Genomic DNA, 228,596 nt, shown 5'->3' with positions numbered 1-228,596 from the left:
TGTCAAGAACAGGAGATTGCGACCCGGCACAAAGGTAGACGGCAAACCCGCCTCAGTCATCTCGATGCTGACCTCGTGCGTCATCGCGGTTTCACCGAGCGACTTCAGGACAGTCGCATCCAGCATGTGGTCCGCCCCCAGACGGGCACCCCAATCGGTATTGAGGGCGGCCAGCCCAGAGCGAACAGTCTCGCGACATTCCAGCTCGATCCGGTGGCGCTGACCATAGTCGAATCCCACGGTTTCGACTCGCTCATACCGCGAAAGCGCCCAGGCGAGGCAGGTCGTGGAATCCTGTCCTCCGGAAAACAGAACGAGAGCAGCTGGAAGCAATTGTGACATGTCTGCGCCTGTAACAGGCATGGGGAAGCGGGCCAAGCGGAGGCGTTACATTTTTAACACCCCGATTTTTATTGCATCCATTACCCCTGCGTCATGTTGACAGACCCGTCACGAATGCATTCTGATGACACTTGAAGCAGGCCCAAAAGAGGCCGGCTCGGCAAAAATTGCTCGAGGTCAGCACAAAAGCGGCCCGAGGGGAGGAAACAAAACATGCGAAATAACAGACACTCGAAGTGCGTCTGGTTGGCTGGGGCATCCGCCCTGGTTTTCGGACTCGCAGCACCTGCAGCCATGGCTCAGGACGATTCCGACGAAAGCCCGCGCACGCTTTCCACCGTCACGGTGACAACCCAGAAAACCGAAGAATCCATTCAGGATGTTCCGATTGCGGTTTCGGCCTTTGACGAAGACGCGCTGAACCGCTTGCAGCTTGCAGGCGGCCCGGACCTTGTGAAGTCCATACCGAACGTCAGCTTCACGAAGGGCAACTTCACCAGTTTCAACTTCAAGATCCGCGGCATCGGTGCAGATGTTGTGGCACAGTCTGGTGACGCCGGCGTGGGTATTCACCAGAATGACATTCCGCTCACGGCCAACCGCCTCTTCGAAGCCGAGTTTTATGATGTTGAGCGTGTTGAGGTACTGCGTGGACCTCAGGGAACGCTCTATGGCCGGAACGCCACCGGTGGTTGTGTTCAACCTGATTACCGCCAAGCCGGTGCTCGGAGAGTTCCAGGCCGATGCCGAGCTGACCTATGGCAACTACAACACCTTCAAGGGTAAGGGCATGGTCAACCTGCCCATCGGAGATGCGGCTGCCCTGCGCGTTGCTGGTTCCTATCTCAGCCGTGATGGCTATGTGGACAATCTGACCACGGGCAATGACGTCGATGATCGCGACCTCTACAGCATCAGGGCGACCCTGGCCGTCGAGCCAACTGACTGGGCCCGCGGCTGGATTTCCGTCGAACACTTCGAGGAAGACGATTCCCGTCTCCGCTCGGGCAAGCAGCTCTGCGCCAAGGACCCGGGCTTCGACACGTTCATGGGTGTTCCGGTCACAGCTTTTGACCAGCTGGCAACATCTCTCGGCTGTGTGGATGCGCCGCTTGATCAATCCCGCGACCGTGTGAACTCTCAAGCAACCCTCGCTGGCGGCCTCGGTATTCTCGCCGGCCTCTTGAATGGTGACGTGAACACGGATCCGGCCATTGCAGACCTTCGCAAGATCGAGTCGGCATTCGACCCGATGTATCAGGCAGAGCAGACCCTCTATTCCTGGAAAGCGGAAGCAGACATTAGCGACAATCTGTTGCTGACGTATCTCGGCAGCTACAGTGAAAGTTCCGTTGTTTCCCGTGAGGACTACAACAAGGCATCCGCCGCATTGAACTTCAATGAAACAGCGGGCCCCTTCATCAACCCTGCGCTTGCGCCACTTTATGGCCTGCTCTTCCCCGGCGGTGTTGTGACCGACCCGGAACTGGGCGCAGCGAATTCGTTCCGCACGTTTGACCTCTCAGGTGCAAACAGCGAACAGACCACTCACGAACTTCGTCTGCAGTCTGACTTTGATGGTCCGTTCAACTTCAACCTTGGTGCCATCAAGGTTGATTTCGAGTCCATTGACCCACGCAATCCGGAAGACGGCTACTATGTTCTGTCCAACGCTCTGACAGCGCTGACGCAGATCAACAACGCTGCTGGCGGTGCACTCTTTGGCGGAAACGTTCCGCTCGACACAGGGTCAACGGCCACCACGACCGCGTCTCTCTTCGACCTCAGCCTGAATGGCGACGGCGGCAACTATTTCCGTTCGCTGTCTCCATATGAGCTGGAATCGTTCGCCGTCTTCGGCGAAGGCTACTACGATGTGTCTGACGATTTACAGTTGACGCTCGGTCTTCGCTATACGGACGACCAGAAAGAGCAGGATATCGTCAATACCTTCCTGTTCACACCGCAAGCTGCTGGCGCTGACCCATTGGCGTCACAAGGCAAGCTGAAGGCGGACTTCCAGGAAGTGACTGGCCGTGTCGGTTTCGACTGGACGCCTGATCTCAGCTTCACTGACGACTCGCTGATCTATGGCTTCTACTCCAAGGGCTACAAGGGCGGCGGTATCAACCCACCACAGCCCGCTGGCGCAAACCTGTTCCCGCAAACCTTCGATCCAGAGTTCATCAACTCTTATGAAATCGGTACGAAGAACACATTCGCGGACGGCACAGCCCAGCTGAACCTGACCGGCTTCATGTATGACTATGAAGGCTACCAGATCACGCAGATCATCAACCGGTCTTCCGTGAACATCAACGTAGATGCAGAACTTCAAGGTATCGAACTGGAAGGTCTCTGGACCCCAGCCGATAACTGGCTGCTGACGGCAAATTTGGGCCTGCTGAACGCCGAAGTCATCGATACCTACGGTATTGATGTGCTGGATCGGACCAACGGTCGGGCGGATATGGTTGCACTGAAGAACTCCAGTTCCTATTCGAACTGTGTGATCTCGGCGCAAGGTTATGCAACCGTATTGGGCGCCATTCAGGCCAATCCGGCACTGACCGGCGCAACCCTGCAGCTCTGTACTGGCGCGTTTGGAACGTCCTTCTACGACGCGGTAAACGGCACGACTGGCGGGTCCGGCAGCGCAGCCACAGACCGCGCCTTCACGGAAGCAGCGCTCGGTCTTGGTGGTGTGACAGTGACGTACACCGACTCAAATGGTGACACACAGACCGCAACGGCCCTGCAGGCGATTGAAGGCGATGCGAAAAATCTGGACGGCAATTCCATGCCGGGTGCTCCGGAAATGACGCTGAACCTTGCAGCGGAATACACATTCCAATCCCTCGGCAATTCTGATTGGGATATGACGATCCGCGGCGACTACTACATGCAGTCCGACAGCTATAGCCGGATCTGGAACACTCCACGTGACGAGCTGGAGTCCTGGTCCAACGTCAACCTGTCGATCCTGTTCAACAATGAACAGAGCGGCTGGGGCGTAGAAGTGTTCGCCAAGAACCTGACCGATGAAGAAGTCATCACCGGTACGTACCTCACCGATGATTCCTCCGGCCTGTTCACCAACGCCTTCCTGACCGAGCCAGCCCTGTATGGCGTCACAGTCAAGAAGTCCTGGTAACACACCTAGCTGATCCATGAATTGAGGGTGGCCCTTGCCGGGGCCACCCTTTTTGTTTGGTCATTTGATAGCGCCACCCTATTATCTGCCCCGACTGCCCTGCCCCATATTGGAGGATCCCTCATGCGCCACCTCACCCCCATCATCCCGCTCACCCTGCTTGCTGCCGCATGTGGTGGTCCGGCTGAAACCACCCCTGCCGCCACCAGCGATTTCGAAGTCGCGCTGACTCCGATTGTCGAGGAGGCTGAATGGCCGTGGGGCATGACGTTTCTGCCGAATGGCGATTTGCTGTTCACCGAGAAAGAAGGCGGCCTGAAATTCGTTGCCGGGGGCGAAGGCGCCCCGAGTGCGGTCAGCGGCCTGCCGGAGGCCTATGTCGAGGGACAGGCCGGGTATCTCGGCATTACGCTCGATCCGGACTTCGAATCGAATCGGCTCGTCTATATCGCCTATTCAAAGGGTGATGACGCTGCCAACGCCACTGCCGTCATCAAGGGCCGGTTGAGCGACGACGCCAGCGCGCTGGAGAATGTCGAGGAAATCTTCTGGGCTGATGCCCGCGATACCGCTTATCATTACGGCGCGCGCCTGCAATTCGCGAATGACGGCACGCTGTTCGTCTCTCTGGGCGAAGGCTTCAAATACATGAAGGATTCCCAGGACCCGACCAACACGCACGGCAAGATCGTCCGCATCAACGCAGATGGCTCCATTCCAGCGGATAATCCATTCGCCGATGGCGAAAATGGCAAACCATCGGTGTACTCCTATGGTCACCGGAATGTGCAAGGCCTCTACTACGACCCGGAAACAGACACGCTGTACGAAACCGAACACGGTCCGAAAGGCGGCGACGAGCTGAACCTCGTGACGCCGGGAACAAATTATGGCTGGCCGAAAATCACCTATGGCGTGAACTATGACGGCACCATCATCACCAACGAAACCGAAGCCGAAGGCATGGCCCAGCCCATGACCTATTGGGTGCCCTCCATCGCGCCGTCCGGACTCGTCATGCTGACCAGCGATGTTTATCCTGGCTGGAAAGGGGATCTCTTCACGGGCGGCATGAATGGCCCGGCCGGGCTGGAACTGACCCGGATCGACATGGAGAATGGCGAAGTTGTTGGACGGGAATCGCTGTTTGACGGCGAGTATGCGATCCGCGATGTCGTGCAGGGCCCGGACGGGCACCTATATGTGGCCACCAAGGATTTCGACGGCATCTTCCGCGTCGATCCGGTCGAGGCCGAATAGACTGATCTAGATATCCCGGCGTGACCGCAGCGCGGCGGCGAGCGTGCCATCATCAAGATGGTCGAGTTCGCCGCCCACTGGCACGCCATGGGCGAGCCGCGTGACGCTAACGTCCTTCCCTTCCAGAAGCTCGGCGACATAGTGCGCCGTCGTCTGGCCATCTACCGTCGCGTTGAGGGCCAGGATCACTTCGCGAACACCGCCCGCCTCAACCCGCGTGACGAGGGATGGAATGTTCAGATCTTCCGGCGTGATGCCATCAATCGCGGACAATACACCCCCCAAAACGTGATACCGTCCCCGGAAGGCGCCGCCTCGCTCCAGCGCCCAGAGATCGGGCACATCCTCGACGACACACACAAGGCCATCATCACGGCCATCCGCCTGACAGACCGCGCAGGGCTGGACCGTATCAAAATTCCCGCACGTCTTGCAGCGCTCGATCTTTTCGCCGGCTTCCGCCAGCGCGTCTGCGAGCGGCTTCAACAAGGTGTCGCGCCGCTTCAACAGGAACAATGCCACCCTCCGCGCAGACCGGGGCCCAAGGCCCGGAAGGCGCGAGATAAGCTCAATCAGACGAAGAATTTCAGGACCGGCAGAATTCTGGGACATGCGCCCAATGTCATCTGTTTGTACGGCAAGGCAAGCCAATACGTGCAAATGAAATCATAGCCGGGGTCAGGGAACGATATTCAGTAGAGGTAAGATATCACCCAAAACAAAAAAACCCCAGCCTGGGGCCGGGGTTCGATGAATTTGGATTAAAGGCGAGTGGCCTTATGCGGCTTCTTCGATATCCGCTGTCTTCGAGCTCGGGCGTGGGTCGCGCAGCACATAGCCGCGGCCCCAGACGGTCTCGATGTAATGGTTTCCGCCGGTCGCATTCTGCAGCTTCTTGCGCAGCTTACAGATGAACACGTCGATGATCTTCAATTCCGGCTCGTCCATACCGCCATACAGGTGGTTCAGGAACATTTCCTTGGTCAGCGTCGTGCCCTTCCGCAGGGAGAGCAACTCGAACATCTGGTATTCCTTGCCGGTCAGGTGGACGCGCTCATCGTCAACTTCCACGGTCTTGGCATCGAGGTTCACAACGATTTCGCCAGTGCGGATAACGCTCTCGGCATGGCCTTTGGAGCGGCGCACAATGGCCGTGATACGGGCGATCAGCTCGTCCTTGTTGAATGGCTTGGTGAGGTAGTCGTCTGCGCCATAGCCCAGAGTTTTCACCTTGGCTTCGATGTCCGGATTGCCGGAAAGAATCATGACCGGGGTGTTCACACGGCCCATGCGAAGCTGCTTGAGCACTTCGTATCCGGAGATGTCCGGCAGGGACAGGTCGAGAACGATCATGTCGTACTCGTACACTTTTCCGAGGTCCACGCCCTCTTCACCGAGGTCGGTTGTGTAGATGTTGAAGCCTGCAGCCTTCAGCATCAACTCGATGGAACGCGCCACCGCACTATCATCTTCAATCAGCAGGACGCGCATCTCTCGTCTCCCGAATCATCATTACGACCAAGTTAGCCGCATTTCCTGTCAATGTGAATCCTACGGGCTGATCCTTTAACGAAGGTTAACAAGCCGTGCGATTCACCCCCCAAACTTCCGCTTTCTTCACACAAATTAATAGCCAAGATCCGCGCCCTGACGGCCACCGATCAGCATCTGCGAAATTGCGATGGCATCCTGGATCGGCTGGGCCTGCTGGTCGGTCGAGATCAGCGTCTTCTGGCAACGGATGGCATCCCGCACTTTCGGGTCCCGCATGACCGTACCGGCCAGATGGGGCCGGAAGCCCAGGAAAGTCTGACAGGCCCGCGCAATGGCTTCGTAAGTGCGCTGCCCCGCGGCGCGCGACTCTGCCTGGTTGATACAGATGACCGGCTCGACATTCGGCGCATAGCCACGCAGCACCTTGATGAAGGCGTAGGCGTCCGTCATCGATGTAGGCTCATCGGTGATCACCATGAGCGCCTTGTCAGCCGCACGCGCCAAGCGCATGCAATTGGCCTCAATGCCGGCGCCCAGATCGACGACGACCTGATCATATTGAAGCGCCAGCGCGGAAAGTCCGGCCGCCAGGCGCGCAACTTCTTCTGGCGGCAATTCTGCCAGCGCGCCCGAGCCAGACCGGCCCGGCAGCACATCAAAGCCGCCATCTGCTGCGCCGCCATCGACCGGCGTAACCGCATCATCCAGTTCGACCCAGCCAGCAATAACTGCGGCGAGATCCGTTTCCGGAGCAATGCCCAGCTGAACATCAACATTGGCAAGGCCGAGGTCACCGTCGACCAACAAGGTCCGCTTTCCTGCCTGCGCAAAGGCCGATGCCAGGGTGATGGCCATGAAGGTCTTGCCCACACCGCCCTTGCCGCTGGCAACAGCGATAATGGAGGCCGGGGCAACACGAGGCGTCGGGCGCTGGGCCGGACGTTCCTGAGATTTTCGAAGCATGAAGCTCATAGGACTACGCAGCTCCTTTCAGGGCGATAACATCGCCCGGCGCATCTTCCATCAACAGCGCAGCGAGCCGGGAGGGTGCAGCCGGGACAAGTCCGCCGCCGATGAATGGCGTTACAGCTAGGTGTGAGAAGGCTATGCCGGCAGAGGAAAGTGCGGAAATCGCCCCTCCCCGCCGCCGGGCAATATCCAGCTTGGTCAGAATGGCGCGGCGAACACCGGCCCGTGCAAAGATCTTTGCGGCATCCGTCTGGTCTTCGGGGTGACCTTCTGCCGACATGACGAGGATAGGCTCGGCGCGCACGACCTGGATCAGGTCCTGCAGGCTGGCCATGTCATCCTGATCGAATGGATTAATGCTTGGCAGGTCAATCACACAGCGCTGACCTGCAGCCCGGGCGGCGCGCAGCGCGTCGAACAGGGCATCTGGCGTCTCCGCAATGCGGATCTGGTCGCGTTCATTCTCAAGATAGGCCGCAAGCTGTTCGCCGCCAGCCGTTCCGTCGAGATCTGCAGCAACAGGCAGGATGGCCGTGCGCGCCACAGCGGCGCGGCGTGTGAGCTTGGCAGCGGTCGCCGTGCGGCCATGTCCGGGTGGACCAACCAGAATGATGTCTTTCTCCAGACGCGCCGGGATTGGATCGCAGGTGACGATGCGCTCAAGACCAGCAGCAATCGAATCCTCTGGCGAATCTCCGGGGATCGCATTCTGGTCTGCACCCTCATGGGCCACACGGTCCGCAAACCGTTGCGGCGCACCATGCCAGAGCAGCGCATCCCGCACCCGGCTATAGAGTGGATTCTCAGCGCCGCGGCCATGCCCTCCCCGAGCGTCCCTCAGGAAGAGTGGCTCACTCGGCACAACGCCGCCACCCAGCTTGTCTGTGGCCGCGCGGACTTCCACACCGCCTTCAATCTCCCGCTCGGACAGGATGACGGCGTCGGCGCCCATTTCGGCAAAAATCATCGCTTTGGCGGCCTCAAGGGTCTCCGCGGCGAACATCTTCATGCGCATGTCTGCATGTTCCCTTGTGTTAATCACCCCGCCGAGTGCCACCCCAATAGTCCGGCAGGACATGCTGTCATTGGAAACAGTTAACACCGCGAAAGGTTAACAACTTCCTTTCTTCCGTTAGGAATTGCGGCGTGTTGCAAGGATTTAATGATAATTTGGGCGCGGCTCAGGCCGCGGCACGCTCGTCGACAATTTCCGACAAGGTGACACCAAGCTGACCATCTGCGATGACCAGTTTGCCGCGCGCCATGAGGCGATCTGACAGGTAAATGTCGATCGGTTCATTGGTATGGCGCTCAAGGGCAACGATATCGCCTTCCGCCATCGCCATCAGATCCTCAATGGGCATGCGCATTTCACCCAACACCACGTCCACACGGACGGGCACATCCATCAGGCTTTTCTTCAGCGCGGGATTTGCAGGTTGAGTCATGATGATCCTTCGGCGTTGTCGCTCTTCAGGGAAGTCCGGGCTGCAAACAAGTCACCCTGCCCGTCCAGTATTGTGCGGGCCGTCGCCCTTATTAACGCATGGGCACGCTCGCTGAAAGCCTCGTCATACGCACACGCCTCCAGATGTCCGGTCAGCGCAACCAGATTGGCCAAGGCTTCGTTGAGAGCATTCGTCACGTCTTGCAAGCGGGCTGATTCGTCAGTCTGGTGTTCGAGCCGGGCGGTTGCCGCACCCTCTGCGCGTGCCTCGGCCAGCATGTCCAGCAATTCCGGCGTCGTCAGCTTCACCGGCGGGTCGACCTCAACCGGCTTCATCGTATCGGCAGTGAAATCGCTGCGAAACTCAAACGGTGTAACGGATTTGACGGCGCGGTGGATCATTCGACGAGTTCATCCTCGTCTTGCGGGCGTCCTGCGCGAATGTCGCCGCGTTCGATCAGAGTGCGCGCCAGATCGACCAGCTCCATACGAGCGGTCTCGACTTCACTGCGGCGAACCGAGCCGAGCATGACAATCTCTTCGCGCAGCAGCTCGCCCGCGCGCTGGGTCATGTTGCGGAAGAAAGCCGCCTGCGTCTCTTCTCGCGCACCTTTCAGCGCAAAGGTCAGCCGCGTACGGTCTGCCGCTGCCAGCAAGGTTTGCAGACCGCCGGCATCCAGAGCGGCAAGATCATCAAACGTAAACATCAGGGAACGCACACGCTCACCTGACCCTGGCTCCGCCGTTTCAAGTGCAGACAGCAAATCTGTCTCTGCGCGGCTATCCATCCGGTCGAAGATACGGGCCACGCCCTCATGACCGCCGCTGCGCGCAGATGGCGCAGCATTGTTCATCCAGCCACCGACAGCCGCTTCAAGGGCCGTGATCGCCGCGGGATGTGCAGGCCCGATATGCAGCAAGCGTTGCATGACATCGACGGCGAGCGGTCTTTCCAGCGATTTCAGCAAACGGGCCGAGGCCGCCCCGTCCAGTTTCGACACCATGAGCGCCAGTGTCTGAGGATGCTGGCCTTCAGCAAGGTTCAGCAGATCGCGGGTCTCGAGTTCCGATGCGCTGGCCCAGACCGAGTTCTGATTAAATATGTCAGCTTCTGGCGTCTGGTGCGCCTGTTTGTAGGTCTCCAGCGTACTGGCATCTTCGCGCTGATTGTCATCCAGCGCGTCCATTGCGGCAGACAAAGCGCGCGCTTCCTGAGCGCTCAATTCATTCCAGACAGGTGCAGCTTCCGGGCCGAGCGCGCGCATCAGGCGTGCCGACCGGGCCAATCCGGTTTCCTTGCGCGGACGGGCAATGGCGAGCGCGGTCATGCGGCGCCCCCTTCTCCGCGCATCCAGCTGCGCAGGATGGAAGCTGTCCGGGCTGGATCCTTGCGCACCAGCGCCGCCGCATCAGGATCGGCTTGGCGAACGGTGCGTGGTGTGGTCGGCGCAGGAATGATCTCGGCTGTGTCACGGCGCGCTGTCTTCGTTTCAGCGGCGGGCGTATCTTGGGAAACGCTGACAGCCTCATCGGCGGGCGCACGAAAACCGACCCAGGCCAGCAGGCTGCAAAGCAACGCATAGAGGCCGAGTTCCGTCCAACCGGCCGCATCCGGACGCCCGGCAACGCCGCGCGCGAATTCTGCCTGCTCGATGACGAGTTGGTCGCCGGCTTCCGGCGACAGAAGCAACGCAGATGTCGCCAGGCGTTGCAGGGTCGGCGCGGTTTCTGCGGCCGTGCTTTCCAGCAGGATGAGGACAGATCGGCCAGACCCGCCATCGCCTGTAACGGACAGGCGAATATTCCCATTTCCGGCGACTGGCTCCAGAATCCCCATGAGCGAGGCTTCAATGGTGGAGCCCGGTACCCAGGCCTCGACGGGATGGGTAAACAGGTCTGCGCCGCGCCAGGAGCTGAGCACAACTGCAATCACAAGCGCAAACAGCGCGACCGCTCGTGTGGAGAGCATCGCGCTGTTTCTAAGTCTGACAAGCCTGTTTTCCATCAGAAACTCCCCATACCGGCGTGGTTTTCCGGCATTCGGGGACCAGTGATAGGCGCTGGCTTGTAAATTTGAGTTTAACGAAAAAACTTTCCGTTAAACATGATCGCAGTCTAGCGGCGGTATTGTTGCAAGCGTGTTGTACGCAGGCCCTTGGTGCCGTGACGGGAGTAAAGCTTTTCCCACGTCTCGAATTCTTCATCGCTCAGGCTGTAGCGATCGCAGGCTGCCTTGCGGCTCAGGAGCCCCCCTGAGACTGCAGCAACGACTTCAGCTTTGCGACGGGTAACCCAGCGGGAAATATTCGGCGACGGAAGATCCGCCAGGGTCAGCATCTGGCCATCCGGGCCGGGGACGCTGAGATTGCGAGTGTTTTGCTGTTCCATGTCCACACCATTCTAGTTGTCGTGACAGGACTGCCCGGTTTCTCCGGGCGCCATGAAGCAGACCATACAGGAGCAGTTTTAAGCCGAGGCATAAGCAACCTCGTCAGTTTCACGGCACCGGTTAGAGGAATGTTTGGAAACCTGTACCGGGCCGGGACACTCGCCGGGAATCCGGCGGAAACATTACACAACTGATAAGTTTCACGTCGGGTTTGGCAGCAAATTCAACGCATCATTCTCGCGCGCCTGAGCCGCGTGACGGCGCAGCATGGTCAGGAACATCTCGTCGCCGCGCACGGTCTGTTTCACCAGCATGGCAGCCCCGAATGCGACCGACATGCCGTAAAAGCTGAACCAGCGATAATGATCGTACAGCGCCTCGAACGGATAATCCCGGATGCCCGCCTCTTCCAATCGCGCATGATAGAAGCGCAGCAGCGCCAGCTCATGCTGTGGCCGGTCTTCCCGGGTCAGGCCCGCGCCGATGAAATACGCCACATCGCCAGCGGGCGCGCCTTTGCCGGCTGTTTGCCAATCGACAACGGCCAGCGGCTTGGGGGCCGTGTCCGCGCCGAACAGCATATTGTCGAGCCGGAAATCATTATGCGTCAGCGCATGCGGACCTTCATAACTCTCGCTCCAGGCAGGCAAGACAGCTGAATACGCATCCCCGACCAGAATATCATCCGCCTCCAGACGGTCTCCATACCGCTCCTTGAAGCCATGCCACAGCCCCTGCACCGCCTCCGGTGCCAACGCAGGCGGCGGCGCCAGCTCACTCCCCTGCAACCAGGCATAGGTGTCCAGTGCAGGATCATTCCAATGGGCAGCATGCATGACCGCCGCGGCGGACAGCGCGCGTTCGGCTTCGGCCACGCTGCAGCCCTGCAACTGGTCGCCCTGCTCTGATGGCGCCATGTCTTCCATGATCAGGGCGAAGCGGTTCGTCTCTGCATCATAATCCGTGTAGAATGCTTTCGGCGTGATGACACCGGCCACTTTCGGGAAGGTGCGATAGAAATTCACCTCACGCTCGTAATGGCCAAGCATCTTCGCCGTCATCAGGCTTTCGGGACTGTCAGATGGAAATTTCCCGACAAGCGTTTCCGGCGCATTCGGGCCTTTGCGCGCGTAATCGAAAACGAAACGGACATTCTCGCCAATCTGGCCGGTGCCAATGGATTTTGCGGTCAGGCCTTTGACTTCGGCATCAATGCCGATCTCATCAAAAAGCGCGTTGAACCACCCCGCTTCAAGTGTCAGCGGGTTCGCGTCGAGGCCTGGTCGGCTCATTCATGTTTCCTCCGGTTTCGTTTCCTCAGTGGCAGTGTTTTCCTGCCTTTGTCTTGTCTTGCCCCAGCCGGTGAAGCGCTGCAGCCGCTCCATTCGCTCTTCAGCTTCGCGCAGCCCCTTGTCGAGCGCGGCCATCGTCCGCGCGAAATCGGCGCTGGTTTCCTTTCGCCAGGCACGTTCGGCCTTTTCGATCACGTATCCGATGGCAACAGATTTCAGCCCGGCAGGCGCGCCTGAACGATTGTCCAGTCCGGCCGAAACCAGCGCCCAGTCGGCACTCCGCTTTCGGGCGATTGGCAATGAGAGCAAAAGAGACGGCGTACGATCCCGAAACTTCATCAGCGAGACCAGACCCGCCCGGTATTCTTCCATCGCTTCGAAGCGCAGCATGATGACATCGAACAATCGCTCGCGCGGGCTGTCATCCGCCGAAATGCCCTCCTCCGACATGGCCTTGTCGAAATAGGAGTCCGCATGCGCGGCCAGTGCGTCCTTGTCAGCAACGCCATGAAAGTCCGAGAGCTTTAGGTCAGCCGCTTTTGCAATCTCTGAAAGGGTGAGGTCTGCCCATTGCGTATCGGCGGCCAGTTCCAGTGCGGCGAGCAGGCCTTTTTCCAATATGCCTGCCTGATCCGTCATCCGGTTTCGCGTCCTCTAGTCGGGTTCCCTCGAAAGCTCCCGATCACGCGTAACCGCCGCGCGCAGGGCCTTTCTCAACAAGATAGGCATCCCACCGTCATCCATGAGGATGTCAAGGGCTGCCTGGGTGATGCCGCCGGGTGAAGTCACCATTTTCCTGAGCTCGTTCGGCGTCTGCCCGGACTCTTCCATCAGAGCCGCGGCGCCGATGATCGTCTCGACAGCCAGCCGCGCCGCCATCTCCTTCGGCACGCCCTCCGCCTCACCAGCTTCGGCCATCACTTCCGCCAGAAGGAAGACATAGGCTGGCCCGCAGCCGGAAATACCCGTTGCAGCGACCATGGTCTTTTCGTCCATCGGCCCTTCGACCAGTCCAAGCGGCGTCAGCAATTTGCGGGCGGCCTCGATATCGTCCTGCCCCAGCGAGGAAGCTGCGGCCAGCAAGGTGACACCCTTGCCGACACTTCCCGGTGTATTGGGCATGGCGCGAATGACGTGAGATGTCCCGAGGCCGTCCTCAAGCTGGCCCAGCTTGATCCCGCCCATGACCGAAACAACCAGCGTTTTTTCGCCGATGAAGGGCTTCATACCCTCCGCCGCACGCGCAAATTGCTGTGGCTTCACACCCAGGACGACAATATCCGCTGGCGCAGGTTCAGGGTTGAGAGAGACCAGCCCCTCCTCGGCCCAGGCCTGAACCTGTGGCGTGGGTCTCGGCGCAATGATGGCAAGGTTTGGCTTTGACCGTCCAGCCAGCCATCCGGCCGCCAAAGCGCCGCCCATGCGCCCGGCCCCGATCAGGACAATCGATTTTCCCCGTGCCATAGGGCCCTGCTCAGGCTTCGCCCTGGGTTTCGAACATGACCGCGTCGATGGCCTCGCGCGGGCTCTTTCCGGCCCAGATCAGGAAGTTGAATGCCGGCACGAACCGGTCGACCGCGCTAACGGCTGCCGCGATCGTCGAACGGATTTCGCCCAGCGAGGCTTCATCCCGATCCATCATGGAGAAGGTGTAGCGAAAGATCACCACGCCCTCATCGGCCCAATAGTCGAAGTGACCAAGCCAGAGGCGCTCATTCGCCATGATGATGAGTTCAGACAGCTGGCTGCGCTTGGCGGCAACCGGCTTCACGTCCAGAGTTACAGAAAAATGGATTGCAGCCGGCTCAGGACGGAACGCGAACAGCGCGCCCATATCGCCCCAACGGGTCTCGGCGACCGCCTGAATGGTTCCTTCTTCATCGCGTTCGTGTTGCCACCCTGCGATTTCGAGGGCCTCTTCAACACGGTCGAGCGGATCCACTCCGGCAAATTCTTCGCGCGAAAGATCAAGGCTCATGAAAGTCTCCCCTGCTCTCTGGAGTCATGGACACAGGATTCGTGTCCAATGGCCATCCCTGTTGAAACGCGGCAGCGAACCCGCGTCCACCCCTGGTCAACAGGCAGGCAGTGATTGGTTGTGGGTTGGGCTATTCGGATTTGGCCACCGATTCGAGCTCAGCCACCCGCGCCTCAAGGGCTTCCACCCGCTCCAGCGCGGTTGCCGCGAGGGTTTTGAGGGCCTCGACTTCGTCCCGCCCCGCAAGGTCCATATCCGCAATCAGGCCCTTCACACGCGCCTGCGCGGCTGTTTTCGCCTCCTCGCTGGCGGCCCGTGCAGCGCCCATCGCGCCCGTCATCAGGCCAGCAATGTCATCTAGCAGTGGATTTGTTGTGGCCATGCGGCTACTCCTTCGCGGCATCGGGCGGACAAGGTTTGGTTCCCCTATCAGATAGGTCCTCATCCATACAGGGAAAAGACGCTGCATGCTGGATATGATGAGCTTCGCTGCCACCCTCCTGCCCGCCGCGGCGCTGACCTTTCCGGATGTCAGCCCGGCACTTGTCTCCCTGGACCTCGGCTTTCTCGGCCTCGGCACGTTCCATCTGCGTTGGTACGCCCTCGGCTACATGGCCGGTATCGGCCTCGCCTGGTGGTATTGCGCGGCCATGATCCGCCGACCGCACCTGTTCGGTGGCACCAGTCCGCTGACCAAGGACCAGCTCGATGACATCATGCTCTGGATCATCCTGGGCATCATTCTGGGCGGGCGCTTTGGCTATGTCCTGTTCTATATGGTGCCGTACCAGTTTGACGTGATCGCGCAGAACCCGCTGACCATCTTCAAGATCTGGGATGGCGGCATGGCATTTCATGGCGGTATTCTGGGCGTGACCATTGCGCTGATCCTGTTTGCAAAACGCCGGAAAGTATCCCTCCTCTCCATCGGAGACATGGCGGGCGTTGTGGCGCCCATTGGCATTGCGCTTGTCCGTCTTGCCAATTTCGTCAACGCAGAACTCTATGGCCGCCACACCGACGCGCCCATCGGCATGGTGTTTCCGGAGGGCTATGTTCCGGGCTCAACCCCTCCCTCCTATAATTGGGAGACAGGCGACTGGGTCTATAATGGCAGCGAAATGGCGCGACATCCGAGCCAGCTTTATGAAAGCGTCCTCGAAGGCTGGCTGCCCCTGATCCTGTTGTCGGTGCTGATCTGGCGGTTCGGCGCACTGAAACGCCCCGGCCTCGTCGCCGGCCTGTTCCTGCTCATCTACGCGACGGGACGCACAATCGTGGAGAATTTCCGCATGCCCGACAGTTTCGTCGACGGCCTGCCGCAATGGATCACGATGGGCCAGCTGCTTTCCATCCCGATGTGGATCGGTGGCGCATGGCTCGTCTGGAACGCGCTCAAGAAAAAGCCCTCTGCCCAGAACTGACCTGCCATGACCCTGAAAGACCGCATCATCCGCCTGATCGAGACCGGCGGCCCCATTCCGGTTTCAACGTTCATGCAACTAGCCCTGCACGATCCGCAGGAAGGCTATTACGCCACGCGGCCCGGTCTCGGCACGGATTTCATCACCGCACCGGAAGTCAGCCAGGTGTTTGGTGAGCTGATTGGCCTCTGGGTCGTGCATGAATGGCGCGCCATGGGCACGCCGAACCCATTCCATCTGGTCGAGATCGGCCCCGGCCGCGGCACGCTGATGGCAGATGCGCTGCGCCTTGCTTACGTCGCCGGCGGTCGCGGATTCGCCGATGCCGCCCAGCTGACCCTGGTGGAGCCGAGCCCTGAGCTGCGCAGCCAGCAGGGCGAAAAACTGAAGGATTACGACCCGGTCTTCGTCGACACGCTGGCCAAGGTGTCTGCCGGACCAATGATTCTCGTCGCGAACGAATATCTGGACTGCCTACCCGTCCGCCAGTTCCGCAAGGCGGATGGCCAGTGGCGCGAATGCGTGGTCGGGCTGGATGATCAGGGCGAGCTGACATTCGGCCTGGCGGCAGACGAACAAAGTGCACCCGAAGGGGCGGCCGAAACCTCAGAGGCGGTCGAGGTGCAGATCGGGTTTGATTTGCTGGTGGCTGATCTCGTTTCGCGCGCGGCACCAATGCGCGCCCTTTTTGTCGACTATGGGCCCGCCGACGCGACACCTGGCGACAGCCTGCGTGCCTTCAGCAATGGCGAACAGGTCTCCCCCCTCGCCCGTCCCGGCGAGACAGACCTGACAGTCGATGTCGATTTCGGTCGCCTGAAACGTCTGGCCACAAAGATCGGCCTCGACGTGGCAGGCCCGACCCCGCAAGGCATGTTTCTCATGGGGCTCGGCGCACAAGCGCGCCTGAACCAGCTGGTCGAAGCCAATCCGGACCATGCCGAGGCGATTTTCAACAACGCCCAGCGCCTGATTGATCCAAAGGATATGGGCAGCCGCTTCAAGGCAATCTGCCTCTCCACCACGGGCCTGCCCAAGCCTGTCGGGTTTTAAGGCGCCTAGTTGGCAATTGCCCCTATGTGCTGATCGACAAACCCGGCCATCGCACGCAGCGTTTCGATCCGTGTATCGCCATCAGAGAGCCAGTGATCCTCACCTTTCAACTCGACGAGAGTCACATCCTTGCCAGCTTTCTCGAGCGCCCGCTTCATGATCTCGCTCTGCTTAATTGGCACAACTGTATCATCCTTGCCGTGGATCAACAGGACTGGCGCCTGAAAGCGATCTGCGGACCGCGCAGGAGAAATTGAGTTCAACTTCTCGCGCTCGTCATCCAGATGGCCGACATTTTCCTGCCAGTAATCGATCACCCAATGGTCGCGCCCATAGTCCCATTTCACATCCCTCAGGAAAGGGCGCAGATCGGTCACAGGCGCAATCGCCACGACGCAGCTGTAGAGTTCCGGCGTGAATGCCCCGCCTGCCAGCGCCGCATATCCTCCATAACTGGCTCCCACGATGCAGACACGGTCCGGATCAGCCAATCCCTGCTCTACCAGCGCATTCAGGCCATCGGTGATATCATCCTGCATCTTGCCGCCCCATTCGCCTTTTCCAAGGTCTTCATGCTCCGAAGAATACCCGGTCGATCCACGGAAATTGGGTTGCAGGACGAGATAGCCGCGATTGGCAAAGTACTGCGCCATCCAGTCAAACGTCACCCGGTCATGGGATGCCGGACCGCCATGCGGCATAACAATGAGCGGCAGCGTATTGGCGGTGTGAAGGTCGGCGCCGGCGGGCCAGGTCAAGATCGCCGGTATGTTGAGATCGTCCCGGGCTTGGTAATTCACCGCGACCACCTGACCGATCGCTTCGGGGGGAATGTCGGCGCGCTCATCGGCAATCAGCGTCATCTGACCGGTCTCCAGATCCTGCAGGACATAACTACCCGGCGTATCGCTTCCATAAATCAGATAAAGCAATTTCGACCAATCATCTGTCCACGAAACAAGATGTACTGCAGCCGTTGAGAACTGGTTCACCAGTCCCGAAACGGCTGCATCCACATCTGGATCAAAAAACGTGTAGGATGGAACCGCTCCGGAATATTTGACACCCACAACGAACCTGTTCCCATCACGGATGACCCGCTCGATCATACCGCCTCTTCCGCCGAGAGTAATCGGCGTCTTGTTGCCGTCGAAATCCAGTTCGTAGACGTTTCCGGATTCCTCGTGTGTTTCGCCGTCGGAAAAGATCAGTGCAGACTTGTCGGACTTGATGCCGGTTACACCCGGCGGCGGCTGCGACGTTTCAAGCTCATAGATCAGCTCCCGGTTTCCGTTCAGGTACGTATAGACCCTGTAAGTGTCGGAACCGTTGTCGTAATCCTCGCGCGCGAGCACGGTGCCGTCCGTATCCACAAACCAGTCGACTGTATCTCCCGTCCCGCTTTTGAAGAGGCGACCTTTGCCCGTCTTCATGTTGACGCGCACGAGGCTGTAGTTCGGGTCAGAGTAGCGGTCTCCCATCCACGCCGGCATGAAGATGTAGCCGGGGTCTGCGTCGTCGCCGACAATCTTTCCAAGCCCACCCTGCGCTGGATAGATATTGTCCGTACCCCGCAACAGAAACTTCAGTTTCTTGGTTTTGAGGTTGTATGAGAAGGCACCGGAATAGTCGAACTCCCCGCGGAATCCGATCACGAATTTCGTTTCGGATGCCCGAATGATGATATTGTCTTCGTCCGCAAACCAAATGCCACGCGTGGCCACATCATCAATCTTGACGTGATACGATTTCTTACGCGTATGAAAATCAAAGGTCACCAGATAATCTGACCCATCGCGTCGCTCGGCATAGGCGACACGGTCTCCGCTCGGCGACAAATCCATGTAGCGGACAGACGGCAACTCACCATAAGATTCAAGCGGCGGGTGGCTCACATCAGCACTGGCAAAAATCTGTCCAAAACCCAGCCAAGCCGACAGAACGGCCAGAATCAAAACCCGCATACAAAACCCCCACAAGTGACACATCACACTATTTATGATGGAGCCGAATGGCAACGCTGGACGCGCCTCTCCCTGAACACACCCCCTTCCGCTGCGCGAGGCGGGCTTGGCATCGGGCGTGCGGCCCCCATGTCTTGGCTGAGCAAGACAAAGGGCCTTGATGTGGCTGAACTCTCCATTCTCGAACTTGGCCGTGTGCGCCAGGGCTTTACCCGCGCGGACGCCCTGAATGATGCCAGACGCGTCGCCCAACATGCGGAGCAATATGGCTACAAGCGTTTCTGGGTGGCCGAGCACCATAACATGGCGGCAGTCACCACGGCGGCGACCTCCCTCGTCGTGTCGCATATTGCGGCGGGCACGAAAACGATCCGCGTCGGCGCGGGCGGCATCATGCTGCCCAACCATGCGCCCTACATCATCGCCGAACAGTTCGGCACGCTGGAGGCGCTGTATCCGGGTCGGATCGATCTCGGCCTTGGCCGCGCGCCCGGCACCGACCAGATGACGCTGCGCGCCTTGCGGCGGGACGTGAACAGCGCCGACCGCTTCCCGCAGGACGTGCTGGAATTGCAAGCCTGGCTCGGCCCGGTCGAAGACGGCCAGAAGATCGAAGCCGTGCCGGGCTCGAACTCCAATGTGCCACTCTGGATTCTGGGCTCCAGCCTGTTCGGGGCCCAGGTCGCAGCCGCCTATGGCATGCCTTACGGGTTTGCATCGCATTTTGCACCGCAGGCATTGGATGACGCGCTCGCCACTTATCGCGCCAATTTCCAGCCCTCAGCTCAGCTTGAAAAGCCTTATACGCTGATCGGCGTGAACATCATCGCCGCGGAAACGACTGAGGAGGCAAGGTATCTCGCTACATCTCAGCAGATGTCATTTGCCAATTTGGTGCGCGGCGAGCGGAAGCTTACCCAGCCACCGATTGACGACATCGACACCTATTGGACACCGGAAGAGAAACTGCGCGCCCAGCATATGCTGAATTTCAGCATCATAGGGGACCGTGATGAGATCAAACGCGGTGTCGACGCGCTGCTCGAACGCACGAATGCCGACGAGTTGATGATCGTCTCGGACATGTATGATGTCGACAAGCGCCTGCGCTCATTCGAGATTATCGCGGATGTCGTTAAAAACTGATCCGTCAGCCTGTCCGGCTTGGATCAGGATGGGCGCTTGATCACATTATGGTCGTCCAGCAGCACGACATTCGGCGCATGCTGGCGGGCCTTGTCAGCATCAACGCCGGCAAATGCCGCGATGATGACCTTGTCGCCCACAGCGAAATGACGGGCCGCTGCGCCGTTCACACCAATCGTCTTGGAGCCGCGCGGCGCTTCGAGTGCGTAGGTCTGAATGCGGGCGCCATTGGTCACGTTCCAGATATCCACACGCTCATTCGGCAGAATGCCGGATGCATCCAGCAGATCCTGGTCGATCGAGACCGAACCTTCATAGTGAAGGTCACACTGCGTAACGGTTGCAGAATGAAGCTTGGCTTTCAGCATATTGAGCAGCAAGGACGTACCCTCCGGAATTATGATGAGCGCTGTTTTTGCTCATATTGAGCATATAGGTGGGCCTGCCCCCTCGCGCAAGGGCGCTTATTGCATTGCAGCAAATATGAGTAAAGACGGATTGGCCGCTACAGGCTTCACCTTTGCGCGAGGTCAATCATGTGCCCGCTCACATTCCCCTATCGCTGGATTTTACCTGTAAACCGCTCGCCTTCCACGAAACCCTCTGTTAACTATCGGTAAGGCCGGGGAGAGCTTTTAAGGGGACCAACACCATGAAACAGACGTCAGCAGCAGTCCTGGCCGCATCGCTCATCGTGGCCGGGTGCGCCTCCAGTCCGACGTCCGGCTCCTCTTCGCCGCCATCGACCTCGCCCACCAGCCCGTCCGGACCCGTTCGCGGAATCCCGAACCCGAATGACAATGATTTCCTCGGCGACCCGACCCCGACCGTTAATCGGCATACCGGTCGCGCAAGCAGCGGCGCTGTACCGGCCAAGGACTACCTGCCCTATATCGACGTCGCGATTGATGAGGCGGCCGTCTATTCCGAGTTCGGGGACATGCTGCAGGACAGGTACACTCGAATACAGATCGTGACGCTGAAACCGGACGCCTACGACATGGATGGTGTGACATCCGGCGTGCGCAGCCAGGAAACCGAAAGCCGCAATTACGACAAGGAAAGCCGCAACTGGATTTCCCGCATGATGTCCTCGCGCAGTATCACCCGCACACTGATCGCTGAGTTTGACGTGGCGAAGCCGGATATCACCGCAACCAATGCGCTCTTCTCGTCCACATTCTCTTCCAACAATCGCGAGGGGGAAAGTTGGACAACGAATGAAAGCCTCTCGGTCTATGCAACCCCCTATTTCAAGGTTGGTCCGAACACGACGATTGAAGCCCGCTTTCGTCTCCAACTGTCGGACGAGAAGGAATCGTCTGCCAGTGCCAATGTCATGGGCGCATTGACGACGGCCGCGAACCTGATCGCACCGACATCCACGCTGGTGACCTATTTCAACGCGCCACTGATGCAGGAGGCCTCGACCTTCCTGAACACCTCCACCAGCACATTGTTCGGCCAATCCATTACCGAGCAATCCGTCAGCGCCTTCTCCGTAAAGTCGTGGACGGACAAACCCATCCTTGTCGTGTCCGCCCAGATGCCAGATGCGAACGATATCAAGGATACGCGCAAGAAGGGCGCCATCGGCCAATGGGCCGTCTATCTCGACCAGCCCATCCCGTCGATCTTTACAGCTGGCGTGTCCGATGCCGGGTATCCGGATTATACTGGCGTGACGTCAGGCGACATTCTCGCCTTTGATGTGGGAGAGGATCTGACGGTGTATGATTACATTTTCTCCCGGCTCGATCTCGCTGACCGCATCTCCTATCTGAATGATACGGCAGACCCTGATGTTGCCGGATTGATCTGCAACCGGATTGAGCGCGGCCTGTCCGAAATCGGTTTCACGTCCTATGACGCGGCCGCTGCTGTGTGGGCCGCATCCGTCTCAGACCAATTCAATGGCAGCGCAAAGGCAGCCTTCCAGGGCGAAAACACCTGCGAAGCGATGATCCGCTGGCACGCGCTCGGCGGCTGAACCGGAACAAATCGGCCCGGGCCACGTCAATAGAGGCGAATATCCCTTCAGGAGCGCCTCATGCCAACATCCGTCAAAATTCTGCACACCGAACCCGTCACGCACGATGTGCGTCGCTACCGTGTTGAGAAACCCGACGGATTTGAGTTCGAGCCCGGTCAGGCAACCGAAATTGCCTTGGACAAGGATGGCTGGCGGGACGAAACGCGCCCCTTCACATTCACCGCCCTGCCCGATGCAGACACGCTCGAATTCACCATCAAATCCTATCACGATCATGACGGTGTCACGCACGAGCTATGGTCGATGCAAGCAGGAGACGCCCTCCTGCTGGACGAAGCGTGGGGCACGATCACTTACAAGGGCCCCGGTGTCTTCATTGCAGGTGGCGCGGGCGTCACACCCTTTATCGCCATCTTGCGAAAGCTCGCCGCCGACGGAAAACTGAACGGGCACACCCTGATCGCCTCTCACAAGACCGAGAAGGACATTATCCTGCGTGAAGAATTCGAGGCGATGGAAGGGCTCGACTGCATCTGGACAGTCACGGACCAGGACGGCTCGCCGCTTGATCGCGGGAAGATCGACAAGGGCTTCCTGCAGCACCATGTCCGAGACTTTGACCAGCAATTCTATGTCTGCGGCCCTGACAAGATGATCGACGACACCAAGAGCACGCTGAAAGACCTGGGCGCGGACGCAGACGGCATTACATTCGAGGAATAGGACCTCGCTTAGCGATACTGACAAGGCCGTGAAGTTGAGACCCGTCTTCCGGAATGCCAGAACCTCTTCATGCACCACGTCCTGATCATCAATGGGCACCAGCCCTTTCCAACGTCTTCCGGATCACTCAACGCGGCATTTGTCGAGCGCGCGAAAAGGCTGTTCGAGGACTCAGGCTGGCTTGTTCGGTCCAGGCGTGTTGCTGATGGATGGGACACGGAAGAAGAAGTCCGAAACCAGCTTTGGGCCGATGCCATCCTGTTCCAGTTTCCCTTGAATTCCATGGGCCTTCCCTGGCCCCTGAAGCGCTATCTTGATGAAGTGTACACGGCCGGCATGGACGGACGCCTGTCGAAGGGCGACGGACGAAGCCGAAAAGACCCCTCCCGTCAGTATGGCAGTGGCGGACGGATGACCGAGACACGCTACATGCTGTCACTGACCCTGAATGCGCCCGGGTCTGCCTTCAGTAATCCTGAACAGGTCTTCTTCGAAGGTCGGTCAGTCGAAGACCTGCTCTGGCCAATCCATTTGAATTTCCGCTTTTTCGGGATGCAAGCCCGTCCAAGCTTTGCTGCGCACGACGTGTCAAAGGCACCCAACATCGAAGCCGATTTCGAACGGTTCGATGATCATTTGAAACAAGCGTTCTCGCTGGGCGGATCAGCCGCGTGAGGACAGGAAGTGCGCCACCACACGCCGTTTATGCGGCGCGTCCCTGTGTTCGAACAGGTAAATCCCCTGCCAGGTGCCAAGGGCCATGTGTCCGCGCGTCACCGGAATCGAGAGCGACGTTTGTGTCAGGGCTGCCTTGATATGGGCGGGCATGTCGTCCGGCCCCTCGGTGCGGTGCACAAGGTAACTCATCGACGGATCATTCGCATGCGGCACGAGCCGCCGGAAGAATGCCTGCAAATCACGCTGCACATCGGGATCTGCGTTTTCCTGAATGACAAGCGAGCACGATGTGTGCTGGCAGAACAGGGTCAGCAAGCCGTCGCCCGCCCCTGCCAAAAACTCGGCCGCATCGCGTGTGAATTCGTAAAGACCGGAACCCCGGCTCTGTATTGTGAGTTGGGTCTGCATACGCTTCGCTTACAGGCTTGCCCGGCACCCGGCAATCACAGCCTGCCATTGCGGGGTGACGGTACTGGCACGAGCCTGTATTTCAGGATGAGCTTAAATCAATCGGCATGACGGAGGTGGGACATGCGCTGGAAAGGTGGACGCAGGGGCGGCAACGTCGAAGACAGGCGAGGCATGAGCGGCGGCAAGCTGGCCGGTGGCGGCATCGGTTTCGTGCTCATCGCGCTGGTCGTGTCCTATTTCCTCGGAATTGACCCGCAGCCTCTCCTCGAAGCCGGAAGCGGCATGTCCAACCAGCAGCAAACCGGCGATGTTGGCACACCGGAAGATGAGGCCGGCCAGTTCGTGGATGTTGTCGGCACCAATGTGAACGATGTCTGGGCTGGCCTCTATGATGGCTACAAGAAGCCAAATGTCGTGGTCTATTCCCAGGGCACCAGCACGGGCTGCGGCTATGGTCAGGCCGCGATGGGCCCCTTCTACTGCCCCGCTGACCAGACCATCTATCTGGACCTGTCCTTCTGGCAGCAGATGGAAACCCAGCTTGGTGCATCCGGCGCTGACTTCGCCCGTGCCTATGTCATCGCCCATGAATTCGGCCACCACGTGCAAACCCTCACCGGCGCATCACAGCAGGTCCGTCAGGCGCAACAGCGCGCCAGCAGCAAAGCCGAAGCCAACAAATATTCCGTTGCTCTGGAGCTGCAGGCCGACTGCTATGCCGGTGTCTGGGCCGCTCATGCCGCAACGGCATCGAACGGAAAGGTTGCACTTGAGCGCGGCGACATGGAAGAAGGTTTGAAAACGGCCAATGCCATTGGCGACGACATGCTGCAGAAGCGCTCCCAGGGTCGCGTCACCCCGGAAGCCTTCACTCACGGCTCTGCCGAACAGCGCATGGAGTGGCTGAGCCGCGGCTATCAGACCGGCGATCCACGCCAGTGTGACACGTTCAACTGAGCCCACCCGTTTCGGCGGAGGGCCGAGACAGGAAGGGAGACGCCGCGATGACCGACGGCAAGCCAATGGGGTTTGACACCCAGCAAATTCACGCCGGTGCAAACCCGGATCCGGCCACCGGTGCCCGTCAAGTGCCGATCTACCAGACGACCGCCTATGTGTTCCGCGACGCGGACCATGCCGCTGCGCTCTTCGGCCTTCAGGAAGTTGGCTATATCTATTCCCGTCTGACCAACCCGACCGTTGGCGCGCTGGGCGACCGGATCGCCGCGCTCGAAGGCGGCGCGGGCGCAGTCTGCTGCTCCTCTGGCCACGCGGCCCAGATCATGGCGCTGTTCCCGTTGATGGCGCCGGGCCGCAACATTGTCGCCTCCACGCGCCTCTATGGCGGCACGATCACCCAGTTCAGCCAGACCTTCAAACGCTTCGGCTGGTCGGCCACCTTTGTGGACTTTGACGATCTCGACGCCGTGAAGGCCGCGATCAATGACGATACGCGGGCGATCTTCTGTGAGACCATCGCCAATCCCGGTGGCTACATCACTGATCTGGACGCGATTGCCGAAATCGCCGACGGCGCAGGCATCCCCCTGATTGTCGACAACACGACGGCGACGCCCTATCTCTGCCGCCCAATCGAACATGGCGCGACGCTGGTTGTTCACTCGCTGACGAAATACATGACCGGCAACGGCACGGTGACCGGCGGGGCAATTGTCGATTCCGGTAAATTCGACTGGTCGGCCTCTGACAAGTTCCCGTCCCTCTCCCAGCCCGAGCCGGCCTATCACGGCCTGAATTTCCACGAGACGTTCGGCCCGGCGGCCTTCACCTTCCACGGCATCGCCATCGGCCTGCGCGACCTTGGCATGACGCTGAACCCGCAAGCCGCGCACTACACGCTGATGGGCATCGAAACGCTCTCCATGCGGATGGAAAAGCATGTCGCAAATGCGAAGAAGATTGCCGCCTGGCTGGAAGGCCATGACGCTGTGGCAGGCGTCACCTATGCCGGCCTGGATTCCTCACCCTACAAGGACCGTGTTCCGAAGATCTGCCCGAAAGGCGCAGGGGCCCTGTTCACCGTCCAGCTGAAGGACGGTTATGAGGGCTGCACGAAATTTGTCGGCAATCTTCAGCTGTTCAGCCATGTGGCGAACCTTGGCGACGCGCGCAGCCTGGTCATCCACCCGGCCTCGACCACGCACCGCCAGCTGACACAGGCCCAGCAGATCGCCGCGGGCGCCGCCCCTGACACGGTCCGCCTCTCCATTGGCATCGAAGACGCCGACGATCTGATCGCAGATCTGGATCAGGCGCTGCGGGCTTAGTCACCTTACAAAGCACAAAAAAGGCGGCCTCGACGGGCCGCCTTTTTCAAACTTGGATCGGCGCGCGCGCCTCACGTATCCAGGAAACTCCGCAGTTTGCGGCTGCGGCTCGGATGCTTCAGTTTGCGGAGCGCTTTCGCCTCAATCTGGCGAATACGTTCGCGGGTCACACTGAATTGCTGACCGACTTCTTCCAGCGTGTGATCCGTATTCATACCAATACCGAAGCGCATGCGCAGCACGCGTTCCTCACGCGGGGTGAGCGAGGCGAGCACGCGCGTCGTCGTTTCGCGAAGGTTTGACTGGATCGCGGCGTCGACAGGCAGAAGCGCCATCTTGTCTTCGATGAAGTCGCCGAGGTTTGAGTCCTCGTCATCGCCAATTGGCGTCTCCAGAGAGATCGGCTCTTTCGCGATCTTCAGGACCTTGCGGATCTTCTCCAGCGGCAGGCCCAGCTTCTCGGCCAGTTCCTCCGGGGTCGGCTCGCGGCCGATCTCGTGCAGCATCTGGCGCTGGGTGCGGATGATCTTGTTGATCGTCTCTATCATGTGCACCGGGATACGGATCGTGCGCGCCTGGTCCGCAATGGACCGGGTGATCGCCTGACGGATCCACCAGGTTGCGTAGGTCGAGAATTTGTAACCGCGGCGATATTCGAACTTATCCACCGCCTTCATCAGGCCGATATTGCCTTCCTGAATCAGGTCGAGGAATTGCAGGCCGCGATTGGTGTATTTCTTCGCGATGGAAATCACGAGGCGGAGGTTAGCCTCGACCATTTCCTTCTTGGCGATGCGCGCTTCGCGTTCGCCCTTCTGCACCGTCTGGACGATGCGGCGGAAATCATCGATCGGGATGCCGATTTCCTGAGCAATCTCGGAGATATTTTCCCGGCTCTCGGTGATCTCGGCTTCCTTGCCCTCGGCGAAGCGTTTCCACTTGGCCGACAGGCCTTTGACCTGATCCAGCCAATCCGGCTCAAGCTCGCGGCCGAAATAGTTCTGGAGGAATTCCTTGCGCGGCACGCCATAGGCATCGCCCATGCGCATCAACTTGCCTTCCATGCCCATCAGCTTCTTGTTGATGGCATAGAGCTGTTCGACCAGCGCCTCGATCCGGGCATTGTTGATGTGGATCGTTTTCAGGTTTTCGACAATGGAGTTGGAAAGCTCGTCATACTCTTCCTGAGCCTTCGGCGTCAGGTCCTTGCCTTCGAGGCGGCGGTTGACGAGCTTGTCCTGCAGCTTGCGGTACTTCGCAAAATCGTCGGCGATCTCGTCCAGCTTGGCGAGCACACCGTCGCGCAGTTCGGCTTCCATGGCAGACATGGACATTGCCGCAGCATCATCCTCGTCCTCATCGTCATCATCGTCTGAAGATTCTTCGCCGTCGGCTTTCGCCTCGTCGGCCTCGTCTTCCTCTTCCTTGGGCTTGGGCTCAGGCGGCGGGTTTTCCGCGCCATAGGTCGCCTCAAGGTCAATCAGGTCACGCAGCAGAATCCGTTCATTCACGAGCTCGTCGCGCCACACCATCATGGCTTCGAAGGTCAGCGGGCTTTCGCACAAGCCGCGGATCATCGCGTCACGGCCAGCCTCGATGCGCTTGGCAATGGCGATCTCGCCTTCGCGAGACAGCAGTTCCACCGCGCCCATCTCGCGCAGATACATGCGCACCGGGTCATCGGTCCGGTCAGAACCGCGGGCGTTGCCTTTCTTGGCCACGACCTTCTTGTCTTCGATCTTGGTGAGCGCCTTGCCCTCGGCTTCGGCCTCTTCCTCGTTCTCGACCACGGCGATGCCCATTTCGGAAATCTGGGACATCACGTCCTCGATCTGGTCCGAGGTCATCTCGTCATTGGGGAGAAGGGCATTGATTTCATCATGCGTGATGAAGCCGCGCTTCTGAGCGCGTTTCAGGACCTTCTTGACGTCTGTCGCACTGAAGTCGACCAGGCCGTTTTCATTGTCCTTGTCGTCTTCACGGTCGCCGTCACCTGAGACGTTCTTTTTCTTGGTGGCTGTTGCCATTCAATTCTCTCCTGTGAGGAACCGGCTGCGCCTGCCGGAACCCTCCCGAAATATTGCCTGCCCTGTTAGCTTTCGCTGACTGATCCTGCTGCCTTGTTCATGCGGCCCCGTGGGGCCGTTCGGTTCTCAACGGGCCTGAGACGCCTGTGCCATACCGGTGACAACAGGGTCGATCCATCGCACGCAGCATCTTTCATGCCACGGTCAGAACCAGCCGCGTGTGAACGTCCGTCTACCATGTGGTGCTCGGTGGCCTTGGGCCAGTCCTTTGCCTCGGGTTCTTTGACCGCGTTCAGAGGCGTCTTTGGATCGTCGTTGAGCAATTTGGCAGCGCGCATGTTCCCAAGTTACGATAAATGGGCACGGAATGCGTTGCGGTCAATAGGTTTTCCTGCGTTTCGGTCCGGATTGCCTACTCGTTGGACCCATCCTGCTTGAACCAGGGGTTTTTCTCTTCGAACTGTTTCCAGAAATCGCCGATATTGGCCTTGCCCATCGCCTTTTCCTGCTGGTCCACCAGAACCCGCTCCTCATGCGCCTTGCGCCGCTCTGCCACCAGTCGCCGCTTCAGTTTCAGGCGGCGCACCTCGTCGTCCGCAGATGGGGCCGTGTCGACGGGAATGAAGACCTCGATGGCAGCCTTCCAGGACTTGTAGGCTGGCTCGTCTGTCCGAATGCGAGAAATGCGGGTCATGTCGATCTGCGACAGCTCATGCTCATGCCCCTCGCGCACCAGCAGGTCACACACGGCCTGCAGGCTGAGCTCCTCATCCTCGATCAGGAAGTCGACAATCACGTCGCGCAGCCGGTTCGACATCGGATTGCGGAAATCGGCTGCAATCAGGATCTCCTCCATGCCCGACAGGATGGCAGGGCTCATCACCGCCTGCATCAGCAGAAGCACGCCGGGGTTTTGGCGGCCGCCCTTATTTGCCTGAATGCCAGGCTGCGATCCAAAGGCCGGCGCGCCGCCCTGCCCCCGGCCACCGGGCTTGCCCTTGGTAAATCCATTCTGCCGCTTGGCTTGGCGGAGCTGCCAGAAATGGTCTCGCATCCGCGATTTCAGATCGCGCTCATAGGCCGCCTTCACGCCAGGATGCTTGATCTGTGCCGCCGCCTGCATCAGGCGCGCCTCCAGTCCCGCCTGACGCTCCGGCGTGTCCAGCGGCTCCGCATCGCGCTCGCGCAGCCAGAGCAGTTCTGACAATGGAATGCGCGCTTCCAGCGCTTCGCCCATCGCCACGGGCCCGCGTTCACGGATCAGGTCGTCCGGATCCATGCCATCCGGCAGCAGCACGAAAAACAATGACCGCCCCGGCTCGACATGCGGCAGCGCCCGGTCCACCGCGCGATAGGCTGCGCCAAGCCCTGCCCGGTCGCCATCAAAACACAGGACGGGCTCCGGGCCAGCGCGCCACAGCAGGCTGATCTGCTCCTCGGTCAGCGCCGTGCCGAGCGGGGCAACGGCCTGTCCGAAACCGGCTTCGGTCAGTGCGATGGCGTCCATATAACCTTCGCAGACAATCAGGCCGCCGCCCTCGCCATGCCCCAGTGCTTCACGGGCCGACTTGTAGCGGTAGAGCACGCGGGATTTGTGGAATAGCGGCGTATCGCCAGAATTCAGGTATTTCGGCTTCGCATCCGGCGTCAGCGCACGGCCACCAAAGGCGATGATCCCGCCCCGGCTATCCGGAATGGGGAACATCAGGCGCCCCCGGAATGCGTCATAGGGCTCGCCGCCGCGATCACTTTCCTTGGTCAGGCCCGCTTCAAGAATCTCGGCCTGTGTGAAGCCTTCGGCCTTCAAGTGTGCGCTTGTCTTGCGCCAATCATCCGGCGCATAGCCCAGCCGGTGACGCTTCCAGGCGGCAGGCTTCAACCCGCGCCCTTCAAGATATTCCCGCGCGCCGGCACCTTCAGAGGATTGCAGCCTCTCTTCGAAATAGGCCGCCGCCGCCTCGCAGACCTCCTGCAGGCGCTTGCGATGATCATAGGCTTCGGCAGCGCGCGGATCTGCCCTGGGCAGTTCCATGCCGGCTTCCTCGGCCAGCTTCTCGACCGCCTCCATGAAGGACAGGCGCTCGGTTTCCATCACGAAGCTGATAACGTCGCCGCCCATGCCGGACGAGAAGCATTTGAAGATGCGCTTCTGGTCGTTGACGTAAAAGCTTGGCGTCTTCTCCGCGGTGAATGGCGACAGGCCGACCCATTCCTTGCCCTTTTTTGTCAGCTTCACCTTGCGGCCGATCACGTCCGAAGGCCGGATACGGGCCTTCAGCTCATCAACAAAACCATCAGGGATGCGGACAGTTGAACTCATAGTTCGGCAGTTTACCTTCATTGGCGCGGCGGGGAAACGCTGTCGCCCAGATGTGTCGGTGGAAAAACAGAAAAAGGGCCCCGCGCCAGCAGGGCCCCCTTCTTTGATCAAATGTCAGATCAATTAGTCGATGTCAGCGGTAAAGCTCATCGCGTTGGTAAATTCTTCCTCAGACAGGTCGATCATCATTTCACCATCGCTGTCGCCTTGCGACACGACGATCTTCGCCGGGTTGATCAGGAAGCGCTCATCCGTGACAGCATCGACGATGCCGTTCGAAACCACGGCGTACTTGGCCGTACCATCCGTCTTCATGATCATGTCCGTCACGCGAACATCCTTGTCATTGAAGCCGAGGCGGACATTCGTACCGGTCAGCTCGGAGGCGAGGCGATAATCGTTCAGACCTTCCTGTTCGAACTCCTGCAGATCGTCCAGCATGTCCTCCGTCAGGTCCATGCGGGCTTCAGGCTCGCCTTCCTCGTCAAACCAGATCTCGGCCTGATCGAAGGAAACCGTGTGGAGATCGCCGGCAAATCCATCGCGGATGACCAGCATTGGCTGCATGTTGCCTGACGCCAGAAGCACGTCTTCAACTTCGCCAACTTCCTCGCCATTGGCATCGGTGACATCTTCACCGATCAGTTCAGATGTCAGGAATTCGTCGGAGGCGAGCACGTAATCGTCACGCTCGATCTCAGCCTGGTCTGCATCGCCCATAGCGACCCGCGTATCGACATCGAAATCGTCCTCGGTTGCGTCGCCGCTCGCATATTCAGCATCATAAGCCGCTGTTTCGGTCATCACAGCCGAGTCATTGTCAGCGGTTTTCGTGTGGGTTTCAGCACCGGAACACGCTGCAGCACCCAGCATCAGGGCAGCAGCACTCGTAGTCAGAAAAAGCCGTTTCATTTCAAAGTCCTTTCGTTGTCTATCAACACACAACAAACGGACCGCTCCCGGCCTTAGTTCCAACCTTTCGCAGAATTAACCAGCTCTGTACGGCTTATTTCGCCGCTTCCTTGTTTGCCGTGAGCGCCTTGCGCATCACCTTTCCGGCGGGGCCGGATTCGATCTTGCCGGGATAACGCTCTTTCAGCGCAGACATGCAGCGGCCAATGTCCTTCAGCTTGGTCGCGCCAAGATCCTCGACCACTTCTTCCACGGCGGCTTCCAGCGCCTTGGTGCACAATGGCTCCGGCAGGAATTTCCGGATGATCTCGATTTCTTCGCGCTCGCGCATCGCATCTTCAATACGACAGGCTTCATCATGCTCGCGCGCGGCTGTTTCACGCTGGGCAATCATGGTTTCCAGCACGTTGCGCACATCGGCGTCCGGGCAGCCCTCGGTGTCGCCGCGCCCACGCGCGCAGACATCCCTGTCCCGAATGGCGGCGTCGATGAGACGAAGCGTGGACAAACGGGTCGTGCACCCTTCGTCTTTCTCACGTTCCGCATTCAGCGCCTGCGCAACACGAGCCTTCAAGGTCATCATGTCAGATTTGTCTTCGTGGCCCATTCGAAATACGCCTTTCACACCAACAACGTCTTACTATGCTTGACGTTGCGGGGACTCAGTCCCATTACCCGGAAAATATGTCGTCAGAAGGTATTAACCGTCTGACAATGATCCCGGAAGGCAAGCCAAATATGTCCGAACAGAGCAAAAAGCAAGCCAGCACAACCGCCACGGGAGCCATCGCCTTGTCTGATGGCACTATTTTCCTGGGGACAGGCGCAGGCGCCGAAGGTGTTCATGTGGGTGAACTCTGCTTCAACACCGCGATCACAGGCTATCAGGAGATCCTGACAGACCCCTCCTACTCCTCCCAGATCGTGCTGTTCACCTTCCCGCACATCGGCAATGTGGGCTCAAACCCTGACGATCATGAGGAATCCTCGGCGCCGGGCGCAAATGGCGCTTGCGGCACGATCTTCCGCGAACCCATCACACCGGCTTCCAATTGGCGTTCCGGCGAGGAATTTGGCGACTGGCTGGCCCGCCGCAACATCGTGGCCCTGTCCGGCGTCGACACGCGCGCCATCACTCGCCTCGTACGCGAGCAAGGCATGCAGAAGGCAGCGATCTGCAACAAGCCAGACGGCAATATCGATCTTGATGCTCTGGTTGAAGCCGCGCGCGGCTGGCAAGGGCTGGAGACAGCCGATCTGGCGGCCGATGTCGACACCGACACACCTTTTGAAAACGCTCAGCGCCTCTGGCAAGTAGCCGGCGGTTTCAGCGACATGGAAAACGCCGACCATCACGTCGTGGTCGTGGATTTCGGCGTGAAGAAGAACATCCTGCGCAACCTCGCCCAGGTCGGCATCCGCACCAGCGTCGTGAATGGCGATGCCACCGCCGAAGAGATCTTCGCCCTGAACCCTGATGGCGTGGTCTTCTCGAACGGCCCCGGCGATCCGGCGGCCACCATCGCGCGTTCCGGCGACATGATCCGCGCCGTCATCGACAAGGGCCTGCCGATCCTCGGCATCTGCCTCGGCCACCAATTGCTGGCCCTGTCGCTGGGCGCGAAGACCATGAAAATGGCGCAAGGCCATCATGGCGCGAACCACCCGGTAAAAGACCTGGCGACCGGCAAGGTCGAGATCGTGTCCATGAATCACGGCTTTACAGTTGATCCGTCGACGCTTCCGGCAGGCGTGGAAGAAAGCCATCGCTCGCTGTTCGACGGCACGAATTCCGGCCTCGCCGTGAAAGACCGCCCGATCATCTCCGTGCAGCATCACCCGGAGGCGAGCCCCGGCCCGCAGGACAGCTTCTACCTGTTCCAGCGCTTTGCGGACCTGATGGCGGCGCACAAGGCCTGATCCGGCCAACGCGCTCCCGACAATTGACCCACCGATGATCGCCCCTCCTCCCCTCCCGGGTGACAACCGTATCGGCTGCGTGGTGGATGACCTCGCCGACAAAGGCTGGTCATGGCAGCCCGGACTGCTGCCGGACACCTTGTTGCGGGCCCTGCGCGAAGAGATCGAGACGCTGGATGCGGAGGCCGCGCTGGCGCCTGCCGGTATTGGCCGCGACGATGCCTTTCAGGTCGACCGCTCCATTCGCAAGACCCGCATTACCTGGCTGGACGATTCAAGCGATGCGCAGCGCGCCTTCTCGGCCTGGGCCGAAACCTGGCGACAGGCGCTCAATCGCCATCTGATGCTGGGCCTGTTCGAATTCGAGGCCTGTTTTGCCGTCTATCCGGAAGGCGGCTTCTATGATCGCCATCTCGACAGTTTTGAAGGCGCGCGAAACCGTATCGTGTCGCTGGTTGTCTATCTCAATGACACATGGGACGCAGCCGATGGCGGCGCCCTGCTCGTCTGGCCGGAAGGGGCAAGCGAAGACGCGCCGTATGTCGCCACGCTCGTACCGGAAGGCGGCGGGGTCGTAATGATGCTCTCAGAGACAATCCCTCACGCCGTGCAGCGCACCGAGCGCCTGCGCTACGCGATTGCGGGCTGGTGGCGCGTCAATCCCGCGACCGATGGCATACCGATCCCGATATCGTGAGCGGCAGACTATTTCATCTGGCGCAGCATGCTATCCAGCGCGCAGCAAATCGAATCCACGGTAACGCCGTCTATGTTGCGGGCAAGCGCCAGGCCTGCCCCGTGCAATGCCCCCTGGACAATAACGGAAAGCGTTGAAGCGCGGTCGTCGGCGATCAACCCGCGCTGAACGAGATACCCGATCGCCGAACGCACGACTTCTCGTCCGACATCTCTCTCATTCGACATCCACTCCGTCATGCCGAGCACACCCCGCCCTTCAATCAGGACAATGCGCTGGAAATCCGGCCGCGTGGTCCATTCCAGATAGCGACGGCACCCTGCGAGGATCGCCTGGTAGGGATCCTCCGGAGACCGGTTGGCAAGCGCAGCTTTCTGCGTATCCCTCGCCATGTCGGTCTGCAGATTGGTCCAGACTTCAAGATACAGGGCCTGCTTGTTCTCGAAATGGTGGAACAGCGCCCCTTTGGTGATACCAGCATCAGCGACGATGCTGGACAGGCTCGCGTCGAATCCCTCCGAGGCAAAGCGCTGCCGGGCCGCTTCCAGGATGGCGGCGCGCGTTTCGGGAGCATTTCTCGTTCTTGATCTGGGCATATTAGCTTTGCGGTTGTCGAGCTAACATACCAGTGGTATGTAAAAACACCAATGTGGAGGTTCAGAAGCACTGAGTTTCTGGATCGGTACCACCATCAAGACACCAGGCTGGGTGGCATACCGATACTGCATTGCCAAAGTGGGACGCGGGACGATTGTGGAGGCAGACACCCTGTCTGGCTCCATGATCGTCTTTTCCATTTCAGGCTTTCTTGCACACAAACATGGCCATTTGGACAAAAGGGCCCACCGTGATGGCAGGCCCTTTCCGAATTGAATCAGGTGTCGCCTATTCGGCGGATGTGAACGTCACTTCAGCTGTCAGGGCATCTTCATCGCTCACGAAGCCAGGCTGGCCGGCACCAATTGAGAGAATTGCCGTGCTGCCTTCTGGCGTCACCGGATTGCCGTCGGTGTCGTAATAGCCGATCCGGTCTGGCGAGAGATCGAACTGAATCTCCGCGCTCTCGCCCGGTGCCAGCTCCACCACGTCAAAGGCGACCAGTTCAATGCGCGGTACGCCCTCATGCGCGCGGTCCTGATGCTGGATGTAGGCCTGCACCACTTCCTTGCCCGCCATGTCGCCGGAATTCGTCACCGTTACGCTGAGCGTCAACGGCTCAGACGCATCATGCGTCTCCGGCACCGACAAGCCACCATAGGTGAAGTCGGTGTAGGACAGGCCATGCCCGAACGCGTAAAGCGGCTCACCCTCAAAGTATTTGTAGGTCCGGTTCGCCATCGAATAATCGAGGAAGTCCGGCAAATCGTCGACTGACTTGTAGAACGTTACCGGCAAACGGCCAGACGGCGAGAAATCGCCCCAGAGCAATTCGGCGATTGCCTTGCCAGCCTGCTCCCCCGGATAGAAGGCCTGCACGATGGCCGGCAGGTTCTCATCTTCCCAGTTCAGCGCTATGGCGGAGCCCGAGAAGTTCACCATCACGACCGGCTTGCCCGTGGCGTGCAGTTTCTTCAGCAGCTTTTCCTGGCTTTCCGGCAGCTTGATGTGCGTACGGTCACCACCAAGGAAGCCGTCCAGCTCCACGCCCATCTCCTCGCCTTCCAGATTGGCATCGATGCCGCCGAAGAACAGGATCACATCCGCGCCTTCGGTTGCCGCCAGGGCTTCGGCTTCAAGATCGCGCGAAACATCCGTCCAGTTGAGATAGGCATACTTGTCCAGCTGATCGCGCGGCCAGCCACTGTCGAACTTCAGCACCATGCGGACAGCGTAGGATTCGCCGGCCTGCATCTCGACATTGTCCATCTCGCCGACGGTTTCGCCATTGATGGTCACCTCGGTCCAGCGTGAGGGCTGGAAGCGATAGACACCATCCGTCTCCGGAACGATCACACCTTCCCAGGTTGCGCTGAACTCATCATTCAGACCGCCCGTGCTGGGCGTACGATCCCAGTAGAAATCGATGTTCGATTCGACCTGCTCCAGCGTCGGTGCGCCTTCGAGCTCCTTGTTGTCGTAATAGGCCGCCTTCACGCCGGACACGAGATTGCCATCCGCATCTTCGTGGAAGAGGACTGATGCCGGCACAGGCTTGTAGTCCGAGTAGTTGTCGCCTGCGATCGTAGATCCCACCGCATAGGTGACATTCTCTTCGCCGATCTTTGCCTTGATGCCCTCCAGCGCCGTGACGGGCTGCGTCGGGCGACCATAATAATTGGCAACCAGCGTCCACCAATTGTCGGCATTCGGACCAATCACGGCAACTTTCGTATCCGCCGCCAGGGGCAGAATGCCATCATTCTTCAGCAGGACGAGGGACTGACGCGCAGCATCTGCAGACAAGTTGATGTGCGGCTCACTGGCCACGATCTCGTGCGGTGTCTGCGCCCAGTGCACATCGGCAGGGTCATCATACATGCCAAGGCGGAACAGGGCGGTGTAAAGCCGCTCAACCGACTGGTCGATGGTCGCTTCATCGATCAGGCCTTGCGCCACGGCGTCTGGCAGGGCGTCCATCTTGTTGCCTTCGCCATCACCGCAATTGAGGTCCGTGCCCATCTTCACGGCGAGCGCGGCCGCTTCGGCGCGCGTGTTCACATAATCATGTGCCGCATACGGCGCTTCACCCGCCGCATGCTTTTCCTCATCATAGTAGAAGTCACCAATCGCGCCGCAATCAGAGACGACATAGCCGTCAAACTTCAGTTCATCGCGCAACAGGTCGACCATCAGGCGTTCACTGCCACAGGCGGGTGCGCCCCAGACAGCATTGTACGCGCACATGACAGAGCCGACATCGGTCTCATCGAACGCCATCTTGAAGGCCGGCAGATAGGTTTCCCAAAGGTCTGCATCAGATGCGTGATAGTCATCGCGGTGGCGCGACGGCTCCGGCCCGGAATGCACAGCGTAATGCTTCACGGTCGCGATCGCCTTCAGGTATTTCTCGTCATCGCCCTGAATGCCGCTGATGAAATTCACGGCCATGCGGCCTGTCAGGAACGGATCTTCCCCATAGGTCTCCTGCCCCCTGCCCCAGCGCGGATCGCGGAATATGTTGATGTTCGGAGACCAGAAGGTCAGGCCGCCATACATGGCGTAGACATTCTCAGAGGCGTAATAGTGATGCTTGGCGCGGCCCTCATCAGAGATGACCGTGGCCACATCCAGCATCAGGTCTTCATCCCAGGTGGCTGCCATGCCGATGGCCTGTGGGAAAACCGTGGCGTGGCCTGCGCGCGCGACGCCGTGCAGCGCCTCGTTCCACCAATTGTACTCATGTATGCCAAGGCGCGGAATGGCAGCGGCCTTGTCATACATCTGGCTGGCTTTTTCCTCCAGCGTCATGCGGCTGACGAGGTCTTTCGCCCGCGCTTCCGGGCTGAGGGAGGCGTCCATATAGGGCGGAATCTGTGGCGTCGCCTCGACCGGCGCTTCAACGAGGTCTGCCTGGGCTTGCTCGGCCGGGGCCGTCGCGCAGCCCGCAAGCAAAGCGACAGAGGCCGCAGCGCCTAATAAGTTGAATTTATTGAGTATTCCATGTCGACGCATAGCCATGCCGTTCTCCCTGTGACGTTTCTCACGGGGCGAAATGGATCAATACGCCCCCTTATCGAGGCGTATTGTTGCACGCTAACATTTTTTTCGCCAGACGCTTTTTCGAGCTTTTTTCAAGCGGCCTCAAACGGGCTTCAGCGTCTTGGGGTCCAGACCGCCCATGCGGCAGACCTCTTTCCACTCATTCGCCTTCACCGGCTGCACCGACAGGCGGAACGAGGTCACAAGGCTCATATCTTCCAGCTTCGGATTGGCCTTCACATCCTTCAGCTTCACAGGCTTGGGCATGTCGGCCAGCGCCTTGACGTGCACGCAGTCCCAGCGCGGGTCATCGGTCGTGGAATCTGGCGCGCTTTCGGCGCAGATCTCCACCACGCCAACCACTTCCAGCCCCTTGTTTGAATGATAGAAGAAAGCGCGGTCGCCGATCTTCATGTCGCGCATGAAATTGCGGGCCTGGTAATTGCGGATGCCGTTCCACTCTTCGCCCTCATCGCCCTTGGCCTTTTGCTCGTCCCAGCTCCAGGCGTCGGGTTCGGATTTGAACAGCCAGTATTTCATCGGTCCTGCCTCGTCTTTTCTGTCACATCAGGAACTAACGGGATTCCGGGCAGCGTCCAGTGCTGCGCCGATCAGCCGGTCATACAGCTGCCAGCCCTTGTAGCGATACATGCCAGGATCAACCCGCGCCCACGCATCGGCAAAGGCGTCGATATGGCCCGGCGTGGCCAGCGCGGCCCGCAGCGGATCATTCACCACGCGAATGGTGAACAGCACCGCGCCTGTCTCCGGCATCTTGCGGATCGTCTGGCGCTCCACCCGAAGATGAAGCTGGTCCAGCGCATCCGCCTCGGCCATCTCCGCCGCCATTTCCTTCAGGGGCGCAGAGCTGGGCGTGAACCGCGCATTGCCTGGCTGGACCGACCAATTGCACCGCTCAAGGATGAAATCCGGGCGCAGGCCGTCAAAGATGCGGGAGATGCGCTTTGCCAGTCCGGGATCGCCGCCGGGCACCGGGCTGTGCAGGCCGCCGAGCGGCTGCTCGAACTTTTCAGACAAGCGCCAATAGGTCGGCGCGCACAGGCTGGCGGCTCTCAATCGCCACAGCCCGTCTTCGCTGCGGATCATCACGCAGAGATCATCTGACACGGTTGAAGACGCCGCCTCCAGCGCCGTGGGCCAGTCACCGCGCGCAGGGCCCGCCACGGCCAGCACGGCCTCCGCCACTTCTGCCATCTCCGCATCCGCATCGCGCGCCGCGAACACGGCATCGCGCTGCTCTCGCATCAGGGCGCGTTTGTCGGTGAGCCATGACCCGGCCTCTGTATCCGGCAGCAACCAGGCCTCCGGCGCGATTGGCTTCAGCCCCGGCGCAATGCCGGGTGGACCATCCAGGAAAGGCAGATAGGGAGGCTGTCGCACGCCCGTGTTCTACACCGCGACGGCGCTGCCCCAGCTGACAAAGCCAGCAATCTTGGGCGTCGATGGCAGATACATGGTTTCAGCTTCGTCCAGTCGGAACCCCGCCGTCGCCAGCATGGCCTCAGTATCGCGCGTCAGATGGCAGCCGCCCGCCAGGGGCTTCCAGATCGGCTCGATCCGGCGCTGCCATTTCGCGACGCCTTCATCTGGCGCGAGACCGTGTTCAGAGAACAGGATCTTCCCGCCGGGCTTCAGCACACGGCGGACTTCCTTCAGCGCCGCTTCCCAATCCGGGATGGTGCAGAGCACAAAGGTGATCACGACTGTGTCGATCGAATTGTCTTCGAGCGGAATGGATTCCGCGCCGGTCTGTAGAAAGTCAATATGGTGTCCAATGCCAAGGCTGCCAGCGGCTCGCCGCGCCTTGTCCAGCATCACTTCGGATGGCTCCAACGCGTAAAGATGGTCAATCTTGCTGGCATCATACAGCGCGAAATTCGTGCCGGACCCTGACCCGATCTCCAGAACGCGGCCGCTCGCCTGCGGCACCACCTTCTCACGCTGCTTCATGATCGGCTTCGTCTGGCAAGCGCACGAGACCAAGTGCGGGACAACGTAACGGTCCCACGGGTTCACTGGGAAGACTCCCGCGTCGAGCTGTAACCCGGATAGCGCTGTTTCTGGATCAACACCTTCGTCGCTTCGCTGGGGCGCGCAATCAATGCGTCCTGAGAGATGTTCACCACATACTCGAACCCGTCGCCCATCGGCTGATAGGTGGCTGAGCCGTATTGCGCATCAATGCCAAACCGCCCTCCCTGCTCCTGCGCCATGCGGTGCACGTCAAAGCCGGGATTGGCGGCCAGCGCGATTCCATTCGTCGTCGCCTCGGTCACCGCTTCCGGCGTGAACCGGCGCGACAGGCGACCTTCGATGAAGTCGAGGCGGTAGATCGAGTCATAGCCAAGCATATTGGCCATGGGTTTGAACTTGATCACCTGCGCGCCGATTTCGAATTCATTGCCACGCAGGATCGGCTGGGCGCCATTCTCTTCCAGCAGCTTGCGGCCATCCGAGAAGGTCAGGTCCAGCACATAGGCGTTCTCTTCGCCTTCAACGGCTTCGAACTTGATGTTCGCTGCATAGCGTTCCTTGGTCAGGCGCTGATAAGTCTGCAGATTCAAGCCCGCAAAGGCCACGACGCCCGCCAGCGCCAGAAATGCGACCCCGAAGGTCAGCCGGAACGCCCCGGAACCCGCTTTCAGTTTTGCCAGTTTTCCGAAGCCCGCAAACAGCAGCATCAGGCCAATCACGGCCGCGATTGCTGGCAATATCCACCAGATCAGTCCCATTCAACCACACCTCCTGATAACAGGTCCGGATCGGCCCCGCCTTCCACCTGCCAATGACTATAACAGCTTCTTAACGTTTGTTTAGCGCATCGCGCAGCCTTCCGTTCCCTCGCAGTCCCCACCTGACTGAAAGCTGAACATGGTCATTTTTGAAGCAGTCGAAAACGACGCAAAGGAAAGTTCTATTTCCCCTGCCCAGTCCGGATAAATCCTGCTAACGCCCAGAATATGTCATTTCGCGATTTCGTCCTTCTCTTTGCCGTCTGCCTCGTCTGGGGCCTAAATATCGTCTTCACACGCTGGGTCGTCGCCGATGTCGGCGTGCCGCCCATCTTCTTTGCGGCCACGCGTTTTGCAGGCGTCGCCGCGCTTCTGGTCATGTTCCTGAGGCCAAAGCCTGAAGACCTGAAAATGCTGTTCCTCATCGCCATGTTCATTGGCGCGGTACATTTCTCCCTGTTGTTTATCGGCCTGCAGAGCGCAGAGGCGTCCGCGGCGTCCATCACAGGACAGCTCGGCGCGCCCTTCTCGACCCTGATGAGCATGGCATTCCTTGGCGAAAAGATTGGTTGGCGCAGGGGGCTCGGCATCATGCTGTCCTTTGCGGGCGTCGTGCTGATCGCCTTTGATCCGTCCAGTTTCTCAATCTCGATCGGCCTCATCTACATTGTCGTTGCGGCCTTTGTGGGCTCGGTGGGCGGAATCCTGATGAAGCGGCTCCCCCCGATCAAGGCGCTTCGCCTGCAGGCCTGGGTTGGCCTGTTCAGCTTTGCACCGCTCTTCATCACGTCCGGCCTGCTGGAGACTGGTCAGCTGGAATCCGTTATGCGCGGCGGCTGGCAATTCGGGCTTGCCTGGCTGTTCGCTGTGGTCGGCGTGTCGATCTTCGGGCATGGCGGGTTCTATTCCCTCATCAAGAAGTACGACATTTCCCTCCTGACCCCATTGACCCTGATGACGCCAATCTGGGGTGTGGTCTTCGGCATCATCCTGCTGAACGAGCCGATTTCCGCCCGGCTGGTGCTCGGATCGGTCATTTCGCTGAGCGGTGTGCTCGTCATCGCAGTCCGCCAGAACAAGACCCTGCCGGACGCGGCCATTATCAAGAAGCTCGGCTCCGGAGGCAGCTGATGCAGATCGAACACGTCGCCAGCCCGAACTTCAACGAGCGCAAGCACCCGCTCGACATGCTGGTGCTGCACTATACCGGCATGGCGACGGGGGAAGACGCGCTGGAGCGCATGTGCGATTCGAAGGCAGAAGTCTCTGCGCACTACATGGTCTGGGAAGATGGCCGCATCACGCAGCTCGTCGAAGAGGACAAGCGCGCCTGGCATGCAGGCGTCGCCAGCTGGCAGGGACAGCAGGATCTGAACTCCCGCTCCATCGGCATAGAGATCGTCAATGGCGGGCATGATTTCCGCGCGCCGGATGGCAGCCTGCCGCCCTATCCCCGACCGCAGATCCATGCCGCGCTGGATCTCGTCCACGACATTCTGGGCCGCCACGCCATCCCCGCCACGCGCATCCTCGGCCATTCCGACATCGCCCCCCTGCGCAAGCAGGATCCCGGCGAACACTTCCCGTGGGAGCGCCTCGCCCGCGCCGGCATCGGCCTCTGGCCGGATTTCGACGGCACGACGAAGGAGGTCATCGGCAAGGGGCTCGAACGCGGCGCGTCCGGCTCCAGCGTCTGGCGTCTGCAGACCATGCTGTCAGAGATCGGCTATGGTTTCGACGTGACAGACATCTATGGCGAGACCTGCGAGAACGTGGTCACCGCCTTCCAGCGCCGCTGGCTGCCAGAGCAAGTCACCGGTCAGGCGGATTTGACCACGCTGCGCCGCATCGGCGTCATTCACGCGCTGTTTGCGGCCTGATCGGCTGGCGCATCGAGGTCTTCCTCGTCTGGCTCCGCAATCACCTCTTCCCGTTGCATGCGCGCAGCCCACTCAACCGCTAATGCCGCGCCGAACAAGAGCGATGACACCGAAACCGACAGCCAGATAAAGCCGAGGATGACCGAGGCCAGCGCGCCATAGAATGTGTCCAGCGAACTGAACTTCAGATAGAGGTGATACCCCCAGGTCGCGATCAGCCAGGCCAGAGCGCCTGCCGCCGCGCCCATCGCCTTGGCCCGGTTGCCGGAGATACGCCCATGCAGGGACAGGGCGATGATCAGGTAGAAGACCGCGAAACAGGCGAGCCCCTTCCCCAGCCACAGCGTTGAGGCAATGTCAGAAATCGTCTGCGCCACATCATAGGCAATGTAACCATCGCGCTCGGTGATCAGGGACAGGATCAGCTGCAACGCGCCCAGGATCCAGACGGACAGGATGAGCAGAGCGGTCATCAGGATCGAAACGCCCTGAAAGCGGATAATCCGTGTCCGTCGCTCACTGCCCGCCACCATGCGGATACCGGTGATGGCCGCCTTCGCCCCGGAGCTGGCCGTGTAGAACACGACGATCACTGCCAGCAACGCCCGGAAGGTGACGCCCTGCGGCGTGGACTCATGGATCACGTCGAGATCAGCCTTGCTCAGCGGCGCAACCGCCGACACCAGAACCTGGTCCACCGTATCGCCCAACTGGCGGCTGAGATCCGCCGGCAACAGCGCGAACAGCAAGGTCAGCGTCAGATAGACAATCGGAAAGATGGAGAACAGCGCGTAAAAGCTGATGCCCCCGGTCACGATCCGCACTTCCGGCTTGGACAGGCGGACAATGGCGCACCAGAGCGGCGCAAACACCCAATGCCGGATCGGCGCGGGCACTGGCAGGGATTTGATCCAGTTCAGCATGCGGCCTCCTTCGCGACGCTTTCTATATGGGGCAATTCGCTGGCCGCTCCCAGCCTGCATGGGTGATTTCGCCTCCCCATCTTGCCGAAATGCCCTGTTCCGGGCTATGACGCGCCTATTCCTCGTATTGCCGCGGCTGCTGATCCGCACAATCGAGGACAAGCAAATGACACACCCCGAAAACCGGGCTGCGCGACGCGTGGCCGCTCGCAAGCATGGCGACCGCAAGCGCGCGCCGACCCATCGTGGCTTTGAGGAAAAGAACTGGAAACTGCTGTATCTGCGGCATAACAAGCTGCACCGTGCGCGCCAGCTCGGGAAAATCTGGCCGCCAAAGGAATGGAAGAAACTGATGGCAGACATCGAACCGGTCAACGTGCTCTTCATCTGCTCGAAGAACCAATGGCGCAGCCCTACGGGCGAAGCCGTTTTCGCGCGAGTGGACGGCGTGGCCACCCGGTCTGCCGGCACGGCGAAATCCGCCCGTCGGCAGGTTTCAGTGGGCGATATCCGCTGGGCTGACGTGATCCTTGTCATGGAAGACAAACATGCCAACCGCCTGCGCGCAGACTTCCGCCAGGAAGTCGCCTACAAGCGGCTGCACGTGCTCGATATTCCGGACGATTATCAGTATATGGATGAAGACCTCATCGCCCTGATCCGTGAAAAAGCAGAGCGGCTGATCTTCCCGAATGGCTGAGGGCGCGCGCCGTCACACCATTCCGGCTTCGGTCGGCAGGTCCAGCAGCAAACGGCCGGTCAGCTCCCATGTCGCAGGCGCAGTCACAATGTGCTGCGTCATGGCGTGGGAGTCCCGGAACCGGCGCTGAAGGTCAGAGGCTTCAAACAGGGCCGCGCCGCCGCCAAGGTCATACAGCGCGCGGCAGATATCCGCGCCGGTGCGCGTCATGTGCGTACACGCCATGCGCAGTGCCGCGCGCCGCTCTACCGGAATGCCCTCGCCGGGCTTCACGTCACGCGCCACACTCCAGGTCTCGTCCAGCTCCGCCATCATGTAGGCGCGGGCGGCCCGCCATTTCGCTTCGGCCTCCGCAAACGCGGCCTGAATGGTCTGGCGCTCGGCCAGCGTCTTCTTGCTGCCCTGGCTTTTCTTTCCGGCGGCCAGCGCCTTGAACGCATCAAGGCTGGCTCGCGCATTGCCCATCGCCACCGCAGACACGCCCAGCGACAACAAACCAAAGGGCGGGAACGTATAAAGCGGCCCGGTCTCGTGCGGCGTATCCGTGATAAGGGACACTGAGCGCGCCTTCGGCACAAAAATACCGTCTACGGACAGGTCGCCGCTGCCCGTCCCCTTCAGGCCCATGACATGCCAGGTATCGTGCAGCGTCGCATCGCTCGCCGGGAAGACCATCATCCGCTGGTCCGGCGCGCCGGAGGGCAGCCGCTTCATCTCACCATTCTCGAACACCATGCAGCCCCCGGCCAGCCAGCTGCAATTGGCCGATCCGGAGCCCCACTGCCAACGGCCGGTGACGCGATAGCCATCGCCCTCCACCTCGGCCCGGCCCATCGGCGCGAACACGCCGCCTGTGATCGTCATGGGCGAGGCATAGATCTCCGCCGCCATGTCCGGCGCCATGTAGGCCGCATTCATGGATGTCGTGCAGGCAATCATGGAACACCATCCCGCGCTCGCATTGGCCCGCGCGATCCGCTCCACGCCCTCAACGAATTCCCGCGCCGACAGCTCCAGCCCGCCATAGGTTTTTGGCGTCATCATGCGGAACGCCCCGGCCCGCGCCATCTTTTCCGCAAGGTCTGCCGGCAGGCGGCGCACCTCTTCCATCTCGGCGGCCCGCTCGGCCAATTCCGGTGCCAGCGCGTCCAGCGCTGCCATCATCGAGTCGTAACTTTCAATATCGAACATAGGGACAGCTATACCAGCCGCCCTTGTTCTGCACAGCCCTGACGTTGGGCGATGGGACCCTAGAATTGCTCCAGCGAAACCTTCCGGCTCGCATCATTGGCGGCTTTCACCGACTCCAGCAGCCCGTCCAGCGCGGCGCGGTCCAGACGGCGGCCATCCAACACGACCATGTCGATGCCCTGCGTCGCAGCAATGTCCTCAAGGGGATTGTCGCGCAGCAGAACAAGATCTGCCTCTCGCCCGGCTTCGATACGCCCGGCATTCGTGCCCATATAGTCAGACGGCACGGACGTGGCCGACGCCAGGATTTGCGCCGGGCTCATCCCGGCCTCCTGCAGTGCGACGAATTCCTCATGCAAGGAAAAGCCCGGCACACGCACCGGCACATTGGCATCCGTCCCCGCCATGATCGGCACACCCGCCTCAAGGAATGTGTCGAACAGGATGTGCTGCGCTTCGGCATAGGCCTGCCAATAGATCCGGCTGCGGGCCTTGCGATCATCATCCCACTGGTCAGGCCAGCGATAGATGTTGACCTCCGGCATCCACCCCATCCCGCGCGAGGTAATCACCGTGCCCTCGGCAATGCCGGGATTCTCGTACGCCAGCTCCGCGGCATCAAGCTCCGTGTGCAAGTCCAGCTTCTGGCGCTGCAAACTGTCGATCAGTTCCATCGTGGAGGTCACGGAGATGCCATGTTCGATCATGCGGTCTGCCACCTCGTCGCTCCGCTCCCGGACATATTCGAGGAACGCCTCCGCCTCATCAGGCCCGTATCCGCCAAATTCCCGGTCCAGAGCCTTCACGAACTCTTCAACATGCGCCACTTCGCTCTGGTTCGACGCCCAGAGGTCATGCAGACCGACGGCAACCGGCAAATGCCCGACCAGTTTGATGCCCTGCGCGCGGGTCGCCTCGCTCATCGCCTCATAGCCGGCCTTGTCGAGAAAGCTGCTCGCCTTCAGCGCGTCATATCCCTTGGCCGCGAAATCCTTCACGGCGTCGTGCACTTGGTCGTCCGTACGCACGATGGTTTTGCGCTGGGTCCAGCCGACAAAGGCGCCCTCCATTGGGCCGAAGGTCGCAAATTGCGGCGCGACAGCGAAGATGTCCGGCCCTATCCGGCCGTCTTCAATCTCCGCCCGCCAGCGCAGATTGACGGGCACCGTGTTCATGTCGCGCACCTGTGTCACGCCATTGGCGACATATACCAGAAGGTCATTCTCGCTTTGCCAGAGATGGATATGGGAATCCGTCAGGCCGGGGATCAGATAGCGCTCCTGCCCGTCGACCGTCTCCAGCCCCGCCGGCACGGAGTCTGCGGGCATGACAGACCGGATCAGGCCTGCATCCACCACGACCGCCTGCCCCGGCAAGAAGGCATCCCCCTCCGGCGACAGCACGTTCACATCCACCAGCGCATAGGCATCCGGCCCCGGTGGCGGCAGGTCCGGCTCGGCCACTTTGACAAAGGCCCCATACATCCGGTTCAGCTCGCGATCGATGAAGACATAGGTCGACACCATGCCCACGAGAGCAATCGCGCAGAGCGCCAGACCAATTCGAACAATCCATTTCAACATCACAGACCCATCTATCTTGTCACTGTCTAGATTTTCCTTTAGTCAAAATATCTAGACAGTGTCAAGTTATGAATTATGGTACGCACATGACCGCATCAAAGACCGCTTCGCGCCGCGCCTCGAAAGACCGCTACCATCATGGCGACCTGAAAATGGCGCTCTTGCGCGCTGCTGAGGCAGAGTTGGCGGAGAATGGCATCGAATCCTTCTCCCTGCGGGCCGTTGCCAAACGGGCCGGCGTCAGCCACGGCGCGCCCGCGCACCATTTCAAGGATGCGAAAGGCCTGCTCACCGCCCTGGCCGCCTCCGGATTCCGGCGACTGGTCGAAGCGCAGGAGAGCCGCCAGGCTGAGGCAGGCAACGACGCGCATGCACAGCAGATCGCGGCGGGCCTCGGCTATATCGACTTCGCGCTGGAAAACCCGGCCCTGTTCCGATTGATGTTCACGTCGGAGAAACCTGACCGCACCGTACCGGATCTGGGAGACGCCTCCATCGCCGCTTACGAAAAACTGCAATCCGGTGTGCGCAGCGTTGTCGGAGAGAACCCGCCGGATGATCCGGGCGCGATGAAACTCATCATGGCGTCCTGGGCGACGGCGCACGGGCTGGCCGATCTCATCGTTTCTGGCCGGGCCGAACGCCCCCTGAATTTCAGCAATCTCTCCAAGAAAGAGCGCGATGCCCTGTTGTCAGAAATGATGGGCCGGCAGCTGCTCTCCTGACGCATGGTTGACTTCACGCCGCTCGCCGCCTGATCCTGCCTCCAACTAGACACCGGACGGGAGGGAACATGCCGGACTCACCAATTACAGAACGCTTCAGCGACTTCATCACGCTGGAGCGCGCAGGCCGCCTCGTCACCGTCACTTATGATCGCGGCGACGGGCTGAACGCGCTCTCCGTTCAGGGCATGACCGAACTTCGCGATGTTGCCCGCGCGCTGGCCGATGACGATACGAGCTCTGCCATTGTGCTGACCGGCGCGGCCGTCTTTTCCGCCGGCGCAGACCTGAAAGACCCTGACCGCAAGGACCGGGGCGAGATGACCCTGCTGGAACAACGCAGCGCCCTGAAGCTCGGCCCGGACATGTGCCAGGCCTGGGCTGATCTTGAACAGGTGACCGTGGCCGCCATTGAAGGCTTCTGCATTGGCGGTGGCCTTGCCCTTGTCGCCGCCTGCGACCATCGCATCTGTGCGGATACGGCCTATTTTCGCCTGCCGGAAGTGCCGCTCGGCATGAATATGAGCTGGCGGTCCGTGCCGCGCCTTGTTGCCTTGATGGGGCCGTCGCGCGCGAAACAGCTGATCCTGCTGGGCCGCAAGCTGACCGCGCAGACTGCGCTGGACTGGGGCCTTGTGGACGAAATAACGCCGCCCGGCAAAGCGCTCAGCACCGCGACAGACCTTGCCCGCGATTATGCCGCCCTGCCCCCGATCGCGCTGCGCATGACGAAACAGGCCATCGACACAGCCGCCCAGCCACTGGCCCACGCGACCAGCTATATGGACCGCGACCAGTTCCTGCTGACCAGCCAGTCCCATGACCAGGCCGAAGCCATCCGCGCCTTCCTCGAAAAACGCACCCCCGATTTCGCCGGCGACTGACGCATCACTGGCGCGCGGGTGTCAGGCTGCGATCGGCGCAAGCGCCTGTTTGAGTGCTGCAATGAACAAATGTACCTTGGGCGGAACAAGGCGATTGGTCGGATAGACTGCCCAGATATCAAGCGGCACGGGATGGGCTGTTTCGCACGCCATCGCTATCAGGCGTCCTGCGTCGAGATCATCGCGAATGTTCCAACCCGACAGAACTGCTACGCCCATCCCGTCAAGACAGGCCTGATGAAGGGCCTCCAGCGTGTTTGAAGTCAGCCGCCCCGATACGCGCTGCCGGAAACGGCCCTCCAGCCCGACGAAGTCCCAGTACGACGTACCGGTCAGGACGAGACAATCGTGCCCGGCGAGGTCCGCGATCGTCCCCACCCGGCCTTTTCGGGCGATGTAGTCCGGCGAGGCGCACAGGATGCGTGGACTGTCGGCCAGCCTGCGCGCCACCAGCGTACTGTCATGCAAGTTCGCAATCCGGATCGCGAGGTCCAGACCGTTCGCGACAATATCGATCAGACTGTCGGTCAACAGCAGGTCCACACGCAGCTCGGGATGCGCCTCCAGGAATCCCGGCAGCATGGGCGAAATGACTTTGCGCCCGAAGGGGGCCGACGTGGTCACCCGCAGCAATCCCGTGGCTGTGACCGAAGCTGGGGCGACCGCAGCACGGGCATGCGCCTCACCCTCAAGCATCGCTTGTGCGTGAGGCAGAAAAGCCTCTCCTTCCGGCGTGAGGGATAGAGCCCGCGTCGTCCGATGGATCAGCCGCACATTCAGTTCCTCTTCCAGAGAGGACAGGCGTCGAGAGGCAATCATAGGCGAAACGCCGAGATGCCGCGCAGCCGAGGCCAGACTGCCCCGGTCATGCGCGAGAACGAAGACAGCAACATCTCCCAGATGCATTGTATCGGATTCCTATATGCCGGCCTATCACTTCATCAGACTACAGCAGGATGCCTTTGCAAACTAGACTCTGGCCCGGCTCGAGACTTTCCCGCGAGGTGACTGAACATGACCCGTCCAAAACATCCGCCTGCCGGAATTTCGCGCCGGGACGCCCTGTCGGGCAGCGTGGCCCTCACCGGCGCCACCCTCCTGTCGCCGCTCGTCATGACGTCCGGCTGCCAGACCCTGCCCGCAGCCCTTTCCCACCCATCCGGAGACCCCACAATGACCTCTGACTCTTTCGCCATCGCCAAGGACGGCACACGGATATTCTTCAAGGACTGGGGCCCGCGCGACGCCCAGCCGATCATGTTCCATCATGGTTGGCCCCTGTCATCCGACGATTGGGACGCCCAGATGCTCTATTTCGTCGACAAGGGCTACCGCGTTGTCGCGCATGATCGCCGGGGCCACGGCCGGTCGGATCAAGTCAGCAGCGGCCACGACATGGACCATTATGCCAGCGACGCCTTTGCCGTGGTCGAGCATCTCGACCTGAACAATGTCGTCCATATCGGCCACTCCACCGGCGGCGGCGAAGTGGCCCGCTATGTCGCACGACACGGCCTGCCCAGTGGGCGCGTAGCCAAAGCCGTGCTCGTGGCGGCCGTACCGCCCCTGATGCTGAAAACCCCGGCCAATCCGGATGGCTTGCCTCTTGAAGTGTTTGACGGCTTCCGGGCCGCGCTGGCCGCCAATCGCGCGCAATTCTTCCGAGATGTGCCCTCCGGTCCCTTCTATGGATTCAACCGGGACGGCACAGCCCCGCAGGAGGGCGTGATCCAGAATTGGTGGCGCCAGGGCATGACGGGCAGCGCCAAGGCGCACTATGACGGCATCAAGGCCTTTTCCGAGACCGACCAGACCGAGGATCTCAAGGCGATGACCGTGCCAACGCTCGTCCTGCATGGCGATGACGACCAGATCGTTCCCATTGCCAACTCGGCCCTGAAGGCGGTCGAACTACTGCCCAATGGCACACTCAAGGTCTATCCCGGCCTGTCCCATGGCATGCTGACGGTCAACGCCGACACCCTCAATCCGGACCTCCTGGCCTTTATCAAGGCCTAGTCAGTCGGCCCGGCGCAGCTTCCCCGACTGGCGCCGGGCCGCATTTCCGCCTATACACCGCGTCTTGACCAGACGGCCGGGCAGCCGCTGGCAGGTTGGTAACGGCCTGTTGGAGGAAAGTCCGGGCTCCAGGGAAACAGGGCGACGGCTAATGGCCGCCCGGCGCGAGCCGAGGGAAAGTGCCACAGAAAGCAAACCGCCGCGGCTCATCCTGAGCTTGTCGAAGGACGCCGCGGTAAGGGTGAAAGGGTGGGGTAAGAGCCCACCGCGGGACTGGCGACAGGACCGGCATGGTAAACCCCGCCCGGAGCAAGACCGAATAGGGGGCGCGCATGGGCCGTTTTCCGCCCGCGCCCCGGGTGTGTCGCGTGAGGTGCCTGGCAACAGGCATCCCAGAGGAATGGCTGCCAGATCCCTGCGAAGGCAGGGACGAACAGAACCCGGCTTACAGGCCGTCTGGTCTTTTTCCCCGGTCGCGCAAAGCGCGACAATTCGATCGAGGATCGAATTGAGGGGAAACAGGCCCGCAGCGTAAGCAAGGGCTACACCCCGATGACGCTTCGCGTCATCATTCGATCGAGGATCGAATGAAGGAAGAAAAGGCCCGAAGCGCAAGCGAAGGCTGCTCCCGGCGCCGCCACACGGCGCTCGATACGATTTCAAACCGCCGCGGCCCCTAAGCCTCCAGCATCGCCTCGAACCCGCCATGAATCAGCCGCGAGCCATCAAACGGCATGGACATGCCCTGCATGCGTTCGTCTGCTTCCATCTTCGCCCAGGCCGCATCCCGCAACTCTTTCGAGGGCCAGGTCACGAAGGACAGGACAATGCCCTCCCCCTCCTCGCGCGCGACGGCCAGATGCATGGACGTCTTCTTGCCCTCCGGCACATCGACGCCCCAGCATTCCATCACGCTCAGCGCGCCAAGCTCTTTCATCATGCCCGACATCATCTTCGCCTGTTCCAGATAGGCCGCCTTGTTCGCCTCTGGCACCGCCGCCAGAAACCCATCGACAAATGTCATCTCATTTCCTCCTCAAGGCGCACCCCGGCACCACGGCCGACACCATAGCGCAACATCTGGCGACAGGCGACGATTGTGTCGTCCACCGGTCCATACACGCCTTGTCCCCCTGAATTCCGGTCGCATCCTGCAGCGCGCATTGATCCGGACGGGAACTTTATCCCCCTCCTGGAAATCCGGTGTATCATGACCGCATGACTGGCCTGCTTGCCCCTCCTGCGCAATTGCCACCACACCTCCAGCGCTTTCGCGTCTGGATCTGGCTGCAGCTGGTCATGCTGCGCCTTTATGTGTGCGCTGTGAAAGGGGCGCGGGCATCTTTCCTGACCGGAATTGACAGGAACGGAAATGTCCACATCGTCGCGATTGGCGATACCCTGGCAGAGCGCCGCGCTGCGCCGTGGCGCTTCACGCCGTCAAAAGCGTTTCGCATGGCCATGTCCGAAGATGAGGATGTGGCAGTGGGGATCTGCTCGCCCCGTCCAAAGACGAAGCCCGGGATTGACTTCATGGTCCCCTCAATCCCGAATCCCGGGCTAAGCCGGAATGAGCAGAACACGGCAAATCTGCCCCTGCCAGAGACGTGACAGAAACGCGTGTTCTGAAATTCGGTTCCCGGAAAAGCGCCTTGATTGGCGTCAAACGTGCAGCTTGTTACACGGTTCCTGCCTGCATCTCCGCGATGAAGGCATCCGCCTCGGCAATCGAGCGCTCCATTTCTGCAATCAGGGCCGCCACATCGGTTTCAATGTCGCGCGTCTCATCCCCCAACGCCGCAATCGCCCGGGCGTTCAGATTGTGCTTCAGGAACAGGACGCGATCCTTGAACACGGCCAGGACCGGATCCATCGAAGCCGCCGCCCGGTCCATCTTGTCGACCAGTACGGAATAGCGCTCTCGCGTGGCTTCCAGCTGGTCCGCCGAGGCGCGGCGCAGGCCGGGATCGGAATATTCTTCCAGCTCCTTGCGCCATTCCACGAACAGGTCGCGGGAGACGGCTTTCATGTCCTTGATCCGGTCACGCACCCGATCGGCCTTCGCTTCAGACCGTTCATAGGCCCGGTTCAGGGAGTCATAGGAGGCTTCGAGTTCGCCGCCATCGAAATTCACAACATCGCGGAACGCTGCCAGCGCATTGGTGAATTCCTGCTTGGCCTCCGCCTGCGCGTCCGATGCTTCGTTCACGCGCGACACCAGCAGATCCCGCTTCTGGTATCCGAACTGCTCCATCGCGCCATAATAGGCCGTCGAACAGGCAGAGAGTGTCGTGGTGGCGAAAACAGCGGCGAGCATGGCCGCGCGGATGCGATTGGACATGATGGACAAAAACCCCTTCCCGAAGATTCCAGCCGGCCCTCTTTGCCGTGCGTCGCCCCATCCGTCCAGTCCGGACAGGAAAAGCGGGGGTCAGGCGTCCAGAACGCTCAGGAAACGCTCGATCTCTGTGTCCTCGGTGGCCCAGGAACAGACGAAGCGCTGGCTGCCACCCATCCAGGGATAGAACACCGCGCCCGCCGCGCGCAGCGCCGTGACCTGATCGTCGGGCAGCATGGCGAAGACTTCATTGCCCTGCGGCTCGAACGCCAGGGATACACCGCGCGCCACCAGGCCATCGGCCAGCTTCCGGGCCATGCCGTTTGCCTGCGCCGCCAGATCCAGCCACAGGCCGCCCTCCAGCATCGCCTCGGCCTGCGCGGAAAGGTACCGCATCTTGGGCGGCATGTGGCCGGACCGCTTCGCCCGCGCCTCCAACTCGCGTGTCTTTTCCCGCGCCTTGCCGAACAGCAGGATGATCTCGCACCCCATCGCCCCGGTCTTGGTCAGGCCGAAGGTCAGCACGTCCACGCCAGCTTGCCAGCTCATCTCCGCCGCGCTCGCTCCGGTCGAGACCAGCGCATTGCCCAGACGCGCCCCATCCAGATGCACGATCAAATCCGACGCATGCGCCCTGGCCGCATAATCCGTCACCTCTCCCACGCTATAGGCCGTGCCGTTCTCGGTGAGGTTCGTCAGGGACAGGACATGCGCTGGGGTTTCATGCACGAAGTCATGATTGATGCGCGCCAGGGCCTCATCAAGTTGCGCAGAGCCGATCTTTCCATCCGGCCCTGGAAGCAGGTGCAGCTTGCCTCCGCCGGAAAAGAATTCCGGCGCGCCGCGCTCATCCACGGCGATATGGGCCCCGGCATGACACAGCACTGCGCCGGTCGGCGGGCAGAAGCAGGACAAGGCCAGCGCATTCGACGCCGTGCCGGACGCCGTCAGCCAATAGTCGAAATCGTCTGTACCGAACACAGTCGCCAACTGGCCCCGCAAACGTCTTGTCACCCGGTCATTGCCATAGCTCGACTCGAGGCCGGAATTTGCGGCGAGCACCGCTTCCAGCACTTTCGGATGCGCGGGCGCAGACGTGTCGGACGAGAAATTCATCAGATCTGCGTGTCCGGCGTTTGCCACATCAGGTGCTGGCCGCCATCACTGGCGATCATCTGTCCGGTAACGCTGCTGGCTGAGACCAGGTATCGCAGCGCATTGACGATCTCGTCCGGGCTGGAGCCCTGCCCTGTCAGCGTGGCCGCGGTCTCGGCTGCAAACTCGTCTTCACTCTGATGTTTCGACTTCAGCGTCGGTCCCGGCCCGATGGCGTTGACGCGGATGTTTGGCGCCAGGGCCTGCGCCATGGTTTTCGTCGCCTGCCAGAGCGCGGCCTTGGACAGCGTGTAGGTGAAGAAATTCGGGGTCAGCTTCCAGACCCGCTGATCGATCAGATTGACGATCAGGCCCGGCGCACCTTTCGGCAGGGCATCCGCAAAGGTCTGGGCCAGATGGATCGGCGCGCGGAGGTTCGCGTTCATGTGCTTGTCCCAGTTCTCCCGCGTATGGCTGGAGACCGTGTCCTCATCGAAGACCGAGGCCGAATTCACAAGCAGGGACACGGGCTGTCCGACCTTCTCCGCAGCGTGCAGGATCAGCTCAGCGGTGGCCACCTCATCCGACAGGTCAGCCCGCATTGTGACGGCGTCCCCGCCGGCCGAACGAATGGCCTGAGCGGTTTCCTCTGCGCCGTCAGCGGAGGAATTGTAGTGGACGATTACCTGCCAGCCATCGGCGCCCAGCGCTTCGGCCATGGCCCGGCCCAGCCGCGCCCCGGCGCCCGTGACCAGCGCCGCGCCCGGCTTCATGCCGGCGCGCTCTGGAACAGGCCGAGCAGGTTCACCCCGTGAATCAGGCCGTAGATATAGGCGGCATAGATCAGCAGCATCAACACTCCCATCAGGCGGCCAAGGCGCGCGCGCGTCAGGATGAACCCGCCGATCAGCAGCGCCGCAAAGGCCATGACCCAATGATCATATTGCGTGAAAGTCGGCGCAATCTCAATCGGCCCGAAGAGAGAGATGATACCACCCGCCCCGAGAATGTTGAACACGTTGGAACCAAGCACGTTGCCGATGGCCACTTCGCCATGCCGGCGCAGCGCCGCCGCGATGGCCGCGCCGATTTCAGGCAGGGAGGTTCCGAACGCCAGCAGGGTCAGGCCGATCCATTCCTGAGGCACGTGATAGAATTCAGCGATGCCCACACCGCCCGCGATGATCAGATGCGCGCCGAGGACGAGCCCCCCAATGCCGAGCACGATATAGGCCAGCGACCGGCCAAGGCTGAGCGGGTCGTGTTCCTCAATCTCGATGCCGGGATCTTCGCCCGACGCCACGGCCTTGCGCGCCATGTAGAAGGTGATCACGCAATACGCCACGAGAATGGTCAGGAACAGGACACCACCGAGGAAGGTCAGCGGTCCCATCGCCGTCAGCAACATCCAGACAACCGTCGCCACCAGCATGGCCGTCAGCGCGCGTCCCTGCCCGTGCCCGCCAGCCACGAACGGCATGATCAGCGCCGGGATGCCCAGCACCAGGAAGATGTTTGCAATGTTGGAGCCGACAATATTGCCCAGCGCGAGACCGGCCCGGTCTTCCAGCGCAGCATTCAGGGACACAACCATTTCCGGGGCCGATGTGCCGAAGCCGACAATGAAGATACCCGCGATCAGCTTGGAGACGCCAAACCGTTCGGCCACGGCGACAGCGCCGCTTACCAGGAAATCCCCCGCAAACGCCAATATGACGAGCCCCCCGATCAGGGCGGCGATCAGGGAAAAATCAGGCATGCGCCGGGCTCGCTCCTAGTCGAGACGCTTGTATTCAATGAAGTTCAGGATGCCGAATACGATTACAATTGCGGCAATGGCAATCAGAGAGGGATGGATGATCATGGCGCCGTCTCGCTGTTGTTTTCTTGAGCATTTCCATGCTTTCGCACCGCTCTTAGCGTGCGTTGCCGGGCTTGGCGAGCCCGAATTCTCAGGAAGTTTGCATTCCCTTTGCGAGTTTTTTCACATTAGCCCTGTAATTCCCACGGCGTAAGGAGACCTCATGTCCTGGCTCAGAACCCGGCTTTTTCATGCCTATGCCCGCCTGCGCCGCCCCATGACGATGGGTGTGCGGGGACTGGTCGAGAATGAGGACGGGCATATCCTTCTGGTGCGCCATACCTACATTTCCGGCTGGCACATGCCTGGCGGCGGGGTCGAGCGGAACGAGCCCTGTGTCGAGGCGTTGCGGCGCGAAATCGAGGAAGAAGCGGGAATCCTGATGACTGGCGTGCCGGTGCTGGCAGGCGTTTATTCCAACCACGCCTCATTCCCGAATGACCACGTCATGCTGTATCACGTGCCCCCAGGTATCTGGACACAAGGCAAGGCAACGGCGCTGGCCGAGATTGCGGAAATCCGCTGGTGCCCGCCTGATGACGTCCCTGACGGCACGACCAATGGCACACGGCTGAGGCTGGCAGAATTCTATCAGGGGCAGGCCCGGTCACCTTATTGGTCGGGCAAGGCCCCTTAGCCGTCACGCCCCCGCCATTGCCAACAGCGCCGGCAGGCACAGGAAAGCCAGCGCGGCCAGCGCAACAATGACCAGGCGGGTCGTGGGGGAGAGCCGTGATCTCATACGCACCTTGTCGGCGCGGATTGAGTCTCAATGCAGGCAGATTGTCGGAAACTTCGTGGAATTGCAGTTCAGCGGAAAGATTCGCAGATTGAGGGAACCTTTGCTCGCGTCGCCTATTGCTTGATCGTGGTGGGATGGGAACGCAGAGCATTCCACTACAAGACGAGCCCCGTGTCGGAGCAGGGTCCCCCCTCTTCCCGCTCCGGACCGAGTGTGGAACGCTGGCTTTCTCCCCCTTGAGTCAGCGTTCCTTTTCTTTGGGTCTAGTCAGGTGAGCCCGATCCGGCAGCTTTCATGTATTGCCCAGCCGTCCACCAGGACAGCGCCGCTGCAACCCAGAGCAGGCCAACCACGGTCACAATCGCCACGATCGCCAGCACATCGGACCCCGTCGCCACGTCGCCATCAAGGCTTGGGCGAAGCGTGGCCAGTGGCAGCATCAGGCCGATGATCGCCGCGAACTCGAATCCGGTTTTCCACTTTGCCAGATTGGACGGGACAATCGCGGAGCGCCCGCGCGGCGTTGCCCGGAACCATGTCATGAACACATCCCGCGCGATGATCATCGCTGCAGGCACATAAATCAGCCAGGATCTGAATTCGAGCGCGAGCCCGAACAGCGCTGCGGCAATCAGCAATTTGTCGGCAATCGGGTCCAGCCACACACCGAACCGGCTGTGCGCCTCCAGTTTCCGGGCCAGCCAGCCATCCAGGAAGTCGGTGATGGCTCCCGCGAGGAATGCCAGGAACGCAAACTGGTACCAGAGCTGTTGCAGGGTTGCCCGCCGAGACAATTCCTCTGGCGACAAGCCGGTCAGCGTCAGGTCCAGGCTGCCCGCCTGCCAGAAGCCGACCAGAACGAAACCGGCAAAGACGCAGCGGGCAATGGTCAGCGCATTGGGGAGCCATTTGAAAGTCATGGCTGCCACCTCTGCCAGTGCCCGCGCGCCTTCGCAATCACGAAACTGTGGAGGTTGCCCTCCCAGCCTAATTCGTATTGCCGGTCACATCCTCAATCGCGATGTCGTAGTGCCGGTTGCAGAACTGGCAATCGATGCCCAGCGTGCCATCCGCTTCGGTCATCTCTCGCAGGGAGTCATCCGGCATCTGTTTCAGCGTCTCGACCAGCCGTTCCTGATTGCAGGTACAACGGTCATCCAGCGCCTGCGGCGTTTCCATCGTGACGCCCTGTTCGTGGAACAAACGGTAGAGCAGCTGCTCCATCGGCAGGTCCGCATCGGCCAGCTCACCATCGGTCAGCGTTGCAAACAGGGCTTCGGCTTCGCGCCACGCCTCTTCGGTTTCACCGCGCGTTTCATCTGCTGCGATCCGCTGCACCATCATGCCGCCGGATACCCAGACCGGATTTCCATCCTTGCGGTCCAGCTCGGCGACGGACAGTTTCAGGCGCGTCGGAACTTGTTCTGACATGGCAAAATAGTCTTCCGCGCACTCGCTCAGCGTGCCCTTCGACAGCGGCACGATGCCCTGATAGGGCTGGATCGCCGGATTGTCCTGAATGATGATCAGGCCAAGCCGTCCGTTCGGGCCGAACAGCTGGGGCATGTGCGGGGCATCGCCCTTGTTCACCTTGTCCAGATGGGCCCAGGCCTCGGCATCGAATTTGGCATAGCCGCGCACACCGCCATCAGAGCGATACTCGCCGACCAGCATGGACACCGGGCCATCGCCTTCGGCCTGCACCAGAAGGCGCCCCTCGAATTTCAGGGACGCGCCGACCAGCGTCGCAAGCGTCACGGCTTCGCCAAGTATGCGGGCCAAATTCTTCGGATAGTCATGCCGATGCAGGATGCCCGACAGGCTGCCCTCGCCCATGCGAACGGCGCGCCCGCGAATGGGACGGTCTACAATCTGGAAGTTCGTGACGAAATCGGTGACGGCGTAGGTTGCGTCAGTCATGGGAGGACACCTCGAATTGGCGTCCCCATGTGGCAGCGCCCCGCCCCTATCGCAAGAGGCACGCCTGCGCGAGCCCGATCAGGCCGAACAACTGCCGCCGCCCAGCACGCAGAAACTGGCGCACCAGGGATGGTTCAGCTTGACCGGATCAGCCGTCGCATCCGACAGCGTATCGCCAAGCTCGAACGCAGGGTCGTCCACCAAGAGTGTACAGGCGGTCACCGTGGCCTTGCCCGCGCCCTTGCGGCGGATCACCATGCGCTGGTTGGCGCACATGATGTCGTCTGGTGACTTGTTCAGGATGCCCCAGCAATCTGTCGTGATCTCGGGCGGATCATCGCGCGCGATCATCTCCGGGAACAGGACAAGCTGTTTGGTGTCGGACGGGTCGAGGCTCAGTCCCAGAGATTGGGCCAGCGCGCCATAGGCGGCGCGGGCGGTCGCATCATCCTCTGTCAGGGCCTGGCGTCCGGCAATCGCCACCTGTACGCCGCGTTCACCAAGCCATCGGAGGCCTTTGCACGCCTCTTCAAAAGCTCCCGACCCGCGCTCCTCATCATGAACAACCGCCTCGTGGGAATCGAGGGACGCGCGCAGGATCATTCTGGAGCCATAGGTCTCGGCCAAACGCTCCAGGCCCTGCTGGATGCGAGGGCGCATCATCGGACGCATCGCATTGGTCAACAGCAGTAGGCTGTGCCCGTCTGCCAGCACGTCTTCCATGATGCCCAATATCTCCGGGCACATGAAGGGCTCACCGCCCGTGATGCCGATTTCTATGGGCTTGTCGATTTCATCCAGAAACGGCCGTACATCCGCGCGGGTGAGATAGACGAGCCGGTCGTTGCGCGGTGAACTCTCGATGTAGCAATTCACGCATTCGATGTTGCAGAGCGTGCCCGTGTTCAGCCACAGCGTTTTCAAACCTGTCCAGCCGACGCTGGCGCGCGTCTCGCCCTTGGCGGTGACATCGGGATCAGAGAATTTGGCGGGGTGAAATTCGCTATCGGCCATGCTTCCATGTGTAGCGTGATCTGCGCGCCCTTCCAGCAGTTTTGTCTGAACACACTCAATCGTGAATGTTGCCACCTGACAGGGCCGCGCTATTTTGCGCTTCATGGCTGAAAACACTCAGGAACTTGTCTTTGAAATGCTCACCTCTGGAGATGAGGGGCGTGTTTGCAAGGACATCCCTGACAGTGCCTGCAAGGAAGAAGCGGGCAATTTCTTCACGCATGTCACCAGCCTGTCGACCAGCAAGATCTCCGACGGCCTGATAGATCCCAAGCTCGTGCTCAGCTGGCTGCTGACCACAATTGGCGCCCCAACCTGGCTGATCGGCCTGCTCGTGCCGGTCAGGGAGGCTGGCGCGCTGTTGCCGCAATTGTTCACCGCCGCCGCCCTGCGCGAGCTGCCTCAGCGCAAATGGGCCTGGGCTGCGGGCTCTGCGGTACAGGGACTCTCGGCGGCCAGTATGGGCCTCGCCGCCTTCTTTCTCGATGGGGCAGCTGCAGGCTATGTCATCCTGATCGCTCTGGCCGTGCTGGCGCTCGCGCGCTCGGTCTGTTCGGTGACCTACAAGGATGTGCTTGGAAAGACCGTCTCGAAATCGCGTCGGGGTACGGCCACGGGAACGGCCAGCACGGTCGGCGCCGCAGCTGTGCTGGTCTATGGCGGCTTGCTCACCGTCGGCTGGATCGACCGGATGAGCCTCGTCATTGGCGGCTTGCTGCTCGCCGGTGGCCTCTGGATGACGGGCGCGGCCCTGTTCACGACGCTGAAAGAGGAGCCGGGCTCCACCGAAGGCGGCGGCAACCCGATCAAATCCTTCCGGGACAATTTCCAGCTGCTCGCCGAGGACAAGCAGCTGCGCCGGTTCATCCTGACGCGCGGCCTGCTGATCTCCACGGCGCTGGCCCCGCCCTTCATGGTGGCGCTCGGCACGGACACTGAAGAGGCCAGCCAGATGTTTGGGGGTCTGGGACTGCTCGTCATCGCCTCAGCCGGGGCGGGCCTGCTCAGCTCCTATGTCTGGGGACGGCTGGCAGACCGGTCGAGCCGGAAAGTGCTGATCCTGACGGCTGCGGCGGCCACGCTCGCCTTGCTCGCAACACTCGGCCTCAACGCGGCAGGATTGCTGCAGGATATCTGGGCGCTGCCGCTGGTCCTGTTCGTTCTGATGATCGCCTATCAGGGCGTGCGCCTGGGCCGTTCGACCCATCTGGTCGACATGGCCAGCCAGGACAACCGCGCGGCCTATACGGCGCTGTCGAACACGATCATCGGAACGCTGCTGATACTTGGCAGCGGCTTCAGTGTTGTGGCGCACATGGCGGGAGAGGCGGTCGTAATCGGTTTGCTCGCCCTGATGAGCGCGCTGGCCATTCCGGTCGCCTTCGGTCTCGAAGAAGTGCAGGACAGCTAGGCTATTTGCCGAGGCACCAGCGCAGCACGGCCTTCTGGGCATGCATACGGTTTTCGGCTTCGTCAAAGACAAGGCTTTGCGGCCCGTCAATGACTTCGGCGTCGACCTCCTCACCGCGGTGAGCCGGCAGGCAGTGCAGGAATTTCGCACCGCCAGCAGCCAGCTCCATCAGCTCCTCGGTCACGGCATATGGCTCGAGGATTTCCAGACGGCGTTCGGCATCTGCGTCACCCATCGACACGAATGTGTCCGCAATCACCACATCCGCGCCAGCGACAGCCTCTTCCGCCGTGTCGTACAAATCGATGCGCCCCTGCAGGTCGCGGGCGATCTCGATATCCTCGTCATCCGGCGCAAAGCGTGGCGGCGTGCCAACGGCCAGTGAGAACCCGAACTTCGCCGCCGCATGAATGAAGCTGGCGCAAACATTGTTGCCGTCACCAACCCATGCGAGGCGCGCGCCATTGAGGGTCAGACCATGCTCTTCCAGCGTCTGCAGGTCCGCCATGATCTGGCAGGGGTGAGACCGGTCCGTCAGGCCGTTGATCACGGGTACGCTGGCATTCTCGGCAAAGGCCTCAACGTCTGAATGATCATTGGCGCGGATCATCACCGCGTCGACAAAACGCGACAGAACGCGCGCTGTGTCCTCAACGGTTTCGCCGCGGCCAAGCTGCATGTCGTTGGATGTCGCCGTGATGGACGACCCGCCAAGCTGACGCATGGCCATGTCGAAGGAAAAGCGAGTCCGCGTCGATGATTTCTCGAAAATCATCGCCAGCGTGTACCCTTCCAGCGGGGCGCCCGTGTCGACCCGTCCCTTCGGCCAGCCTTGTCGCGCCTTCTTCATCGCATGGGCCATGTCCAGGATTTCGCGCAATTCTGCGGATTCCAGATGCCAGAGGTCAATGAAATGGCGCGGGGTGGCGGATGAGGTCATTCAGAGAAACTCCTGAAACGGGAAAGCGGGCCAGATACTCCGTTTTGAACAATTATTCCAGTGACGGCGGGGGATTTCACCCTGAATCCTCAAACATGGACGAAATCTAATTGAGAATGACTTGCAAGAGGCCGCAAGGTGTGAAACAAGAGTTTTGAGAACGACTCGCAAATAACTGATGGAGCGTCCCATGTGCCTGCCGATCGATGATGCCGCCATGCTGTGCTGGCTGAAAAGCCAGAAGAGCGTGCTGGAAGCGTGGCGGAACGAGTTAACGGAGCGACCTGACACAACCGACACGATGATCAATCGCGTTGAGCAGCACTATACCTGGCTCAGCGAGGAAATCTCTCGCCTCGACGTTCACAGGCAAGCCGCCTGATCCTGCTTTGCCGCAGCGCGGGGCGAGGTTTGCCCACCTCGTTTCCTCCCCCTTCGCTCTCCTGCGCTGCGGCATTCCCCTCCCCCGGCTCCCCGCAGATCTGTACTGGCGAACACACGCTGTTTGCCCTATGTGACGGGCAGATCAGTGCCCATCCAGACAGGGAGTCTCATCACTCATGGACAATGTTCTCATCATCGGTGCCGGTGCCGCCGGATCCGTCGTCGCCCAGAAATGCGCGATGGACCGCGACACGTTCAAACACATCCATCTTGCCTCGCGCCGTATCGAGAGCTGCGAGAAAGTGGCCAAGCTCTGCCAGACACCGATCGAGATCAGCCAGGTTGATGCCGACAATGTTGAAGAGGTTGTCGCGCTCATCAACAAGGTGAAGCCGGACCTGCTGATCAACATGGCCCTGCCATACCAGGACCTGCCGATCATGGATGCCTGTCTCGAAGCCGGCTGCAATTACATGGACACCGCGAACTATGAGCCGCGCGATGTCGCCAAATTCGAATACTCCTGGCAGTGGGCCTATCAGGACCGTTTCAAGGATGCCGGCCTGACCGCCATCCTCGGCTGCGGGTTCGATCCGGGCGTGACCAATATCTATTGTGCCTATGCCCAGCAGGAAGGCCTGTTCGACGAGATCGAATTCATCGACATTGTGGACTGCAACGCCGGCGACCACGGCAAGACGTTTGCGACCAACTTCAATCCGGAGATCAATCTCCGCGAAGTGACGCAGGACGGCAAATACTGGAAAGATGGCGAGTGGATCGAGATCCCCGCCCTGTCGATCAAGACGATGATCGACTATCCGGAAGTTGGCCCGAAAGCCTCTTACCTGATCTATCACGAGGAAGAGGAAAGCCTGGTCAAGCACATCAAGGGCCTGAAGCAGATCCGCTTCTGGATGACCTTTGGCGAGGCCTACATCAAGCACCTTGAAGTGTTCAAATCCATCGGCCTGATCGGTCTGGAGCCGATCAAGCACAAGGGCATGGACATCATCCCGATGGAATTCCTGAAGGACTTGCTGCCGCCGCCTTCCTCGCTGGCCGAGAACTATACCGGCAAGACGTCGATCGGCGTCATCCTGCGGGGCACGAAAGACGGCCAGCCGGTCTCCAAGATGATCTACAATGTCTCCGACCACGCCAAGACCAATGATGAGGTCTCAGCGCAGGCGGTGTCATACACGACGGGCGTGCCGCCGGTTTCCGGCGCGGCCATGTTCTTCCGTGGCGAATGGAGCGGTCACGGCGTGTTCAACGTTGAACAGTTCCCGGCCAAGCCCTTCCTGGAAGATGTCGCCCAGCGCGGCCTGCCCTGGCACGTCATTGATGTGGACGGCGGCGACCAGGAAGACCTGTTCGCAGTCGAGACTTAGCCACAGCACGCCCATTACCGGGCCGAAATTGATTACGCATACGCGCCCGCATTCTCGCAACGCGCGTATGCATAATCATGTGTTTTTGCATGCCTTTGGGCGTCCTATCTGTCCCGGCAGCAAAACGCCGACACAAGGACACCCTCATGGAATCGCATACACCGCCCGGCATGGAACTGACCCTGCGCACACTCGCCATGCCCGCCGACGCCAATGCCGCGGGTGACATCTTCGGCGGCTGGGTGATGTCACAGATGGATTTGGCAGCCGCCGTGCGCGCCAATGAGCGTTGCAATGGGCGCACCGTCACGATTGCGGCGAATGAAATCATCTTCAAGAAACCGGTCCAGATCGGCGATACACTCTGCGTCTACACAGAAGTGGAAAAAGTCGGGCGAACCTCTATGGTCATCCGCATCGAAACATGGGCGCGTCGTGCCTTGACGGCCGTCCGAGAAAAGGTGACTGAAGCGCGCTTCACCATGGTGGCTGTCGATGAGGATGGCCGCCCCCGGCCGGTGAACCCGCCAACGGTCTGATCGGCATTTCAAGGCGCGACATCTGAAGGATTACCCTCATGAGCCTGCCCCTTCTGCCTGGCAATATCTCCACGCTCTGTATCGCGCGATGTATTGCGCGTCTGCAGGCAGCTCGGGGCACGGAATGATCGAATATCAAAGGCACGAACCTGCAATATTCATACATGTGCCGAAAACGGCAGGAACATCCGTCCGGCAAATCTTCAATTCATGGTTTGGCGACGGGTTATTGCCGCACTACGCCAATGCCTCCACCGGCGCATTGCCGGAAGTCACCGAACTAACTCATCCGCGGGAGAGCGGACGGCCGGTCTGTCTTTTCGGCCACTTCAACCAACTTCGAGGGTTTGGAATTCCCGGCCGGTACGATTTCGTTAGACAGTATCTGACGATTGTCCGCGAACCAATTGAACAGGCAATCTCAGAATACTTCTACATACGCAAAGTGGGCCAAAACTGGAAAGACCAAAGCCGAGTTCCAAAAGTCCCCTTGGAAAGCCACCTTGCTTCCGCGAGCCCCAATTTTCTCAACCACTTTCCAGCGGTTGTTACGCAGGACAACTATCGAGATCTGATTGAGGAGAAATTCATCTCCGTAGGCACCACTGAGCACTTGGAAGCGACCATTAAAGTATTTGCGGCCCGCTTAGGCTTCAAGCCAATGACCATTCCAAGAGAAAATGAGACTCCGCGTGATCAGCAAATCTCGCAAGCCACACGGGAATCTTTCATTGAGCGGCACCAGCTAGAGTATCTGGTGTACGACTACTGTCGCAGACGCCTCAATGACCAGTCCCTAGAACTGCGCACATCTGGGAGCGGTTCGGCCTGACCCAAATGCATTCACCTATCGATACCACACACCAAAATAGACCAAGGGAACGCGAGTCATGACACAGAGTACGGATATTCAGACGCCCGTTTTCGTGCTGGACGCGGCGCGCCTGCGCGCGAACCTGGAAACGGCGAAACGTGTGCGCGAGGAAGCCGGGTGCAAGATCCTGCTGGCAACGAAAGCGTTCTCCCTGCCCGCCGCTTTCCCGATGATGACCGACTATCTGGACGGCACCACGGCGAGCGGAGAGCAGGAAGCCATCATGGGGCATGAGAGCTTCGGCAAGGAAGTGCATGTCTACGCGCCCGCCTATACAAAGGCCGAGGTGGAACGCCTGACCGAAGTGGCCGAGCACATCTATTTCAACTCCCTCGAACAGCTGGACCGGTTCGCCGACATTGCCCGCAATGCGGGGGCCAAGGTCGGCCTACGCGTCAATCCCGGCTATTCCAATGCGACGCTGGGCGGCGACCTGTACAATCCTTGTGCGCCCGGAAGCCGGTTCGGCGAAGTGCCGTCAAAGCTGGATCAGGTTGACTGGTCCGGCATCGACATTTTCCATGTGCACGCCTTGTGCGAAAGCCTGCACGAAGGCTCTGTCGGACTGATCGAATTCGTGGCCGACAATTTCGGGCAATACATTGAACAGGTCAGTACCGTGAATTTCGGCGGAGGACACTTCCTCAACAAAGATGGCTATGATGTTGACGCCCTGATTGCGGCCATCAAGGCGTTCAAGGCGCGCTTTGGCGTCGAGGTTGTTCTGGAGCCGGGCGCCGGCCTTGTCGTCAATACGGGTGAACTTTACGCCACCGTCCTCGCCCTGCACTGGAACGAAGTCGATCTGGCGATCCTCGACGCGTCCGCCTCGACCCATATGCCGGACGTGCTGGAAGTGCCCTACCGGCCAGACGTGATCGGCGCAGGCCAGCCCGGCCAGAAGGCACACACATACCGGTTCGGCGGCAAGACCTGCATGACGGGTGACGTGATCGGAGACTATTCCTTCGACGCCCCACTCAAGCCAGGCGACACGATCATCTTCACCGACCAGATGCATTATTCCTTCGTCAAGACGAACACGTTTAACGGCACCCCGCTGGCAAACCTCGCGGTGCGCTGGGAGGACGGCATCATCGAGAGTCTGTCAGATTTCGGCTATGAGGAATTCCGGCGGCGGTTGGGGCGCTAACCCGCACCAAAAATTTGCGGTTCACTTTTAACCGATGATTGCGCACGATGAGGTATTCTCCGTTTTCGGAGGAATAGACTGATGCGTAGATTGTTACCTGCAATTCTGTTGATGCTACTGCCAACCACGGGAGAGGCCCTTGCTCATGGTGGCGGGCTCAATGCGCAAGGATGTCACACAAATCGCAAAACAGGTGACTACCATTGTCATGGCAAAACATCCTCATCCTCAGCCACCCCAGCGCCCAGACCTCAACGCGCGACCACGAATACTTTGCCGCCCGCCCCACAGGTTAGGGCCTTCCGCAATTGCTCGGAAGCACGCGCCGCAGGTGCGGCCCCCGTACGTCGGAGTGATCCTGGCTATGGCCCTCACCTTGACCGAGACAATGATGGAATTGGCTGCGAGTAATATACTCTTCAGTAGTAAGGTGTGATGCCGTCAGAGTTTCCGATCATTCCCGAGCGAAGGGATGCGCGCCCGCGCTTTCGCCACGGCATCCAGATCAATGTCCGCCACGATCACACCCGGTTCATCGTCTGCCTTCTCCGCCAGCACGTCGCCCCAAGGGGAGACGATCAGGGAATGACCGAAGGTCTCACGGCCATCTTCGTGCTTCCCGCCTTGCGCCGGGGCGAGGACGAAGCTGCCGGTCTCGATGGCGCGGGCCCGAACCAGCGTGTGCCAGTGCGCCTCGCCCGTCACGCGCGTGAATGCGGCCGGGATGGTGAGGATTTCCGCGCCCGCCTGCGCAAGCTTGCGATAGAGATGTGGGAAGCGGACGTCATAGCAGATTGTCATGCCAAGCTTGCCGAACTCTGTCTCCGCCAGCACGGCGCGCTCGCCCGGACGATAGGACCGGCTTTCGCGATAGCTCTGCCCGTCGCCCACTTCGACATCGAACATGTGGATCTTGTCGTAACGCGCGCGGACGCTGCCATCAGGCGCGATCAGGAATGACCGGTTGGCCAGCCGTTCTTCGCCCTCCACCGTCACGGCGATGGACCCGATCAAAAGCCAAATGCCCAATTCATCCGCCAGCGCACGGAGCGCTGCCAGCGTCTTGTCATCTGACTCGGCAACGATCTTGGGCCGCGCCTTGCCGGGGCGAATATCCAGCAGATTGGTCATCTCCGGCGTTGCGATGAAACGCGCACCCTTCCCCGCCGCCTCACGGATCAGGGCCGAGGCGTGATCAATGTTCGCCTCAATCTCAACGCCCGTCCGAAGCTGGGCGCACCCTATGCGGAGCTTTGTCATTCGGCTGGCCTCCGGCAGTTTACTCCGGCACCCACTCAGACAGCGCTGCATCCATGATCTGGGTGGCTTCGCGGACATGTTCATCCGCAATGACAAGCGGCGGAGCCAGACGCAGCACGTTGTTACCCGCGACGCCGACCAGAAGATTCTTGTCGCGACACACGCCTTGCAGGCTTTTCGGGTTCGCCTTCATCTTCAGGCCGGTGAGCAGGCCCTTGCCGGTTACGGCCTCGACCTTGTCCGGATGGCTGTCGGCCAGGCTCTTCAGCCCCTGGGTCAACGTAGCCGAAACACGGCGTACTTCGGCGAGGAAATCTTCATCAGAAATAATATCCCAAACGACATTGCCAACCGCCATCGCCAGCGGGTTGCCGCCATAGGTGGAGCCGTGGCTGCCCGGTTGCATGTGTTCGCCGACGGTTTCCGTTGTCAGGCAGGCGCCGAACGGGAAGCCGCCGCCGATGCCCTTGGCCGAGCAGAGAATGTCGGGCGCGGCGCCGTCTACCCATTCGTGGGCGAACAGTTTTCCGGTCCGCCCCATGCCGCATTGCACTTCATCATAAATCAGCAGGATGCCATGTTCGTCGCACAGTTCACGAAGGCCCTTCAGGCAGGCATCCGGCATGGCGCGGACACCGCCCTCACCCTGTACCGGTTCGACGAACACCGCCGCTGTCGTCGGCTGCGCCGCTGCGGCTTTCAGCGCGTCATGGTCACCCCATTCCAAATGCACAAAGCCCGGCAGCTTCGGACCAAAGCCCTGAAGGTAATTCGGGTTACCACCAGCATTGATGGCGCCGAGTGAACGACCGTGGAATGCACCGGTGAAGGTGATGATGTCGATGCGCTCTTCATTGCCATTCGCCCAATGATATTTCCGGGCAGACTTGATGGCGCACTCAACCGCTTCAGTGCCGGAATTGGTGAAAAAGACCCGGTCTGCGAACGTGTCCCGGCAAATCTTGTCGGCCAGTTCTTCGGCCCCCCGCACGCGGAACATGTTGGAGGTGTGCCACAGCTTTTCCGCCTGGCCTTTCAGCGCGTCGACCATGGCCGGATGCGAATGACCAAGGGCGTTGACAGCAATGCCTGCAATGAAGTCGAGATATCGCGTACCGCTTTCGGTGAAGAGGTATGGACCCTCTCCCTTCTCGAAAACTTCTTCCGGTGGCCGGTAGACAGGCATGATGTGCTGGCGCGGATCGCTCATGATAACTCCCATGCGTTCGCAAAATCTGATTTGGCCAACGCTTGGCCGCGCCGCCTGGCGAAGTCAACACACGGGCTGGCAGCAGCCCCCTTTCCGAAACGGACTTGAGTGAAGCTATCTTGAACCATGAAAATTATTTAATCGAAAAACGATAATTTTGATTGACGTTTTTCGATAAATGCATATTGTTATTCAAGAAGCCGAGGCGGCCCGGGGTCAATGTCTAAAACGCCCCCTACCTCACCTGAGCCGTTGCTCTGGGTCGCCTCGGTGGACTCTCTTGATTACCGGAAATGAAAAAAGGCGCGGAGAGCTTCCACCAGCTTCCGCGCCTTCCACCGTTTGCAGCGTTTCCTCCCAGAAACTTGCCGTGTCATAAGGCCGCGCTTTTGGGCGTGTGTCAAGAATGTGAATTCAAATTTTTCAATGTGAGCAGTTTTTCAATTTTTGCTGCACCGCGCAATAACGACAGGGACTTCAGCGCCGCCGGGCTCCAGGAGGCATTCGCAGACACTGCCAAAACGGCCTCGCTTTTCAAAATTATTCCATCTGAAACAATTTTGAGCCCGTTCGCCTTCAACGTGGCCCCTGTGGAGGTGATGTCCACGATGACGTCTGCGGCCCCGGTGGCCGGTGCGGCTTCGGTGGCGCCAGCACTTTCAACGAGTCGGTATTCGCCCACCGATTTCGCCGCGAAGAAGCGCCGCGTTAGCCGCATATACTTGGTCGCAACGCGCAAACGCCGATGATGGGCCTTCCGGAAGGCCGCGCCCGCAGCCTCCAGGTCCGACATCGTGTCCACATCAATCCAGGCCTGTGGCACGGCCACAATGACATCCGCCCCGCCAAAGCCGAGCCGCTCTGCCACGTGAAAATCTTCCGGCCCGGTCGGCGCGAGATCGTGTAGCAGGTCTTCCCCGGTCACGCCCGCATGGATCGTGCCGTCGATGATACCCTGCGCAATTTCTCGCGCTGACAGGAGCCGCATGTCGACTTCGCCGAGGCCGGTGATCTCTGCCTGATACCCCCGTTCGCCGCCGATCTGGCGCACTTCGAAGCCCTGCTCCATCAGGAACGCTTCGGACTTTTCCTTCAGCCGCCCCTTGGACGGAATCGCCAGTGACAGGACGCTCATGCCGTCTCTCCTTTTGCGCGCAGGATGCGGTCCGGGCGGACGACTCCGCCAATGCCGGATGCAGCGGCCCTGGACCGGGACAAGCCTTCGATCAGCCCGTCATACCGGCCACCCGAGGCAATGGGCTGTCGGGATGTCAAATTCTGCCCGAACGTCTCGAAGACGAAGCCATCATAATAGGTGAACCGACGCCCGAAGCCTGACCGGAACCGCGCCTCTGTCGCGACACCCGGCACGGCAGCGAGAATGGCATCCATGCGCTTTGCAACGCGCTCGATTGCGCTGCTCATCGTGTCGAGCCCATGTTTGCCCGCTATTACGCCAAGCACATCTGCTGCCTCCCCTGCCGGGCAGTTTACGCCGGCAAGATCAGACAACGCCGCGCGCGCAGCCTCGGGAACACCGCCAGCAGCATGAACCGCCGCCTTGCCCCGCAAACCCGCCACGATTTCATCGACACTGCGTGTACCGATCATGGGAATGCCGCGTTCGGACAAGACGTTCAGGAAGGCGGCCTCGGCCTCTTTCGAGCCGGGAGCCTCCAACACAGGTTGCAAGTCATCAGCGGGAGCCTCAGGCGCGGCAGCCAGCAAATCGCTCACCCCGCCCTCCTGCCGGAATGCCCGCTTCAAGAGGTCGGTTGTGATCCGGGCCAAACCAAGCGCATCCACAAAAGCAGGGAAGATCGACAGGTCCCCCATCTCGGTCGCGGTTGGCGTGACGTCACACGCGGCAACGGCCTCACGGACAAGCGCGAATGCCTCGGCATCTGAATCAGCGCTACTGTCCTTACCGAACCATTCAAAGCCGACCTGTGTGAACTCCATCGGGTCGTTTTCAGCGGCGGGCAGTCGGAATGCTCGGGCCGCATAAGTATAGGCTTTCGCGCCATCACCACCTGCGGCCCGGCGTTCAGCCTCCTGCCCGGCGACAGGCAGGGTCAGGTCCGGCCGCATGACCATCTCATTCCCGCGATGATCGGAGAATACGCACAGACGTGCGCGCACGGCTTCACCCGACAGTTCCAGCGGAATATCAGACGGCAGAATATAGGCCGGATCTACGCGCTCTGCCCCGGTCGCTTCGAACACGCCGCGCGCTGCCGCGACGAGTGCATCATGTGTCATTTCTGGGCCTCGACAATCTTGCGAATGGCCTCGACCATTTCAGCACGCGGGACCTCAAACTGTCCGGGGCGCGCTTCACGGTACTCTTCATTGGACTTGATGGCCTTCGCCTTCAAAGCGCCCATCTCAAGATCCTTGATCGTGACCGTGCCCTTGGCGAGTTCATCTTCGCCCACCATGATGGCGGCCGGCGATGATCTGCGGTCAGCATATTTCATCTGCGGCCGCATGCCGGAGGCCCCCATATAGGCCTCCGCCCGGATACCGGCGCGGCGCAGCTCTGTTGCGATCTGCAGCGCGACGGACGGGTCTTCCTTGTCGAAATTCAGAACAACCACCGGCCCGTCCAGCTTCTCGGTCTCGCCCATGATCTGCATCGCGGCAGCAAGCCGGGAGATTCCGATGGAGAAACCAGTCGCCGGAACCGTCTCGCCAGTGAAGCGGGCGACCAAATCATCATAGCGGCCGCCCCCACCAATGGAGCCGATGCGGTACGTCTTACCATCTTCTCCCGTCACTTCACGGAGCAGCTCGGCCTCATAGACAGGGCCGGTATAATATTCGAGGCCGCGGACCACGGACGGGTCGATCACGACATCGCCCTCAGGTGCGCCAAGCGCTTCGAGCGCCTTTGCAATGGCTTCCAGTTCGGCAAGGCCGGTTTTGCCTTCCTCTGTGTCGCCGGTGGCCTTCGCCAAGTTCTCGAGCGTTTCGGCACGTGTGTCTGCGCCCGCCTGCGCGAAGGCGAGCACGCGCTTCACTTCAGCTGCGCCGAGGCCCGCGCCTTTTGTATAGTCACCGCTTTCATCCATACGGCCTTCGCCGAGCAGATCGGCAACGCCTTCGACGCCCAGTCGGTCCAGCTTGTCCAGGGCGCGCAGGATGGCGAGACGGGTTTCGCCCTGTGTCGCACCCACGCCGTCCAGCACACCGTTCAGGAGGCGGCGCGTATTCACGCGGATCACGAACTCGCCCGTCTCCATCCCGACCGCGCGCAGCGCCTCAGCGCCCATCGCGATCATTTCCGCATCAGCGTGAAAGCCCGGCGCGCCAATCGTGTCGGCATCGCATTGCCAGAACTCACGGAAGCGGCCCGGTCCCGGCTTCTCATTGCGCCAGACCGGCCCGGCGGCATAGCGACGGAACGGCTTGCCCAGTGACTGGCCCGCCTCCGCCACGAACCGCGCGAGCGGGGCCGTCAGATCGTAGCGCAGCGCCATCCATTGCTCATCGTCATCCTGAATGGCGAAGACGCCTGCATTCGGGCGATCATCATCTGGCAGGAATTTGCCGAGCGCATCGGCATATTCAAACGCGCCAGTCTCCAGCGCCTCGAACCCCCATTGGCGGTAGACGCCCGTGATGGTCTCGACCAGTCCGGCCTGCGCATGGATGAGGCTTTCGCGCTTGTCCGGGAAGCCGCGCGGCTTGCGGGCGAGATCCTTGCCTGTGAGGGGCGGTGTGTCCTTGTCGCTCATGGTCGTCTCTGGTCCTGGTTGCCGACGCGCCCCGCATAGACGGAGACGCCAGAATTGGAAAGGCAACACGTCAACGCAGCGCGGACCGGAGGTCGGCCTGCCTCATCTGATCTGGTTCGGAAGATTGAACACTTGCAGGAGGCGCAGCCGGACCGGTTCGCGCCTCGTCGGCGCGTCACGAATGATGGTGATGGTGGTGCAGTGCAATGTTCATCGCGTTGGCGGATACTGAGACGCCCTGACAGAGTCAACCTTTCAGGCGGGCGTCAGGCTTTTTCCGTCGGGCGCGTGAAAGGCTTCTGTGCGCCATCGCGGCGCTCGATCACCTTGAAGATGCCGGTACCGCGCATCAGCAATTTGTCGCCCGTCCAGATGCGCCCCTCAACGGTGAAGACATCATCCTGACGGCCGACGACTTCGCCTTTGCCCTCGACAAAGCTGCCCATCGGTGCGCCGGAGAGAAAGTCACACAGAAGACGAACGGTGACCCACCAGGTGTCCTCATCCTTCTCGACGGCCGCGCCCCAGGCCATGTCGGCAAAGGTCATGACCATGCCGCCATGCGCGTTCATCATGCCATTGGTGTGGTATTCTTCCACCCGGAACGCGCGGTAAACGCCGGTTTCGTCCCGCTTTTCGAACAGCGGGCCAATCTGGCGCCCAAAGCCGCGATGCCAGGGGAGAATGGAATAGCCTTTCGGCGTCTCGAAAGTCTGGTTTCTGGTAAGGTCGTCGCTCATGCAGTGCGGATTAGCGCCAAGTTTGCGCGAGGGCCAGAACTAACCACGCGTCAGTCGAGACCGACCGCCGTCTTGGCGCTCGCCTGGCGCGCGGCCACCGCATCCACCTCAAACCCTTCAAGGCTTTCATTGAACAATCGGTAGAAATTGAGCTCTGCCCCCAGCCGGAGGTACGCCGCGCCGAGGCCAATGGCCGCGCGGTCCATGAAGACAAACTCCCGCGGGATCTTCACCGGCCCTTTCTCCTTCAGCAGCCTGCGCACCTGAAAGGCTTCCTTGCGGCCATATTCGCCGGGACTAACTCCATCGGCAACAGAGCGCACGCGGTCATCCAGCAATGGACCATAAATGAAGCGCGCCCAGATATTGAGCACCTCGACCAATTCCTTCGACAGGCCGCTGAAGCCCCATTTTTCATAGGCGGCATAGGCTGCGTCGAAATCATCCGCGAGGATGGCGCGATAGAGGTCCACGACACCGCTGACGAATTGCGGCGGGAAGATGCGGATGCAGCCAAAGTCCAGAAGGTTGAGGCCGGTGCCCTCCCCCGTCACCTGATAATTGCCCAGATGCGGGTCGCCATGAATGACGGCATAGGCGTTAAACGGCCCCCACCATGTCCAGAACAGCATTTCCGCAATCCGGTTGCGCACCTCTTGTGGCGCATCCTCAAACGCATCGAGCCGCTGCCCCGATACCCAGCTCATGGTGAGCAGCCGATCAGTCGAAAGGTCAGGGACCGGGTCCGGCACTGTCACAAAGTCCCGATCTGCCAGCATATGAGCATAAAGCGCCATGTGCTTCGCCTCGCGGGCATAGTCGAGTTCTTCGCGAAGCCGGTCTGTGATCTCGTCGACCATGGCGCTTGGGTCGATCGATCCGTCCATCCGCTTGAACAGGCCGAGCATGGTCTTGAGCTGCCCGACATCCGACTCCACGGCGCTCGCCATGTCAGGATATTGCAGCTTGCAGGCGACCTGGCGACCATCATGCAGTGTGGCCCGATGAACCTGGCCGAGCGAGGCAGCATGGGCGGCCTCCTTCTCGAACTCGGCAAACTTCTCCAGCCATCCCGCACCAAGCTCAGCCCGCATGCGCCGCTTGACGAATGGCCAGCCCATGGCCGGGGCCTCGGCCTGCAGCTGGCTGAGTTCGTTGGCATATTCCGGCGGCAGGAAATCCGGAATGGTCGACACCATCTGCGCCACTTTCATGAGTGGCCCCTTGGATTTGCCAAGCGCCGCCGCCAGCGCGCGTGCGATTTTCTCATCGCCCTGATCCCCGCCAAACAGGCTCTGCGTGGCAAAGGTCAGGCCTGCGCCGGACAAATTGGCCCCGACCCTGGCGGTTCGTGCAAGACGACCCGACAGGCGGTTGCGTTCCGGGTCTCGCGATGTTTGGCTGCCATCTGTCATGGGCAAGATATAGGTCTCTGCCTTGAAAACAGCCAATCCGCACTTGTCGCAGGTGTCAGCCCGATATGACTCGCAATGGATGACAAATGCGTCATGATTGATGTATAGGCCCGCCTTCGCGAGATATCCGCGACGAAAAAGGAACAACGCCCGGAGGTTTCCCGGTCATGGGCACGGGGTGTAGAGTGTCCTTGTTATTACAGGCTGCGGCAACAGAAATGCCAGCGCCGAACCGCGACCAGCAGGAATTTTTTTGAATGTCTTACAATACGCTGCTCACCGAGATTGATGCCGAGGCTGGCTTTGCCATCATCACGCTCAATCGTGCGGAGAGCCTGAACGCCCTCTGCGAAGAGATGATGAACGAGTTGACCGACGCCCTCGACCGGTTCGAGAGTGACACGGATATTGGCTGCATCGTCCTGACCGGCAGCAAGAAGGCTTTCTCCGGAGGGGCCGATATCAAGGAGATTCAGGAGAAGACCTATCCTGAATCCTACTATGAAGACTTCATCAGCCGGAATTGGGAACGCGCCGCGCGGGCGCGGAAGCCCATTGTGGCGGCCGTCTCAGGCTATGCAATTGGTGGCGGCTGTGAGCTGGCCCTGATGTGCGACATTATCCTGGCGGCTGATACAGCCCGGTTCGGCCAGCCTGAAGTGCGCCTTGGCGTGATGCCCGGTGCAGGCGGCACGCAGCGCCTTGCCCGCGTTATCGGCAAGTCAAAGACGATGGAATTGTGCCTGACGGGCCGGATGATGGACGCCGAAGAAGCCGAACGTTGCGGACTGGTCAGCCGCGTCGTGCCCGCAGACGACCTGCTGGACGCCGCGCGGGAACTGGCGCGCACCATCGCCTCCATGCCTCTGGCCGCTGCAATGCTGACCAAGGAAGCAGTGAAGATCGCCTACGAGACCCCCCTTTCCCAGGGCATCCAGTTCGAACGCCGCATGTTCCAGTCGCTGTTTTCGACAGACGACCAGAAGGAAGGCATGGCGGCCTATGTCGAGAAACGCTCGGCCCACTTCAAAGACAAGTGATGCAGGACACCCGATCATACCTGCATTTTCCTGCGCCGGGGCCCATCTGGGCTGTTGACGCCCCCGCGCCGTTTATGTATTCCCCCGCCTTCAGCCTGAAGGGAGCCCTTCGGGCCACAGGAGTTTAATATGGCTAATACTCGTTCTGCCAAGAAAATGGTCCGCAAGATTGCGCGCCGCACCGAAGTGAACAAAGCTCGCCGCTCACGCGTGCGCACCTTTGTCCGCAAGGTTGAGGAAGCAATCGCGGCTGGCGACAAGTCTGCTGCTCAGGAAGCGCTGCGCTCTGCTCAGCCGGAACTGATGCGCGCGGTTACCAAGGGCGTGATGCACAAGAACACATCTGCCCGGAAAGTTTCCCGCCTGTCAGCCCGCGTCAAGGCAATGGGCTAAGCGACACTTTCTTGCGTAAAAATTTGAAACCCGCCTGACTGCTCAGGCGGGTTTTTTCATGTCAACTACTCAATACAACAAAATGTAGCCCGCCAAACAACAAGTTCATTGCACTTGGAGGTTTCTCGTAAGGATTGCGAAATTGACCTGACTGTGAGGGTCCGAGTTGCAGTAATGTTAGGGCTTGTCAGAGGAAGAAAAAAACTCGCACTTATTCAGAGGAATTTCACAGGCTTATGCCCCGCCCCCTGTTGACAGAACAGGCGTGAACAAAAGTGTGGAGCGACTCACTCACAAAAAAAGATCAGTTCTCAAACGCCTGATTTGATTGCGATTTGAGGAAGAGGATTAAGAGTCAAGCGAGCAAAACCTGTTGTCGCATAAAAGTTGCACTTGTCAGCAAAACCCCCTTTGAGTAATTTGAATTCACCAACAGAAAAGTTCTCCCGACACGGAGTATTTATGTGTAACCGGACTACGGTTCGGGCGGGGACTGCGTGCCAGTTGGTCAGGGTGAAATATAACTAGAAAATGGGGCTCGGCATGGACGGGAACAGACTCTTTGATTCAGAAACTGGCGTAGACTTCACTAAAAAACAGGGCGGCAAGAATGCTCCGGGCAAGGAGATCTGGCTGACCGTAAAGGCGCATCTCGCGACCATCCTCAACACGGCTGACTATGATCGCTGGATCGATGGTCTGCGCCTGGTTGCCGAGTACAACAATGAGATGATCATTGCGGCGCGGGATCCGCTGTCATTCGACCGCGTCTATGGGGCCCACCGCCATGCCATCCAGCGCATCTGGCGCGAGCATGACCCGGCCCGCCGCGCGATCAAGCTGGTCTGCTGGCGCACTGCGCCTGCCGAACTGCTGGAGATCGTCGACGATCCTTGGGCAACGACTGAGGCGGCCACCGATACAGCGCCGAAGGCAGAGGCCGAGACATCCACCGCCAGTACTGGCGCCCCTGTCATGTCGTTTGGCACCCTCGTCACGGGTGAGGCAAACGAACTGGCCGTCGAGATGGCGAAGCGTATTGCGGCCGGCCTGCCAGTCGGCACGCTGACAACCTTGTTCTATGGCCTGCAGGGCACCGGCAAGACGCACATCCTTCACGCGCTGAAATCTGCCGCTGAAGCGCGGGATGGCGAGTGCAATGTCGTCTACCTCACTGCGGAAGAATTTCTCTCCTCTTACACAGACGGCGTGAAGGTGAAGGACACCAGCGCCCTGAAGAAGCGTCTGCGTGCCGCCACCATCCTGATGATCGACGACCTGCACCGCATCAGCGGCAAGCCGGGCACAGAGACGGAGCTGTTCCAGAACATCCGCGAGGTCACCGCGAATGGCGGCCATGTCGTTCTGGCGGGTGACAAGGCCCCTGGTGACGTCACCGGGTTCAGCCCCCGCATGATCAGTGAGCTGAAAGGCGCGACCACCGTCGAGGTTGGCGAGCCGGACGCCAACATGCGCTACCAGATCATGCGCGACCTTGCTGACCATATTCAGTCAGGCCATCCGAACTTTGTTGTCACAGATGAGATGATCGCCGAGTTCAATGCCGGCATCCGCGGTCAGGCCCGTGAAATGACCGGCGCGATCTGGAACCTCTACACAGAGGCGGCCTTCGGTATCCGCACGCCTACGCTGGACATGGTTCGCAAGATCGTGCGCCGGACAGAAGGCGACGTGCGCCAGCCATCTATCGAGTTGGTCAAGAAGGCGACAATGAAAGTCTTCGACGTGACAAAGACTGACATGGAGAGCCCGAGCAAGGCGCGCGCTGTGGTGTACCCACGCCAGATCGCCATGTACCTGTGCCGCGAGATGACCGGGAAATCCTTCCCGCAGATCGGTTACAGCTTCGGCAAGCGCGATCACACAACCATCCTTTATGCGCACCGCAAGGTGACCAAGGCCCTGAAGGACAATGTCGAGCTCAAGGCCCACATCAAAGCCGTCAGCGAAGCGATCCTGGAGCTGCAAGCAGCGGGTATGAATTAGGCAGGTGAGGGCAATCGCGCTGAAAACATCATCAGCGCTTGGCTTTTTCGATCGTTTGAGTAAGTGTGCTCGGCCCGCTCTCCCTGCAGAGCGGGCCGATTCCGTTCCGGATGGCTGTTCCGGGCGGAGCCGGGAGCATGTATGAAGAATTCAGGGCCACCTCTGGCGGCCTGCCACGAACGGAACGGACGATGAAACTGACGATTGAACGCGGCGACCTGCTGAACGCACTCTCCCATGTGCAGAATGTGGTGGAGCGCCGCAACACGATCCCGATCCTCTCAAACGTGCTGCTCCAGGCAGGCAATGGAGAGTTGAAGCTCACCGCGACCGATCTCGATATCGAAGCCGTCGACAGCGCAGATGCAAGCGTGTCGCGCGAAGGCGCCGTGACCGCCCCGGCCGGAACGCTGTTCGATGTGGTGCGCAAGCTTCCCGCGGGGTCAGAGGTCGAGCTGGAAGTCCAGCCTGAAGGCCAGCGCCTCGCCATCACGGCGGGCCGGTCTCACTTCGAATTGCCAACCCTGCCCGCCTCAGACTTTCAGACAATGAGCTCTGACGACACGCCGACGAAATTCTCGATCGGCGCCAAGGAGTTTGCGCGTCTGATCGACAAGACACGTTTCGCGATCTCCACCGAAGAGACCCGCTACTATCTGAATGGCGTGTACCTGCATGGCGCCAAAACCGATGATGGCAGCGCCGTGCTGCGAACCGTTGCCACAGATGGTCACCGCCTCGCGCTGGCTGAGCTGCCTGCCCCGGCCGGATCTGAAAACCTTGAAGGCATCATCGTGCCCCGCAAGGCGATCGCGGAAGCGCGCCGCCTGGTGGATGGGGTCGAGGACGACATCGATGTGGAAGTGTCCGACACGAAGATCGTCGTGCGCGCCGGTCGCGCGGTGCTGACCTCAAAACTCATCGATGGCTCCTTCCCTGACTACAGCCGCGTGATCCCGAAAGGGAACGACAAGAAGCTGACCATCGACAACAAGGCCTTCGAAGCGGCTGTGGACCGCGTGTCCACCGTATCGGCAGAGCGCTCGCGGTCCGTGAAGATGTCTCTGTCTGATGGCAAGCTGGTCCTCGCGGTGAACCATGCCGAAACCGGCGTCGGCAATGAAGAGCTCGAAGCAGAATATGGTTCGGACGCAATGGAGATCGGCTTCAACGCGAAGTACCTGCTCGATATTGCGGGTCAGATCGAAGCGGTCGAAGCGGAATTCATGTTCAGCGATCCGGCATCGCCTGCCCTCGTGCTTGACCCGTCCGATGACAGCGCGCGCTACGTTCTGATGCCGCTGCGCGTCTAAAGGAACAACGGCGTTTCCGGCGGCACGACGGTCTCGACTCCTGACACCCGGCCACGCCATACAGCCTGAATGACCGCCCTCACCCGCCTGACCCTGACTGACTTTCGCAATTATGCGTCGCTCAGCCTGCCGCTGGATGGGCGTCATGTCTGCCTGTATGGCGCGAACGGCGCAGGCAAGACCAATCTGCTTGAAGCGGTGAGCCAGCTCGGCCCCGGTCGCGGCCTGCGCTCGGCTACCCTGCAGGACATGGTCCGCAAGGATGCGCCAGCAGGATGGACCGTTTCGGCGATGCTGGCAGACGAGCAGCGCATCGGCGTTGGCCTTGAGCTCAGCCCAAGTACGAAGCGTACTGTTCGTATCGACGGCGCATCCGCCACGGCTTCAGATCTCGCAGAACTTGTCCGCATCGTCTGGCTGACCCCGGCGATGGACGGAGTGTTCCGGGGTAGCACGTCAGACCGACGCCGCTTCTTTGATCGGCAGGTCATGGCGCATATGCCGACACATGGCACCGCCGCCAGCCGGTATGAAAAGGCGATGCGTGAGCGCAACGCCCTGCTCGAACGGGGCCATGTGGACCCGGCCTGGGCTGATGCCATCGAGGCGCGTATGGCCGAAGCCGGCGCCGAAATGGCTATCAACCGGGCGCACGTTCTCGAAGCGCTGCAAGACGCCATCAATGCTCGGCCTGAAGGCTATTTCCCGAAGGCTGACCTCGCCCTTGAGGGCAAGACTGAAGAAGCGGCCCTGCGCGGCAAGGATTTCAAATCCATTTTCGAAGCGCTGATCGATACATTCCGCACAACCCGTCGCCGCGACATCGCCGCCGGCAGAACAATCGATGGCCCACACCGGTCCGACCTGACCGTGATCCACCGTCCGACAGGTGCGCCCGCGAAGGATGCGTCGACCGGGCAACAAAAGGCGTTGCTGATCGGCCTGATCCTCGCCTCGGCCTCAGCGCTTCGCGCGGATGGTACCGGGCCATCTCCCCTGCTCCTGCTCGACGAAGCAGCGGCGCATCTCGATGCAGACCGGCGGGCGGCGCTGTTTGATGAATTGTCCGCTCTTGGCGGTCAGGCCTGGCTGACTGGCACGGAAGCCTTCCTCTTCGAAGCCTTTGGCGACCGCGCGCAGAAGGTGCGCGTCGAGGACGGCCAGGCGGTGAGTGACGCCTAGTTCTTGATCCGGAGATCGGAGATCGACTGAGCAATTTCCCGATACACATCCTTCAGCTCCTCCCCGTTCGAGGCATCAAAGGCGAAGGATGGGCTGGTCGCGCAATACTCCATGATCGTGCGCCCATCGGATGTCTTCTGGACATAGGACGGCACCTGAAACCCAACCGTGTATACCTGCACATTTGCGGGCTCCGCTTTCATCGCATCACAGAGGTCCATCGCCTGGCGGAACGAATTCTTGCTGGCAGTCGGATGGTTCACGTTGAAGTCACCATCCGTCATCAGGATGACCGCCTTGGTGACATTCACTTCGTCATAATCCCACGGTTTTGAAACTTCCGGCCACACGCTTTGCCAATTCGGCGACAACAGATACCAGCCCCAGGCCACACCCAGATGACCCGCCGTGCCGCCATTTGCTGTCATGGCCTGAACATGTGCCTTCAACGCGTCCTTGTCTTCCGTGAGAGGAACGGGTCCGGACTCCCGGCACGTGGCGTAGTAGAAATCCAGCGCGCCGGTCGAGCTGTTCGCACCGCCATTCTCGATCTCGTTTTCGCCGCGATACTTGTCGCGGTCGCTATCATAGAAGTTCCAGCGTGGATTGCCCGCCCCAATCCAGGCGAAACTGCCCGGAGCCGCGTCGCTGTCTGCATAGGTTCCGGTGCGCTCGTAAACGCAGGTGTCTCTCGCTGTTGAATCTTCCCAGAACCAGCGCGCCACATCCCAATCATAGTCGCCATGCTGGTCACACTCGTCAGGATCGGACTCTGTGCAGGTTCCGTCCTGATAATACATGAAACGCTTGCCCGTCGCCTGATCGTACATTCGGGCACTGTTATAGGAATTGTAGTTGCTGATGCCCCCGCTGTTCGTGGCGTCGGCCGGAATGGTTACGCCGCGGGTGACCTTGTCAAAATAGGCCCCCGCATTGACTGCATTGTTATAGGTGACGATGCCGAGACGAACCGTTCCGTCTCTCACCTGATCATCGGGCAGCAATTCGTCGAACGCCGTGATCGCGGCGGTCTTTAGAGATGACAGCCGATTGTTGCTGTTCATCGACCCTGACACGTCGAACACGAAAGACACGTCGATCCGCCCTACCGAGAAAGTCGAGGTTGAGCTGACGGTGAAGCTCATATCGTCATTCCCGATCAGGTTCGACAGGAAGGTCGGCTGAGTACACCTCATGCGGCCGAGAATGTCTTCGCTGTCATCGCTGAATGTGACTGAAACGGTCGTACAACTCATGCCACCGCCTGCCGAGTCGATCAGGGGCGACATATATTGCCGGATATCGGCGACGACTTCTGCATTTGTTGCGCCCGCCTGACGAGAAAGAGCGCCTGCGAGGACGGCAGAATCCATCGCATATTGCACGCGGGCTTTCTGGCGAAAGATGAACTCCAGGTCGACTGCCAGTCCGACAAGCACCATCAACGACGTCAGGATAAACGCCGTCAGCATGGTCAGATTGCCATGCACATCGCGCGCGAAGCGATTGAAGAATGTCCCGAAACGCCCGGTTTTCACTGCCCCAGCCTCATGGTCACCAGCCCGGTGTGGCCTTTTGCTGATAGTGGGCAGAACTGATTTCCGGTGCCTTCAGGTTCAGACGTTAAATGCTCCCTGCAGAACAAGACTGCGTTTACCATGAACATGCCCGCGAACCCGGGCAATCAAGCTGCGCCGACTTGCCTGTCGGGGATCATTTCGTGATACGATGGACGCCGAAGACCGATTCCCGACAGAGGCTGACATGCAGCAATATCTCGATCTCCTTCAGGACATTCTGGACAATGGCCATGAGCGCGCCGACCGAACGGGCACAGGCACACGCGCCGTGTTTGGTCGCCAGATGCGGTTCGATCTGTCCGACGGGTTCCCGATGGTCACCACGAAAAAGCTGCACCTGCGCTCGATCATCATCGAACTGCTCTGGTTCCTGAAGGGCGATACCAACATCAAATACCTGAAAGACAACAAGGTCTCGATCTGGGATGAGTGGGCCGACGAGAATGGCGACCTTGGTCCGGTCTATGGCAAGCAATGGCGCAGCTGGGCCGCGCCAGACGGCCGCGTGATCGACCAGATCCAATGGGTGCTGGACGAGATCCGCACCAATCCGAATTCCCGCCGCCTGATCGTGTCGGCCTGGAACCCGGCCGATGTGAATGAGATGGCGCTGCCGCCCTGCCACTGCCTGTTCCAGTTCAACGTGATGGACGGCAAACTGAACTGCCAGCTCTACCAGCGCTCTGCAGACGTGTTCCTTGGCGTGCCGTTCAACATCGCTTCCTATGCGTTGCTGACCATGATGATGGCGCGCGCAACCGGACTGGAGCCGGGCGAGTTCGTGCATACATTCGGCGACGCGCACCTGTACCTGAACCATATGGAACAGGCACAGCTGCAGCTCTCGCGCGCCCCTCGCGCCCTGCCCCGCATTGTCCTCAACCCAGACAAAACTGATTTGTTTGGCTGGGAATATTCAGACTTCACGATCGAGGGCTATGAGCCGCACGCCCATATCAAGGCGCCGGTCGCGGTCTAGGCGTCTTTCAGCGCCTCCCAGGCTGTCCACGCATCGCCTGCATACATGAGGCTTGGGCCACCGCCCATGTAAACCGTCATGCCGAGCGTTTCGGCGACTTCCTCATCGGTTGCGCCAAGCCGTTTCAGCGCCTTGGTGTGAAAGCCGATACAGCCGTCACACTGTTTCGCGATACCAATGGCCAAGGCAATCAGTTCCTTGGTCTTGGTATCCAGCGCGCCATCCGCCAAGGCGGCCTTGGACATGGCGCTGAACTGATTGAGCGTTTCCTTCGCGCCTGTATTGCGAAGCCCGGTAATGCCCGAATTGATCGCGCCCGTTATCGCGCCATAGTCCTTTTTGCCGTCTGCCATGCTTGACTCCTTATTTGCATACTTGCGCAAATATGCGAACTCTATCGGCTCATGCAATATGGAGATTACCGGATAGCGCAGTCAGGCTGCCGCCGGATCGACTTTTCCGAGATCTTCCCGCCGCCGGATGATTGCCGAGACGATCACCGCGCCAACCATCTTCCCGATCACGAACACGACCCAGTTCCAGACGTGCAGCGAGTTTCCGGGGTCCATGCCCAGCTCCATCTGCTTGGCGAGGTCCGCACCGTACAGAAACACCGTCGTATCCACAGGCGCCGCAAGCGCGCTGGACAGGAGGATACGCGTGGAGAGGCGATACTTGGTGAAAGTGAAGAGCAGCCAATCCACGCCTTCAGAAATCGCAAAGGCGATCCCGCTGGCCAGCGCAATGACCGGCCAAGCATAATAGAACGACCAGGCAATCGCCATCGCCATCACGATCAGCACGCGGTGGCCCATTTCCCTCTGTACGAAATCCCGGATCACGAACACCATGCCGGTCACCATCGTCATCGGGTGCAGCGATATACCCTGCGCCGTCAGGCCGCTACCCGTGGGCTCGATGATCTGGAACTCCGGAATGATGCCGAACGACCAGTTCAAAAAGGGAATCAAGGCAACGTAGATCAGCGCCCAGCCGCGCCCTCTCAGCATCCAAATCCCCAATAGTGACAACAGGATGGCGGGCAACGCCCACCCGATCTGACCAGGATTTCCGTTGGTTAAAATTTCTACAAACGTTTGCATCCAAACCATCCCCAACGGAACTGTCATTCACCGCCTGAAAACTGAAGAAATAAGGTTGCATTCACCCTACAAACTCGGCTCTGCATGTAGTCACAAAGACGTATGGGGTCACAAGAGCTGGCCGCCAAATTACATGCAAGTAGATTGGAACCGATCAGTATGTCGGCAGATGTAAAACTGTGCCTGATTGCCGCTCGAGCCCGCAATAATGTGATCGGCTCCGGAGGTGATCTGCCGTGGAAGCTGAAGAGCGACCTGTCGTTCTTCAAGACGGCGACGCTGGGTTGTCCGATCATCATGGGCCGCAAGACATGGGAAAGCCTGCCTGTGCGTCCGCTGAAAGGCCGCGAGAATATCGTGATGACGCGCGATTGGGCCTACAATGCCGACGGCGCCCGCGTGTATTCCAGCTTTGCCGCCGCCACCAATTCCGCGCGCGCAGTCGCTGCCCGTACAGATGCCGACAAGGTCTTCGTGATTGGCGGGGAAGCCATCTACAAGCTCGCCCTGCCGTTGGCCGACCGCATCTACCTGACCGAAGTCGATGCAGAACCAGACGGCGATGCCTATTTCCCGGAACTCGATGCCAATGACTGGCGGGAGACCAGCGCCGAGCAGTATGACGCCGGCAATGGCAATGATTTCGCCTTCAAGATCCGCCAGCTCGACCGGGTAAGCGTTTTCACTTCCCGCTAGGACAATCATTGTTCTTCGAAAATCAGACGCCTAACCTTCTCCCAAAAAATGGCGAGGAGGAAACAGCCAATGGAATTCGAGATCATCACCACCGGCCTGCGCTTTCCGGAAGGTCCGGTTGTCATGGCGGATGGCAGCGTCATCGTCGTTGAAATCGAGAAGAAATGCGTCACCCGCTGCTGGGGAGACGGCAGGACAGAGATCATCGCGCACACCGGGGGCGGCCCGAACGGGCTGGCCATCGGGCCGGATGGTGCGCTTTGGGTCTGTAACAATGGCGGCTTCATCTACACCGAGATGGACGGGCTTCTCATCCCCGGCAATTGCCCGAATGATTATGATGGCGGTCGGATCGAGCGGATCGATCTGTCCACCGGCAAGGTCGAGCGCGTGCTCGACACGGTCGATGGCCACAAGCTGAAGGGCCCGAACGATCTTGTCTTCGACAAGGCTGGGAACCTCTACTTCACCGATCACGGCAAGACCTATTCCCGGCACCGGGATTTTGGCGGCCTGTTCTTCCTCGCCAGGGGGGCAAGCGAAGCAAAGGAACTCGACTTTCACTATACAAGCCCGAACGGTGTCGGCCTCTCCCCTGACGAACAGACGGTCTACATGGCCGACACGCTAACTGGTCGCATGTGGGCTTTCGATCTGGAAAGTCCTGGTGTGATCAAGCCTGCTTCGCCTTTCAATGGCGGCCGTGTCGTGGCCACGATGCCCGGCCTGCAATACTTCGACAGCCTTGCCATGACCGCGGCAGGAAATGTCTGTGTCGCAACCATCCTGAATGGCGGCATCACCACCATCACGCCCGGCGGAGACTTTCACCACACGGCCTTTCCAGACCTGATCGTCACCAATATCGCGTTTGGCGGCGATGATATGCAGGATGCCTATGTCACATTCTCCAGCACCGGGCAGCTCGCGAAATGTCGCTGGCCAGAGCCCGGTCTGAAGCTGAATTTCAACGCCTGATATGACGCACGAAGAGGAAAAGTCATGAAAATCGTGAAGTACATCCTGATCGGCACAGGCATTCTGATCGCCTTGCTGCTCGGTGCGCGCGCCTTGTTCAGCGTGCAGATCGGCGAAGCCCTGTTCCGTTCAGCCGTAAAGGCCAATCTCGGGCAGAGCGCGCTGGCCGATGCACCTGATGGATTGAGCGCCATTCTGGTCGGCACCGGCTCTCCCCTGCCGGATCCGGGACGCGTTGGCCCGATGACCGTAGTTGCCGCCGGAGATCGCATCTTCATCATAGATGCTGGCTCCGGCTCGGCCCGGCGGTTTGGAGAGCTGCGTCTGCCATGGGGCAATGTGGAGGCCGTCTTCCTGACGCATTTCCATTCCGACCATATCGACGGACTGGGTGAAGTGATGCTGCAGCATTGGGCAGCAGGCGGCGCCAAGACACCGTTGGCGCTGCATGGCCCGAACGGGGTCGAGCGGATCGCCGCTGGATTCACGGACGCCTATGCTCAGGATACAGTCTACCGAATCGCGCATCATGGCGCCGACGTGATCTCGCCCTCTGGTCAGGGCGCTGAAGCCGTCGCCTTCACGCCTTCAGGACGACCGGAAATCGTCTACGAAAGAGATGGGCTGACCGTCTCGGCTGTCTCGGTGGATCACAGTCCAATTGAGCCTGCGGTTGCCTACCGCTTTGATTATCGAGGTCGATCCGTCACGATTTCAGGCGATACAGTGAAAGATGACCGGCTGGTGACGCTGGCAAACGGCACGGACCTCCTGATCCACGAAGCCCTGAACGCCGACATGGTCCGTGTGGTTCGCGACGAACTCACGGCCAATGGCGAGACGCGGCTGGCCGCGATCATGAACGACATTCTGGATTATCACACAACGCCAGTTGAAGCCGCAGAAGTCGCTCACGCCGCCAATGTTCGCATGCTGGCACTCAGCCATATCGTGCCGGCGCAGCCGAGCCGTCTACTTTATCCCGCCTATCTGAAAGGCACGTCCAAAGCCTATGACGGGCCGATCATCATGGGCGAAGACGGAATGATGTTCACGCTGCCAGCGGGATCTGACAAGATTGAACGCAGGCGATTGAATTGAACGCCACCGGGACGCGCTCATCCTTTGCGACGTCTCAATTTCACAAGCGCCAGACTAGCTTGTTTCCAACAAGGCTTCCGTGATCTCGGTCTGGTGCGCTTCGCCCCACTCGCACAAAGAAACGAACGCCGCACTGAGACCTCTTCCAAAATCGGTCAGGGCATAATCTACGCGCGGCGGCACTTCGCCATGGTCCGTGCGGCTGACAATGCCATGGCGTTCCATCTCCTTGAGTTGCTGGATCAGCATCTTGTCACTGACCCCGTCGATACTGCGTTTCAGTTCGCCATACCGCATGGGCTGGCGCGCAAGAAAAAACAGGATCAGCGGTTTCCATTTGCCGCCAATCAGACGGAGTGCAGCGTCCAGTCCGCAAATAAAGGGTCTCATCGAGTACTGCCTCCCAAAGTTTCTTTGATACTTACCAAATAGTGCATACTTGTCCAAAAGTAAGCTGCTCCCCAGCTAGCCATCTCCAACGCGGAAAAGGAGATTGGACATGGGAAAGCTTGAAGGAAAAGTCGCAGTCATTACGGGCGGAGGGTCCGGCATCGGACTCGCCACGGCAAAGCGCTTCATAGATGACGGCGCAATCGTTTACCTTTTCGGACGTCGGATAGACGTGCTTGAGAACGCAGTTCAGCAATTGGGGCCCAATGCACGTGCCATCCCCGGCGACGTTACCCGGCAGGAGGATCTCGATCATCTTTATGCTCAGGTCGAGAAGGAGCACGACCAGATTGATATTCTGTTTGCGAATGCCGGGCTGGGCGATCTGGCGGCGCTGGGCGATATCACGCCGGAACAGTTCGACCTCACCTTCGGCGTCAATGTGAAAGGAACGCTGTTCACGGTTCAGAAAGCGCTACCGCTCTTGAAAGCTGGCAGCTCAATCATCCTGACAGGGTCGACCACCGGCGTGATGGGAACCCCAGCCTTCAGTGTCTACAGTGCGTCGAAAGCCGCTATTCGGAATTTCGCTCGCAGTTGGGCACAGGATCTTCGGGGATCCGGCATTCGCGTCAACGTCCTCGTGCCCGGCGGAACCGAAACCGAAACTGTCATGCGTGACATCGGGGCCGATGCCATGAACCAGATTGGTGCCTCCAGCCCCCTTGGCCGGCTGGGCTATCCGACAGAAACGGCTGCTGTTGCCGCCTTCCTGGCGTCGGAGGACAGCAGCTACATGACGGGCGGCGAAGTCTTCGTGGATGGCGGCCTCGCACAAGTTTAAGCCGCCCCAGGGGCCGGTTCTCAAATGTGGTTAGGTGCTCCATATCCGAGGATCGGCCCCCGGCCCTCAATGCCCCCACCGGCAAACAGCGGCAATCCGAACGCCAGGGGCTGGACTAGGCCGCGAGCATTCCCTAGTTGCAACCGTCATGAAACACAGACTGATCGCGACAATCGCCGCAGCCCTGCTGGCGTCCGGCTGCACCGCCGAACTCCCTGCGCCAGACACGCACGCCACTACGCACGGCGTCGAGTTTGCCGACTCGAGCGAACTCTCCACGCTATTGGAGGAGCTCTCCTTCTCTGGCACGCTCTTCGTCAGCAAGGGTGACGACACCCTGCTGCGTGAAGCTGTAAATACGTCTTCGATAGAAGACACCACAGATATCACTTTGGAAACCCGTTTTCCCATCGCCTCCATGACAAAGAGCTTCACGGCGGCGCTGGTTCTGACGCTGGTTGACGAGGGCAAGCTCGGTTTAGATCAGACGCTGGCTGAATTGCTGCCGGACTTTGACGCACCCTACGCTGACAAGGTCACGGTCCGCCACCTGCTGCAAAACCGGTCTGGCATTCCACACTACATCGACATACCCGGCTGGTTCGACAATGATGTGAAGCGCGCCTTCACAGACAAGTCCTTCATGAAAGCAGTCGAAGGGCTGGATCTGAAGTTCACACCCGGCAGCGATTATCTGTACTCGAACGTCAATTACTTCTTGTTGGCGCTCATCATTGATCGCCATTCGGGCATGGACTACGAGGCCAGTCTGCAGAAGCAGATCCTGGATCCGCTCGGCATGACGGCAACCGGTCAACTCTATCAGGATCCAGACGGACTTGCCGTAAACTACCTCAAGCATAGTGACGGCACTTACGAAACTATCCCCGTCGTGAACCCGGTTCTATTCCGCGGCACTGCCTCCATGGTATCCACTGCGGACGACCTGAACACATGGGGACACGCCGTCATCGATGGCAAGATCTATTCGGATGCGGCGGAAGCAGAAGCGTTCCATACCGACACGCCAATGGCCTGGATCGTTGCTGAGCTCCCCGTCTCTGAAGAACAGAGCGTTAGTGTCACCTATTATAATGGACGTCTGATCGGATATCTCAGCTTGATCATGCTGGTCCCGGATGAGGATGGCGTAATCGTCATCCTGAACAACAACACAGTCGGCTACGAGAACATGATGGGTCTGGCTGCGACATTGGCTACAAATTATTTCGGCAACGAGAACTAGTCCTCGAACACAATGTCGGGTGTCGGCTTGGTCGCCAGTCCGTCCAGTTCGATGGCGACCTTGCGGGCCAGTTCGTGAAACAGCTGGCCCGCTGTCTCGTCGGTCAACGCTGCTGGCTGGCCGGAATCGCCGCCTTCGCGGATCGCTTGAAGCATCGGCAGTTCGGCCAGCAGAGGCAGGCCGAGGGCGTTGGCCGTGGCCGAGCCGCCGCCCTGCCCCATCAGGTAATGCCGGTTGCCGGAGGGATCTTCGAACCAGCTCATGGTCTCGACAATGCCCAGCACCGGCACTTCGGTCTTCGCGAACATGGCAGCGCCGCGCCGGACATCAGCCAGGGCAACTTCCTGCGGTGTCGTGACGATCAGCGCCGCGGTCACCGGAATGCGTTGGGCTATGGTCAACTGTGCATCGCCCGTGCCCGGCGGGGTGTCGATGATGAGTATGTCCAGCGGGTCTTCCGGAGTGCCCCATTCGGCATCGTTCAGCATCTGCGTGATCGCTGACATGACAATCGGTCCGCGCCAGATCATCGGTGCGTCCGGGTCGGACAAATAGCCGATCGACAGGGTTTTCAGGCCCGCCGCCTCGACGGGCAGCAGTTTTCCGCTCTCCTGAGACGTGGTTGGCTCGCTCGAAACCGTGCCCAGCATGGTGGGAATGGACGGCCCATAAATGTCGGCATCCATCAGCCCGACCTTCATGCCCGCCTTTGCCATGGCCACGGCCAGATTGACCGAGACTGTGGACTTGCCCACACCGCCCTTGGCACTGGCGACGACCAGAATGCGGGAAATGCCGGGAATGGAAGATTTTGGCGCGGCAGACGGCACCTTGCCCTGCTGCAGGGCGTCGTCAGACAGCCGGGCGCCTTTCCGCACGCGTTTCGAGGCGGGTGTGTGAGACAGGTGAACTTCCTTTGCAGGGGCGCTAGCGGCGCGCTCAGCCGTCAGGACGCTGCTGACAGAGCTCACGCCCGAGATCAGTTCAACCTTGCCCTCGGCTTCGATCCGGCGCGCCTCGGCGGCCTCTGGCTGAGCCGGATCGGCCTTGATCACCAACACCACCCGGCCGTCCTCACCAATGGTCACCGATTCCAGCCAATCGGGCTGCCCGAGGGTCTGGATGATCTTTTCCTCGAGTTTCCGGCGTGATTTATCCTTTGATCCGAACAAAATCTGCGACTCCGCTGCTCTTGATGCCTGCAAACAGGCATGCACTTATCATCAAAGCGCCTATATAGAACCCATGCACAGCAATACAGGGAGGGCACATGCCCTGGGATGACAAGACTAAATCCAGCGGCCCTTGGGGCGGCGAGGGTGGAAACAATGGAGGTGGCAAGGATGGCGACTCTCCATGGAACCGGCCTGGCGGCTCTGGCGGCAGCGGGGGCAATGACCTCGAAGAACAGATGCGGCGTATGCAGGAACGCTTTCGCCAGCGCGGCGGCGGCGGTGGAAATCGCCGCGGCGGCGGAGGCGGTGGCGGGACCAATTTCGGTCCACTAGGCTTTCTCGTCATTGCCGGTATCGCCCTGCTCGCATGGCTGTCCACCAGCGTCGTGATGGTGGATCCGGGCCAGCAAGCCTCTGTCTTCCGCTTTGGCAAATGGCAAACGAATTTCGGGCCCGGGCTGCACTTCCACCTGCCCGCTCCGTTCGAACAGCACGAACTGGTAGAAGTTGAGGCGCGCCGGAAAACCGAAATCGGCCAGACCATCGACGAAAGCCTGATGCTGACCGAAGACGAGAACATCGTCGACCTGCAATTCTCCGTCTTCTGGCGCGTGCGCCCGGATGCGCCTCAGGACTACATTCTGAACGTGCGCCAACCGGACATTGCCGTCGAAATGGTCGCGGAATCGGTGATGCGCGAAGTCGTCGGCAAGACGAAACTGCAAAGCGTGATCACCACAGAGCGGGACGTTGTTCAGAACGAGGTCGCCCAACAGGTTCAAACCTTGCTGGATGACTATCGCGCCGGGATTCGCATCCTGAGTATCCAGATCGACAAGGCTGACCCGCCCCAGCAGGTCATCGAGGCCTTCAACGATGTGAACGTCGCCGAACAGGACGCTGAGACCAACATCAACCAGGCCACGCAGTACGCCAACCAGATCGTGCCCCAGGCGCGGGGTACGGCCCAGCGCCTGCTCCAGGAAGCTGAAGGCTATCGTGACCAGATCGTCGCAGACGCCCAGGGTGAAGCGTCTCGCTTCGAACAGATCTATGAGGAGTACCGCAAGGCGCCACGCGTCACGCGGGAGCGGATGTATCTCGAAACCATGGAACGCGTGCTTGAGCGCACTGAAAAGACCATTCTCGACAGCCAGTCCGGCGCAGTGCCCTACCTGCCGCTGGACCGGGTGCAGTCCGGTAACCGCGGAGGACAGAACTGATGCGTAACCTTAGCTGGCTGGCACTTGCCCTGATCGCGATTGTCGTGGTCGCCATCGTGAACTCTTTCTATGTCGTGCGCCAGGATGAGCAGGCCCTGATCCTTCAGGTCGGTGAACCGCGCGCTGTCATCAACCCACCCGGCACGGATGAAGCCGGTCTCTACTTCAAGATCCCGGTCATCCAGACCGTCGAGAAGCTGGACCGCAAGAATCTCGGCCTCGACATCGAGAACATCGAAGTCCTGGCGTCGGACCAGCGCCGTCTGGATGTTGACGCTTTCGTCCGGTGGCGCATCAGCGATCCGCTGAAATTCTATCAGAGCCTTCGCGACATTCGCCGCGCCTCGACCCAGCTGAATGATGTGACCAAAGCATCTATCCGTGAAGTCATGGGTGACGTGCCGGTGCCGGAAATCATCTCCGGTCAGCGTGCCGAACTGATGGACAATATCCGCTCGAAAGTGGCCGCTGAACTCGCCGATGATGGTATTTCCATCGTAGACGTACGAATTCGTCAGGCAGACTTGCCGCGCGAAGTGGCAAACGGTGTCTACAGCCGGATGCAGACAGCGCGTAAGCAGGAAGCCGAACGTATCCGGGCCGAGGGCGAAGAACGTGCCCGCCTGATCCGCGCCCAGGCTGAACGGGAAAAGACCGTGATTGAAGCCCAGGCCCGCGAACAGTCGGAAATCATCCGGGGTGAAGGCGACGCCCTCTCCACCGAGATTTACGCCAACGCCTATGGCAAGGACCCGGAATTCTTCCGGTTCCAGAGAGCCCTCATTGCCTGCGAGAAGTCTCTCCGTGAAGGCACACGCATCGTGGTTGGCCCGGATTCTCTCGGCCTGTGCGACGAGTTCATCAATCGGGCCCGTGCAAATGGCGGCTCCCGTTAGGGCCCGGCGAAGATGAGCCTGAAACTGATCCTGCTCGGGATCGGCATGTGGTTGTTTTTGGAGGGGGTGGCATATGCGGCCGCCCCCGACTTCATGCGGCGTCTGGCAGAATATCTCTCCCGCATGCCCCCGCGGGAGATCGCTTTGGCCGGCATCGGATCGGCCGCTGTGGGCGCGATCCTCATTGTCATTGCAGTCCGCGTCCTCTGAACCTGTTGCAACACGCCCGCAAAGCGCCATAGTTTAAAAATATTGCTGTAGATTGTGCTTCGAAAGGAGGCTCAGCGGCCTATGCGCATTTCGGCCCTTGCTGCCTTGATCCTGATGAGTTCGGCGTCCGCCGCCCTGCCTGCCCATGCACAGGCGAGCCTGTCTGAACGCGTTGATGGAATTGACCAGAAGGTCCAGCCGCAAAGTTTCCGGGATCTGTCGAAACGACTGATGCCCGCCGTGGTGAACATCTCCACCTCGCAAACCATTGCGCCTGACGGCATGCCGACCTTCCCGGAAGGGTCGCCAATGGAGCGCTTCAATGAGTTCTTTGGGCGCGACGAAGAAGGGTTCCGCCGTGAGGGCTCGCTCGGGTCCGGCTTTGTCATTTCGCCAGACGGCATCATCATCACGAACAATCATGTGATCGAGAACGCCGACGAGATCGACATCAATTTCTCGAATGGCCGCGTGCTGAAGGCTGAACTGATCGGCCGCGACAGCGATACAGACCTTGCGGTTCTCAAGGTCGAGTCATCGACCCCCCTTCCCTTTGTGGACCTTGCAGACAGCGACAAGGCCGAAGTTGGCGACTGGGTGATCGCAATCGGCAATCCGTTCGGCTTTGGCGGATCGGTTTCTGCCGGCATTATCTCCGCGCGCAACCGTGATCTCAACGCAGGTCGCTCAGACGACTTCATTCAGACCGACGCAGCCATCAACCGCGGGAATTCCGGCGGTCCATTGTTCAATCTTGGTGGCGAAGTTGTTGGCGTGAACACGGCCATCATCTCGCCGACAGGTGGTTCTGTCGGTATCGGCTTCTCGGTGCCAGCCAATCTGGTGAAGCGCATCTCCGACCAGCTGATCAAGGAAGGCCGCGTCCGCCGCGCCTGGCTGGGCGTGAATGTGCAGGACGCAGATGAAACGCTGGTCCGCGCTTACAAGGCCACTGGCAAGGGCGGCGTGATCATCACAAGGATCACTGATGACGGCCCCGCTGCAAACTCCGATATGGAAGTTGGGGATCTCGTGCTGCGCTTCGACGGCCAGACCGTCACCAGCGTGCGCGAACTTACCCGCCTCATCTCTGACACCGAGATTGGCCGAACCGTGCCAATCGCGCTCGTCCGCGATGGCAAGGCGCGAACCGTCAATGTCACGCTCGGAGAGCTGGAAGATGATGACACGGCGGAAGAACTGAATGCGGCGCTCGACGCCCCGGCCAGCTCAAACGATCTCGGCGCAGAGCTTACCAGCCTCGATGATGATGTCCGACGGCGCTACGGCATTCCGAATGATGTCGATGGCGTTGCGGTGACCACTGTGTCTGCACGTGGCCGTTCCTTCGGCAAACTGCGCCGCGGCGATGTTGTGATGGAAGTGAACTTTGAGCGCGTCTCGACTGTATCCGACACGATCAGCAAGGTCGAAACAGCCATGACCACACCGCACCAGCCCTTGTTGCTGCGTGTGAAGCGTCGCGGCGAGGCCGGCTGGTTCGATCAGTTCATCTCTATCGACCTGACCAATTCCTGATCAGCCGGTTACGAACTCATCAACATGATAGCCCTGGAAGAACAGGGCCGTGTGCAAATCTGTGTGCGTGATGGCGGCGTGCGCCTCCGCCGCAACAATGGGCTTGGCCTTGTAGGCAATGCCCAGTCCCGCTGCCTTGATCATGGCAAGATCATTGGCGCCATCGCCCAACGCAATCGCATCCGCTCGGCCAAGCCCGTTCTCGGCTGACACTTCGTCCAGCGCCGACAGCTTCGCCTCACGGCCGAGGATTGGCATGCCAACCTCCCCTGTCAGGGCGGCGCCGTCATCAATCAGCGTGTTGCCGCGATGGGCGACAAAGCCCGCCTCTTCCGCCACGCGGCCAGTGAAGAAAGTGAACCCACCAGACACCAGCACCGTGACAGCGCCGTTCGCCTTCATCGTCTCAACCAGCGTCTTCGCGCCCGTATTCAGCGTGATGCGCGCATCATAAGCATCCTGCAGCGCTTTGAGGTCCAGCCCCTTGAGCATCGCGACGCGGGTCGTCAGAGCGCCTTCGAAGTCCAGCTCTCCACGCATCGCGCGCTCGGTGATCGCCGACACTTCGGCTTTCAGACCGGCGAAGTCTGCCAGTTCGTCCAGGCATTCCTGGCCAATGATCGTGGAATCCATGTCCGAAATCAGCAGGCGCTTGCGCCGGTTTTCGCCAGGCAAGAACGCTGCGTCCATCTCGGCTTCATGCAATGCTGAGAGCACAGGCTGAAGCATTTCTGAGGGCAGAGTGGGTATAATGGCCTCGACGGCCGCAACATCTCCCATCTGGCCAAGACTTGTGATCGCCTCCACGCGGGTTGCGGGTGCAATGTCGCGCAAGATCATGCTGAGACGCGAGGCGATATTGTCCTCAGGGGCATTTGCGGCGGCAACAAGGATCATCGAATTCACTGCTTTCTCGTTCATTCCCGCCTCATCACGGGTTTCCTAGCCGCTGACAAGCCCTTACCGTTATGAAGATGACACCAGCCATCCTTATTCACGGGCCAACAGCCAGCGGAAAAACCGCGCTCGCCATAGATGTTGCACGTCGCCTGGGCGGCGAAGTGGTCAACGCAGACTCGATGCAGGTCTACCGGGACCTGCAAGTGATCTCGGCCCGCCCAACCGAGGAAGAGATGGACGGCGTGCCGCACCATTTGTTCGGTCACGTCGATGCAGCGCATCGTTATTCCACCGGCGACTGGCTGGAAGAAGTGCGCGCCACAATCCGCAACCTGGAACTGAGGGGCAAGCGCGCCATCCTTGTCGGCGGCACTGGACTCTACCTGCTGGCCATGACGCAGGGCCTGTCCAACATTCCGCCCGTGCCGGAAGATGTGCGCGCGGATGTCCGGTCTATCGCAGATGCCGAGGGGGCAGAAGGCCTGCGCGACCGCCTCACCCCCGTGGACCCGGAAACAGCTGCGCGGCTCGGCACGGGAGACCGCCAGCGGCTTGCCCGCGCCTATGAGGTCTATCTGGCCACCGGCAAGCCGATCACCGATTTCCAGAAGAACCGCCAGCCGCCGGTCCTGAAGGATGGCGAATGGATCGGCTTTGCGCTCACCCCACCTCGGGCAAAACTCTATCAGAAGATCGATCGCCGCTTTGAAGGCATGCTGATGCAAGGGGCGATGGAAGAGGCCCGCCAGCTCATAAAACGCGATCTCGATCCTGAACTTCCTGCAATGAAAGCACATGGAATGCCGTGGCTGGCTGCCTTTGCGCGCGGAGAGATAACGGCAGAATTTGCCGCAGAAAACGCCAAACGCGACACAAGACGCTACGCAAAGCGACAATTCACGTGGATTGGTCGCCAATTTCCCTTCTGGCCGCGCATACCTTCACCCGAACCGGAAGACCGTCTGAGGGTTATTCTTGCCTTGTATAGGGAGATTGACAGCCCGGTAGAGGCAGATTATTCCTGATCCCCGACGTTGGAGGAAACGCACCGTGCGCACGAATGTGGTACTCGTTATTAAGCACCCGTGATTGGCTTTGAGTAAGCCAATTGCGGGTGCGCGCACATCAAGGGGCTCCATCGGGGCCCTTTTTCTTTTCCGATACAGTCCAGACCCAGCCCGACCAGAGACATTCCCATGACAACCGAAACCAAGACCAAGCCCACCGCTGAAACCTTGACCATGACTGGCGCCGAGATCGTCATCACGGCCCTCAAGGAGCAAGGCGTGGAAGTCATGTTCGGGTATCCGGGCGGCGCGGTGCTACCCATCTATGATGCGCTCTACAGCACTGAAGGGCTCAGCCACATTCTGGTGCGCCACGAACAGGGCGCAGGCCATGCCGCTGAGGGCTATGCCCGCTCGACCGGCCGGCCTGGCGTTTGCCTCGTTACTTCCGGCCCCGGCGCGACAAACATGGTCACGCCTATCGCCGATGCGATGATGGACTCCATTCCGATGGTTGTCCTGACAGGTCAGGTGCCGACACATCTGATCGGCACGGACGCGTTCCAGGAGTGCGACACGACTGGCATTACCCGCACCTGCGCCAAGCACAATTACCTCGTCACCGATGTGAACGATCTGGCGCGCACGATCCACGAGGCTTTTCTGATTGCGAAGTCCGGTCGTCCCGGTCCGGTCGTGGTCGACATTCCGAAAGATATCCAGTTCGCCACCGGCACCTATATCGGCAAGGATGGCGTCCACAAGCCGACCTACCACCCGAACACCACGCCCCAGCCAGAAGCCATCTCCGCAATCGTGGATTTGATGCTCCATGCGCGGCGGCCGGTCTTCTATACGGGTGGCGGCGTCATCAATTCCGGGCCGGAAGCCTCCCGCCTGCTGCGCGAATTGCAGAAGGCCACCGGGTATCCGGTGACCTCCACCCTGATGGGGCTGGGCGCCTTCCCGGCCTCTCATAAGGACTGGTTGGGCATGGTCGGCATGCATGGCAGTTTCGAGGCCAATAATGCCATGCACGACTGCGACCTGATGATCTGCGTCGGCGCGCGCTTTGACGACCGGGTGACCGGCCGCATTGATGCCTTCTCTCCGAACTCTAAGAAGGTCCACATCGACATCGACCCGTCTTCGATCAACAAGATCGTCCGCGTCGACATTCCGGTGATCGCAGACTGCGCCGAGGCGCTGGCCGCACTCTTGAAGGAGTTCAAATCCCGCAAGGAGAAGAAGCCGGACCTGAAGCCCTGGAAACAGGAAATCGACATCTGGCGCGCGCGAAATTGCTTCGCCTACACAAATTCCGACGAGGTGATCAAACCGCAATATGCGCTGGAACGCCTGCACGCGCTGACCCGCGACCGGGAAACCTATTTCACCACCGAAGTTGGCCAGCACCAGATGTGGGCCGCGCAATTCCTGCACTTCGAGGAACCGAACCGCTGGATGACATCGGGCGGGCTTGGAACGATGGGCTATGGCCTGCCCGCCGCCGTTGGCGTTCAGGCCGCGCACCCGAATGGTCTCGTGATTGACGTTGCCGGCGAAGCCTCCATCCAGATGATGATGCAGGAATTCTCCACCGCGCTGCAGCACCGCCTGCCGGTGAAGGTCTTCATCCTGAACAATGAATGGATGGGCATGGTGCGCCAGTGGCAGGAATTGCTTCATGGCGAGCGTTATTCCCACACCTATTCGGAAAGCCTGCCGGACTTCGTGAAACTTGCTGAAGCAATGGGCGGACATGGCATCCGATGCGACAATCCGGCTGAGCTGGACGACAAGATCCGCGAAATGATTGACCATCCCGGCCCTGTCCTGTTCGACTGCCGTGTCGAGAAGGCAGAGAATTGCCTGCCGATGATCCCGTCGGGTTCTGCCCACAATGAGATGATCCTCGGCGAGATCACAGGTGACGAAATCGGAGAGGCCGGCAAGACGCTGGTCTGACGGTCAGGGGAATGGGGCCCGTCGAATACGGGGTTTGATCATGAGCCATGCAGCAAAACATCTTTTGCACGGGTCCATTCTGCCTTTAAAAGGCGGCATGATCGGTGTTAATCGGACGGAGACACAGGCATGAGCGACGGATCGACAGGCACACCGCCCAGCGGCGGCAATCCGAAATCGGCCTATTTCCTGTCCCACGAGGATCAGGAAGTCGAACGCCGTACGCTGGCCGTCATGGTGGACAACGAACCCGGCGTGCTCGCGCGGGTCGTAGGCCTGTTCTCGGGCCGTGGCTACAACATCGACAGCCTCACCGTGGCCGAGGTGGATGCAAACGAACACCGCTCACGCATCACGATCGTGACCCAGGGCACGCCTCACATCCTCGAACAGATCGAAGCCCAGCTTCTGCGCATTGTGCCCGTTGATCAGGTGATCGATATCACCAAGTCGAAACGCGGCATTGAGCGCGAACTCGCCTTGGTAAAAGTCGCCGGAATCGGAGAGGCCCGCGTCGAAGCGCTGCGCATCTCTCAGATTTTCCGGGCAAATGTGATAGACACGACCAATGAGAGCTTCATTTTCGAGCTGACGGGTGCCTCCGACAAGATCTCGCAATTTGTCGACCTCATGCGGCCTCTGGGCCTTGTCGAAGTCAGCCGGACAGGTGTCCTGTCGATCAAGCGCGGAAAGGTGAAAGGATGAGAAAAGCAAGCCTGCTTGCCATCGCCGCCTTCTGTCTTGGTGGCACTGCCATCGCGCAGGAGAACCTGCCGGAAACGTGCCGCGGGAATGTTTCGTCGGCGGCCTATATGGCACCTGACGAAGCCGCCAAGGCCGACCTTCAGTGCGACATAGACCGTGCTGAGCGTCTGATTGCACGCGCCAGCACCATCTTCGATGCCGATCCGGCTCCCCTGCTTCGGATCGTGGATACCGCTGCGCCGAGCGGCGCGGCCTACATCTATGACATTGTTGACTGGTTCGGAACAATGATGCTGGACGCTCGCACCGTTCCGGTTGCAGAAAATGTCCGCATCCCGATGTGCCGTGTGCAAACTCAACTGCCAGCCAATGTCGCCAATCAGGTTGCGTTGTCATTGCTCACCGCCAGCGATGCAGATTTGCCAGCCTATGGCGCCCGCGAAAAGATGATCACGAACGCAGATGGTTCGCGCAGTTTTGAACTGCTGCTGTCCTCGCACGACATCGTTACAAGCATCGAGACAACCAGCGGCCTGCGCCAGTTCTCCCGCCATGCCGAAGCCACAGATCCCATTGCCGAACTGAACCGCAGCGTCATCGGCGTCGCCAATTTTTCAGATGACTGGGTATGCCAATCCAATTGATCTGAAGTCTTATCCCCCACAATCAATCTTCCAGCGGAGCAAGTAGAGGCCCATGAAAATCTATTACGAGCAGGATGCGGACATCGCCCTCATCCAGAGCAAGAAAGTCGCCGTCATTGGCTATGGCAGCCAGGGCCACGCCCACATTCTCAACATGCGCGACAGCGGCGTGAAGAACGTCAAGGTCGGCCTCTATGAAGGCTCCCCAAGCCGCAAGAAGGCAGAAGCTGAAGGCCTCGAAGTCGTCACGCCAGCAGAGGCTGCGCAATGGGCCGACGTGATCATGATCCTGATCCCGGACGAGAAGCAGTCCGTTCTGTACGCAAACGAAATCGAGCCACACCTGCGCGCAGGCCAGCACCTGATGTTCGGCCACGGCTTCAACGTTCACTACAACCTGATCCGTCCGCGTCCGGACGTTGACGTTTCCCTGTCTGCGCCGAAGGGCCCAGGCCACACGCTGCGCGCCCAATACCAGATGGGCTTTGGCCTGCCGGGTCTCGTTGCGATCCATCAGGACGCAACCGGCACCGCGAAAGACGTTGCCCTGTCTTATTCGAAAGCCATCGGCAACACGCGCGCTGGCGTGATCGAAACTTCTTTCCGCGAAGAGACCGAGACCGACCTGTTCGGTGAACAGGCTGTGCTTTGCGGCGGCATCGTCGAACTGATCAAGGCGGGTTACGAAACGCTGGTCGAGGCCGGTTACGCGCCTGAAATGGCATATTTCGAATGCCTGCACGAAACCAAGCTGATCGTGGACCTGATTTATGAAGGCGGCATCGCCAACATGAACTACTCGATCTCCAACACGGCCGAATATGGCGAATACGTTTCCGGCCCACGCGTCGTGAATTCCGAAGCCAAGGCAAACATGAAGAAGGTTCTGGAAGACATCCAGAACGGCACCTTCGCGCGCAACTGGGTTCTGGAAAACCAGGCCGGCGCACCGGGCTTCAACGCCATGCGCCAGCGCATGAACAGCCACGAGATCGAGGAAGTCGGCGAAAAGCTGCGCGGCATGATGCACTGGGCGCAGAACGACCGCCTGGTCGACAAGGCCCGCAACTAGGTCCTATTCGGGTGGACGGTCCGGCACGCGGTTCATGTCCACCCGGCTTTCAATTCCCGGCACGCGGCCGGACATCGTATATTGCCAGATGTCCGGTGCGCGGCCGTCCCGGGTTCGGGGCATGACCTCGCCCAGCCCCCTCAGCCAGAGCGGATAATCGGCATAGCCGTCTGACAGCCAGTCGCGATGAAACTCCGGCGTGGTATAGATCACCGGGCGCTGACCATACTCGGCTTCCACCCTCTCCAGAAACACATCCAGCTCCGCCAGCGTCTCCGACATACTGCCGCGCGGTTCGCAATTGTGCGCATATTCCAGATCGACAGCCGGCGGCAGGCCCCCTGCCCGCACCTCGACGGACTGAATGAAATTCCCGGCCTGCGCCTCGCCGGCTCGGCACAGGCGATAGAAATGATACGCCCCGACCAGCCAGCCCCGCGCCTTGGCCTCGCGCCAATGATCCTGGAATCGCGGATCCTTCCAGTCAGTCCCCTCGGTTGCTTTCAGATAGAGGAAGTCGACCGGCGCCGCCTCGAAGGCCTCCCAGTCGATCCGGCCATTATGGTGCGACAGGTCGAGACCGGTGAATCCGGGTTGCAACATGGCGCGGTTTCCAGCGACAGATGGCGACACATCGCGACATGCGGCGACAAGGAACAACAAGGTGACGACAGTCAGAAACGGGCGCATACATTGTTTCAACACATGAATAAGGCACCGAGGCGAGCAAAACTTGCCCACTTCTTGCATGGCTTTCTTCGCCCAGCGTCTGTGAGATACAACAAATTGAAGCTATAAGGGCAATAAATTCAACACTCTGGCCGTGGTAGAGTTAACACGACCGGAAACTGGGAAAGAGTGGGCGATGGCCAGAACCGAGACCGACAGCAAGGGCCGCTCCGGCCAGGGCAGCTACATCGCCGCCGACTGCGCCCTGGAAGGCACTTTCACCTTCTCCGGCCCCCTCACCATCGCCGGGCACATGAAAGGCCCCGTCAAATCTGATGCAATGGTGCTGATTGAGGCCACAGGCGAGCTGGAAGGCTCTCTGGAGGCACCTGTGATCATTGTGCACGGCAAACTGAGCGGAACCATCACAGCCCATGAGAGCGTGGAAATCTGGACGGATGCGAAAGTAACCGGAAAAGTGACCACGCGCAGCATCCGAGTCGATGCTGGATCCTTGCTGACAGCAGACCTTGTCGTGGCCACCGAGGGCAACTTGCCTGCGCATGAAGGCGCTGAAGTGCCGGACCCGACAAAGGCCTCAGACTCATTGACTGGCGAACAGGAGAGAGACCCGTCTCAACCTGCACGACCGCTGCCCGGATCAAACCTTGCGCGCAAACTGGCCGCAATGAACGAAAATCAGTAGCGGCGTTTTACGTCCTCAAGACGCTCCCACGTATAATCATCCGGCTGATACGCACCTAGTATCGACAGGCGTTCACAGGCCCATTCATATTCGCGATCACAGGATTCCTGCAGTAGGCGCGTCCCTTCAGGCACATTCTTGCGTCCGCCTTGACCCGTATAAACCATGTTGCCCAGAGCCGCGCAGCCGCTGACGTCGCCAAGGTCGCATGCCTTGTCATAGAGCCCCCGCGCCTGAACGTGGTCCACGTCCATTCCGCGCCCTTGCAGCGTCAAATAAGCAAGCCCGGAACAGGCTTCAGCGTGGCTGCCATTGCACGCCTTGCGATAGTTCTCAGCGGCCTTTTCATAATCCTGTAGTCCGCCCAGACCGCGCCGGTACATATCTCCAAGCTCGAAACAGGCCTGATAGTCGTTTGTCCCGCACGCCCGAATGGCTTCAGTACGCTTGGCACGGTTCTCTTTCAGATTTGCGCTGGCCTCCTCAAGCGCAATCTCCGCCTGAGTTCGTTCTACCTGACCATATTGGGCAATGGCGGGGAGCGCCGCAACAGACACGGCGACGGCGGACAGTGCGATGGCAAGAGTTCGCATTCGGTTTCTCCCTTTGCTTGATTAAGGATATAAGTGTCGTCACGTAGTGCGTCCACGCAATTGGCTGCTTACAGATTCGTAACGACGCGCGGCTGGGCTTGCCGAAGGAAAGGCTTGCTCATCATCAATGAGAAGAGACATTCAAAGGGGAACCACATGGCCGCATCAGACCAGCAACCAATCGGGTCAGGATTTCACGCCAAATCCACCGCACAGGAAGTCGTCGCAGACATAGATCTGACCGGTCGCAATGCAATTGTCACCGGCGGCTATTCCGGTATCGGCCTTGAAACCGTTCGGGCGCTTGCGGGCGCAGGGGCGCGTGTCACAGTTCCGGCCCGGCGCGTGGATGCTGCCGAGGAAGCGCTGGCCAATGTGCCCGGCGAGATCGAGATCGCCGCCATGGACCTCGAAGACATTTCCAGCGTGAAGAAATTCACCTCTGACTATGAAGACACCGGCCGCGCTCTGGACATGTTGATCAACAATGCCGGCATCATGGCCTGCCCCGAAACACGTGTCGGACCAGGATGGGAGCGCCAGCTTGGCGTAAACCATCTGGCCCATATGGCGATGAGCCTGGCTCTTGCTCCGGCCCTTGAGCGTGCAGACGGTGCCCGCCTTTTGGCCCTGTCTTCCACCGCGCACGTTCGGTCAGATGTGATCTGGGACGATCCGAATTATGACAGCCACCCCTATGACAAATGGGAAGCCTACGGTCAGTCCAAGTCGGCCTGCGCCCTGTTTGCGCTCGGCGTGGATCATCGCGGCAAGGACATTGGCGTCCGGGCATTCTCAGTCCACCCAGGGGGAATCTTCACGCCTCTGCAGCGTCACCTGACAGATGAAGAAATGGCCGAACTCGGCTGGAAGAATCCAGACGGCACGATCCCGCCAATGGTGCAGGCCATGTTCAAGACCCCGGAACAGGGCGCATCCACAAGCGTCTGGGCAGCAACTGCCCCCGCCCTCGCCGACAAGGGCGGCGTTTACTGCGAAGATTGTGATATTGCAAAACTCGCCACCGAAGACAGCCAGCGTTGGGAACATGCCCGGCCCTGGATCTGTGATGACGAAAAAGCCGAACGGCTTTGGGAAATCAGTGAGGCCATGCTCAGCAAGGCCTGAGTTCGGAAAGGACTCCTCGCATGAAACACGCATTTCTGATCATGACTGCAGCGGCGCTCCTGGTCACAGCCTGCACACCGGAATATGGCGATACGCCCCCGGTCGCTTTGATGGCTGAGGAGTCCTTCGACTACGACTCGGTTTTCGTTCAAGACAGTCGGCCTGAAAGCGATTTCGAACAGTACGAGTTGCGTCACTCTAGGGAGATTCTCGCATTTACCGGCGTCGAGCCCGGCATGACGGTGTTGGACATGGAGGCTGGCGACGGCATCTATACGGAACTGTTCTCACTCGTCGTGGGCGAAGAAGGTAAGGTCTATCTGCAGAACCCGCCCGAATTCGAAGTATTCCTGGGCGACGCCGTGGAACGCCGGATGGATGGCCGCCTTCGGAATGTCACGCATATCCAGACATCGTTCGATGATTTCGAGCCGATAGGCGATCAGGAAGTCGACCTCGTTACCTGGTTCCTTGGACCACACGAGCTCTGGTACACACCGGAGGGGTCTGAGCCCGGAGCGCTTGGTGATCCGGAAGTCTGCTTTTCAGAGATTTCGAGAGTCCTCGCACAAGGCGGTCACTTCGTCGTGATAGATCATCGCGCACCTGAAGGCGCACCGCCCACGACAGGCGGAGACACGCATCGGCTCGCACAGGATGTTCTGATGGAGATGATGGAAGATGTCGGGCTGAAACTGGTGGAAGAAAGTGACCTGCTCTCCAATCCTGACGATGACGGCACCGTCAACGTGTTCGATCCGTCCATCCGAAGACAGACGGATCGCTACGTTCTCAAATTCGAGAAGCTCTAACGCTCACCGAAAGTGCTAGTTGGAGCTTTCCGGCTCCAGCTTGTCCTGCGTCCGCGTTTCAAAATCGCTGGCATCGTGACGTTCGCGCAGCTGTGAGGCCGGATCACCGAATGTCCGGTTCACCATGCGGCCGCGCTTGACCGGCTCGCGCTGAGCAAGCTGGTCCGTCCAGCGAATGACGTTCTTGTACTCATGTACCTGCAGGAACTCGCCCGCCTCATAGACCAGACCTTTCACCAGCGCACCATACCACGGCCAGATCGCCATATCGGCAATAGAATACTCGTCCCCGGCCATATATTCGCGATCGGCAAGATTGCGGTCCAGCACGTCCAGCTGGCGCTTCACCTCCATGGCGAAGCGATTAATCGGATACTCGAACTTCTCTGGCGCGTAGGCATAAAAATGGCCGAAACCGCCGCCGAGATACGGCGCTGAGCCCATTTGCCAGAACAGCCAGTTCAACGCCTCAGTGCGCTTGTTGTGATCGGTCGGCAGGAAGGCGCCAAATTTCTCGGCGAGATACAACAGGATCGAGCCACTCTCGAACACCCGCGTCTTCGTGGTCGTGTCGAACATGACCGGAATTTTCGAGTTCGGATTCAGATCGACATAGCCGGAGCCGAACTGGTCCCCTTCTCCGATATTGATCAGCCAGGCGTCATACTCTGCACCCTCATGCCCAGCCGCGAGCAGTTCCTCCAGCATGATGGTGACCTTCACACCATTGGGCGTCCCCAGCGAATAGAGCTGGATCGGATGCTTGCCGACTGGCAATTCCTTGTCATGCGTCGGCCCGGCAATCGGACGGTTGATGTTCGCAAATCGCCCGCCGCTGGCCTTGTCCCAGGTCCAGACCTTTGGAGGCGTGTAAGTATTGTCGGCCATGTTTCGCGTCCTTCCTTCAACGTGTCTTGCAAACATGTAGGAAGGGAGCCGGGATTGTCAGCAAACTTCTTTGTGAGAATTCCTAAACGGCATGACGGTCAGCCTGTGTAGCCACAGTCAGGCTGGTACGCTTTCGGTTAGGAGAAGCTCCTGGTTCTGAGCCGATTTGGTCACTTTCACAGGCAACCAGCACGTCACTTCCAGGCCGCCGCCATCAACCGGCTTCATGCCGACTGTACCACCATGCAGGTCAACAAAGTGCTTCACCAGAGCCAGGCCCAGGCCTGCGCCGCGCTGGTCTCCGGATACAAAACTGTCGAAACTGGTCGCGCGTTTATCAGCCTCAAGACCCCGGCCATTGTCGCGAACGGACAAGGTCACCATGTCGCCCACACGCTGTGACGCAACGACGATTTCGCCGCCAGATTCGGTAAAGCGCAGAGAGTTCGAGATCAGATTGAACAGGATCTGCTTGATGCGGCGTTCGTCTGCGCGGATCACGCCAAGGTCGCCCATAATATCAGCGCGTACATTGATCTGCGTATCTTCCGCTTTCGACACGACCATTTCGACGCTCTCGTCAATGACATGGGCCAGGTCGACATCCTTGACGTCGAGATCCATTCGGCCCGCCTCGATCATGGCGAGATCGAGAATATTCTCGATCAATTTGGACAGATGGTCAGACGCTGAAAGGATTGCACTGACATAATCAGACTGGCGTTCTGTCAGGTCTCCATTGCGCTTGGTTTCCAGCAGCTCGGCATACCCGAAGATGACGGTGAGCGGCGAGCGCAATTGATAAGACACGTTGCGCACGAACTCTGTCTTCAACCGGTCCGCGGCTTCGAAGGCCTCGGCGCGATCGCGAAGGGCAGACTCAACGCGGCGTGTCGCCGTCACGTCCGCGAAAGCGATCAGTGTGTTCCCGTCCGGCAGCGGATGGGTCAGATATGTCAGGATCGACCCGTCAGACCGGCGCATCTCGCCCGTCGTGGACTGACGCGCCCGCGCAGAGGGGTCAGTGATATGACGCTTGATGGCATCCCACACATCGAGGTCGTGGAACAGCGGCACACAGTCTTCGATCACGGCGCTGTAGTCCGGGTGATCCTTCAACGTGTCATGATCAAGCGACCAAAGGTGCTCAAATGCCTTGTTGAACAGTTTAAGCCGCCCGTCGCCGCCGAACACAACGACTGCCTCATGCAGATTGTCCAGCGTTGATGCTTGCGTCTTCACGATGGCGTTGAATTTCGTCTTCAGATCAAGCTCGCCAGTAATGTCCTTGAACAGCAACAACAGACCGCCCATCGGGTGGCGTTGACGCGTAACAGACAGTGTCCGGTCATCCGGCAAGGACCAAGTGTCCTCTTTCACGCCATCGATATCGAGATAGTAAGACAGTTCTTCTGCGCGCCACTCGGCATAATTGGTCCGCGCGGGCAGCTTGCGGCGCTCGCGCAGGCGGTCCAGCAACTGGCCGTGGTTCGGACGATCCAGCAGGAAGCTCTCGTCCAGATCCCACATGTCGCGGAAGGCCTTGTTGTAGAAGGTCAACTTTCGGTCTGCACCAAAGATCGCCACGGCATCCGCAACGTGGTTGAGGGTCTCGTCATGCGCGCGAACATGGCGGTTCAGTTCCTCGCGGGCATTCTCCTGCGCAGTAACATCGAATGCCATCGCCCCTGCGCCACCGGAAAGCGGGAAGGTCAGCACACGCATCGCCCGGCGCTCACCGTTGATAATCATATGCCGCGTTTCATCGATATCGGCGCCATCTGAAATCGTCTTGCGCGCTTGGTCTGCCGAGGCCTGATCCAGCATCAGCTGGCGATCCAGAACACGGTCAAGGTTCACGCCATCCACGGCTTCAATATAAGACGGGTTTACCCATTGCAGCTTGCCCATGCCGGACACGCGCCAGGCCGGGAATGGGGCCTTGCCAAGCATATCCAGAAACGCTGTAGGGTCGCGCGCAATAACCTGCCGGGCTTCTTCCAGCTTGCCGCGAGCGGAACTTTCTTCGAGGCCCTTGATCGTTGTGTCAGTCACCCAGACCACGGCGCGCGCGCCTGCTGTTCGACCATCGGCCTCAAGGAAGCGACCGGACGGACCAATGATCGTCAATGAAAACGCCTGTCCTGTGTCGCGCAGTTCGCGCATCCGAATCCGCAGCGTCGTGTCCTGACCGGAACTGTCGCGCGCCTCCAGATCAGCAAGGCCTTCAATGATCCGGACCGCCGGGTCTGGTGAAATGGCATCATCTGTAAAGCTGAGCAGCCCAGCCAATGCCACTGGAGATCCATACAGTTCTGGCGGGGTCATTTCTTCGCTGTCGGGCTCAAGCGCGTCGCCCTGCCAGACCAGAATGACGCCTGGATGCGCACCGAGAATTGAGCGGTGTTCCGCCAGAAGCGTTTCCAGATCCGAAGACCGATCCTTGTATTTACGGGCAGCACCGCGGGCGCCGTCGGAGACACGCAAGGCCCAAAGCAGGGCCGCAAGCCCCAGCGCCGTCGCGCCGGCAGACATGATGAGTGGTACCTGGTCCGCCGTAATTGCCATAGTGTCTTCAATCCAAATCGCACGAATCGGGCACCATACGGCGACCGCAACTGGTTAACGGATTGCTCCCTTTGCGTTAAGGCGGCGTTAACAAGAGGCTAATGCGAGACGGCTTCGGGGACAAGATAACTGAAACGTTATGTTGCAAAAACGCCACACCATCTTACTCTGCATCGTCAAACCTTCATGGAGTTGTCGATGCGCAACCTGATTTTTGCCTTGTCCGCCGCCGCTGTATGCGCCCTCGTCGCTCCGACTGCGGCAGGCGCAGGTGATGATGATCTGGATGAATTGGTGCGCTTGCCCGGACAGGCCTATCCCGGCCCTTCCAAACGGAAAGCCCCGCCGAATGCGCACGCACCCGATCGCTTGGTATCCGGTGGCGGCCTGATCGTGAGCTTTGACACTGACCTTGATGGCGAGGTGACACAAGACGAGCTCGCGGCTGGTATTTCGGCCACCTTCGCAGAAGCGGACACGAATGAAGATGGTTATCTCAGCCCGCTGGAACAGCTCACCTGGGCCGAGAGCCAACCAATTCGAGACGACACGCTCGGCAATCCGGCGCGGTTCGATCCAAATCTCGACCGCCAGGCCAGCTTTGAGGAATTCAAAACGGTCTTGACGCGATTTGCGGCGGATTTCGCCAGCGAGTCCGGCAGCATCAACATCGCTGACTTGAAGGCACCGAAACCTGAAAGGCAGGATAAACCGAGATTTGCCCGGACCGAAACAGATCGGCCCCCACGCAACTAGGTAAGGATGTCGTAGAGATCCGTGCGGCGGTCTCGGAAGAAGCCCCAGGCTGCTCGTTCCCGGTCTATTTCGTCCAGATCAAACTCGGCGACGAGTACGCCCTGCTCTGTCCGCCCGAAATCGATCACGATCTCACCCGTCGGGTCGGCAATGAAACTCGTGCCGTAAAACACCTGCCCCTCCTCATCGCCGACGCGATTGGCTGCGACAACCGGAATCGTGTTCGACACAGCATGACCTTGCATGGCCCGGCGCCAGCGCGCCGCGGTGTCGAGGCTCGCATCCTGCGGCTCAGCGCCAATGGCTGTAGGGTAGAGCAGCGCGTCCGCTCCCATGAGGGACATGGCCCGCGCCGCTTCCGGGAACCATTGATCCCAGCAAATACCGACGCCGAGACGCCCCTTCATCGTGTCCCAGACACGGAAGCCAGTATCGCCCGGGCGGAAATAGTATTTTTCCTGATAGCCCGGCCCATCTGGAATGTGACTCTTGCGATAGACCCCCAGCGGTGTTCCGTCCGCATCGATCATGACAAGTGAATTGTAATAGTGCGGCCCATCCTTCTCATAGATGGAGACCGGTATGACGACGCCGAGTTCCGCTGCGAATTCCGACAGTTGCTCAACAGCGGGGTGTTCTCGCCAAGGGTAGGCACGCGCAAAATGCTCTTCTTCCTGCGTCTTGCAGAAATAGTAGCCGGTAAACAGCTCCGGCGAGAGAACAACATCTGCGCCCTTCTCTGCTGCTTCACGCACAAAGGCGGCCACGCGGTCGATATTGTCCTGCTCATCGTCTGACGGCGTGAACTGAATGCTGGCAAGGGTCAGAGTGCGGGTCATGTCTGTCTCCTGAAAGTCAGGCTGGAATTTCGCGGGTCATGCAGTGGAAGCTGCCTCCGCCATTGAGGATGTGCCGCGCCGGCAAGCCAATCACCTGGCGTCCCTCAAATAAGGCGCTCAGCTCGGCCAATGCCACCAGGCTATAACGATCCTCATACACCGGTACGAGAACGACCCCATTCGTGATCGCGAAATTCATATGGCTTGCCGGAATGGGATTACCATCCTCATCCTTCACAAGACCCGGTGACGGTATGGTCGTTACTTCCAGCCCGGCCCTGCGTAGCGTTGTCTCAATCTCCTGCAAGGTTTCCGCATTCGGATCGTCATCGCCTGAGGGATGCTGGCAGATCGCATGCCCCGGAGAGATGAAACGTGCAACATTGTCGACATGGCCGTCCGTATGATCATTGAGCAGGCCATCGCCCAGCCAGATGTATTCATGGACGCCAAGCGCGTGCGAAATGGCCAATTCGATTTCGGACTGGTCGAGATCAGGATTGCGGTTTGCGTTCAACAGGCACTGCCCGGTCGTCAACAGACGGCCTGTGCCATCAGCATCAATCCCACCACCTTCAAGAACCAGATCATGAGACTCTGTAATAATGTTCTCGAAGTCTGCGATCGCCACAGCTGTTTCGGTATCGCCGGGCATCAGGTATTTCCCGCCCCACCCATTGAACCGGAACGTCTGCGCCTTTCGCGCATCGCCAGAGCCGGTAATGATCGGTCCGGTATCGCGCAGCCAAATATCTCCTGTCGGAATACGGCAGATGTCGGCGCAATCACCCACCGCTGCGCGCGCGGTTTCTTCCGCTTCATCCGAGCCCACTGCAACGCGGATCGGTACGAAGTCAGATGCCGCGCGGATAAAACCGGCGATATCGGCGCGAGGCCCGTCCAGATTGCCGCCCCACTCCTCAACAAGGCGGGGCCAGCCGACCCAAAGAGCAGCATGCGGGGCCCATTCGGGCAGGAGGTGAGGTTTCATATCAGACATTGAGCGCGCCATGCCACAGCTTGTTCCAAAGGAAAAGGGCGGCCCTTCGCAGAGCCGCCCTTCCCGATTTCAAATTACGAAGTTCAGAAAGCTAGAACTCGTAACGCAGGCCGAAGCGGATCTCGTAGCGCGATGCATCGCCCTGGCGAGATTCACAGTCACCCGCCTGGAAGTCATCAACAGCGCATACTGACGGGAAGCCAGGCTCGCGCAGGATGCCCCACTCGTCGTTCAGCAGGTTGGTGAAGTTGTCGACCACGATGAAGCCGGAAGCCTTGTGATCAAGGAAGCCAGGGAATTCCTGCTCCAGCTTGATGTCGACCTTGCCCCACCAGGAACCTTCTTCGCCGTTACGCTCTGCACCAGCAGCGAGGAACGGGCTGCCTTCGAGGTAAGGCGTGAAGCCGGTGATGCTGTTCGGGTCGCCACCGAACACAACGCTGTACGGACGGCCTGACACAGCCTGGCCGAAGGCCGAGAACGTGGTCAGATTGTCACCGAAGAAGGCACGCTCGTAATTGGCGAGCGCCGTGAAGCGGTGCTTCGTGTTGTAGTCAGACGTTGAAGCGCTGACATCCTGCGGGTCACCGAATGCACGGTTGACGTAGTTCGAGAATGCCACGGACGACGTCATCGGGTGAACGTCTTCTGCATCTGTGTAGGCATAGCCCAGGGACCAGTCGAGACCGAAGTCATAAGACTTCGAAACCGAACCGGATACGAGCAGTGACTTGGCATCGCTCTTCGAGTTGGTCAGCACGAAGGCTGGCTCACGAACGCTGCTGTAGGTCGGGTAGACACGGCCGTCGACTGTCGTCGTGCCGGTCTGCTCGAGGTCACCACGGATCCAGACTGCGCTGTCCTGGCTGACCGTGTAGAGGATGTCACCGGACAGGACATACTCACCGCCGAGCGCAGGTGCGTCAGCATAGTACGTACCGCCGAGAGCGAACTTCCACTCGGATGGGATTTCGAAGTTCGGATCAAGATAGTTGATCTCGAAGTTCGAACCTTCGCCAGCAGCAACAGCGTCGATCATGGATTGTGGAACACAATAACCTGGGCCGGTCGGTACGCCATCTTCACACAGACCATAGTCGATGTCGAAGAGCGACGTCACACCGTCTTCGAGACCGAATGCACCACCGTCAGCACCGAACTGAAGCACGTTGTTGCCCGAGTAAGTGTTCGACAGCCAGACGTTCGGGTTACCACCGGAGTAGAGGCCGACACCACCGCGCAGGTCGAGATTGTCAGAGAAGTCCCACTCGAAGCCAAGACGCGGCTGGAGCAGACCTTCACCATCCAGGGTCTGACCGTTGGTGAAGCCGTAGTCAGCCAGGAAGTCCGGGTTGGTTTCCGGAGCGTCGTCAGTTGTGTACCAGTCGTAACGCAGGCCAGCGATTACGATAACGCCGTTGCCGAGGTCGATTTCGTCCTGACCGTACAGCGTGTTGATTTCGTAACCCCAGTCAGCAGCAGCATTGTTCGGGTCACCGGTTGGCGAGTTGTTGTAGTTGACGTTGTCAGCAAGGCCGAGACGGAAGTTTTCGATTGCTGGATCGAACACGCCTGGCAGGGTCGCTCCGCTGTTTGCGTCGAAGTCGATCTCGGTTTCAACGTGCTGAACGAACATGTTGAACACGTCGAGGGCTTCACGCTCATAGCCGAAGCTGAAATTGTGGTTGCCTGCCGAGTAGTAACCTTTCAGCGCGAGGCTGAGGGTTTCGTAGTAGAGCTTGTTCGCCTGACGGGAGTCGTCGCCGCCGAGGTAGACGTCTACATCGTCAGTTTCGATCGTGATCTCACCGAAGTCGGTGCCGCCAACGGAAACCTGACGGTTGTCCAGTTCGGAGTAAGCAACGCGAATCTCGGTGGAGAAATTATCGGTCCAGTCGGAATAGAGGGAACCAGCGTAAGCGGTCAGTTCTGCGCCACGCTCATAGAGGTGGTTGGAGAATTCCAGCTCATCGGAGTCACCGTCAGACTGAGCGATGTTGAAGCCATCGTTCCAGTTATAGGTGAAGGATGCGCGGTGATCATTGCTGATGTTCCAGTCGAGTTTGACAAGGATCTTCTCGTCGGAATTGTCAGCGCTGGTCGGGATGGTGCCCGGATCATAGCCATAGAGTTCCATGGCGATGTTGCGGATTTCGTCGACTTCAGCCTGCGTGATGTCAACTTCGTTGACGGCGCCAGAACCGATCGGTCCGCGGTCAAACAGGTTCACACCTTCCAGCTTCTCGTAAGCAGCGAAGAAGAACAGCTTGTCCTTGATGATCGGGCCACCAACGCCAAAACCGTAGCGGTATTCATCATACTCACCGGTCGTGATGTCGTCGCCTTCGAGCGTGTCTGCGCGCAGGCCATCATTGGTGTAGTCACCGAAGAGGTAGCCGTGGATTTCGTTCGTACCGGACTTCGTAACAGCGTTGATGTTACAAGCGGAGAAGCCGCCATACTGAACATCAAACGGTGCCAGTTCGACAGCAACCTGCTCAACAGCGTCGTAGGAGAACGGGATACGCTCGGTTGGGTAGCCGTTGGAGTTCAGGCCGAAATTGTCGTTCATGCGAACGCCGTCAACGGTCAGTGAGTTGAAGCGGGAGTTCTTACCGCCACACTGAACAGCGTTGATGTCGCCGCGGGATTCGTCAACGTAGATACGCGGGTCGAGGCGCAGGACGTCGGTGATGTTGCGGTTGATCGCTGGCGCTTTCTGAAGCGTTTCCAGACCGAAGGAGGCCGAAGGACCGGTTGCGGTCGGTGCAAGGTCTGCAGCCGATGCAGTCACAACGATCGTGTCCTGGCGAGCTTCTGCGTCAGCAGAAAGCACGAAGTCGACCTGCGTTGCGTCGCCGAGGTTCAGGCCAACGTCTTCCAGGTACTGACCCTGCAGGTCGGTGGAAGTGACAGACACAACATAGTCGTTGGAGATCGGCAGGCTGCGGATCGTGTACTGGCCAACCTGGTTGGTCGTAGCCGTACGTGTAAGTCCTGTGGTCGGGTCAGTAACCGTCACCATCGCGCCGGCGACGGCTTGACCATCATCATTCGTGACCTGTCCACGAATGGAAGAAGTTGTAACCTGCGCCATCGCGACGCCGGCCATGCTGAGCGCAATAGCAGATACGGCTGCCCCGCGCCCGAATGTGGTCCAATTTGTCATGACTATTCCCCTAGTCGGTGATGCGCCAGCAACCGCCCCTTGCGGGTCGCCGGTACTGCGGGTCGGATAACGACACCAGATGACAGATTAGTGACAAGATCTTGAAGGTTCAGCACTAAATTCCATTCCAGCAGGCAATCGATTTGTTGCGATGCAAAAAAGACACGGTTTGAGGGCATCCCTGCGCAGATATCGTGCGATCCGGGATAATGTGTGCTTTACGGCGGCAATATAAGTCTCAGGATGAGAAGGAATCGCGCCCCATGACCGCAGCAGGATTCGATTCGTCACGTCGCTGGCAGGCAACCACCTTTTTTGCATTGGCGGTGCTGCTTGTGGTGCGGGTCACGTTCACAGGTATTTCACCATTAAATCTCTATGCGGACGAAGCCCAGTACTGGCGCTGGGGTGAGACTCTTGAATGGGGCTATTATTCCAAGCCTCCGATGATCGCCTGGGTCATCCATGCGGTCACGTCTGTATTGGGCAATGCAGAATGGGCTGTGCGTCTGCCCGCGGCCTTCCTTCACACGGCTGGCGCAGTCTTCATCTACTTCCTTGCGCGCGACATGTACGGCCACCGCGTGGGCATGTTCGCCAGCCTTGGCTATGCACTCATGCCGGCGGTCATTCTCTCCTCCGTCGTCATCTCGACAGATGGCGTCCTGATGCCCTTCTGGTGCGCTGCTTTGTGGGCACTCTGGAGGCTGCGAAACGAGAATGGTGGCTGGATCAGCGCAGTTGGCCTTGGCGCAGCGGTCGGATTTGGCTTCCTGTCCAAATACGCCATGCTGTATTTCGCGATCGGCACCTTGCTCGTACTGCTGCTTGATCAACAGAGTCGCCGCGCACTGATATCGTTTAAAGGCTTGGCCGCGCTCAGCATTGCAGCGGCCATCTTCGCGCCGCACCTCCTCTGGAATGCGGCAAACGATTTCAAGACCGTCAGCCATACGGTCGACAATGCAAATCTCGGTGGTGACCTTATAAATCCCGAAAATGCGCTCACCTTCCTGGTTGATCAACTCGGCGTATTCGGCCCGATCAGCTTCTTGGCACTATTTTTCGGCATATTCATCATGCGCAGCGAAGATGACGGCATCATGGGTCGGGATCGCTGGTTGCTCTGTTTCATCCTGCCAGTCCTGCTCATCATTCTCGGGCAAGCCGTCCTGTCTCGCGCAAACGCGAATTGGGCAGCAACCGCCTATCCGGCCGCCTGCGTGCTGGTTGCCGCTTGGCTCGCTCGCGCAAGGCCGAACCGGAATCTTTGGTACATCATTGCCGCTGTCAGTTTCCTTGCTTTCCTGCTCGCGCCAGACGTGTCGCTCCTCACGCGCATGCTGATTGGTTCGGTTGTCGCGGTGTCCATTCTTGGCTTCGGACATTTCATGCGCCACTCGCCCTCAGGCCTGCTCTGGACCAGCCTCGCACTACATGGCGTTCTGATGGCGACCTTCATGACGATCGCGCTATTGCCAGCATCGACAACGACCGCGCTCGGCTTTGATAATGCGCTGAAACGCACACGCGGCTGGGACGCCGCAGCGGAGCAGGTATTTGCCCGCGCTGACGAATTCAACGCAAGTTCCGTCCTCGTGGATGAACGCGAAGCATGGCACGGGCTAGACTATTACGCCCGTGACCGGACTACGCCGATGATCTCCTGGCGACGCTATGCGGGGCCGAAGAGCTTTTCCGAAGCCCAGCCGCTGGAAGGCGACCTCGCCGAACGGGTTCTTGTCGCCTCACTTCACTCCGGCATGCGACCCAAGCTGCGCAGTGACTTCCGATCTTTCGAACATGTTGGTGCGGTAACAATACCACTCGGCACGCGCAGCAATGGCTGCCCCATCGTTCGGGAGTTTCAACTCTATATCGGGACGGGATATGCGCGTCAGGAGCGCACGCAGGAATGGGAAGCCAAATTTGACGGACAGACCGAATTCAAGCCGCCCCCCTGCCCGCCTGTTCCGGGTCAGTGATCCGAAGCGCTATTGCCCCAAAGATCCTTAACCCGGCCATCACGGCCACATGACGCGCGATAATAGCGGTACTTGAGTGGGTTCTTCTTGTAATAATTCTGATGATAGCCTTCGGCTGGCCAGAAGGTGCTCGCCTGGAGCACCGGTGTAACGACAGGATCTTTCAGAATTTCGGACTCTTCGATCTCGGCAATTTCGGCTTCCGCAATGGCGCGCTCATCCGCCGTGGCAACAAACACAGCTGTTCGATAGCTGTCGCCCTTGTCGCAGAACTGTCCGTAGGGATCGGTTGGGTCCACATGCCGGAAGAAGAAATCGACGAGCGTTTCATAGCTCACAACGTCCGGATCATAGGTGACTTTCACCGCCTCATAATGTCCGGTGTTTTCCTTTGAAACCTGTTCATAGGTCGGATTGGCAAGCTCACCACCCGTGTACCCGGAAACCGTATCAAACACGCCTTCAACCTTGTCGAAATCTGCCTCGACACACCAGAAGCATCCCCCGGCAAAGATCGCGGTCGACAAGCGTTTCGCGCTTGGCTCTGAAACAGGCTGATTCTCAGCGCCAGCATTGGAAAAGAAGGCAAGCGCCATTGCGGCCAGGCCGGCAGCAACGGTCAATGTGGGGGCGGACGGTAAACGCATATCTGAACCCGGTACTCTAAACTCTCGCGGCAAAACCACACGCCGCTTCCAGTCCCTCATATGGCTGTCCCCCCGTCGCCGTGAAGGCCGCAAAGGCAGTGTTGACAGAAATGTGTTTCAGCCGTGTTGCCGATTGGTGTCAGTCGTGTGCGCAGTTGTGTCATCACGACGGCCCCGTCAAAACGCGGACACGAACCAGGCTGGACCGGCCGCTGCCGTCAACCGCTGTGACCGTATAGAACCCTGCCTGCGATGGCCTCCAGATGGGCGCACCGGCATCGTCGGTCTCGGCCGGACTGCCATCGATGTACCAGCTGAGCTTTCCCTCACCTCGCCCCGCAAGGACGAAAGGCCGGGCCGAACTGGCATCCACACTGCCGGCCCATAATTCCGCATTGGCCGGCGGAAACAGGATTTCAGGCGGCGCCGCAGGCGAAAAATCATGCAACGCACCACGCGTTTCAATTTTGCTCTGAGTGGTCAATCGCGTGCGGGCCTCGCCCTCGTCCCGCAAATGGTGTGCAGTACGATCTGCGATTTCAAACAGAATGGGCAAAGCAGTGGTCCGTCCGGTCTTGCCGGGCCGTGGCGCTCCGTCCGCCCTGCCTACCCACACCACGATGGCATGCTCACCGGACACACCCGCGGCCCAGCTGTCACGGAACCCATAGGACGTACCTGTCTTGAAAGCGACTTGCGGCGCCCCTTCCGTCAAGCGCCCCGGCATACGCCCTTCAGGCATGGGACCATTTTGCAGGATACGGATGATGTCTGAAGCACTCTCCGCGCTGACCAGCCTACGCCCCGTTCGCTCAAAACTTGCCGTTTCCCCGTCGGCGCGCCAGACCAGCGGCTTGGCCACACCTTCGTCCCCAAGCGCCGAATAGAGCACGGCAAGCTCCCGCGCCGTCAGGCCAGCACCACCAAGCGCCAAGGCAAGCCCGGCTTCATGACTGGCACTGCCACTGATCCGGGGGCGCGCACCTGCCAGCGCGAGTTGCGCCGCAAAGCGCTCTGGCCCCACTCGGTCCAGCATCAGAACCGCAGGCACATTCAGGGAATGTTGAAGCGCGTCCGACACGCGAACGTCGCCGCGAAACAAGCGATCAAAATTCTCTGGCTGATAGGACGCAAACCGCTTTGGCAAATCGGCAATTCGCGTATCCGGCGCCGCCTGCCCATCATCAAACGCCATGGCGTAGACAAAAGGCTTCAGTGTCGATCCCGGAGATCGCGCCTGCGCTGTCAGGTCCAACCACCCCCCTGCCCTGTCACGTGACGCAGACCCAACCAGAGCCCGCACGCCCCGCGTGGGGATATGCACCACGATGGCGGAGACCTGTACATCCGTCCCTTCCGCTTCAGCCTTGCGCAGGGCGATCGCCTCAAGTTCAGACTGAAGCCCGGCATCCAGTGTGGACTGCACATCTTCGCGCGGGCCACTCGAAAGCGCCTTCTCCGTGCCGTGCCAAGCACGCATCGGAAAGTCCCTCCGGCGTGTGGGCACAGAGGACAGCATCACCTCCTCCACGTCCGCATCACTGAAAACGCCGTACCGATTTAGCTTGGTCGCAACCCAGTAGCGCGCTTTTCTGGCCTGCTCTGGGCGGCGGTCAGGTCGGCGTACTTCAGGGGATTGCGGCAATGCAATCAGTAATGCAATTTCATCATCAGACAGACGATCTGCTTCATGGCCGAAATAGCTCCAGCTAGCCGCGCGAACCCCTTCCAGATTTCCTCCATAGGGGGTCAGCGTCAGGTAGAGTTCAAGAATTTCATCCTTGGATAATCGGCGCTCGATCTGCCAGGCACGGGCAATCTCGATTATTTTGGAGCCTACATTGCGATCCCGCGGCTCCAGCATGCGAGCGGTCTGCATGGTGATCGTGGAGCCACCGGACACTACACGGCCCGCCCTCGCTGAATCGACCACAGCGCGCATGAGCCCGGCCCAGTCGGTTCCGCGATGACTGTAGAAGCGCTTGTCCTCAACACGGATCAGCGCCTCTATGAATTCAGGATCAATCTTGTCCAGGTCGCCGCGAAACCGCCAACGGCCATCATCAGTCGGGAAAGCCCGCAGCGGCTTTCCCTCGCGATCCGTGACAAGCGCCGAAATCTCTCCGGCGCGTTCCAATGGTGGCGGCAGAACATGGTCCGCAAGCACGACCGCCGCAAACAATGCGGCGATCGCGATGACGATCCGCCGTGGCGTCAGCATGGCTTACTGGCCGCCCCCCATTGTCCCCGGTTGGGCACTGATCGTCACCCGGCCCGGCCGCGACCGTGCGAACACTTCCGGACGGTACATGTCTTCGGCCACCACGCCCGGCATCGCGAATTCGCCCGGCGTGACGGCTCGCACCACATAGGCCAGCGTTACAGGTTGGGCGTAAGCGTCTACCGCCGCCACGAACCGGTCATCCTGAGCCTCCGCAGTCTGCGCGTTGGCGATCTCACCGAGGAATGCAAACGCCCCTGAGCTGCCATACTGGCGACGCCCGTCTGCGGGTCGCAACACCGACTCAATTTCAAAGCCAGCGGGAAGAAGGTCTGCCACGATCACCGGATTGAGGCGACGTTCCTGCGGCGACACAGTCAGACGCACGACCAGTTGGTCCCCCTGACTGATGCGGGCCAGGTTTACGCGGCCACCCGTCAGCGTGAAGAAGCTCTTGTCGACGTTCAGTTTCGACGTCGCGGCAGGCGGCGCAGTTTCTGGCGAGCCAGAAACCATTACAGTCCGGAACATCGGCGCCTTGCCTTCAAGAGTGAATGTCACGCCTTCCTCGGCCTGTGCTTCGGTCAGGGCATACTGGCGGTCATTGTTATTGCCACGGCCGAGTCCCTCGACTTTCAGGCGGAAGCCATCGCCACCCTTGTTCAGGGCGTCCACTGCAAGCAGCGCGAAAGCTTTCTCCTGCGTGGTCAGACCACTCGGGTCGGGCGCATCTTCACTCAACTTCGCGGCAAGACGTTCAACGACATCCAGCATGTTGGCTTCGGAGGCGAGTGCGAGGATCGCGGTCTCGTCACGCAGAGGCGTCTGATAATAATCGCCGGTATTCTCATAGCCGAGCGCCTCCTCGGCTGCCGCAAAGGCCGATGCCGCACGTGACCGATCACCCAGCATCGCCAGTCCCGCGCCAATATGTGCACGCGCCAGCGGGCTGTCGATTTCCGACAGCTCACGATCATGCAGATAGCGCAGGCGAGAGATGTCTGCCTTACCTGCTTTGGCCAGCACATAGAGCGCATAGGCGGCAGAGCGTTGCATCATCTTTTCAGATGTGTCGTTGGAATAGCGGCTCTCATACACATCCGTGTCGTAGCCGTACACGCGCCAGGAATCTCCGGTCGATATCGCACGAAGTGCCCCATAGGCGCGCTCCAGCGCTTCATCCGGCACTGCATATCCAGCCTGCTTTGCGCGATAGGCGAAATCGGTCACATATGCGCCAAGCCAGGGCGACGCATAGCCATCCCCTTCCCGCCACAGACCGAAGGCTCCATCCGATCCCTGACGGTTCAACAATGTGTTCACTGCGGTCTGGATACGCGTCTTCGGATCGTCGCGGCGCTCAGGTGCGCCCATTGCAATCAATTGCTCGGAATAGAGCAAGGGCAAGGCCCGGCTCGTCGTCTGTTCCGTACAGCCATAAGGGTAGCGATCAAGCGAAGCGTACAGCGTCGCGGGGTCCATAGGCAACGTCGAGTAGCCAACACTCACCGACGCTGATCCCGGCACCAATCCGTCAAGTAAATCGGCAGACACGGTGTAGGTATCGCCCGGTTCCATGAGCGCGCGGCTAATGCGCGTGACCGGCAGATAGGGCGAACGCGTCTGGATCTGGTAGGAGCGCTCCGTCTCGAAATCATTTGGTCCACTGACTGCAAGACGTACCGTCGAAATCCCTTCCGACGTCGCATCGACGCGCACCGGCACATCGGCGCGCACACCGGTCGCCAGGGACCGCGTCAGCTTGCCGTCGGCAACATCAACCGGGCCGTCCGCAGTGATCTCTGCGGTAAACGCGCCAGGGCCAACTTCAACATTGTCGATACTGGCCGTGATCTGGGCCTCGTCACCCGGTGCCAGGAAGCGTGGCATGATCAGATCGGACGGCGCTTTTTCGCGCACGATCATGCTGGCCTCTGCCGAACCAAGTCCAGAGCGTGACCACGCCACAGCCATGAGGCGAAGTTCACCGTTGAACTCTGGCAGTTCCAGACGGACTTTCGTCCTGCCGGACCGGCCTACATCCACGAGGCCGGAGAACAGAGCAACCGACTTCACGGGGACCACCGAAAGTCCTTCGCCGCCAAGTTGATCACCGCCCGAGCGAACTTCCGCTGGCAACCCCATGTTCGGATCAAGCAGGCGACCATAGTCGTCATACATCTCCACACCGAGCGCCTTCTTGCCGTAATAGTAGCTGACAGGGTCCGGGCTCTTGAATTTCGTCAGGCTGAGGATGCCCTCATCCACAGCCGCCAGCGTCAGGAAGACCGGCTCACGCGGGCCACCATCAAACTCGACCTCGACAACCTGTTCGCCAACCGGGCGTGCAATTTCTGGCGCATTCAGCGTCAGTTCAAATGTACGCTCTCCCATATCAACGGGGATGTGGGTGACACCCACAGCGCGGCGCGGCTTCGCCCGCAGGATCGGGTCGCGCTCGGTATAGACCGAGACCATGACATAGGCGCCTTCGCCCCATTCATCAGTAACCGGCAAGGTGACATTCGTTCCCTGCTCGCTGACGGAAAAATTCTGAACCGACAGAATACGGTCTGTCGCTACCACGACTTGGGCCTGACCTTCATAAGGCGGCACAATGGTGATGTCAGCGCTCTGGCCTGCCGACGGTGCTTTCTCAGGGCCGATGATTCGGACACGATCCGGCGCTTCCGCACCATCTTCCGAGACACCGCCGCCCCAGCCAACATAGAAATCATCACTGGAGGCTGCAGACGCATTTGCATCAGTGCCCTCAACCACCAATTCGTGGCTGCCCCAGTCCAGACCCGAAACGCGGATCTCTGCGCTGCCGCCTTCTGGCGTCGTGACAATTCCCTCATTGACCTTGGTCACCGTACGGGACCGACGCCAGCGCCAGCGATCCCCATCGCGGTACCAGTCATAATGGTAGTCGATGGCAAGCAATTTCCAGTTCAGGCGCTGGGCAATCGCCTGGCCTTTCTCGTTCATGGCCACGACTTCATAAGCCGCGTCCTGGCCTTCCTCGACCGAATACTCAAACCCGGGCTTGAGACCGACATAGAGCCGTTCCGGACGATACGGAATACGCACGCTCTCCGTCACAGCCCGGCCGCCCGGCTCAAGTACGCTAACAACCGTATTGATCCGCAGTGGCACGCCCGCATTGCTGCCGGCATTTCCAGGTGCCAGCGTGACTGTCGTCACCCCTGCCCCATCCGTTGTGCGATCATCCATTTCCAGAATGCGTTCGCGGAAGTTCTCGTCATGACGACCGAACTTGAAACCCTTGAAAGCCGGGAATGGATTCGCCTGCGCTTCGATCCGTGCTTCGGACTTCACGGTAAGGCCCGCGCCGGGTGCGCCGTAGAGAAAGCGGGAAGCCACCTCGACTGCGCGCGTTCCACCCAGCAGGATCGGTGTCTCCTCGTCCGTATCCAGATCGACTGCGATACGCTGAGGCACGAAATCCTCTACCGAGAAACTTACCGAACCGGATGCGCCCGAGACGCCATCCATTTCGACTGTTGCGCGCCACTGGCCGCGCGATGCGCCCTTCGCCAGTTCATACCCTTCAACAACGGCCGATCCCTCCGGATCATCAAAGCGGATCTTTTCTGCAACCAGCCCATTCGGACGATAGATCACCAGATTGCCGCTGCGGTCTTCAATCGCCTTGCCCGTATGATCACGCAGCAAGGCTGTCAGGCGAACCGTTTCGCCGGGACGATAGATGCCGCGTTCGGTATACATATAAGCGTCGATGTCACCGGATATACGACGTCCGCCCACGGCGTACTCTGACAAATCGACCGGAGCGCGTGTCAGATCCAGAACGGCCAGCTCACCCTTGGCGCTATAGGCCAGGATCAGTTTCGGCTCCATATTGCCTTGCCCGTTGGTGATTGGCGCGTCAAAGGCGATGCGTCCAACCTCGTTTGTGCGTCCCTCGGCAAGAATATCATTGTTGCGGGCGACCAATTGCACAGTCGTATCCGGTACAGGTCGCCCATCCTGCAGGGATCGCAGTGTGATATCGAGCCCGTTGCCGCCCTCATACGCCGTGATGGCAAGGTCGGTCATCATGATCCAGCGACTCGACGAGGCAGGTGGCTGCTCAGCGCTGCTGAGATCGGCTGCGTCCTTCACAGTCACGTAGTAGGCGCCAGGCTCCAATGGGCCGACGACATCCTGCAACGGAAACACCGAAATGACCGGTGCGTTTTGTTCGTTCGCAATCGGCATGCGTCCAGTGAACAGTGTTTCCTGAACATCGTCCGGATTGTCTTCGCCCCAAGTGTATCCATAGCTGCCTTGAGCATTCGTCCGCCCCTGAGAGATGGATTTGAAAGCCAGCGCGCGATCATTCACGCGGGCGACCGTGACTTCCACTTCGTCAACATTCACGGTTTCGATCGGCAGACCATCCGCATCTTCGCGCGGCAGGATCACCCCTGCTCCCTTGAAGCCGACATAGGGTGGTCGATCGGCAAAATCGATCGGCACGGTCTCTTCGGATTTCAACGTCCGCCCATCTGCGGCAGGAAGCCCAGACAGCAGAGTGGCCGACCGTTCCGATCCAAATGTCAGGCCACCCACGCAAAGTTCGCGTCCCTCGACGCTCAGCGCCGGGCGGAAGGCTGGTCGAAACTCGACATAGGGCGAATAGTCCGCCTCCGGATCAAGCGGCGCTGAAAACACAAAGCAGGCCAGAGGTTGTTCGGTCGACGTGTCGATACGGTAGCGGAAATAGGAGAAATCCTGCTCGGCTTCTGCCTGCGCGGCCTGACGACGACGTTCGCGCTGGCGAGCCGCAACATTGTCTGCCGGCGACCGGGTAACAATCGTCCCTTCCTCACTGGCGACGTCAGACGGTTTGTCAGCTTTGTCCCCTCCGCACGCCGCCAGCGCAGCGATCAAGACGGCAGCAACCAGTGTCCGACCAAATCCCCGCTTGCCCGATACGAAGTACGACATGGAACCCTCTCCTTTGAGCTTTCTTACAACTCTTACACCTCTTCGCCGCGGCGCGAACAGGGCGCGAATGGGTCAAATCAAAGAAAATTCTACAAATTCCGACCACAATCCCGCGACCAACACCGCATTTGGGGGTTGCCAGTTGGTGGCGCGCGGGGAATTGGTTCCGTATGTGGATTTGGCGCGCAATCGGAAGTTTGGCCTTCGTGCTCGGCGCGATTGGACTGGCCATCCCGGTATGGCCAACCACTATCTTCTGGATCGTGGCCGCACTCGCTTTCGCCAAGTCCAACCCCATTTGGGCCGAGTGGATCTATCGACAGCCCGGCGTCGGACCAACCATCAAGGCCTTCATTGAGACCGGAGCCATGGGGCGGGAAGCAAAGATTGCTGCCCTCATCGGCATGTCCATTGCCGCCGGCCTCATTGTTATCTTCGGCTATCGCAATCCCTGGATGCTGGGTTTCGGACTCGGCCTCATCGCAATCGGGGCCGTTTTCGTCATTACGCGAAAACCCTTGCGAGACTGAGGGCCTTAAACGGGACTTACGAACGCAAGAAATAAGTGATCATTTCCTTACTTGCCGCATTCTGGCCGCATTTAGTTAGCAAACGCTTACTCGCTAACCCCAGCTATCCTAGTTCGACAGCAAGAAGGAGATGGCCCATGCCGGTCACGATTGTCGTTACAGCTTTCAAATCCGTAGCTTCCATTTTTGGCGGGCTACTGCTCGCTGATTTTGTCTCAGGGATTATTCACTGGTTCGAAGATCGCTATGGGAACCCGAAATGGCCCGTCCTCGGACACGCAATCCGCGCCAACCAGGAGCACCATTTCCGCCCGCGTGCATTTTTGAAGGGCTCATTCCTGTCGCGAAACCGGGAAGTGCTCGTGATAGGTGCCCTGTTCCTGGTCGGCTTCTGGGCAACGGATACGCTTAACCTGTTCACCGGCTCAGCCGTCTTGTTCGGGGCGTTATCGAACGAGTTTCACCGCGCGGCGCATCGCAGTCCGAAAGAAAACGGAAAGCTGATCACAGCCCTTCAGAAAACGGGCCTGGCCCAGTCCTTCCAGCATCACGCCGCGCACCATCGCATGGGCAAGGATACGCATTATTGCGTCATCACCAATTACACCAATCCCGTGCTGGAGCGGATCGGCTTCTTCCCTGCGCGGGAGCGAATTGTGAAGCGCGTGACCGGACGCACTCCCCGCCTCGACGAAAGCGTAAATGTCCGCTTCCGCCAGGCCAATTGAGCAAGAGCCGCGCGCCTACCCCTCCCCGCCTTCCTCTAGGGCGGGGATTTTCATTGCGACGCCAGCCCGTAATCTGCGCAGCACACAAAAACAGGGAGAAAACACCATGGATCTGGGCTTGAAGGGGAAGACCATCTTCATTGCTGGCGCCAGCCGCGGCATCGGACTGGGCATCGCAGAAGCTTTGCTGGCCGAAGGGGCGAAAGTTGCCTTGGCAGCGCGCGGCGAGGAAAAACTTGAACAGGAACGCGCGCGCCTTGCCGCGGTGTATGGCGAAGACAATGTCTGGGCCCGCGCGGGAGATCTCAGAGACTCGCGCACTGTCGAGACGATGATCGACACGATCGAGAACGAACTCGGCGAGCTATGGGGCGCCGTCGCGAATGTCGGCCTCCACCCCTGCCCTCCGGGATTCGAGGTTGATGACTCAACCTGGGACGCAGGCATTTCCCAGAATCTGGATTCGGCATTCTTCCTCGCCCGCTCGGCCCTTCGACGGATGGATCCTCGCGGCGAAGGCTCAATCCTGATGATCTCTTCCATCGCCGGCCTCACCGGGCTCGGCACGCCGCTTACCTATGGCACGTCGAAAGCCGCGATGAATCACCTGACCAAGGAACTCGCCCGGGTGTCCGGTCGCAACAATGTGCGTATCAACGCCATTGCACCCGGCAACATCATCTTCCCGGATGGCGAATGGGAAGAGCGCATCAATGGCGACCGCGGCGACGCCTGGAAACGCTGGATCAAGCGCGAAGTGCCACTCCAGCGATTCGGCAGACCGGAAGAAATCGGATCCGCCGCTGCCTTCCTGCTCAGCCCCGTCGCCAGCTTCATCACAGGCGCGATCGTTCCTGTGGACGGTGGCCAGACCCGCTAGCGGGTCACGCCCCGATCAGGGTGGTCCGCTTCGCAGGGGATTCCATGTCCTCGCGCGGAGTGGCTTCCATGCCCATCTTGCCCATCAGGGCAGCGTCCTCATCCATTTCCGGATTGTCGGTGGTCAGCAAACGGTCCCCCACAAAGATGGAATTCGCTCCCGCCAACAGGCAGAGCGCCTGACCTTCATCGGTCATGCCCTCGCGGCCTGCGGACAGGCGAACCCAGCTCTTCGGGAACACAATGCGACAAACGGCGATTGCACGCGCCATCTCGATAACCGAAATCGCCGGGCTGTCGCCAAGAGGCGTTCCTTCGATGGGCACCAGCATGTTCACCGGCACGCTTTCGGGATGAGGTGTCAGTTTTGACAATTCATGGATCAGGCCGATCCGGTCCTTACGGCTTTCGCCCATTCCCAGAATGCCGCCGCAACACAGCTTGAGGCCCGCTTCGCGCGCACGGCCCAGCGTTTCGAGACGGTCGTCATAGGTGCGCGTTGACACGACATTCCCGTAGTATTCGGGCGATGTATCGAGATTGTGATTGTAGTAATCCAGACCAGCTGATTTCAGCGTCTCGGCCTGACCATCATCCAGCATGCCCAGCGTGACGCAGGTCTCCAGCCCTTCGGCCTTCACAGCCTCGATCATGGCGGCGACTTTTGGCACATCGCGATCCTTCAGACTGCGCCATGCCGCGCCCATGCAGAACCGATCCGCACCATTCTCTTTCGCCCGGCGCGCAGCCGACACGACCTCGTCCAGTGGCATCAGTTTTGACGCTTCAAGCCCGGTGTCGAAATGGGCGGACTGGCTGCAATATCCGCAATTCTCAGCGCAGCCGCCTGTCTTGATGGATAGCAATTGGGACTTCTGAACTTTCCCATCCGGCCAGTTCGCCTGCTTCACGGACAGGGCCTGCGCCATCAGCGTATCAAGCGGTTGCGTATACAATGCGGCGATTTCATCCCGGGTCCAGTCATGGCGAGGGGAAAGGTCTGTCATGCGGGGGAATCCTTCAGAATCTACAATCGTTCGGCAGACTACGTATCGGTGTGCTACGGATCGATCAACTGCTGCATAAATTAACTTTGCGGCACCCGGCGGAATGCCGTAAATCGCGGCAAGTCTGAAAGTACGCTCATGGACACCCAGCCAGCTCCGAAAAAAGTTCTCGACGCCAATGCCCGCCGAGGTGCCATCATCGGCGGGGTTGCACTGTTGGTAATTCTGGTCCTGTTCCTGATCGGAAAGACCACAAACCTGACCGACCTTGAAGCGCTGCAGACCACGATGGAAAGCATCGCTGCCAGCCCGTGGGCGCTTCCGGCATTGATCGTGCTATTCGTCGTCGGCGCCTTTGTCGGCATTCCGCAATTTGCCCTGTTGGCGATCTCTATTGCCATGTTCGGGCCTTGGCTCGGCGCCTTCATGGGATGGATTGCAAACATGGTGGCAGGGGCCGCGACGTTTTATGCCGGACGGCTGGCGGGCGAGAAAACCTTCCGTCGCTATGCTGGCGAGACGGCCAACAAGCTGTCTGGCTTTGTTGGTCGCAATGCCTTGATGACCAGCGCAATCGTCCGGAACGTACCGGCTGGCCCTGCCTTGCTCGTGAACATGGCATTCGGGGTCAGCCATGCAAAGTTCCTGCATTACTGGGCCGGCATGGGCGTTGGTATCATTCCGAAGATCGCCCTGATCGCATTTGCAGGTCAGAGCCTGTTTGCTGCCTTCAAGGGCAATCCGCTCGTCGCCATCGCCGCTGCGGGCGCCGCCATTGCGGTCTATATCGCCATCGCCGCCTATGCGCGCGCCCGCATGCGCAAGGCGGGGCAATCTGTTGCCCTCATTCCGCAAAACGAGGTTGACAGCGCCGCGCCATAGGCCGATGAAGCTCCCTATGTGGAATAAATTGCCTCTTCAGCTACTGCTTACCGGCCCCTGGCCGGTGATGTCTGCCTAGGGTTCAGCCAGGGCAAGCACGCGGTCAGGGGGTACAATCAACCTCACACTCCATTCCCAGACCCGGTAGCTAGACAATGTCCACTTCATCCAATCCTCACATCCGTATCTTCGACACAACCTTGCGTGACGGCGAACAATCGCCTGGCGCCTCCATGACCCATAATGAAAAGCTCGAACTGGCCGAGTTGATGGAAACCATGGGCGTCGATGTCATCGAAGCCGGCTTCCCCGCCGCGTCCGAAGGCGACTTCGCCGCGGTCAGCGCCATTGCGGAGCAATCTCGGTCGGCCATCATTTGTGGCCTCGCCCGCTCGACGCCGAACGACATCGAGCGCTGCGCCGAAGCCGTGAAGAAGTCGGCCCGCCCACGCATCCATACCTTCATTTCGACCAGCCCGGTCCACATGAAGCACAAGCTGAAGATGGGCCCGAACGCTGTTCTGGAAGCCGTTGGCCGCTCAGTTGCGCAGGCCCGCAATCACACCGACGACGTCGAATGGTCCGCCGAAGACGCGACACGTACGGAATTCGACTTCCTGTGCAAATGTATCGACACAGCTATCGCCAGCGGCGCAACCACGATCAACCTGCCAGATACGGTCGGCTATTCGCATCCAGATGAATATGGCGCCCTGTTCCGGCGGGTGATCGAGACGGTGCCAAATTCCGACAAGGTGATCTGGTCTGCGCATTGCCACAACGATTTGGGCCTGGCAGTCGCCAACTCCATCAATGCCGTCGCCAATGGCGCGCGCCAGGTTGAATGCGCCATCAATGGCCTTGGTGAGCGCGCGGGCAACGCCGCTCTGGAAGAAATCGTGATGGCGATGAAGGTGCGCAGCGACACGCTGCCCTTCGAGACAGACATCAAGCCGGCCTATCTTTCCCGCGCCTCCGCAATGGTCAGCCGTATCACCGGCTTCCCTGTGCAGTACAACAAGGCCATCGTGGGCAAGAATGCCTTCGCACACGAAAGCGGCATCCACCAGGATGGCATGCTGAAGAATGCCGAAACCTATGAAATCATGCGGCCAGAAGATGTTGGCGTCGCCAAGACATCCCTGGTCATGGGCAAACACTCCGGGCGTCACGCCTTCCGCGACAAGCTGGAAGCGCTTGGCTACAGCATGGAAGGTGAGGCCCTGAACGATGCGTTCAAGCGCTTCAAGGCGCTGGCCGACCGCAAGAAACACGTCTTCGATGATGACATCATCGCGCTGGTCGATGATCAATTGGCGACTGAAGGTGAGCGGATCGCATTCAAGCGCCTGCGTGTAGTTGCTGGCACGGATGGACCTCAGACTGCCGAAATCGATCTGGTTGTCGAAGGTGAAGACAAGTTCGCGATCGCGCGTGGAAACGGGCCGGTAGACGCCGTGTTCAACGCCATTCGCGAGATCGTCCCACATGAGGGCAAGCTGGAGCTGTACCAGGTCCACGCCGTCACCGGAGGCACGGATGCGCAAGCCACTGTGTCTGTCCGGCTCAACAGCGATGGCATCATGTCCACGGGACGCTCATCCGATCCGGATACGCTGGTCGCAAGTGCCAAGGCATATCTCCATGCTGTGAACAAGTTGGAGGCCCGCAAGGCCAAACGGTCGCAAGCCGCCTGATCCAGCAGCACTGCGCAATATAAAGATTACCCGAAATGGATCTCTGGATTTCCATGACGCTGGCGGCTGCGTTCTGCCAGAATCTCCGCTCTGCGTTTCAGAAACAGCTGAAAGACCGGCTCAGCACATGGGGATCGACAGCAACCCGCTTCGTTTATGCGGCGCCGCTAGCAATCGCCGTGCTGCTCGCCCTGACTTTGGGACGCGGTGCGCCCCTGCCCAACCTGTCGGGCCAGTTCTTTGCGTTCGCCCTTGTCGGCGCGGTCGCGCAAGTGCTGGCGACGGGATTGCTGATCCACCTGTTCTCACGCGCCAATTTTGCGGCGGCCACCGCCTTCACCAAGACTGAGCCGATTCAGGCGGCGCTGGTGGGAATTCTGCTACTGGGAGACGCGCTCACGCTGCCTACCTTGCTGGCAATCATTACCAGCATCGCTGGTATCATCCTGATCTCGCTTCCCCAGGGCAAGCACGGGAAATGGCGCCCTGATGGTGCCTTATGGATCGGGCTGCTGTCAGGGGCGTGCTTTGCCGTGTCTTCAGTGTCGCTTCGCGGTGCATCCCTGTCGCTTGGCGACGCCAATGTGGTGCTCAGCACATCCACCACGCTGGCCTTTGTAACGGTCGTCCAGTCAGCCCTGCTGCTTGTCTGGCTTCGCCTGAGAGAGCCCGGTCAGACCGCCCGACTCTTCGGGGCGTGGCGTCATGCCGGGTGGGTGGGGCTGATCGGCTTTCTGGGGTCGATGGCCTGGGTGGCCGCGTTCACGTTGAAAGATGCTGCGAGCGTGAAAGCTGTTGGTCAGGTCGAAATCCTGTTCACCCTTGTCGCCTCACGTCTCATGTTCCGGGAGCGCGTATCGTTGCTGGAAGTCGCAGGAATTCTCCTGCTTGCCTCGGGTGTCGTCGCAATCGTCTTGCTGAGCCGCTGACTACAGCGCAGCATCCAGCAACAGATAGGCCGCAAGACGCGCACTGGCATTCCGCCCGGTCTTCTGCGTCTGCTCCAGCGCGTGAAGGGCGTCTTCGGATTCCATGTCGAGGAAATCCCGCGCCAGATCCATCAATTCACGGTCATTGCGCAGGCGCTGGGTGACCCGTTCCACCTGACGTCCCGCTTGGGAGATGATCGCGGATTTGCGCTCTTTCACACCGCGGCGCGCGGCCTCGGCAATTTTGCGCTTGGCTTTCGGGCGGATCGCTTCCGGCAGGATGATGCCGGATGTCTGCAGCCGGTCGATCAGTTCTTCGGCCACTTCTTCGCGCTGCCGCACCGGTCGGTCTTCGCGGCTCATGTCAGAGATAATATCCCGCCATCCCATTTCCGCGCCGGAAGCTGGCGGTGAGGACGGCTGGGCTGGCACCATTGGCGCTGGCTCAGGCTCGACTGTTGGTTCAGGCAATTCTGGCGCAGCCGGCAGGAAATCTGTCGCCCGGCGTCGTGGGGTCTCGTCAGGCGTCGGCGCGTCGAGCGGCACGTCATCATGGCGACGACGCAACAGGTGTGGCGCAGGCTCTGGCTGGCGCTTCTCCAGCTCTCGGCCAAAGTCCCATGTGTCTTCCGGCACATCAGGTTCATCGCTCAGGCTTGCATCGGCCAGGGCATCTGCAGCGGCGTCGAACAATTCGTCTTCCATGCTCGGCCGGGCCGCGGGAGCGGGCTCTGGTGCGGCAGGCCGCTCTACGGGTTCATCGTCCGCCTGCTCCGGCGCGGGCTCAGGCACATGACCGTTGCGGACAATTGGATGATAACCATTGGCATGGCCGTTCCCATTGCGGACAGGCGCAGGCTCGAACGTGTCATCCTCTTCAAACTCATCATCGAAAGATTCGGCATCGAAGGGTTCAGGCTCGAACTCCGTGTCTGCCCCGAACTCGGGCTCGGCCTGAGGCGGCACGATGGCTGGCGGGCCCTGCTCCGGCTCAATCTCGCCCCGTGAAGCATCCTCTTCGACAGTCGCCTGGCGCAGCTTGTGTTCCATGCGGACCGTATCAGCCTTGGCGGCGTATTCGGCAGACCTGATCGCTGCAGCGGCCTCATCTCCCGCTTCGCGCAGACGCGCCAGAGCCCGCGCCGCGTTCTCAGCGGCTTCACGTGTGGAATTGTTGATTTCATGATTGGCGCGTCGGGCCCCGTCCAGCGCTGAAGAGACTGCATCCTTCAGGGCGTCACCCGTGGTCATCGCCGCCGCAGCGGCAATCTCCCCTGCCCGCACCGCGGCGTCTACCGTCCGGCGGGACTGGTCGAGCTTCTCCTCAACGCGAGATACCGCGAATGTCAGCGTTTCGGTACGCGTGGCGGCGTCACGGGCAAGCGCATCAAGTTCAACCAGCTTTTCAGAGAGTGTCCGGCCAGCGAGTTGCATGCTCTCAAGGCGTTGTTCCAGCGCCCCGTCGGCGCGGGAAACTTCTTCGCTGGCATCGCGGGCGGCTTTCACCATCATCTGTGCCTGACGCGGGATTGCCTCGTTCAGCGATTGCATGTGTGTGCGCAGATCCCGGGCAAGCCCTTCCAGGGCGTGCCGCTCCTGGCCCAGCCGCTCCGTAAGCTCGCGGGCATTGTCCGCGCTAGCATAGGCGACCGATTCCAACCGCAACCGTTCGTCGCCAATTTCCCCGGCCATCGCCTTCATTGCAGACAGGGCATGCGCCATCGCCCGATCCACTTCAGCGGCGGCCTGCTTCATTTGCTCTGCAAAGGTAATGCCCTCAGTCCCTGCCTCGCGGGCCGGCGCCATCAGGCGGACGGCAGCCTCCATCACCAATGCATTGGAGGCCGCGGCGCGACGATTGGTTCGGCCCATGTATCCGGCCATGATCATCAGGAGAGCGGGCACGACCAGCGCCATGCCACCCCCTGCCAAAACCAGCGGGGGCATGAGTTTCAGCTCGTCCACACCCCAGAGGCCCACGGCCATGGAGATTGCACCGACGATCCAGAAAACAGCTACGACAAATCCAGTGACAACCATCCAGCTGCCGCCATGACGGGCGAGCTCGAAGTTCTCAGACGCCTCTTGCCTGACAAGCAAATCGCGGCCAGACGGGCGAGCGGCGGGCATATCGTCCATGACGGGAGTATACCGCGACATTTCGCCCGGCGCGAGACCACAATGTGTGCATTTATGGGCGGGGTTCGTAAACGCCTTAGCGCGCGAGCAGCGCGCTTACGGCCACATTCTGCCGGGAGGTATCCTGAGCTTCATCATGCTCAGGCGTGAATTCCAGACCAAGCCAAGCCAGAACGGCCGCCAAAACCAGATTACGCACAAACACAACGAACGCCAGCATCGTTCTTCCCCAGAGCCAAAACAGAAACGCGCCACGGAAGTGGGCGCAGATGAATAATAGTTCAAAAAGGGCTTTTCGACAATCGATAAATTCACGTCGCGCAGAGAATTCGGAATTTGTAATTTCGTTAACGATTGGTCAGCCCGTCACTGCGACAGTGAACGTTCCGGAGCAAAATGCCATGACCCAGACTTTCGCCCTGCTCGACCGCGCGCACCTTGATGCCATGACAGGCGGTGACACCGCCCTCGCCAAGGAAGTCGTCGAGATATTCCGGGAACAGGCCGAAATCTGGTCCCGCATGCTCGATCCTCAAGCCGAAACCACTCAATGGGCGGACGCAGCGCATACGCTCAAAGGGGCCAGCCTCGGGATTGGTGCAATCCGCCTGGCTGCCAAATGCGAAACGGCAGAAAAGGCCGGCCGGTCAGACACCCCGCCAAGCGTTACGGCAGCAGCTGTCATGCTGGGAGAAATCAAGGATGTGCTCGGTGATACGCTTGAAGAAGTCGCGCAGCTTCTCTACGATTATACGTCGCCGCCGCGCCGCGTGTCGTAGCTTCCGAATTCATAGGCGATGCAGCGCTCAATCAACTTTCGCCAGACCGGTTCGGCAATCGCCGGCGACAGGCCAGCGCCTTGGCAAGCCGCTTTCACCTTTGCAACAACATCCTCGATACGATCTGCGTCATAGACTTTCGAACGGTCTGGCTTGATACGCGCAGCCGCGTCCATGAAAGACTGGCGCTCGGCGAGGATCTCCACGAGCAGGCGATCAATCCGGTCAATTTCATAGCGCACATCGGCCATCGTCTCGGCCGTTTCGGACGTATGACGGCGCTGATCGAATGTATAAGTGGTCATGCGGTGTCTGCCCCAATGAGAAGTGGCTTCGCGCATATATGACCCCACGCCCTGCCGCAACAAAGCAGCTGCGACGAAGCGCCCCCGGCTTTGATGCGCTCACGAAAAAGGGGCCACCGGGAAGGATGGCCCCCTGATCTGGCGATATCGCCTTGCTAGCGTGTGCTGCGCCACGATTCCAGGATACGCGCGGCCCATTCACGACCACCCCAACCAAAGGCAATGGCGAATGCACCGGCTCCGCCGATCACCATCCATTTGGCCACATCCAGAATGAACACGCCGCCGGTCGGATCGAGCCCCATGCGCGAAATGCCGAGAATGACCGACAGGACAATGATGATCCATTTCATCACACGAGCGGTGACGTCCGTTGCCCCTGCCCCGGTGGAATCCATGGCAGAGCTGACCAGACGGGCGATGAATACACCCGCAAAGATGATCAGAGCGCCAAAAATGATCTGCACGCCCATGTCGAGCACGACATTCATCGCATAGGTCAGCGATTCAATCCCGAGCACATTGAGCGCTGCCACAAGGCCAAGCAGAACAATCAGAAACATGCTGACACGCGCGATAACGGTGCTGGCGGTCAGGCCACTGTCAGCGCCTTTCAACAGGCCAAGTTCCGAGACGGCGGAATCGACACCGGTGCCCGGCAAGGTCTTCAGCACGAGATTGGACACAAACCGCCCGATCAGCACGAAGATTGCGAGAATAACACCTGCTGCAAGCACATTCGGAATGATGCCGATAATGTCCGTCAGCAGCGCATTAGCTGGCGCGGAGATCGCCTCGATGGCGAGGACATCGAAGGCCATGATCGCACCGATGATGATCAACACCGCGAAGGCGACAGAGGCGACAATACCGGAAATGTTCACTCGTCCTGTCGCGAGGCCAAACCGTTCCGGCATACCGTCACCGAAAACCAGCACGGCCTTCAAGGTTTCACGCACAACGTTGGCGATGATCAGGAAAATACCGAAGATAAGCGCCGCGCCGATCACGTTCGGCAGGTAGGACAGGATGGGATCAATAACCCCATGCAAGGCGCTGGAAATCTGTGTTGCACCGGCGATGGCAAGCGCCTGCATCAGGCCGATCAGGATCGTCACCCAGAAGGCCGCCTGGGCCAGGCTGGTGCCAAGCGATTTGCTGTCACTGGTCGCGGTGGATTCGTTTGCCTTTTTGGCAAGGCCGGTGCGGTCAATCGCGGCTGCAATCAACCAGCGGACGATGAATGCGCCGATGATGAAAGCAATCATCACCAGTGCAGCCTTCAGGAGCTGAGGCCCGTAGGTCTGCGCCTGGTCGACTGTATTTCGCCAGAATTCTTCCATGTGATTAGTCCCCATTTGTTTGTGTTGTGCCTGTTACGGCTCAAGCAAATACGCGTCGGGGAGCTTCTGGTTGCGTGCGTCCTTATCCGTTCAGGTCAAACAAGTGAGCCCCACACATGCCCATCGCCTCCATTCTGCGCGCTCATATAAGGGCAAGAAGTACGTCCCATTTCGCCCCGAGAGCACGCCTCAGCGTAGCCTTTTTGATACGTAGCGGCAAATGAACGTGAAATAACAAGGCGTTGGGAGAGCGTTCAATCAAACCACCTTATACCCCAACATGTGTTGCGACGCGTAACAAATGCAACACGTCGCAGGCGGTGGGGATATGCCTTCAGGCAGGTCTGCGATCAGGGGACTGACGCGAAGGGGCAGGTGCAGAAATGCATCTGCCCTCTTTTGTATTCGAAACACGAATTCCGCCCGGACTCCCAATTTTCCGATTGCGACATGTTCCGCCCTACACTAACAGTTACAATGTAACAATTGGAGCATCCGCCATGTCTACTGATTTCGATCCGCTGGTCACTTTTGGACCAGACCATGCCGCAACCTATGATGACCGGTTCAAGGCGCTGCATGGCATCAAGGACATGATCCATCTGGCGCTGGAATCCACATTCGCAAACCTTCCAGAGACTGCACATCTTCTCATCGCCGGGGCGGGCACGGGCGCGGAAGTGCGCCACTTGGCCCCCCTCTTCCCGAACTGGCGCTTCACGCTCGTGGATCCGGCCTCTGCCATGCTGGAGATTGCAAAGCGCCATGCCGAAGCAGAGGGCTTCGCCGACCGATGCACGTTTCACGCGACCTATGTGTCGGAGGTCGATGCCGGTAACTTCGATGCTGCCACCAGCCTGCTGGTGTCGCATTTCGTGCAGCAGGCCGACGCGCGAACTGACTATTTCCGCTCCATCGCAGATCGGCTGAAACCGGGCGCCCCGATGCTCAATGCCGATCTCTGCGCGGATCAATCAGGCGCGGAGTTCGAGACCCTGATGAAATTCTGGCAGGGAATGATGGCCAAGGCCGGCATGGCGCCAGAAGGCCAGGAACAGTACGCAAAGAGTTTCGGAACCATCTTTGCGTGCCACGGCCCATCAGACGTTGAAGCCATGATCGAGACGGCAGGATTCATCCCGCCCGTACAATGCGTACAGGCGGGACTGATCAAGGGTTGGCTGACCGCGAAGGCCTAGACTTCGAGAAGCATGCGCTCTGGATCTTCCAGGGCTTCCTTGACGCGGACGAGGAAGGTCACAGCCTCCTTACCGTCGACGATCCGGTGGTCATAGGACAGCGCCAGATACATCATCGGGCGGATTTTGACTTCGCCATTGATGGCCACAGGGCGCTGTTCGATCCGGTGCATGCCGAGCACGCCGGATTGTGGGGGGTTCAGGATTGGCGTGGACATGAGCGAGCCATAGATGCCGCCATTCGAAATGGTGAATGTGCCGCCCTGCATATCGCCAATGGTCAGCGAGCCGTCGCGGGCGCGCTTGCCAAGATCGGCGATGTACTTCTCGATACCGGCGAGCGACAAATCGTCAGAGTCCCGAACTACAGGAACCACAAGGCCCTTGTCCGTACCAACGGCTACGCCGATATCGTAATAGTTCTTGTAGATGATGTCCGTGCCATCAATCTCGGCATTCACGGCCGGAACTTCCTTCAGCGCGTTGACACACGCCTTCACGAAGAAGCTCATGAAGCCCAGCTTGATGCCGTGCTTGGCCACGAAGGCTTCCTGGTGCTTCTTCCGCAAATCCATGATGGCGCCCATGTCGACATCATTGAACGTCGTCAGCATGGCGGCAGTGTCCTGCGCCTCTTTCAGACGGCGTGCGATGGTCTGGCGCAGACGCGTCATGCGAACACGCTCTTCACGCGGACCAATATCCCGAGGAGCCTTCGCTTCGGCAGGTGCCGCAGCTGCCTTCGGCGCGCTGTTTACATAGTTCATGGCATCGGCCTTGGTTGCACGACCGTCGCGGCCAGTGCCTGGAATATCAGCCGGGTTCACACCAGCTTCAGCGGAAATACGGCGTACGGACGGCGCGACAGGACGTTCGCCCGTTGCGGCTGGCGCAGAGGTCGACGCGGCGGGTGCAGATGCGGCTGGCGCAGCAGCCGGTGCAGAGCCGCCAGCGCTGATGCGTGCAATGACGGAGCCCGGCGTAACAGAATCGCCTTCGCCCACCAGCAGTTCGGCCAGAACACCATCAGCTGGTGCTGGCACTTCGAGTGCAACCTTGTCGGTTTCGATCTCAGCGATGGTCTCGTCTTTCTTCACAGCATCGCCAGGGGCCTTCAGGAAGGTCGACAGCGTACCTTCGGCAACGCTTTCGCCCATTGTCGGCACTTCAACATCGACCAGTTCGCCCTTGTCGTCCTTGCCCGGAACGCCGCCGGGCTCTTTCGGACCGCCATGCTCCGGCAAGGCTTCAGCGGCAGTGCTGGCAGCTGCGCCATTCCCACCGGAGAGCTTGCCGAGAAGCGCGCCGATCTCGACCGTGTCACCTTCCTTGGCGACGATTTCGGACAAGACGCCATCTTCGGTGGCGGACACTTCAACAGACACTTTGTCTGTTTCGAGTTCGACGAGCACTTCATCTTTCTTCACCGCGTCGCCAGCGGCCTTCAGCCATTGGCCGACGGTGGCTTCGGTGATGCTCTCGCCGAGGGTAGGCACTGTGATATCGGTCATGAAATCAGTCCGTTCGTAGTCATCAAATTCAGCTGGCGACGATATTGTCGTCGACGGGGTCTTTTCCAAGTGCGGTCGAAATCAGTGCGTCCTGCTCGGCCTTGTGCTTGGACAAAAGGCCGGTTGCCGTGGCCGCCGATGGCGGACGACCCGCATAGGATGGCCGTGTGTGCTGCATGCCTGCCTGATTGGCGCACCATTCCAGCTCGTCGCGGATGAAGGTCCAGCCACCCATATTGCGCGGCTCTTCCTGGCACCAGACAATCTCGGCCTGCGGGAAGCGTTTCAGCTCTTGGATCAGCGACTTGCGCGGAACCGGATAGAACTGCTCCACCCGCAGCAGGTAGACATCATCCTCACCGCTCTCTTCGCGCGCTTCGAACAGGTCGTAGTAGACCTTGCCCGAACACAGAACGACGCGGCGGACCTTGTTGTCCTTCACAAGCTTCACCTTGCCTTCGCGGCCCGGCGTTTCGGCGTCATCCCAAAGAATGCGGTGGAATGAGGATTTAGTGCTCATGTCATCCAGGCTGGACGTGGCCAGCTTGTGACGCAGAAGAGATTTCGGCGTCATGATGATCAGCGGCTTGCGGAAATCACGATGGATCTGGCGACGCAGGGCGTGGAAATAGTTCGCCGGGGTCGTCAGGTTACAGACTTGCCAATTGTCCTCAGCGCACATCTGCAGGAAGCGTTCGAGGCGCGCGGAGGAGTGCTCCGGCCCCTGACCTTCATAGCCATGCGGCAGCAGAACGACGAGACCGGACATACGCAGCCATTTACGCTCTGCAGAGGAAATGAACTGGTCGAAGAAGACCTGCGCACCATTGGAGAAGTCACCGAACTGGGCTTCCCACATGGTCAGCGTGTTCGGGTCTGCCAGAGAATATCCGTACTCGTACCCAAGCACAGCCTCTTCCGACAGAAGCGAATCGATCACCTCGTAATTGGCCTGCGTGTCGCTGATATTGTTCAGCGGCGTATAGCGGTCGCCATTGGTCTGGTCGATAATGTGGCTGTGGCGCTGAGAGAATGTCCCGCGACCGCAATCCTGACCGGAGAGGCGAACCGGGAAACCTTCGTCAAGCAGGGTTGCGAACGCCAGGTGCTCTGCCGTCGCCCAATCGAGGCCCTTCCCTTTCGAGATGGCACTGGCCCGCGCATCAATGACCCGCGCCAGCGTCCTGTGAATGTCGACGCCTTCCGGAATGGTCGTGATGGTCTGGCCAATCGTCTGCATGCGTTTCTTGGAAACGCCGGTCTTGCCGCGACGCTCGTCGTCGTCCGGCAGGCCAAGGCCCTTCCATTCGCCGTCCAGCCAATCGGCTTTCTTGGCTTCGAACGTTTTGCCCGCTTCAAACTCGCGGTCGAGATAGGCTTCGAAATCAGCGACCTGCTGCTCTATCTGTTCCGCCGTCAGAACACCTTCCTTCACAAGGCGCTCGGCGTAGATTTCGCGCGTCGAGGCATGGCCCTTGATCTTGGTGTACATGACCGGCTGGGTGAACATGGGCTCGTCGCCCTCATTGTGCCCGAAGCGACGGTAGCAGAACATGTCGATGACGACGTCCTTGCCGAATTTCTGGCGATACTCAGTGGCCACTTTGGCAGCATAGGTGACCGCTTCCGGGTCATCACCATTCACATGGAAGATCGGCGTCTGCACCATCAGCGCAACATCGGTCGGATATGGTGAGGACCGCGAATAGATCGGGCTGGTTGTGAAGCCGATCTGGTTGTTCACGATGAAGTGGATCGTACCGCCTGTGCGATAGCCTTGCAGACCGGACAGCGCGAAACACTCAGACACCACGCCCTGCCCCGCAAACGCCGCATCCCCATGCAGCAACAACGGCAGAACAGTCGACCGGTCCAGCGTGCCGCTTTCCCGGTGCAGCATTTCCTGCTTGGAGCGCGACTTGCCGAGCACCACCGGATCCACCGCTTCAAGGTGGGACGGGTTGGCGTTCATCGACAGGTGAACTTCATTGCCGTCAAATTCGCGGTCAGACGAGGCGCCGAGATGGTACTTCACGTCGCCGGAGCCGAACTCGCCGGCACCTTGCGTGTTACCGCCCTGGAATTCGTGGAAGATCTGCTCGTAGGGCTTGCCCATCACGGCTGCGAGCATGTTCAGGCGGCCACGGTGCGGCATGCCAACAACAATCTCGCGCACGCCCAGCGCACCACCGCGCTTGATGATCTGTTCCAGCGCCGGAACCGCTGCCTCACCACCGTCCAGACCGAAACGTTTCGTGCCCGGATAGCGTTTGTGCAGGAAGCGTTCGAACGTTTCCGCCTCGATCAGCTTGGCGAGGATCGCCTTCTTGCCTTGCTCGGTGAAGGCGACGCCCTTGTCCGGCCCTTCGATACGCTCCTGCAGCCAGGCTTTCTCTTCCGGATCGGAAATGTGCATGAACTCGATGCCGATGGTCGAGCAATAGGTCCGCTTCAGAATGTCGAGCATCTCGCTGACGGACGCATGGTCTAGCCCGAGATAGCCGTCGATGAAGATCTTGCGATCCATATCAGCTGGGCCAAAGCCATAGCTGGCCGGATCCAGTTCCGGCTGTTTTTCCGGAACATCCAACGACAGCGGATCAAGCTGCGCCGCCAAATGACCCCTCATCCGATAGGCGCGGATCATCATGATGGCGCGGATCGAATCCTTGACGTTCTGCGCGATTTCCTCGGCAGAGGCGGCCGGTTTGGCGGATTTCAGCTTTTTCTCGAGCTTCGGCTCGACCAGCGCCCAGTTGCCGTCAAAGGCGGCAACCTGTTCGTCACTGACCGGACGGGGCCAGTCGCCGCGCTTCCAGCTCGCACCATCCGCATTCTTCGCGGCGTCTGCCGAATCATCGTTGAGCTCCGCAAAGAAGGCGCGCCAGCTCTCGGGAACTGACGCGGGGTTCTTTGCATAGGCTGCCTGCATCTGTTCCAGCCACATGGCTGAACCACCATACAGGAATGCTGTTTCCAGCATTGCGCTGTTACCTGCGCTGCGTGAGCCGTCTACCGGGCTGCCGTCATCTGCCATTTTTCAATCCGTCCTTTGGGACCTGTCCCCTGACATTAAGGAACAAAATACTTGCCCGGTTCCTACCGGGACTGAGGTTCTCTAGGACGGCCTGTGCGGGGACAGATGCTGGCCTCGCCAGACTGGCCCGGACGGGCCGTCCTGGCTGTATGTGTGCTTTCGGGCTAGCCCTTCAACACTTCGACCATGGTCGTCCCGAGACGCGCCGGTGACGGGGAGACACGAATACCTGCCTCTTCCATCGCCGCGATCTTGCTCTCGGCATCGCCCTGACCGCCTGACACGATAGCACCGGCATGGCCCATTGTGCGCCCTTTCGGTGCAGTCCGCCCGGCAATAAAGCCAACCATCGACTTTTTCCGGCCTTTCTTGGCCTCATCGATCAGGAATTGCGCAGCTTCTTCTTCCGCTGTGCCGCCGATCTCGCCGATCATGATGATCGACTGGGTCTCGTCGTCGGACAGGAACATGTCCAGCACGTCGATGAATTCGGTGCCCTTGACCGGGTCGCCGCCGATACCAACCGCGGAGGTCTGGCCAAGGCCCGCCTGAGAGGTCTGGTACACGGCTTCATAGGTCAGCGTTCCGGAGCGTGAAACAACGCCGACTGAGCCCTTCTGGAAGATCTTGCCCGGCATGATGCCGATCTTGCACTGTTCCGGCGTCAGCAGGCCGGGGCAGTTCGGCCCGATCAGGCGGGAGCTGGACTTGTCCAGTTTTGCCTTCACGCGAACCATATCGAGAACCGGCACGCCTTCGGTGATGCAGACGATCAGCGGAATTTCCGCGTCGATGGCTTCTTCAATGGCCGCAGCAGCGCCGGCTGGCGGCACATAGATAACAGAGGCTGTTGCGCCTGTGGCTTCCTTGGCTTCGCCCGCATTCGCGAAAATCGGCAGCTCTGCGCCATTGTCGGCAGCCCATTTCTGGCCAGCCTTCTTCGGGTGGGTACCGGCCACCATCTGGGTGCCGAAATATTCCAGCGCCTGGTTGGTGTGGAAAGAGCCCGTATTGCCGGTCAGGCCCTGGACGATGACTTTGGTATTCTTGTCGATGAGAATGGACATGTTTCCTTAGGCCTCTTTAACAGCGGCAACAATTTTCTGGGCGGCGTCGTCGAGGTCATCGGCAGGGATGACGTTCAGGCCGGAATTCTTGATGATTTCCTTGCCCATCTCGACGTTCGTACCTTCAAGGCGAACGACCAGCGGCACAGCGAGGTTGGTTTCCTTCACCGCGGCGATCACGCCCTCTGCGATGACGTCACATTTCATGATGCCGCCGAAGATGTTCACGAGGATGCCCTTCACGTTCGGGTCCTTCATGATGATCTTGAAGGCCGCAGCAACTTTCTCGGCATTGGCGCCGCCGCCGACGTCACAGAAGTTTGCAGGCTCTTCACCGTACAGCTTGATGATGTCCATCGTCGCCATGGCGAGGCCAGCGCCGTTGACCATGCAACCGATCGTGCCGTCGAGCGCGATGTATGCGAGATCCCACTCGGAAGCTTCGATCTCTTTCTCGTCTTCCTCGGTCGTGTCGCGCAGTTCAACGATGTCCGGGTGGCGGAACAGTGCGTTGCCGTCAAAGCTGACCTTGGCGTCGAGAACGCGAAGGTGGCCATTTTCCATCACGATCAGCGGATTGATCTCCAGCATGGCCATGTCCTTCTCGGTGAAGGCCTTGTAGAGGATCGGGAACAGTTTCATGCCGTCTTCGCGGGCTGCGCCGTCCAGCTTCAGCGCGTCGCACAGCTGCGCCGCATCCGCATCGGTCACGCCCGTGGTCGGGTCGATCGGAAGCGTCAGGATTTTCTCTGGCGTTTCGTGCGCAACTTCCTCGATGTCCATGCCGCCTTCAGTAGAGGCAACAAAGGCCGGACGGCCCGTGGCGCGATCAACGAGAAGGGACAGGTAGAGTTCGCGGTCAATATCGGCGCCGTCTTCGATGTAGAGGCGGTTGACCTGCTTGCCTTCAGCGCTGGTCTGCGCGGTGACAAGGTGATGGCCGAGCATCGCCTTGGCGTGCTCCAGAACTTCCTCTTTCGAGAAGGCGAGGCGAACACCGCCCTTTTCGCCAGCAGCGTCTTCGATGAACTTGCCCTTGCCGCGACCACCTGCGTGGATTTGGGACTTCACAACCCAGAGCGGCCCCGGCAGCGTATCAACCGCCTTCTGCACGTCATCAAGAGAAAGAACGGGTACGCCTTCTGCCACTGGAGCGCCGAAAGATTTCAGCACGGCCTTGGCCTGGTATTCGTGTATGTTCATGGAAACTTGCCTTGTCTGCCCTGGCTTGCGGTAAGGGGCCAGCCTCTGCCAGCCCGTTTAATTCGTCCGGGCTATATAACAGGCTTGGCAGGCCCGTAAACCAGCTGAGTACTCAAGTCTGGACTCAGGCTTCTGGCTCGCGCTCCGCATTCCGGGGGTCGAGCTCCACGCTGGCCAGAGGTGTCGGCAGGATGGGGCTCCAGTCTTCCTGTTCGTGCTCCTCCGGCGCGGCCCGTGCGGAAACGCGCCAGACCATGACAAACGCCAGCAGGATCAGCAGCAGTCCGGACCATCCAAAGAGGCCCGTCGCGCCTGCAGTTCGCATGGCAACACCAGACAAAAGCGGCCCCATGATGGATCCGCCGGCCCAGACGAACAGCAGGCTGGACATGACTTGCGGGATCTTGTGCTTCGGGGTTCGGTCGATCGCATGCGCGACGCACAAGCCGTAGAAGGTCATGGCGCCGCCGCCCCAAACGACCAGCACCATCATCACGCCGGGCTCTCCAAAGCTGCGGCCGAATATCGCGATCACCATTGCAGCAAGGCCCGAAATTCCACACAGGAGCGCGATTACAAGACGCCGTTCGATTCGGTCCGACAGCCGCCCAGCGGGCCATTGCACGACCAAGCCGCCGAACCAGACCGCTGCCAGGGCGATCGCGGCTGCCGCCGTCCCTCCCCCACCAATAGCGAAGCCTTCGAAATAGATCGGCAACAGGGCCAGCGTTCCCGTGTTCACTACGCCGGCCAGCGCCACACCGATCACAGCAGCGGGCGCAAGGCGATAGAGCCGCCCAAGCGGCATGGCCGTGCGGTCTCGCGTTTCGGGCTGCACCTGGCGCGTCAGGCATACGGGGACCAACGCCAGCGTCAGGAACAGCGCTGCCCAGCTATAGGCGCGGCTGTCCAGAGGCGAGAGCCCGGCCACGAAGAACGGGCCGATCATGAGAGAGAGCTTTGCGCCCGTATGGTAGATGCCCATCACATTTCCGCGCGACTTCTCCGGCACGGTCTGGCCCAGCCAGCTTTCGACGCTGGTAAACATGTAGGCAAACCCGACGCCCTGTACGATGCGTACGATGGCCCAGAAGCCCGGTTCGTACCAAAGCGACAGCGCGATCGACCCTGCAGACGTCACCGCGGCGGCCGCCGCAAACAGGCGGATGTTTCCGAATGAGGCGAGCGCCGCCGGCGAGGTCCACGCCCCCAGCATGAAGCCCGCCGCATAAAGCCCGGCAATGGCACCGATATATTGCGGCGCCGTGCCGAGCGCCTCCAGCCCGAGCGGGGTGAGCATGCTCATGAGCCCGCCAGCAATCTGCAGGATCATCACCGCAAGGATGAGCGTAAAGACACTGCGGGTTTCGGACATGTTACAAGGCGGCCTTTCTGATGCCGCGTGGCATAGCTACCGGAATTTGGCCTTTGTTTGGCGAACCGTCTCGCCAGCCGCATTTTTTATTTCCAGCTCGACTTCGCCCTGCTCCCAGTCGATTCCGATCGCGCCATAATTGTCAGGCGGAAACCCTTCGCCGATCTGCGCCGGGTCCATCTCGTCAGTCGTTTCGGCAAACGAGACGTTCATCGAAGATGCGGTCAGTTCATAGGCCGGATAAGGCAAGGCCGTCTCGCTGCGATACAGGAAAGATGTGTGCCGGTCGCCGGACACAAACACGACGCCATTGGCCTCTGTCTCACCAATCAGATCGTACAGGCGCTGCTGCTCAATCGGCAGGCGAGACCACGCTTCCCAGCCATGCGCCTCGGTGGGCAGCACCTGGATCGAGGACACGATCAGGCGCAGATCAGCCGGCTTCTGAAGCTGGTTTTCCAGCCAGGTCCACTGGTCATTGCCCAGCATGTCCTGTTTGGGGTCAGTGGATGGCAGGTAACGCTCCTTGCCTTTGGCGCCATAGGCATCTGTTGGCGTCAACGCCGAGCGAAAGAAACGCGTATCCAGCATGATGATTTGCGTGCGCTGACCCTCCTGCCCGAAACTGCGCGCGTAATAGGTGCCCGGCCATGCGCCGACATCCTTGTTCTCAAGTCCCCAGAAGCGTTCATGAATGCGCTCTGCGAGACGGCGGAACGGGAACTCCCGCCCGGCATCGTTTGCGCCATAATCATGATCGTCCCATGCCACCATCATCGGGTGGGAGGCGCGTACCGCCTGGAAATCTTCCCGCGCGGCCAGTTCGGCAAAGCTCTCGCGCAGCTCGTCCAGATCGGCCTGATTGTTGGCATAGGCCATGCCATCCTTGTCGCCATACACATTGTCGCCGATCATCAGGAACAGGTCGGCTTCTTCCGAGGCGATCTGTTCAAGCGTGGCGGTCAGCCCGGCTTCTTCCTCATCGTGGCAGGAGCCAACAAGAATTCGCGACAAGGCCGTGTCCTGTGCTGGAAGGGGCAATCCCTGCGGCGCGCGTGGATAGAACTCATCCGGCAGGGTTCGGTAATAAGCCTCCAGTGCATCTTCCGCACTGTCCGGCGCGCGCGTAATGCCGGGTATCGTGATCGGCCCCGGCGCCTGACATGCGGCGAGACCTGCAACAAGTACAGCACTGACAATACGTTTCATGAAAACCCCTCCAACGCACCTCTACCTGTTTCTTGTGTAGCGGGCTTTGGAGGGGGCTGTAAGGGGTTATCCGGCTCAGGCAGCGAAGAATATGGACCACATCATCCGGCCCGGCAGGAAGGTGAACAGGCCGGCCACCAACATGCCGCCGGTAAACATGCCCGTCATATGCTTGCGGTGGCGGGCGATGTCTTTCCGGCGCGCCCCCGCGATGCCCATCGGCAGGCCGATCAATGCCCAGGCTGACAGACCGTGGATCCAGCTGAATTGGTTCCCGTTCAGGCCTGTCAGGAAGAAAGAGCTGATCGCCGTGACCGCCATGGCCACCACCCATGTGTAACCGAGGCGCTTGTGCAGCCCCCTGCCCTTCACGCCCATCAGCAGGGCCGTCCCGATGCCAAAGGCTGCGAGCGCCCCGCCAACATGAAGCTTCAGCACAAGAGAAGCCTCGACCAGCCGCGTCGCATCGAAGCGGAAACGGATCGGTGGATTGTCCGCACCGTTCAGGATCATCCAGCTGACAAGCGCATAGATCCCGAGCGCGACCAATATGATCGTGCGGTTGCTGATCCGCCCCGGCGAAAGACGGATCAGTTCGGAAGGCAGGGCTATGGAAGGGCTTTTCATGGCGTGTCGCTCCTCTCGTCCGGCCTAGCGCAGCGTGATGGTCTGGATCGCGCCATCCGCCGTCACGTCGAAGGCAGCGCCATCAAAGCTGGGCGGTCCGAAGCTGACCGGCGCGTCATTGGAAAAGCCATAGGGCTCGACCGGAATGCCATACTCGCCGAGCGCCAGTTCGCCATCGCCATCCACATCGTGGAACAGTTTCACGCCATAGCGGCCCGGCTCCAGATCACCGAACACAATCGTCGGGGCGGCATCTTCAACGGCCTGCTTCGCTCCCTGGTACGCCTCATGGTCGGCCCAGCCGTCTTCCGTGAACAGGGCGACAAACATCGTGCCCGTCGGGGCCGTGACGCCTTCGACCTTCACGGTCAGCTCGGCAGCCGAGGCGCTCGCCGGAAGCAGGGCAGCAACAGAAAGCAATGCGACAAGGGTGTGGTTGAGTTTCATTTCATCTCTCCTTAGGGTCTGGGGCGTCTCGCCCCGTTGCGGGTGATGAAAACAGGATGGAAAGCCCGGCCGGGGCACGCCACGCAGATTACGCGGACGGACTGGAATCCTTCGCCAAATAACGGCACATCCTTTCACGAAGCGCGAAATGCACGGGGTCATACGGGATGGCATCAGCCCTCAAGGACATCACACGAACACTTGGCATCGTCACCCTGCTCGCCGCCGGGTTCACATGGTTCGGCGTCTATGGCACCGGCGGCCCGGTCTGGCTGAGATTTGCCATGTGGTTCGTCACCATGATGGTTGGCGCGATCTCGTCTCTCTGGATTGTGCCGTTCGTGTTCCACAGGCACCTGAAAACCGCCCATCCAGCCATCCGCATCCTGGCCGCGTCCATTCTGCTGGCCGTTCCGGTGACCCTGACGCTTGAAGTGTTTCTCTTGCTGATCGGCGCTAACGCGGCCCTGCCCTACCTGCCGATTCAGTTTGCCTATGTCTGGGCAGTTTGCCTTGTCATGACGATCGGTGGCTTTCTCATGGATCGCGCCCGCCGTCTGGCAGAGCTGGAAGACGCCGAGCCGGAAGACCGCGTTGCCGGCTTTCTCCAGCGCCTGCCGGTCAAATATCGCGGCGCTGATCTCTGGGCGATCTCTTCAGAAGATCACTATCTTCGCGTCCATACGGACCGGGGCGAAGAGATGATCCTGATGCGCCTGGCCGACGCGATCCGCGAACTCGGCGAAGACAATGGGCTACAGACGCACCGCTCCTGGTGGGTGTCGCATCAGGGCGTCAGCGATGCGCGCCGCGCCAATGGCAAGCTGGTCCTTGTCCTGAAATCGGGCCGCGAAGTTCCCGTGTCGCGCACCTATCAGCCAGACGTCCGCGCCGCCGGGCTCGCTTAGCTCTGGTTGCGGTAGCCTAAAGCGGCGCGGTACCACGTCTTTTGTTACAGCTCGCATGCGCAAGCTGGAGATTGTCGATCTCGTCCGACCCATGATGTGCGCGCGGAATGACGTGATCGAACGTCGGTCGCCACTTCTTCCACAACGTCGAATGATCCAGTTCTGCCCGGCTGCGCGGCATGGGCTTGCCGCACAAGGCGCACAGTCCATTCTGCCTCTCCCACAAGCGCCGGAATTGCGGCGTATCCGGAGGGGAGAAGGACTGGCTCACAGCCCTGCTGGAACGTCCCAGCCGCGGCGCGCGCAGGCGGCAAGCACCGTATTGCGCAGCAGGCAGGCAATCGTCATCGGCCCGACTCCGCCCGGCACTGGCGTAATGTATCCCGCAACTTCCGCACTGCCGGCATAATCGGCATCGCCGACCAGTTTGGTCTTGCCTTCGCCCTTCTCTGGGGCATCGACGCGGTTGATACCCACATCGATAATGGTGGCGCCGGGCTTGACCCAATCGGCCTTCACCATTTCCGGACGGCCCACAGCGGGCACCAGAATGTCCGCCTCACGGCACATCGCCGGCAGATCCTTCGTGCGGCTGTGCGCAATGGTGACCGTGCAATTCTCTGCCAGGAACAATAGCGCCGCAGGCTTGCCTACCAGGATCGAGCGACCAATCACGACAACATGCTTGCCGGACAGATCCTCACCCAGCGCGCGCTTGGCCAAGATCACACACCCCGTCGGCGTACACGGGCGCAGGCCCGGCTTGCCCAGAACGAGCCGCCCGGCTGACACTTCTGTCAGGCCATCCACATCCTTGTCCGGCGCAATCTTTTCAATCGCGGCATCGGCGTCGAGCCCCTTCGGCAAGGGCAACTGCAGCAGGATACCATCGACGGTGTCATCTGCATTCAGCTCAGCGATCAGGTTTTCGACATCAGACTGGCTGGCCGTGTCCGGCAGGCGGTGATGCACCGACACCATGCCCGCCTCTTCCGTCTGGCGAATCTTGTTGCGCACATAGACTTGGCTGGCCGGGTCCTCGCCCACCAGCACAACTGCCAGCGAAGGCTGGCCCGGCAACTGGCTCACTGCCTGTGCCACACTCGCGCGGACATCCGCCGCAACCGCTTTACCGTCAATTTTCTGCGCGCTCATTGCCCTGATCCCCGGCCAGTTTCGCCGCCAGTTCCGGCGGCCCATCAATGTCGAGGCCTTTTAGCCGGTTCTTCGCGCCCGTCACCACCCTGACCGCAGACTTTGGCAGGCCGAGCCATTTCGCGACCAGTTTCTCAACCGCCGCATTGGCCTTGCCGCCTTCCGGCACGGCGCGCACACGCACTTTCAGATAGGACCGCCCCGCAGCGTCCGTCTCCCAATTCTCCACCCGGTCCGCCGATGCATTCGGCTGCACGCGAACCGTCAGGCGATGCATCAAGTCAGAACGGCACCACGCCATAGCCATAGCGGGCGATGACGCGTTCGAGGAAGAAGATGATGAGCAACACGACCATCGGCGTCAGGTCCAGTCCGCCCATCGGCGGCAAGATGTTGCGGATCGGGCGGTAGACTGGCTCGGTGATGTTCTGAAGTCCGACCCAGATGCTGCGCACGGTTGGGTTCTGAATGCTCAGCACATTGAAACTGACGAGCCAGGACATCACCGCCTGAATGACGATGATGAACGTGGCGATCCGCAGGATGATCATAACAAGGTCAAGAATGGCGGCCATGAGGCGACGCTCCGATAATTTCAGTTGTTGCCATCACTTAGGGTGATGCCCCTACTGTGCGCAAGGTGCTGTGTCTGGCTTTGCCAGTCAAAGCCGTTTTCCGTTTGGCAAGGCGGGCAAACACAAATAGATATATCAATTGCCAGGGGAGCCCGCCTAGATGACGCAATCGGAAACGCCGCTGTTACCTCTCAGCGGATTGCAAAAGGCGATGATCGGCATTGCCATGATCGCCATGGGCGCCGGCATGAGCATCAATTTTGTTGTCGTCGCCCCGCTCGCGCGCAAGGCAGGCCTGACGGAAATCGAAGTGGCCGGCATTCTCACCCTGTCGGCCGCCATTTACGCCCTGATGATCCCGACCTGGGGGCGCTGGGCGGACCGGTTTGGCCGCAAACGCGTGATGATTTTCTCATTGGCGGCAATGGGCATGACAAACATGTTGTTTGTCTTTGCGTTGAACGCCGCCCTGGCGGGAATCATCACCGGCCTGACAGCTTTCCTGACCCTCGTCTTTGTGCGCCTCTGGTTCGGGCTGCTGTCTCCCGGCCTGCAGCCTGCCGCGATGGCTGCCATGACAGATGCAACCACGTCGATTGATCGCGCAGGCGGGCTAGGCATGCTGGGCGCCTGCATCAGCATCGGCTCCATTCTCGGACCAGCTGGCGCCACGGCGCTCGCGCCGTTTGGGGCCCTCATGCCGATCTGGGGAACAATTGCGCTGAACCTCGCGGTGGCCGCCATGCTGGCGGTGGCCCTGCCGCCAACTCGCAAGCGGCCCAAATCCGCCAAACGCCCGACACCGCTTGCGATGCGAGACCCACGCGTCTTCCCGCACCTCGTCTTCCTGTTCAGCTATTTCGTCGCCATCGGCATCGTGCAGCAGACCCTCAGCTGGTTCATTGAGGACCGCTATAAATTCGTGGACACCGCAACCCGCAGCGCTGACGAAGCCATCGTCCTGCATACCGGGATTGCCTTTGCCTGTTTCGCGGCAGGTATGATCACGGTCCAGTTCGGCTATGTTCAGCCGCGCAAGCCCGACCCGCGCAAGATCCTGCCCATCGGATTGGCCATTGTGGCGCTCGGCTATGTCTGCGCGGACCTGGTGTTTCCATTCTGGGCCGTTGCGGCCAGCTTCCTGGCAGTTGGTGGCGGCGCAGCACTGGCAGTGCCTGCCGCCAACGCCTTGGGCAGCCTGTCGGTCACGCGCGAAGAACAGGGCTCTGCCGCTGCACTCCTGGCCGCGGCGCCGCCAGCGGGGTTCATCTTCGGCCCCCTAATCGGGGCAATACTGTACTCATTCATGCCGGAACTCCCGCTATACGTGTCAGCGGCGCTGATCGGGTCATTGGCCGTCTACGCTCTGATGGTGACGTCGAAACGTCCCGTCACACCATCGTGAAGGCATTCAGCTTGTTGCCATCCGGATCCCGGAAATAGGCCGCATAGAAACCATCATCCCCGCGCGGGCCGGGCGCACCTTCATCCACACCGCCATTGGCGAGCGCGATCTCGTAAAGCCTGCGAACCTGGTCTGCATCTTTCGCCTGCAGGGCCACCATCGAGCCATTGCCAATCGTGGCGGGCTGGCCATCAAACGGCAATGTTGCCGCCACGCCCGGTGCGCCGCCCTGCTCGCCCCAGGCGATAAACGTATCGAATTCCATCATCCGCCCCACGCCCAGCTCAGCTGCAATCGGGTCGTAGAATTTCGCGGCGCGTGTGAGGTCCGCGACCCCAAGAGTTACATAACCAATCATCTGCCTCTCCCATCTCAAGAACAGGAATAGAACATAGAGTGAACTTTTGGGAACGGCAATGGTGTTTCCGTGTTTACCTCAAGAATTTTCCGCGACAGGCGGACTCGGCATTGCGCGGCGTGCCGAAGGAGACCCCGTCAAATGACAATTCATCGCCAGATACCTGCGCCGCCCCCTCCAGCACGACATCCTCCGGCGTCTGGTTTCCAGATTCGATCTCGAAGGAAACCGCGCCCGTGTCGGCATCATAGGTGTAGCTGCCCCAGTAATCTTTGTAGGCCTCAAAGGGCGTCCAGGTGACGGAGAAGTCTCCGCTACCGGTAAAGACCAGTTCCTGCACCGCGCTGCCCGGTGCGCAGGAACCGCCGTCCTGTCGCCACCGCCCGACAAGGGGATTGTCCGCCGCGCGGTACACATCAACCAGGCCAATCAGGCCATGCCCGTTATATGTCGCGGTCAGATGTATCCGCGTGCCCGCCTCAGCGCCTTCCGCGATTTCAGCGAGCGCCAAGCCGTTATCCGTCCGCGTGAGGATGACCGCGCCGTCTGGATGGGCGCTGACGTCATCCACACAACCCGCTGGCAAGGGATTGAAGCCGCCCGGCATATCCGTCCAGTAAGGTGACAGGCCAATTTTCTGGCCCGGCTCGGCAGACACCGGCGACATCCAGAAGAAATAGGCTGCCTCGCCCGCATCCGGACAGGCCTCCCCGCTCAGTGTGGCCTTTGCCGGATCCGGCTCTGCAATCGCGACGCCGTCGTCACTCTGACACCCGGCCAAGGCAACCATCACGCCCGCGCACAACAATTTCAGCTTCATCCGGAATTACCCCTCATTTCCGGAGACCAGCCTACATTGCCGAAATGCCGCCATCCACCTTCAATTCAATCCCTGTGACGAGTTTCGACTCGTCTGACGCGAGATAGAGCACGGCATAGGCGATATCGTCCGGCTCCCCCACCTTGCCGAGCGGGATCTGGCGACCGAGCTTGGCGAGGGCTTCTTCCTCACCGAACATCTCCTTGGTGCGGTCCAGGATCGGCGTGTTGATGAAGACCGGATGCACGGAATTACACCGGATCTGGCCGCCGGTCGACTTGGCGCAATGCAGCGCGATGGATTTGGAGATGTGGCGCACCGCCGCCTTCGCCGTGTTGTAGGAAACATAGTTCCCGCTGGCGATGATTCCGGCAATCGACGAGATATTGATGATCGAGCCGAGGCCGTGATCGCGCATCATCGGGATTGCGTATTTGCAGCCGAGAAAGATCGAATCCACGTCCACGGTCTGGACGTGTTTGAAGGTCTCATAGTCCTCATCCTCGACCGAGCCGAGCGAACCGATACCGGCATTGTTGACCAGCACGTTGAGGCCGCCCATCGCGTCATAGGCGCCTTTCAGGACTTCCTGCCAGCGGTCGCCATCGGTGACGTCATGCTGGTAGGCGAAGGCCGTGCCGGCGCCGTGTTCTTCATTGATGGAGGCCGCGACGGCTTCGGCGCCGGCGCCATTGATATCGGTCACGGTGACCTTGGCGCCTTCGCGCGCGAACATGCGGGCCGTGGCCTCGCCAAGCCCCTGCGCGCCGCCCGTGATGAATGCTTTCTTTCCGTCTACCCGGCCCATGCTGATCTCCTCCGCAGTGTCTGATTTGGCATATCCGTATCAGCGCACTCGAAACCGGACCAGCTTGACCTTGCGGGAAGCGATCATCCCGCCATTCGGTCAGACAAGTTTCGCGACCAGTTCATCCATGAATCGGGCCAGTTCGACGTCCTTTTCAGACACACCGTCCACATCATGCGTCGTCAGCGTGACCTCGACCTTGTTGTAGACGTTGAACCATTCGGGATGGTGGTCCATCTGCTCGGCCTTCAGCGCCACGGCGGACATGAAGCCCCACGCCGTCTTGAAGTCGCCCAGCTTGTAGGTTTTCTGGATCGTGTCGCGGTCTTCGTCGCCCTTGGTCCATCCACTCAGTTTCGCGAGCGCGGCCTCTGCGCCAATCTTGCCTGACATGTCCTAGTCCTCCTCGGTTTCGCCCATGACGAAATAGACCCAGCGCCCATTGCCGGCGATCGCCGTGCGCATGCCGGGATAGCCTTCGCCCTGGCGTATCCGTTCAATCCCCTCTTCGCCGATCAGTTCCATCAGCCGGCGGCGATCCTGGAAGGACAGCTTTTCCGGAATCAGGTCGCTGGCATCCCGCGCGGCAAGATCCGGCCAGACGAACCAGACCTCGCCATCAATCTCGCGCATGCCGGGCGGCAGGTCGAACAGCTCTCTCAGGCTGCGATTTGGATCGGCCCCGATGCGGCGCATCAGATCCCAGTATTGGCGGTGCGGGGTGCCTCCCAGATTGGAGACGAACCCGTCATTTGCGTTCGCCACTCGCGACAGACGCGACAGTGACCCGGCCCTGGCGTGCGACAGCAATTCATCGCGCGTCTTTTCGGCTTCTTCTGTCAACACGACAGGTTTCGGCGCCTGCGGGGCCTGGGTCAGCGACTGGTCCGGTACTGGCGGGCGCTCAGGTTCGGCCGCAGGTGAGCAGGCGACAAGCATGGCCGCCCCCACCGCCGCAAGAAGCGCGCTAGGCCAGTTCATATCCCGTAACGGCCTGAAGGTCTGACAGCAATTGGTCTTCATTGAGCACCTTGATCGTTGTCATGCCCATGTCGCGGGCGGGTTTCAGATTATGCCCCAGATCATCAAGATAGATACAATCCGCCGGGTCAACATCCAAGGCCTCGCACATCAGGGAATAGATGCGCGGGTCCGGCTTGCGGATGCCAAGCTTGGAACTTTCGATCACATGATCGAACATGTCGAACACTTTGGAAACTTCGCGGGCCTTGGCCTCGTCATTGGTCATCGAGGCCCCCTTCCCGACGGGTGCATTGTTGGTAATGCAGCCAACCTTGCCTTTCGTCTTGCAAACGGTCAGCGCATTGACGACACGCGGGCGCAGCGAGCCAGACAGCAGGGCCAGCACTTCGCCGCCGGGCACTTCATGCCCCATCGCCTTTGATTCCTGGCGGAACATGCCGTCGAATTCCTCGGCGCTGACCAGGCTCTGCTCCAGCTTGGCCCAGGCATTGTCCAGCGGGTTGGTCGCGTTGACGGTGCGGATGAAATCCTTTGGCAGGCCACGCTCGGCCTCGTAGCGGGTAAAGGCATCGAAGGGAGAGGTCGTGAACACGCCCCCGAAATCCCAGATCACGGCTTTGAATGTCTTTGTCATGCCAGCACCTGTAACCGCCCCGGCGACGATTTCAAACCTTGAACATTGCGGGCCGGGTTCTAGGGTGGCGGCGATTGCAACACATAAAGGGAGTTTCGTCTGATGGGCGTACTGGAAGGCAAAGTGGTCCTGGTGACCGGAGGCGGCAACGGGATCGGCAAGGAGACCGCCCTGCTGGCGGCGCGCGAAGGCGCAAAAGTGGTCGTGAACGATCTGGGCGGCAGCCTGACCGGCGCCGATGAAGGCAGTGCCGGCCCGGCTGAAACCGTGGCACAGGAAATCCGCGCAGCCGGTGGTGAGGCCGTCTCAAACTCCGACAGTGTCACCGACATGAAAGCCGTGGAAGGCATGATCGAACAAGCCAAGGACGAGTTCGGCGATCTGCATTCCATCATCAACCCGGCCGGTATCCTGCGGGACGGCATGTTCCACAAGATGAGTGAAGATGACTGGGACAGCGTGATCGACGTGCACCTGCGCGGTACATTCAACGTCACCCGCGCGGCCATCGAAATGTTTCGCGAACGCGAGGATGGCAACTTTGTCCTGTTCACCTCCACATCCGGCCTGATCGGCAATATCGGCCAGGCAAACTATGCCGCCGCCAAGATGGGCATTGTCGGCCTGTCGCGCATCATCGCGATGGAAGGCGCACGCAAGAATGTCCGCTCCAACGTCATCGCACCCTTCGCATGGACCCGCATGATTGCCTCCATCCCGGTCAAGGATGAAGCAGGCGCAGAGCGCGTCGAGCGCATGAAGAATGGCATGCGCGCTGACCAGGTTGCCCAGCTGGCCGTGGCCCTGTGCGCCGACAAGGCCAAGGACACATCCGGCCAGATCTTTGCCGTGCGCGGCAATGAGGTCGTGCTGTTCGACCAGCCCCGTCCGGTCAAGTCTCTGGCCCGTCTGGAAGGCTGGACACCGGAAAGCCTGCTCGACCAGGCCCTGCCAGCCATGAAGGCCAACTTCTTCGACATGGGCGCGTCTGCCAGCGTCTTCCCATACGATCCGGTCTAGGCAGATACACGCTTGGCAGAAAACGGCGTCACCTACCAGAAATGCATCACGGGCAGTGATGGGGAAACCTATTGCCGCCCGGTCGATGCGACGGAGGCCACAGGCCAGCCCGCTCAGCAGGCTGATGAAATCCTTCCCCCGGTAGAAGACCTCGTCAATCCGCTCATCAAATGGCTGGAGCCCGCCCGCCCGTTTATCGACGATCCGGCGGGCTGGCTCTCGTCAAAGGCCCAACAGCCCGAATTCCTCTATCCGATCCTCATACAGATCGCCTGTATCATCGTGGCGCTGGCGCTCGGCGCCCTGCTGACCCCACCCTTCAAACGACTGATCACGGTTACGCTGCGCCGCTTTGTCGAGCCGCCCCGCCGCGAAGGGCTCGACATATTGCACAAGGCTGTGCGGCCTGCGCTCTGGTCGCTCCTGCTGGCGCTCGCCGTCTCGCTACTGGGTTCGGTGGATCATGCCGTCATCCTTGTCCGGACAGCCCTGTCTCTCGCCATTGCCTGGCTGGTTATTCGGGTCAGCCTCAGTTTCCTTCCGGAAGAATTGCGCGGGCTCGCCTCAGTCCTGACCTGGGCGTTCGCCATTTTCTTCGCGCTGGGCGTGCTGCCGGACGTGATGGACTGGCTTTCCAGCATCGGCCCATCCTTCGGGAACCGCCGGATCAGCCCGGTCTTCATCTTCCAGGCTATCCTGACCGCAGCGGTGTTGCTGTTCATCGCCAACCGCGCAGCGAAATCCATGAAGCGCCGGGTCAACCACTTGCCCAAGGTCGAACCGTCGATCCGCATCCTGATCGGAAACGCGATCCAGATCGTGTTCATCGTCGCCGCCGCCCTGCTCACCCTGGCCGGGCTGGGCATCCCGCTCGGCGCGCTGACCGTTATCTCCGGTGCCATCGGCCTCGGCTTTGCCTTTGGTATGCAAAAGGTGATCTCGAACTTTGTGTCGGGCATCGTTCTCCTGTCCGAACGCTCCATCAAGCCCCAGGACGTGATCGAGGTCGGCGAGACGTTCGGCGTGGTCGAGTCACTCGGCCTGCGCTACACCTCGATCACGACGCAGGAAGGCAAGGAATTCCTGATCCCGAACGAAAAGCTGATGACCGACACGGTGATCAATTGGAGCTTTTCCAACAAGCGCGTGCGCGTGCACAAGGAATTGCGCATCGACTACACGTCCGATCTGGAAGAAGCGATCAACATCGTGATCGACGCCGCCAAGGCGACAGAACGCGTCATCAGCTGGCCACAGCCAGTATGTCTCGTGAAGGACTTCACGGACGAATGCATCGTACTGGAAGTGCGCTTCTGGATCATCGATCCGGAAAACGGCACGGCGAATGTCGGCTCGAACATATTGCGCGAAGTCTGGAAACGATTCACCGAGAACGGCATGTCTGTGCCGCTCCGCCGCAAGGAACTCTTCATCGAACCGGAATCGGCACTCAAGGTCGAGATATCGAGACCCAAACGCGCACAGGCCGCGACAAAGACCGACACGCCGCAACAGTTGGCGACAGATGGCGACACGGACGCGACAGACGCGCCAGAGACTGACTAGTCCTGCGGCGTATTCTCGACAGGCATGTCCTCAACAGGCTCCAGCGGTCGTGGCCGCAGGTCGGTCGGCCCGCCATCCTGCGCCTCTGACTGGCTGGCCTCAGCTTCAGGTTCCAGCGGCTCAGGCTCTTCCTCCACGACTTGCGGCTGACCGGATGCTTCGCCAAAGCGCTCCTGTGCGCCCTCAAGGAAGGCATCGAACCCATCCTCTGCAGGCGCCGTTTCGGGCTGTTCCAGTTCTGTCGCTTCAGGTCCGCTCTCTGGCTCTGCCGGCAGATCCGGCAAGGGTTCCGGCTTTGGCGCGGTCTGTCCCGGTTGCGGCTGTTGTCGCGCCGGTGGACGCGCGCTGCCAAGCACGCAGGCTGCCAGCCCTTGGCTTTGCACAACACGCATTCTGGCCTGCAGCGTACCAGCGCGCTTGCTGACATAGGGCCCCGGCGGATCAACACGCCATCTGTTCGGGCTCGGAAGGACAGCTGCCAGCAAGGCCGCTTCGCGTTCGGTCAGGTCCGCGGCAGACTTTCCGAAGCGCGCCTGCGCAGCGGCTTCGGCGCCGAACAGGCCGTCGCCCCATTCCGCGACATTCAGATAGGCTTCCATCACCCGTTCCTTGCCCCAGAACTGGTCGATGAAAATACCCATCCACATATCGCCCAGTTTGCGGGGCACACCGCCGCCATTCCAGAGAAACACGTTCTTGGCTGTCTGCTGCGTGATGGTTGAAGCGCCGCGTGTGCCCTTGCCCTGACGACGCTCTTCCAGCGCCTTCTCGATGGCTTGCCTGTCAATGCCATTGTGCTCGCAGAAGCGCGTATCCTCCGCGGCGATTACAGCCCGCACCAGATGGGGCGAAATCTCTGCCAGCGGCACGGCGTCACGGCGTACATCCTCCCCCTCCACCGCACGCTGCATCATCAGCACCGTGCCGGGAATCGGCAGCCAGATCAGCGCAAGTGCATAAAGGTGAAACGCCACAAACAGGCCCGCCAGAATGCGCACCGCCCATGTCAGGAACGTCCAGAAACCGCTCATTACCCTGTCATCCATTCCGCCAGAACGCCCGGATCGGTTTCCGGCTCCATCCGGGCGGCTTTTTCCTTGGCAAATCGGGCACCATCAAGGCGGGCGAGCGCCCACACTGCCATGCCGCGCACAACTGGCGCGGGATCGTCCAGCAAAGGCAGGAGGTTCGCGATCAGGCCAGGGTCTCCTGAATTTCCGATTGCGATACAGACATTCCTTACAAATCGGTCCCGCCCGATCCGCTTGATGGGAGAACCGGAAAACACTTCGCGAAACCCGGCATCGTCCAGCGCAGCCAATTCATCCAGGCCCGGCGCCTTCAGCTCGGCCCGCGCATGGAAAGCGCTCTCCTTCGCGGTCTCGGCAAACTTGTTCCACGGGCAGATCGCCAGGCAGTCGTCACAGCCATAGATGCGGTTGCCCATTGCGGCGCGAAATTCTTCCGGGATCGGTCCCGCATGCTCAATCGTCAGGTAGGAAATGCACCGCCGCGCATCGAGTTTGTACGGTGCCGGAAAGGCATTGGTCGGGCAGATATCCTGGCACAATCGGCAGGAGCCGCAATGATCCGTCTCGGGTGTATCCGGCTCCAGCTCTGCGGCAGTCAACATCACGCCCAGAAAGAACCATGAGCCCAGCTCGCGGCTAACAAGATTGGTGTGCTTGCCCTGCCAGCCAAGCCCGGCCTTGTGTGCCAGCGGCTTTTCCATCAACGGCGCGGTATCCACGAACACCTTCACCTCTGCGCCGGTTTCCGCCACGAATTCCCGCGCCAGCTGTTTCAGGCGTTTCTTCAGCGTGTCGTGATAATCGCGTCCCCGCGCATAGACAGAGATGTTGCCGAGTGTCGTGTTCTGTAGCGTGTCGAGCGGATCATGATCCGGCCCATAATTCAGGGCGACGACTACAGCAGATTTTGCATCCGGCCACATGGCGGTCGGGGCCTTGCGCCGGGCAAGCGTCGTCTCCATCCATTCCATGCTGCCATGATGGCCAGCGTCCACGAAGGCTTCGAGCCTCTCCCCTGCCTGCCAAGGTTCGTCCGCGCGCGCGATCGCCACGCCATCGAACCCAAGCGACCGGGCAAGGTGCTTGACGCGGATGTGGAGGGGATCGGGCAAGGTCTAGAAATCCAAATTGGTATAATGGGCCACCGGCCTGACGGCCTGCAACCGGTCGGCCAGCAGGGGCCGGAAACTGGGCCGCGATTTCATGCGGGCATACCAGTCCTTCAACTCCGGCACGGCATTCCACTCGACATCGCCAAAATAGTCATAGGCCGACAAGTGGGCCGCTGCAGCCAGATCTGCCAGCGACAATTCACGACAGGCAAGATAGCCGTTCAGTTCAAGCAGACCATTCAGGAAAGTCAGCCGCCCGCGAAGTGCATGGGCGCCTCGACGCAATCGCGCAGAATCGGGCTGGCGGTCCCGCTTTACCCATTGCATCACGCGCTCTGTCAGCAGCGTGTCTGTCACCTCTTCGCAGGCCGCCTCGACCCAGGCCCACAGCCTGCGGGCTTCGGCGCGCGCCGCCGGGTCCTGCGGCAACAAGGCCCGGCCTTGTGAGGTCTCCTCCAGATGCTCACAGATCGCCCGCGTGCCGCAGGCAAACATGCGCGGTTCGCTATCAATCTCTACCAGTGCGGGGGCAACAGCCCCATGCGCGAGACGCGGCACATCCGGATGCGGCGCCCAGCTGGGCGATTCCAACGTCTCGAATCCCTCCCCTTTCTCGCCCAAAGCGAGGCGCACAAGCCTTCCGGCAGGATCAAGGGGCCAGTGGTAGAGCCGTTTCATGCATTCAACTTCTCATGGGATCACTGAAAAGGGTGTTAAATTCCAGCTGCTTTGAACCGCTTTTGCCTTTGCGCCAGCTATGGTTTTTATCTTCCAACTGTTTCATCCACTACAGGATCCTATCGATGAATTCTCTTCGATTCCGCGCAGCACTTGCTGGCGCTGTTTCCATTCTTGCACTCCAGGCGTGCGGCAACGCGGCCTCTGAACCCGGCAACGCGCCCGCTGGACAAGACGCGCCCATCATGACCGAAGTGCCCCCGGCGGGCCAGCTGCCAACGGGTGTAACCCCGCTCGCCTATCGCCTTGATCTCAAGACCGATCCGGACGCCGACAGTTTTGGCGGCCTGGTGGAAATCGATGTCGATCTGTCTGCTCCACATGGTCGGATCTGGCTGCATTCGGTGGATCAGGACATTCTGGACGCGCGCGCCGTCTTGCCGGACGGTACCAGTGTTCCGGCCACCTTCACCGGCGACCAGGCACCGGGCGGGGTTTCGCGGCTGGATTTCGATACGCCCCTGCCCGCCGGACCGGCGACGCTCGAACTCAGCTATATCGCCCCTTACAATTTCGGCCTTGCCGGTCTCTACAAGGCCGTCCAGTCCGACACGGATTATCTGGCCACTCAGATGGAGGCGATTGATGCGCGCCGCATGGTGCCCTCATTCGATGAACCCCGCTTCAAGACGCCGTGGACGGTCACCGTAACCGCGCCAGCGGGAATGCAGGTGATTGCGAATGGCGAGGAGATCAATGCAAAGCCAGCTGAGGATGGCTGGGTGCGCCATGAATTTGCCAAGACCCGTCCGATCCAGTCCTATCTGGTAGCGCTTGCCGTCGGACCATATGAAGAGCGCGTTGCGGCAGATATTCCCGCCACAACCCTGCGCGCAGAGCCGATCCCGCTCCGCGGATTTGCCGCCATCGGCAAGCGCGACAAGCTGGCCGAGTCGCTCGACATTACGGATGAAATGCTGCTGTGGCAGGAATCCTATTTCGACTATCCGTACCCCTATGGAAAACTGGACCTGATCGCTGCACCCGAATTCGCCTATGGGGCCATGGAGAATGCCGGGGCAATCATCTATCGCGAAGCTGCGCTGCTGATGGACGAGCAGACCAGCCTTGCGCGGCGTCGCGGCGTGCTGACAACACATGCGCATGAGCTGGGCCATCAATGGTTTGGCAATCTCGTCACGCCGAAATGGTGGAACGACATCTGGCTGAACGAAGCCTTTGCGACCTGGATCAGCTACAAGACCATGCATGCCGTCGACCCGGATGGCGAATGGAACCTCAGCCCAATCCTCGCCGGCCTTTCCGCAATGGGCTCCGACAGCCTGGTCGCCGCCCGCCAGATCCGCAATCCGATTAACGCCAATGGTGATATTCTGGATGCATTTGATGCCATCACCTATCGCAAGGGTGGCAGTGTGCTGAACATGTTCGAGACCTATCTTGGCGAGGAAGACTTCCGCGCTGGCATCCGGCTGCACATGAAGCGGTTCGAGGATGGCGTCGCTGACGCGGATGACTTCATGCAGAGCATTGCCGACGGATCCGGCCAGCCGGAGATTGTCTCCTCCTTTGCCAGCTATATCGGCCAGCCTGGCATTCCGTCGCTGGATGTCGCCGTATCGTGCCCTGCGCCGGATGCGGGTCTGATCACGATCACGCAGAAACGATATGCACCGCTCGGCTCTGACATTGATCCGGATGCACAGGTCTGGGAAATCCCGTTTGCCGCGCGCATCAACGGCCCGACCGGCGATCGCACGATCCGCCAGATGCTGAAGGACCGCGTGACGGAAATTCCACTGGATGGCGGATGCGCCGACTGGGTCATGCCGAATGCGGACGGCACAGGATACTGGCGTTTCGACACGGGCAGCGACAACCTCAATGCGCTGATCGACGCCTATGACAGCCTGTCCGATGGCGAGCAGATCCTGTTTGCAGATGCCCTGGAGTCCGGCTTCCGCGCCGGACGGATCAGTATAGAAGACCTCAAGCGCGGTATTGAGGCCACGACGAGCGGTCATCCCCGCGCCGTATCTGAGGCTACGGCGGTCATCCCGACTCTGAATCGGTTGCTTGATGAATCCGGACAGGAGAATTTGAGAGCGTGGGTTCAGGCAACCTATGGACCGCTGGCGGAGTATCTGGAGTCCCGCCCGGCGACAGCGCTGTCGCAACAGGAAGTGCTTCTGCGCGACAAGATCTATAGCCTGCTTCTGGAATATGGTGACCGCCCCGAAGATCGCAGCGCATTGCTGGACCGCGCACAGCGCTATATCGGCGCCAATGGCATACCGGACCAGTCTGCCCTGCCCCCGGAGGATCTGGGCATTGCCATGAAGATCGGCGCGGAAGATGGTGGACCGGCCTTCTATGATGCCGCGACCGCGTATCTGCCTTCCGTCACCAACCAGACTGAACGGCGCACACTATTGGCGGCGCTGGCCAATCGCGGTGATGAATCAATGGTCGAAGACCTGTTCGCAGAAAGCCTGAAAGGTTCGTATTCGGCCGATGAAGTCTTTGCGGTCGTCAGCAGTGCGCTCTCCAATGACTCAGCCAAGGACCGTGCCTGGGAGATCTTCATGGCGGAGTTCGACGCCATCGTGGCGCGGATGCCCGAGATTCGCAAACCCCAGCTTGCTGGCATGACAGGTTATGTGTGCAGCGTTCAGAAATCGAGTGACATTGCGGCCTTCTTTGAAACGAAAAGCGCCCTGATCCCCGGCTATGAACGCTCGCTGGCTCAGGGTGTAGAGCGGGCCCAATTGTGCAGCGCACTCAAAACCCAGAGGACGTTGGATGTAAAGAACGCTTTCCAATAGGAAACTTGCAGAAAGGCCCGCCAATGCGGGCCTTTTTCATGATCGAATTCATCTGAGCGGGCGGTCATGTAGTCTTGGTCTTGTCGCGCCCTAGCCATAGGGGCGCGGCGGTCCGGCCGGGACGGTGACGTCGTTTTGGCCAGCGGATGGAAGGCGGCCCACTGCGCAGAGGTCTACTCTCCTATCCACCCTCCTGTTTTGTCCCTGCCTGAGGCGTCGACTCCCATCCGCAAGGACCACTCACCCCGAAGAACCGGAAGGGAACTCTCCCTGTCCGGATTTCCGTGCGAGACCTAGTGGCGCATGAACTGGCGCAGCGCATCGACCGCTAGCACGAACCGCGCGAACGCCCAGTTGCGATCCTTGCCCAGCGTGTGCAACTCCTCCAGCAGGGCGCGGCGCGCCCCGTCCCGCTCATCCAGCCAGGCCTGCGCGCCGTTTTCAGACAGCGCCTTCTCGGTTGCATCCGCCTGCATGCGAACCAGTTCGTTCAGCAGGCGACGCCCGGCGACACGGTCCCAATAATCCGCATGCAACAGATTGTCCCGTGCCATCGCCCGCAGGCGATCGATGCGAAGCTGGTCGCCAACCATGTAAAATGCCTTGCCGGCCTCTGGCACTTCGACCTGCATTTTTCCGGCAAGGTCTACCACGAGCAGGCCCTGCGCAAACTGCCCCATCGCTGACGCCCAGCGCGACAATTCCTCTGACACGCCCCGCTTCATCAGGCCCCGCGCTTCGCGTTCGATCCGCGCCGCCGGGAATGGCGAATGGATATGGCTGAGCGCCGCCTTGAACTCGTTCAGCGGTGCCTCGGTGCGCTGCACCGCTTCGCCCACGCGAAGGTCCGGATGGGTCTCGATAAACCAGAGTGCAGCATCGACCATCGCACTCGCTGCATGCAGGCGCAGATCGGTCTGCACTTCGGCCGGCACGATATTGTCGAGCTGGTCGACCTCGCGCTGGAAACCGTCAAAATTCAGCACGGCCCGCGCCGCTTCCAGCCCGCGCGCAACCTGCGCATTGTCACCGCCCGTCACTTCCCGCAAGCGCAGCAGCGCCACCGGCCCTGCCATGTCCAGCATGCGATTGGCGATGACGGTCGCGATGATCTCCCGCTTCAGCCGGTGATTGGTCATCGCCTTCGTGTAGGTGTTGATCGGGCTCGGGAAATAGTTCGTCAAAAGATCATTGAAATAAGGATCGTCCGGGATATCAGAGGCCACAATATCATCGAACAGCGTGATCTTCGACCAGGCCAGCAGAACGGCCAGCTCTGGCCGAGTAAGTGGCTGGCCGCGTTCAGCGCGCACCTTCATCTCGCCGGTTTCCGGCAGGGTTTCCAGCGCCCGGTTCAGCACGCCCCGGTTCTCCAGATACTCCATCAGGCGCTCCAGCGCGTCATGGTCTTCCTTCGCGGTGGCTTCCGCCAGTGTCAGGGCGAAGGTCTGGGTGTAGTTGTGGCGCAGGACAAGTGCCGCAACCTCATCGGTCATGTCGGCGAGCAACTCGTTGCGCTTGTCGGCCTGCAGATCGCCTTCGCGAATGGCTTCGGCCGCCAGGATCTTGATGTTGACCTCATGGTCTGACGAATCGACGCCCGCAGAATTGTCGATCGCATCGGTGTTGATATGCCCGCCGCGCAGGGCGAACTCGATCCTGCCAGCCTGGGTGACGCCGAGATTGGCCCCTTCCCCGATAACTTTCACTTTCAGCTCATCCGCATTCACACGGATTGCATCATTCGCCCGGTCGCCCGCCATTGCGTGGCTCTCATGCGCGGCCTTCACATAGGTGCCGATGCCGCCGAACCAGAGCAGGTCAGCCGGGGCCTTCAGCAAGGCGTGGATCAGTTCATCGGGCGTGACCGCATCCTTGGACAGGCCAGTCAGCGCCTTGATCTGGTCATTCAGCGTGATGGACTTTGCGGACCGGTCAAATATGCCGCCGCCTTCGGACAGGATGCCCTTGTTATAGTCTGCCCAGCTGGACTGGGGCTTGTCGAACAAGCGCTGGCGTTCGGCCAAATTCTTGCCGGCATCAACCGGGTCCGGATCGATAAAGATGTGCATGTGGTTGAATGCGGCGACGAGACGGATTTCCGGAGACAGCAGCATGCCATTCCCGAATACATCCCCGCTCATATCGCCCACGCCGATCACGGTGAAAGGTTCGGCTTGAATATCCGTACCCAGCTCGCGGAAATGGCGCTTGACGGCTTCCCAGCCGCCCCGCGCGGTAATTCCCATTTTCTTGTGGTCGTAGCCCGCAGAGCCGCCGGACGCAAAAGCGTCGTCCAGCCAATGCCCCATTTCTTCACTGATGGCATTTGCCGTATCCGAGAAGGTTGCCGTGCCCTTGTCGGCCGCGACAACAAGATACGGATCCTCCCCGTCCCAGACGATCGTATCAGCGGGGTGTGACACCTCCCCTTCCACCAGATTATCCGTGATCCCCAGAAGCGCGCGGATGAACTCCTTATAGGCATCACGGCCGGCTTCAAACCAGGCATTTCGGTCTGAACGATCCGGCAATTGCTTCGGCAGGAAACCACCCTTGGACCCAACCGGAACGATCACCGCATTCTTCACCTGTTGGGCCTTCACAAGGCCAAGCACTTCCGTGCGATAGTCCGAGGCACGATCCGACCAGCGCAAGCCGCCCCGCGCCACAGCGCCGAAGCGCAAATGCACGCCTTCGACCTGCGGGCTGGACATATAGATTTCCCGGAACGGCTTCGGTTCCGGCAAATCCTCCAGCTCGCGGCTGGCGATCTTCAGGCTGACAAAGCTATACGGCTCACCCTCACTGTTTGTCTGATAGAAATTCGTGCGTTGCACCGCGAGGATCAGATCGGCCAGACGGCGTAGCACCTGATCGTCTGCCAGCGCGGAGACGTCGCGCAGCGACATTTCGATTTCCTCGCGCACTTTCTCCGCAGCGTGAGAACGTTCTGCGAGTGACATCTCCCGCGCAGGATCGAACCGTGTCGCGAACAAATCCAGCAATTGCCGCGCAATGCCCGGATATGTGGAAAGCGCCGTCTCCTGAACATATTGAGGCTGTTCCATACCACTCTGGCGGCGATAGCCGGCAAGCGCACGGATCAGGGCCGCGTCACGCCAACTCGCCCCGGCGCAGAGGACCAGCTTGTTGAATCCATCATTTTCGGCGCGCCCGCTCCAAACCGCCACAAATGTATCTTCCAGTGTGGTCCGGATGTCGTTCAGATCGATATAGGCCCCATTGGACGTGCACATGACCACGTCGTGCACCCAGTAGGTTTCCGGCGCATCCTCCGCAGGGCGCTCCGTCGGGCGCACCGGGAAGCCTGTTTCAAAATCGACGAAGAATCCCATTTTCTCGAAGATCGGCACACAGGCTGATAGCGGAATGGACCCATTGCGAGAATAAATCTTGACACGGATCTTGTCTGCGCGGTCCCGCTCCATTCGATAGGCTCGCGCGAGGATCGGGTGCGCGGCCGATAGATTTGCCATTGCGGCAACATCGCGCATGGCCTCATCCGGGCCGAATGCCTCGCGATAGGCTGCGTTGAACGCGCCAATGAACGCCCGCGCATTCTCCTGATGGGCACGTTCGAGGTCAGATTGCACAAGCGCCGAGCGGAACCCCTGCTCCCATGTCCGCGCGATCTCAACGATACGTTTTTCCAATGCCGCAAGATCCGGCAACGGATGGCCCTGATCCAACCAGATTTCAAAATGAACCCGCACAAGCGTCTCGGAATCGAAGTAAGGTCGGAAACGCGTGACCCGTCCCTTGTACGCCGTCACCAGTTCTTGGGTGATACGCTGGCGCATTGTGGTGTCATAGGCTTCACGTGGCACGTAGACGATGGCCGTGACAAAGCGGTCGAACTGGTCCTGCCGGACGAACAGTCGCGTGCGCGGACGGCCAATCAGGTGCAGCGCGCCGACGATGATCGGATGCAGGATCTTCGAGGAAGTCTGGAACAACTCATCCCGCGGCCAGGTTTCCAGTAGATTGGTAAGCGCCTTCTCCGTATGCCCGCCCGGCGTCGCCCCGGCAGCCTCCAGAATGGCGGCAATACGACGACGGATCAACGGAATGGACCGCGCGGTCTCGTCATAGGCTTCCGCCGTGAACAGGCCCAGGAAGCGCACTTCACCGTTCACGCGACCTTCAGCGTCATATTTCTTGACGCCCACATAGTCGCACGCAACCCGACGGTGGACGAGGCTGACCAGCGTCGATTTCGCGACAAGGATCGGATAGGGCTCCGACAGGTGCGCACCAATCTCTGGCGTCAGAATCAGAGGCTCGGCCTCACGCGACAGGACGTTCAGCTCCTCATCGCGCAGGACGCCGAGATTCGACCCTTCGACCATTATGGGCTCTTCCGGCAGCACGTGCCCCTCGGCATCAGTCTCGAAATCGTATTCGCGACAGCCGAGAAAAACGAAATGCTCCCGCGACAACCATTTCAGGAAGGCCACCGCCTCATCGCGGTCCATGTCCTTCAGATGGCTCACACCTTCCAGCCGGGCGATCTCTTGCTGCATACGTGCGCGCATTGGCTCGAAATCGGCCACAGCGACCGCATTATGGGCCAGCGCTTCCCGCACCCCCCGCTTGAGGCGCTCCGCCTCCAGATGCGTCAGGATCGGCAAGTGGACCTGAATGATCGATATGCTGCCACCGTCCTGCAGCTTCACAATCGGGTGAAACAGCGCAGCAACCTCAAAGCCCTGCGCGCCGCATTCGCCGAGGACGGAGTCCACCAGGAAGGGCATGTCAGGGCTGACCGTCTCCAGAATGGTGCGAGACAGCGAATTGCCCTCAGCGCCCTCAGCTTCCAGCAGGACCCGCACATCCTGATCGCCAGCGGCAACCTCCACGGCCCAATCCCAGTGCCGACGCGCGAGGGATTTTAAATCCTCCTGCGTCAGGCCCGTTAAATCTTCATGCCCCGATTCACGGTGAATTTGGTCAAATACCTGCTCGATTGGCTCAGATGAGGCAGGAATTTCTGTCATGTGGATTGCTCGCGAAATAGCTTAACCGAGCTTCCCATCTAGACCGCGCCGCATCCCGGCACAACTCATTGCCGCAAATGAATTTCCCCTGCGTCACAGGTTGAAGGTGGCGGTTGATTTTACTGGGTCCAGAATAAATCGGACCCGCCGAACGGGGACGTGTCCGGCGGGTCCTACAGGCCGATTCCGCAGGCTGGGTGGGGGGACGCACGCGGAGGGCCTGATCTCGTTAATTTTGCAAGGGCAATGCCATTTACAAGATGCGGTCAGCAGCGATCGACATTACCAATTATTGAGTATTGGTTTTGCGCTGACATAACAATTACAAAGTTGCCCCCATTTGGCATAGATTATCGTTTTTCACCATAGGTGTGAACAGCTCCCTATGCATCTTGGTTAGTGTTTGGGGTACCCCCTTTTCCCTGAGGGTCGCCATCGGCTGACAGCAGGATCGCGATCCATCGCGTATTGCTGGACTGAGCGAAGAAAATCATCATCAGAACCGTTAGCGGTGCCGACAGGAACATGCCCGGTATGCCCCATATGGCGCCCCAGATTGCCAGGGATAGCAACACGATGAGCGCCGACAGATTCAGCGATTCACCCATCATGCGAGGCTGAACGAAATTGCCGATCGAGAACTGCCAGAAGCTGACGATCGCAAACACGATCGCAGCGTAGATATAGGTGTCCTGCGGCGTCGCACCGGGCACCCAGGGCGGAATTTCCGGCTGCACGATGGCAAACAGGGGCGGCACCAGCGCAGCGACAATTGAGCCCACGGTCGGGATGTAGTTGAGCACGAAGATCAGCGCCGACAGGAAAAGTGCATTCTTCACACCCAGCGCCAGCAACGAGAAATAGGTCAGCGCCGTAATGAGCGCGGAAATCACGGTCTGGGTCCAGAGATAGGTTTCAATGCTGCGCCTCGCATCGTCGCCGATCTGGCGCACCTGCGCACGCTGCTCAAAGCCGGGGAAGATATTGTCGAGTTTCCGGGTCCAGCTCGACTGCGCCAGGAACAGGAAAGCCACATAAATCAGGATCAGCACGAGATCGCCTGACAGATCCCCGGTCTCATTCGCGATAATGGCGAAGAAGCGTTGACCCGTCTCGTTGAACAGTAATTCCTGCAATGTTGGCGCGCCCGACATGTGCACCACTTCATAGGCGTCTGCGATCAGATCATTGATCCGTGTTTCATAGTCGCCCGCCTCACGGCCGAACTCCGCAATGCCATTGGCCAGCAAGGCCATGAACCCGAAAAACCCGCCCAGCACGAACAGGATTGCGAAGAAACGCGCATGCCCGATCTTCAGCGTTCGTGAAAAATTGTCGATCATCGTCGCAAAGCCTTCGATGATCAGAAACAGGAATACGGCCAGGGCAAACGGCGCAAGAATGCTGCGCCCCAGATGCAGGAAGGTGATGATCACGCCCGTCGCGATGATCCAGATGCCTGTCTTGGTTGCCCGATCCATGCTCTCCCCCGGCCAGCTTCCCGGCACGGTGATGAGAGCCTGCCCATCCGTCAAGGGTCTGCGCCTCAACCCTTGCCGAATCTGTTGAAATCTCTAGCGTCGCACACGGTTTGGATTGAAGGGGACGGGATCATGAACTCCATCTTTATCGGCGGCGCTGACGCAGACGGCACAGGCCAGCCAGATGTCGCGCAGAACCTGCTCCTGAAGATTGCAAACCGCCACGGATTAATCGCGGGCGCGACCGGCACCGGTAAAACCGTCACTCTGCAAAACCTCGCCCAGGGCTTTTCCGATGCCGGCGTGCCGGTCTTCTGCGCTGATGTGAAAGGCGATCTTTCCGGCATCTGCATGCCCGGTAGCGAGGATCACAAGCTGCACGAGAAATTCGTGGAGCGCGCCAACAAGATCGGCTTGGGCGCCTATGATTATTCCGCAGCCCCGACCGTGTTCTGGGATGTGTTCGGAGAGAATGGCCATCCGATCCGCACCACGATTTCCGAAATGGGGCCCCTGCTCCTGTCACGCCTGATGGATCTGACCGAAGCGCAGGAAGGCGTGCTGAACATCGCCTTTGAGTATGCCGACGACAACGGCCTGCTGCTGCTGGATCTGAAGGATCTGCGCAAATTGTTGATCCATATGAGCGACAAGGAAGTACGCGACGAACTGAGCAAGGAATACGGCAATGTCGCCTCCGCCTCGCTCGGCGCGGTCCAGCGAAATTTGCTGGTGATGGAACGTGAAGGCGCAGACTTCTTCTTTGGCGAGCCTGCGCTGGAGCTGTCCGACATGATGCGGACGAACACAGACGGACGCGGCATCGTGAACGTGCTGGACGCGACGCGCCTGATCAACAGCCCCAAGCTCTATTCCACCTTCCTGCTGTGGTTGTTGTCTGAACTCTTCGAGCAGCTTCCCGAAGTGGGCGACCCGGACAAGCCACGCCTCGTCTTCTTTTTCGATGAGGCCCATCTCCTGTTCGATGATGCCCCGGCGGCGCTGATGCAGAAGATCGAGCAAGTCGTACGCCTGATCCGGTCCAAAGGCGTCGGGGTCTACTTCGTGACGCAGAACCCGCGCGACCTGCCCGAAAGCGTTCTGGCGCAGCTGGGTAACCGCCTGCAGCACGCCCTGCGTGCCTACACACCGGCCGAGCGCAAAGGCGTACGCGCCGCGGCGCAATCCTTCCGCGAGAATGAGAATTTCGACACGGAGGAAGTGATCACACAGCTGGGCGTCGGCGAGGCGCTCGTCTCAACGCTGGACGCCAAGGGCGCGCCAAGCATTGTGCAGTGGACGGTCATTCGTCCCCCCGCTTCCCGTTTGGGCCCGGCAACGGAATCCGAACGCAAGAACGTTCAGAATGCGAGCCCCGTTGCTGGCAAGTACGAAAAGGCGATTGACCGCGAGTCCGCCTATGAAGTGCTGGAAGCCCGTGAAGCCAAAGCCGCCAAGGAAGCCGAGGAATTGGCGAAAAAGGAAGCCAAGGCCCAAGCAGCGCTGGAGAAGAAGAAAAAGAAGACCACGCGCCGCAGCTCGCGCCGCATGAGCTCTCTGGAAAAGGCTGGCAACCAGGCCGCCCGTACAGCAAGCCGCGAGATTGTCCGCTACGTGCTTCGCGGCATCATGGGCACGTTCAAACGCTGAATGGGCAAACGCTGAATGGGCAAACGCTGATGGCGATTAGTTTGGCAGGCGACCGGTGTCGGTTTCGTCGTCCGAATAATCGTCTTCATCCGCCGTCGTGTCGCCATCCATCGCATCGAGCTCGTCTGGCGCGTTCATGTCTTCAGTATCTGATGTGTACACAACATCATCTTCAAAGCCGTCATCATAGGATCCGTTGGCAAAGTCTGCTGCCTCGTCGGCGGTCTCGATAGCCATGACTTCCTCAGTCATCGGCTTGCGCTTCCAGAACGGTGCCCGCGGGTCTGCCTTGCGGTCATATCGCATGCTGTAATATTCGTGGGCTGTATGGGTCAGCGGACGTGGTGTCAGGTGCAGGCCATACTGGCGCAGGCGCTCGACCACTTCATCGCGCAGATGCATGCCGGGGAAAGAGGATGCGGCAAAGCCGTGCTTCTTCATCCAGTCCCGCACGTGCCAGCTGCGCACGGTGCCGGCCTCGGACGGACGGACGCCGGCATGTTCTTCCCACATGTAGAGTGTCGCAATGCCGTTGATGGTTGCGTCCATCGCGTCGTCCAATGTCGCCCCGAGGTCGCGTTTCTGCGCAAGCGCTGCGCGCAGGGCCATCTTGCGCGCTTCAAGCTCCTGATATGTCGCGCCGATCACGGCGATGGCATTGCGGTTGGTCTTGATCAGGGATGCGTTCACACCGTCCAGCTGTGGGTGCTGAACCGGAAGCAGCACATCCGGCCCGGCTTCCTGCGTGTCGACGATCTGGGCAACCTCATTGACCATGCGCTGAAGGTTGATGCGCATTTCGTGGCTGACGCCATCGAGCGCAGAGATCGCGCCGTCGCGCTCCTCATCCCGGATCCGCCAGAGCTGCCAGGCGATCAGCAAGGCCGCCGCGATCAGCAGGCAGAGCCCGCCGGTGAAGAAAGTGTAGAATTGCGCTTCGCTCATTCTGAGGTCCCCTAACGCGTTCGCCGTTTACCATGCCTCCCCGCATGGCATTCGGTTAAGTGTTGGTAAACCTTAGCCGTTGAGAGCGCGCCCGGCAATCACCTGAAGCCTGTCCAGCATTTCCGGATCGCGCGCCAATGGCGCGGTGATGAGCGCATAGTCCAGGCAGGTGTCCGTTCCGTTCGGATCAGGTGTACGCTCTGTGCCGGACAGGCGCTCAGCCAGTTCGACCACGGCCTTGCGCGCCAATGCGCTGTTCTGGCCCATGATTTCCAGCACATTGGTTACTGAGACCGCCTCGGTCTCTGCGCGCCAGCAATCATAATCAGTCACCATGCACAGGATGGCATAGGGCAGCTCCGCCTCGCGGGCGAGCTTTGCCTCCGGCATGGCGGTCATGCCGATCACATCGCAGCCCCATTGGCGATAGAGCTTCGATTCGGCCAGTGAGGAGAATTGCGGGCCTTCCATCGCCAGATAGGTGCCGCCACGATGCATCTTTGCGCCCACCGCCTCAGCCGCGTCGGCTGCGAGACCCGAGAGGCGCGGACAAACCGGCTCTGCCATCGAGACATGGGCCACCATACCGGCCCCGAAAAAGGTCTTGTCGCGCGCAAAGGTGCGGTCAATGAACTGGTCAGCGGCCACGAACTCGCCGGGGGCGTAGACTTCCTGCAGGCTGCCACAGGCGGAGATGGACAGGATGTCGGTCACGCCTGCCGCCTTCAGCGCCGCGATGTTGGCGCGGTAAGGCACGTCTGTCGGCGTGATTCGGTGGCCCTTGCCATGACGCGGCAGGAAGACCAGCTCCACCTCCCCTATCCGGCCACGTACCAGCGCGTCAGATGGCTTGCCCCAGGCCGTCTCGACCTGTTCCTCGCGGCGGTCTTCCAGACCATCAATCTCGTACAGGCCGGAGCCGCCGATAATGCCGAGGGTCCATTTGCTCATATGTTCGTCCTGAATTCCTTGCGCATGCCAATGGGAGGCGGAGAGCGCGGGTTGGGCGTGGTCAGTTCCACATCATCTGCCAGCACGTAGCCAAGCTCTGCATAGAAGTCGACAAGCCTCACCTGATCGTGACGCACTGCCAACTGGGCGCCAAGCACGCCAGCGTCGCGCCCGGCCTCTTCCAGGGCGAACAGGATACGCTCTCCAAAGCCGCGCCCGCGATAGGCGCTCAGCACGCCGATCCGCTTCACTTCCATCCAGAGGCCCTGCCCGGCTGGCCCCGGAACCGGCACCCAGCGCCCGGACCCGATCGCTGTCTCGCCATCCAGCAGGATCGCGCCGCCGCCCTTTTCAAGCTGGGCGGCGACAGATCGAGGAGTTTCGCGGAAGACCGTCGATTCCTCTGAGACGCGCCCGGTCCAGATCTGGCGAGTCAGGCCCTCAACGAGAAAGCCATCCGCCGAGCTTGCCCTGCGGATGGCTATCAATTCAGTCAATGGCTGGTCCGCGCCTAGTGCTCTACGTTGCGCCAGATACGCTTGTAGGAGAACCAGAGCAGGATCGCGAGAATGCCAAGATAGACCATCACGGCGAGGCCCAGCGACCGGCGGTTGCCTTGCTTTGGCTCACCGGCCCAAGCCAGGAATTGCGCAACGTCATAGGACATCTGTTCGATCGTGGCTTCGGTGCCGTCGCTATACTCGACGCGGCCCGGAACCAGCTGTGGTGGCATGGCCAGGAAGCCGCCCGGAGGCGCGTGGCGTGGGTCGCCTTCGAATTGTGGCACCGTGTCGCCCGGCATGTACGGGTTGTAGTACTGGCCGACATTCTGGATCAGGTAGCCTTCATAGTGATGATCATCGCCGTGGCCAATGTGCAGCTTGGACGTATCGATCACGGTCTGGACTTCCGCCGGGGCGTCGTCGGTCGCCTCGGTGACCACGCGCTCCTTGAAGACTTCGTCGTCCGGATATCCAGCCAGCAGGCTGTAGACATAGGACGCGCCGCCGTGGCGGGCTTTCGTGATGACGGACAGATCCGGCGGAACGGCGCCGCCATTGGCTGCGCGGGCCGCATTGTCGTTCGGATACGGGCTGCGGAACCGGTCAGCTGGCGTTGCCGGGCGGAAATCATAGTCACCGGCCTCGTTCGGGGTCGGGCTGAGGATTTCGTTCTGCGCGGCAAGCGCCTTCACAAACGGGTTGTCGTTCGGGTTCGGATAGTCCGGGTCGTAGAACGGGCCACCCGGATCGCCGAGGTTGCGATAGCTGAGCAGCTTCATCGAGTGACAGGACGAGCAGACTTCCTGATAGACCTGATACCCGCGCTGGAGAGACGCCTGGTCGAACTGACCGGTTACGCCTTCAAAGGGCCAGCCCTCTTCCGGAGCGTGCGGGTGAGCGGCACCACCGGCAGCGTGAGCTGATGCGGCGATCATGAGGCCGGCAAGACCGGCGGTGAGAATGCGGAACGCTTTCATGATTATCCCCAAAGCTCCCTATTCAGCCGGTACGGCCGACGCCGACGCTTTTTCGCGTTTCAGCACGGATTTATGGATGGATTCCGGCAGTTCCTTCGGCTTCTCGGTCAGGCCGAGGAAGAACAGAAGGAAGAAGAAGCCGAAATAGCAGAAGGTCAGGATCAGCGAGAAGTGGCGGAACATGAATGTCGGTGCCGGCACAGCTGCCAATGACGGGTTCGAGTTGGCCGGAAGGCTTTCCATGAACCGTTTCGCGTCGACATAGGCTTCGCCGCCGCCCTTGTATTCGCTGGTCGCTTCCTGGCCATCAGCCGTGTAGCTGACCACCAGTTTCGGATCGCCCTGCAGCGCCGGGATCACCGGATCATCCGGGTTGGCCGCGCCACACCAGCCGAGCAGCAGGCAGACGGCGACAAAGCCGAAGAAGAACTGCTTGGCCACCGGGCGGTAGCGCATGGACTTCACTTTCGACGTGTCGAGCCAAGGCAGGATGAACAGGACCGCGATGGCCGCAAACATGAAGATCACGCCGAGCAGCTTGGCCGGGATCGGGCCGAGGTCGAAGGTGATGGCGCGCAGGATGGCGTAGAATGGCAGCAGGTACCATTCCGGCACGATGTGCGCAGGCGTCACCAGCGGGTTGGCTTCGATATAGTTGTCAGCATGGCCCAGAACGTTCGGGGCGTAGAAGACGAAGACAGCAAACATGATCAGGAAGATCACGATCGCGAAGGCGTCCTTCACCGTGTAGTACGGGTGGAACGGCACAGTGTCTTTCGCAACATCCTGTACTTCAACGCCGGTCGGGTTGTTGTTGCCAGGCACGTGAAGCGCCCAGACGTGCAGGATGACTGCGCCAGCGATCATGAAGGGCAGCAGATAGTGCAGCGAGAAGAAGCGCTGTAGCGTCTGGTTACCGATGGACGGTCCGCCAAGGATCCATGTCTGGAGGCTTTCACCCACCAGCGGGATCGCGCCGAACAGCGAGGTGATCACGTTGGCACCGTGATAGGACATCTGGCCCCAAGGCAGCATGTAGCCAAGGAACGCGGTCGCCATCATCAGCAGGTAGATCACACAGCCGAGAATCCACAGGACCTCGCGCGGCGCCTTGTACGAGCCGTAATAGAGCCCGCGGAACATGTGCAGATAGACCGCCAGGAAGAACATGGAGGCGCCGTTTGCGTGGATGTAACGCAGCAGCCAGCCATAAGGCACGTCGCGCATGATGCGCTCGACCGAGGCGAATGCGCCATCGACGCTGGCCTCGTAGTGCATGGCCAGAATGATGCCGGTAACGATCTGGACGACGAGACAGACGGCGAGGATGCCGCCAAACGTGTACCAGTAGTTCAAATTCTTCGGCGTCGGGAAATTGATGGCCGTGTCCTGGGCAAACCGGACAATCGGCAGACGCGTATCAAGCCATTTCGTGAAGGCGTTGGTCGGCGTGTAGGAGGATTCGTGTCCACTCATCTGCGGTATCCTTCCCTTAAAGCGAAATATTGATCACGGAATCGGACACATATTTGTAGTCCGGAACCGGGAGGTTTGTAGGGGCCGGGCCTTTGCGGATGCGGCCAGACGTATCGTAGTGCGAGCCGTGGCATGGGCAGTACCAGCCACCGAAATCACCTGTGTTGCCCTGCGCAGGACCGACCGGGACACAGCCGAGGTGCGTACAGGAGCCGGACGTGACCAGAATGGCCGGGTTCAGCGATCCATCGCCCTTGGGGCGCAGGCGCTCGTCATCCGTCTGCGGGTCACGCAGCGTTGCGACATTCACGGAGTCCGCAGCAGCGATCTCAGCCGCCGTACGGTGACGCACGAAGAACGGCTTGCCGCCGATCAGAACGCGAATCTCGCCGCCCAGCGGGATCTTGGAGACGTCGACATCCAGTGCCGAAGCCGCCTTGGTGTCCGCAGCCGGGTTCCACTGGTCTACAGCGGCCCAGGCAAACATGGCAGCACCACCAAAGGCTGCTGCACCCGTGGCGATATGAATGAAATTGCGGCGATCATCATCGATCGTCTCGCCGTGGTCGTGTGAGGGTGTATCAGTCACGCTTATCCCGTCCCTTGCGAAGGCAGAAATTTGGGCCCGTAATACAGGAGCCTGCCCCATTGCACATTGCGGCAAGTGGGCGCGGTTGCCTCCCCATAAACTTCTAATGTCTGCGCGTTATCCTGACTTTAAGCCTGTGACAACAGGGCGCTTGCAAGAGTCGCACGCCTCGCGCCATGTGTCGCACCATGACAGACGGCAATCTCGACACCCAGAAATCCCGCGCCCGCGAGTGGTTCAGATCCTTGCAGGCCGATATTTGTGCCCGATTCGAAGCGCTCGAAGACGCCGCAGACCGCCCGCTCTATTCCGGCGCACCCGGCCGGTTTGAGCTGACCGAGTGGAAACGCGGCGATGGCAGCGAAGATCTTGGCGGGGGCCGTATGGGCCTGATGCGCGGGAAAGTGTTCGAGAAGGTCGGCGTCCACTTTTCTGAAGTCTATGGCACCTTCTCCGAAGCGTTTGCAGCGCAGATCCCCGGTGCGGACCAATCGGATGGCCGCTTCTGGGCGTCCGGAATCTCCCTCATCGCTCATCCGCGCAATCCGAAAGTGCCCGCTGCGCACATGAATACGCGCATGCTGGTGACCAGCCAGTCCTGGTTCGGGGGCGGCGGAGACCTCAATCCCCTACTCGACTACCAGCGCGATCAGGCCTTCGAAGACAGTGTCGACTTCCACGCCGCCATGAGGGCAGCCTGCGACACGCACGAGGCCGCCGATTACGCGCAGATGAAAGAAACCTGCGACACCTATTTCCACCTGCCGCATCGCGATGAACCGCGCGGCACGGGTGGTATTTTCTACGACCGCTTCAATTCGGGCGACTGGGACGCTGATTTCGCCTTCACACAACAGGTCGGCTCACAATTCGCGGACATCTACCCGCGACTGGTGGCGCGCCGCATGAACGAGACGTGGAGCGAGGCACAGCGCGAAGAACAGCTGATCCAGCGCGGCCGCTATGTGGAGTTCAATCTGCTCTATGATCGCGGCACGACCTTCGGCCTCAAGACTGGCGGCAATGTGACGAGCATCCTCTCCTCCATGCCACCTGTCGTAAAATGGCCTTAGCGCGTCAGCCCGTCTCGCAATAGCGGGCGTCGCCGCCGGGCAATTCGATGGGGACGCTGCGTTCCTTCACAAGCGTAAAGTAGTCTTCTTCCTGCGTCGGTCGCAGATAAATGGCGATGCGGGGATCCTTGAACGGGTTTGCGCCCGGCTTCAGGCAAGGGCGCGTGGTGACGCTGACCGACAGGCTTTTCTGGCCGGGCGTTTCCTTCAGGCTGAGCATGTGGGCACGAAACTCATCCATGCGCGGGGCATCCTTGGGGTCGACGCGCATCCGGTGAATAGAGAACCCTGCCTTGGCGCGCTGTGCCAGGAATTCTGTCGGGCTGCCGGGGACGGGCTGCAGGTGAAACAATTCCTCGCGCGTCTCATCTCCTTCTTCCTGCCAAACCGTCAGCACCAGCGTGGCGCCATCTTCTGGCAGACCGAAATCATCCGGCGCGCGAACGGCAACCTCGATCTGGTTGGCGTCCATCGATACAGGGTCCATCGCCGCCAGTCTGGGCAGGCTGGTAACCGGCACGCTCATACAGGCCGGGATCAGGCCAATAAGGCCCGTTATGAGCAAAACCCTTGCAGTGGAAACAAACATCGAGATACCTTTCCTCAAGAAGAAATTCACGTAAAACATGAATTATTGATTGGCAAGGATGAAATATGAGCCCTCGCAACTTGTTGCCTGATCGCACACGCATGGCCTGCAGGATCCTGAAATGGCTGTCTCTCGCTGTCGTCGCGATGATCGTGGTCACCTATTTCGCCGCAGACATTACCGCCGCCATGACGGATGCGATCTGGGCCGGACTTCAGCCGGAGGTGCGCGATGATGTGACCTACACCTCCGGCAAGAAGCTGATGTTGCAGTCCTTGTCCGCAGTCGGCTATTTCAGCCTGGCGCTGATCGCGCTGGGCGCCGCGCGCGTGTTCGGCGTGTTCCAGAAAGGCGTCGTTTTCGCACCCGCTGCAGTACGCGCTGTGCGGTTCCTGGGGATCATGGTGTTCGTTTTCGCTGCCATCCAGCTCGTCCTGCCGACACTGATGGTTCTGGCCATCACTCATGACAATGGCGAGGACAAACGCGCCCTGACCATTGCCATCAATTCCAAGGAGCTAATCCTGCTCATGATTGGGGCCATTATCATGGTGATCGGACAGGTTCTCACTCAGGCGACGGACATCGCCCAGGAAAACGAGCAATTCATCTGATGGCCATCATTGTCCGCCTCGATGTGATGCTCGCCCTGCGCAAGATGAAGTCCAAGGAGCTTGCTGCAGAGATTGGCATTTCAGAGCAGAACCTGTCGCAACTGCGACAGGGCCATGTGAAGGGAGTCCGGTTTGAAACCCTGGACAAGATCTGCGCCGTTCTGGACTGCAAACCGGGCGACATACTGGATCGGGAAGACGACTAAATCCGGCCAGCGCGTCCGCTTTTTGGGCAGCGGTGTGAAAACCTGATCAGGATCAAGGCATTGCCGCGCCGATTAACGTCTTGGAAATGACGGGCGCTTCGTTTCGGAGTATGATCATGGTCAATGGTCCCGAACGCGAAAGCCTTTCCCTGGGGGGCAGGGATACTGCTCCTGCTAGCGACGGCAACAACCGCCGCAGCAGGAGCAGTGATTTCGGGGGGAAGTTCAGACCCCTGGTACAACGCGCTCAACAAGCCCTTCCTGACGCCACCTGATATCGTTTTCGGACTGGTTTGGCCGGTCCTGTTCATCCTGATGGCAGCTGGCGCCTTGATCGTGCTGGATCGGGCGGGCTCGTTTGAACGCGCTGTCAGCCCACTTGGGCTGTACTATGCGATGCTTGTGTTCAATGCCGCCTGGAGCTTTGCATTCTTCGGCTTGAATGATCTGCCGCTGGCGCTCGGAATACTCGTGGCGCTCTGGCTGTTGATTGTCGCCATGATGCAGGATTTCTGGAGATTTGCGCCGCTCGCCGCGCTGCTGCAGATCCCGTATCTCATCTGGATCAGCTTTGCGGGCTATCTGAACGGCTTCATCCTGTTCGCGAACTGAGGTGCGCCAGCAATTCGCCCCGCGTCAGGGTGAAGTCAGAGGCGACCCAGTCCGCCTCCAGCGCCCGCAAGCACGCACCAATCTCGGGCCCTTTCAGGCCTGCCGCCAGCGCATCATCGCCGCCGATTGGAAACTCCGGCCGGGTCCAGCCAGCAGCAGCCCGGCGCACCGCCTGAAACGCCTCGCCCTGCGACAGCTGCGCAGCTTCGATCAAGGCGCGATCTTCCACCGCCTCTGGCCCATGCCGGTAGAACATCTGCCGAAGCGCCTGCGCATCTGCGCCGAGGACATGAGCCAGTGCCGGGTCCGCCCACGCGGTGAGCCGGTCCGCCTCTGCATTTGACAGCCTGAGATGGGTCGTCATCTGTCGCACATCACGCACGCGGCGGGGCGTCATCGCCATCAGCCGCTGCAACGGATCAGGCTCCAGCCTGGCCCCCTGCTCTACCGCGACGAGTGATGGCATTTCAGACGCTGTCGCGCCCGGCAATACAATGTCCAGAATGCCGGTCTCATCCATTGCGAGCAGGGCCTCTGACGGGCCCGGCGCTTCCATCAAACGCTTCAGCTCTTTCCAGATCCGTTCGGCCGCAATTCTCGTGAGGCCCTCTTTCTGGCGCTCACAGGCCGCGAGGCCGTCTGCATCCATCCCGGCCCCATACCAGGCATTGAAGCGGAAGAAGCGCAAGATGCGCAGATAGTCTTCACGCAGGCGCTGGTCGGCATCACCAATGAAGATCACGCGGCCCTTGATGGCGTCGGCAATCGAGCCCGGCACGACTTCATGAAGCTGGCCATCGGGGCTGGCATAGATCGCATTCAGCCGGAAGTCGCGGCGCTCGGCATCCTCGGCCCAGTCCTGTGTGAAGGCGACCACCGCACGGCGGCCATCGGTCTCGACATCCCGGCGCAGGCTGGTGATCTCGAAGGGGCGCCCGTGATGTATCGCGGTAATGGTGCCGTGTTCGATCCCCGTCGGGATGGCGCGAATCCCTGCTGCTTCCAGTGCAGCCTTTGTCGCGCCCGGTTCCAGCTGTGTGGCGATGTCGATGTCGTCAACTTTCGCGCCGCGCAGCTGATTGCGGACGCATCCACCCACAAAGCGAGAGCCGCCCGGTTTCGCCGCTTCCAGCGCCGCCATGACCGCGCGCGTGCCCGGCCAGTCCAGCCATTCCGCAGACAGGCGCTCAGTTTGCGTCATCATCCGGCCGCACAATATCCGGCGTCTCGGCGTCCGGATCCGGCGCGATAATGGTCGGCTCCTCGTCGGGGCGCGTCGCATCTTCGGTGTTCGGGGCCGTCGCGCGGATTTCCCCGGCATCATGGATCTCGGTTCCGGGACCGGTTGCCCCGCGCGCAGATCTCACGCCATCGCGCTCCAGCGGAATGCCGACATTCCGCACGTCGTGTTCGCAAGGGTAATCGCGCGCAGGAATCAGTTTGCCATTCTCCAGCCGTGCAGGCTCATGGCAGATGTCGCGCTCCTTGGGCTCCAGCAGGATCAGCACGAACCACGCAACCGTCGCCAAACCGATACCGCACAGGAACAGGATATTAATCGGCCATTTCCGCTTGCCCTCCTGCTGGGCATTGGACGTTGCCAGCAGATAGAGCCCGAACACGATGAACGGGATCGAAAAGATGAAAAGCTCAAAGACGATGCGTCCGGCCAATGTAGACTGCCCTCCGGTTTGTTTATTCTAGATAAGGCGTTGCCGGACCGAGCAAAACCCTAAATGCCGCACCGATCAATCATCATAGACGGTATGGTAGAGCTTGCGGATGATTCCTGCCGTCACGCCCCAGATGCGAAACCCGCCATGCGGCATCTCGTAGAACTGGCGTTCCTTGCCCCGATAAACCGCTCTGCCAACCTGATGATTGGCAATGTTCATCAGGAAATCGAGCGGTGTTTCAAACACGTCTGCCACTTCTGTCGGGTCTGGTGTCGGCTCGAAGTCGGATGGCAGCAGGCCCACAACCGGCGTGATACGAAAGCGCGTCCCGGTGACATAGGGCGCGCCGCGGCCGAGCACGTCCACATCTGACGGGCGCACACCCACCTCTTCCTCGGCTTCGCGCAGCGCCGCAGCGACCTCATCCACATCGATCGGATCGATCTTGCCGCCCGGAAAGGCCACCTGACCGGCATGCGTAGCCATTGTATCCGGACGCAGGGTCAGCAAGGCGGTCGGGCCGGATTTGCGCGGGATCACCCCGATCAGCACAGCCGCAGGCCGGATGAGGCCCAGATCCTCAGGCGTCAGGAACTCCATATCGCCATATTCGGTGAGCTGCGCTTCCCCGCGCGGCGGGTCCAGTCGGTCACTGACGCGCGTCAGGAAATCGTCGAGCCCGTTCCAGCTCATGCCGCGTCAGCCTGCTGATCCAAGTGGAAAGAAGCTGCCCTGACTCCACACGCCGAAGGTATCGCTGCCATCCGGCGCGGGCTCTGCCAGTTCGGCGAGTTCGTAGAAGACCGGTCGCGTGAGTTTGGCTTCAAGCTGTCCGCGCACGAGGACATAGGGCGAAGGCTCTCCGGTTTCCGGGTCGGTTTCAATCCGCAGCGGCGCATCCGGCCCTGCCAGGGTCACATCGCCCAGATTGGTCACGAAGGCCAGCGTCTGTTGCGGTCCGGGCTCCCCTGCCCGTTCGACCCGCACAGCGGTAAACGGCGCGTCTTCGACATGGACGATCACTTTTTCGTAGGGCGTGACGAGCCAGGTCTTGCCGTCCGGGTCCTTTCTCAGGATGCGGGAAAACAGCTTCACCAGCTTTTCGCGATTGATACGGCCGCCCTCATGCCACCAGCTGCCATCGGCGCGGATTTCCATGTCGATGTCTGCCGTGCGGTCCGGATTCCACAAATGGACGGGGGGCAGCTTGCCCTCTACCTTGCCATCGGGAAGGATCGCTTTAAGCGTCTCTTCGAGACTGATTGTGGTTGTGGCACTGGAATTCACATTTTGCTCCGCCATGATCCGGCCTTAGACATAGGTTTGTTTATTCAGGACGAAAAGCCGGAGGCGCCCTTTTGATGGCCGATACTGAACAGGTAAGTGATGCAATCGTGGCCGAAGCCGAAGCCGCCGCAGAGACGCTGGCGCAGGTAAAGGCCGAAATTGCGAAGGCAGTATTCGGGCAGGACCGCGTGGTGGAATTGTCGCTCGCCGCCGTTCTGGCCGGGGGGCATGCCCTGCTGATCGGCGCGCCGGGCCTGGCCAAGACACGCCTTGTGGAAGCGATGGGCACGGCGCTGGGCCTGGCCAATCAGCGCATCCAGTTCACGCCCGACTTGATGCCGTCAGACATCATCGGCTCTGAAGTGCTGGACGAGAGCCCGAGCGGGCAGCGCACGTTCCGCTTTCTCAAAGGGCCGATCTTCACCCAGCTGCTGATGGCCGACGAAATCAATCGCGCCAGCCCGCGCACCCAGTCTGCGCTTTTGCAGGCCATGCAGGAGCGTCATGTGACCGTCGCCGGTGTGCGCCATGATTTGCCGGCGCCCTTCCATGTGCTGGCGACGCAGAACCCGATTGAGCAGGAAGGCACCTATCCCCTGCCCGAAGCGCAGCTTGACCGGTTCCTGTTGAAGATTGATGTCCAATATCCGGATCTCGATACGGAGCGCCGCATCCTGATCGAAACCACAACGGGCGAGGACAATATCGTCCGCCCGGCACTCGATGCCGAGCGGTTGATCGCGCTGCAAAGCCTCGTTCGGCGGATGCCGGTAGGCGAGAAGATCGTGTCGACGATCCTGGCGCTGGTGCGGGATGCCCGACCGGAACAGACGAGCGACGAGCGCGTGAAGCGGCTTGTCGACTGGGGCCCATCCCCACGCGCGGGCCAGGCCCTGATGCTGGCAGCGCGGAGCCGCGCGCTGCTGCGCGGCCGTCTTGCACCCAGCATCGAGGATGTCGAGGCGCTGGCCGAACCCTGCCTCGGCCACCGTATGGCGATGCGCTATGACCCGACGGGCGAAGCGCCCAGCCTGACCGATCTGATCAATGACCTTGCCCGGAAGGTTGGCTAGCGCTCCCGGAATGACACCTGCCCGCGAACTTCAACACGTATCCAGCCTCGCCCTCATGGCTGCGTGCCTTATGGCCTGTTCGCAGCAAGCCCCATCGGCTGCATCTACAAATTTCGATTCCTGCCTGATCACACATATGGCAGCAATCGCGATGCTTCAGGATGCCGCCGATAAAGACAGCACAGAACTACGAAAAGCCGTGATAACCAGTCAGAACGAATTGTTGCGAGACGATACGATAGACAAAGACGAACTTGCTCAGCGCACATCCGTACTCATGCACGCCTATTCGGACGCGGCCAATGTCGCACTTGCTGAAGCCGAAGCCACCGGCACGCCGATGCAAACACTTTCTGCGAACGCTATTGCGTGCGGAAAAGCGGTAACCGCATGAATAGCTCCGCCGACCTTCGCTCAGAAGCCGAGAGCCTTGCCCGGCAATTGCCCGGCTTGAACTTCAAGGCCGAGGCAAGCGAGGCTGCGCATATCGGCTCGGCCGGGCGCAGGCGGCCGGGCACCGGCGAGCATTTCTGGCAATATCGCCGCTACGCACAGGAAGACGCCGCAGACCGGGTCGACTGGCGCCGCTCGGCCAAGGGCAATGAATTGTTCGTACGCGAAACAGAATTGGAAACCGCGCGCACGGTGCTGTTCTGGTGCGATGATGCGGCGGGCTTTCGCTGGAAGGGCGAAGGCGACCTGCGGACCAAGGCCGAGGAAGCACAGCTTCTGATGCTGGCACTGGGCATTCTGATGTCAAAGGATGGCGAGCGGATCGGCATGCTGGGCGCAGGCCGGTCTGCCAGTTTTGGCAAGAAGGCCGTTGCGCGACTTGCCGAAGATCTCGAGCGTGGCACGAATGGGCAATTCCCTTCTCCCCCACGCTCCGCCGCGACGCTGGTGCTGGCGTCAGACTTCTACGCTCCGCTTACGGAATGGCAGGCAAGGCTTGCGCCGCTGGCGGCCAAATGCCCGGAAGGCGTTCTGCTGGCCGTGTCCGCGCCGATCGAAGAGGACTTTCCCTTTGAGGGCCGCACGAAACTGAGCCGGCCGGGCACGGGCATCGACCGCATACTGGGCCGCGCCGAAACCATGCGAGACACCTATTTGCGCCGCTTCTCCGAACAGCGCGACGGACTGAGGAAAATGGCCACCCAATTCGGCTGGAGACTGGTGACGCATACTGTCGGGCAATCCTCGCTGGAGGGTGCCGCGCGCCTGAAAGCACAGATCGAAACCTTCGGAGCGAAATCATGACGGCGCTCGGCCCATTCCTGCTCGGTGCGCCCTGGGCGCTTGCCGCGCTCGCCGCGCTGCCGCTGATCTGGTGGATCCTGCGCGCGACGCCACCTGCCCCGCGCCATGCCGAATTGCCGTCGATGCAATTGCTGGACGGGATCGAACCGCAGGAAGAAACCCCCGCGCGCTCGCCTTGGTGGGTCTGGCTGATCCGCACACTGGCAGTCGCCGCTGCGATCCTTGGACTATCGCAGCCTGTCTATGCACCGGGCGCACAGACGGAAACGGCAGAGGGCACCGGAAGCCTTCTCATTGTCGTGGACAATGGCTGGTCTTCTGCGCCGCGTTGGCCGGACCTGATCAATGCCGCAACCGCCACGCTGGACAGCGGAAACCGCGACGCGCCGGTTCACCTGTTGCTGACCGCGCCGCAGCAATTCAATCCCGACCCGGCCGAACGTATTTCTCGCGCGGACATGGCCAAACGCCTCGCTTCCCTGCGTCCGCAGGCCTGGGCACCAGACCGCGCTGATGCATTGGCACGACTGCGCGATTCCACCTTTACGCCCGACCGCATCTTCTGGGCCAGCGATGGTCTGGAAGGACGCAACGGACAGCGCTTCGCGCAGGAGCTCTCCAGCATTGCGCCGCTGACCGTCTACGCTGCTGCGCCGACTGGGCCCGTCGTGATTTCCAGCATCCGGTCCCAGACAGATTCGGTCTCTGTTACAGCGAGGCGCGCAGACGCCCGCGGCGTAACAACGGGCTATGTTTCTGCCCTGACCATTGACGGCTCGGCCCTTGCCACCGCTCCCCTGGACTTTGCCGATGAGCAGAGCGAAGCCGTCGCAGAGTTCACGATCCCTGCTGCGGCGCTGGCGCGGGTGGCCCGGTTCAATGTCACCGGGCAACAGGGCGCGGGCACGGTCTGGCTCTGGGATTCGGCGGACCGCTCCCGCAGGGTTGGTCTGGTCGATGCGGGCGCGTCTGCGCAACCGCTGCTGTCCGACATGCATTATATCCGCAAGGCGCTGGAGCCCTTCGCGACCATATCCGAAGGCAGCATCGAAAACCTCGTCGCCGCCTCCCCCGATGCGATCATCATGAGTGATGTCGGCCAGATTCTGCCGCAGGATGCCGAACTGCTGAATACATGGGTGGAAGACGGCGGCGCACTGATCCGCTTTGCCGGTCCGCGGCTCGCCGCGCAGGGAGATGACCTCTTGCCAGTAGCGCTGCGCAGGTCATCGCGCGCGCTCGGCGGCGCGCTCGCCTGGGACGAGCCCCAGGCCATGGCGTCTTTTCCTGAAGCCTCTCCCTTTGCCGGCCTTTCCGTGCCGGACGATGTGCGCATCAAACAACAGGTTCTCGCCCGTCCGGGACCGGAACTTGCATCCAAGACCTGGGCGCGACTCGCAGATGGCTCGCCGCTTGTCACCGCCGACACGCGCGGCAATGGCACGCTGATCCTGTTTCACACCACCGCTGGGCCGGACTGGGCAGACCTTGCCTATTCCGGCACCTTCTCGCAGATGCTGCGCCGGTCCATTGCCGCTGGGCGCGGCGAAGCGGTGGGCGACGCGGAAGGCGCGTACACGCCATACCTGACCCTGGACGGGTATGGCCGCTTGTCCGCTGCCGGACCGAATGCTGCGCCATTAAAAGCCGTCGATTTTGCGGAGACGGTATTGTCGGAATCCCACCCGCCCGGTCTTTATCGGGGGCCTGCCGGAACCCGCGCACTGAATGCTGGCGCAGGGCAGCGCCCAAGACTGATTGCCGAATGGCCGCTATCGGCGCGCCTGCTCGGCGATGCAGAGGCGCGCTCGCTGCGACTGGCCGGACCGCTGCTGACTCTGGCGGCATTATTGCTGGCACTTGACCTGTTCATCGCCCTGTTCGTTGCTGGACGACTCCGCCGGTTCGGACGGAGCGCCGCGACCGCCTGCATCCTGATCGGAGGAGCGATGGTCGCCCTGCCCGGCCCGGACGCCGTGGCCCAGCCCTACCAGTACGAGCTGCTGCCCGATGGAACATATCGCCGTGTTGATACGAGTCCGGACGTCATTCGTCTGCCGTCTACAGGCAATTCAACGCAGAAGGAAATCGACGCGGCGCTGGAAATGCGGCTGGCCTTTGTCGAGACCCCTGATGGTAACCTGAACCGTCGAACCGAAGCCGGGCTGTCCGGTCTGACCAGCATATTGCGGATGCGTACCTCGGTTGAGCCCGCCGACCCACATGGTGTGAATCTGGAAACGGATTCGCTTGAACTCTACCCGCTGATCTACTTCAACGTACCGGAGTCCATGCCCCCCCTGTCAGAAACAGCAATTGCAAATCTCAACACCTATCTCCGCTCCGGGGGCGCTCTAGTGATCGACACCCGCGCGGGCGGGACCATCGGTTCACAGACCGATGTCAGCAGACTTGAAACCTTGCTCGAAGGCCTTGATGCGCCGCCCCTGCAAACAGTGGGCGAGAATCATGTCCTGACTCGCAGCTTCTACTTGCTGAACGACTTTCCCGGCCGGTATGCCCAGCGCAGCCTCTGGATCGAGCAGGCCGGTGACGCAAGCGCTCCGCGCGGCGACGGCGTTTCACGGCTGATCATCGGAGATGCTGACTGGGCATCCGCATGGGCGGTCGATGCGCAGGGGCGCGATCTTTACTCCGTAGACGGCGGCGCAGAGCAAAGGGAAATGTCCCGCCGCTTTGGCGTGAACCTCGTCATGTATGTCCTGACCGGCAGCTACAAGGATGATCAGGTTCACATACCCGCCTTGCTGGAACGGCTGGGGGATGGTGAAGAACCTGATGACGAGCCCGTTGAATTACCCAGCCGCATTCTGGATGGGGGCCCGTGATGATTGATGCGACCCGTCTCGGCTTCGAGCCCTTCCTTGGCTGGCCAATCCTATGGGCGATTGTTGCCATCGCGGCGCTCGCCTGGATTGCCTATGCCATCTTGCGAGGCCGCGCATGGCTGACCCGCGGACTGGCCCTGACCCTGGTGGCCGCGGCCCTCTCGAACCCGTCGCTGGTAAAAGAGGAAAGAGAACCCCTTCCCTCAGTTGCCGCGGTGATCCTCGACCGGTCCGAAAGCATGGAATTTGGCGCGCGCGAGACAGCAGCCACCGCAGCCTATGCGGCGCTGACCGCTGAACTTGAGGCGGACCTGAGCCTCGAAGTACGCTTGATGGAAAGTGATCCAGGCGCCGATGGCACCAATCTCTACGGCGCGCTGGAAGGTCTCATGGCCGATGTTCCGCGTGATCGCATTGCCGGGGCCATCCTGATCACGGATGGTCAGATTCATGATTTGCCGGATCCGGACTCGGATGAACGGCATATCGGCCCATTGCATGGCCTGATCGTAGGCGATCCAAACCGGGGCGACCGGCGCGTGTCCATTGTGGATGCTCCGGATTTCGGCATTGTCGGCGAAATGGCAGAACTGGTTATCCGCGTCGACGATCCCGGCATGCCGGAGGGACGCCCGGTCCAGATCGAGCTGTCCATCAATGGCGGAACCCCGCGCCGGATGGATGTGACGCCGGGCGAAGACACGACCGTGCCGATGGAAATCGAGCGGCGCGGCGAAAACGTCATTGTCGTGGAAACCCCGCCGGGACGCGAAGAATTGACGCTTGCGAACAATCGCACGGCAGCGACACTTTCTGGCGTCCGCGACCGGTTGCGAGTTCTCCTGGTGACCGGCAAGCCGAACCAGGCCGGGCGCGTGTGGCGTGACCTGCTCAAATCCGACCCGTCGGTAGATCTCGTCCACTTCACGATTCTCCGCCCGCCCTACAAGCTGGATTATACGCCGACGGAAGAGCTTGCCCTGATCGCATTCCCGACAGAGGAATTGTTCGAAGACAAGCTGGAAGAGTTCGACCTCATTATCTTCGACCAATATGAGCGGCGCGGCGTGATCACCCAGTCCTACCTCGCAAACATGGCCAGATACGTGACGGATGGTGGCGCGCTGCTGATTGCGGCGGGCGAGCCATTTGCCGGGCCGGGAAGTCTTGCCCGATCGCCGCTCGCCTCTGTGCTTCCGGCCACGCCGACAGGGGATATCTATACCGGCGAATACACGCCGGAACTGACCGAACCGGGCAAGCGGCATGCGGTGACGATGCCTCTGGATGACCGCGAATGGGGCGGCTGGATGCGCTATATCGATGCCGAGGCGCAGGCCGGAGATGTGCTGATGAACGGACCGCGCGGAAAGCCGGTGCTAATCGTTGACCGCGTGGGCGATGGCCGGGTCGGTATGCTGATGACGGACCAGATCTGGCTGTGGGCGCGCGGGCATGATGGGGGCGGTCCGTTTGCCGAACTGATCCGGCGCATCGTGCACTGGATGATGAAAGAGCCCGAACTGGAAGAGCGCAAGCTGAGCCTCGTTGCGGAGGGCGATACAGCGCGCGTGGAGCTGCGCACCTTACTGGATACCGCGCCGCCGCTTCTGGTCGAGACGCCGGAGGGCAGTTTCCTTGAGCCGCAATGGCGTCAGCAGGCACCGGGGCAATTCGTGGCCGAGGCGCCGATTGACCAGCTGGGGCTTTACCGCGCCGAGGCGGGCGGGTTGGAAGCTGTCGCGCTGAACGGACCGGCGAACCCGAAGGAATATGCCGATCTTCAGTCCACGACCGAAGTGCTGGCGCCGATGGCGGATGCAACCGGCGGCGGCGTGTTTCGCCTGAACGAGAGCGGCACGAATCTGCCGGACATTCGCCGAACCGGCGCGCGGGGAAATTCGGCGGGCGGCAACTGGCTTGGCCTGAGAGAACGCGGCGCTTACGCCGTTCGGTCTTCCAGCAGCCAGCCGCTGCTTCCGGGGCTGATCGCGGCGGCGTTCCTGATCGGCCTGTTGCTGCTGGCCTGGCGGCGTGAGGGCCGGTAGGGATACAGATAAAATCGTACAGGAACAATGGGAGCGCCAAGATGGCCGAGCTGACGCTGGAACAGAAGATCGAGGAATTATGGGCGCGCGAGGCGATTCGCGATTGCCTGTTTCGCTATGCGCGCGGCATTGACCGGGCCGATGAGGCGATGCTCCGCTCTGCCTATTGGCCCGATGGCACGGACCATCATGGGCCGTATCAGGGCAGCGCATCCGGCTTTGTTGACTGGGCGATGAAGACCCTTCCCTATATCGAGCGCGGCATTCACCAGATCCACAATATCCTGATCGAATTCCGCGAGGGCGGCGCAGCGGTGGAGAGCTATTTCTCTGCCTTCCAGCGCCAGCCGGGCGCGGACCGGCAGATGCAACAATGGGATATGAAGGGCCGCTATCTCGACTGGTTCGTGAAGCGCGACGGCGAATGGCGCATCCTGAACCGGCTGGTCGTGTTCGACTGGACCGAGGAAATGCCGCTGCCGCCGGGCAGCGAGGCCGAGCGCTTCGGCCCGCGCACGCCAATTGGCGCGAGCCATCCGGAAGATGCGGTCTATTCCTTCTTTGAGGGGAAGTAGGGTCGCTGGTTTCCTGATCGCTTCATCCTTCGACTTCGCTCAGGATGAGTCGGTGAATAAGGAAAACATCGCCTCAAGAGATTAGCTCATCCTGAGCGAAGTCGAAGGAGAGCGAAGTCGAAGGAGAGCGGAGCCCGCCGCCTGCGCGAGCGACCGGAGACGCGGATAGCGCCCCGGCAATCAGACGAAATTCTACGGAAAGCTCAGGACGAGTCCGGCCAGTCGGCCAGCGCGCGGGTCAGCAGGCTCGGCAAGGCGGTGGAGACGCTGCCCAGCTCTGCGCCGAGGCGGAAATCCTCCGGACTGGGCGGGCAGATCGGGCGCGGCTGCCGCCTTGCCTTCAGCCCGGCCAGATGCCGCGCGAGCCGTTTGGCGGCGCGGTCGGGATGTTTCAGCACACGGTGCAGCGCCACGATCTGTGCAATCAGCGGCGCGGCAAGCACCGGGCCGGAGGGCTGGACCGACGCGCTGGCCGACCCAGCAAACACCTGGTGCCAGTCTATCAGGCCGGACACCGCCCGCCCGGTGAGGCGCAGGCGAAAGGCGGGCGGCTGAAGGCCCACGAAACTGTCGGTCACGTCTTCCACGCCATCCGGCAAGCTATCCGGCTGCGCGGCGGGGGCGCCCTGCCCGCGCGCAGCGAGCGCGGTCGGCGCAATTTCCAGCGCGCTGGCCATCAAGGTGATCAGCCGCCGGACAATGGTTTCAATGGCTTTCAGGCGGCTGCGCACCCTGGCGCGCAGGCATTTGGTGACGTGTTTCGGCTCCAGATGCAGCCCGGCCTCTGCCCGCACCCCCAGCAACGCCGTCCGCGCCGCCGCCAGCCCCTGCTCCACAAATGCCTGCATCCCGTTCATGCGAGAAAGTCTAGGGGCGGACTTTATCAGACGGATTGGGAAAGTGAAAACTATCAAGCGGTATGCTATTTTCCTTGAACGTTCATTGGCTGGCGCCCGACATTGCTATTACTTCCGTCGAAGCTTTCGCCGCCGAGACCTCTCTCCAGGCTGCTTAAAAATTTGGGCGTCCAGCTCACACTCTTTCGCATGGTACTTGTCACCCACTTTGTATCGGGTTCCCCTTGGTCCGTGATCATAAACTACCCCGCGATAACTGGGACCAAACATAGCCGACCATTCCGCTTTGAACTTCTCCATCGATTTCCATTCCCGATCATTTCTTCGGGAGTCCTTGTATCCTCTCTGCCATGGACGATGACCATACTCACTGAATGCCTCGCTTGTACCATCGTTGTATCCAATTATGATTTCACCCCCGGCATTAATGTGTCGGGGGTCTGGCATCAGCAGATAACCATCCCCAAGCTTTCTCCAGTTTGTCGAACGGAGATGGTGTTCTGGGTACAACCACTCTTCTTTGGACGAAGCGATAAAGCGTCTCGCGCGCCTTTTAGTGATATAGTTTATCTCCATTACCTCTTCTTCGCTTAAGTATCGCTCGTGCTGAATTCCCATAAAATGAAACATAGACGGTCGAATCATGTCTGGGTTGGGACGCACTTTTAGAGGATTTTGGTAAGGATCCCGCACCCAAGACAAGTTTGTTAAGATCAGAATCTTCTCTAGTGACAATGGAAAATACGTATGCGTCGATACGTATCGAATGTCGGGATCGTTGTCGCCGATGCAATATTTCGAGTTCGGAAAGCATTCTCGACTATAGGCAACAACTGGGTGATCGGAAATTATAAACTTCACTGAAGATTTGGATGCATCGGCTATCTGCCAAACACACTCTGTCCACGTAGCACAAAATAGGTTCTGCCACTTCTGCAAATAATAGAGTGTGGTATTGTGCTCAGCGACATTGAAGACGTTTCGCAGCCACGCCAACCCTTTTGGGGTACGCAACTTTTGCACACTCATATAGCGTAGAATATTGTGGAACGCCTTTTCACTTTTCCCTCCAAACTCGAAGTTCGCGAAATGGTGGACGGCCTTTGGCGCTAACGTATCCAACTGGCCAAAGAAGAACTTTTCGATGTCTCTGTTTTCTATTTCGCCAAGTCTAGTTGTGTACAAATCGTCTTGAGCAAAGCACTGGGACGGAGCCCATCTCAACAGAGAACGGCGTTTATAAGCGTGACCATTATTTACGATCGTTTCCGGGTCTAGGTCCAAGTAGTAGAACTTGTCTTTCCCAACTTCCAAAAACCGCTTTTGGTACCACTCCGGTACATAGTGATTGTGCTTGTAACTATTACTCATGCAACTTATAAGGGAACAGTCGCTCTCAATTTCAAGAATTTCCTCTTGGGATTAGCTATTCCCCTAAAACCCCCGAAACACTGCTGCTTCGTCTACGGATTTTCGTTTTGAGACAACGGCGTTTGCGGGGAAGGTGTCGTCGGGCCAGCCCATGGCGACGCAGGTCTGGATCACCTGATCATCCGGGATGCCGGCCTCTTCGCGCACGACGGGGCTTTGCATGATGCCCTGCGAATTGATCACGCAGCCGAGCCCGCGCGACCAGGCCGTGTTGACGATGCAATTGACCACGCCGCCGCAATCAAAGGGCGGGATGTCTCCGCCCGCCAGCGCCTTGTCATAGGTGATGACAATGGAGACCGGCGCGTCGAACTGGCGGAAGCCGCGCAGCACCCAGTCCATGCGCTTTTCCTTGTCATCGCGCTCAATGCCCATCGCCTGGAATAACTGGACGGCGATCTCTACCTGACGATCCCGGTGCACCCCGGCATAGGGCGGGCCCATGCGAAACTCGCGGCTGTCTGGCACGCCGGCAACGTTGCGCTCAACATTGCCCTTGCGGATACGGTCCAGCACTTCGCCCGCGACGACGTAGAAGTTCCAGGGCTGGGAATTCATCGAGGTGGGCGCGCGCATGGCGATTTCGAGGATTTCGCGGATCAGCGCCTTCGGCACCGGCTTGTCGAGATATCCGCGAATGCTGCGCCGCGTCTTGATGACCTCATCGAATTCCATGGCCGGTGGCCCTCCCTGCTCAGTTCCTGGTGGCTATTACCTTTATGGCCGGACGCTAGCCCCCCTGCCCTTGCGTCAGAGAAGCCCGCGATGCGGCGCATCAGATCACGCCGCCGTGACGAGGCCGGCGAGCTGGCTGGCGTCTCCGGCGAGGTCTTTCACCATGACACGGGCCTGGTCCTGCGGGCCGGGGAAGAGAAGCTGGTTCTTCGGGGTGACGGTGAAGCCGATCTCGCCGAAATAGGCCGGCGCGCCGATCAGCACGGCAGCTGGCCAGCCTGCGGCCTTGCCCGCCTCCAGCGCTTCGCCCGTGACGGTCAGGCCAAGGCGGCTGCCCCGGTGGGAGGGGCCGACGGCGACCGGGCCATAGAACAGGGCGCGGTCAGCGTTTGGGCCAATCTTCAGGGGCCAGACACGGCAAACAGCGATCACCTTGCCGTCCAGCACGGCGACGCGGTTGATCTCTGGCAGAGAGCGGGAATATTCCCGCAGCCGCTCGGCCGTCTTGGCAAAATGGCCCGAGCCAAAGGTGCGCGCGAAGAGGTCTTCGATCGCATCGGCGTGGAGTTCGGGCGTTTCGGGCACAATCTGAAGCATGGCGAGCGCGTCTAGGGCGCATTGCCGCCGAGTTCAAGCGACAGTTTCTTCATGTGCCCGATTGGGCGCAGCTAGTATTTTACCGAACAGCCATAGGGCTTGGAGCTGGCCACTTCGACCGGCTCGCCCGCGGCAACGCTCTGCATGGCGGCAGAGACGTAATTGGTGGAGGTTTCGATGTCCGAGACGCGGGCCGATGGCGTGTCGTCAATCGCGCCCTGATAGGCAATCTCGCCCTCGGCAGTGATAACGAACATGTGCGGCGTGGTCTTGGCCTTGTAGAGACGGCCAATGTCGCCGCTCTCGTCAATGATGACATGGGCAGGCGTCGCGCCGCGGCCCTCATTCATGTCGAGCAGTTCGGCGCCCGTGCGGTGGCCCTGCTTGCCGGGGGCGGAGGAGACGATGGACAGCCAGACAACGTCGCTTTCAGACGCATCGGTCTGCAGGCCCTGCATGTTGGCCGGTGGCACGGCATAATGCTTCTTCACAAAGGGGCAGCCATCATTGGTCCATTCAAGCACCACGGTCTGACCGGCGAAATCGGACAGGGACACCGTCTCGCCCGTGGCGGTCACGCCGGTGAAGTCTGGCGCGAGCGTGGTGGCATCGTCCGGCGCGGCCTGCGCGGTGGAGGCGATCAGGGCCCCTGCGGTCAGAGCCACGGCGGCGGCCATGCCAGCGGCAAGCGAGAAATTGCGACGGCTCATCATGATGGGAATCCTCCATTGGGGTGGGTTGGAGGGATCATGATCACTCCGCGGTCACAAGTCCAATCACAAGCTTTTGAGACAGGATCTCCGGCAGGATTTCAGGCTCCGTCGCGCCGGCCGGATACCAGAGATACATCGGCACGCCCGCGCGCTGGCGGCGCTTCAGCTCCTCGGCGATAACCGGGTCCTTGCGGGTGAAATCCGCCACGAGGAAGGCCACGTCATTGGCGGCGAAGGCCTCCTGCACCGGCTTTGATTTCAGCGTGGTTGCCTTGTTCAGCTGGCAAGTGGCGCACCAGGTGGCGGTGAAGTCCACGAAGATCGGCCGGCCCTCTGCGGTGAGTTCTGCGATGCGCTCCGGACTCCAGTCCTCGGTCTCATACTTCTCGGCATATTGCGCGTTGCCCTGCCCCGCTGCGGTAGAGGAGTTCGCGGTCAGCGCCGGATAGACCATGCCGCCGACCACGGCGAGGGCCGCGAGGGATTTCGCAACCGCCCCGCCGCCGCGCTTTGTAAGCCATATTCCGAATGCGATCAATGTACCGCCCGCCACGGTCCAGGCCACGGCTGCCGGGCCGGACACCGCGCCGAGGGTCCAGAGCAGCGCTGCCGCCGTCAGGAACATCGGGAAGGCGAAGAATTGTTTCAGCGTCTCCATCCAGCGGCCAGGCTTTGGCAACAGGCGCGACAGGCCCGGCACGAAGCTGAGCACCAGGTATGGTAGCGCCAGGCCGAAGCCCATTGCCAGAAAGACGACCATCACCGACAGCGCCGGCCGGTCCAGCACTGCACCCAGCGCTGCGCCGAGGAACGGCCCGATGCAGGGCGCACCAACAATGGCCGCCAGAACGCCGGTAAAGAATGCACCCATGGAGCCGCTGCGCGAGGCCAGGCTGTTGCCCGTATTCTGAATGGACGTGCCGAGCTCGAACATTCCGAGCAACCAGAGCCCGATCACGAACATGATCAGGGTCAGGACGGCCACGGTCGGGCCGTTCTGCAGCTGGAAGCCCAGATTGGCCGTACCGGTTGCCTCCCGGATGGCGATGATCGCCGCAGCGAGTGCTGCGAACGACAGCAACACGCCTGCTGTGTACCAGAGGCCATGACTGCGCACTTCACTCTGATGGCCCGAAGAGACGGCATGGACCATGCCCATCGCCTTGATCGACAGGACCGGCAACACACACGGCATCAGATTGAGGATCAGTCCACCGATCACTGCCGCAAGGGCCAGACCAATCAGGCTTTTTCCGCCACCTGAATATGCAGGCCGCGCGGCAATTCCGGCCGTATTCTCGAACACCTCCCCCTGCTCCGCAAAAATCGTGTAGCCGGTGCGCTCGCCGTCCTTGGTCTCTACCACGATGATGCCATCAAGCGTTCCATCGAGACTGGCATCCGCTGGCGTCAGGCTGAGCGTTGCGCCGTCTCTGCCAAAGCTGAGCGGTTGGTCGGCGGGGTGGCTGATTTCATGCGCAAACGGATAGAAGCGGATGTCGGCATTCTCTTCAAATCCACCATCCGTTTTCAGGCTGAGTTTCCACGGCGCGCTCGCGGTGTGGATGCGGGCCTCCCCGTCGAAGTCACGCGGAGCCTTGGCCACCCATTCGCCAATCAGGGTGCCATGTTCGACATGCGGATCACTGCCGCCCACTGGCAGAGTGAGACTGACTTCTGCCGTCTCCGGAATACAGATTTCCTCGCAAATCAGATAATCGGCCAGAAGGTTGAGCTGGACGCTGCCCTCGGCGTCGGCCGGAACGGTCAGGGGAAATGGCAGGACCAGGCGGTCATCATAGCCATAATCCATGATCTCCCCCTCCACCACTGGAAGCAGGTGTGGAATGGGCCAGACAAAGTCGCCAAGATGTTCATCTGAAATCGAGCTGCCATCCAGCACGTCGACGAGCGGCGGCAGGCCGGCATCGCCCGCATTGCGCCAATAGACGTGCCAGCCCTCATCAAGATCCATTTTCAACGCGACATAGAGCGTATCGCCCGGCTCGACGCTTTCCCGCTCTGCGATCAGTTCGACCAGGGCGCGGCCACCATCCACAGCCTGCGCATTGGCGCTTGGCACATACGCCATGAACAGGGCGACAAAAGACAGGAAGAACGCTCGAAGCATGCGGAAACCTTGAGGCAAGTTGATTACAAGCTCGCCCATATGCCCGCTATTTGCCGTGGGATGAAGGGCCTCGCCGAATCGTGATGACATGGTGAGCTGTGAAGCGCCCACAAAAAAGGCGGCTCCGCCAGAGCGGAACCGCCTTTCGAATTGCATGCCTGACAGGTCTTAGTTGACCGGTGCAGCAGCCGGCTGAGCCTGAGCAGCAGACTGGATGCGGACAGCGCGCTGGATCACGTTCTGCCAGTTCATCAGCGAGATCAGGTGCGCGTAGATCGCACCGAGCGCACCATTGTCACGCAGCTCGATGAATTTCTCGGCTGGCAGCGCGTTGAGTTTTTCCTCGGAAACTGCCCAGTAATCGGCGATTTTCTGTTGAGCGCCCATTTCGTTGCCCTGCGCGTCGCGCGGCTGGAAGGAAACGGTCTTCTGCTCGAACAGGTCAAGATCACCCAGGATCTTGCCGAATTCCGCGGTGGCCTGACGCTGGCGCTCGAATTCCTTACAGAATTCAATCGCGTCATTCGTGAACTTGCTTGGCTGGCCATTTTCGAAGAACGGCACTTCCGGCTGGTTGGTCACCATCGGCGCGGAGCGGTCGACACACAAGATCAGGCGGTCAGAGCCTTCATCAGCCGCGAACACGAACGGGTAACGGCGCACGAATGCCGGAACGTAATGGTCGTCAGCAACGAAGCCCTTGTCATCAACGAACAAATTCTGGCCCTGACGAATACCCATCACAGCGACAGGAGTACGGTCATCGCCGACAAAGATCAGTGGAAAGAAGCTGGCGGCACGGCCAAATTCCGATACGGTGACAGGAACAGCGTGGGATTCCCGCAAGAAGGCGAAAGGCTGTTCGATTTGTTTGACGCCCAGGCCCGCATGCGCTTCAGCAGACAGCGGCTGAGGCTGCTTGTAGAACATGACATTACCGGTGAGGCTTGGCTGACCGCCGACTGGCGGGTTTGCAGGTGTTGTGTTCACGTTGGAGACTCCCGAAATTGTTGACGGATCGTTACCGGAAATAGGCTTGTGTCACAACACCCGAATCAGGGCGAACTACAGTCAGAAAAAGGTCATGTTTCTCGAATGTTTTTCCCATCTGCACTGACGATCCGGACTGTTGCACGCACTGCACTTGGTGGCGTTGCAATCGCTGCCTTCCTGACGGCGTGCGCGCCTGCCGTCGACGATTCCGGCACGCCGCGCAGGATCGCCCGCGAAGTGGATGAGTTGCTCACGTCCATCGCCCGCAACGAGTTGGCTGATGATCCTGAACTGGCGACACGACTCGGCCTCACCGAATCCTCGACCGGATACCGCTTCAATGCCTATCTCACGGATCGTTCTCAGGCGGCCTATGAGCGGATGCGGGTCAAGCGGCTGGAAACGCTGGAGGCCCTGCTCGCCGCCCCCCGACCGGCCGAGGGCGGCACCCAATCTCGACACCTGATCACCGTAACCCAGGCCTACCGCACGGCAGAGTCGCTGTTCGTATCGGGGCACGGCCAGACGGGGCTGGGCCAGGCCTTTCCCTATGTCGCAGACCATATGCGCGGTGCCTATATCGATGTGCCAGACTTGCTGACCGGGGCACACCCATTCAACACGGCCCAGGATGCCCGCGACTACGTCACTCGCCTGTCCCAATTGCCCGGCGCATTGCAGGATGAACGCCGCCGCCTGCAGGCAGACGCCCGGGCCGGAATCGTGCCGCCCGTTTTCGTGCTGGACCGGATGCAGACCCTTGCAGAAACGATTGGGGCCGGCCCCGCCGAGACACATTTGCTTGTCACCACGTTCAACAATCTGGTGGCCGGGCCGGACGATCTGAGCCTTGAGGACGAAACGGAACTGGCGCAGCAGGTTGAAACGCTGATGCGGGAGGACGTGCTGCCCGCTTATGCGGAGTTTGCCGAAGCGCTTGAAACGCTGAAGGCAGACGCGCCGGAGGAGCCCGGCATCTGGCGATTGCCAGACGGCGACGCCTATTATGATACCGCGCTTGCCGCCTACACGGATGAAGGCATCACGCCTGAAGCATTGCACGCTCAAGGGCTGCTTGAAGTAGAGCGGTTGACGGACGAACTGATGGCGGCGCTTGAGGCGCAGGAGTTGGTCGAGGGCACATTAGCAGAACGGCTGGAATTGCTGGCCCAACAGGAAGGTCAGCTCTACGAAGACACGCCGGAAGGCCGCGAGGCGCTGCTCACAAGGATGCGGGATCATATGCGCAGGGCCGAAACAATCATGGCGGATGTCATGCCCGCCATGCCGGGAACGGGCGTGACCATTCGCGCGGTGCCGGAATTTCTCGAAGCGTCCGCGCCGTCTGCCTATTACAGCGCGGCTCCAGCGAATGGCTCTGCGCCCGCGCAATTTGAGATCAACCTGTCCAACATCAGCGACTGGCCAGACTTCATGCTGCCCACGCTGGTCTTCCATGAAACCATTCCGGGGCATCATCTGGAAAGTGCGCTGACGGCGGAATCCGCCAACCTGCCCCTGATCCGACAGATGGTATGGAATGTGGCCTATGGCGAAGGCTGGGCCGTCTACGGAGAAATTCTGTCTCAGGATATGGGCCTGTATGCAGACGATCCGCTTGGACGGATTGGCTTCCTGCAAGCCATGTTGTTTCGCGCGGCCCGACTGGTGGCAGATACCGGAATGCACCGCTATCACTGGTCACGCGAGGATGCGATTGTCTATCTGGCCGAGACAACCGGACAGTCCCGGGAAGCGATGGCACACGAGGTCGACCGTTATGCTGTTTGGCCCGGCCAGGCCGCAGCCTATTGGGTCGGCGCGAAACGGATGCTGGACTTGCGCACCCGGTCACAGATGGTGCTGGGTGATGATTTCAGCCTGCGCGAATTCCACGATGTGGTGCTGAGCGGCGGCCCACGCCCGCTTGCCCTGCTCGAAGATGATGTCGAACGCTGGTACATCGCAAAACTGAACGCCGACCAATAGACCCGTTGCCTCAAAGTATCCGGGCTTTGCCTTATTGACGCCATGACCGGCTTACCATTCTGTCATCAGCAGGACGCAATGAGGAGGGACAATCATGCAAATGCGCGGAAAAATTCTGGCCGGAGTGGCCGCAATCGCTGTATTGGCGGCTTGTACGTCACAAGACATGGCCGAGGACACTGTGGCGCCCCCACCGCCTCCGCCGCCGCCCCCTCCCCCTGCTGTGGCCGCGATGGAAGCGCCGGTGGGCTTTGCCAAAATGGCGGGTGCACCTTCTCCGATCATGGTGCAGCCAGAGCCGGAATTCCGTGACAAGTACGAGGATGTTGATCCGAACCCTGTCAAACTGGTCAGCGAGGAACCCGTTTCGACCTTTTCAATCGATGTCGACACCGCATCCTACGCGAATGTTCGCCGCTTTCTTGAAGATGGCGTATTGCCCCCAAAAGACGCGGTGCGCATCGAGGAATTGATCAATTATTTCGACTACACCTATCCGCAACCGGCAGAAGGCGAAGCGCCATTCTCCACGCAGGTGAACCTCATGCCCTCACCCTTCGCCGAAGGGCGTGAGCTGATGCAGATCGGCATTCAGGGCCGCGACATTGACCGCGATGCGCGCCCACCAATCAATTTGACGCTCCTGATGGATGTGTCCGGGTCCATGTTCTCTGACGACAAGCTGCCCCTGGCAAAGCAGGCCATCAAGCTGATGCTGGAAGAGATGGAGCCAACCGACACAATTGCGATCGTGGTATATGCGGGCGCGGCCGGTGAGATCCTGGCGCCAACACAAGTTAGCGAAAAACGCAAGATCGTGGCGGCGCTGGAAGAATTGCGCGCGGGCGGATCAACTGCTGGCGGCGAAGGGCTGCGCCTTGCTTATTCCCTCGCCGAACAGGGCCTGAAGGAAGATGCGGTCAACCGGGTGATGCTGCTGACCGATGGCGACTTCAATGTCGGCATTTCCGACCCGGAACAGCTGGAAGATTTCGTCTCCCGCAAGCGCGAGACAGGCATCTACCTGTCTGTGCTCGGTTTCGGACGCGGCAACTACAATGATGCAATGATGCAGAAGATTGCCCAGACCGGTAACGGCACGGCAGCCTATATCGATACCTTGAGCGAAGCCCGGAAAGTTCTGGCCGACGATCTGTCCGGAAACATCTTTCCGATTGCGGATGACGTGAAAATCCAGGTCGAGTTCAATCCCGCCCGCGTCGCCGAATATCGTCTGATCGGATACGAAACGCGCCTGCTGGACCGTGAGGACTTCAGCAATGACAAGGTGGATGCTGGCGATATTGGCGCAGGCACCAGTGTGACGGCGATCTATGAGATCACGCCTGTCGGCTCCGACGCGACTCAGATCGATCCTCTCCGCTACGGCGACAATGATACGAGCAAGGCTGAGCCGTCCGGCGAGTACGCCTATGTGAAGCTGCGCTACAAGGCACCGGGTGAGGATACCTCTACCTTGCTGGAGCGCGCAGTCACGGGATCAGATCGCGTGGACAATGTGGAGGACGCCCCGCAATGGGCGCGCTTTGCGACGGCCGTCGCGGGCTATGGTGAAATGCTTAAAGGTGGTGAGGCCCTCGGCACCGGATTCGGCTGGGAGAGTATCCGAAACCTGGCGAATGGCGCCAAGGGCCCTGACGAATTCGGGTATCGCGCAGAGTTTGTACAGCTGACCCGGCTGGCAGAGACGGCAGAGGCTCAGGCCGCCCTGCGCCAGCAGAGTCAGGAAGAATAGATCAAGCTGCGATTGGCGCGTCTTCGGCCCGGCTGCGATCCGACATGCAGACCGGGCTGAAGCCGGCCTCAATATCATCGACCATTACGCGGCGCGTTCTGGCATCAAACTCCGTCGCCAGGAATACCGCCCGCGCGCCATAGCGCTCGGCATCGGCCAATGCCCAGATCGGCTGAACGTCATTCGGCTTACCGGACAGCTCAATCGTGCGGATGATGCGCCATCCATATGTGTCGGGCGCTGCGAAGATTGCCACGCCCGCCGTGCGCGCCCAAGGCGCATCTAGGGGAACCCGTTTGAAATCCCAAGCTTTGCCTGACCGTCCCCGAAACCTTACGTCGATACCCATGTTCATGCTCCGTTCCAATGAGCATGTTCCTATAATGTTCCAAAACGTTCCGCAAGAAATTTTTAGTTAACAGCGCATTAACGTATTCGGTCGAATTCAATCGATGACGCGAAAGCGGCTACGGTCGAACACTTTCAGCACCTGCGCCAATTCACGCCCTCGCCGCAGAACCTGTCCGGCCTGTCCGTAGACGACATATTGGCCCTGCATATTGGCCAGATGGGGCTGTTTTTCGATGCGCCAGGTGGGGTTTTCGGCGTGTCGCCTGAAAATGGCAAAGATCGCGACATCCTTGTGCATTCCGATTGCATAGTCTCTTGCTTCCCCCGCCATGACGAGACGGCCATAGACATCGAGAATCGGTTGAAGCTCTGTCTTGTGGAAAGCGATTCGCGGTTCCGGCGGTGAAATCCGGTGGGTATTTTCTGCCATTTTTCCCTTTCTGGTTTCTCCTGTGACGCGAAAAGGTGGCCGGTAAGCTCGCCTAAACGCAATTTAATGGAAATCCCGCCCGATTTAGGCAGATTTGCCATGTTTCCGCCTTGCGTCCGCCCCCGACGACAATCATCTTCTAATTGTCGGGCGGAGGTGTTCAGCAGACACCCCGGACCCATCAGCCCCCCCAGCCCCCTGGGGCGTTTGTTCAGCCTCTGTCCGACATCTCATCCTTCACTGCCATCTCAGCTACGCGTTTCTGGACCTATTGGGCCGCGAGACGGGCAAGGCGTCAAGCAATGGCTTGGCGAAACGACCGATATTCCGCCCGATGCCTGAGGCCAGTTTCAGGCGGCGATCAATGTAGGCGTCGAGATCCTCGTCCGATGGCTGATCCAGCCAGTACATGACGATGGGCGGAATCACGGCAGCCAAAAGGCCCCGCTTGGAATAGCGATTATAGTCTTCTGCCGTGTCGCCAGCCTCTTCCCAGACCATATCTGCCACGCGCCAGGTACGCTGCGCCGCTGGCAATGCGCCCCACGGCAACAGGCCACGCACCGCGGCCCGCCTTACGGCTTCGCGGTCTGGCTCCAGCGCGGCAAGCCACGCCTTCACCCCGGCCTTGACCCGGCCCGGTGTGTTCAGAGCCGAATGATCCTCCGCCGCCAGCGTTGCGCGCGACGCCTGCCCTGCTCGCTCGAAAAAGGCGTCAATCAGGTCTGAGATGCCATTTGGCGCGGCCAACGCCTGCTCGCCCTCGCTGAGGCCAGCACGCTGAGCCGCGGCCTCGGCGGCGGCGTCCGTCCAGCCATCAAACGGGACATCGGGCAACAGGGCATCCAGCCAGCGGAACCGTAGTGTTTCGGACGGCGTTGATGACATAACTGAACCTCATGGCTTTAAGGGCTTGGCCAATGGGCCGGACCCGTGATATAGGCGCCGCTTCCGAGGTCTGTAGGCCTCAACCGAAATGCATCGGGGCGACGCCCCCAACGAATGGAGAAGAACAATCGTACAGATCGTCGTCCGCGATAACAATGTCGAGCAGGCTCTGCGCGCACTGAAGAAAAAGATGCAGCGCGAAGGCATGTTCCGGGAAATGAAGGCCCGTCAGTACTTCGAAAAGCCATCCGAGAAGAAAGCCCGTCAGCGCGCTGAAGCGGTTCGCCGCGCCCGCAAACTGGCTCGCAAGCGCGCCCAGCGCGAAGGTCTGGTATAGACCCGGCTTCCGGATAACCGGTTTCCATAAAAGCCCTGCCAGTTCGCGCTGGCAGGGCTTTTTCTATTGGGGCGACCGCTTTCGGCGTCTGAGCCGTGAAAACGAGCGCCCGTGCGCATGCCGATTAAGGCAATCCATCCGCCGCTCGTTGATCGCCTGTGGAGTTGACTAAGTCGTCAGCTTCTCTCCGCTTGCTTTCATTGGAGTTTCGCTCTGAATTCGGTCCCATGCCGGCATGTCGATACCTCTGAAGAGCAGCCAAAATCCCACCACGAACTCAAACGCGGCACCCGGCAAGAACACAAACATGATCCATCTCGTCATCGCCGGGAACAGAATGATCGTAACCGCGCCGAGACCGACTGCAGCGTAGGTGAAAATGCCCCACGCGGACAGCCATCGCGGAATGAACCGGGATTTGAAGAACAGGACATAGTAAGACAGCGCTCCCGCGGACATGATGATCAGCAGGAAGTAGATGCTGTATCCCTTCAAGTGGCGAAAGAGGCGCAACAGAGCGTATCTCGTGTCATCCGACATATCTACGATCAACTCCGGACGCGTCAGGACGGCCAATGCTGCATAAGCAAAGATGATGAATGCTACGCCAATGATACTCTCCGCCAGGCGGCAATAACCGCCAATCGCGGCGAGCCCCGGACCGACATGACGTAAATACGAGTACATTGCTGCGGCGGATACGATCACGAAAAGATACATGCCCGTTTCCGCCAACAGTCCGGTCCGGAACAAGAAAACGTCTGACTCCGAATAGGCTGTCATTGTTGAAGCGGTAATATCATTCCAGATGTGGTGGGTTGGTCCCAGAGTGATAAACAGTCCAAGTATGGAATAAGCGAGATAGGCAAAACCCGAAACGCGCGCCATGGCTTGCACAGAAGATTTGCCGAAAAAAGCGGTCTGCATCGATAAGTCCTTTTGTTGGTTCACAATGTCGGTGATCAATTAGATTTTCGTCAGCTTGGCGTCCGACTGGGCCAAACCGGACATTGTTTGGCCCCTTGCCGCGGCCCGGAACTGGTTCGCACGACGCAATTCTTGGCGAAATTCAAATCGATGCAGTTCGATTTTCACCGTGCCAAAGCATTCCTTTTCAAATATGCCCGCTGCAAGCCTGAGCGCGCGAGAGTTCCAGGATGTCCGCCAACATCATCACCGTCATGTATTCTGCCATGGCTGGAATTGCGGTTTTCGCGATCGTCCAAATAGCAACCTCCGACGATCGCCGCGTCGACCAAGTCCGATCATTGATCTGTGTCTTTGCACTGCTTCTCATTCATGTTGCAGGTCAATTGGCCATCTCAACCCGGCTCTTCGAATGGGCCCCACACCTCGCCGGGGCTGAATTGCCATTTGTCACCCTGCTAGGGCCTGCTCTGTATTTCTATGTCCGCGCGATGAAGGCCCGAAAGCCACGTCGATTTGCTGGGTCCGACTGGTGGGTTTTGAGCGGCCCCCTTCTGGTCGTGCTGATAATGCTGCCCTTTTCTCAGGTTTCAGCTCCGGACAAGCTCGCCCTCGCCAACCCTGTGACCCGCGATCCCGACTTGTTCTTGCTCGCATTAACTACGCGCGCTGCCGCAATCGTCGTGTTCTCGGTGTTCACGGCGATTTATCTGATTGGCGCGCTGCGACTTCAATTCACGCACAAAGTGAACGTCAAACGGGTGTACTCGAATCTAGAAAAACGGTCTCTGGATTGGCTCAAAATGTTGTTGGCCGCCTGGGCGCTTGGATGGATTGCATTTGTGTTTACAGATGCACTTTGGCTGGCTGGCGTTTCGCCCGTCGGTACGGGAGCCATATCGGCTGTTTTCGAGGCGGTCGCGTTTAGTGCTTTTGCTCACATTGCGCTCAATCAGCCTGCAATTTATGACGACGAGACAGAACACGCAGACACTGGCGCGGATCGGCAGCCCATTCTTACCGAAGACCACATGACCAGAATCACCAGAAAGCTCGACGCCGCGATGATTGGCCAACACCTCTATAAAGAGAGCGGTCTTTCCTTACGTCGACTGTCGGATGAAACATCGATTAAGGAGAATTATATCTCCGAGACCTTTTCTCAGCATCTTCGGACAAATTTCTACGATTTTGTGAATGGATACAGGTTAAAAGAGGCCGCGAGCCTGTTGGAGGATACGGACACCAATATCCTGAATATTGCCTACGATGTCGGCTTCAATTCTCGATCGACCTTCAATAGCGCCTTCAAGAGGCTCTTTGGAATGCCGCCGAGTGAATACCGAAACCGCCAGTCCGCAATTGCAGGCTAATGGTCCCTCCGGGAGTCGTCTGATCATGTTTCCAGTCTACGTCCATGTCCGCCTCTGCCCCAGAGTGTGGACTTCGCCCTAGGCCGCTTTCCCTTTCAGGCCGATCATCCGTTTCAGCATTCCGCCCATATCGCCGATGCCGGCGCCGTGGACGGCGCCTGCACGATAGACCTTTGTGGACAGCCACAGGATGAGCAGGGCGAACCCGGCCATCAGGCCCATCTGGGCCAGCACTTCCCAAAGCGGCGGATCATGTGGCATGCGCAGGATCAGCAGGAAGGGCGTGAAGAACGGGATCCATGAGGCGATGTCGATCAATGGCGAGCCGGGATCCTGAAAGGCGATGAAGATCGCGAACATCGGCAGCATGAGCAGGATCATCATCGGGCTGAGCAGCGTTTGCGCTTCCTGGATCGTGTCGCAGAGCGAGCCGAGCGCCATGAAGATCATGCCGTACATGATATAGCCGAGAACGAAACTGATCAGACCGGGCACGATGATGACCGGATTGGCGAGCGCCGCGATGAAAGGCGCGATCGCGTTGCCGACACCGGGAATCTGGGTCGAGACAATCGTTGCCCCTGAGAAGGCGAACAATCCCCAGGACAGCATCATCGTGGTGGTCACCGCGAACACGGCCAGCAGCTTGCCTGCCAGCAATTCAGGCAACTTCACCGAGGTCAGCAGCGTGTCGAAAATCTTGTTTGACCGCTCCTCAATCGTGCCCATCAGCAGGTACTGAATGATCGAGAACACCATCAGCCAGAGAAAGTAAGCAAGCCCGCCTGCAACGAACATCGGCGCGCGGTCCGCCATCGTGACTTCCGAGCCTGTGGTGTCCTGCTCCTCTACAGTTCGGATACGCCGGGCGGGGACGTCAAAGGCGGCTTCATCGACGCGTTCCAGAAAGTTTTCGCCCAACCCGGCCTCGGAGAGCGCATCCTTGCGGGCGAGGTCCAGCATCGCATTTCGGGCGAGATAGCGAAGCTGGTCGACATTCACATCATCGCTCCAATATTCCAGCTCGCCGCCATCTTCTGTCAGAATGAAGGCTGCAAAGAGCGGCTTTTCTCCAAGCGGGCCGGAAACAAGTTTCTGACCCAGCAGGTATGGCCGCAATCCGTCGATGGAATCAGCCGGAGGCGGGACCTGAACGAATTTCCGGTCAGTCGGACTTGTGCCGTCCTCCCCCACCGAAGCGAGATCCGCTTCAGACAAGACGGGCAGATCCAATTGTTCCGCGATTTCACTGGTTCGCTCAATTTCGGCAATTTCCCGCTCGCGGAACTCAGCCTCAATCGCTTCGGCATAGACGCTGCCCGGCTCGATCACAGCGAAATAGCGAACAGGAGAAGACTGCGCAGCGAAGGCGGCGAGCGCGGCGCCTATGATCATGAACATTGGCACGGCGGCCAGGCTGAGCCAGAAGCCCCAAGCCTTCACATAGCCAAGATAATCGCGGCGAAAGATCAGCAATATGTTGCGCATCAGGCGACCTCATCTTCGGCGAGTGACGCTTCGAGCGCGGCCGCATCAGCCTCGCCCACCAACGAGACGAACACGTCCCGCAATCGCGCCTCTTCAGGTGCAAACCCTGTGATGGGTGCGCCCGCCTCCAGCGCAGCGCGCAAGGCATCCTGCGCCTCCCGGCCGGGTGGCAACTCAATTCGCCACGTCTCGCCATGACCGACATCCGCCGCGCGAATGGCCTCAAACCCTTTCGGCGACAGCGCTGCGGCCAGATCAAATCCATGCTCGACAGAAATGCGGGCGCCCTGCCCCAACGTGGCAAATGCCTCCTTCAGCGTACCATCCAGCACCTTGCGACCACGCGCCATCATCACAATCCGGTCGCACAGACGCTCGGCATGCTCCATCACATGTGTGGAGAACAGGATCGTCGCCCCGCGGTCATGCTCGGCGCGAATGAGATTTTCCAGCGCTTGCTGGTTCACCGGGTCCAGCCCGGAAAATGGCTCATCCAGGATCAGAAAATCAGGACGGTGCGCCAGCGTCGACAGGATCTGCACCTTCTGCGCCATGCCCTTGGACAGTTTGGAGATACGCGACCGGCTGAACTCACCGAGCCCGGTTGCCTCCAGTAGCTCATCGGCCCGGGCGCGCGCATCAGATGCCGACAGGCCCTTCAATCGCGCAAAGTGGCTGATTGTGTCGCGCGCGGTCATCTTCTTGTAGAGGCCGCGCTCCTCCGGAAGGAAGCCGACATGGCGCAATGACTGCACATTCGGCGCGCTGCCGAACAGCTCAACCGTGCCGGAATCGGGCTCCATGATGCCCAGTCCCATGCGGAGGCTTGTAGACTTGCCTGCGCCGTTGGGTCCGAGGAATCCGATGATTTGCCCTTCGGGAACGTCCAGCGACAGATTGTCGACGGCCGTGAATTGGCCAAACCGTTTGGTGACGGCAGTCATGATCAGCGGGGATGCAGGCAAGGTTCGGGCGTCCTCGTGGAGTTAGCGGCTCTGGGCGTCTCGATTGTCGATAAGCAATACTTTCAAATGTCCGATTTGCCTTGCCAAGCCCTTAAAGGAGTCGCAGCATCGCGTCAGATGAAGACGGTACCTCCCCCTCCCGTGCCGGATCACCTGACTCAAAGTGCAGGTCAGGACCCGCTCGGCCGCAAGCCGACAGCCCTGGAAAAATACGCCGAACAGCTCGCCCGGATTGAATCCGCGCTCGACCGCATGGATGCGGGCCATTATGGCATCTGCACAGGATGCAACAGTCCAATTTCGCTAAAGCGACTTGATGCGGACCCGGCTGTCGAAACCTGCTCGGACTGCCGGGCGCCTGCGACGCTTACGAGCTGATTTATCTAAAGAAAAACGCCGAACAGCATAATGAAGAGCTGGACGATCACGGCCAGTATCACCATCAGCACGACCGTCGCCATCCAGCGGCCGCCGAGGTTCATGACAAGACCGGCAACGACGCCAACGATGGCCATAAGAGCCAGGGACACCATCCAGTTCATTCCGATGGCAACAGCAAGCGTGGCATAGCCGACCGTCATGATGATCAGGAGGCTGCCCCAGATGCTGCCCACCATGAAGCCATCCCAAGTCGCCTTCTGGACGCTGATATCCATGTCACCGCGATGATATTCGTTGGCAGCCATTAGGGCACTCCCCGTCAAAAACCTTGTGTCCTGCGTAATATATGAGGGCGTAGCAGGGTCAAGCGCGTCAAAGCGCTCCAGTTCAGTTCAATTGCTTGTCAGACTTGGGTGGCCGCGGTGCCAAGGCCGCCGGAAGCGGCGCGGCGGGCACGCCCTCCTCACGCAGAGCCTGGGATTCTTCCGCCGTGGTTTCACCCCAGATGGGGCGACTATCGGTCTCGCCGTAATACATGGACCGGGCCTCATCTGCGAAACTATCGCCAACATAATCAAAATTATTGGCGACGTGATCGCGTGCCTTCTCGATGAACTTCCGCGTGAGGGCGGCCTCATCCGAACTGGTCCTGCGCGCTTCCGATGTACGCACCGAAGGGGCCATGATCTGTTTCGCGACATTTGATCCGCCACACATCGTGCAGCTGACGAGCCCGCGCTGAGACTGGTCATCAAATGCAGATGAGGACGCAAACCACGCTTCGAAATCGTGCTCGCAATCAGAACAGATCAGGGCGTATCGGATCATGGTCGTTCGCGTCAGGCCTGAAGCAATGGGTCCAGCTTGCCGGACCGCTCAAGCGCCATCATGTCATCACAGCCACCGATATGCTGATCTGCGATGAAGATTTGCGGGAATGTGCGACCGCCACCCGAGCGCTCGACCATTTCAGCCTTCTTTTGTGCGTCCATGCCGGCATCAATCTCGTTGAACTCGACATTTTTGGATTTGAGCAGGGAAACAGCGCGCGTGCAGTAAGGGCAGAATTGGCGCGTATAGATCGTGACTTCAGCCATAAGGGGGCTCCTGACAGGGTTTCTTCCCGATTTATATGGTGACATCCGTTTCCCGCACAACGCGCGCAAGCACCAGCACGTCGACTTGTCGCGCTCCGGCACGTTTCAGGGCACGTGTGCATGCGGAAAGGGTCGCGCCCGTCGTCAGAACATCATCAACCAGCAAGAGGCGTTTGCCGTCGATCAAAGTTGCCGCGCGGGGAGAGATACTGAACGCACCCGCCACATTCCGGTGGCGGGCCTTCGCGCTCAGATTTCCCTGCGTAGGCGTCCTCCGTTTGCGTTTGAGCAGATCGACACGGCAAGGTAGCCCCGCCTCCCGCGCGATTCCTTGTCCCAGCCAGGCGGATTGATTAAAGCCCCGACTGACCAGGCGCGTATAGTGCAACGGAACCGGTATGATCATATCCGCTTCCGCAATTAGATTTGCACCGGCCCGCTGCATCCAGCCGGTCATGGTGCGCAATCCGTCCCGGCGACCAGAGCGTTTGAGGTCCAGCACAATACGGCGGCTGGCGGCATCATATATGAGCGCGGCGCGCGCCCGGTCCCAGCGCGGGGGACGCGCGATACAGGCCGCGCATTGCGCTTCCGGCCCTAGGTCCAGCTCCATCGCACGTCCACAAGTGTTGCAAACGGGGTCAGACAGAAAGCCGATCGCGGCGAACTCGGACGCCGTCAGCGGCCCCTTACCGACACCTCGTTGACCGCTGACCAGAGAACGCTGCGGCCACAGAAACTCAGCGACGCCGCGCAATGCCCCCTTTGCCATACGGGTTGGCTGGTCCATATCGCTGCCCATGTCTTCCCCGGTTTCCCCAACTGCCAGTCCGCCCCGCCTGTTCGATCGTGCCCGTCTGGCGCGCAATCGCGACCGGGCTGCAAGCGATTTCGGAAACTATGACTTTCTGAAAGCCCGTGTGTCGAGCGATATTGCCGAACGCCTCGCTGATACATCACATACCTTCGACCGCGCCTTCGATCTCGGCGCACACACTGGCCAACTGGCGCAGGTGCTGCAGGATAGCGGTCAAGTCGGCACCATCGAGGCCGGAGACTTGTCGCGCTGCATGGTGGAGCGCATGGCGGCGGGTGGTGTGACGGCGCGAGAGATCGACGAAGAACGCCTCCCGTTTGCCCCCGCAAGCCTGGATCTGATCGTGTCCGCGCTGTCGCTTCATTGGGTGAATGATCTGCCCGGTACGCTCGTGCAGATCCGCAAGGCGCTCAAACCGGACGGATTGTTTCTAGGAGCCCTGTTTGGAGCGGGTACACTCAGCGAGCTGCGCACCAGCCTGATGGAAGCCGAGACCGAATTGACAGGTGGCGTAGCTGCGCGACTGTCTCCCCTGCCCGGCCTGCGGGATATGGCGAGCCTGATGCAAAGAGCGGGTTTCACCTTGCCCGTCGTGGACCGCGATCCCGTTACGGTTCGCTATGGTTCGCCGCTAACCTTGCTGACCGATTTGAAGGGCATGGGAGAACGCGCCGCGTTTATGACCGGAACAACCCGGCCTCTGTCGCGGCGGGTGCTTATGCGAGCAATGGAAATCTACCAAGACCGGTTCAGCGATCCTGACGGACGGGTCAGAGCGACGTTCGAAATTGTTCACATGTCTGGCTGGAGTCCGGCGGACTCACAACCAAAACCACTAAAGCCGGGAAGTGCGAAGGTCAGTCTTGCGGACGCAGTCAAAAAAGCTGGCTCGCGCTGACTTTTCATCTGTGTGGCGTCAAGCCATCTCGCTCTCGACCGTTTCGAACGTCGAATTTATTAAGGCCGTAACTGCAACCAGACCGCCCATGATCGCTACAGCAATCAAACCAACCAAAAGGCCATACTCCACAGCTGTCGCGCCGGACTCATCCGTCAGAAACCGAACAATTGTCTTTTTCGTGGCCATGTTACTTGCTCCGAGTGACTGTCTTACCCGAGAGCGCGTCAAACAAAGGAATGTCTGCCGCAGGCGCCGGATAGAGATGAAGGTCCGATGATTTGACCCAGGCCAGAGACTGACCTTCTCGCGGCACCAATTCGCCGTCCCAACTCTCCGTTGCGAAAAGTGGCATCAAAAGATGAAAATCAGAATAAGCATGACTGGCAAAAGTGACAGGTCTCAGTGAGAATTCCTCCACTTTTATCGAAAGCTCTTCGTGGAGTTCCCTGACCAACGCCTGCTCAGGCGTTTCACCCTGTTCAATCTTGCCGCCGGGAAATTCCCACAGGCCCGCCATTGATTTCCCTTCAGGGCGCTGGGCCAACAGGATACGGCCCTTTGCGTCATAAAGCGCGGCAGCAACCACCAGCACCGTTCGGCGTGTCATGTGCGGTAGGCCCCATTGATGTCGACATAGCCGTGGGTCAGGTCGCAGGTCCAGACGGTATGTGACTGGTCGCCCACGCCCGCATCGACGGTGATTGTAAACTCCGGCTTTGCAAACACAGCGCTGGCAGCAGCCTCTGAATAATCCGGGGCACGCGAGCCATTCTGAGCGACGAGCACATCATCAAACCAGATCGAGAGTTCGTCCATCCGGATCGGCTCAAGCGACTTGCCGACGGCCATGACGACGCGCCCCCAGTTGGCGTCGCCTGCCGCCATTGCCGTCTTGATCAGAGGCGAGTTTGCAATTTCGCACGCCATGATCTTGGCGGACTGACTCGAGACGGCACCTTTCACGGTGATCGTGACAAACTTGCTGGCCCCTTCCCCGTCCTTGACGATCAGATGGGCTAGTTCAAGACAGACCGCATGCAGGGCGTCCGCCAGCACTTCGAACCGGGGATCGTCGGACGACGTGATGGGTGACATGCCGCTGGCACCGGTCGCGAAGACCATCAGAGTATCGGATGTTGATGTATCGCCATCCACGGTGATGCTGTTGAAGGTCTCGTCAGTAATGTCCTCCAGCAATTCCTGCAGCAGCGCCGGGGCGATGGCAGCGTCAGTGAAAACGTATGACAACATCGTTGCCATATTCGGCGCGATCATGCCCGATCCCTTGGCGATACCAGCGATATTGATCTGAGTTCCGTCGAGATCGAACGACCGACCTGCGCCTTTCGGGAACGTATCGGTGGTCATGAAGGCTCGGGCAGCAGCTTCCCAGTCCGGCGCGGCAAGGCGCGCTGCCAATTCGGGCACAATAGAGCCGACATAATTTGGATCTGCCAGAGGCTCACCGATGACGCCCGTCGCAGCGATGAAGCAGGTTTCCTTCGCAACCCCTAGTGCTTCACCCATAGCCATGAGTGTGGCGTCGTTCTTCAAGACACCCTTCGGGCCGGTGAAGGCGTTGGAGTTGCCGGAGTTCACCACAAGCGCGCTCGCAGTGCCCGCACCGCTTTTCAGCGCCTCCCGGCACCAAAGCACATCGGCCGAAGCCGTATTGGAAACCGTATAAACGCCCGCGCAACTCGTTCCTTCGTCGAAGGCGAACAGGAAAACGTCATCCCGTGTCAGACCACGCGCTGCGTAAAAGCCTCGCGAGCCGGTGGCTGCGCGCACGCCGTGAACGATAGGCAAGTCAGGAAAATGCGCCGGGGCGAAGGGGGATGGGATCAGTTTCAAAGCTCACGTCCTTGTGCTTCAGATGCGGGCTGCTCTTTCAGCAGATCGCCTTCGCTTTCAAGCGAAAGTCCGGAATCCGGAACGATATGTGGCGATTTTTCGCCTTTTTCGATCTTCGCCTCGGTGCGCAATCGACGCAGGATCTTGCTGACTTGGTTGAGTGTCAGGAAGGTCACGATTTCCGGACGCATCTCGGCGCGCGTCTTGGGTGGGCTGGTTCGGCGATCCTTCACTTTCAGGATGTGCCAGCCATCGGCTGAGAGAAACGGCTCTGACACCTCTCCCACACCCGTATTGGCAATTACGACCGGGAACGGGTCGGCCATGTTGTTCGGAGAGACATAGCCGAGATCGCCGTTTTCCATCCTGGTCGTCGAATCCACAGAATCCGACACGACGAGACTTTCGAATGTCGCCCCATTCTGAATTTCGTCGTACAGGCGGCGTGCGTCTTCTTCCGTTTCGACCAGAATGTGCGCGATGGAGACCTCATCGTCTTCCTGCTGCAGTGCGACCTGCTCCTTGTACATGGACTCGATGCTGTCTTCCGTCACCTCGGAGGCAACCAGGCTCTCGACCAGCAGGTTTCCGAGAATGCGCTCGCGCGCAACTTCAAGGCGGCGCTCTGCGGCGGCGCCCTTGTCGAGCCCCCGCCCCAACGCCTCCTGCGCCATCAATTTCTGATCGACCAGCTGATCCAGAACCAGATCATAATTGTCGTCGCCGGGGCCGAATTCCTCACCAGGGGAAATGAGGCCGCGCGCGACTGCCTCAAGCTCAATGTCGCTGACGTAAATTGGATCGCCGTTTACCGTGACTGCAGTCGCCGCTTCGACTTGCAGGACAGGCTCTTCCTCGACGGGGCGATTGCACGCCACCGTTGCAGACAGGACCAGCGACACGAAAAGTATGGAATGAATCCGGGAAAAGGGCTTCAGAAGCAGCACTGTAAAGTCTCCTCTAGGCTGAGGGCGCTGCATTGACACCCCAATGCGGCGTTCTTAAGTCTGACCCGAACGCTGGTCGAGGGGTTTCAGCCAGCGAGAGTGCGGTGGGAGAACCCACAAAAATTCTGTCGGTTCCGCTGTCAGGATTAGAGTTTTGTCGCCCAGATCAATTGGTGCTGCCTGATATGCTTTCTGTTGCCCGCAAGATTTTCGGTTCAGTTAATGATCGCAAGCTGAAGCCGCTTCGCGCGCGCGTCAACCGGATCAACGCCCTTGAGCCGATGATGGAGGCCCTGTCTGACGAGGCGCTGAAGGGCAAGACAGAAGAATTTCGCAAACGCCTGGCCGACGGCGCAACTCTCGACAGCCTTCTGGAAGAAGCCTTTGCCGTAGTCCGCGAAGGTGCCCGCCGCGCGCTGGGCATGCGCCATTTCGACGTGCAGTTGATGGGCGGCATGGTGTTGCACTCTGGAAACATCGCCGAGATGCGTACGGGTGAAGGCAAGACGCTGGTGGCAACTCTGGCAGTTTACCTGAACGCGCTTGAAGGCAAGGGCGTTCACGTCATCACGGTCAACGACTATCTGGCCAAACGAGACGCTGAATGGATGAGCCAGGTGTATGGCTTCCTTGGCATGACGACCGGCATCATCGTGCACGGCATCTCTGACGAGGAACGCCGCCAAGCCTACGCCGCAGACATTACCTACGGCACGAACAATGAGTTCGGTTTCGATTATCTGCGCGACAACATGAAATACTCGCTGGAACAGATGGCCCAGCGCGAACACCACTTCGCCATCGTCGACGAGGTCGACTCAATCCTGATCGATGAAGCGCGTACGCCGTTGATTATCTCCGGCCCGACCGATGACCGGTCTGAGCTCTACATGACGCTTGACGCGATGATGCCGCGCCTGACCGATGAAGACTACGAACTCGACGAGAAACAGCGCTCGGTCACCTACACCGAAACCGGCACCGAAAAGCTGGAAGGATGGCTGACAGAAAACGGAACGCTTGAAGGCTCTTTGTGGGAGCCAGCGAATATTTCCATCGTCCATCACGCCAATCAGGCCCTGCGCGCTCACAAGCTTTACACCCGCGACAAGGATTACATCGTCAAGGATGGTCAGGTGATGCTGATCGACGAATTTACCGGTCGCATGATGGAGGGGCGCCGCCTGTCCGAAGGCCTGCACCAGGCCATCGAAGCGAAGGAGCAGGTAGACATCAAGCCAGAGAACCAGACTCTTGCGTCGATCACCTTCCAGAACTATTTCCGCCTCTACAAAAAGCTGGCCGGCATGACCGGCACAGCACTGACCGAGGCCGACGAATTTGCTGATATCTACAATCTGGGCGTCGTGGACCTGCCGACCAACAAGCCGATCCAGCGGATCGACGAAGACGACGTCGTGTACAGGACGGCCAAGGCGAAATATGCCGAGATTGTCACTGATGTGCGTGAATGTCATGCGAAGGGCCAGCCGGTTCTGCTAGGCACAGCATCCATCGAGAAATCCGAAGTTCTCTCCAATTTGCTGACGGCAGCGAAGATACCTCACAAGGTTCTGAACGCACGCCACCACGAGCAGGAAGCTCAAATTGTTGCGAATGCCGGTGTGCCGGGCGCGATCACTGTGGCAACCAACATGGCCGGCCGCGGAACCGACATCCAGCTGGGCGGCAATTTCGAAATGCGGCTTGAACAGGAGAAGGCCGAACAGGAAGCCAAGCTCGGCCGTGAGCTGACGGAAAGCGAACTCTCCCTGCTGACCAGCCAGATCAAGGCGGACATCGAGGTCAAGAAGAAGCAGGCGCTGGACGCTGGTGGCCTTTATGTTCTTGGCACGGAGCGCCATGAAAGCCGTCGGATCGACAACCAGCTGCGCGGCCGGACAGGGCGTCAGGGTGATCCGGGTAAGTCGAAATTCTACATCTCCATTGAAGATGACCTTATGCGCATCTTCGCGGCTGAGCGCATGGACAATGTGATGCGTCGCCTTGGCATCAAGGAAGATGAAGGCATTACGCATCCGTGGATGAACAAGGCGATGGAAACGTCGCAGAAGAAAATCGAACAGCGCAATTTCGAGATCCGGAAAAACGTCCTCAAATATGATGACGTGATCAATGATCAGCGGAAGGCCATTTTCGAGCAGCGCATGGACTTCATGCGCGCCGAGAACGTGTCCGACACCATTCTCGACATGCGCGAAGACGTGATCAACAACCTTGTGACCCGCACCATGCCAGAACGCGCGTATGCGGAACAGTGGGATATGGACGGCCTTGCCGAAGCCCTGCGACAGGATTTCGCAATCGATATGCCCGTGAAAGATTGGGCCAGCGAGGAAGGCGTCGCCAACCAGGAAATCGCCGAGCGCATCCACAATGGCGTCAACAAGGTCTACGAGGCCATCACCCAGCAAGTTGGCCTTGAACAGATGCAACGGATCGAGAAGCAGATCCTGCTTCAGGTTCTGGACATGCGCTGGCGCGAACATTTGCAAATGATCGACCAGCTCCGTTCCGTTATCCACCTGCGGTCCTATGGCCAGCGCGATCCATTGAACGAGTTCAAGGAAGAAGCCTTCAACCTGTTCTACAATCTGCTGAACGAACTTCGCGTAACGGTTACGCGCTCGCTGATGCATATCCGCGTTCAGGCCCCGGCCGAACAAAAACAGCAACGCCCTGCCCCGCAGCCTTCGGCACCTCCGCCGCAGATGCGCGAAACCCATATTGATCCGGATACGGGCGAAAACGAGATGTCTGACGACGACACACCGCCGCCTGGACCCGCCCTTCACCAGGCAGAAGAAAGCTGGGCCAACACGCCTCGTAACGCTCCCTGCCCCTGTGGCTCCGGCAAGAAGTACAAGCATTGCCACGGCGCCCTGATCGGCCAGAAGGTTTGATCTCTTGGCCCGGCTCATCATGCTGTCGGGTCTGCCAGGATCGGGAAAGTCCACGCTGGCGCGAAGAATGAGTGACCACACAGGCGCGATCCTGCTCAGAATTGATGTATTCGAACAGGATTTGCGCAATGCCAATGGCGACACGTTTGATGTCGGCACGCAAGGCTACCGGATTGGCTATGACCTTGCCCGGCATCACCTTCTGAAAGGCAAAGATGTCATCGCTGACGCTGTGAATGCGGTGGAACCAGCACGCACGGGTTGGAGAGCCATCGCTGAGGAGACTGGCACGCAGATCATCGAGATCGAAGTTGTGTGTACGAATGAAGACGAAGCCGCCCAGAGGTTGCGCACGCGCGAGACAGGCATAGACGGTCTGCTGCCGGTCATGCCTCAAGACCGCCGTAAGCGTATCTGGGAGCCAAATTCCCTATCCTCAGGAACAGTCGATACGGCTGGACGACCGATTTCAGACTGTGTGGATGACCTTTTGAGACTCGTGAAGCGGACCGGATGAAGCGCTGAATCGGAACTTCGTGGTAAACGCGGCGTTCACCCTGATGAACACCCACAAGGAGTCTCATCATGGGCCGTACGCTCACCGCCATCCTCGCCTTCATCTGCGTTGCCTTTCTGATCGTGCTCGGCTGGTTCTATTATCAGGAGGGATCTTTTGAAGGCGCTGGCGCGCGCATGGATGCGACAATCGACGATCTTCCAGAAGAAACCTCCGAATTCGCGAATGAAGTTTCCGAAGCCGCCGATGAGATCTCAGACGAACTGGATCAGGATGGCTCGCCTGAACGCTAGGCCAGACCGTCCTCACAACTTGACACATGACGGGAAGTGCCCGAACGCCTAGTTCGATATGATGACAACCCTTCCCCCTGTTCGCGGCAAGCTGATCAAGGATGCCAGCCTCGCGCCCTACACCTGGTTCCGCGTCGGCGGCCCGGCAGACTGGCTGTTCCTGCCAGAAGACGAGACGGACCTTGCTGGCTTTCTGAAAACGCTTGACCCAGCAATACCCGTTACGGTTCTCGGCGTCGGCTCGAATGTCATCGTCCGCGATGGCGGGATCGCCGGTGTCGTGGTGCGTCTGATGGGCAAATACTGGGGCAGCGTCGAAGCGAGCGAAGACGGATTTCTGACTGCGCGACCGGGCGCACTAGACGTTTCCGTGGCCAAAGCCGCGGCGCGCGCAGGCATAACGGGCCTAGAATTCCTTTCAGGCATTCCAGGATCTCTGGGCGGGGCAACCCGAACCAATGCAGGCTGCTATGGTCAGGAGTTGCGGGATGTCCTGGTTGGACTAGAGGGCTATCTGAGGGACGGCACGCATGTCGCCTATCGGGGGCCAGGGCGTCCCGGCAATCTGCCAGAGGCCAGCTTCTCCTATCGCCATACAGACTTGCCCGATGATCTGATCGTCACCAAGCTGACGCTGGAAGGGTCTGGCTCAGGTGATCCGAAAAAGATCCTTGCCGAGATTGAATTGCTTCAAAATCGCCGCGCGGATACGCAGCCGATCAAGGAAAAGACGTCGGGCTCTACCTTCGCCAATCCTGACCCTCCGGGCACACCAGACCAGAGGTCAGCCTGGAAACTTATCGACGCTGCTGGCTGCAGGGGCTTGAAAGTGGGCGGTGCACAAGTCTCTCCCAAACATTGCAACTTCCTCATCAATACGGGCGACGCCACAGCGGCAGACCTGGAAGCATTGGGCGAACTCGTCCGCGCGCGAGTATTGGCCACGCAAGGAGTGAACCTCCGCTGGGAAGTGCGCCGGATCGGACGGATCAAGCCTCCCCTTCCCCCAATCGATGCCTAGAAAATTCCTTCCAGCGTGAAGGTCATGATCGGCCCGAAATCGCGGGCACGGTCCTCTATGCGCACAACATTTCCGAGACGGTTAGTGTCGTAGATCTGGCGGCGGAACGTATCATTCTGGTTTGCGATATTTCCGATCATGGCCTGACCAGTCATGCCCCAGAGATCCTTGTGCTCAATATAGGCAAACGCAAATCCTGGGCGTGCGCCTTCCTGACCAGTCTCCGCAAGGCGATAGTATGGATTCCGCTCCCAACGCTCGAACCCGACCGACCACGCCCAGTCGGTCGCCGGCACATCATGACGTAGTTGAAGCATCATCCAGTATTTCGAACTGTCATTGATAGGGCGGAGTTCTCCGGTCAACGGATCGGTCAACTCAGAGTCATAATAGTTGCCCTCATAGGTCAGCTCTGCGCCAGAAAATCCGATGGGCGCGAGTTTCAATGTGGCATCCCACTCCGCTCCGACCTGCCAGGCCGCGTCGAGATTGCCCGGCCCATCCCCTGAACCAATCGGAACACGGTCCACGATATCCTCAATATCTTCGTAAAATACCTCGACCGTCCCGGCGCCCCACGCGCCAAAGCTCTTTTCGGTCTGAACACTGAGTCTCCATTTCTGATCCGGCACAATCTCCGGGTTGCCTGTCTGTCCATTGCCAGCGTTGAGATTCACCGAGGACACAAAGTCATAGAAATCGAGCTGCCCGACTTCTCTTTCGAGACGCGTGACAAGTCGGAGAGTGGGCCTGGCCTTCCAGGTAAGGCTGGCGAATCCTTTGGGCCGCGTGAATGTCCTGACATTGGAAGCGTCACCTGATTGAGAGAGTTCCGACATCTCCGCGCCCAGCGAGACTTGCCCTGTCAGCCCCCTCGCCAAAGGACGGCCATGCGTGATCGATATTTCTCCGCGCTGTTCTTCGACACGGGAGTTCGCTCGCGGCAATTCCTGTCGCTCCAGCGGCCCACCATCTTGTGACACGAACAAGGATGAGTCCTGCTCCAGATAGTTGAACGCACCCTCCAGGGCGATCTGCCAATCTGCTCCGGATCCAACCCCGAGCGCATACTCCGTTCTGAGAATATACTCTCCTTCTTGGATATCCTTTCGGAACACATCTTCTGAGGACCTACTGCCATCAAGATTGCCGACCAGAACACGATCAACAATCGGGCTGTCTTCCCGGCGCACCAGACCAATCGCTTTCAACCGGCCCGGCCCGAGACCGAATTCGTAATCTCCACCGACTTCCACGAACACTTCATCTTCTGCACCAGTATAGAGACGCCGACCTTCCACGCCTTGAGTGCGGAACAGTTTTCCGGCTTCCTTGTAGTCTGGCTGAAAGACCTGAGCCTTCGCATTCAGGTTTGCGATTGCACCTGAGGGCGGCGTCCATCCGATCGATCCTGCCACGGACATGATCTCTGCGATGTACGTGAAATCTTCTTCCCGTCGCTCGATCAGGCTTCCCTGCCCATCAGTGACAAATTCCGGTCCGTTGGAAGCCCCTCTTTCCGGACTGCTCTCAGCTTCGAAGGTCCAGCTGAGGTCACCGCCCCCACCTGACAGGGTGAGATTGAGATCATTGTAATATGGCGGAAGATTATCCCGGAACCGGGCGCTCCATCGCCACGTGCCGGATATTCCCGTGTCCCCGCTAGTAACGACGTTCACGACCTGACCGGACAGACCGGGGATCTCGAATGCAGACGCGTCGACAAGTTCGATACGCACCACGCTCGTCGCAGCGATCCGGTCCAGCGAATCCGTTGCGCCATTCGATTTGCCAGACACACGCTGATGATTGATCAGGACGTTGCCGCTGGCCTGCCCAAATCCCCGCGAACCGTCATTGTCTCCCTGAATTGAGAAGCCCGGAATTCGATTCACCATTTCCAGCGCTGTACGTGGCGCATACTGACGGAAATTCTCAATCGTGTAGATCGTTGCGCCTGGCGTGGTTTCCGGAGCCATGTCGGCCATCGCCGACGGCACCACAACAGATACTGCCAGTGCACTGAAGCACGCTCCACCAAGAAGCCGAGTCAAAGGGTTCACGCTGCGTATCCTCCCGCGCAGATGATGGAAACATCCGGTGTCCCAAATCCGAAATGATGTCGATTTTCGATATCGACTACAGTTGTAGTCCAAACGTTGCAACCGGCGTTTTCTAATTTTTTTGTTATTTCGCCGGGAAATCACACTCAGGCTGCCACGCTAAGGCCGCTTTAACCCTGCAGACGCGAAGAATACCTCCACTACCAGCTTGCAGGATATTCTTATGAAACGTGTGGCCGTGATCTATGGAGGCTGGTCCTCTGAACGCGACGTGTCGGTTACGTCCGGTAAACAAATGGCTAAGGCCGCGCGGTCAGCCGGCTATGATGTTGTGGAAATCGATGCGGGTCGTGATCTTGCGGCGCAACTGACCGAAGCAAACGTGGACGTGGTTCTCAATGGCCTCCACGGCCCCTGGGGCGAGGATGGCTGTGTGCAGGGTGTGCTGGAGGTTCTGGACCTGCCCTACTCTCATTCAGGCGTGCTGGCATCGGCACTTGCGATGGACAAGCTGAAATCCAAAGCCGTGTTCCAGCAGGCAGGCATTCCGGTTGCTGCAGACAAGCAGGTGACCCGCGCCGAGGCCGCTGCAGCACATCCCCTTGATCCGCCCTACGTCATCAAACCGGTCGCCGAGGGCTCCAGCTTTGGCGTGTTGATCGTACGCGAGGGCGCCAATGGTCCTGCAAAGGAGCTGACCGGACCGAACTGGCGCTATGGCGACCATCTCATGGCCGAGGAATTCATTCCCGGTCGGGAGTTGACCGTGGCCGTGCTTGGAGATCGCGCGCTGGCCGTTACAGAGATCACGACCTTAAGAGACTATTACGATTTTGATGCAAAATATGAAGCTGGTGGATCGCAGCATGTGATCCCGGCAGACCTGCCTGCCCATGTGACCGAAGCGGCGATGAAATTTGCCCTGAAAGCACACCAGGCGCTCGGATGCCGGGGCGCGACGCGGTCCGACTTTCGCTATGATGACAAGAGAGACCGGCTCGTGATCCTGGAAACAAATACACAACCCGGCATGACGCCCACCTCGCTTGTCCCCGAACAGGCCGCTTTCGTAGGCATGTCCTTTGAACAGCTGGTCACCTGGATGATCGAGGATGCTTCATGCCAAAGGTAACCCGCAATCAGACCGTTCCGAAAAAAGCGCGCAAGCCCGCCGTCATTGTTGATGAGGTGACGGGCGAAGAGGTGCGCGTCTCCTCAGTCGTGTTCGGTTTTGTGATGCTGGTTGCCATTGTTGTGGCCACCGCCGCCTGGATGGGCGGCTCCATGTCCCAGATCGAAAACCGGTTTGCGAGCTTCATGGATGATACCGCCCGGACTGTCGGCATCGCCGTGAACGATGTGTCCATCATTGGCCTGGAACAGGACCCTGCACTGGCGCAGGACATTCGCGCAGCTGCGATGATCGAGCCAGGAGAGAACATGTTTCGCGCCGACCCGCATGTCATTCGTCGCCGCGTCGAGGGCACCAACAAGGTTCTGAACGTACGTGTCCACCGGCTCTGGCCTGATCAAGTCGTGATTCTGGCCGACGCCGCGGAACCTGTTGCCGTTTGGCATGACGGTCAGGAATGGACGGTTGTCGACGGCCTCGGCCGCGTCATTCCGGACGCTCGCGCGGATGACCACAAGCAGCTGATCCGCCTGGCGGGTCGCGGAGCAGCGAAAGCCGCCCCTGCCTTGGTCGAAGCGTTGAAAGCCGAACCGGATGTTGCCCCGCGCATCGCGATTGCCACCCGTATCAATGATCGCCGCTGGGACATGCGACTGGTTTCCGGCGCGACCGTTCGCCTTCCGGAAGACCCCCAAATGGTTGCTGCGCTGGACAGCCTGTCGACGCTGCAATTGCGCACCGCTCTGATGCAGCGTCCTTTGGAGACCATCGATCTTCGCAACAAGGGCCGCGTCTATCTCAACCCGGTCAATGATCCTGACTTTGCAGCCCGAAAAGAGGCGGCCCGAAGCTGATGGCAAACGTCCAGGCCCGGCGAAAACCACTGGTAGGGTCGCGAGCATCCAACCCGATTGCCGCGCTAGACATCGGCTGCTCAAAAATCACCTGCCTCATCGGCCGGAATGACGGCACCGGACCGCGCAATTTTCAGATACTCGGCGCCGGTCGCCAGCAGTCGCGCGGCTTTAATGGCGGCACCATTACGGACATGCATGGGCTCGAACGCTCCATTCGCCTCGCTGTGGAAGACGCTGAACGCGAAGCAGGCGAGCAGATCAGCCAGGTCGTTCTGGGGATCACAGGCTCGAAGCTGAACTGCCAGCTGGTTACATCAGAAATCGATATCGGTGGCCGCGAAGTGACGCCGAAGGACATTCGCCGCGTGCAAGCGCAGGCAATGGCGCAGATCCCGACCAAAGGCGCGGACGTCCTGGCGGCCTGGCCTGTGGCGTATCGCGTTGATGCGCAGGAAGGCGTACGCGAACCAGCAGGCATGTACGCCGACCGGCTCGGATTACTGCTGTCTGTTGTCACCGCGCCAAAGGCGATGGTGCGCAATCTGGTGGAATGTGTCGGCCGCGCGCATCTCGGTGTGGAGATGCTGATCCCCTCCTCTATCGCGAGCGGCGCAGGCACGCTGATCGATGATGAAATCGAGAACGGCGCCATCTGCATCGACATGGGCGCCGGCGTGACAGCCGTGTCGGTTTATCTGAATGGGTCGCCAGCCTGGCTCGGCCTTGTTCCGGCGGGCGGAACGCATGTCACATCAGACATCGCGCAGGGCATCGGAACGACTTTCGCCGCTGCCGAGCGTCTCAAGAGCGTCTATGGGACCGCCAATATGGAAGGGCCGGGCCTCGCAGAACGAATTGAGGCGCCACGCCTCGGAGATGATGGTCGACTTCAGGCAACGCGTATGGAGCGCGGCCAGTTAGCCGAAATCATTGCGCCGCGTATCGAGGAAATCTTCGAGCTGGTCCAACGCACGCTTCAGGCAAGTGGTGTACGCAAAGTACTGCCTCGTCGAGTTGTACTGACGGGCGGCGCCAGCCAGTTGCCCGGCGTCAGAGAAGTTGCCATGCGCACTCTGGAGGCGCCGGTCCGGCTGGGACGGCCGACAAATGCTGAATTCCTGGGTGAAACACTGGGAACACCAGCTTTTTCTACAGCTTCAGGTCTGCTACTGTATACCGAGTTGGGGTTCGCAGACGCTGTGCGGGCTGGCATTGCGTCAAAGGAATACGGAGCAGAAGCCCGAAGCGGAGCCGTGAACAAGGCGTTCCATTGGTTGAAGGAAAATTTCTGACGCCAATCGCGAATCACTTAACCGCTTCTTAGCTGCAACGCGTCATTTTAGCGCTTCAGTATGGCTTCAGGCGGTTAGGTGAGGACGACGAATGACACATGAACTCAAGCCCAGGATCCTGGTCTTTGGAGTCGGCGGCGCCGGAGGCAATGCCGTTGACAACATGATCGAGGCGAACCTGCAGGGTGTCGAGTTTATCGTTGCCAACACGGACGCGCAGGCCCTCTCCCGCTCGAAGACGGAAAACCGCATCCAGCTTGGGCCAGAAACCACGTCCGGACTGGGCGCAGGAGCCCGCCCCGATGTTGGCGCGAAAGCCGCTGAAGAATCCATAGACGAAATTCGCGAACGCCTGGACGGCGCACACATGGTGTTCATCGCTGCCGGTATGGGCGGCGGAACCGGAACCGGCGCAGCCCCCGTCATCGCGCGCGCCGCTCGGGAAATGAACATCCTGACGGTTGCTGTCGTCACCAAGCCCTTCAGCTTTGAAGGCACCCGCCGCATGTCTTTTGCCGAGAGCGGCCTCGCTGACATTCAGAAACATGTCGACACCATGATCGTGGTGCCGAACCAGAACCTGTTCCGCATCGCCAACGATCGCACAACTTTCGCCGAAGCCTTCCGCATGGCTGATGACGTACTCTATTCTGGCGTGCGCGGGATCACTGACCTGATGGTCATGCCGGGCCTGATCAATCTCGACTTTGCCGATGTCAGCTCCATCATGCGGGGCATGGGCGCGGCGATGATGGGTATGGGCGAAGCAGAGGGCGAAAATCGCGCACTCGAAGCCGCCAAGGCCGCTATCGACAATCCGCTGCTGGACGACATCTCGATGAAGGGCGCAAAGGGCGTGCTGATCAACATCACCGGCGGCTATGACATGACACTGTTCGAACTGGATGAAGCGGCCAATGAAGTCCGCCGCGAAGTCGACCCGGACGCAAACATCATTCTTGGTTCAGCTTTCGATACCGAACTGGAAGGCAAGATCCGCGTATCGGTCGTTGCCGCGGGCGTGGACGCCGTGCTGCCATCCCTGAAGCAGGAACCGCCTGTCGCAAAGACTGTGCGCCAGCCCATCGCGGAACCTATTCAGGAAGAGCCCGTCACCGAGGCAGACTCAGAAGTTGAACCGGAAGTCGAAGCTGTCGCGGAGATTGCTGACGAAGACGATCGTCCAAAGGTGATCCTCCATACTCCATCCCCGCTTCGCTCCGCAGAAGCCGACCCGCGCGGCGACTTCCCTGGCCAATCCTTGCCAGCAGAACACTTCGAGGGCAGCGAAGGCGAAGACCAGATCCAGGCCGACGCCGTTTTCAGCAAGCAGACCGACGCGCCTGCTGAAGATGAGAACCGCCACGGCCCGTCCGGATTCTCCAACCTGTTCGGCTGGCGTCGCAACGCTCATGCGGATAATGGCGACACACCAGCGACGGAATCCGGCGGCCAGATCGTCTCCTCGCCGGACGACCACCCGGAACCTGCTCCGTTCGATGATTCCGACCTGGAAATTCCGGCTTTCCTTCGCCGGTCTGCCAATCACTGATTTTGCACACGATTGCAGCAAACCACAGGCGAAATTGTTTCAAATAAAACACAATGATTACAGGGCCAAGATCGCTATCTTGGCCCGTTTTGTAACACGTCGAAACAAGCCGTGTTTTGTATCTTCACGCCGTCCACCCCAATGTATTCTGCGAAACTGGAGGTAGGTGTGTTGTCCGGTAGTGTAGAATTTCAGCAGACGATTGCGCGTCCCGCCGTATGTGCGGGTGTAGGTGTGCATAGCGGCAAGAAAGCACGGCTCGTGCTGAAACCGGCTCCGGCCGGAACCGGTGTCGTGTTTCGCCGAACGGACATTCAAGGGCCCAACACGACCATCCCGGCCGATGCCGAACAGGTCACCGATACCCAACTTGGCACCACGCTGACGAACGAAAATGGTGTGTCTGTCGCAGTCGTTGAACATCTTATGGCGGCGCTGGCTGGCATGGGTATCGATAACCTGCTCATCGAAATCGACGGCCCGGAAGTACCGATCATGGATGGCTCCTCCGCCGTCTATTGCGAACTTCTGCTGCAGGCAGGATTGAAGCAACAATCTGCACCGCGCCGCCGCATCCGCATTCTGGAAACCATCGAGATTGAAGACGGCCCGAAGCGCGCGCGCTTGTCCCCTTCCGAAGACAAGCTTTTGACGCTGAATGCACGTATCGAGTATGACGACACAGTCATCGGTGTGCAGGAAATGACGCTGCAACTGGCTCCCGGCATGTTTGCCCGGGATCTGGCCTTCGCCCGCACCTATGGATTTGCCCGCGATGTTGACATGCTGCGCTCCATGGGGCTTGCCCGGGGCGGATCGCTGGAGAATGCGGTCGTGGTCGACGATGGCGAGATCATGAACCCGGAAGGCCTGCGGTCTGAAGACGAATTCGTTCGCCACAAGATGCTTGATGCGGTTGGCGATCTCATGCTGGCAGGCGCGCCCATTGCTGGTATTTATGAAGCGGTCCAGCCGGGCCACTCCATCAACAATCTGCTCGTTCGGAAACTATTGGAAACGCCGTCTGCCTGGTGCTGGGAATCCGATACAGCTGATGCGAGCCGTGCAGATACGCGCCGCTCTGCGGCTGTTTAAGGCGTTTGACCGTCGAGGCCTGAGAAACGCGCTTGGAAAACCCTGTGGGTTCGCGCTAAGCAGTTAATCAGATCATCACAGCAGAAAGCGCCCGCCCTGCCATGCGAGTATCCACAAAGCTCCCCCTCCTCCTGATCACGACTGCCGCGCTTGCGCTGACAGCCTGTCAGTCCCGCGAAAATCGTCGTCAGGAACTGGCCTATGTCGAACGCCCGGTGGAGCAGCTCTACAATCAGGCGACGTCCGAGATGGACAAGCGGGATTACGATCAGGCGATCTTGCTGTTCAATGAAGTCGAGCGCCAGCACCCCTATTCCGAGTGGGCGCGCCGTTCAATGGTCATGACCGCCTTTGCACACTACCAGGGCCGTCGGTACGACGAGGCGATTTCAGGCGCGCAACGCTATCTCGCGCTTCATCCGGGTGGCTCGGAAGCCGAATACGCCTATTACCTGATCGCTGCGAGCTATTTTGACCAGATTACCGATGTTGGCCGCGACCAGGCGACGACTGAGCGCGCCCGCGACGCGCTGATGGATGTAGTTCGCCGCTTCCCGGACAGCCAGTATGCGCGCGACGCCAGTGTGAAGCTGGATATGGTGCATGACCAATTGGCCGGTAAGGAAATGACCGTCGGCCGCTGGTACCTGCGCAACAATCAGATGCTTTCTGCGGTCAACCGTTTTCGCACCGTGGTCGAGAAGTATGATACGACATCCCACACACCAGAGGCGCTGCATCGGCTCGTGGAAGCCTACCTGACCCTGGGCCTGCGCGACCAGGCGCTCGCGGTTGGATCTACGCTTGGCTACAACTACCCCGAAAGCGACTGGTACCAGATGAGCTATCGCCTGTTGACCAACAAAGGCCTTGATCCGGAAGCGCTGGATGGCGAAACCCGCCGCACCCTGCTGCAGCGGATCATTCCTGGCGGCAAATAGGCACTCCGTACCTAGCCACCAATCAGGTCAAACCATTCATCTTCGGTCATAGTCTGGACACCGAGGCCTTCAGCTTTTTTCAGCTTGGAGCCCGCACCGGGACCGGCGACCAGAATATCTGTCTTGGCCGACACCGACCCTGACACTTTCGCGCCGAGCGCGCTGGCCCGTGCCTTGGCTTCATCGCGGGTCATGCGTTCCAGTGTGCCGGTGAAGACAATCGTCTTTCCGGCAACCGGACTATCAGACGCTGCGGCCTCTTCCGCCTCAACCGAAACTTCCCGCATGAGCGCTTCGAGCATTTCCCGATTGTGGGGCTCTGCCTCGAAATCGACGAGCGCGCCGGCAGCGGCCTTACCCACACCATCAATCCCGGTGAGTTCGGCAAAGGCTTCAGATTCCTGCCCGCCTTTCTCTGCACGCACGACAGTTTGCCAGAAAGGTGCCCAGTCGAGGAAATGCCGCGCATAGAGCTGGGACGTGGTCTGGCCGACATGTCGGATGCCGAGCCCGTTCAAAAAGCGCGCAAAGGGCACGCTGCGGCGGGCATCAATTGCGTCAAACAGTTTCCTTGCCGAGGCCTTTCCAAACCCGTCCCACTCTTCCAGCGGCGGCAAGCCTTCCTCCGCGATGCGATCGGCGAGGCGGAAAATGTCTTGTGGCGCCTTCACAACGCCCTTCTCGTGGAAAAGCTGGACCTGTTTCGCGCCAATGCCGTCAATATCGAGCGCCTTTCGGGACACGAAATGCTTCAACCGCTCAACGGCCTGAGCGGCACAGACGAGCCCACCTGTGCAACGACGGCGCACATCGGCTTCACCCTTGTCGTCAATCTCGCGCACGGCGGCTGAGCCGCACACAGGGCACGTCTCAGGCATGTGCCAGGGCGCGCCGCCGCCATCCTTCACCACACGCAGGACTTGGGGGATCACGTCGCCTGCGCGCTGGATCTCGACGGTGTCGCCGGGCTTTACGCCGAGGCGATCGATCTCGTCTTCATTGTGGAGGGTTGCATTGGAGACGACGACACCGCCGACCGTGACGGGTGTGAGGCGGGCAACGGGGGTCAGCGAGCCTGTGCGGCCCACCTGAATATCTATATCTTCCAAGGTTGTAGTGGCCTTCTCGGCCGGAAATTTATGCGCAATCGCCCAGCGCGGCGCACGGCTGACAAAGCCGAGACGCTGCTGCCAATCGAGCCTGTTTACCTTGTAGACGACACCGTCGATATCGTAGCCGAGTGTCGCGCGTTGTCGCTCTATGTCGCGATATGTCGCCAGGATGTCGCCAAGTGTCGCCGCCTTTGCCATCAGCGTGTTCGTATCGAAGCCCCAGGCGGCAAACGCGGCGACCGCCTCCATCTGGGTCTCGGCAAAGGGTTCGCTTTCCGCTGCCCAGGCATAGGCGAA

At 60.0% G+C, this 228,596-nt stretch carries 219 protein-coding genes and 1 other RNA gene (2 of these 220 cut by a window edge); 94 read left to right on the top strand and 126 right to left on the bottom strand.

Annotated elements, in window-relative coordinates:
• Window positions 1-342 carry the beginning of a 7-cyano-7-deazaguanine synthase QueC gene (gene queC, locus HF931_RS07840; protein ID WP_035548106.1) on the bottom strand. The gene continues 366 nt to the left of window position 1, outside the view, so only the first 342 of its 708 coding nucleotides appear in the window; its start codon is at window positions 340-342; the stop codon falls past the left edge of the window.
• Window positions 343-555: 213 nt separating this feature from the next.
• On the opposite strand from queC, the gene HF931_RS07835 reads away from it, so the two are divergent.
• The 3 genes from HF931_RS07835 to HF931_RS07825 all read left to right on the top strand — a co-directional run bounded on the left by HF931_RS07835 (window position 556) and on the right by HF931_RS07825 (window position 4,756).
• Complete coding sequence (locus tag HF931_RS07835) at window positions 556-1,128, top strand: TonB-dependent receptor plug domain-containing protein (protein WP_273242914.1); 573 nt, start codon at window positions 556-558, stop codon at window positions 1,126-1,128.
• Complete coding sequence (locus HF931_RS07830) at window positions 1,013-3,496, top strand: TonB-dependent receptor domain-containing protein (RefSeq protein ID WP_273242912.1); 2,484 nt, start codon at window positions 1,013-1,015, stop codon at window positions 3,494-3,496. The genes HF931_RS07835 and HF931_RS07830 overlap by 116 nt, the downstream gene beginning before the upstream one ends.
• A gap of 123 nt (window positions 3,497-3,619) precedes the next feature.
• A complete protein-coding gene (locus HF931_RS07825) occupies window positions 3,620-4,756 on the top strand; it encodes a PQQ-dependent sugar dehydrogenase (RefSeq protein ID WP_035546824.1) in 1,137 nt (378 codons plus the stop codon).
• Window positions 4,757-4,762: 6 nt separating this feature from the next.
• Here the strand turns inward: HF931_RS07825 and recR are convergent, their stop codons facing one another.
• The 14 genes from recR to HF931_RS07755 all read right to left on the bottom strand — a co-directional run bounded on the left by recR (window position 4,763) and on the right by HF931_RS07755 (window position 14,707).
• Window positions 4,763-5,368, bottom strand: a complete 606-nt coding sequence (recR, locus tag HF931_RS07820) for a recombination mediator RecR (RefSeq protein ID WP_273242909.1) — start codon at window positions 5,366-5,368, stop codon at window positions 4,763-4,765.
• A 165-nt stretch (window positions 5,369-5,533) separates the two neighbouring features.
• Window positions 5,534-6,247 carry a response regulator transcription factor CtrA gene (gene ctrA, locus HF931_RS07815; protein ID WP_035546835.1) on the bottom strand — a complete coding sequence of 238 codons (714 nt, stop codon included), beginning with the start codon at window positions 6,245-6,247 and terminating at the stop codon, window positions 5,534-5,536.
• 135 nt (window positions 6,248-6,382) lie between these two features.
• Complete coding sequence (locus tag HF931_RS07810; RefSeq protein ID WP_035546838.1) at window positions 6,383-7,222, bottom strand: nucleotide-binding protein; 840 nt, start codon at window positions 7,220-7,222, stop codon at window positions 6,383-6,385.
• Window positions 7,223-7,226: 4 nt separating this feature from the next.
• Window positions 7,227-8,228 carry a flagellar biosynthesis protein FlhF gene (locus tag HF931_RS07805; protein WP_272983345.1) on the bottom strand — a complete coding sequence of 334 codons (1,002 nt, stop codon included), beginning with the start codon at window positions 8,226-8,228 and terminating at the stop codon, window positions 7,227-7,229.
• A 172-nt stretch (window positions 8,229-8,400) separates the two neighbouring features.
• Window positions 8,401-8,667 (bottom strand): flagellar motor switch protein FliN, encoded by a 267-nt coding sequence (fliN, locus tag HF931_RS07800; RefSeq protein WP_035546843.1) that lies wholly within the window; start codon window positions 8,665-8,667, stop codon window positions 8,401-8,403.
• On the bottom strand, window positions 8,664-9,068 hold the full coding sequence (locus HF931_RS07795; RefSeq protein ID WP_035546846.1) for a hypothetical protein: 405 nt from the start codon (window positions 9,066-9,068) through the stop codon (window positions 8,664-8,666). The genes fliN and HF931_RS07795 overlap by 4 nt, the downstream gene beginning before the upstream one ends.
• Window positions 9,065-9,994: a FliG C-terminal domain-containing protein gene (locus HF931_RS07790; protein WP_272983346.1), complete on the bottom strand. Its 930-nt coding sequence runs from the start codon at window positions 9,992-9,994 to the stop codon at window positions 9,065-9,067. Before HF931_RS07790 ends, HF931_RS07795 begins: the two co-directional genes overlap by 4 nt.
• Window positions 9,991-10,635, bottom strand: a complete 645-nt coding sequence (locus HF931_RS07785; RefSeq protein ID WP_273242905.1) for a hypothetical protein — start codon at window positions 10,633-10,635, stop codon at window positions 9,991-9,993. Before HF931_RS07785 ends, HF931_RS07790 begins: the two co-directional genes overlap by 4 nt.
• A 146-nt stretch (window positions 10,636-10,781) precedes the next feature.
• Entirely contained in the window at window positions 10,782-11,054 is a 273-nt protein-coding gene (sciP, locus tag HF931_RS07780; protein ID WP_035548108.1) for a CtrA inhibitor SciP, read from the bottom strand.
• Window positions 11,055-11,255: 201 nt separating this feature from the next.
• Window positions 11,256-12,347, bottom strand: coding sequence for a phosphotransferase (locus tag HF931_RS07775; RefSeq protein ID WP_273242903.1), 1,092 nt, complete (start codon window positions 12,345-12,347; stop codon window positions 11,256-11,258).
• Complete coding sequence (locus tag HF931_RS07770) at window positions 12,348-12,986, bottom strand: hypothetical protein (RefSeq protein ID WP_273242901.1); 639 nt, start codon at window positions 12,984-12,986, stop codon at window positions 12,348-12,350.
• Between the two features lie 15 nt (window positions 12,987-13,001).
• Window positions 13,002-13,811, bottom strand: coding sequence for a pyrroline-5-carboxylate reductase (proC, locus tag HF931_RS07765; protein WP_273242898.1), 810 nt, complete (start codon window positions 13,809-13,811; stop codon window positions 13,002-13,004).
• Window positions 13,812-13,821: 10 nt separating this feature from the next.
• On the bottom strand, window positions 13,822-14,325 hold the full coding sequence (locus HF931_RS07760; RefSeq protein WP_273013349.1) for a type III secretion system chaperone family protein: 504 nt from the start codon (window positions 14,323-14,325) through the stop codon (window positions 13,822-13,824).
• 130 nt (window positions 14,326-14,455) lie between these two features.
• Window positions 14,456-14,707, bottom strand: coding sequence for an accessory factor UbiK family protein (locus tag HF931_RS07755; RefSeq protein ID WP_273242896.1), 252 nt, complete (start codon window positions 14,705-14,707; stop codon window positions 14,456-14,458).
• Window positions 14,708-14,792: 85 nt separating this feature from the next.
• On the opposite strand from HF931_RS07755, the gene lgt reads away from it, so the two are divergent.
• Together lgt and HF931_RS07745 are read left to right on the top strand one after the other, a co-directional pair.
• Complete coding sequence (gene lgt, locus HF931_RS07750; RefSeq protein ID WP_273242895.1) at window positions 14,793-15,749, top strand: prolipoprotein diacylglyceryl transferase; 957 nt, start codon at window positions 14,793-14,795, stop codon at window positions 15,747-15,749.
• Between the two features lie 6 nt (window positions 15,750-15,755).
• Window positions 15,756-16,802 carry a class I SAM-dependent methyltransferase gene (locus tag HF931_RS07745; RefSeq protein WP_273242893.1) on the top strand — a complete coding sequence of 349 codons (1,047 nt, stop codon included), beginning with the start codon at window positions 15,756-15,758 and terminating at the stop codon, window positions 16,800-16,802.
• Window positions 16,803-16,807: 5 nt separating this feature from the next.
• Here HF931_RS07745 and HF931_RS07740 read toward each other — a convergent pair whose 3' ends face one another.
• A complete protein-coding gene (locus HF931_RS07740) occupies window positions 16,808-18,766 on the bottom strand; it encodes an alpha/beta hydrolase family protein (RefSeq protein WP_273242892.1) in 1,959 nt (652 codons plus the stop codon).
• A 162-nt stretch (window positions 18,767-18,928) separates the two neighbouring features.
• Here HF931_RS07740 and HF931_RS07735 point away from each other — a divergent pair, with 162 nt between their 5' ends.
• On the top strand, window positions 18,929-19,912 hold the full coding sequence (locus HF931_RS07735) for an LLM class flavin-dependent oxidoreductase (RefSeq protein WP_420537733.1): 984 nt from the start codon (window positions 18,929-18,931) through the stop codon (window positions 19,910-19,912).
• Between the two features lie 23 nt (window positions 19,913-19,935).
• Here the strand turns inward: HF931_RS07735 and panD are convergent, their stop codons facing one another.
• On the bottom strand, window positions 19,936-20,292 hold the full coding sequence (gene panD, locus HF931_RS07730; protein ID WP_273242888.1) for an aspartate 1-decarboxylase: 357 nt from the start codon (window positions 20,290-20,292) through the stop codon (window positions 19,936-19,938).
• A 272-nt stretch (window positions 20,293-20,564) separates the two neighbouring features.
• Between panD and HF931_RS07725 the strand changes: the two genes are divergently transcribed.
• The 3 genes from HF931_RS07725 (at window position 20,565) to HF931_RS07715 (ending at window position 23,303) form a co-directional block, all read left to right on the top strand.
• Window positions 20,565-21,902 carry a hypothetical protein gene (locus tag HF931_RS07725; RefSeq protein WP_035546884.1) on the top strand — a complete coding sequence of 446 codons (1,338 nt, stop codon included), beginning with the start codon at window positions 20,565-20,567 and terminating at the stop codon, window positions 21,900-21,902.
• 60 nt (window positions 21,903-21,962) lie between these two features.
• Window positions 21,963-22,628 carry an FAD-binding oxidoreductase gene (locus HF931_RS07720; RefSeq protein ID WP_273242886.1) on the top strand — a complete coding sequence of 222 codons (666 nt, stop codon included), beginning with the start codon at window positions 21,963-21,965 and terminating at the stop codon, window positions 22,626-22,628.
• A gap of 69 nt (window positions 22,629-22,697) precedes the next feature.
• On the top strand, window positions 22,698-23,303 hold the full coding sequence (locus HF931_RS07715; protein WP_273242885.1) for an NAD(P)H-dependent oxidoreductase: 606 nt from the start codon (window positions 22,698-22,700) through the stop codon (window positions 23,301-23,303).
• Here the strand turns inward: HF931_RS07715 and HF931_RS07710 are convergent.
• Entirely contained in the window at window positions 23,292-23,714 is a 423-nt protein-coding gene (locus tag HF931_RS07710; protein ID WP_273242883.1) for a secondary thiamine-phosphate synthase enzyme YjbQ, read from the bottom strand. The genes HF931_RS07715 and HF931_RS07710 overlap by 12 nt on opposite strands.
• Before the next feature lie 123 nt (window positions 23,715-23,837).
• On the opposite strand from HF931_RS07710, the gene ypfJ reads away from it, so the two are divergent.
• Entirely contained in the window at window positions 23,838-24,674 is an 837-nt protein-coding gene (gene ypfJ / locus HF931_RS07705) for a KPN_02809 family neutral zinc metallopeptidase (RefSeq protein WP_273242881.1), read from the top strand.
• Window positions 24,675-24,721: 47 nt separating this feature from the next.
• A complete protein-coding gene (locus HF931_RS07700) occupies window positions 24,722-26,005 on the top strand; it encodes an O-acetylhomoserine aminocarboxypropyltransferase/cysteine synthase family protein (RefSeq protein WP_273242879.1) in 1,284 nt (427 codons plus the stop codon).
• A gap of 71 nt (window positions 26,006-26,076) precedes the next feature.
• Here the strand turns inward: HF931_RS07700 and rpoD are convergent, their stop codons facing one another.
• The 4 genes from rpoD to HF931_RS07680 all read right to left on the bottom strand — a co-directional run bounded on the left by rpoD (window position 26,077) and on the right by HF931_RS07680 (window position 31,871).
• Window positions 26,077-28,032 (bottom strand): RNA polymerase sigma factor RpoD, encoded by a 1,956-nt coding sequence (gene rpoD, locus HF931_RS07695; RefSeq protein WP_273242877.1) that lies wholly within the window; start codon window positions 28,030-28,032, stop codon window positions 26,077-26,079.
• 412 nt (window positions 28,033-28,444) lie between these two features.
• Window positions 28,445-30,352: a DNA primase gene (gene dnaG / locus HF931_RS07690; RefSeq protein ID WP_273242875.1), complete on the bottom strand. Its 1,908-nt coding sequence runs from the start codon at window positions 30,350-30,352 to the stop codon at window positions 28,445-28,447.
• A 123-nt stretch (window positions 30,353-30,475) separates the two neighbouring features.
• The gene (locus HF931_RS07685) at window positions 30,476-31,264 is read right to left on the bottom strand and encodes a PRC-barrel domain-containing protein (protein WP_273242873.1); all 789 of its coding nucleotides are present in this window, start codon (window positions 31,262-31,264) and stop codon (window positions 30,476-30,478) included.
• A gap of 94 nt (window positions 31,265-31,358) precedes the next feature.
• A complete protein-coding gene (locus HF931_RS07680) occupies window positions 31,359-31,871 on the bottom strand; it encodes a GatB/YqeY domain-containing protein (protein WP_241764103.1) in 513 nt (170 codons plus the stop codon).
• 131 nt (window positions 31,872-32,002) lie between these two features.
• On the opposite strand from HF931_RS07680, the gene carA reads away from it, so the two are divergent.
• Both carA and HF931_RS07670 read left to right on the top strand, forming a co-directional pair.
• A complete protein-coding gene (gene carA, locus HF931_RS07675) occupies window positions 32,003-33,184 on the top strand; it encodes a glutamine-hydrolyzing carbamoyl-phosphate synthase small subunit (RefSeq protein WP_035548122.1) in 1,182 nt (393 codons plus the stop codon).
• 34 nt (window positions 33,185-33,218) lie between these two features.
• Window positions 33,219-33,881: a 2OG-Fe(II) oxygenase gene (locus HF931_RS07670; RefSeq protein ID WP_273242870.1), complete on the top strand. Its 663-nt coding sequence runs from the start codon at window positions 33,219-33,221 to the stop codon at window positions 33,879-33,881.
• Window positions 33,882-33,889: 8 nt separating this feature from the next.
• Here the strand turns inward: HF931_RS07670 and HF931_RS07665 are convergent, their stop codons facing one another.
• The 6 genes from HF931_RS07665 to HF931_RS07640 all read right to left on the bottom strand — a co-directional run bounded on the left by HF931_RS07665 (window position 33,890) and on the right by HF931_RS07640 (window position 40,273).
• Window positions 33,890-34,477 (bottom strand): TetR/AcrR family transcriptional regulator, encoded by a 588-nt coding sequence (locus HF931_RS07665; RefSeq protein ID WP_273242868.1) that lies wholly within the window; start codon window positions 34,475-34,477, stop codon window positions 33,890-33,892.
• 289 nt (window positions 34,478-34,766) lie between these two features.
• Window positions 34,767-37,493 carry a glycoside hydrolase family 3 C-terminal domain-containing protein gene (locus HF931_RS07660; protein WP_423786727.1) on the bottom strand — a complete coding sequence of 909 codons (2,727 nt, stop codon included), beginning with the start codon at window positions 37,491-37,493 and terminating at the stop codon, window positions 34,767-34,769.
• 129 nt (window positions 37,494-37,622) lie between these two features.
• Window positions 37,623-38,060 carry an EVE domain-containing protein gene (locus HF931_RS07655; protein WP_035546921.1) on the bottom strand — a complete coding sequence of 146 codons (438 nt, stop codon included), beginning with the start codon at window positions 38,058-38,060 and terminating at the stop codon, window positions 37,623-37,625.
• 27 nt (window positions 38,061-38,087) lie between these two features.
• Window positions 38,088-38,921 carry a heme-dependent oxidative N-demethylase family protein gene (locus tag HF931_RS07650; RefSeq protein ID WP_273242864.1) on the bottom strand — a complete coding sequence of 278 codons (834 nt, stop codon included), beginning with the start codon at window positions 38,919-38,921 and terminating at the stop codon, window positions 38,088-38,090.
• Between the two features lie 9 nt (window positions 38,922-38,930).
• Window positions 38,931-39,491 carry a class I SAM-dependent methyltransferase gene (locus HF931_RS07645; RefSeq protein WP_241764105.1) on the bottom strand — a complete coding sequence of 187 codons (561 nt, stop codon included), beginning with the start codon at window positions 39,489-39,491 and terminating at the stop codon, window positions 38,931-38,933.
• 62 nt (window positions 39,492-39,553) lie between these two features.
• A complete protein-coding gene (locus tag HF931_RS07640; protein WP_273242862.1) occupies window positions 39,554-40,273 on the bottom strand; it encodes a hypothetical protein in 720 nt (239 codons plus the stop codon).
• Between the two features lie 228 nt (window positions 40,274-40,501).
• Between HF931_RS07640 and HF931_RS07635 the strand changes: the two genes are divergently transcribed.
• Both HF931_RS07635 and HF931_RS07630 read left to right on the top strand, forming a co-directional pair.
• Complete coding sequence (locus HF931_RS07635) at window positions 40,502-41,404, top strand: DMT family transporter (RefSeq protein WP_035546927.1); 903 nt, start codon at window positions 40,502-40,504, stop codon at window positions 41,402-41,404.
• Window positions 41,404-42,153 (top strand): peptidoglycan recognition protein family protein, encoded by a 750-nt coding sequence (locus HF931_RS07630; RefSeq protein WP_273242860.1) that lies wholly within the window; start codon window positions 41,404-41,406, stop codon window positions 42,151-42,153. The genes HF931_RS07635 and HF931_RS07630 overlap by 1 nt, the downstream gene beginning before the upstream one ends.
• Here HF931_RS07630 and HF931_RS07625 read toward each other — a convergent pair.
• Window positions 42,132-43,076 carry a YhjD/YihY/BrkB family envelope integrity protein gene (locus tag HF931_RS07625; protein ID WP_273242858.1) on the bottom strand — a complete coding sequence of 315 codons (945 nt, stop codon included), beginning with the start codon at window positions 43,074-43,076 and terminating at the stop codon, window positions 42,132-42,134. The two genes, HF931_RS07630 and HF931_RS07625, sit on opposite strands and share 22 nt — an antisense overlap.
• A 166-nt stretch (window positions 43,077-43,242) precedes the next feature.
• On the opposite strand from HF931_RS07625, the gene HF931_RS07620 reads away from it, so the two are divergent.
• Entirely contained in the window at window positions 43,243-43,776 is a 534-nt protein-coding gene (locus HF931_RS07620; protein ID WP_273242856.1) for a low molecular weight protein tyrosine phosphatase family protein, read from the top strand.
• A gap of 12 nt (window positions 43,777-43,788) precedes the next feature.
• Here the strand turns inward: HF931_RS07620 and HF931_RS07615 are convergent, their stop codons facing one another.
• Window positions 43,789-44,967, bottom strand: a complete 1,179-nt coding sequence (locus HF931_RS07615) for an acyl-CoA dehydrogenase family protein (protein ID WP_273242854.1) — start codon at window positions 44,965-44,967, stop codon at window positions 43,789-43,791.
• A gap of 59 nt (window positions 44,968-45,026) precedes the next feature.
• Window positions 45,027-46,550 (bottom strand): amidohydrolase family protein, encoded by a 1,524-nt coding sequence (locus HF931_RS07610; protein WP_273242852.1) that lies wholly within the window; start codon window positions 46,548-46,550, stop codon window positions 45,027-45,029.
• A gap of 86 nt (window positions 46,551-46,636) precedes the next feature.
• Between HF931_RS07610 and HF931_RS07605 the strand changes: the two genes are divergently transcribed.
• Both HF931_RS07605 and HF931_RS07600 read left to right on the top strand, forming a co-directional pair.
• Window positions 46,637-47,275, top strand: coding sequence for a TetR/AcrR family transcriptional regulator (locus tag HF931_RS07605; RefSeq protein ID WP_273242851.1), 639 nt, complete (start codon window positions 46,637-46,639; stop codon window positions 47,273-47,275).
• 68 nt (window positions 47,276-47,343) lie between these two features.
• Window positions 47,344-48,159 carry an enoyl-CoA hydratase/isomerase family protein gene (locus tag HF931_RS07600; RefSeq protein ID WP_273242849.1) on the top strand — a complete coding sequence of 272 codons (816 nt, stop codon included), beginning with the start codon at window positions 47,344-47,346 and terminating at the stop codon, window positions 48,157-48,159.
• Window positions 48,160-48,180: 21 nt separating this feature from the next.
• Here HF931_RS07600 and HF931_RS07595 read toward each other — a convergent pair whose 3' ends face one another.
• The gene (locus tag HF931_RS07595; RefSeq protein WP_273242847.1) at window positions 48,181-49,065 is read right to left on the bottom strand and encodes a LysR family transcriptional regulator; all 885 of its coding nucleotides are present in this window, start codon (window positions 49,063-49,065) and stop codon (window positions 48,181-48,183) included.
• Window positions 49,066-49,332: 267 nt separating this feature from the next.
• Between HF931_RS07595 and HF931_RS07590 the strand changes: the two genes are divergently transcribed.
• Together HF931_RS07590 and rnpB are read left to right on the top strand one after the other, a co-directional pair.
• A complete protein-coding gene (locus HF931_RS07590; protein WP_420537732.1) occupies window positions 49,333-50,178 on the top strand; it encodes an alpha/beta fold hydrolase in 846 nt (281 codons plus the stop codon).
• A 68-nt stretch (window positions 50,179-50,246) separates the two neighbouring features.
• An RNA gene (rnpB, locus tag HF931_RS07585) (RNase P RNA component class A) lies at window positions 50,247-50,642 on the top strand.
• 212 nt (window positions 50,643-50,854) lie between these two features.
• Here rnpB and HF931_RS07580 read toward each other — a convergent pair.
• Complete coding sequence (locus HF931_RS07580; protein ID WP_273242843.1) at window positions 50,855-51,202, bottom strand: DUF1428 domain-containing protein; 348 nt, start codon at window positions 51,200-51,202, stop codon at window positions 50,855-50,857.
• Between the two features lie 194 nt (window positions 51,203-51,396).
• On the opposite strand from HF931_RS07580, the gene HF931_RS07575 reads away from it, so the two are divergent.
• The gene (locus HF931_RS07575; protein WP_273242842.1) at window positions 51,397-51,789 is read left to right on the top strand and encodes a hypothetical protein; all 393 of its coding nucleotides are present in this window, start codon (window positions 51,397-51,399) and stop codon (window positions 51,787-51,789) included.
• A 67-nt stretch (window positions 51,790-51,856) separates the two neighbouring features.
• Here HF931_RS07575 and HF931_RS07570 read toward each other — a convergent pair whose 3' ends face one another.
• The 4 genes from HF931_RS07570 to HF931_RS07555 all read right to left on the bottom strand — a co-directional run bounded on the left by HF931_RS07570 (window position 51,857) and on the right by HF931_RS07555 (window position 55,370).
• Window positions 51,857-52,519: a DUF2959 domain-containing protein gene (locus HF931_RS07570; protein WP_035546962.1), complete on the bottom strand. Its 663-nt coding sequence runs from the start codon at window positions 52,517-52,519 to the stop codon at window positions 51,857-51,859.
• A 90-nt stretch (window positions 52,520-52,609) separates the two neighbouring features.
• Window positions 52,610-53,632 (bottom strand): threonine aldolase family protein, encoded by a 1,023-nt coding sequence (locus tag HF931_RS07565; protein ID WP_273242840.1) that lies wholly within the window; start codon window positions 53,630-53,632, stop codon window positions 52,610-52,612.
• On the bottom strand, window positions 53,632-54,384 hold the full coding sequence (locus HF931_RS07560) for an SDR family oxidoreductase (RefSeq protein WP_273242838.1): 753 nt from the start codon (window positions 54,382-54,384) through the stop codon (window positions 53,632-53,634). Before HF931_RS07560 ends, HF931_RS07565 begins: the two co-directional genes overlap by 1 nt.
• Window positions 54,381-55,370 (bottom strand): calcium/sodium antiporter, encoded by a 990-nt coding sequence (locus HF931_RS07555; RefSeq protein WP_035546972.1) that lies wholly within the window; start codon window positions 55,368-55,370, stop codon window positions 54,381-54,383. The genes HF931_RS07560 and HF931_RS07555 overlap by 4 nt, the downstream gene beginning before the upstream one ends.
• Window positions 55,371-55,635: 265 nt before the next feature.
• Between HF931_RS07555 and HF931_RS07550 the strand changes: the two genes are divergently transcribed.
• On the top strand, window positions 55,636-56,109 hold the full coding sequence (locus HF931_RS07550; RefSeq protein WP_273242835.1) for an NUDIX domain-containing protein: 474 nt from the start codon (window positions 55,636-55,638) through the stop codon (window positions 56,107-56,109).
• A gap of 368 nt (window positions 56,110-56,477) precedes the next feature.
• Here the strand turns inward: HF931_RS07550 and HF931_RS07545 are convergent, their stop codons facing one another.
• From HF931_RS07545 to HF931_RS07535, 3 genes are all read right to left on the bottom strand, one after another.
• Window positions 56,478-57,134: a CDP-alcohol phosphatidyltransferase family protein gene (locus HF931_RS07545; RefSeq protein WP_035546979.1), complete on the bottom strand. Its 657-nt coding sequence runs from the start codon at window positions 57,132-57,134 to the stop codon at window positions 56,478-56,480.
• A gap of 67 nt (window positions 57,135-57,201) precedes the next feature.
• Window positions 57,202-58,134: an Hsp33 family molecular chaperone HslO gene (locus HF931_RS07540; protein ID WP_035546983.1), complete on the bottom strand. Its 933-nt coding sequence runs from the start codon at window positions 58,132-58,134 to the stop codon at window positions 57,202-57,204.
• 78 nt (window positions 58,135-58,212) lie between these two features.
• Window positions 58,213-59,253 carry a radical SAM protein gene (locus tag HF931_RS07535; RefSeq protein WP_273242833.1) on the bottom strand — a complete coding sequence of 347 codons (1,041 nt, stop codon included), beginning with the start codon at window positions 59,251-59,253 and terminating at the stop codon, window positions 58,213-58,215.
• Between the two features lie 31 nt (window positions 59,254-59,284).
• On the opposite strand from HF931_RS07535, the gene HF931_RS07530 reads away from it, so the two are divergent.
• Complete coding sequence (locus HF931_RS07530) at window positions 59,285-60,559, top strand: MFS transporter (RefSeq protein WP_273242831.1); 1,275 nt, start codon at window positions 59,285-59,287, stop codon at window positions 60,557-60,559.
• A 1-nt stretch (window position 60,560) separates the two neighbouring features.
• Here the strand turns inward: HF931_RS07530 and argF are convergent, their stop codons facing one another.
• Window positions 60,561-61,499 (bottom strand): ornithine carbamoyltransferase, encoded by a 939-nt coding sequence (gene argF, locus HF931_RS07525; protein WP_273242829.1) that lies wholly within the window; start codon window positions 61,497-61,499, stop codon window positions 60,561-60,563.
• Window positions 61,500-61,689: 190 nt separating this feature from the next.
• On the opposite strand from argF, the gene HF931_RS07520 reads away from it, so the two are divergent.
• The 6 genes from HF931_RS07520 to HF931_RS07495 all read left to right on the top strand — a co-directional run bounded on the left by HF931_RS07520 (window position 61,690) and on the right by HF931_RS07495 (window position 66,254).
• On the top strand, window positions 61,690-61,881 hold the full coding sequence (locus HF931_RS07520; protein WP_035546997.1) for a hypothetical protein: 192 nt from the start codon (window positions 61,690-61,692) through the stop codon (window positions 61,879-61,881).
• A gap of 178 nt (window positions 61,882-62,059) precedes the next feature.
• A complete protein-coding gene (locus tag HF931_RS07515; protein ID WP_035547002.1) occupies window positions 62,060-63,277 on the top strand; it encodes a saccharopine dehydrogenase family protein in 1,218 nt (405 codons plus the stop codon).
• Between the two features lie 146 nt (window positions 63,278-63,423).
• Entirely contained in the window at window positions 63,424-63,816 is a 393-nt protein-coding gene (locus tag HF931_RS07510; protein ID WP_035547013.1) for an acyl-CoA thioesterase, read from the top strand.
• 124 nt (window positions 63,817-63,940) lie between these two features.
• Complete coding sequence (locus tag HF931_RS07505; RefSeq protein WP_273242825.1) at window positions 63,941-64,648, top strand: hypothetical protein; 708 nt, start codon at window positions 63,941-63,943, stop codon at window positions 64,646-64,648.
• 58 nt (window positions 64,649-64,706) lie between these two features.
• Window positions 64,707-65,843: a carboxynorspermidine decarboxylase gene (gene nspC, locus HF931_RS07500; RefSeq protein ID WP_273242824.1), complete on the top strand. Its 1,137-nt coding sequence runs from the start codon at window positions 64,707-64,709 to the stop codon at window positions 65,841-65,843.
• A gap of 81 nt (window positions 65,844-65,924) precedes the next feature.
• On the top strand, window positions 65,925-66,254 hold the full coding sequence (locus tag HF931_RS07495; protein WP_337957157.1) for an excalibur calcium-binding domain-containing protein: 330 nt from the start codon (window positions 65,925-65,927) through the stop codon (window positions 66,252-66,254).
• Between the two features lie 30 nt (window positions 66,255-66,284).
• Here the strand turns inward: HF931_RS07495 and HF931_RS07490 are convergent, their stop codons facing one another.
• The 7 genes from HF931_RS07490 to HF931_RS07460 all read right to left on the bottom strand — a co-directional run bounded on the left by HF931_RS07490 (window position 66,285) and on the right by HF931_RS07460 (window position 74,208).
• Complete coding sequence (locus HF931_RS07490; protein WP_273011499.1) at window positions 66,285-67,103, bottom strand: carbon-nitrogen hydrolase family protein; 819 nt, start codon at window positions 67,101-67,103, stop codon at window positions 66,285-66,287.
• 19 nt (window positions 67,104-67,122) lie between these two features.
• Window positions 67,123-68,313, bottom strand: a complete 1,191-nt coding sequence (locus tag HF931_RS07485; RefSeq protein WP_273242822.1) for an aspartate aminotransferase family protein — start codon at window positions 68,311-68,313, stop codon at window positions 67,123-67,125.
• 400 nt (window positions 68,314-68,713) lie between these two features.
• The gene (gene hisG, locus HF931_RS07480) at window positions 68,714-69,448 is read right to left on the bottom strand and encodes an ATP phosphoribosyltransferase (protein WP_035547031.1); all 735 of its coding nucleotides are present in this window, start codon (window positions 69,446-69,448) and stop codon (window positions 68,714-68,716) included.
• Window positions 69,445-70,575, bottom strand: coding sequence for an ATP phosphoribosyltransferase regulatory subunit (locus HF931_RS07475; protein WP_273242820.1), 1,131 nt, complete (start codon window positions 70,573-70,575; stop codon window positions 69,445-69,447). The genes hisG and HF931_RS07475 overlap by 4 nt, the downstream gene beginning before the upstream one ends.
• Window positions 70,572-72,053: a histidine--tRNA ligase gene (gene hisS / locus HF931_RS07470; protein WP_273242818.1), complete on the bottom strand. Its 1,482-nt coding sequence runs from the start codon at window positions 72,051-72,053 to the stop codon at window positions 70,572-70,574. Before hisS ends, HF931_RS07475 begins: the two co-directional genes overlap by 4 nt.
• Before the next feature lie 266 nt (window positions 72,054-72,319).
• A complete protein-coding gene (locus tag HF931_RS07465) occupies window positions 72,320-72,793 on the bottom strand; it encodes a PaaI family thioesterase (protein WP_273011508.1) in 474 nt (157 codons plus the stop codon).
• Window positions 72,794-72,843: 50 nt separating this feature from the next.
• Entirely contained in the window at window positions 72,844-74,208 is a 1,365-nt protein-coding gene (locus HF931_RS07460) for an ABC1 kinase family protein (protein WP_276912501.1), read from the bottom strand.
• Window positions 74,209-74,465: 257 nt separating this feature from the next.
• On the opposite strand from HF931_RS07460, the gene HF931_RS07455 reads away from it, so the two are divergent.
• From HF931_RS07455 to recF, 5 genes are all read left to right on the top strand, one after another.
• A complete protein-coding gene (locus HF931_RS07455; RefSeq protein WP_035547044.1) occupies window positions 74,466-75,248 on the top strand; it encodes an enoyl-CoA hydratase in 783 nt (260 codons plus the stop codon).
• A gap of 129 nt (window positions 75,249-75,377) precedes the next feature.
• Window positions 75,378-75,641, top strand: a complete 264-nt coding sequence (rpsT, locus tag HF931_RS07450) for a 30S ribosomal protein S20 (RefSeq protein ID WP_035547047.1) — start codon at window positions 75,378-75,380, stop codon at window positions 75,639-75,641.
• 543 nt (window positions 75,642-76,184) lie between these two features.
• Window positions 76,185-77,648, top strand: a complete 1,464-nt coding sequence (locus HF931_RS07445) for a DnaA ATPase domain-containing protein (RefSeq protein WP_273242813.1) — start codon at window positions 76,185-76,187, stop codon at window positions 77,646-77,648.
• A gap of 191 nt (window positions 77,649-77,839) precedes the next feature.
• A complete protein-coding gene (gene dnaN / locus HF931_RS07440; RefSeq protein ID WP_273011514.1) occupies window positions 77,840-78,961 on the top strand; it encodes a DNA polymerase III subunit beta in 1,122 nt (373 codons plus the stop codon).
• A 69-nt stretch (window positions 78,962-79,030) separates the two neighbouring features.
• Complete coding sequence (recF, locus tag HF931_RS07435) at window positions 79,031-80,143, top strand: DNA replication/repair protein RecF (protein ID WP_273242810.1); 1,113 nt, start codon at window positions 79,031-79,033, stop codon at window positions 80,141-80,143.
• Here the strand turns inward: recF and HF931_RS07430 are convergent.
• Window positions 80,140-81,681 carry a TadE/TadG family type IV pilus assembly protein gene (locus tag HF931_RS07430; protein ID WP_273242809.1) on the bottom strand — a complete coding sequence of 514 codons (1,542 nt, stop codon included), beginning with the start codon at window positions 81,679-81,681 and terminating at the stop codon, window positions 80,140-80,142. The genes recF and HF931_RS07430 overlap by 4 nt on opposite strands.
• 226 nt (window positions 81,682-81,907) lie before the next feature.
• On the opposite strand from HF931_RS07430, the gene HF931_RS07425 reads away from it, so the two are divergent.
• Entirely contained in the window at window positions 81,908-82,702 is a 795-nt protein-coding gene (locus HF931_RS07425; protein ID WP_035548145.1) for a thymidylate synthase, read from the top strand.
• Here the strand turns inward: HF931_RS07425 and HF931_RS07420 are convergent.
• Together HF931_RS07420 and HF931_RS07415 are read right to left on the bottom strand one after the other, a co-directional pair.
• Window positions 82,699-83,055, bottom strand: coding sequence for a carboxymuconolactone decarboxylase family protein (locus HF931_RS07420; RefSeq protein WP_035547055.1), 357 nt, complete (start codon window positions 83,053-83,055; stop codon window positions 82,699-82,701). The genes HF931_RS07425 and HF931_RS07420 overlap by 4 nt on opposite strands.
• An 81-nt stretch (window positions 83,056-83,136) precedes the next feature.
• The gene (locus tag HF931_RS07415) at window positions 83,137-83,805 is read right to left on the bottom strand and encodes a hypothetical protein (protein WP_273242806.1); all 669 of its coding nucleotides are present in this window, start codon (window positions 83,803-83,805) and stop codon (window positions 83,137-83,139) included.
• Window positions 83,806-83,964: 159 nt separating this feature from the next.
• Here HF931_RS07415 and HF931_RS07410 point away from each other — a divergent pair, with 159 nt between their 5' ends.
• From HF931_RS07410 to HF931_RS07400, 3 genes are all read left to right on the top strand, one after another.
• Window positions 83,965-84,501 carry a dihydrofolate reductase gene (locus HF931_RS07410; protein ID WP_273011522.1) on the top strand — a complete coding sequence of 179 codons (537 nt, stop codon included), beginning with the start codon at window positions 83,965-83,967 and terminating at the stop codon, window positions 84,499-84,501.
• Window positions 84,502-84,570: 69 nt separating this feature from the next.
• Entirely contained in the window at window positions 84,571-85,479 is a 909-nt protein-coding gene (locus tag HF931_RS07405) for an SMP-30/gluconolactonase/LRE family protein (RefSeq protein WP_273242804.1), read from the top strand.
• A gap of 24 nt (window positions 85,480-85,503) precedes the next feature.
• Complete coding sequence (locus tag HF931_RS07400; RefSeq protein WP_273242802.1) at window positions 85,504-86,580, top strand: MBL fold metallo-hydrolase; 1,077 nt, start codon at window positions 85,504-85,506, stop codon at window positions 86,578-86,580.
• Window positions 86,581-86,634: 54 nt separating this feature from the next.
• On the opposite strand, the gene HF931_RS07395 is transcribed toward HF931_RS07400, so the two are convergent.
• Entirely contained in the window at window positions 86,635-86,970 is a 336-nt protein-coding gene (locus HF931_RS07395) for a winged helix-turn-helix transcriptional regulator (protein ID WP_035547067.1), read from the bottom strand.
• 109 nt (window positions 86,971-87,079) lie between these two features.
• On the opposite strand from HF931_RS07395, the gene HF931_RS07390 reads away from it, so the two are divergent.
• Window positions 87,080-87,814: an SDR family NAD(P)-dependent oxidoreductase gene (locus HF931_RS07390; protein WP_273242800.1), complete on the top strand. Its 735-nt coding sequence runs from the start codon at window positions 87,080-87,082 to the stop codon at window positions 87,812-87,814.
• Window positions 87,815-87,962: 148 nt separating this feature from the next.
• The gene (locus HF931_RS07385) at window positions 87,963-89,060 is read left to right on the top strand and encodes a serine hydrolase domain-containing protein (protein ID WP_273242798.1); all 1,098 of its coding nucleotides are present in this window, start codon (window positions 87,963-87,965) and stop codon (window positions 89,058-89,060) included.
• Here the strand turns inward: HF931_RS07385 and HF931_RS07380 are convergent.
• Complete coding sequence (locus tag HF931_RS07380; protein WP_273242796.1) at window positions 89,057-90,232, bottom strand: Mrp/NBP35 family ATP-binding protein; 1,176 nt, start codon at window positions 90,230-90,232, stop codon at window positions 89,057-89,059. The two genes, HF931_RS07385 and HF931_RS07380, sit on opposite strands and share 4 nt — an antisense overlap.
• 98 nt (window positions 90,233-90,330) lie before the next feature.
• On the opposite strand from HF931_RS07380, the gene hflK reads away from it, so the two are divergent.
• The 4 genes from hflK (at window position 90,331) to HF931_RS07360 (ending at window position 94,103) form a co-directional block, all read left to right on the top strand.
• Window positions 90,331-91,458: an FtsH protease activity modulator HflK gene (gene hflK, locus HF931_RS07375; protein WP_035547081.1), complete on the top strand. Its 1,128-nt coding sequence runs from the start codon at window positions 90,331-90,333 to the stop codon at window positions 91,456-91,458.
• Window positions 91,458-92,354, top strand: coding sequence for a protease modulator HflC (hflC, locus tag HF931_RS07370; RefSeq protein ID WP_035547085.1), 897 nt, complete (start codon window positions 91,458-91,460; stop codon window positions 92,352-92,354). Before hflK ends, hflC begins: the two co-directional genes overlap by 1 nt.
• A gap of 12 nt (window positions 92,355-92,366) precedes the next feature.
• Window positions 92,367-92,564 (top strand): DUF2065 domain-containing protein, encoded by a 198-nt coding sequence (locus HF931_RS07365; RefSeq protein ID WP_273242794.1) that lies wholly within the window; start codon window positions 92,367-92,369, stop codon window positions 92,562-92,564.
• Window positions 92,565-92,645: 81 nt separating this feature from the next.
• The gene (locus HF931_RS07360) at window positions 92,646-94,103 is read left to right on the top strand and encodes a Do family serine endopeptidase (protein WP_273242793.1); all 1,458 of its coding nucleotides are present in this window, start codon (window positions 92,646-92,648) and stop codon (window positions 94,101-94,103) included.
• Here the strand turns inward: HF931_RS07360 and serB are convergent, their stop codons facing one another.
• The gene (gene serB, locus HF931_RS07355) at window positions 94,104-95,024 is read right to left on the bottom strand and encodes a phosphoserine phosphatase SerB (RefSeq protein WP_273242792.1); all 921 of its coding nucleotides are present in this window, start codon (window positions 95,022-95,024) and stop codon (window positions 94,104-94,106) included.
• 47 nt (window positions 95,025-95,071) lie between these two features.
• On the opposite strand from serB, the gene miaA reads away from it, so the two are divergent.
• The 5 genes from miaA (at window position 95,072) to ilvC (ending at window position 100,399) form a co-directional block, all read left to right on the top strand.
• A complete protein-coding gene (gene miaA / locus HF931_RS07350) occupies window positions 95,072-96,028 on the top strand; it encodes a tRNA (adenosine(37)-N6)-dimethylallyltransferase MiaA (protein ID WP_273242790.1) in 957 nt (318 codons plus the stop codon).
• Window positions 96,029-96,199: 171 nt separating this feature from the next.
• Window positions 96,200-97,978, top strand: a complete 1,779-nt coding sequence (locus HF931_RS07345) for an acetolactate synthase 3 large subunit (protein WP_273242788.1) — start codon at window positions 96,200-96,202, stop codon at window positions 97,976-97,978.
• Window positions 97,979-98,107: 129 nt separating this feature from the next.
• A complete protein-coding gene (gene ilvN / locus HF931_RS07340) occupies window positions 98,108-98,683 on the top strand; it encodes an acetolactate synthase small subunit (protein WP_273011546.1) in 576 nt (191 codons plus the stop codon).
• Window positions 98,680-99,327 (top strand): hypothetical protein, encoded by a 648-nt coding sequence (locus tag HF931_RS07335; protein ID WP_273242786.1) that lies wholly within the window; start codon window positions 98,680-98,682, stop codon window positions 99,325-99,327. Before ilvN ends, HF931_RS07335 begins: the two co-directional genes overlap by 4 nt.
• Before the next feature lie 52 nt (window positions 99,328-99,379).
• Window positions 99,380-100,399 carry a ketol-acid reductoisomerase gene (gene ilvC / locus HF931_RS07330; RefSeq protein WP_273242784.1) on the top strand — a complete coding sequence of 340 codons (1,020 nt, stop codon included), beginning with the start codon at window positions 99,380-99,382 and terminating at the stop codon, window positions 100,397-100,399.
• Between the two features lie 3 nt (window positions 100,400-100,402).
• Here the strand turns inward: ilvC and HF931_RS07325 are convergent, their stop codons facing one another.
• The gene (locus HF931_RS07325) at window positions 100,403-101,089 is read right to left on the bottom strand and encodes a GH25 family lysozyme (RefSeq protein ID WP_273011551.1); all 687 of its coding nucleotides are present in this window, start codon (window positions 101,087-101,089) and stop codon (window positions 100,403-100,405) included.
• A gap of 175 nt (window positions 101,090-101,264) precedes the next feature.
• Between HF931_RS07325 and HF931_RS07320 the strand changes: the two genes are divergently transcribed.
• Window positions 101,265-101,774, top strand: coding sequence for a bactofilin family protein (locus HF931_RS07320; protein ID WP_273242782.1), 510 nt, complete (start codon window positions 101,265-101,267; stop codon window positions 101,772-101,774).
• On the opposite strand, the gene HF931_RS07315 is transcribed toward HF931_RS07320, so the two are convergent.
• A complete protein-coding gene (locus HF931_RS07315) occupies window positions 101,768-102,367 on the bottom strand; it encodes a tetratricopeptide repeat protein (protein WP_273242780.1) in 600 nt (199 codons plus the stop codon). The two genes, HF931_RS07320 and HF931_RS07315, sit on opposite strands and share 7 nt — an antisense overlap.
• A gap of 156 nt (window positions 102,368-102,523) precedes the next feature.
• Between HF931_RS07315 and HF931_RS07310 the strand changes: the two genes are divergently transcribed.
• The gene (locus HF931_RS07310) at window positions 102,524-103,495 is read left to right on the top strand and encodes an oxidoreductase (protein ID WP_273242778.1); all 972 of its coding nucleotides are present in this window, start codon (window positions 102,524-102,526) and stop codon (window positions 103,493-103,495) included.
• Window positions 103,496-103,515: 20 nt separating this feature from the next.
• Complete coding sequence (locus HF931_RS07305) at window positions 103,516-104,307, top strand: methyltransferase domain-containing protein (RefSeq protein WP_273242776.1); 792 nt, start codon at window positions 103,516-103,518, stop codon at window positions 104,305-104,307.
• A gap of 15 nt (window positions 104,308-104,322) precedes the next feature.
• Here HF931_RS07305 and yghU read toward each other — a convergent pair whose 3' ends face one another.
• Together yghU and HF931_RS07295 are read right to left on the bottom strand one after the other, a co-directional pair.
• Window positions 104,323-105,195: a glutathione-dependent disulfide-bond oxidoreductase gene (gene yghU / locus HF931_RS07300; RefSeq protein ID WP_035547123.1), complete on the bottom strand. Its 873-nt coding sequence runs from the start codon at window positions 105,193-105,195 to the stop codon at window positions 104,323-104,325.
• Window positions 105,196-105,312: 117 nt separating this feature from the next.
• Window positions 105,313-107,763, bottom strand: a complete 2,451-nt coding sequence (locus HF931_RS07295; protein ID WP_273242774.1) for a sensor histidine kinase — start codon at window positions 107,761-107,763, stop codon at window positions 105,313-105,315.
• 198 nt (window positions 107,764-107,961) lie between these two features.
• Between HF931_RS07295 and HF931_RS07290 the strand changes: the two genes are divergently transcribed.
• Window positions 107,962-108,519: an EF-hand domain-containing protein gene (locus HF931_RS07290; protein ID WP_273242772.1), complete on the top strand. Its 558-nt coding sequence runs from the start codon at window positions 107,962-107,964 to the stop codon at window positions 108,517-108,519.
• On the opposite strand, the gene aguB is transcribed toward HF931_RS07290, so the two are convergent.
• The 3 genes from aguB to HF931_RS07275 form a co-directional block, all read right to left on the bottom strand.
• Window positions 108,516-109,358, bottom strand: coding sequence for an N-carbamoylputrescine amidase (gene aguB / locus HF931_RS07285; RefSeq protein ID WP_273242770.1), 843 nt, complete (start codon window positions 109,356-109,358; stop codon window positions 108,516-108,518). The two genes, HF931_RS07290 and aguB, sit on opposite strands and share 4 nt — an antisense overlap.
• 16 nt (window positions 109,359-109,374) lie before the next feature.
• A complete protein-coding gene (locus tag HF931_RS07280) occupies window positions 109,375-110,358 on the bottom strand; it encodes an agmatine deiminase family protein (protein WP_273242769.1) in 984 nt (327 codons plus the stop codon).
• A gap of 91 nt (window positions 110,359-110,449) precedes the next feature.
• Window positions 110,450-113,527, bottom strand: a complete 3,078-nt coding sequence (locus HF931_RS07275; RefSeq protein WP_035547138.1) for a TonB-dependent receptor — start codon at window positions 113,525-113,527, stop codon at window positions 110,450-110,452.
• Between the two features lie 263 nt (window positions 113,528-113,790).
• Between HF931_RS07275 and HF931_RS07270 the strand changes: the two genes are divergently transcribed.
• A complete protein-coding gene (locus HF931_RS07270; RefSeq protein ID WP_273242767.1) occupies window positions 113,791-115,512 on the top strand; it encodes an ArnT family glycosyltransferase in 1,722 nt (573 codons plus the stop codon).
• Here the strand turns inward: HF931_RS07270 and msrA are convergent.
• The 3 genes from msrA to HF931_RS07255 form a co-directional block, all read right to left on the bottom strand.
• Complete coding sequence (msrA, locus tag HF931_RS07265) at window positions 115,506-116,159, bottom strand: peptide-methionine (S)-S-oxide reductase MsrA (protein WP_273242765.1); 654 nt, start codon at window positions 116,157-116,159, stop codon at window positions 115,506-115,508. The two genes, HF931_RS07270 and msrA, sit on opposite strands and share 7 nt — an antisense overlap.
• Before the next feature lie 163 nt (window positions 116,160-116,322).
• On the bottom strand, window positions 116,323-118,380 hold the full coding sequence (gene pbpC, locus HF931_RS07260; RefSeq protein ID WP_273242763.1) for a penicillin-binding protein 1C: 2,058 nt from the start codon (window positions 118,378-118,380) through the stop codon (window positions 116,323-116,325).
• A gap of 3 nt (window positions 118,381-118,383) precedes the next feature.
• A complete protein-coding gene (locus HF931_RS07255; protein ID WP_273242760.1) occupies window positions 118,384-123,357 on the bottom strand; it encodes an alpha-2-macroglobulin family protein in 4,974 nt (1,657 codons plus the stop codon).
• Window positions 123,358-123,527: 170 nt separating this feature from the next.
• Between HF931_RS07255 and HF931_RS07250 the strand changes: the two genes are divergently transcribed.
• The 3 genes from HF931_RS07250 to HF931_RS07240 all read left to right on the top strand — a co-directional run bounded on the left by HF931_RS07250 (window position 123,528) and on the right by HF931_RS07240 (window position 125,495).
• Window positions 123,528-123,887 (top strand): YbaN family protein, encoded by a 360-nt coding sequence (locus HF931_RS07250; RefSeq protein ID WP_273242758.1) that lies wholly within the window; start codon window positions 123,528-123,530, stop codon window positions 123,885-123,887.
• Between the two features lie 137 nt (window positions 123,888-124,024).
• The gene (locus HF931_RS07245) at window positions 124,025-124,615 is read left to right on the top strand and encodes a fatty acid desaturase CarF family protein (RefSeq protein WP_273242756.1); all 591 of its coding nucleotides are present in this window, start codon (window positions 124,025-124,027) and stop codon (window positions 124,613-124,615) included.
• 106 nt (window positions 124,616-124,721) lie between these two features.
• Window positions 124,722-125,495 (top strand): SDR family NAD(P)-dependent oxidoreductase, encoded by a 774-nt coding sequence (locus tag HF931_RS07240; RefSeq protein WP_273242754.1) that lies wholly within the window; start codon window positions 124,722-124,724, stop codon window positions 125,493-125,495.
• Between the two features lie 4 nt (window positions 125,496-125,499).
• On the opposite strand, the gene bioB is transcribed toward HF931_RS07240, so the two are convergent.
• Window positions 125,500-126,501, bottom strand: a complete 1,002-nt coding sequence (gene bioB, locus HF931_RS07235) for a biotin synthase BioB (RefSeq protein WP_273242752.1) — start codon at window positions 126,499-126,501, stop codon at window positions 125,500-125,502.
• A gap of 138 nt (window positions 126,502-126,639) precedes the next feature.
• Between bioB and HF931_RS07230 the strand changes: the two genes are divergently transcribed.
• The 3 genes from HF931_RS07230 to HF931_RS07220 all read left to right on the top strand — a co-directional run bounded on the left by HF931_RS07230 (window position 126,640) and on the right by HF931_RS07220 (window position 130,009).
• A complete protein-coding gene (locus HF931_RS07230; RefSeq protein ID WP_051602372.1) occupies window positions 126,640-127,383 on the top strand; it encodes a TVP38/TMEM64 family protein in 744 nt (247 codons plus the stop codon).
• 155 nt (window positions 127,384-127,538) lie between these two features.
• On the top strand, window positions 127,539-129,080 hold the full coding sequence (locus HF931_RS07225) for a 2-isopropylmalate synthase (protein ID WP_035547164.1): 1,542 nt from the start codon (window positions 127,539-127,541) through the stop codon (window positions 129,078-129,080).
• 35 nt (window positions 129,081-129,115) lie between these two features.
• Window positions 129,116-130,009: a DMT family transporter gene (locus HF931_RS07220; protein WP_273242750.1), complete on the top strand. Its 894-nt coding sequence runs from the start codon at window positions 129,116-129,118 to the stop codon at window positions 130,007-130,009.
• Here the strand turns inward: HF931_RS07220 and HF931_RS07215 are convergent, their stop codons facing one another.
• Entirely contained in the window at window positions 130,010-132,169 is a 2,160-nt protein-coding gene (locus HF931_RS07215; protein WP_273242748.1) for a hypothetical protein, read from the bottom strand.
• A gap of 55 nt (window positions 132,170-132,224) precedes the next feature.
• A complete protein-coding gene (locus HF931_RS07210; protein WP_155841604.1) occupies window positions 132,225-132,368 on the bottom strand; it encodes a hypothetical protein in 144 nt (47 codons plus the stop codon).
• Between the two features lie 181 nt (window positions 132,369-132,549).
• Here HF931_RS07210 and HF931_RS07205 point away from each other — a divergent pair, with 181 nt between their 5' ends.
• Window positions 132,550-132,927 (top strand): Hpt domain-containing protein, encoded by a 378-nt coding sequence (locus HF931_RS07205; RefSeq protein WP_273242745.1) that lies wholly within the window; start codon window positions 132,550-132,552, stop codon window positions 132,925-132,927.
• Here the strand turns inward: HF931_RS07205 and HF931_RS07200 are convergent.
• Window positions 132,897-133,232: a chorismate mutase gene (locus HF931_RS07200; protein ID WP_273242743.1), complete on the bottom strand. Its 336-nt coding sequence runs from the start codon at window positions 133,230-133,232 to the stop codon at window positions 132,897-132,899. The two genes, HF931_RS07205 and HF931_RS07200, sit on opposite strands and share 31 nt — an antisense overlap.
• Before the next feature lie 155 nt (window positions 133,233-133,387).
• On the bottom strand, window positions 133,388-134,575 hold the full coding sequence (locus HF931_RS07195; RefSeq protein WP_035547178.1) for a mechanosensitive ion channel: 1,188 nt from the start codon (window positions 134,573-134,575) through the stop codon (window positions 133,388-133,390).
• A gap of 500 nt (window positions 134,576-135,075) precedes the next feature.
• Here HF931_RS07195 and HF931_RS07190 point away from each other — a divergent pair, with 500 nt between their 5' ends.
• Complete coding sequence (locus HF931_RS07190; RefSeq protein ID WP_051602374.1) at window positions 135,076-135,774, top strand: class I SAM-dependent methyltransferase; 699 nt, start codon at window positions 135,076-135,078, stop codon at window positions 135,772-135,774.
• Here the strand turns inward: HF931_RS07190 and odhB are convergent.
• The 8 genes from odhB to HF931_RS07150 form a co-directional block, all read right to left on the bottom strand.
• Window positions 135,771-137,285, bottom strand: coding sequence for a 2-oxoglutarate dehydrogenase complex dihydrolipoyllysine-residue succinyltransferase (odhB, locus tag HF931_RS07185; RefSeq protein WP_273011600.1), 1,515 nt, complete (start codon window positions 137,283-137,285; stop codon window positions 135,771-135,773). The two genes, HF931_RS07190 and odhB, sit on opposite strands and share 4 nt — an antisense overlap.
• A gap of 28 nt (window positions 137,286-137,313) precedes the next feature.
• Window positions 137,314-140,322 (bottom strand): 2-oxoglutarate dehydrogenase E1 component, encoded by a 3,009-nt coding sequence (locus tag HF931_RS07180; protein WP_273242738.1) that lies wholly within the window; start codon window positions 140,320-140,322, stop codon window positions 137,314-137,316.
• 164 nt (window positions 140,323-140,486) lie between these two features.
• A complete protein-coding gene (sucD, locus tag HF931_RS07175; protein WP_273242736.1) occupies window positions 140,487-141,389 on the bottom strand; it encodes a succinate--CoA ligase subunit alpha in 903 nt (300 codons plus the stop codon).
• A 6-nt stretch (window positions 141,390-141,395) separates the two neighbouring features.
• Complete coding sequence (gene sucC / locus HF931_RS07170) at window positions 141,396-142,592, bottom strand: ADP-forming succinate--CoA ligase subunit beta (protein WP_035547185.1); 1,197 nt, start codon at window positions 142,590-142,592, stop codon at window positions 141,396-141,398.
• Window positions 142,593-142,716: 124 nt separating this feature from the next.
• The gene (locus HF931_RS07165) at window positions 142,717-143,967 is read right to left on the bottom strand and encodes an MFS transporter (protein ID WP_273242734.1); all 1,251 of its coding nucleotides are present in this window, start codon (window positions 143,965-143,967) and stop codon (window positions 142,717-142,719) included.
• Window positions 143,968-144,003: 36 nt separating this feature from the next.
• Window positions 144,004-145,176 carry an alkaline phosphatase D family protein gene (locus HF931_RS07160; protein WP_273242732.1) on the bottom strand — a complete coding sequence of 391 codons (1,173 nt, stop codon included), beginning with the start codon at window positions 145,174-145,176 and terminating at the stop codon, window positions 144,004-144,006.
• A gap of 75 nt (window positions 145,177-145,251) precedes the next feature.
• Window positions 145,252-145,803, bottom strand: coding sequence for a DUF2306 domain-containing protein (locus HF931_RS07155; protein WP_273242730.1), 552 nt, complete (start codon window positions 145,801-145,803; stop codon window positions 145,252-145,254).
• 24 nt (window positions 145,804-145,827) lie between these two features.
• Window positions 145,828-146,250, bottom strand: coding sequence for a DUF2141 domain-containing protein (locus HF931_RS07150; RefSeq protein WP_273242728.1), 423 nt, complete (start codon window positions 146,248-146,250; stop codon window positions 145,828-145,830).
• A 167-nt stretch (window positions 146,251-146,417) separates the two neighbouring features.
• On the opposite strand from HF931_RS07150, the gene HF931_RS07145 reads away from it, so the two are divergent.
• A complete protein-coding gene (locus HF931_RS07145; protein ID WP_273242726.1) occupies window positions 146,418-147,158 on the top strand; it encodes a LytTR family DNA-binding domain-containing protein in 741 nt (246 codons plus the stop codon).
• A gap of 16 nt (window positions 147,159-147,174) precedes the next feature.
• Here HF931_RS07145 and HF931_RS17100 read toward each other — a convergent pair whose 3' ends face one another.
• The 4 genes from HF931_RS17100 to HF931_RS07125 all read right to left on the bottom strand — a co-directional run bounded on the left by HF931_RS17100 (window position 147,175) and on the right by HF931_RS07125 (window position 148,888).
• Entirely contained in the window at window positions 147,175-147,339 is a 165-nt protein-coding gene (locus HF931_RS17100) for an HNH endonuclease (RefSeq protein ID WP_241764135.1), read from the bottom strand.
• Window positions 147,340-147,425: 86 nt separating this feature from the next.
• The gene (gene folD / locus HF931_RS07135; RefSeq protein WP_273011616.1) at window positions 147,426-148,313 is read right to left on the bottom strand and encodes a bifunctional methylenetetrahydrofolate dehydrogenase/methenyltetrahydrofolate cyclohydrolase FolD; all 888 of its coding nucleotides are present in this window, start codon (window positions 148,311-148,313) and stop codon (window positions 147,426-147,428) included.
• Complete coding sequence (locus HF931_RS07130; protein ID WP_273011619.1) at window positions 148,294-148,590, bottom strand: DUF167 family protein; 297 nt, start codon at window positions 148,588-148,590, stop codon at window positions 148,294-148,296. The genes folD and HF931_RS07130 overlap by 20 nt, the downstream gene beginning before the upstream one ends.
• A 4-nt stretch (window positions 148,591-148,594) precedes the next feature.
• Window positions 148,595-148,888, bottom strand: coding sequence for a YggT family protein (locus HF931_RS07125; RefSeq protein WP_035547204.1), 294 nt, complete (start codon window positions 148,886-148,888; stop codon window positions 148,595-148,597).
• 160 nt (window positions 148,889-149,048) lie between these two features.
• Here HF931_RS07125 and HF931_RS07120 point away from each other — a divergent pair, with 160 nt between their 5' ends.
• The gene (locus tag HF931_RS07120; protein ID WP_273242723.1) at window positions 149,049-150,293 is read left to right on the top strand and encodes an MFS transporter; all 1,245 of its coding nucleotides are present in this window, start codon (window positions 149,049-149,051) and stop codon (window positions 150,291-150,293) included.
• Here HF931_RS07120 and HF931_RS07115 read toward each other — a convergent pair.
• The 6 genes from HF931_RS07115 to HF931_RS07090 all read right to left on the bottom strand — a co-directional run bounded on the left by HF931_RS07115 (window position 150,280) and on the right by HF931_RS07090 (window position 153,897).
• Window positions 150,280-150,651, bottom strand: coding sequence for a VOC family protein (locus tag HF931_RS07115; RefSeq protein WP_035547207.1), 372 nt, complete (start codon window positions 150,649-150,651; stop codon window positions 150,280-150,282). The two genes, HF931_RS07120 and HF931_RS07115, sit on opposite strands and share 14 nt — an antisense overlap.
• A 73-nt stretch (window positions 150,652-150,724) precedes the next feature.
• Window positions 150,725-151,471, bottom strand: coding sequence for a hypothetical protein (locus HF931_RS07110; RefSeq protein ID WP_273242721.1), 747 nt, complete (start codon window positions 151,469-151,471; stop codon window positions 150,725-150,727).
• Between the two features lie 31 nt (window positions 151,472-151,502).
• Entirely contained in the window at window positions 151,503-152,279 is a 777-nt protein-coding gene (locus HF931_RS07105; RefSeq protein WP_035547212.1) for an SDR family oxidoreductase, read from the bottom strand.
• 99 nt (window positions 152,280-152,378) lie between these two features.
• On the bottom strand, window positions 152,379-152,672 hold the full coding sequence (locus HF931_RS07100) for a 4a-hydroxytetrahydrobiopterin dehydratase (protein ID WP_272982727.1): 294 nt from the start codon (window positions 152,670-152,672) through the stop codon (window positions 152,379-152,381).
• Between the two features lie 3 nt (window positions 152,673-152,675).
• On the bottom strand, window positions 152,676-153,260 hold the full coding sequence (locus HF931_RS07095) for a hypothetical protein (RefSeq protein ID WP_273242718.1): 585 nt from the start codon (window positions 153,258-153,260) through the stop codon (window positions 152,676-152,678).
• Window positions 153,247-153,897, bottom strand: a complete 651-nt coding sequence (locus tag HF931_RS07090) for an HAD-IA family hydrolase (protein ID WP_273242716.1) — start codon at window positions 153,895-153,897, stop codon at window positions 153,247-153,249. The genes HF931_RS07095 and HF931_RS07090 overlap by 14 nt, the downstream gene beginning before the upstream one ends.
• A 102-nt stretch (window positions 153,898-153,999) precedes the next feature.
• Between HF931_RS07090 and HF931_RS07085 the strand changes: the two genes are divergently transcribed.
• Both HF931_RS07085 and HF931_RS07080 read left to right on the top strand, forming a co-directional pair.
• A complete protein-coding gene (locus HF931_RS07085; protein ID WP_272982725.1) occupies window positions 154,000-154,917 on the top strand; it encodes an SDR family NAD(P)-dependent oxidoreductase in 918 nt (305 codons plus the stop codon).
• Window positions 154,918-154,929: 12 nt separating this feature from the next.
• Window positions 154,930-156,483 carry a mechanosensitive ion channel family protein gene (locus tag HF931_RS07080; RefSeq protein WP_051602376.1) on the top strand — a complete coding sequence of 518 codons (1,554 nt, stop codon included), beginning with the start codon at window positions 154,930-154,932 and terminating at the stop codon, window positions 156,481-156,483.
• Here the strand turns inward: HF931_RS07080 and mtgA are convergent.
• Genes mtgA through HF931_RS07065 form a run of 3 tightly spaced genes read right to left on the bottom strand, consistent with a single transcriptional unit; the run spans window position 156,480 to window position 159,304 of the window.
• The gene (gene mtgA / locus HF931_RS07075; RefSeq protein WP_273242713.1) at window positions 156,480-157,514 is read right to left on the bottom strand and encodes a monofunctional biosynthetic peptidoglycan transglycosylase; all 1,035 of its coding nucleotides are present in this window, start codon (window positions 157,512-157,514) and stop codon (window positions 156,480-156,482) included. The two genes, HF931_RS07080 and mtgA, sit on opposite strands and share 4 nt — an antisense overlap.
• Window positions 157,514-158,626, bottom strand: coding sequence for a tRNA epoxyqueuosine(34) reductase QueG (gene queG, locus HF931_RS07070; RefSeq protein WP_273242712.1), 1,113 nt, complete (start codon window positions 158,624-158,626; stop codon window positions 157,514-157,516). The genes mtgA and queG overlap by 1 nt, the downstream gene beginning before the upstream one ends.
• A 3-nt stretch (window positions 158,627-158,629) precedes the next feature.
• Complete coding sequence (locus tag HF931_RS07065) at window positions 158,630-159,304, bottom strand: glutathione S-transferase family protein (RefSeq protein ID WP_272982721.1); 675 nt, start codon at window positions 159,302-159,304, stop codon at window positions 158,630-158,632.
• A 125-nt stretch (window positions 159,305-159,429) separates the two neighbouring features.
• Between HF931_RS07065 and HF931_RS07060 the strand changes: the two genes are divergently transcribed.
• Entirely contained in the window at window positions 159,430-162,150 is a 2,721-nt protein-coding gene (locus HF931_RS07060; protein ID WP_273242709.1) for a M1 family metallopeptidase, read from the top strand.
• A gap of 293 nt (window positions 162,151-162,443) precedes the next feature.
• Here HF931_RS07060 and HF931_RS07055 read toward each other — a convergent pair whose 3' ends face one another.
• Together HF931_RS07055 and HF931_RS07050 are read right to left on the bottom strand one after the other, a co-directional pair.
• On the bottom strand, window positions 162,444-167,171 hold the full coding sequence (locus HF931_RS07055; RefSeq protein WP_273242707.1) for an NAD-glutamate dehydrogenase: 4,728 nt from the start codon (window positions 167,169-167,171) through the stop codon (window positions 162,444-162,446).
• 383 nt (window positions 167,172-167,554) lie between these two features.
• Window positions 167,555-168,706, bottom strand: coding sequence for an AI-2E family transporter (locus HF931_RS07050; RefSeq protein WP_241764112.1), 1,152 nt, complete (start codon window positions 168,704-168,706; stop codon window positions 167,555-167,557).
• Between the two features lie 78 nt (window positions 168,707-168,784).
• On the opposite strand from HF931_RS07050, the gene HF931_RS07045 reads away from it, so the two are divergent.
• On the top strand, window positions 168,785-170,302 hold the full coding sequence (locus HF931_RS07045; protein ID WP_273242705.1) for a helicase HerA-like domain-containing protein: 1,518 nt from the start codon (window positions 168,785-168,787) through the stop codon (window positions 170,300-170,302).
• A gap of 36 nt (window positions 170,303-170,338) precedes the next feature.
• Here the strand turns inward: HF931_RS07045 and HF931_RS07040 are convergent, their stop codons facing one another.
• The 6 genes from HF931_RS07040 to petA form a co-directional block, all read right to left on the bottom strand.
• A complete protein-coding gene (locus HF931_RS07040; RefSeq protein WP_273242703.1) occupies window positions 170,339-171,247 on the bottom strand; it encodes a hypothetical protein in 909 nt (302 codons plus the stop codon).
• A gap of 72 nt (window positions 171,248-171,319) precedes the next feature.
• Window positions 171,320-172,198: an S-methyl-5'-thioadenosine phosphorylase gene (locus tag HF931_RS07035; RefSeq protein ID WP_273242701.1), complete on the bottom strand. Its 879-nt coding sequence runs from the start codon at window positions 172,196-172,198 to the stop codon at window positions 171,320-171,322.
• Window positions 172,195-172,695: a GNAT family N-acetyltransferase gene (locus tag HF931_RS07030; protein ID WP_273242699.1), complete on the bottom strand. Its 501-nt coding sequence runs from the start codon at window positions 172,693-172,695 to the stop codon at window positions 172,195-172,197. The genes HF931_RS07035 and HF931_RS07030 overlap by 4 nt, the downstream gene beginning before the upstream one ends.
• A gap of 14 nt (window positions 172,696-172,709) precedes the next feature.
• Window positions 172,710-173,678 (bottom strand): cytochrome c1, encoded by a 969-nt coding sequence (locus tag HF931_RS07025; protein ID WP_035547243.1) that lies wholly within the window; start codon window positions 173,676-173,678, stop codon window positions 172,710-172,712.
• Between the two features lie 18 nt (window positions 173,679-173,696).
• Entirely contained in the window at window positions 173,697-175,154 is a 1,458-nt protein-coding gene (locus tag HF931_RS07020; RefSeq protein WP_273242697.1) for a cytochrome b, read from the bottom strand.
• Between the two features lie 16 nt (window positions 175,155-175,170).
• The gene (gene petA / locus HF931_RS07015) at window positions 175,171-175,743 is read right to left on the bottom strand and encodes a ubiquinol-cytochrome c reductase iron-sulfur subunit (protein ID WP_051602378.1); all 573 of its coding nucleotides are present in this window, start codon (window positions 175,741-175,743) and stop codon (window positions 175,171-175,173) included.
• A 188-nt stretch (window positions 175,744-175,931) separates the two neighbouring features.
• Between petA and hemF the strand changes: the two genes are divergently transcribed.
• On the top strand, window positions 175,932-176,816 hold the full coding sequence (hemF, locus tag HF931_RS07010; protein WP_273242695.1) for an oxygen-dependent coproporphyrinogen oxidase: 885 nt from the start codon (window positions 175,932-175,934) through the stop codon (window positions 176,814-176,816).
• A 4-nt stretch (window positions 176,817-176,820) separates the two neighbouring features.
• Here the strand turns inward: hemF and HF931_RS07005 are convergent, their stop codons facing one another.
• The gene (locus HF931_RS07005) at window positions 176,821-177,405 is read right to left on the bottom strand and encodes a hypothetical protein (protein ID WP_273242693.1); all 585 of its coding nucleotides are present in this window, start codon (window positions 177,403-177,405) and stop codon (window positions 176,821-176,823) included.
• Between the two features lie 65 nt (window positions 177,406-177,470).
• Here HF931_RS07005 and HF931_RS07000 point away from each other — a divergent pair, with 65 nt between their 5' ends.
• From HF931_RS07000 to HF931_RS06990, 3 genes are all read left to right on the top strand, one after another.
• Window positions 177,471-178,019, top strand: coding sequence for a DUF2975 domain-containing protein (locus tag HF931_RS07000; RefSeq protein ID WP_273242691.1), 549 nt, complete (start codon window positions 177,471-177,473; stop codon window positions 178,017-178,019).
• Window positions 178,019-178,225 carry a helix-turn-helix domain-containing protein gene (locus tag HF931_RS06995; protein WP_035547254.1) on the top strand — a complete coding sequence of 69 codons (207 nt, stop codon included), beginning with the start codon at window positions 178,019-178,021 and terminating at the stop codon, window positions 178,223-178,225. The genes HF931_RS07000 and HF931_RS06995 overlap by 1 nt, the downstream gene beginning before the upstream one ends.
• Window positions 178,226-178,432: 207 nt before the next feature.
• Entirely contained in the window at window positions 178,433-178,837 is a 405-nt protein-coding gene (locus HF931_RS06990) for a TspO/MBR family protein (protein WP_273242689.1), read from the top strand.
• On the opposite strand, the gene HF931_RS06985 is transcribed toward HF931_RS06990, so the two are convergent.
• The 4 genes from HF931_RS06985 to HF931_RS06970 all read right to left on the bottom strand — a co-directional run bounded on the left by HF931_RS06985 (window position 178,818) and on the right by HF931_RS06970 (window position 181,815).
• Complete coding sequence (locus tag HF931_RS06985; RefSeq protein WP_273242687.1) at window positions 178,818-180,041, bottom strand: CCA tRNA nucleotidyltransferase; 1,224 nt, start codon at window positions 180,039-180,041, stop codon at window positions 178,818-178,820. The two genes, HF931_RS06990 and HF931_RS06985, sit on opposite strands and share 20 nt — an antisense overlap.
• Window positions 180,025-180,510 (bottom strand): DUF6111 family protein, encoded by a 486-nt coding sequence (locus tag HF931_RS06980; RefSeq protein WP_035547259.1) that lies wholly within the window; start codon window positions 180,508-180,510, stop codon window positions 180,025-180,027. The genes HF931_RS06985 and HF931_RS06980 overlap by 17 nt, the downstream gene beginning before the upstream one ends.
• Window positions 180,511-180,585: 75 nt before the next feature.
• Window positions 180,586-181,206 carry a CoA pyrophosphatase gene (locus HF931_RS06975; RefSeq protein ID WP_273242685.1) on the bottom strand — a complete coding sequence of 207 codons (621 nt, stop codon included), beginning with the start codon at window positions 181,204-181,206 and terminating at the stop codon, window positions 180,586-180,588.
• 6 nt (window positions 181,207-181,212) lie between these two features.
• Entirely contained in the window at window positions 181,213-181,815 is a 603-nt protein-coding gene (locus HF931_RS06970) for a DUF1285 domain-containing protein (RefSeq protein ID WP_273242683.1), read from the bottom strand.
• A 59-nt stretch (window positions 181,816-181,874) separates the two neighbouring features.
• Between HF931_RS06970 and HF931_RS06965 the strand changes: the two genes are divergently transcribed.
• Genes HF931_RS06965 through HF931_RS06940 form a run of 6 tightly spaced genes read left to right on the top strand, consistent with a single transcriptional unit; the run spans window position 181,875 to window position 189,602 of the window.
• Window positions 181,875-182,873: an AAA family ATPase gene (locus tag HF931_RS06965; RefSeq protein WP_273242682.1), complete on the top strand. Its 999-nt coding sequence runs from the start codon at window positions 181,875-181,877 to the stop codon at window positions 182,871-182,873.
• A 10-nt stretch (window positions 182,874-182,883) separates the two neighbouring features.
• On the top strand, window positions 182,884-183,267 hold the full coding sequence (locus HF931_RS06960) for a hypothetical protein (RefSeq protein WP_273242680.1): 384 nt from the start codon (window positions 182,884-182,886) through the stop codon (window positions 183,265-183,267).
• Window positions 183,264-184,130 (top strand): DUF58 domain-containing protein, encoded by an 867-nt coding sequence (locus HF931_RS06955; protein ID WP_273242678.1) that lies wholly within the window; start codon window positions 183,264-183,266, stop codon window positions 184,128-184,130. Before HF931_RS06960 ends, HF931_RS06955 begins: the two co-directional genes overlap by 4 nt.
• Window positions 184,127-186,979 carry a DUF4159 domain-containing protein gene (locus HF931_RS06950; RefSeq protein WP_273242676.1) on the top strand — a complete coding sequence of 951 codons (2,853 nt, stop codon included), beginning with the start codon at window positions 184,127-184,129 and terminating at the stop codon, window positions 186,977-186,979. Before HF931_RS06955 ends, HF931_RS06950 begins: the two co-directional genes overlap by 4 nt.
• Complete coding sequence (locus HF931_RS06945; protein ID WP_273242674.1) at window positions 186,979-189,027, top strand: hypothetical protein; 2,049 nt, start codon at window positions 186,979-186,981, stop codon at window positions 189,025-189,027. Before HF931_RS06950 ends, HF931_RS06945 begins: the two co-directional genes overlap by 1 nt.
• Window positions 189,028-189,068: 41 nt before the next feature.
• Window positions 189,069-189,602, top strand: a complete 534-nt coding sequence (locus HF931_RS06940) for a nuclear transport factor 2 family protein (protein ID WP_035547277.1) — start codon at window positions 189,069-189,071, stop codon at window positions 189,600-189,602.
• A gap of 203 nt (window positions 189,603-189,805) precedes the next feature.
• Here HF931_RS06940 and HF931_RS06935 read toward each other — a convergent pair whose 3' ends face one another.
• From HF931_RS06935 to HF931_RS06905, 7 genes are all read right to left on the bottom strand, one after another.
• Entirely contained in the window at window positions 189,806-190,516 is a 711-nt protein-coding gene (locus tag HF931_RS06935; RefSeq protein WP_273242672.1) for a hypothetical protein, read from the bottom strand.
• A gap of 51 nt (window positions 190,517-190,567) precedes the next feature.
• Window positions 190,568-191,830 carry a DUF4238 domain-containing protein gene (locus HF931_RS06930; RefSeq protein ID WP_273242670.1) on the bottom strand — a complete coding sequence of 421 codons (1,263 nt, stop codon included), beginning with the start codon at window positions 191,828-191,830 and terminating at the stop codon, window positions 190,568-190,570.
• A gap of 63 nt (window positions 191,831-191,893) precedes the next feature.
• Complete coding sequence (locus tag HF931_RS06925; RefSeq protein ID WP_273242668.1) at window positions 191,894-192,565, bottom strand: nitroreductase; 672 nt, start codon at window positions 192,563-192,565, stop codon at window positions 191,894-191,896.
• A 105-nt stretch (window positions 192,566-192,670) separates the two neighbouring features.
• The gene (locus HF931_RS06920; RefSeq protein WP_273242667.1) at window positions 192,671-193,162 is read right to left on the bottom strand and encodes a GNAT family N-acetyltransferase; all 492 of its coding nucleotides are present in this window, start codon (window positions 193,160-193,162) and stop codon (window positions 192,671-192,673) included.
• Window positions 193,163-193,233: 71 nt separating this feature from the next.
• Window positions 193,234-193,875, bottom strand: coding sequence for a redoxin family protein (locus HF931_RS06915; RefSeq protein ID WP_241764114.1), 642 nt, complete (start codon window positions 193,873-193,875; stop codon window positions 193,234-193,236).
• 40 nt (window positions 193,876-193,915) lie between these two features.
• Window positions 193,916-196,096 carry a protein-disulfide reductase DsbD family protein gene (locus HF931_RS06910; RefSeq protein ID WP_273242665.1) on the bottom strand — a complete coding sequence of 727 codons (2,181 nt, stop codon included), beginning with the start codon at window positions 196,094-196,096 and terminating at the stop codon, window positions 193,916-193,918.
• Between the two features lie 78 nt (window positions 196,097-196,174).
• Window positions 196,175-196,996 carry a SapC family protein gene (locus HF931_RS06905; RefSeq protein ID WP_273242663.1) on the bottom strand — a complete coding sequence of 274 codons (822 nt, stop codon included), beginning with the start codon at window positions 196,994-196,996 and terminating at the stop codon, window positions 196,175-196,177.
• A 105-nt stretch (window positions 196,997-197,101) separates the two neighbouring features.
• Here HF931_RS06905 and HF931_RS06900 point away from each other — a divergent pair, with 105 nt between their 5' ends.
• Together HF931_RS06900 and HF931_RS06895 are read left to right on the top strand one after the other, a co-directional pair.
• Window positions 197,102-198,988: a DUF885 domain-containing protein gene (locus HF931_RS06900; RefSeq protein ID WP_273242661.1), complete on the top strand. Its 1,887-nt coding sequence runs from the start codon at window positions 197,102-197,104 to the stop codon at window positions 198,986-198,988.
• Window positions 198,989-199,082: 94 nt separating this feature from the next.
• Window positions 199,083-200,744 (top strand): vWA domain-containing protein, encoded by a 1,662-nt coding sequence (locus tag HF931_RS06895; RefSeq protein WP_273242658.1) that lies wholly within the window; start codon window positions 199,083-199,085, stop codon window positions 200,742-200,744.
• Between the two features lies 1 nt (window position 200,745).
• Here HF931_RS06895 and HF931_RS06890 read toward each other — a convergent pair whose 3' ends face one another.
• The 3 genes from HF931_RS06890 to HF931_RS06880 all read right to left on the bottom strand — a co-directional run bounded on the left by HF931_RS06890 (window position 200,746) and on the right by HF931_RS06880 (window position 202,413).
• Window positions 200,746-201,093 carry a hypothetical protein gene (locus HF931_RS06890; protein WP_155841610.1) on the bottom strand — a complete coding sequence of 116 codons (348 nt, stop codon included), beginning with the start codon at window positions 201,091-201,093 and terminating at the stop codon, window positions 200,746-200,748.
• A gap of 96 nt (window positions 201,094-201,189) precedes the next feature.
• Window positions 201,190-201,525, bottom strand: a complete 336-nt coding sequence (locus HF931_RS06885) for a DUF2794 domain-containing protein (protein ID WP_035547303.1) — start codon at window positions 201,523-201,525, stop codon at window positions 201,190-201,192.
• Window positions 201,526-201,777: 252 nt separating this feature from the next.
• Window positions 201,778-202,413, bottom strand: coding sequence for a COQ9 family protein (locus HF931_RS06880; RefSeq protein ID WP_273012427.1), 636 nt, complete (start codon window positions 202,411-202,413; stop codon window positions 201,778-201,780).
• A gap of 88 nt (window positions 202,414-202,501) precedes the next feature.
• Here HF931_RS06880 and rpsU point away from each other — a divergent pair, with 88 nt between their 5' ends.
• Entirely contained in the window at window positions 202,502-202,750 is a 249-nt protein-coding gene (gene rpsU, locus HF931_RS06875) for a 30S ribosomal protein S21 (RefSeq protein ID WP_035547306.1), read from the top strand.
• A 168-nt stretch (window positions 202,751-202,918) separates the two neighbouring features.
• Here the strand turns inward: rpsU and HF931_RS06870 are convergent, their stop codons facing one another.
• The gene (locus HF931_RS06870; RefSeq protein WP_273242655.1) at window positions 202,919-203,677 is read right to left on the bottom strand and encodes a DUF4386 domain-containing protein; all 759 of its coding nucleotides are present in this window, start codon (window positions 203,675-203,677) and stop codon (window positions 202,919-202,921) included.
• 440 nt (window positions 203,678-204,117) lie between these two features.
• Here HF931_RS06870 and HF931_RS06865 point away from each other — a divergent pair, with 440 nt between their 5' ends.
• Window positions 204,118-205,050: a helix-turn-helix transcriptional regulator gene (locus HF931_RS06865; RefSeq protein ID WP_273242654.1), complete on the top strand. Its 933-nt coding sequence runs from the start codon at window positions 204,118-204,120 to the stop codon at window positions 205,048-205,050.
• A gap of 78 nt (window positions 205,051-205,128) precedes the next feature.
• On the opposite strand, the gene HF931_RS06860 is transcribed toward HF931_RS06865, so the two are convergent.
• Window positions 205,129-206,538 carry an ABC transporter permease gene (locus HF931_RS06860; RefSeq protein WP_273242652.1) on the bottom strand — a complete coding sequence of 470 codons (1,410 nt, stop codon included), beginning with the start codon at window positions 206,536-206,538 and terminating at the stop codon, window positions 205,129-205,131.
• Window positions 206,538-207,503 carry an ABC transporter ATP-binding protein gene (locus tag HF931_RS06855; protein ID WP_273242650.1) on the bottom strand — a complete coding sequence of 322 codons (966 nt, stop codon included), beginning with the start codon at window positions 207,501-207,503 and terminating at the stop codon, window positions 206,538-206,540. The genes HF931_RS06860 and HF931_RS06855 overlap by 1 nt, the downstream gene beginning before the upstream one ends.
• A gap of 117 nt (window positions 207,504-207,620) precedes the next feature.
• Between HF931_RS06855 and HF931_RS06850 the strand changes: the two genes are divergently transcribed.
• Window positions 207,621-207,881 carry a TraR/DksA family transcriptional regulator gene (locus HF931_RS06850; RefSeq protein WP_273012435.1) on the top strand — a complete coding sequence of 87 codons (261 nt, stop codon included), beginning with the start codon at window positions 207,621-207,623 and terminating at the stop codon, window positions 207,879-207,881.
• Window positions 207,882-207,886: 5 nt separating this feature from the next.
• Here HF931_RS06850 and HF931_RS06845 read toward each other — a convergent pair whose 3' ends face one another.
• The 4 genes from HF931_RS06845 to HF931_RS06830 form a co-directional block, all read right to left on the bottom strand.
• Window positions 207,887-208,189 (bottom strand): aa3-type cytochrome c oxidase subunit IV, encoded by a 303-nt coding sequence (locus HF931_RS06845; RefSeq protein ID WP_035547315.1) that lies wholly within the window; start codon window positions 208,187-208,189, stop codon window positions 207,887-207,889.
• Between the two features lie 82 nt (window positions 208,190-208,271).
• Window positions 208,272-208,712 (bottom strand): DUF1178 family protein, encoded by a 441-nt coding sequence (locus HF931_RS06840; protein WP_273242647.1) that lies wholly within the window; start codon window positions 208,710-208,712, stop codon window positions 208,272-208,274.
• A gap of 11 nt (window positions 208,713-208,723) precedes the next feature.
• The gene (grxC, locus tag HF931_RS06835; RefSeq protein WP_035547319.1) at window positions 208,724-208,981 is read right to left on the bottom strand and encodes a glutaredoxin 3; all 258 of its coding nucleotides are present in this window, start codon (window positions 208,979-208,981) and stop codon (window positions 208,724-208,726) included.
• Window positions 208,982-209,012: 31 nt separating this feature from the next.
• Window positions 209,013-209,783 carry a ComF family protein gene (locus HF931_RS06830; RefSeq protein WP_273242645.1) on the bottom strand — a complete coding sequence of 257 codons (771 nt, stop codon included), beginning with the start codon at window positions 209,781-209,783 and terminating at the stop codon, window positions 209,013-209,015.
• Between HF931_RS06830 and HF931_RS06825 the strand changes: the two genes are divergently transcribed.
• Window positions 209,782-210,696 (top strand): methyltransferase domain-containing protein, encoded by a 915-nt coding sequence (locus HF931_RS06825; RefSeq protein ID WP_035547322.1) that lies wholly within the window; start codon window positions 209,782-209,784, stop codon window positions 210,694-210,696. The genes HF931_RS06830 and HF931_RS06825 overlap by 2 nt on opposite strands.
• 18 nt (window positions 210,697-210,714) lie before the next feature.
• Here the strand turns inward: HF931_RS06825 and HF931_RS06820 are convergent, their stop codons facing one another.
• From HF931_RS06820 to HF931_RS06805, 4 genes are read right to left on the bottom strand one after another with little or no spacing between them, the layout of a single operon-like run.
• Window positions 210,715-210,885 (bottom strand): Flp family type IVb pilin, encoded by a 171-nt coding sequence (locus HF931_RS06820; protein ID WP_273242643.1) that lies wholly within the window; start codon window positions 210,883-210,885, stop codon window positions 210,715-210,717.
• Window position 210,886: 1 nt separating this feature from the next.
• Window positions 210,887-211,306: a (deoxy)nucleoside triphosphate pyrophosphohydrolase gene (locus HF931_RS06815; protein WP_273242641.1), complete on the bottom strand. Its 420-nt coding sequence runs from the start codon at window positions 211,304-211,306 to the stop codon at window positions 210,887-210,889.
• On the bottom strand, window positions 211,303-212,553 hold the full coding sequence (gene argJ / locus HF931_RS06810) for a bifunctional glutamate N-acetyltransferase/amino-acid acetyltransferase ArgJ (RefSeq protein ID WP_273242639.1): 1,251 nt from the start codon (window positions 212,551-212,553) through the stop codon (window positions 211,303-211,305). The genes HF931_RS06815 and argJ overlap by 4 nt, the downstream gene beginning before the upstream one ends.
• Window positions 212,550-213,500 (bottom strand): peptidylprolyl isomerase, encoded by a 951-nt coding sequence (locus HF931_RS06805; protein ID WP_051602383.1) that lies wholly within the window; start codon window positions 213,498-213,500, stop codon window positions 212,550-212,552. The genes argJ and HF931_RS06805 overlap by 4 nt, the downstream gene beginning before the upstream one ends.
• Before the next feature lie 185 nt (window positions 213,501-213,685).
• Between HF931_RS06805 and secA the strand changes: the two genes are divergently transcribed.
• From secA to murB, 4 genes are all read left to right on the top strand, one after another.
• Window positions 213,686-216,424 carry a preprotein translocase subunit SecA gene (gene secA / locus HF931_RS06800; RefSeq protein WP_273242637.1) on the top strand — a complete coding sequence of 913 codons (2,739 nt, stop codon included), beginning with the start codon at window positions 213,686-213,688 and terminating at the stop codon, window positions 216,422-216,424.
• A 19-nt stretch (window positions 216,425-216,443) separates the two neighbouring features.
• Window positions 216,444-216,941 (top strand): AAA family ATPase, encoded by a 498-nt coding sequence (locus tag HF931_RS06795; protein ID WP_273243171.1) that lies wholly within the window; start codon window positions 216,444-216,446, stop codon window positions 216,939-216,941.
• A 68-nt stretch (window positions 216,942-217,009) separates the two neighbouring features.
• The gene (locus tag HF931_RS06790) at window positions 217,010-217,234 is read left to right on the top strand and encodes a hypothetical protein (RefSeq protein ID WP_273014357.1); all 225 of its coding nucleotides are present in this window, start codon (window positions 217,010-217,012) and stop codon (window positions 217,232-217,234) included.
• A gap of 61 nt (window positions 217,235-217,295) precedes the next feature.
• Complete coding sequence (gene murB / locus HF931_RS06785; RefSeq protein ID WP_420537731.1) at window positions 217,296-218,255, top strand: UDP-N-acetylmuramate dehydrogenase; 960 nt, start codon at window positions 217,296-217,298, stop codon at window positions 218,253-218,255.
• Here the strand turns inward: murB and HF931_RS06780 are convergent.
• Window positions 218,252-220,318 (bottom strand): TonB-dependent receptor plug domain-containing protein, encoded by a 2,067-nt coding sequence (locus HF931_RS06780; RefSeq protein ID WP_273242633.1) that lies wholly within the window; start codon window positions 220,316-220,318, stop codon window positions 218,252-218,254. The two genes, murB and HF931_RS06780, sit on opposite strands and share 4 nt — an antisense overlap.
• A gap of 223 nt (window positions 220,319-220,541) precedes the next feature.
• Between HF931_RS06780 and HF931_RS06775 the strand changes: the two genes are divergently transcribed.
• The 6 genes from HF931_RS06775 to HF931_RS06750 all read left to right on the top strand — a co-directional run bounded on the left by HF931_RS06775 (window position 220,542) and on the right by HF931_RS06750 (window position 227,187).
• On the top strand, window positions 220,542-221,450 hold the full coding sequence (locus HF931_RS06775; RefSeq protein WP_035547339.1) for a D-alanine--D-alanine ligase: 909 nt from the start codon (window positions 220,542-220,544) through the stop codon (window positions 221,448-221,450).
• Window positions 221,438-222,304, top strand: coding sequence for a cell division protein FtsQ/DivIB (locus HF931_RS06770; RefSeq protein WP_035547341.1), 867 nt, complete (start codon window positions 221,438-221,440; stop codon window positions 222,302-222,304). Before HF931_RS06775 ends, HF931_RS06770 begins: the two co-directional genes overlap by 13 nt.
• Window positions 222,304-223,599 (top strand): cell division protein FtsA, encoded by a 1,296-nt coding sequence (gene ftsA, locus HF931_RS06765; protein WP_273014350.1) that lies wholly within the window; start codon window positions 222,304-222,306, stop codon window positions 223,597-223,599. The genes HF931_RS06770 and ftsA overlap by 1 nt, the downstream gene beginning before the upstream one ends.
• Before the next feature lie 91 nt (window positions 223,600-223,690).
• Window positions 223,691-225,151 carry a cell division protein FtsZ gene (gene ftsZ, locus HF931_RS06760; RefSeq protein ID WP_273014348.1) on the top strand — a complete coding sequence of 487 codons (1,461 nt, stop codon included), beginning with the start codon at window positions 223,691-223,693 and terminating at the stop codon, window positions 225,149-225,151.
• 171 nt (window positions 225,152-225,322) lie between these two features.
• Window positions 225,323-226,246 carry a UDP-3-O-acyl-N-acetylglucosamine deacetylase gene (gene lpxC / locus HF931_RS06755; RefSeq protein ID WP_035548221.1) on the top strand — a complete coding sequence of 308 codons (924 nt, stop codon included), beginning with the start codon at window positions 225,323-225,325 and terminating at the stop codon, window positions 226,244-226,246.
• A 101-nt stretch (window positions 226,247-226,347) separates the two neighbouring features.
• Window positions 226,348-227,187: an outer membrane protein assembly factor BamD gene (locus HF931_RS06750; protein ID WP_035547350.1), complete on the top strand. Its 840-nt coding sequence runs from the start codon at window positions 226,348-226,350 to the stop codon at window positions 227,185-227,187.
• Between the two features lie 11 nt (window positions 227,188-227,198).
• Here HF931_RS06750 and ligA read toward each other — a convergent pair whose 3' ends face one another.
• Window positions 227,199-228,596: the 3' portion of an NAD-dependent DNA ligase LigA gene (gene ligA, locus HF931_RS06745; protein ID WP_273242628.1), read on the bottom strand. 705 nt of this gene lie beyond the right edge of the window; the window shows 1,398 of its 2,103 coding nt (coding positions 706-2,103); its start codon lies beyond the right edge, outside the window; it ends in the stop codon at window positions 227,199-227,201.

Origin of the sequence: Hyphomonas atlantica corrig. (assembly GCF_017795365.1) — a bacterium.
Taxonomy (GTDB): domain Bacteria; phylum Pseudomonadota; class Alphaproteobacteria; order Caulobacterales; family Hyphomonadaceae; genus Hyphomonas; species Hyphomonas atlantica.
The sequence above is the reverse complement of the archived record's forward strand: the minus strand, read 5'-3'. Positions and strand labels throughout refer to the sequence as shown.

Coding starts and splice junctions, on each gene's coding strand:
- HF931_RS07835 (WP_273242914.1), top strand. CDS start 556: ATGCGAAATAACAGACACTCGAAGTGCGTCTGGTTGGCTGGGGCATCC.
- HF931_RS07830 (WP_273242912.1), top strand. CDS start 1,013: ATGGCCGGAACGCCACCGGTGGTTGTGTTCAACCTGATTACCGCCAAG.
- HF931_RS07825 (WP_035546824.1), top strand. CDS start 3,620: ATGCGCCACCTCACCCCCATCATCCCGCTCACCCTGCTTGCTGCCGCA.
- recR (WP_273242909.1), bottom strand. CDS start 5,368: ATGTCCCAGAATTCTGCCGGTCCTGAAATTCTTCGTCTGATTGAGCTT.
- ctrA (WP_035546835.1), bottom strand. CDS start 6,247: ATGCGCGTCCTGCTGATTGAAGATGATAGTGCGGTGGCGCGTTCCATC.
- HF931_RS07810 (WP_035546838.1), bottom strand. CDS start 7,222: ATGAGCTTCATGCTTCGAAAATCTCAGGAACGTCCGGCCCAGCGCCCG.
- HF931_RS07805 (WP_272983345.1), bottom strand. CDS start 8,228: ATGAAGATGTTCGCCGCGGAGACCCTTGAGGCCGCCAAAGCGATGATT.
- fliN (WP_035546843.1), bottom strand. CDS start 8,667: ATGACTCAACCTGCAAATCCCGCGCTGAAGAAAAGCCTGATGGATGTG.
- HF931_RS07795 (WP_035546846.1), bottom strand. CDS start 9,068: ATGATCCACCGCGCCGTCAAATCCGTTACACCGTTTGAGTTTCGCAGC.
- HF931_RS07790 (WP_272983346.1), bottom strand. CDS start 9,994: ATGACCGCGCTCGCCATTGCCCGTCCGCGCAAGGAAACCGGATTGGCC.
- HF931_RS07785 (WP_273242905.1), bottom strand. CDS start 10,635: ATGCTCTCCACACGAGCGGTCGCGCTGTTTGCGCTTGTGATTGCAGTT.
- sciP (WP_035548108.1), bottom strand. CDS start 11,054: ATGGAACAGCAAAACACTCGCAATCTCAGCGTCCCCGGCCCGGATGGC.
- HF931_RS07775 (WP_273242903.1), bottom strand. CDS start 12,347: ATGAGCCGACCAGGCCTCGACGCGAACCCGCTGACACTTGAAGCGGGG.
- HF931_RS07770 (WP_273242901.1), bottom strand. CDS start 12,986: ATGACGGATCAGGCAGGCATATTGGAAAAAGGCCTGCTCGCCGCACTG.
- proC (WP_273242898.1), bottom strand. CDS start 13,811: ATGGCACGGGGAAAATCGATTGTCCTGATCGGGGCCGGGCGCATGGGC.
- HF931_RS07760 (WP_273013349.1), bottom strand. CDS start 14,325: ATGAGCCTTGATCTTTCGCGCGAAGAATTTGCCGGAGTGGATCCGCTC.
- HF931_RS07755 (WP_273242896.1), bottom strand. CDS start 14,707: ATGGCCACAACAAATCCACTGCTAGATGACATTGCTGGCCTGATGACG.
- lgt (WP_273242895.1), top strand. CDS start 14,793: ATGCTGGATATGATGAGCTTCGCTGCCACCCTCCTGCCCGCCGCGGCG.
- HF931_RS07745 (WP_273242893.1), top strand. CDS start 15,756: ATGACCCTGAAAGACCGCATCATCCGCCTGATCGAGACCGGCGGCCCC.
- HF931_RS07740 (WP_273242892.1), bottom strand. CDS start 18,766: ATGCGGGTTTTGATTCTGGCCGTTCTGTCGGCTTGGCTGGGTTTTGGA.
- HF931_RS07725 (WP_035546884.1), top strand. CDS start 20,565: ATGAAACAGACGTCAGCAGCAGTCCTGGCCGCATCGCTCATCGTGGCC.
- HF931_RS07720 (WP_273242886.1), top strand. CDS start 21,963: ATGCCAACATCCGTCAAAATTCTGCACACCGAACCCGTCACGCACGAT.
- HF931_RS07715 (WP_273242885.1), top strand. CDS start 22,698: ATGCACCACGTCCTGATCATCAATGGGCACCAGCCCTTTCCAACGTCT.
- HF931_RS07710 (WP_273242883.1), bottom strand. CDS start 23,714: ATGCAGACCCAACTCACAATACAGAGCCGGGGTTCCGGTCTTTACGAA.
- ypfJ (WP_273242881.1), top strand. CDS start 23,838: ATGCGCTGGAAAGGTGGACGCAGGGGCGGCAACGTCGAAGACAGGCGA.
- HF931_RS07700 (WP_273242879.1), top strand. CDS start 24,722: ATGACCGACGGCAAGCCAATGGGGTTTGACACCCAGCAAATTCACGCC.
- rpoD (WP_273242877.1), bottom strand. CDS start 28,032: ATGGCAACAGCCACCAAGAAAAAGAACGTCTCAGGTGACGGCGACCGT.
- dnaG (WP_273242875.1), bottom strand. CDS start 30,352: ATGAGTTCAACTGTCCGCATCCCTGATGGTTTTGTTGATGAGCTGAAG.
- HF931_RS07685 (WP_273242873.1), bottom strand. CDS start 31,264: ATGAAACGGCTTTTTCTGACTACGAGTGCTGCTGCCCTGATGCTGGGT.
- HF931_RS07680 (WP_241764103.1), bottom strand. CDS start 31,871: ATGGGCCACGAAGACAAATCTGACATGATGACCTTGAAGGCTCGTGTT.
- carA (WP_035548122.1), top strand. CDS start 32,003: ATGTCCGAACAGAGCAAAAAGCAAGCCAGCACAACCGCCACGGGAGCC.
- HF931_RS07670 (WP_273242870.1), top strand. CDS start 33,219: ATGATCGCCCCTCCTCCCCTCCCGGGTGACAACCGTATCGGCTGCGTG.
- HF931_RS07665 (WP_273242868.1), bottom strand. CDS start 34,477: ATGCCCAGATCAAGAACGAGAAATGCTCCCGAAACGCGCGCCGCCATC.
- HF931_RS07660 (WP_423786727.1), bottom strand. CDS start 37,493: ATGCGTCGACATGGAATACTCAATAAATTCAACTTATTAGGCGCTGCG.
- HF931_RS07655 (WP_035546921.1), bottom strand. CDS start 38,060: ATGAAATACTGGCTGTTCAAATCCGAACCCGACGCCTGGAGCTGGGAC.
- HF931_RS07645 (WP_241764105.1), bottom strand. CDS start 39,491: ATGAAGCAGCGTGAGAAGGTGGTGCCGCAGGCGAGCGGCCGCGTTCTG.
- HF931_RS07640 (WP_273242862.1), bottom strand. CDS start 40,273: ATGGGACTGATCTGGTGGATATTGCCAGCAATCGCGGCCGTGATTGGC.
- HF931_RS07635 (WP_035546927.1), top strand. CDS start 40,502: ATGTCATTTCGCGATTTCGTCCTTCTCTTTGCCGTCTGCCTCGTCTGG.
- HF931_RS07630 (WP_273242860.1), top strand. CDS start 41,404: ATGCAGATCGAACACGTCGCCAGCCCGAACTTCAACGAGCGCAAGCAC.
- HF931_RS07625 (WP_273242858.1), bottom strand. CDS start 43,076: ATGCTGAACTGGATCAAATCCCTGCCAGTGCCCGCGCCGATCCGGCAT.
- HF931_RS07620 (WP_273242856.1), top strand. CDS start 43,243: ATGACACACCCCGAAAACCGGGCTGCGCGACGCGTGGCCGCTCGCAAG.
- HF931_RS07615 (WP_273242854.1), bottom strand. CDS start 44,967: ATGTTCGATATTGAAAGTTACGACTCGATGATGGCAGCGCTGGACGCG.
- HF931_RS07610 (WP_273242852.1), bottom strand. CDS start 46,550: ATGTTGAAATGGATTGTTCGAATTGGTCTGGCGCTCTGCGCGATTGCT.
- HF931_RS07605 (WP_273242851.1), top strand. CDS start 46,637: ATGACCGCATCAAAGACCGCTTCGCGCCGCGCCTCGAAAGACCGCTAC.
- HF931_RS07600 (WP_273242849.1), top strand. CDS start 47,344: ATGCCGGACTCACCAATTACAGAACGCTTCAGCGACTTCATCACGCTG.
- HF931_RS07595 (WP_273242847.1), bottom strand. CDS start 49,065: ATGCATCTGGGAGATGTTGCTGTCTTCGTTCTCGCGCATGACCGGGGC.
- HF931_RS07590 (WP_420537732.1), top strand. CDS start 49,333: ATGACCTCTGACTCTTTCGCCATCGCCAAGGACGGCACACGGATATTC.
- HF931_RS07580 (WP_273242843.1), bottom strand. CDS start 51,202: ATGACATTTGTCGATGGGTTTCTGGCGGCGGTGCCAGAGGCGAACAAG.
- HF931_RS07575 (WP_273242842.1), top strand. CDS start 51,397: ATGACTGGCCTGCTTGCCCCTCCTGCGCAATTGCCACCACACCTCCAG.
- HF931_RS07570 (WP_035546962.1), bottom strand. CDS start 52,519: ATGTCCAATCGCATCCGCGCGGCCATGCTCGCCGCTGTTTTCGCCACC.
- HF931_RS07565 (WP_273242840.1), bottom strand. CDS start 53,632: ATGAATTTCTCGTCCGACACGTCTGCGCCCGCGCATCCGAAAGTGCTG.
- HF931_RS07560 (WP_273242838.1), bottom strand. CDS start 54,384: ATGAAGCCGGGCGCGGCGCTGGTCACGGGCGCCGGGGCGCGGCTGGGC.
- HF931_RS07555 (WP_035546972.1), bottom strand. CDS start 55,370: ATGCCTGATTTTTCCCTGATCGCCGCCCTGATCGGGGGGCTCGTCATA.
- HF931_RS07550 (WP_273242835.1), top strand. CDS start 55,636: ATGTCCTGGCTCAGAACCCGGCTTTTTCATGCCTATGCCCGCCTGCGC.
- HF931_RS07545 (WP_035546979.1), bottom strand. CDS start 57,134: ATGACTTTCAAATGGCTCCCCAATGCGCTGACCATTGCCCGCTGCGTC.
- HF931_RS07540 (WP_035546983.1), bottom strand. CDS start 58,134: ATGACTGACGCAACCTACGCCGTCACCGATTTCGTCACGAACTTCCAG.
- HF931_RS07535 (WP_273242833.1), bottom strand. CDS start 59,253: ATGAAGCGCAAAATAGCGCGGCCCTGTCAGGTGGCAACATTCACGATT.
- HF931_RS07530 (WP_273242831.1), top strand. CDS start 59,285: ATGCTCACCTCTGGAGATGAGGGGCGTGTTTGCAAGGACATCCCTGAC.
- argF (WP_273242829.1), bottom strand. CDS start 61,499: ATGACCTCATCCGCCACCCCGCGCCATTTCATTGACCTCTGGCATCTG.
- HF931_RS07520 (WP_035546997.1), top strand. CDS start 61,690: ATGTGCCTGCCGATCGATGATGCCGCCATGCTGTGCTGGCTGAAAAGC.
- HF931_RS07515 (WP_035547002.1), top strand. CDS start 62,060: ATGGACAATGTTCTCATCATCGGTGCCGGTGCCGCCGGATCCGTCGTC.
- HF931_RS07510 (WP_035547013.1), top strand. CDS start 63,424: ATGGAATCGCATACACCGCCCGGCATGGAACTGACCCTGCGCACACTC.
- HF931_RS07505 (WP_273242825.1), top strand. CDS start 63,941: ATGATCGAATATCAAAGGCACGAACCTGCAATATTCATACATGTGCCG.
- nspC (WP_273242824.1), top strand. CDS start 64,707: ATGACACAGAGTACGGATATTCAGACGCCCGTTTTCGTGCTGGACGCG.
- HF931_RS07495 (WP_337957157.1), top strand. CDS start 65,925: ATGCGTAGATTGTTACCTGCAATTCTGTTGATGCTACTGCCAACCACG.
- HF931_RS07490 (WP_273011499.1), bottom strand. CDS start 67,103: ATGACAAAGCTCCGCATAGGGTGCGCCCAGCTTCGGACGGGCGTTGAG.
- HF931_RS07485 (WP_273242822.1), bottom strand. CDS start 68,313: ATGAGCGATCCGCGCCAGCACATCATGCCTGTCTACCGGCCACCGGAA.
- hisG (WP_035547031.1), bottom strand. CDS start 69,448: ATGAGCGTCCTGTCACTGGCGATTCCGTCCAAGGGGCGGCTGAAGGAA.
- HF931_RS07475 (WP_273242820.1), bottom strand. CDS start 70,575: ATGACACATGATGCACTCGTCGCGGCAGCGCGCGGCGTGTTCGAAGCG.
- hisS (WP_273242818.1), bottom strand. CDS start 72,053: ATGAGCGACAAGGACACACCGCCCCTCACAGGCAAGGATCTCGCCCGC.
- HF931_RS07465 (WP_273011508.1), bottom strand. CDS start 72,793: ATGAGCGACGACCTTACCAGAAACCAGACTTTCGAGACGCCGAAAGGC.
- HF931_RS07460 (WP_276912501.1), bottom strand. CDS start 74,208: ATGACAGATGGCAGCCAAACATCGCGAGACCCGGAACGCAACCGCCTG.
- HF931_RS07455 (WP_035547044.1), top strand. CDS start 74,466: ATGTCTTACAATACGCTGCTCACCGAGATTGATGCCGAGGCTGGCTTT.
- rpsT (WP_035547047.1), top strand. CDS start 75,378: ATGGCTAATACTCGTTCTGCCAAGAAAATGGTCCGCAAGATTGCGCGC.
- HF931_RS07445 (WP_273242813.1), top strand. CDS start 76,185: ATGGACGGGAACAGACTCTTTGATTCAGAAACTGGCGTAGACTTCACT.
- dnaN (WP_273011514.1), top strand. CDS start 77,840: ATGAAACTGACGATTGAACGCGGCGACCTGCTGAACGCACTCTCCCAT.
- recF (WP_273242810.1), top strand. CDS start 79,031: ATGACCGCCCTCACCCGCCTGACCCTGACTGACTTTCGCAATTATGCG.
- HF931_RS07425 (WP_035548145.1), top strand. CDS start 81,908: ATGCAGCAATATCTCGATCTCCTTCAGGACATTCTGGACAATGGCCAT.
- HF931_RS07420 (WP_035547055.1), bottom strand. CDS start 83,055: ATGGCAGACGGCAAAAAGGACTATGGCGCGATAACGGGCGCGATCAAT.
- HF931_RS07415 (WP_273242806.1), bottom strand. CDS start 83,805: ATGCAAACGTTTGTAGAAATTTTAACCAACGGAAATCCTGGTCAGATC.
- HF931_RS07410 (WP_273011522.1), top strand. CDS start 83,965: ATGTCGGCAGATGTAAAACTGTGCCTGATTGCCGCTCGAGCCCGCAAT.
- HF931_RS07405 (WP_273242804.1), top strand. CDS start 84,571: ATGGAATTCGAGATCATCACCACCGGCCTGCGCTTTCCGGAAGGTCCG.
- HF931_RS07400 (WP_273242802.1), top strand. CDS start 85,504: ATGAAAATCGTGAAGTACATCCTGATCGGCACAGGCATTCTGATCGCC.
- HF931_RS07395 (WP_035547067.1), bottom strand. CDS start 86,970: ATGAGACCCTTTATTTGCGGACTGGACGCTGCACTCCGTCTGATTGGC.
- HF931_RS07390 (WP_273242800.1), top strand. CDS start 87,080: ATGGGAAAGCTTGAAGGAAAAGTCGCAGTCATTACGGGCGGAGGGTCC.
- HF931_RS07385 (WP_273242798.1), top strand. CDS start 87,963: ATGAAACACAGACTGATCGCGACAATCGCCGCAGCCCTGCTGGCGTCC.
- hflK (WP_035547081.1), top strand. CDS start 90,331: ATGCCCTGGGATGACAAGACTAAATCCAGCGGCCCTTGGGGCGGCGAG.
- hflC (WP_035547085.1), top strand. CDS start 91,458: ATGCGTAACCTTAGCTGGCTGGCACTTGCCCTGATCGCGATTGTCGTG.
- HF931_RS07365 (WP_273242794.1), top strand. CDS start 92,367: ATGAGCCTGAAACTGATCCTGCTCGGGATCGGCATGTGGTTGTTTTTG.
- HF931_RS07360 (WP_273242793.1), top strand. CDS start 92,646: ATGCGCATTTCGGCCCTTGCTGCCTTGATCCTGATGAGTTCGGCGTCC.
- serB (WP_273242792.1), bottom strand. CDS start 95,024: ATGAACGAGAAAGCAGTGAATTCGATGATCCTTGTTGCCGCCGCAAAT.
- miaA (WP_273242790.1), top strand. CDS start 95,072: ATGAAGATGACACCAGCCATCCTTATTCACGGGCCAACAGCCAGCGGA.
- HF931_RS07345 (WP_273242788.1), top strand. CDS start 96,200: ATGACAACCGAAACCAAGACCAAGCCCACCGCTGAAACCTTGACCATG.
- ilvN (WP_273011546.1), top strand. CDS start 98,108: ATGAGCGACGGATCGACAGGCACACCGCCCAGCGGCGGCAATCCGAAA.
- HF931_RS07335 (WP_273242786.1), top strand. CDS start 98,680: ATGAGAAAAGCAAGCCTGCTTGCCATCGCCGCCTTCTGTCTTGGTGGC.
- ilvC (WP_273242784.1), top strand. CDS start 99,380: ATGAAAATCTATTACGAGCAGGATGCGGACATCGCCCTCATCCAGAGC.
- HF931_RS07325 (WP_273011551.1), bottom strand. CDS start 101,089: ATGCGCCCGTTTCTGACTGTCGTCACCTTGTTGTTCCTTGTCGCCGCA.
- HF931_RS07320 (WP_273242782.1), top strand. CDS start 101,265: ATGGCCAGAACCGAGACCGACAGCAAGGGCCGCTCCGGCCAGGGCAGC.
- HF931_RS07315 (WP_273242780.1), bottom strand. CDS start 102,367: ATGCGAACTCTTGCCATCGCACTGTCCGCCGTCGCCGTGTCTGTTGCG.
- HF931_RS07310 (WP_273242778.1), top strand. CDS start 102,524: ATGGCCGCATCAGACCAGCAACCAATCGGGTCAGGATTTCACGCCAAA.
- HF931_RS07305 (WP_273242776.1), top strand. CDS start 103,516: ATGAAACACGCATTTCTGATCATGACTGCAGCGGCGCTCCTGGTCACA.
- yghU (WP_035547123.1), bottom strand. CDS start 105,195: ATGGCCGACAATACTTACACGCCTCCAAAGGTCTGGACCTGGGACAAG.
- HF931_RS07295 (WP_273242774.1), bottom strand. CDS start 107,763: ATGGCAATTACGGCGGACCAGGTACCACTCATCATGTCTGCCGGCGCG.
- HF931_RS07290 (WP_273242772.1), top strand. CDS start 107,962: ATGCGCAACCTGATTTTTGCCTTGTCCGCCGCCGCTGTATGCGCCCTC.
- aguB (WP_273242770.1), bottom strand. CDS start 109,358: ATGACCCGCACTCTGACCCTTGCCAGCATTCAGTTCACGCCGTCAGAC.
- HF931_RS07280 (WP_273242769.1), bottom strand. CDS start 110,358: ATGTCTGATATGAAACCTCACCTCCTGCCCGAATGGGCCCCGCATGCT.
- HF931_RS07275 (WP_035547138.1), bottom strand. CDS start 113,527: ATGACAAATTGGACCACATTCGGGCGCGGGGCAGCCGTATCTGCTATT.
- HF931_RS07270 (WP_273242767.1), top strand. CDS start 113,791: ATGACCGCAGCAGGATTCGATTCGTCACGTCGCTGGCAGGCAACCACC.
- msrA (WP_273242765.1), bottom strand. CDS start 116,159: ATGCGTTTACCGTCCGCCCCCACATTGACCGTTGCTGCCGGCCTGGCC.
- pbpC (WP_273242763.1), bottom strand. CDS start 118,380: ATGCTGACGCCACGGCGGATCGTCATCGCGATCGCCGCATTGTTTGCG.
- HF931_RS07255 (WP_273242760.1), bottom strand. CDS start 123,357: ATGTCGTACTTCGTATCGGGCAAGCGGGGATTTGGTCGGACACTGGTT.
- HF931_RS07250 (WP_273242758.1), top strand. CDS start 123,528: ATGTGGATTTGGCGCGCAATCGGAAGTTTGGCCTTCGTGCTCGGCGCG.
- HF931_RS07245 (WP_273242756.1), top strand. CDS start 124,025: ATGCCGGTCACGATTGTCGTTACAGCTTTCAAATCCGTAGCTTCCATT.
- HF931_RS07240 (WP_273242754.1), top strand. CDS start 124,722: ATGGATCTGGGCTTGAAGGGGAAGACCATCTTCATTGCTGGCGCCAGC.
- bioB (WP_273242752.1), bottom strand. CDS start 126,501: ATGACAGACCTTTCCCCTCGCCATGACTGGACCCGGGATGAAATCGCC.
- HF931_RS07230 (WP_051602372.1), top strand. CDS start 126,640: ATGGACACCCAGCCAGCTCCGAAAAAAGTTCTCGACGCCAATGCCCGC.
- HF931_RS07225 (WP_035547164.1), top strand. CDS start 127,539: ATGTCCACTTCATCCAATCCTCACATCCGTATCTTCGACACAACCTTG.
- HF931_RS07220 (WP_273242750.1), top strand. CDS start 129,116: ATGGATCTCTGGATTTCCATGACGCTGGCGGCTGCGTTCTGCCAGAAT.
- HF931_RS07215 (WP_273242748.1), bottom strand. CDS start 132,169: ATGTCGCGGTATACTCCCGTCATGGACGATATGCCCGCCGCTCGCCCG.
- HF931_RS07210 (WP_155841604.1), bottom strand. CDS start 132,368: ATGCTGGCGTTCGTTGTGTTTGTGCGTAATCTGGTTTTGGCGGCCGTT.
- HF931_RS07205 (WP_273242745.1), top strand. CDS start 132,550: ATGACCCAGACTTTCGCCCTGCTCGACCGCGCGCACCTTGATGCCATG.
- HF931_RS07200 (WP_273242743.1), bottom strand. CDS start 133,232: ATGACCACTTATACATTCGATCAGCGCCGTCATACGTCCGAAACGGCC.
- HF931_RS07195 (WP_035547178.1), bottom strand. CDS start 134,575: ATGGAAGAATTCTGGCGAAATACAGTCGACCAGGCGCAGACCTACGGG.
- HF931_RS07190 (WP_051602374.1), top strand. CDS start 135,076: ATGTCTACTGATTTCGATCCGCTGGTCACTTTTGGACCAGACCATGCC.
- odhB (WP_273011600.1), bottom strand. CDS start 137,285: ATGACCGATATCACAGTGCCTACCCTCGGCGAGAGCATCACCGAAGCC.
- HF931_RS07180 (WP_273242738.1), bottom strand. CDS start 140,322: ATGGCAGATGACGGCAGCCCGGTAGACGGCTCACGCAGCGCAGGTAAC.
- sucD (WP_273242736.1), bottom strand. CDS start 141,389: ATGTCCATTCTCATCGACAAGAATACCAAAGTCATCGTCCAGGGCCTG.
- sucC (WP_035547185.1), bottom strand. CDS start 142,592: ATGAACATACACGAATACCAGGCCAAGGCCGTGCTGAAATCTTTCGGC.
- HF931_RS07165 (WP_273242734.1), bottom strand. CDS start 143,967: ATGTCCGAAACCCGCAGTGTCTTTACGCTCATCCTTGCGGTGATGATC.
- HF931_RS07160 (WP_273242732.1), bottom strand. CDS start 145,176: ATGAAACGTATTGTCAGTGCTGTACTTGTTGCAGGTCTCGCCGCATGT.
- HF931_RS07155 (WP_273242730.1), bottom strand. CDS start 145,803: ATGAAAAGCCCTTCCATAGCCCTGCCTTCCGAACTGATCCGTCTTTCG.
- HF931_RS07150 (WP_273242728.1), bottom strand. CDS start 146,250: ATGAAACTCAACCACACCCTTGTCGCATTGCTTTCTGTTGCTGCCCTG.
- HF931_RS07145 (WP_273242726.1), top strand. CDS start 146,418: ATGGCATCAGCCCTCAAGGACATCACACGAACACTTGGCATCGTCACC.
- HF931_RS17100 (WP_241764135.1), bottom strand. CDS start 147,339: ATGCCGCGCAGCCGGGCAGAACTGGATCATTCGACGTTGTGGAAGAAG.
- folD (WP_273011616.1), bottom strand. CDS start 148,313: ATGAGCGCGCAGAAAATTGACGGTAAAGCGGTTGCGGCGGATGTCCGC.
- HF931_RS07130 (WP_273011619.1), bottom strand. CDS start 148,590: ATGCATCGCCTGACGGTTCGCGTGCAGCCGAATGCATCGGCGGACCGG.
- HF931_RS07125 (WP_035547204.1), bottom strand. CDS start 148,888: ATGGCCGCCATTCTTGACCTTGTTATGATCATCCTGCGGATCGCCACG.
- HF931_RS07120 (WP_273242723.1), top strand. CDS start 149,049: ATGACGCAATCGGAAACGCCGCTGTTACCTCTCAGCGGATTGCAAAAG.
- HF931_RS07115 (WP_035547207.1), bottom strand. CDS start 150,651: ATGATTGGTTATGTAACTCTTGGGGTCGCGGACCTCACACGCGCCGCG.
- HF931_RS07110 (WP_273242721.1), bottom strand. CDS start 151,471: ATGAAGCTGAAATTGTTGTGCGCGGGCGTGATGGTTGCCTTGGCCGGG.
- HF931_RS07105 (WP_035547212.1), bottom strand. CDS start 152,279: ATGGGCCGGGTAGACGGAAAGAAAGCATTCATCACGGGCGGCGCGCAG.
- HF931_RS07100 (WP_272982727.1), bottom strand. CDS start 152,672: ATGTCAGGCAAGATTGGCGCAGAGGCCGCGCTCGCGAAACTGAGTGGA.
- HF931_RS07095 (WP_273242718.1), bottom strand. CDS start 153,260: ATGAACTGGCCTAGCGCGCTTCTTGCGGCGGTGGGGGCGGCCATGCTT.
- HF931_RS07090 (WP_273242716.1), bottom strand. CDS start 153,897: ATGACAAAGACATTCAAAGCCGTGATCTGGGATTTCGGGGGCGTGTTC.
- HF931_RS07085 (WP_272982725.1), top strand. CDS start 154,000: ATGGGCGTACTGGAAGGCAAAGTGGTCCTGGTGACCGGAGGCGGCAAC.
- mtgA (WP_273242713.1), bottom strand. CDS start 157,514: ATGAGCGGTTTCTGGACGTTCCTGACATGGGCGGTGCGCATTCTGGCG.
- HF931_RS07065 (WP_272982721.1), bottom strand. CDS start 159,304: ATGAAACGGCTCTACCACTGGCCCCTTGATCCTGCCGGAAGGCTTGTG.
- HF931_RS07060 (WP_273242709.1), top strand. CDS start 159,430: ATGAATTCTCTTCGATTCCGCGCAGCACTTGCTGGCGCTGTTTCCATT.
- HF931_RS07055 (WP_273242707.1), bottom strand. CDS start 167,171: ATGACAGAAATTCCTGCCTCATCTGAGCCAATCGAGCAGGTATTTGAC.
- HF931_RS07045 (WP_273242705.1), top strand. CDS start 168,785: ATGAACTCCATCTTTATCGGCGGCGCTGACGCAGACGGCACAGGCCAG.
- HF931_RS07040 (WP_273242703.1), bottom strand. CDS start 171,247: ATGAGCGAAGCGCAATTCTACACTTTCTTCACCGGCGGGCTCTGCCTG.
- HF931_RS07035 (WP_273242701.1), bottom strand. CDS start 172,198: ATGAGCAAATGGACCCTCGGCATTATCGGCGGCTCCGGCCTGTACGAG.
- HF931_RS07025 (WP_035547243.1), bottom strand. CDS start 173,678: ATGAAAGCGTTCCGCATTCTCACCGCCGGTCTTGCCGGCCTCATGATC.
- HF931_RS07020 (WP_273242697.1), bottom strand. CDS start 175,154: ATGAGTGGACACGAATCCTCCTACACGCCGACCAACGCCTTCACGAAA.
- hemF (WP_273242695.1), top strand. CDS start 175,932: ATGACAGACGGCAATCTCGACACCCAGAAATCCCGCGCCCGCGAGTGG.
- HF931_RS07005 (WP_273242693.1), bottom strand. CDS start 177,405: ATGTTTGTTTCCACTGCAAGGGTTTTGCTCATAACGGGCCTTATTGGC.
- HF931_RS07000 (WP_273242691.1), top strand. CDS start 177,471: ATGAGCCCTCGCAACTTGTTGCCTGATCGCACACGCATGGCCTGCAGG.
- HF931_RS06995 (WP_035547254.1), top strand. CDS start 178,019: ATGGCCATCATTGTCCGCCTCGATGTGATGCTCGCCCTGCGCAAGATG.
- HF931_RS06985 (WP_273242687.1), bottom strand. CDS start 180,041: ATGATGACGCAAACTGAGCGCCTGTCTGCGGAATGGCTGGACTGGCCG.
- HF931_RS06975 (WP_273242685.1), bottom strand. CDS start 181,206: ATGAGCTGGAACGGGCTCGACGATTTCCTGACGCGCGTCAGTGACCGA.
- HF931_RS06970 (WP_273242683.1), bottom strand. CDS start 181,815: ATGGCGGAGCAAAATGTGAATTCCAGTGCCACAACCACAATCAGTCTC.
- HF931_RS06965 (WP_273242682.1), top strand. CDS start 181,875: ATGGCCGATACTGAACAGGTAAGTGATGCAATCGTGGCCGAAGCCGAA.
- HF931_RS06960 (WP_273242680.1), top strand. CDS start 182,884: ATGACACCTGCCCGCGAACTTCAACACGTATCCAGCCTCGCCCTCATG.
- HF931_RS06955 (WP_273242678.1), top strand. CDS start 183,264: ATGAATAGCTCCGCCGACCTTCGCTCAGAAGCCGAGAGCCTTGCCCGG.
- HF931_RS06950 (WP_273242676.1), top strand. CDS start 184,127: ATGACGGCGCTCGGCCCATTCCTGCTCGGTGCGCCCTGGGCGCTTGCC.
- HF931_RS06945 (WP_273242674.1), top strand. CDS start 186,979: ATGATTGATGCGACCCGTCTCGGCTTCGAGCCCTTCCTTGGCTGGCCA.
- HF931_RS06940 (WP_035547277.1), top strand. CDS start 189,069: ATGGCCGAGCTGACGCTGGAACAGAAGATCGAGGAATTATGGGCGCGC.
- HF931_RS06930 (WP_273242670.1), bottom strand. CDS start 191,830: ATGAGTAATAGTTACAAGCACAATCACTATGTACCGGAGTGGTACCAA.
- HF931_RS06925 (WP_273242668.1), bottom strand. CDS start 192,565: ATGGAATTCGATGAGGTCATCAAGACGCGGCGCAGCATTCGCGGATAT.
- HF931_RS06920 (WP_273242667.1), bottom strand. CDS start 193,162: ATGCTTCAGATTGTGCCCGAAACGCCCGAACTCCACGCCGATGCGATC.
- HF931_RS06915 (WP_241764114.1), bottom strand. CDS start 193,875: ATGATGAGCCGTCGCAATTTCTCGCTTGCCGCTGGCATGGCCGCCGCC.
- HF931_RS06910 (WP_273242665.1), bottom strand. CDS start 196,096: ATGTCATCACGATTCGGCGAGGCCCTTCATCCCACGGCAAATAGCGGG.
- HF931_RS06900 (WP_273242661.1), top strand. CDS start 197,102: ATGTTTTTCCCATCTGCACTGACGATCCGGACTGTTGCACGCACTGCA.
- HF931_RS06895 (WP_273242658.1), top strand. CDS start 199,083: ATGCAAATGCGCGGAAAAATTCTGGCCGGAGTGGCCGCAATCGCTGTA.
- HF931_RS06890 (WP_155841610.1), bottom strand. CDS start 201,093: ATGGGTATCGACGTAAGGTTTCGGGGACGGTCAGGCAAAGCTTGGGAT.
- HF931_RS06885 (WP_035547303.1), bottom strand. CDS start 201,525: ATGGCAGAAAATACCCACCGGATTTCACCGCCGGAACCGCGAATCGCT.
- HF931_RS06880 (WP_273012427.1), bottom strand. CDS start 202,413: ATGTCATCAACGCCGTCCGAAACACTACGGTTCCGCTGGCTGGATGCC.
- rpsU (WP_035547306.1), top strand. CDS start 202,502: ATGCATCGGGGCGACGCCCCCAACGAATGGAGAAGAACAATCGTACAG.
- HF931_RS06870 (WP_273242655.1), bottom strand. CDS start 203,677: ATGCAGACCGCTTTTTTCGGCAAATCTTCTGTGCAAGCCATGGCGCGC.
- HF931_RS06860 (WP_273242652.1), bottom strand. CDS start 206,538: ATGCGCAACATATTGCTGATCTTTCGCCGCGATTATCTTGGCTATGTG.
- HF931_RS06850 (WP_273012435.1), top strand. CDS start 207,621: ATGAAGACGGTACCTCCCCCTCCCGTGCCGGATCACCTGACTCAAAGT.
- HF931_RS06845 (WP_035547315.1), bottom strand. CDS start 208,189: ATGGCTGCCAACGAATATCATCGCGGTGACATGGATATCAGCGTCCAG.
- HF931_RS06840 (WP_273242647.1), bottom strand. CDS start 208,712: ATGATCCGATACGCCCTGATCTGTTCTGATTGCGAGCACGATTTCGAA.
- grxC (WP_035547319.1), bottom strand. CDS start 208,981: ATGGCTGAAGTCACGATCTATACGCGCCAATTCTGCCCTTACTGCACG.
- HF931_RS06825 (WP_035547322.1), top strand. CDS start 209,782: ATGTCTTCCCCGGTTTCCCCAACTGCCAGTCCGCCCCGCCTGTTCGAT.
- HF931_RS06830 (WP_273242645.1), bottom strand. CDS start 209,783: ATGGGCAGCGATATGGACCAGCCAACCCGTATGGCAAAGGGGGCATTG.
- HF931_RS06820 (WP_273242643.1), bottom strand. CDS start 210,885: ATGGCCACGAAAAAGACAATTGTTCGGTTTCTGACGGATGAGTCCGGC.
- HF931_RS06815 (WP_273242641.1), bottom strand. CDS start 211,306: ATGACACGCCGAACGGTGCTGGTGGTTGCTGCCGCGCTTTATGACGCA.
- secA (WP_273242637.1), top strand. CDS start 213,686: ATGCTTTCTGTTGCCCGCAAGATTTTCGGTTCAGTTAATGATCGCAAG.
- HF931_RS06795 (WP_273243171.1), top strand. CDS start 216,444: ATGCTGTCGGGTCTGCCAGGATCGGGAAAGTCCACGCTGGCGCGAAGA.
- HF931_RS06790 (WP_273014357.1), top strand. CDS start 217,010: ATGGGCCGTACGCTCACCGCCATCCTCGCCTTCATCTGCGTTGCCTTT.
- murB (WP_420537731.1), top strand. CDS start 217,296: ATGACAACCCTTCCCCCTGTTCGCGGCAAGCTGATCAAGGATGCCAGC.
- HF931_RS06775 (WP_035547339.1), top strand. CDS start 220,542: ATGAAACGTGTGGCCGTGATCTATGGAGGCTGGTCCTCTGAACGCGAC.
- HF931_RS06770 (WP_035547341.1), top strand. CDS start 221,438: ATGCCAAAGGTAACCCGCAATCAGACCGTTCCGAAAAAAGCGCGCAAG.
- ftsA (WP_273014350.1), top strand. CDS start 222,304: ATGGCAAACGTCCAGGCCCGGCGAAAACCACTGGTAGGGTCGCGAGCA.
- ftsZ (WP_273014348.1), top strand. CDS start 223,691: ATGACACATGAACTCAAGCCCAGGATCCTGGTCTTTGGAGTCGGCGGC.
- HF931_RS06750 (WP_035547350.1), top strand. CDS start 226,348: ATGCGAGTATCCACAAAGCTCCCCCTCCTCCTGATCACGACTGCCGCG.